General features: G+C 43.2%; 224 protein-coding genes, 4 tRNA genes and 1 CRISPR repeat array (2 of these 229 running past the window's edge). Of the genes, 125 read left to right on the forward strand and 103 right to left on the reverse strand.

All coding sequences use genetic code 11. From position 1 onward, the window contains the following. The 6 genes from IMZ28_RS04370 to IMZ28_RS04395 all read left to right on the forward strand — a co-directional run. On the forward strand, window positions 1-160 hold the 3' end of the coding sequence (locus IMZ28_RS04370; RefSeq protein ID WP_197549530.1) for a 23S rRNA (pseudouridine(1915)-N(3))-methyltransferase RlmH. Its footprint begins 302 nt before the window's first position; 160 of the gene's 462 nt are visible here — the last part of the coding sequence; its start codon lies off the left edge, out of view; the stop codon is at window positions 158-160. Between the two features lie 11 nt (window positions 161-171). Continuing rightward, a complete protein-coding gene (gene dksA / locus IMZ28_RS04375; protein WP_197549531.1) occupies window positions 172-528 on the forward strand; it encodes an RNA polymerase-binding protein DksA in 357 nt (118 codons plus the stop codon). Window positions 529-548: 20 nt separating this feature from the next. Further along, complete coding sequence (locus IMZ28_RS04380; RefSeq protein WP_197549532.1) at window positions 549-1,586, forward strand: hypothetical protein; 1,038 nt, start codon at window positions 549-551, stop codon at window positions 1,584-1,586. 7 nt (window positions 1,587-1,593) lie between these two features. Continuing rightward, a complete protein-coding gene (gene dusB, locus IMZ28_RS04385; RefSeq protein WP_197549533.1) occupies window positions 1,594-2,550 on the forward strand; it encodes a tRNA dihydrouridine synthase DusB in 957 nt (318 codons plus the stop codon). 62 nt (window positions 2,551-2,612) lie between these two features. Continuing rightward, entirely contained in the window at window positions 2,613-3,029 is a 417-nt protein-coding gene (locus IMZ28_RS04390; protein WP_197549534.1) for a hypothetical protein, read from the forward strand. A gap of 40 nt (window positions 3,030-3,069) precedes the next feature. Then, window positions 3,070-3,810, forward strand: a complete 741-nt coding sequence (locus IMZ28_RS04395) for a sulfite exporter TauE/SafE family protein (RefSeq protein WP_197549535.1) — start codon at window positions 3,070-3,072, stop codon at window positions 3,808-3,810. A gap of 432 nt (window positions 3,811-4,242) precedes the next feature. Here IMZ28_RS04395 and IMZ28_RS11075 read toward each other — a convergent pair whose 3' ends face one another. Next, window positions 4,243-4,458 (reverse strand): GDCCVxC domain-containing (seleno)protein, encoded by a 216-nt coding sequence (locus tag IMZ28_RS11075; protein ID WP_269472904.1) that lies wholly within the window; start codon window positions 4,456-4,458, stop codon window positions 4,243-4,245. 227 nt (window positions 4,459-4,685) lie between these two features. On the opposite strand from IMZ28_RS11075, the gene uvrA reads away from it, so the two are divergent. Next, entirely contained in the window at window positions 4,686-7,544 is a 2,859-nt protein-coding gene (uvrA, locus tag IMZ28_RS04400) for an excinuclease ABC subunit UvrA (protein WP_197549536.1), read from the forward strand. 9 nt (window positions 7,545-7,553) lie between these two features. Here the strand turns inward: uvrA and IMZ28_RS04405 are convergent, their stop codons facing one another. Then, window positions 7,554-7,976: a hypothetical protein gene (locus tag IMZ28_RS04405; protein WP_197549537.1), complete on the reverse strand. Its 423-nt coding sequence runs from the start codon at window positions 7,974-7,976 to the stop codon at window positions 7,554-7,556. A 218-nt stretch (window positions 7,977-8,194) separates the two neighbouring features. Between IMZ28_RS04405 and polA the strand changes: the two genes are divergently transcribed. The 3 genes from polA (at window position 8,195) to IMZ28_RS04420 (ending at window position 15,498) form a co-directional block, all read left to right on the forward strand. Then, complete coding sequence (polA, locus tag IMZ28_RS04410; RefSeq protein WP_197549538.1) at window positions 8,195-10,897, forward strand: DNA polymerase I; 2,703 nt, start codon at window positions 8,195-8,197, stop codon at window positions 10,895-10,897. 153 nt (window positions 10,898-11,050) lie between these two features. Next, window positions 11,051-14,155 (forward strand): cytochrome c biogenesis protein CcsA, encoded by a 3,105-nt coding sequence (gene ccsA, locus IMZ28_RS04415; RefSeq protein ID WP_197549539.1) that lies wholly within the window; start codon window positions 11,051-11,053, stop codon window positions 14,153-14,155. A 125-nt stretch (window positions 14,156-14,280) separates the two neighbouring features. Next, window positions 14,281-15,498 carry a hypothetical protein gene (locus IMZ28_RS04420; RefSeq protein ID WP_197549540.1) on the forward strand — a complete coding sequence of 406 codons (1,218 nt, stop codon included), beginning with the start codon at window positions 14,281-14,283 and terminating at the stop codon, window positions 15,496-15,498. 7 nt (window positions 15,499-15,505) lie between these two features. Here IMZ28_RS04420 and IMZ28_RS04425 read toward each other — a convergent pair whose 3' ends face one another. Both IMZ28_RS04425 and surE read right to left on the reverse strand, forming a co-directional pair. Next, window positions 15,506-16,141: a tRNA threonylcarbamoyladenosine dehydratase gene (locus tag IMZ28_RS04425; protein WP_197549791.1), complete on the reverse strand. Its 636-nt coding sequence runs from the start codon at window positions 16,139-16,141 to the stop codon at window positions 15,506-15,508. A gap of 82 nt (window positions 16,142-16,223) precedes the next feature. After that, the gene (surE, locus tag IMZ28_RS04430) at window positions 16,224-17,006 is read right to left on the reverse strand and encodes a 5'/3'-nucleotidase SurE (RefSeq protein ID WP_197549541.1); all 783 of its coding nucleotides are present in this window, start codon (window positions 17,004-17,006) and stop codon (window positions 16,224-16,226) included. 98 nt (window positions 17,007-17,104) lie between these two features. Here surE and greA point away from each other — a divergent pair, with 98 nt between their 5' ends. The 4 genes from greA (at window position 17,105) to IMZ28_RS04450 (ending at window position 19,831) form a co-directional block, all read left to right on the forward strand. Further along, window positions 17,105-17,596, forward strand: a complete 492-nt coding sequence (gene greA, locus IMZ28_RS04435; RefSeq protein WP_197549542.1) for a transcription elongation factor GreA — start codon at window positions 17,105-17,107, stop codon at window positions 17,594-17,596. Window positions 17,597-17,665: 69 nt separating this feature from the next. Continuing rightward, a complete protein-coding gene (gene argC / locus IMZ28_RS04440; RefSeq protein WP_197549543.1) occupies window positions 17,666-18,673 on the forward strand; it encodes an N-acetyl-gamma-glutamyl-phosphate reductase in 1,008 nt (335 codons plus the stop codon). 22 nt (window positions 18,674-18,695) lie between these two features. Beyond that, window positions 18,696-19,412 carry a UDP-2,3-diacylglucosamine diphosphatase gene (locus IMZ28_RS04445; RefSeq protein WP_197549544.1) on the forward strand — a complete coding sequence of 239 codons (717 nt, stop codon included), beginning with the start codon at window positions 18,696-18,698 and terminating at the stop codon, window positions 19,410-19,412. Then, window positions 19,409-19,831 carry a YqaA family protein gene (locus IMZ28_RS04450; RefSeq protein ID WP_197549545.1) on the forward strand — a complete coding sequence of 141 codons (423 nt, stop codon included), beginning with the start codon at window positions 19,409-19,411 and terminating at the stop codon, window positions 19,829-19,831. The genes IMZ28_RS04445 and IMZ28_RS04450 overlap by 4 nt, the downstream gene beginning before the upstream one ends. A 17-nt stretch (window positions 19,832-19,848) precedes the next feature. Here the strand turns inward: IMZ28_RS04450 and IMZ28_RS04455 are convergent, their stop codons facing one another. From IMZ28_RS04455 to IMZ28_RS04465, 3 genes are all read right to left on the reverse strand, one after another. Next, window positions 19,849-20,160 (reverse strand): DUF3817 domain-containing protein, encoded by a 312-nt coding sequence (locus IMZ28_RS04455; RefSeq protein WP_197549546.1) that lies wholly within the window; start codon window positions 20,158-20,160, stop codon window positions 19,849-19,851. Between the two features lie 319 nt (window positions 20,161-20,479). Continuing rightward, window positions 20,480-21,445 (reverse strand): nuclease-related domain-containing protein, encoded by a 966-nt coding sequence (locus IMZ28_RS04460; RefSeq protein WP_197549547.1) that lies wholly within the window; start codon window positions 21,443-21,445, stop codon window positions 20,480-20,482. A 26-nt stretch (window positions 21,446-21,471) separates the two neighbouring features. Then, window positions 21,472-22,413 carry a methylenetetrahydrofolate reductase gene (locus tag IMZ28_RS04465; RefSeq protein WP_197549548.1) on the reverse strand — a complete coding sequence of 314 codons (942 nt, stop codon included), beginning with the start codon at window positions 22,411-22,413 and terminating at the stop codon, window positions 21,472-21,474. A gap of 223 nt (window positions 22,414-22,636) precedes the next feature. Between IMZ28_RS04465 and serB the strand changes: the two genes are divergently transcribed. Beyond that, window positions 22,637-23,260, forward strand: coding sequence for a phosphoserine phosphatase SerB (serB, locus tag IMZ28_RS04470; RefSeq protein ID WP_197549549.1), 624 nt, complete (start codon window positions 22,637-22,639; stop codon window positions 23,258-23,260). A 6-nt stretch (window positions 23,261-23,266) separates the two neighbouring features. On the opposite strand, the gene IMZ28_RS04475 is transcribed toward serB, so the two are convergent. Both IMZ28_RS04475 and IMZ28_RS04480 read right to left on the reverse strand, forming a co-directional pair. After that, window positions 23,267-24,736, reverse strand: coding sequence for a 4Fe-4S binding protein (locus tag IMZ28_RS04475; protein WP_197549550.1), 1,470 nt, complete (start codon window positions 24,734-24,736; stop codon window positions 23,267-23,269). Window positions 24,737-24,761: 25 nt separating this feature from the next. After that, on the reverse strand, window positions 24,762-26,912 hold the full coding sequence (locus IMZ28_RS04480; protein ID WP_197549551.1) for a TonB-dependent receptor: 2,151 nt from the start codon (window positions 26,910-26,912) through the stop codon (window positions 24,762-24,764). 186 nt (window positions 26,913-27,098) lie between these two features. Here IMZ28_RS04480 and IMZ28_RS04485 point away from each other — a divergent pair, with 186 nt between their 5' ends. The 13 genes from IMZ28_RS04485 (at window position 27,099) to IMZ28_RS04545 (ending at window position 46,541) form a co-directional block, all read left to right on the forward strand. Then, on the forward strand, window positions 27,099-27,245 hold the full coding sequence (locus IMZ28_RS04485) for a hypothetical protein (protein WP_197549552.1): 147 nt from the start codon (window positions 27,099-27,101) through the stop codon (window positions 27,243-27,245). A 77-nt stretch (window positions 27,246-27,322) separates the two neighbouring features. After that, a complete protein-coding gene (locus IMZ28_RS04490) occupies window positions 27,323-29,086 on the forward strand; it encodes an ABC transporter ATP-binding protein (RefSeq protein WP_197549553.1) in 1,764 nt (587 codons plus the stop codon). 91 nt (window positions 29,087-29,177) lie between these two features. Further along, window positions 29,178-29,942 carry an undecaprenyl-diphosphate phosphatase gene (locus tag IMZ28_RS04495; RefSeq protein ID WP_197549554.1) on the forward strand — a complete coding sequence of 255 codons (765 nt, stop codon included), beginning with the start codon at window positions 29,178-29,180 and terminating at the stop codon, window positions 29,940-29,942. A 135-nt stretch (window positions 29,943-30,077) separates the two neighbouring features. Beyond that, window positions 30,078-31,460, forward strand: coding sequence for a DEAD/DEAH box helicase (locus tag IMZ28_RS04500; RefSeq protein WP_197549555.1), 1,383 nt, complete (start codon window positions 30,078-30,080; stop codon window positions 31,458-31,460). A 69-nt stretch (window positions 31,461-31,529) separates the two neighbouring features. Beyond that, complete coding sequence (locus IMZ28_RS04505) at window positions 31,530-31,772, forward strand: OadG family protein (protein ID WP_197549556.1); 243 nt, start codon at window positions 31,530-31,532, stop codon at window positions 31,770-31,772. A gap of 13 nt (window positions 31,773-31,785) precedes the next feature. Beyond that, window positions 31,786-33,582 carry a biotin/lipoyl-containing protein gene (locus IMZ28_RS04510; RefSeq protein WP_197549557.1) on the forward strand — a complete coding sequence of 599 codons (1,797 nt, stop codon included), beginning with the start codon at window positions 31,786-31,788 and terminating at the stop codon, window positions 33,580-33,582. A gap of 2 nt (window positions 33,583-33,584) precedes the next feature. Further along, window positions 33,585-34,934: a sodium ion-translocating decarboxylase subunit beta gene (locus IMZ28_RS04515; protein WP_232087513.1), complete on the forward strand. Its 1,350-nt coding sequence runs from the start codon at window positions 33,585-33,587 to the stop codon at window positions 34,932-34,934. 120 nt (window positions 34,935-35,054) lie between these two features. After that, entirely contained in the window at window positions 35,055-36,647 is a 1,593-nt protein-coding gene (pckA, locus tag IMZ28_RS04520; RefSeq protein ID WP_197549558.1) for a phosphoenolpyruvate carboxykinase (ATP), read from the forward strand. Between the two features lie 147 nt (window positions 36,648-36,794). After that, window positions 36,795-38,540 carry an AMP-dependent synthetase/ligase gene (locus IMZ28_RS04525; protein ID WP_197549559.1) on the forward strand — a complete coding sequence of 582 codons (1,746 nt, stop codon included), beginning with the start codon at window positions 36,795-36,797 and terminating at the stop codon, window positions 38,538-38,540. Continuing rightward, window positions 38,537-39,850: a thiolase family protein gene (locus IMZ28_RS04530; RefSeq protein ID WP_197549560.1), complete on the forward strand. Its 1,314-nt coding sequence runs from the start codon at window positions 38,537-38,539 to the stop codon at window positions 39,848-39,850. The genes IMZ28_RS04525 and IMZ28_RS04530 overlap by 4 nt, the downstream gene beginning before the upstream one ends. Beyond that, the gene (locus tag IMZ28_RS04535; protein ID WP_197549561.1) at window positions 39,850-41,979 is read left to right on the forward strand and encodes a 3-hydroxyacyl-CoA dehydrogenase NAD-binding domain-containing protein; all 2,130 of its coding nucleotides are present in this window, start codon (window positions 39,850-39,852) and stop codon (window positions 41,977-41,979) included. Before IMZ28_RS04530 ends, IMZ28_RS04535 begins: the two co-directional genes overlap by 1 nt. 115 nt (window positions 41,980-42,094) lie before the next feature. Continuing rightward, the gene (locus IMZ28_RS04540; protein ID WP_197549562.1) at window positions 42,095-44,422 is read left to right on the forward strand and encodes an acyl-CoA dehydrogenase; all 2,328 of its coding nucleotides are present in this window, start codon (window positions 42,095-42,097) and stop codon (window positions 44,420-44,422) included. A 1-nt stretch (window position 44,423) separates the two neighbouring features. Continuing rightward, window positions 44,424-46,541 carry an alpha/beta fold hydrolase gene (locus IMZ28_RS04545; RefSeq protein ID WP_197549563.1) on the forward strand — a complete coding sequence of 706 codons (2,118 nt, stop codon included), beginning with the start codon at window positions 44,424-44,426 and terminating at the stop codon, window positions 46,539-46,541. Here IMZ28_RS04545 and IMZ28_RS04550 read toward each other — a convergent pair. Then, complete coding sequence (locus IMZ28_RS04550) at window positions 46,522-47,400, reverse strand: alpha/beta hydrolase (protein ID WP_197549564.1); 879 nt, start codon at window positions 47,398-47,400, stop codon at window positions 46,522-46,524. The two genes, IMZ28_RS04545 and IMZ28_RS04550, sit on opposite strands and share 20 nt — an antisense overlap. A gap of 115 nt (window positions 47,401-47,515) precedes the next feature. Between IMZ28_RS04550 and IMZ28_RS04555 the strand changes: the two genes are divergently transcribed. The 5 genes from IMZ28_RS04555 (at window position 47,516) to IMZ28_RS04575 (ending at window position 51,817) form a co-directional block, all read left to right on the forward strand. Beyond that, complete coding sequence (locus IMZ28_RS04555; protein WP_197549565.1) at window positions 47,516-47,704, forward strand: YgaP family membrane protein; 189 nt, start codon at window positions 47,516-47,518, stop codon at window positions 47,702-47,704. Between the two features lie 107 nt (window positions 47,705-47,811). After that, complete coding sequence (gene mgtE, locus IMZ28_RS04560; protein ID WP_197549566.1) at window positions 47,812-49,140, forward strand: magnesium transporter; 1,329 nt, start codon at window positions 47,812-47,814, stop codon at window positions 49,138-49,140. An 18-nt stretch (window positions 49,141-49,158) separates the two neighbouring features. Next, on the forward strand, window positions 49,159-50,211 hold the full coding sequence (locus tag IMZ28_RS04565) for a CNNM domain-containing protein (protein WP_197549567.1): 1,053 nt from the start codon (window positions 49,159-49,161) through the stop codon (window positions 50,209-50,211). Beyond that, the gene (locus IMZ28_RS04570) at window positions 50,211-51,545 is read left to right on the forward strand and encodes a DEAD/DEAH box helicase (protein ID WP_197549568.1); all 1,335 of its coding nucleotides are present in this window, start codon (window positions 50,211-50,213) and stop codon (window positions 51,543-51,545) included. Before IMZ28_RS04565 ends, IMZ28_RS04570 begins: the two co-directional genes overlap by 1 nt. A gap of 95 nt (window positions 51,546-51,640) precedes the next feature. After that, entirely contained in the window at window positions 51,641-51,817 is a 177-nt protein-coding gene (locus IMZ28_RS04575) for a hypothetical protein (protein ID WP_197549569.1), read from the forward strand. Here IMZ28_RS04575 and IMZ28_RS04580 read toward each other — a convergent pair whose 3' ends face one another. Beyond that, window positions 51,818-52,909: a tRNA pseudouridine(13) synthase TruD gene (locus tag IMZ28_RS04580; RefSeq protein ID WP_197549570.1), complete on the reverse strand. Its 1,092-nt coding sequence runs from the start codon at window positions 52,907-52,909 to the stop codon at window positions 51,818-51,820. A 21-nt stretch (window positions 52,910-52,930) separates the two neighbouring features. Further along, on the reverse strand, window positions 52,931-53,716 hold the full coding sequence (locus IMZ28_RS04585) for a sulfite exporter TauE/SafE family protein (protein WP_197549571.1): 786 nt from the start codon (window positions 53,714-53,716) through the stop codon (window positions 52,931-52,933). Window positions 53,717-53,851: 135 nt separating this feature from the next. Between IMZ28_RS04585 and IMZ28_RS04590 the strand changes: the two genes are divergently transcribed. The 3 genes from IMZ28_RS04590 to IMZ28_RS04600 all read left to right on the forward strand — a co-directional run bounded on the left by IMZ28_RS04590 (window position 53,852) and on the right by IMZ28_RS04600 (window position 54,861). After that, complete coding sequence (locus IMZ28_RS04590; RefSeq protein WP_197549572.1) at window positions 53,852-54,292, forward strand: hypothetical protein; 441 nt, start codon at window positions 53,852-53,854, stop codon at window positions 54,290-54,292. A gap of 3 nt (window positions 54,293-54,295) precedes the next feature. Then, window positions 54,296-54,577, forward strand: a complete 282-nt coding sequence (locus IMZ28_RS04595) for an acylphosphatase (RefSeq protein ID WP_197549573.1) — start codon at window positions 54,296-54,298, stop codon at window positions 54,575-54,577. Between the two features lie 83 nt (window positions 54,578-54,660). Next, on the forward strand, window positions 54,661-54,861 hold the full coding sequence (locus tag IMZ28_RS04600; protein WP_197549574.1) for a hypothetical protein: 201 nt from the start codon (window positions 54,661-54,663) through the stop codon (window positions 54,859-54,861). A 6-nt stretch (window positions 54,862-54,867) separates the two neighbouring features. On the opposite strand, the gene msrA is transcribed toward IMZ28_RS04600, so the two are convergent. Continuing rightward, window positions 54,868-55,398, reverse strand: coding sequence for a peptide-methionine (S)-S-oxide reductase MsrA (gene msrA, locus IMZ28_RS04605; RefSeq protein ID WP_197549575.1), 531 nt, complete (start codon window positions 55,396-55,398; stop codon window positions 54,868-54,870). Between the two features lie 170 nt (window positions 55,399-55,568). Between msrA and trxC the strand changes: the two genes are divergently transcribed. From trxC to IMZ28_RS04640, 7 genes are all read left to right on the forward strand, one after another. After that, on the forward strand, window positions 55,569-55,997 hold the full coding sequence (gene trxC, locus IMZ28_RS04610; RefSeq protein WP_197549576.1) for a thioredoxin TrxC: 429 nt from the start codon (window positions 55,569-55,571) through the stop codon (window positions 55,995-55,997). A 114-nt stretch (window positions 55,998-56,111) separates the two neighbouring features. Next, window positions 56,112-56,783 carry a response regulator transcription factor gene (locus IMZ28_RS04615; protein ID WP_197549577.1) on the forward strand — a complete coding sequence of 224 codons (672 nt, stop codon included), beginning with the start codon at window positions 56,112-56,114 and terminating at the stop codon, window positions 56,781-56,783. Further along, window positions 56,737-57,924 carry a sensor histidine kinase gene (locus tag IMZ28_RS04620; RefSeq protein WP_197549578.1) on the forward strand — a complete coding sequence of 396 codons (1,188 nt, stop codon included), beginning with the start codon at window positions 56,737-56,739 and terminating at the stop codon, window positions 57,922-57,924. The genes IMZ28_RS04615 and IMZ28_RS04620 overlap by 47 nt, the downstream gene beginning before the upstream one ends. A 113-nt stretch (window positions 57,925-58,037) precedes the next feature. After that, window positions 58,038-58,373: a hypothetical protein gene (locus tag IMZ28_RS04625; RefSeq protein ID WP_197549579.1), complete on the forward strand. Its 336-nt coding sequence runs from the start codon at window positions 58,038-58,040 to the stop codon at window positions 58,371-58,373. A gap of 63 nt (window positions 58,374-58,436) precedes the next feature. Further along, window positions 58,437-58,757, forward strand: a complete 321-nt coding sequence (locus tag IMZ28_RS04630; RefSeq protein WP_197549580.1) for a hypothetical protein — start codon at window positions 58,437-58,439, stop codon at window positions 58,755-58,757. Between the two features lie 133 nt (window positions 58,758-58,890). After that, entirely contained in the window at window positions 58,891-59,205 is a 315-nt protein-coding gene (locus IMZ28_RS04635; protein ID WP_197549581.1) for a cytochrome C, read from the forward strand. 129 nt (window positions 59,206-59,334) lie between these two features. Beyond that, on the forward strand, window positions 59,335-59,631 hold the full coding sequence (locus IMZ28_RS04640) for a c-type cytochrome (RefSeq protein ID WP_197549582.1): 297 nt from the start codon (window positions 59,335-59,337) through the stop codon (window positions 59,629-59,631). 166 nt (window positions 59,632-59,797) lie between these two features. Here the strand turns inward: IMZ28_RS04640 and IMZ28_RS04645 are convergent, their stop codons facing one another. The 4 genes from IMZ28_RS04645 to IMZ28_RS04660 form a co-directional block, all read right to left on the reverse strand. Further along, on the reverse strand, window positions 59,798-60,175 hold the full coding sequence (locus tag IMZ28_RS04645) for a hypothetical protein (protein WP_197549583.1): 378 nt from the start codon (window positions 60,173-60,175) through the stop codon (window positions 59,798-59,800). Window positions 60,176-60,188: 13 nt separating this feature from the next. Then, window positions 60,189-63,305 carry an efflux RND transporter permease subunit gene (locus IMZ28_RS04650; RefSeq protein WP_197549584.1) on the reverse strand — a complete coding sequence of 1,039 codons (3,117 nt, stop codon included), beginning with the start codon at window positions 63,303-63,305 and terminating at the stop codon, window positions 60,189-60,191. A gap of 103 nt (window positions 63,306-63,408) precedes the next feature. Further along, window positions 63,409-64,521: an efflux RND transporter periplasmic adaptor subunit gene (locus tag IMZ28_RS04655; protein WP_197549585.1), complete on the reverse strand. Its 1,113-nt coding sequence runs from the start codon at window positions 64,519-64,521 to the stop codon at window positions 63,409-63,411. Next, window positions 64,521-65,714 carry a TolC family protein gene (locus tag IMZ28_RS04660; protein WP_197549586.1) on the reverse strand — a complete coding sequence of 398 codons (1,194 nt, stop codon included), beginning with the start codon at window positions 65,712-65,714 and terminating at the stop codon, window positions 64,521-64,523. The genes IMZ28_RS04655 and IMZ28_RS04660 overlap by 1 nt, the downstream gene beginning before the upstream one ends. A 334-nt stretch (window positions 65,715-66,048) precedes the next feature. Between IMZ28_RS04660 and IMZ28_RS04665 the strand changes: the two genes are divergently transcribed. Genes IMZ28_RS04665 through IMZ28_RS04675 form a run of 3 tightly spaced genes read left to right on the forward strand, consistent with a single transcriptional unit; the run spans window position 66,049 to window position 68,161 of the window. Beyond that, window positions 66,049-66,504, forward strand: coding sequence for a DUF4395 domain-containing protein (locus tag IMZ28_RS04665; protein WP_197549587.1), 456 nt, complete (start codon window positions 66,049-66,051; stop codon window positions 66,502-66,504). Continuing rightward, a complete protein-coding gene (locus IMZ28_RS04670; RefSeq protein ID WP_197549588.1) occupies window positions 66,485-66,898 on the forward strand; it encodes an RrF2 family transcriptional regulator in 414 nt (137 codons plus the stop codon). Before IMZ28_RS04665 ends, IMZ28_RS04670 begins: the two co-directional genes overlap by 20 nt. Window positions 66,899-66,907: 9 nt before the next feature. Beyond that, a complete protein-coding gene (locus IMZ28_RS04675; RefSeq protein WP_197549589.1) occupies window positions 66,908-68,161 on the forward strand; it encodes an aminotransferase class I/II-fold pyridoxal phosphate-dependent enzyme in 1,254 nt (417 codons plus the stop codon). A gap of 138 nt (window positions 68,162-68,299) precedes the next feature. Here the strand turns inward: IMZ28_RS04675 and sppA are convergent, their stop codons facing one another. Continuing rightward, entirely contained in the window at window positions 68,300-69,154 is an 855-nt protein-coding gene (gene sppA, locus IMZ28_RS04680) for a signal peptide peptidase SppA (protein WP_197549590.1), read from the reverse strand. Then, window positions 69,147-70,361, reverse strand: coding sequence for an aminofutalosine deaminase family hydrolase (gene mqnF, locus IMZ28_RS04685; protein WP_197549591.1), 1,215 nt, complete (start codon window positions 70,359-70,361; stop codon window positions 69,147-69,149). The genes sppA and mqnF overlap by 8 nt, the downstream gene beginning before the upstream one ends. 66 nt (window positions 70,362-70,427) lie before the next feature. Between mqnF and aroQ the strand changes: the two genes are divergently transcribed. From aroQ to IMZ28_RS04720, 7 genes are all read left to right on the forward strand, one after another. After that, complete coding sequence (gene aroQ, locus IMZ28_RS04690; protein WP_197549592.1) at window positions 70,428-70,913, forward strand: type II 3-dehydroquinate dehydratase; 486 nt, start codon at window positions 70,428-70,430, stop codon at window positions 70,911-70,913. A 180-nt stretch (window positions 70,914-71,093) separates the two neighbouring features. After that, complete coding sequence (locus IMZ28_RS04695) at window positions 71,094-72,113, forward strand: M24 family metallopeptidase (protein WP_197549593.1); 1,020 nt, start codon at window positions 71,094-71,096, stop codon at window positions 72,111-72,113. A gap of 44 nt (window positions 72,114-72,157) precedes the next feature. Further along, on the forward strand, window positions 72,158-72,652 hold the full coding sequence (gene folK / locus IMZ28_RS04700) for a 2-amino-4-hydroxy-6-hydroxymethyldihydropteridine diphosphokinase (protein WP_197549594.1): 495 nt from the start codon (window positions 72,158-72,160) through the stop codon (window positions 72,650-72,652). Then, entirely contained in the window at window positions 72,652-73,740 is a 1,089-nt protein-coding gene (locus IMZ28_RS04705; RefSeq protein ID WP_197549595.1) for a flagellar biosynthesis protein FlhF, read from the forward strand. The genes folK and IMZ28_RS04705 overlap by 1 nt, the downstream gene beginning before the upstream one ends. Then, the gene (locus IMZ28_RS04710) at window positions 73,730-74,206 is read left to right on the forward strand and encodes a hypothetical protein (protein WP_197549596.1); all 477 of its coding nucleotides are present in this window, start codon (window positions 73,730-73,732) and stop codon (window positions 74,204-74,206) included. The genes IMZ28_RS04705 and IMZ28_RS04710 overlap by 11 nt, the downstream gene beginning before the upstream one ends. Continuing rightward, window positions 74,203-75,222, forward strand: a complete 1,020-nt coding sequence (gene mnmA / locus IMZ28_RS04715; RefSeq protein WP_197549597.1) for a tRNA 2-thiouridine(34) synthase MnmA — start codon at window positions 74,203-74,205, stop codon at window positions 75,220-75,222. Before IMZ28_RS04710 ends, mnmA begins: the two co-directional genes overlap by 4 nt. Before the next feature lie 158 nt (window positions 75,223-75,380). Next, entirely contained in the window at window positions 75,381-75,794 is a 414-nt protein-coding gene (locus tag IMZ28_RS04720) for a thioredoxin fold domain-containing protein (RefSeq protein ID WP_197549598.1), read from the forward strand. A gap of 15 nt (window positions 75,795-75,809) precedes the next feature. Here IMZ28_RS04720 and IMZ28_RS04725 read toward each other — a convergent pair whose 3' ends face one another. Next, window positions 75,810-76,307, reverse strand: a complete 498-nt coding sequence (locus IMZ28_RS04725) for a DUF2062 domain-containing protein (RefSeq protein ID WP_197549599.1) — start codon at window positions 76,305-76,307, stop codon at window positions 75,810-75,812. 119 nt (window positions 76,308-76,426) lie between these two features. Between IMZ28_RS04725 and IMZ28_RS04730 the strand changes: the two genes are divergently transcribed. The 5 genes from IMZ28_RS04730 to IMZ28_RS04750 all read left to right on the forward strand — a co-directional run bounded on the left by IMZ28_RS04730 (window position 76,427) and on the right by IMZ28_RS04750 (window position 82,003). Then, window positions 76,427-77,362, forward strand: a complete 936-nt coding sequence (locus IMZ28_RS04730) for a ribose-phosphate pyrophosphokinase (RefSeq protein ID WP_197549600.1) — start codon at window positions 76,427-76,429, stop codon at window positions 77,360-77,362. Between the two features lie 143 nt (window positions 77,363-77,505). Then, on the forward strand, window positions 77,506-79,317 hold the full coding sequence (lepA, locus tag IMZ28_RS04735; protein ID WP_269472905.1) for a translation elongation factor 4: 1,812 nt from the start codon (window positions 77,506-77,508) through the stop codon (window positions 79,315-79,317). Between the two features lie 22 nt (window positions 79,318-79,339). Further along, window positions 79,340-79,804, forward strand: coding sequence for a hypothetical protein (locus tag IMZ28_RS04740; protein ID WP_232087514.1), 465 nt, complete (start codon window positions 79,340-79,342; stop codon window positions 79,802-79,804). Window positions 79,805-79,968: 164 nt separating this feature from the next. Next, a complete protein-coding gene (locus IMZ28_RS04745; RefSeq protein WP_197549601.1) occupies window positions 79,969-81,147 on the forward strand; it encodes a L,D-transpeptidase family protein in 1,179 nt (392 codons plus the stop codon). 31 nt (window positions 81,148-81,178) lie between these two features. Continuing rightward, complete coding sequence (locus IMZ28_RS04750) at window positions 81,179-82,003, forward strand: SIR2 family NAD-dependent protein deacylase (protein ID WP_197549602.1); 825 nt, start codon at window positions 81,179-81,181, stop codon at window positions 82,001-82,003. 8 nt (window positions 82,004-82,011) lie between these two features. Here IMZ28_RS04750 and IMZ28_RS04755 read toward each other — a convergent pair whose 3' ends face one another. Beyond that, window positions 82,012-83,679 (reverse strand): phosphoethanolamine transferase, encoded by a 1,668-nt coding sequence (locus IMZ28_RS04755; RefSeq protein WP_332061166.1) that lies wholly within the window; start codon window positions 83,677-83,679, stop codon window positions 82,012-82,014. 38 nt (window positions 83,680-83,717) lie between these two features. Here IMZ28_RS04755 and IMZ28_RS04760 point away from each other — a divergent pair, with 38 nt between their 5' ends. Beyond that, window positions 83,718-84,299, forward strand: a complete 582-nt coding sequence (locus IMZ28_RS04760; protein WP_197549603.1) for a phosphoribosyltransferase — start codon at window positions 83,718-83,720, stop codon at window positions 84,297-84,299. Window positions 84,300-84,328: 29 nt separating this feature from the next. On the opposite strand, the gene IMZ28_RS04765 is transcribed toward IMZ28_RS04760, so the two are convergent. Continuing rightward, entirely contained in the window at window positions 84,329-85,444 is a 1,116-nt protein-coding gene (locus IMZ28_RS04765; RefSeq protein WP_232087515.1) for a M20 family metallopeptidase, read from the reverse strand. A gap of 92 nt (window positions 85,445-85,536) precedes the next feature. On the opposite strand from IMZ28_RS04765, the gene IMZ28_RS04770 reads away from it, so the two are divergent. From IMZ28_RS04770 to IMZ28_RS04800, 7 genes are all read left to right on the forward strand, one after another. Beyond that, complete coding sequence (locus IMZ28_RS04770; RefSeq protein ID WP_197549604.1) at window positions 85,537-86,448, forward strand: ATP-grasp domain-containing protein; 912 nt, start codon at window positions 85,537-85,539, stop codon at window positions 86,446-86,448. Window positions 86,449-86,459: 11 nt separating this feature from the next. Continuing rightward, the gene (locus IMZ28_RS04775) at window positions 86,460-87,890 is read left to right on the forward strand and encodes an ATP-grasp domain-containing protein (RefSeq protein WP_197549605.1); all 1,431 of its coding nucleotides are present in this window, start codon (window positions 86,460-86,462) and stop codon (window positions 87,888-87,890) included. A gap of 163 nt (window positions 87,891-88,053) precedes the next feature. Then, entirely contained in the window at window positions 88,054-90,633 is a 2,580-nt protein-coding gene (locus IMZ28_RS04780) for a M14 family zinc carboxypeptidase (protein WP_197549606.1), read from the forward strand. 107 nt (window positions 90,634-90,740) lie between these two features. Next, window positions 90,741-92,147 carry a hypothetical protein gene (locus IMZ28_RS04785; protein ID WP_197549607.1) on the forward strand — a complete coding sequence of 469 codons (1,407 nt, stop codon included), beginning with the start codon at window positions 90,741-90,743 and terminating at the stop codon, window positions 92,145-92,147. A 53-nt stretch (window positions 92,148-92,200) separates the two neighbouring features. Further along, complete coding sequence (locus tag IMZ28_RS04790; protein WP_197549608.1) at window positions 92,201-93,205, forward strand: AAA family ATPase; 1,005 nt, start codon at window positions 92,201-92,203, stop codon at window positions 93,203-93,205. Window positions 93,206-93,230: 25 nt separating this feature from the next. Next, the gene (locus IMZ28_RS04795; protein ID WP_232087516.1) at window positions 93,231-93,551 is read left to right on the forward strand and encodes a putative quinol monooxygenase; all 321 of its coding nucleotides are present in this window, start codon (window positions 93,231-93,233) and stop codon (window positions 93,549-93,551) included. A 288-nt stretch (window positions 93,552-93,839) separates the two neighbouring features. Continuing rightward, window positions 93,840-94,217, forward strand: a complete 378-nt coding sequence (locus IMZ28_RS04800; protein ID WP_197549609.1) for a VOC family protein — start codon at window positions 93,840-93,842, stop codon at window positions 94,215-94,217. A gap of 98 nt (window positions 94,218-94,315) precedes the next feature. Here IMZ28_RS04800 and IMZ28_RS04805 read toward each other — a convergent pair whose 3' ends face one another. From IMZ28_RS04805 to IMZ28_RS04830, 6 genes are all read right to left on the reverse strand, one after another. Then, a complete protein-coding gene (locus tag IMZ28_RS04805; protein WP_197549610.1) occupies window positions 94,316-94,687 on the reverse strand; it encodes a hypothetical protein in 372 nt (123 codons plus the stop codon). Window positions 94,688-94,741: 54 nt separating this feature from the next. Further along, window positions 94,742-94,817 (reverse strand) — tRNA-Arg (locus IMZ28_RS04810). Between the two features lie 61 nt (window positions 94,818-94,878). Next, a complete protein-coding gene (locus IMZ28_RS04815; protein ID WP_197549611.1) occupies window positions 94,879-95,052 on the reverse strand; it encodes a hypothetical protein in 174 nt (57 codons plus the stop codon). Continuing rightward, the gene (locus IMZ28_RS04820; RefSeq protein ID WP_197549612.1) at window positions 95,049-95,855 is read right to left on the reverse strand and encodes a metal ABC transporter permease; all 807 of its coding nucleotides are present in this window, start codon (window positions 95,853-95,855) and stop codon (window positions 95,049-95,051) included. The genes IMZ28_RS04815 and IMZ28_RS04820 overlap by 4 nt, the downstream gene beginning before the upstream one ends. Next, entirely contained in the window at window positions 95,852-96,640 is a 789-nt protein-coding gene (locus IMZ28_RS04825) for a metal ABC transporter ATP-binding protein (RefSeq protein WP_197549613.1), read from the reverse strand. Before IMZ28_RS04825 ends, IMZ28_RS04820 begins: the two co-directional genes overlap by 4 nt. A 1-nt stretch (window position 96,641) precedes the next feature. Continuing rightward, window positions 96,642-97,493, reverse strand: coding sequence for a metal ABC transporter solute-binding protein, Zn/Mn family (locus tag IMZ28_RS04830; RefSeq protein ID WP_197549614.1), 852 nt, complete (start codon window positions 97,491-97,493; stop codon window positions 96,642-96,644). Window positions 97,494-97,551: 58 nt separating this feature from the next. Here IMZ28_RS04830 and IMZ28_RS04835 point away from each other — a divergent pair, with 58 nt between their 5' ends. From IMZ28_RS04835 to IMZ28_RS04850, 4 genes are all read left to right on the forward strand, one after another. Further along, window positions 97,552-98,742, forward strand: coding sequence for a vWA domain-containing protein (locus IMZ28_RS04835; protein ID WP_197549615.1), 1,191 nt, complete (start codon window positions 97,552-97,554; stop codon window positions 98,740-98,742). 328 nt (window positions 98,743-99,070) lie between these two features. After that, window positions 99,071-100,183 carry a MotA/TolQ/ExbB proton channel family protein gene (locus tag IMZ28_RS04840; RefSeq protein WP_197549616.1) on the forward strand — a complete coding sequence of 371 codons (1,113 nt, stop codon included), beginning with the start codon at window positions 99,071-99,073 and terminating at the stop codon, window positions 100,181-100,183. A gap of 2 nt (window positions 100,184-100,185) precedes the next feature. After that, window positions 100,186-101,298 carry an OmpA family protein gene (locus tag IMZ28_RS04845; protein ID WP_197549617.1) on the forward strand — a complete coding sequence of 371 codons (1,113 nt, stop codon included), beginning with the start codon at window positions 100,186-100,188 and terminating at the stop codon, window positions 101,296-101,298. After that, window positions 101,288-101,461 carry a hypothetical protein gene (locus IMZ28_RS04850; protein WP_197549618.1) on the forward strand — a complete coding sequence of 58 codons (174 nt, stop codon included), beginning with the start codon at window positions 101,288-101,290 and terminating at the stop codon, window positions 101,459-101,461. The genes IMZ28_RS04845 and IMZ28_RS04850 overlap by 11 nt, the downstream gene beginning before the upstream one ends. Here IMZ28_RS04850 and mltG read toward each other — a convergent pair. The 6 genes from mltG to ychF form a co-directional block, all read right to left on the reverse strand. Continuing rightward, window positions 101,435-102,496: an endolytic transglycosylase MltG gene (gene mltG, locus IMZ28_RS04855; protein ID WP_197549619.1), complete on the reverse strand. Its 1,062-nt coding sequence runs from the start codon at window positions 102,494-102,496 to the stop codon at window positions 101,435-101,437. The genes IMZ28_RS04850 and mltG overlap by 27 nt on opposite strands. After that, window positions 102,497-102,991: a phosphoribosyltransferase gene (locus IMZ28_RS04860; protein WP_232087517.1), complete on the reverse strand. Its 495-nt coding sequence runs from the start codon at window positions 102,989-102,991 to the stop codon at window positions 102,497-102,499. Beyond that, window positions 102,957-103,439 carry a YehS family protein gene (locus IMZ28_RS04865; RefSeq protein WP_197549620.1) on the reverse strand — a complete coding sequence of 161 codons (483 nt, stop codon included), beginning with the start codon at window positions 103,437-103,439 and terminating at the stop codon, window positions 102,957-102,959. Before IMZ28_RS04865 ends, IMZ28_RS04860 begins: the two co-directional genes overlap by 35 nt. Before the next feature lie 2 nt (window positions 103,440-103,441). Continuing rightward, window positions 103,442-104,059, reverse strand: coding sequence for a YceI family protein (locus IMZ28_RS04870; RefSeq protein ID WP_197549621.1), 618 nt, complete (start codon window positions 104,057-104,059; stop codon window positions 103,442-103,444). 31 nt (window positions 104,060-104,090) lie between these two features. Beyond that, window positions 104,091-104,552 (reverse strand): DUF302 domain-containing protein, encoded by a 462-nt coding sequence (locus IMZ28_RS04875; protein WP_197549622.1) that lies wholly within the window; start codon window positions 104,550-104,552, stop codon window positions 104,091-104,093. 85 nt (window positions 104,553-104,637) lie between these two features. Next, on the reverse strand, window positions 104,638-105,741 hold the full coding sequence (gene ychF / locus IMZ28_RS04880; RefSeq protein ID WP_197549623.1) for a redox-regulated ATPase YchF: 1,104 nt from the start codon (window positions 105,739-105,741) through the stop codon (window positions 104,638-104,640). 105 nt (window positions 105,742-105,846) lie between these two features. Between ychF and IMZ28_RS04885 the strand changes: the two genes are divergently transcribed. Further along, complete coding sequence (locus IMZ28_RS04885; RefSeq protein WP_197549624.1) at window positions 105,847-107,463, forward strand: cation:proton antiporter; 1,617 nt, start codon at window positions 105,847-105,849, stop codon at window positions 107,461-107,463. A 59-nt stretch (window positions 107,464-107,522) separates the two neighbouring features. Here the strand turns inward: IMZ28_RS04885 and IMZ28_RS04890 are convergent, their stop codons facing one another. Then, window positions 107,523-108,995, reverse strand: a complete 1,473-nt coding sequence (locus IMZ28_RS04890) for a leucyl aminopeptidase (RefSeq protein ID WP_197549625.1) — start codon at window positions 108,993-108,995, stop codon at window positions 107,523-107,525. Between the two features lie 285 nt (window positions 108,996-109,280). Here IMZ28_RS04890 and IMZ28_RS04895 point away from each other — a divergent pair, with 285 nt between their 5' ends. Then, a complete protein-coding gene (locus IMZ28_RS04895) occupies window positions 109,281-110,219 on the forward strand; it encodes a hypothetical protein (RefSeq protein ID WP_197549626.1) in 939 nt (312 codons plus the stop codon). 437 nt (window positions 110,220-110,656) lie between these two features. On the opposite strand, the gene IMZ28_RS04900 is transcribed toward IMZ28_RS04895, so the two are convergent. Further along, window positions 110,657-110,932 (reverse strand): DUF3303 domain-containing protein, encoded by a 276-nt coding sequence (locus IMZ28_RS04900; RefSeq protein WP_197549627.1) that lies wholly within the window; start codon window positions 110,930-110,932, stop codon window positions 110,657-110,659. A 511-nt stretch (window positions 110,933-111,443) separates the two neighbouring features. Further along, entirely contained in the window at window positions 111,444-111,791 is a 348-nt protein-coding gene (locus IMZ28_RS04905; RefSeq protein ID WP_197549628.1) for a hypothetical protein, read from the reverse strand. 650 nt (window positions 111,792-112,441) lie between these two features. On the opposite strand from IMZ28_RS04905, the gene IMZ28_RS04910 reads away from it, so the two are divergent. Next, window positions 112,442-113,443 (forward strand): IS110 family RNA-guided transposase, encoded by a 1,002-nt coding sequence (locus tag IMZ28_RS04910; RefSeq protein WP_197547621.1) that lies wholly within the window; start codon window positions 112,442-112,444, stop codon window positions 113,441-113,443. Between the two features lie 140 nt (window positions 113,444-113,583). Here the strand turns inward: IMZ28_RS04910 and IMZ28_RS04915 are convergent, their stop codons facing one another. Further along, entirely contained in the window at window positions 113,584-114,906 is a 1,323-nt protein-coding gene (locus IMZ28_RS04915; RefSeq protein WP_197549629.1) for a DUF6602 domain-containing protein, read from the reverse strand. Window positions 114,907-114,998: 92 nt separating this feature from the next. Beyond that, entirely contained in the window at window positions 114,999-115,562 is a 564-nt protein-coding gene (locus IMZ28_RS04920) for a hypothetical protein (protein ID WP_197549630.1), read from the reverse strand. A gap of 509 nt (window positions 115,563-116,071) precedes the next feature. Between IMZ28_RS04920 and IMZ28_RS04925 the strand changes: the two genes are divergently transcribed. Then, complete coding sequence (locus IMZ28_RS04925) at window positions 116,072-117,073, forward strand: IS110 family RNA-guided transposase (RefSeq protein ID WP_197547621.1); 1,002 nt, start codon at window positions 116,072-116,074, stop codon at window positions 117,071-117,073. Between the two features lie 116 nt (window positions 117,074-117,189). Here the strand turns inward: IMZ28_RS04925 and IMZ28_RS04930 are convergent, their stop codons facing one another. From IMZ28_RS04930 to trpB, 3 genes are all read right to left on the reverse strand, one after another. Further along, complete coding sequence (locus IMZ28_RS04930) at window positions 117,190-117,624, reverse strand: hypothetical protein (RefSeq protein WP_197549631.1); 435 nt, start codon at window positions 117,622-117,624, stop codon at window positions 117,190-117,192. 31 nt (window positions 117,625-117,655) lie between these two features. Continuing rightward, window positions 117,656-118,528, reverse strand: coding sequence for a GIY-YIG nuclease family protein (locus IMZ28_RS04935; protein WP_197549632.1), 873 nt, complete (start codon window positions 118,526-118,528; stop codon window positions 117,656-117,658). A gap of 312 nt (window positions 118,529-118,840) precedes the next feature. Continuing rightward, window positions 118,841-120,067 (reverse strand): tryptophan synthase subunit beta, encoded by a 1,227-nt coding sequence (trpB, locus tag IMZ28_RS04940; protein ID WP_197549633.1) that lies wholly within the window; start codon window positions 120,065-120,067, stop codon window positions 118,841-118,843. 129 nt (window positions 120,068-120,196) lie between these two features. On the opposite strand from trpB, the gene IMZ28_RS04945 reads away from it, so the two are divergent. After that, entirely contained in the window at window positions 120,197-120,874 is a 678-nt protein-coding gene (locus tag IMZ28_RS04945; RefSeq protein WP_197549634.1) for a glycerophosphodiester phosphodiesterase, read from the forward strand. A 108-nt stretch (window positions 120,875-120,982) separates the two neighbouring features. Here the strand turns inward: IMZ28_RS04945 and IMZ28_RS04950 are convergent, their stop codons facing one another. The 6 genes from IMZ28_RS04950 to folD all read right to left on the reverse strand — a co-directional run bounded on the left by IMZ28_RS04950 (window position 120,983) and on the right by folD (window position 125,741). After that, the gene (locus tag IMZ28_RS04950) at window positions 120,983-121,543 is read right to left on the reverse strand and encodes an adenine phosphoribosyltransferase (protein ID WP_197549635.1); all 561 of its coding nucleotides are present in this window, start codon (window positions 121,541-121,543) and stop codon (window positions 120,983-120,985) included. 194 nt (window positions 121,544-121,737) lie between these two features. After that, on the reverse strand, window positions 121,738-122,619 hold the full coding sequence (locus tag IMZ28_RS04955) for a hypothetical protein (protein WP_197549636.1): 882 nt from the start codon (window positions 122,617-122,619) through the stop codon (window positions 121,738-121,740). Between the two features lie 194 nt (window positions 122,620-122,813). Beyond that, window positions 122,814-123,266 (reverse strand): ribose 5-phosphate isomerase B, encoded by a 453-nt coding sequence (rpiB, locus tag IMZ28_RS04960; RefSeq protein ID WP_197549637.1) that lies wholly within the window; start codon window positions 123,264-123,266, stop codon window positions 122,814-122,816. Window positions 123,267-123,279: 13 nt separating this feature from the next. Beyond that, entirely contained in the window at window positions 123,280-123,927 is a 648-nt protein-coding gene (locus IMZ28_RS04965) for a site-2 protease family protein (RefSeq protein ID WP_197549638.1), read from the reverse strand. After that, entirely contained in the window at window positions 123,924-124,895 is a 972-nt protein-coding gene (lepB, locus tag IMZ28_RS04970; protein ID WP_197549639.1) for a signal peptidase I, read from the reverse strand. The genes IMZ28_RS04965 and lepB overlap by 4 nt, the downstream gene beginning before the upstream one ends. Further along, the gene (folD, locus tag IMZ28_RS04975; protein WP_197549640.1) at window positions 124,896-125,741 is read right to left on the reverse strand and encodes a bifunctional methylenetetrahydrofolate dehydrogenase/methenyltetrahydrofolate cyclohydrolase FolD; all 846 of its coding nucleotides are present in this window, start codon (window positions 125,739-125,741) and stop codon (window positions 124,896-124,898) included. A 101-nt stretch (window positions 125,742-125,842) separates the two neighbouring features. Here folD and IMZ28_RS04980 point away from each other — a divergent pair, with 101 nt between their 5' ends. After that, window positions 125,843-126,223, forward strand: a complete 381-nt coding sequence (locus IMZ28_RS04980) for a c-type cytochrome (RefSeq protein ID WP_232087518.1) — start codon at window positions 125,843-125,845, stop codon at window positions 126,221-126,223. A gap of 174 nt (window positions 126,224-126,397) precedes the next feature. Here the strand turns inward: IMZ28_RS04980 and IMZ28_RS04985 are convergent, their stop codons facing one another. The 8 genes from IMZ28_RS04985 to IMZ28_RS05020 all read right to left on the reverse strand — a co-directional run bounded on the left by IMZ28_RS04985 (window position 126,398) and on the right by IMZ28_RS05020 (window position 132,839). Further along, the gene (locus tag IMZ28_RS04985) at window positions 126,398-126,616 is read right to left on the reverse strand and encodes a cold-shock protein (RefSeq protein WP_197549641.1); all 219 of its coding nucleotides are present in this window, start codon (window positions 126,614-126,616) and stop codon (window positions 126,398-126,400) included. A gap of 204 nt (window positions 126,617-126,820) precedes the next feature. Next, the gene (locus tag IMZ28_RS04990) at window positions 126,821-127,765 is read right to left on the reverse strand and encodes a WD40 repeat domain-containing protein (protein WP_197549642.1); all 945 of its coding nucleotides are present in this window, start codon (window positions 127,763-127,765) and stop codon (window positions 126,821-126,823) included. Next, window positions 127,766-128,377 carry a hypothetical protein gene (locus IMZ28_RS04995; protein WP_197549643.1) on the reverse strand — a complete coding sequence of 204 codons (612 nt, stop codon included), beginning with the start codon at window positions 128,375-128,377 and terminating at the stop codon, window positions 127,766-127,768. Beyond that, window positions 128,377-128,853: a hypothetical protein gene (locus tag IMZ28_RS05000; protein ID WP_197549644.1), complete on the reverse strand. Its 477-nt coding sequence runs from the start codon at window positions 128,851-128,853 to the stop codon at window positions 128,377-128,379. The genes IMZ28_RS04995 and IMZ28_RS05000 overlap by 1 nt, the downstream gene beginning before the upstream one ends. Before the next feature lie 52 nt (window positions 128,854-128,905). Further along, on the reverse strand, window positions 128,906-129,409 hold the full coding sequence (locus IMZ28_RS05005; protein WP_197549645.1) for a c-type cytochrome: 504 nt from the start codon (window positions 129,407-129,409) through the stop codon (window positions 128,906-128,908). A 123-nt stretch (window positions 129,410-129,532) separates the two neighbouring features. Next, the gene (locus IMZ28_RS05010; protein ID WP_197549646.1) at window positions 129,533-130,117 is read right to left on the reverse strand and encodes a DUF302 domain-containing protein; all 585 of its coding nucleotides are present in this window, start codon (window positions 130,115-130,117) and stop codon (window positions 129,533-129,535) included. 194 nt (window positions 130,118-130,311) lie between these two features. Next, on the reverse strand, window positions 130,312-132,210 hold the full coding sequence (locus IMZ28_RS05015; protein WP_197549647.1) for an NAD(+) synthase: 1,899 nt from the start codon (window positions 132,208-132,210) through the stop codon (window positions 130,312-130,314). A 101-nt stretch (window positions 132,211-132,311) separates the two neighbouring features. Next, window positions 132,312-132,839, reverse strand: coding sequence for a peptidylprolyl isomerase (locus tag IMZ28_RS05020; RefSeq protein WP_197549648.1), 528 nt, complete (start codon window positions 132,837-132,839; stop codon window positions 132,312-132,314). Window positions 132,840-132,907: 68 nt separating this feature from the next. On the opposite strand from IMZ28_RS05020, the gene pyrF reads away from it, so the two are divergent. Further along, on the forward strand, window positions 132,908-133,600 hold the full coding sequence (gene pyrF, locus IMZ28_RS05025; protein ID WP_197549649.1) for an orotidine-5'-phosphate decarboxylase: 693 nt from the start codon (window positions 132,908-132,910) through the stop codon (window positions 133,598-133,600). Here pyrF and IMZ28_RS11080 read toward each other — a convergent pair. Beyond that, window positions 133,590-133,724, reverse strand: coding sequence for a hypothetical protein (locus IMZ28_RS11080; protein WP_269472906.1), 135 nt, complete (start codon window positions 133,722-133,724; stop codon window positions 133,590-133,592). The two genes, pyrF and IMZ28_RS11080, sit on opposite strands and share 11 nt — an antisense overlap. A 101-nt stretch (window positions 133,725-133,825) precedes the next feature. Between IMZ28_RS11080 and IMZ28_RS05030 the strand changes: the two genes are divergently transcribed. The 3 genes from IMZ28_RS05030 (at window position 133,826) to IMZ28_RS05040 (ending at window position 137,799) form a co-directional block, all read left to right on the forward strand. After that, a tRNA-Ser gene (locus IMZ28_RS05030) sits at window positions 133,826-133,916 on the forward strand. Between the two features lie 229 nt (window positions 133,917-134,145). After that, complete coding sequence (locus IMZ28_RS05035; protein ID WP_197549650.1) at window positions 134,146-135,414, forward strand: Y-family DNA polymerase; 1,269 nt, start codon at window positions 134,146-134,148, stop codon at window positions 135,412-135,414. 42 nt (window positions 135,415-135,456) lie between these two features. Further along, the gene (locus tag IMZ28_RS05040; RefSeq protein WP_197549651.1) at window positions 135,457-137,799 is read left to right on the forward strand and encodes a putative bifunctional diguanylate cyclase/phosphodiesterase; all 2,343 of its coding nucleotides are present in this window, start codon (window positions 135,457-135,459) and stop codon (window positions 137,797-137,799) included. A gap of 105 nt (window positions 137,800-137,904) precedes the next feature. On the opposite strand, the gene IMZ28_RS05045 is transcribed toward IMZ28_RS05040, so the two are convergent. Together IMZ28_RS05045 and IMZ28_RS05050 are read right to left on the reverse strand one after the other, a co-directional pair. Further along, window positions 137,905-138,489, reverse strand: coding sequence for a tetratricopeptide repeat protein (locus tag IMZ28_RS05045; protein ID WP_197549652.1), 585 nt, complete (start codon window positions 138,487-138,489; stop codon window positions 137,905-137,907). 87 nt (window positions 138,490-138,576) lie between these two features. Further along, window positions 138,577-141,210, reverse strand: a complete 2,634-nt coding sequence (locus IMZ28_RS05050) for a valine--tRNA ligase (protein WP_197549653.1) — start codon at window positions 141,208-141,210, stop codon at window positions 138,577-138,579. Between the two features lie 503 nt (window positions 141,211-141,713). Here IMZ28_RS05050 and IMZ28_RS05055 point away from each other — a divergent pair. Together IMZ28_RS05055 and IMZ28_RS05060 are read left to right on the forward strand one after the other, a co-directional pair. After that, window positions 141,714-141,911 carry a hypothetical protein gene (locus IMZ28_RS05055; RefSeq protein ID WP_232087519.1) on the forward strand — a complete coding sequence of 66 codons (198 nt, stop codon included), beginning with the start codon at window positions 141,714-141,716 and terminating at the stop codon, window positions 141,909-141,911. Further along, window positions 141,904-142,104, forward strand: coding sequence for a hypothetical protein (locus IMZ28_RS05060; protein WP_197549654.1), 201 nt, complete (start codon window positions 141,904-141,906; stop codon window positions 142,102-142,104). The genes IMZ28_RS05055 and IMZ28_RS05060 overlap by 8 nt, the downstream gene beginning before the upstream one ends. A gap of 3 nt (window positions 142,105-142,107) precedes the next feature. On the opposite strand, the gene IMZ28_RS05065 is transcribed toward IMZ28_RS05060, so the two are convergent. Beyond that, on the reverse strand, window positions 142,108-143,001 hold the full coding sequence (locus IMZ28_RS05065) for an MBL fold metallo-hydrolase (RefSeq protein ID WP_197549655.1): 894 nt from the start codon (window positions 142,999-143,001) through the stop codon (window positions 142,108-142,110). A gap of 77 nt (window positions 143,002-143,078) precedes the next feature. On the opposite strand from IMZ28_RS05065, the gene IMZ28_RS05070 reads away from it, so the two are divergent. From IMZ28_RS05070 to IMZ28_RS05080, 3 genes are all read left to right on the forward strand, one after another. Beyond that, window positions 143,079-143,519, forward strand: a complete 441-nt coding sequence (locus tag IMZ28_RS05070; protein WP_197549656.1) for a DoxX family protein — start codon at window positions 143,079-143,081, stop codon at window positions 143,517-143,519. Continuing rightward, complete coding sequence (locus IMZ28_RS05075; protein WP_232087520.1) at window positions 143,512-145,203, forward strand: FMN-binding glutamate synthase family protein; 1,692 nt, start codon at window positions 143,512-143,514, stop codon at window positions 145,201-145,203. Before IMZ28_RS05070 ends, IMZ28_RS05075 begins: the two co-directional genes overlap by 8 nt. A gap of 96 nt (window positions 145,204-145,299) precedes the next feature. Further along, window positions 145,300-146,004 (forward strand): Hsp20/alpha crystallin family protein, encoded by a 705-nt coding sequence (locus IMZ28_RS05080; RefSeq protein WP_197549657.1) that lies wholly within the window; start codon window positions 145,300-145,302, stop codon window positions 146,002-146,004. A 5-nt stretch (window positions 146,005-146,009) separates the two neighbouring features. Here IMZ28_RS05080 and IMZ28_RS05085 read toward each other — a convergent pair whose 3' ends face one another. Continuing rightward, complete coding sequence (locus IMZ28_RS05085) at window positions 146,010-146,816, reverse strand: LOG family protein (RefSeq protein WP_197549658.1); 807 nt, start codon at window positions 146,814-146,816, stop codon at window positions 146,010-146,012. Between the two features lie 96 nt (window positions 146,817-146,912). On the opposite strand from IMZ28_RS05085, the gene IMZ28_RS05090 reads away from it, so the two are divergent. Beyond that, complete coding sequence (locus tag IMZ28_RS05090; protein ID WP_197549802.1) at window positions 146,913-147,875, forward strand: 6-phosphofructokinase; 963 nt, start codon at window positions 146,913-146,915, stop codon at window positions 147,873-147,875. A gap of 195 nt (window positions 147,876-148,070) precedes the next feature. On the opposite strand, the gene amrS is transcribed toward IMZ28_RS05090, so the two are convergent. Then, window positions 148,071-149,096, reverse strand: coding sequence for an AmmeMemoRadiSam system radical SAM enzyme (amrS, locus tag IMZ28_RS05095; protein ID WP_197549659.1), 1,026 nt, complete (start codon window positions 149,094-149,096; stop codon window positions 148,071-148,073). Window positions 149,097-149,232: 136 nt separating this feature from the next. On the opposite strand from amrS, the gene metK reads away from it, so the two are divergent. From metK to IMZ28_RS05110, 3 genes are all read left to right on the forward strand, one after another. Continuing rightward, window positions 149,233-150,444: a methionine adenosyltransferase gene (gene metK, locus IMZ28_RS05100; RefSeq protein WP_197549660.1), complete on the forward strand. Its 1,212-nt coding sequence runs from the start codon at window positions 149,233-149,235 to the stop codon at window positions 150,442-150,444. Between the two features lie 116 nt (window positions 150,445-150,560). Next, on the forward strand, window positions 150,561-151,202 hold the full coding sequence (locus IMZ28_RS05105; RefSeq protein ID WP_197549661.1) for a superoxide dismutase: 642 nt from the start codon (window positions 150,561-150,563) through the stop codon (window positions 151,200-151,202). A 77-nt stretch (window positions 151,203-151,279) separates the two neighbouring features. Further along, entirely contained in the window at window positions 151,280-152,677 is a 1,398-nt protein-coding gene (locus IMZ28_RS05110; RefSeq protein ID WP_197549662.1) for an MBL fold metallo-hydrolase, read from the forward strand. Between the two features lie 11 nt (window positions 152,678-152,688). On the opposite strand, the gene IMZ28_RS05115 is transcribed toward IMZ28_RS05110, so the two are convergent. The 5 genes from IMZ28_RS05115 to IMZ28_RS05135 form a co-directional block, all read right to left on the reverse strand. After that, window positions 152,689-154,290, reverse strand: coding sequence for a Na/Pi cotransporter family protein (locus IMZ28_RS05115; RefSeq protein WP_197549663.1), 1,602 nt, complete (start codon window positions 154,288-154,290; stop codon window positions 152,689-152,691). 36 nt (window positions 154,291-154,326) lie between these two features. Then, window positions 154,327-154,491: a hypothetical protein gene (locus tag IMZ28_RS05120; protein WP_197549664.1), complete on the reverse strand. Its 165-nt coding sequence runs from the start codon at window positions 154,489-154,491 to the stop codon at window positions 154,327-154,329. A gap of 314 nt (window positions 154,492-154,805) precedes the next feature. Beyond that, entirely contained in the window at window positions 154,806-155,108 is a 303-nt protein-coding gene (locus tag IMZ28_RS05125; protein WP_197549665.1) for a c-type cytochrome, read from the reverse strand. Between the two features lie 67 nt (window positions 155,109-155,175). After that, window positions 155,176-156,339: a sensor histidine kinase gene (locus IMZ28_RS05130; protein ID WP_197549666.1), complete on the reverse strand. Its 1,164-nt coding sequence runs from the start codon at window positions 156,337-156,339 to the stop codon at window positions 155,176-155,178. A gap of 2 nt (window positions 156,340-156,341) precedes the next feature. Further along, the gene (locus tag IMZ28_RS05135) at window positions 156,342-157,013 is read right to left on the reverse strand and encodes a response regulator transcription factor (RefSeq protein ID WP_197549667.1); all 672 of its coding nucleotides are present in this window, start codon (window positions 157,011-157,013) and stop codon (window positions 156,342-156,344) included. 146 nt (window positions 157,014-157,159) lie between these two features. Here IMZ28_RS05135 and IMZ28_RS05140 point away from each other — a divergent pair, with 146 nt between their 5' ends. Then, a complete protein-coding gene (locus tag IMZ28_RS05140) occupies window positions 157,160-157,495 on the forward strand; it encodes a hypothetical protein (RefSeq protein WP_197549668.1) in 336 nt (111 codons plus the stop codon). Window positions 157,496-157,583: 88 nt separating this feature from the next. Then, complete coding sequence (locus IMZ28_RS05145; RefSeq protein WP_197549669.1) at window positions 157,584-157,868, forward strand: hypothetical protein; 285 nt, start codon at window positions 157,584-157,586, stop codon at window positions 157,866-157,868. A 135-nt stretch (window positions 157,869-158,003) separates the two neighbouring features. Here the strand turns inward: IMZ28_RS05145 and IMZ28_RS05150 are convergent, their stop codons facing one another. Continuing rightward, the gene (locus IMZ28_RS05150) at window positions 158,004-158,774 is read right to left on the reverse strand and encodes a response regulator transcription factor (RefSeq protein ID WP_197549670.1); all 771 of its coding nucleotides are present in this window, start codon (window positions 158,772-158,774) and stop codon (window positions 158,004-158,006) included. A 159-nt stretch (window positions 158,775-158,933) separates the two neighbouring features. Here IMZ28_RS05150 and IMZ28_RS05155 point away from each other — a divergent pair, with 159 nt between their 5' ends. Continuing rightward, window positions 158,934-161,660 carry a choice-of-anchor O protein gene (locus IMZ28_RS05155; RefSeq protein ID WP_197549671.1) on the forward strand — a complete coding sequence of 909 codons (2,727 nt, stop codon included), beginning with the start codon at window positions 158,934-158,936 and terminating at the stop codon, window positions 161,658-161,660. 137 nt (window positions 161,661-161,797) lie between these two features. Further along, window positions 161,798-163,117 (forward strand): hypothetical protein, encoded by a 1,320-nt coding sequence (locus IMZ28_RS05160; RefSeq protein ID WP_197549672.1) that lies wholly within the window; start codon window positions 161,798-161,800, stop codon window positions 163,115-163,117. A gap of 100 nt (window positions 163,118-163,217) precedes the next feature. On the opposite strand, the gene IMZ28_RS05165 is transcribed toward IMZ28_RS05160, so the two are convergent. The 8 genes from IMZ28_RS05165 to IMZ28_RS05200 all read right to left on the reverse strand — a co-directional run bounded on the left by IMZ28_RS05165 (window position 163,218) and on the right by IMZ28_RS05200 (window position 168,664). After that, window positions 163,218-163,478: a hypothetical protein gene (locus IMZ28_RS05165; RefSeq protein WP_197549673.1), complete on the reverse strand. Its 261-nt coding sequence runs from the start codon at window positions 163,476-163,478 to the stop codon at window positions 163,218-163,220. 13 nt (window positions 163,479-163,491) lie between these two features. Beyond that, the gene (crcB, locus tag IMZ28_RS05170; protein ID WP_197549674.1) at window positions 163,492-163,878 is read right to left on the reverse strand and encodes a fluoride efflux transporter CrcB; all 387 of its coding nucleotides are present in this window, start codon (window positions 163,876-163,878) and stop codon (window positions 163,492-163,494) included. After that, a complete protein-coding gene (locus IMZ28_RS05175; protein ID WP_197549675.1) occupies window positions 163,847-164,557 on the reverse strand; it encodes a lysophospholipid acyltransferase family protein in 711 nt (236 codons plus the stop codon). The genes crcB and IMZ28_RS05175 overlap by 32 nt, the downstream gene beginning before the upstream one ends. Beyond that, window positions 164,535-165,575: a hypothetical protein gene (locus IMZ28_RS05180; protein WP_197549676.1), complete on the reverse strand. Its 1,041-nt coding sequence runs from the start codon at window positions 165,573-165,575 to the stop codon at window positions 164,535-164,537. Before IMZ28_RS05180 ends, IMZ28_RS05175 begins: the two co-directional genes overlap by 23 nt. Next, window positions 165,575-166,246 carry a phosphoribosylformylglycinamidine synthase subunit PurQ gene (gene purQ, locus IMZ28_RS05185; protein WP_197549677.1) on the reverse strand — a complete coding sequence of 224 codons (672 nt, stop codon included), beginning with the start codon at window positions 166,244-166,246 and terminating at the stop codon, window positions 165,575-165,577. Before purQ ends, IMZ28_RS05180 begins: the two co-directional genes overlap by 1 nt. 1 nt (window position 166,247) lies before the next feature. Next, window positions 166,248-166,487: a phosphoribosylformylglycinamidine synthase subunit PurS gene (purS, locus tag IMZ28_RS05190; RefSeq protein WP_197549678.1), complete on the reverse strand. Its 240-nt coding sequence runs from the start codon at window positions 166,485-166,487 to the stop codon at window positions 166,248-166,250. Window positions 166,488-166,597: 110 nt separating this feature from the next. Then, window positions 166,598-167,314 (reverse strand): phosphoribosylaminoimidazolesuccinocarboxamide synthase, encoded by a 717-nt coding sequence (gene purC / locus IMZ28_RS05195; protein ID WP_197549679.1) that lies wholly within the window; start codon window positions 167,312-167,314, stop codon window positions 166,598-166,600. Further along, window positions 167,315-168,664 carry a S41 family peptidase gene (locus IMZ28_RS05200; RefSeq protein WP_197549680.1) on the reverse strand — a complete coding sequence of 450 codons (1,350 nt, stop codon included), beginning with the start codon at window positions 168,662-168,664 and terminating at the stop codon, window positions 167,315-167,317. A 299-nt stretch (window positions 168,665-168,963) separates the two neighbouring features. On the opposite strand from IMZ28_RS05200, the gene IMZ28_RS05205 reads away from it, so the two are divergent. The 4 genes from IMZ28_RS05205 to IMZ28_RS05220 all read left to right on the forward strand — a co-directional run bounded on the left by IMZ28_RS05205 (window position 168,964) and on the right by IMZ28_RS05220 (window position 174,208). Then, the gene (locus tag IMZ28_RS05205; protein WP_197549681.1) at window positions 168,964-171,537 is read left to right on the forward strand and encodes an ATP-dependent Clp protease ATP-binding subunit; all 2,574 of its coding nucleotides are present in this window, start codon (window positions 168,964-168,966) and stop codon (window positions 171,535-171,537) included. Between the two features lie 285 nt (window positions 171,538-171,822). After that, a complete protein-coding gene (locus IMZ28_RS05210) occupies window positions 171,823-172,410 on the forward strand; it encodes a cytochrome C oxidase subunit II (protein ID WP_197549682.1) in 588 nt (195 codons plus the stop codon). 2 nt (window positions 172,411-172,412) lie between these two features. After that, window positions 172,413-174,053, forward strand: a complete 1,641-nt coding sequence (locus IMZ28_RS05215) for a cbb3-type cytochrome c oxidase subunit I (protein WP_197549683.1) — start codon at window positions 172,413-172,415, stop codon at window positions 174,051-174,053. After that, window positions 174,053-174,208, forward strand: a complete 156-nt coding sequence (locus IMZ28_RS05220; protein ID WP_197549684.1) for a hypothetical protein — start codon at window positions 174,053-174,055, stop codon at window positions 174,206-174,208. Before IMZ28_RS05215 ends, IMZ28_RS05220 begins: the two co-directional genes overlap by 1 nt. Window positions 174,209-174,314: 106 nt before the next feature. Here IMZ28_RS05220 and IMZ28_RS05225 read toward each other — a convergent pair whose 3' ends face one another. The 7 genes from IMZ28_RS05225 to IMZ28_RS05250 all read right to left on the reverse strand — a co-directional run bounded on the left by IMZ28_RS05225 (window position 174,315) and on the right by IMZ28_RS05250 (window position 179,722). Further along, complete coding sequence (locus IMZ28_RS05225) at window positions 174,315-175,181, reverse strand: hypothetical protein (protein ID WP_197549685.1); 867 nt, start codon at window positions 175,179-175,181, stop codon at window positions 174,315-174,317. A 129-nt stretch (window positions 175,182-175,310) separates the two neighbouring features. Then, window positions 175,311-176,156 (reverse strand): thiamine pyrophosphate-dependent enzyme, encoded by an 846-nt coding sequence (locus IMZ28_RS05230; protein ID WP_197549686.1) that lies wholly within the window; start codon window positions 176,154-176,156, stop codon window positions 175,311-175,313. Next, complete coding sequence (locus IMZ28_RS05235; RefSeq protein ID WP_232087521.1) at window positions 176,153-177,919, reverse strand: 2-oxoacid:acceptor oxidoreductase subunit alpha; 1,767 nt, start codon at window positions 177,917-177,919, stop codon at window positions 176,153-176,155. Before IMZ28_RS05235 ends, IMZ28_RS05230 begins: the two co-directional genes overlap by 4 nt. Continuing rightward, window positions 177,916-178,596: a DUF2231 domain-containing protein gene (locus tag IMZ28_RS10980; RefSeq protein WP_232087522.1), complete on the reverse strand. Its 681-nt coding sequence runs from the start codon at window positions 178,594-178,596 to the stop codon at window positions 177,916-177,918. Before IMZ28_RS10980 ends, IMZ28_RS05235 begins: the two co-directional genes overlap by 4 nt. 112 nt (window positions 178,597-178,708) lie before the next feature. Continuing rightward, window positions 178,709-179,386: a superoxide dismutase gene (locus IMZ28_RS05240; protein WP_197549687.1), complete on the reverse strand. Its 678-nt coding sequence runs from the start codon at window positions 179,384-179,386 to the stop codon at window positions 178,709-178,711. 148 nt (window positions 179,387-179,534) lie between these two features. Beyond that, a tRNA-Met gene (locus tag IMZ28_RS05245) sits at window positions 179,535-179,611 on the reverse strand. 36 nt (window positions 179,612-179,647) lie between these two features. Further along, a tRNA-Gln gene (locus IMZ28_RS05250) sits at window positions 179,648-179,722 on the reverse strand. Between the two features lie 126 nt (window positions 179,723-179,848). Between IMZ28_RS05250 and IMZ28_RS05255 the strand changes: the two genes are divergently transcribed. From IMZ28_RS05255 to acs (IMZ28_RS05325), 15 genes are all read left to right on the forward strand, one after another. Further along, window positions 179,849-180,751: a helix-turn-helix transcriptional regulator gene (locus IMZ28_RS05255; protein ID WP_197549688.1), complete on the forward strand. Its 903-nt coding sequence runs from the start codon at window positions 179,849-179,851 to the stop codon at window positions 180,749-180,751. Window positions 180,752-180,975: 224 nt separating this feature from the next. After that, window positions 180,976-184,029, forward strand: a complete 3,054-nt coding sequence (cas9, locus tag IMZ28_RS05260) for a type II CRISPR RNA-guided endonuclease Cas9 (RefSeq protein ID WP_197549689.1) — start codon at window positions 180,976-180,978, stop codon at window positions 184,027-184,029. A gap of 4 nt (window positions 184,030-184,033) precedes the next feature. Then, window positions 184,034-184,942: a type II CRISPR-associated endonuclease Cas1 gene (cas1, locus tag IMZ28_RS05265; RefSeq protein WP_197549690.1), complete on the forward strand. Its 909-nt coding sequence runs from the start codon at window positions 184,034-184,036 to the stop codon at window positions 184,940-184,942. Between the two features lie 16 nt (window positions 184,943-184,958). After that, the gene (gene cas2 / locus IMZ28_RS05270) at window positions 184,959-185,267 is read left to right on the forward strand and encodes a CRISPR-associated endonuclease Cas2 (protein ID WP_232087523.1); all 309 of its coding nucleotides are present in this window, start codon (window positions 184,959-184,961) and stop codon (window positions 185,265-185,267) included. Window positions 185,268-185,380: 113 nt separating this feature from the next. Continuing rightward, window positions 185,381-187,858: a CRISPR direct-repeat array (repeat unit 36 nt; unit sequence ATTATAGCGTATTTGTGTGGGGAAGGGTGCTATAAC). A 72-nt stretch (window positions 187,859-187,930) separates the two neighbouring features. After that, window positions 187,931-188,713, forward strand: a complete 783-nt coding sequence (locus IMZ28_RS05275; RefSeq protein ID WP_197549692.1) for a transposase — start codon at window positions 187,931-187,933, stop codon at window positions 188,711-188,713. A 77-nt stretch (window positions 188,714-188,790) separates the two neighbouring features. Next, window positions 188,791-189,822 carry a bifunctional 3,4-dihydroxy-2-butanone 4-phosphate synthase/GTP cyclohydrolase II gene (locus IMZ28_RS05280; RefSeq protein ID WP_197549693.1) on the forward strand — a complete coding sequence of 344 codons (1,032 nt, stop codon included), beginning with the start codon at window positions 188,791-188,793 and terminating at the stop codon, window positions 189,820-189,822. A 20-nt stretch (window positions 189,823-189,842) separates the two neighbouring features. Continuing rightward, window positions 189,843-191,441: a sensor histidine kinase gene (locus IMZ28_RS05285; protein ID WP_197549694.1), complete on the forward strand. Its 1,599-nt coding sequence runs from the start codon at window positions 189,843-189,845 to the stop codon at window positions 191,439-191,441. Further along, entirely contained in the window at window positions 191,438-192,100 is a 663-nt protein-coding gene (locus IMZ28_RS05290; RefSeq protein ID WP_197549695.1) for a response regulator transcription factor, read from the forward strand. The genes IMZ28_RS05285 and IMZ28_RS05290 overlap by 4 nt, the downstream gene beginning before the upstream one ends. Window positions 192,101-192,257: 157 nt before the next feature. Continuing rightward, window positions 192,258-193,598, forward strand: coding sequence for an OprD family outer membrane porin (locus IMZ28_RS05295; RefSeq protein WP_197549696.1), 1,341 nt, complete (start codon window positions 192,258-192,260; stop codon window positions 193,596-193,598). Between the two features lie 12 nt (window positions 193,599-193,610). Further along, window positions 193,611-193,925 (forward strand): DUF485 domain-containing protein, encoded by a 315-nt coding sequence (locus tag IMZ28_RS05300; RefSeq protein WP_197549697.1) that lies wholly within the window; start codon window positions 193,611-193,613, stop codon window positions 193,923-193,925. Then, window positions 193,925-195,595 carry a cation acetate symporter gene (locus tag IMZ28_RS05305; RefSeq protein ID WP_197549698.1) on the forward strand — a complete coding sequence of 557 codons (1,671 nt, stop codon included), beginning with the start codon at window positions 193,925-193,927 and terminating at the stop codon, window positions 195,593-195,595. The genes IMZ28_RS05300 and IMZ28_RS05305 overlap by 1 nt, the downstream gene beginning before the upstream one ends. A 109-nt stretch (window positions 195,596-195,704) precedes the next feature. Continuing rightward, window positions 195,705-197,531 carry a putative nucleotidyltransferase substrate binding domain-containing protein gene (locus tag IMZ28_RS05310; protein ID WP_197549699.1) on the forward strand — a complete coding sequence of 609 codons (1,827 nt, stop codon included), beginning with the start codon at window positions 195,705-195,707 and terminating at the stop codon, window positions 197,529-197,531. Next, a complete protein-coding gene (locus IMZ28_RS05315) occupies window positions 197,532-198,143 on the forward strand; it encodes a 3'-5' exonuclease (protein WP_197549700.1) in 612 nt (203 codons plus the stop codon). Between the two features lie 296 nt (window positions 198,144-198,439). Further along, on the forward strand, window positions 198,440-200,395 hold the full coding sequence (gene acs / locus IMZ28_RS05320) for an acetate--CoA ligase (RefSeq protein ID WP_197549701.1): 1,956 nt from the start codon (window positions 198,440-198,442) through the stop codon (window positions 200,393-200,395). 226 nt (window positions 200,396-200,621) lie between these two features. Then, window positions 200,622-202,571: an acetate--CoA ligase gene (acs, locus tag IMZ28_RS05325; protein ID WP_197549702.1), complete on the forward strand. Its 1,950-nt coding sequence runs from the start codon at window positions 200,622-200,624 to the stop codon at window positions 202,569-202,571. A gap of 117 nt (window positions 202,572-202,688) precedes the next feature. Here acs (IMZ28_RS05325) and IMZ28_RS05330 read toward each other — a convergent pair whose 3' ends face one another. Next, on the reverse strand, window positions 202,689-203,357 hold the full coding sequence (locus tag IMZ28_RS05330) for a uracil-DNA glycosylase (protein ID WP_197549703.1): 669 nt from the start codon (window positions 203,355-203,357) through the stop codon (window positions 202,689-202,691). Between the two features lie 319 nt (window positions 203,358-203,676). Here IMZ28_RS05330 and ppsA point away from each other — a divergent pair, with 319 nt between their 5' ends. Continuing rightward, window positions 203,677-206,094, forward strand: a complete 2,418-nt coding sequence (gene ppsA, locus IMZ28_RS05335) for a phosphoenolpyruvate synthase (RefSeq protein ID WP_197549704.1) — start codon at window positions 203,677-203,679, stop codon at window positions 206,092-206,094. Between the two features lie 108 nt (window positions 206,095-206,202). On the opposite strand, the gene IMZ28_RS05340 is transcribed toward ppsA, so the two are convergent. Further along, the gene (locus tag IMZ28_RS05340) at window positions 206,203-206,589 is read right to left on the reverse strand and encodes a class II SORL domain-containing protein (protein ID WP_197549705.1); all 387 of its coding nucleotides are present in this window, start codon (window positions 206,587-206,589) and stop codon (window positions 206,203-206,205) included. A 188-nt stretch (window positions 206,590-206,777) separates the two neighbouring features. On the opposite strand from IMZ28_RS05340, the gene IMZ28_RS05345 reads away from it, so the two are divergent. After that, window positions 206,778-207,521, forward strand: a complete 744-nt coding sequence (locus IMZ28_RS05345; RefSeq protein WP_197549706.1) for an endonuclease/exonuclease/phosphatase family protein — start codon at window positions 206,778-206,780, stop codon at window positions 207,519-207,521. Window positions 207,522-207,533: 12 nt separating this feature from the next. Here IMZ28_RS05345 and IMZ28_RS05350 read toward each other — a convergent pair whose 3' ends face one another. From IMZ28_RS05350 to IMZ28_RS05365, 4 genes are all read right to left on the reverse strand, one after another. After that, window positions 207,534-210,353, reverse strand: a complete 2,820-nt coding sequence (locus IMZ28_RS05350) for a helicase-related protein (RefSeq protein ID WP_197549707.1) — start codon at window positions 210,351-210,353, stop codon at window positions 207,534-207,536. Window positions 210,354-210,385: 32 nt separating this feature from the next. After that, on the reverse strand, window positions 210,386-210,712 hold the full coding sequence (locus IMZ28_RS05355) for a hypothetical protein (RefSeq protein ID WP_197549708.1): 327 nt from the start codon (window positions 210,710-210,712) through the stop codon (window positions 210,386-210,388). 79 nt (window positions 210,713-210,791) lie between these two features. Further along, on the reverse strand, window positions 210,792-211,061 hold the full coding sequence (locus tag IMZ28_RS05360; protein WP_197549709.1) for a hypothetical protein: 270 nt from the start codon (window positions 211,059-211,061) through the stop codon (window positions 210,792-210,794). Window positions 211,062-211,227: 166 nt separating this feature from the next. Further along, window positions 211,228-211,992 (reverse strand): DUF6629 family protein, encoded by a 765-nt coding sequence (locus IMZ28_RS05365; protein ID WP_197549710.1) that lies wholly within the window; start codon window positions 211,990-211,992, stop codon window positions 211,228-211,230. A gap of 168 nt (window positions 211,993-212,160) precedes the next feature. Here IMZ28_RS05365 and IMZ28_RS05370 point away from each other — a divergent pair, with 168 nt between their 5' ends. From IMZ28_RS05370 to IMZ28_RS05385, 4 genes are all read left to right on the forward strand, one after another. Further along, complete coding sequence (locus tag IMZ28_RS05370; RefSeq protein ID WP_197549711.1) at window positions 212,161-212,712, forward strand: HdeD family acid-resistance protein; 552 nt, start codon at window positions 212,161-212,163, stop codon at window positions 212,710-212,712. Then, the gene (locus IMZ28_RS05375) at window positions 212,702-212,995 is read left to right on the forward strand and encodes a hypothetical protein (protein ID WP_232087524.1); all 294 of its coding nucleotides are present in this window, start codon (window positions 212,702-212,704) and stop codon (window positions 212,993-212,995) included. The genes IMZ28_RS05370 and IMZ28_RS05375 overlap by 11 nt, the downstream gene beginning before the upstream one ends. 182 nt (window positions 212,996-213,177) lie before the next feature. Further along, window positions 213,178-213,606 carry a DUF255 domain-containing protein gene (locus IMZ28_RS05380; protein WP_197549712.1) on the forward strand — a complete coding sequence of 143 codons (429 nt, stop codon included), beginning with the start codon at window positions 213,178-213,180 and terminating at the stop codon, window positions 213,604-213,606. Between the two features lie 88 nt (window positions 213,607-213,694). Beyond that, on the forward strand, window positions 213,695-215,026 hold the full coding sequence (locus IMZ28_RS05385; RefSeq protein ID WP_197549713.1) for a chloride channel protein: 1,332 nt from the start codon (window positions 213,695-213,697) through the stop codon (window positions 215,024-215,026). Between the two features lie 34 nt (window positions 215,027-215,060). Here the strand turns inward: IMZ28_RS05385 and IMZ28_RS05390 are convergent, their stop codons facing one another. After that, window positions 215,061-215,267: a hypothetical protein gene (locus IMZ28_RS05390; RefSeq protein ID WP_197549714.1), complete on the reverse strand. Its 207-nt coding sequence runs from the start codon at window positions 215,265-215,267 to the stop codon at window positions 215,061-215,063. Window positions 215,268-215,275: 8 nt separating this feature from the next. Continuing rightward, on the reverse strand, window positions 215,276-215,485 hold the full coding sequence (locus IMZ28_RS05395) for a hypothetical protein (RefSeq protein WP_197549715.1): 210 nt from the start codon (window positions 215,483-215,485) through the stop codon (window positions 215,276-215,278). 114 nt (window positions 215,486-215,599) lie between these two features. On the opposite strand from IMZ28_RS05395, the gene IMZ28_RS05400 reads away from it, so the two are divergent. Next, window positions 215,600-216,433 (forward strand): toxin-antitoxin system YwqK family antitoxin, encoded by an 834-nt coding sequence (locus tag IMZ28_RS05400; protein ID WP_197549716.1) that lies wholly within the window; start codon window positions 215,600-215,602, stop codon window positions 216,431-216,433. A gap of 2 nt (window positions 216,434-216,435) precedes the next feature. Here the strand turns inward: IMZ28_RS05400 and IMZ28_RS05405 are convergent, their stop codons facing one another. The 4 genes from IMZ28_RS05405 to metG form a co-directional block, all read right to left on the reverse strand. Beyond that, window positions 216,436-217,722, reverse strand: a complete 1,287-nt coding sequence (locus tag IMZ28_RS05405) for an APC family permease (protein ID WP_197549717.1) — start codon at window positions 217,720-217,722, stop codon at window positions 216,436-216,438. A 91-nt stretch (window positions 217,723-217,813) separates the two neighbouring features. Next, complete coding sequence (locus IMZ28_RS05410; RefSeq protein WP_197549718.1) at window positions 217,814-218,722, reverse strand: cation diffusion facilitator family transporter; 909 nt, start codon at window positions 218,720-218,722, stop codon at window positions 217,814-217,816. A gap of 110 nt (window positions 218,723-218,832) precedes the next feature. Further along, entirely contained in the window at window positions 218,833-219,813 is a 981-nt protein-coding gene (locus IMZ28_RS05415; protein WP_197549719.1) for a hypothetical protein, read from the reverse strand. 2 nt (window positions 219,814-219,815) lie between these two features. Next, window positions 219,816-221,786: a methionine--tRNA ligase gene (gene metG, locus IMZ28_RS05420; protein ID WP_197549720.1), complete on the reverse strand. Its 1,971-nt coding sequence runs from the start codon at window positions 221,784-221,786 to the stop codon at window positions 219,816-219,818. 107 nt (window positions 221,787-221,893) lie between these two features. Between metG and IMZ28_RS05425 the strand changes: the two genes are divergently transcribed. Both IMZ28_RS05425 and IMZ28_RS05430 read left to right on the forward strand, forming a co-directional pair. Then, the gene (locus IMZ28_RS05425) at window positions 221,894-222,154 is read left to right on the forward strand and encodes a GIY-YIG nuclease family protein (RefSeq protein WP_197549721.1); all 261 of its coding nucleotides are present in this window, start codon (window positions 221,894-221,896) and stop codon (window positions 222,152-222,154) included. A 28-nt stretch (window positions 222,155-222,182) separates the two neighbouring features. After that, window positions 222,183-222,575 (forward strand): hypothetical protein, encoded by a 393-nt coding sequence (locus IMZ28_RS05430; RefSeq protein WP_197549722.1) that lies wholly within the window; start codon window positions 222,183-222,185, stop codon window positions 222,573-222,575. Between the two features lie 4 nt (window positions 222,576-222,579). Here IMZ28_RS05430 and IMZ28_RS05435 read toward each other — a convergent pair whose 3' ends face one another. Genes IMZ28_RS05435 through mobB form a run of 3 tightly spaced genes read right to left on the reverse strand, consistent with a single transcriptional unit; the run spans window position 222,580 to window position 224,138 of the window. Then, the gene (locus tag IMZ28_RS05435) at window positions 222,580-222,777 is read right to left on the reverse strand and encodes a hypothetical protein (RefSeq protein ID WP_197549723.1); all 198 of its coding nucleotides are present in this window, start codon (window positions 222,775-222,777) and stop codon (window positions 222,580-222,582) included. Next, window positions 222,777-223,631 (reverse strand): class 1 fructose-bisphosphatase, encoded by an 855-nt coding sequence (locus IMZ28_RS05440; protein ID WP_197549724.1) that lies wholly within the window; start codon window positions 223,629-223,631, stop codon window positions 222,777-222,779. Before IMZ28_RS05440 ends, IMZ28_RS05435 begins: the two co-directional genes overlap by 1 nt. 9 nt (window positions 223,632-223,640) lie before the next feature. Continuing rightward, the gene (gene mobB, locus IMZ28_RS05445) at window positions 223,641-224,138 is read right to left on the reverse strand and encodes a molybdopterin-guanine dinucleotide biosynthesis protein B (protein WP_197549725.1); all 498 of its coding nucleotides are present in this window, start codon (window positions 224,136-224,138) and stop codon (window positions 223,641-223,643) included. Between the two features lie 89 nt (window positions 224,139-224,227). Between mobB and IMZ28_RS05450 the strand changes: the two genes are divergently transcribed. Then, entirely contained in the window at window positions 224,228-224,746 is a 519-nt protein-coding gene (locus IMZ28_RS05450) for a hypothetical protein (RefSeq protein WP_197549726.1), read from the forward strand. 15 nt (window positions 224,747-224,761) lie between these two features. Here the strand turns inward: IMZ28_RS05450 and IMZ28_RS05455 are convergent, their stop codons facing one another. The 5 genes from IMZ28_RS05455 to IMZ28_RS05475 form a co-directional block, all read right to left on the reverse strand. Continuing rightward, a complete protein-coding gene (locus IMZ28_RS05455) occupies window positions 224,762-226,051 on the reverse strand; it encodes a lytic transglycosylase domain-containing protein (protein WP_197549727.1) in 1,290 nt (429 codons plus the stop codon). A 4-nt stretch (window positions 226,052-226,055) separates the two neighbouring features. After that, window positions 226,056-226,331, reverse strand: coding sequence for a YggT family protein (locus IMZ28_RS05460; RefSeq protein ID WP_197549728.1), 276 nt, complete (start codon window positions 226,329-226,331; stop codon window positions 226,056-226,058). After that, window positions 226,328-227,638: a glutamate--tRNA ligase gene (gene gltX / locus IMZ28_RS05465; RefSeq protein ID WP_197549729.1), complete on the reverse strand. Its 1,311-nt coding sequence runs from the start codon at window positions 227,636-227,638 to the stop codon at window positions 226,328-226,330. The genes IMZ28_RS05460 and gltX overlap by 4 nt, the downstream gene beginning before the upstream one ends. Window positions 227,639-227,712: 74 nt before the next feature. After that, window positions 227,713-228,207 carry a hypothetical protein gene (locus IMZ28_RS05470; RefSeq protein ID WP_197549730.1) on the reverse strand — a complete coding sequence of 165 codons (495 nt, stop codon included), beginning with the start codon at window positions 228,205-228,207 and terminating at the stop codon, window positions 227,713-227,715. Window positions 228,208-228,219: 12 nt separating this feature from the next. Beyond that, window positions 228,220-228,957, reverse strand: coding sequence for an exonuclease domain-containing protein (locus tag IMZ28_RS05475; protein WP_197549731.1), 738 nt, complete (start codon window positions 228,955-228,957; stop codon window positions 228,220-228,222). 118 nt (window positions 228,958-229,075) lie between these two features. Here IMZ28_RS05475 and IMZ28_RS05480 point away from each other — a divergent pair, with 118 nt between their 5' ends. The 3 genes in view from IMZ28_RS05480 to IMZ28_RS05490 are tightly spaced (each overlapping or abutting the next) and all read left to right on the forward strand, a layout consistent with a single transcriptional unit that may run on beyond the window. Beyond that, entirely contained in the window at window positions 229,076-229,543 is a 468-nt protein-coding gene (locus IMZ28_RS05480) for an iron-sulfur cluster assembly scaffold protein (protein ID WP_197549732.1), read from the forward strand. After that, a complete protein-coding gene (locus tag IMZ28_RS05485; protein WP_232087525.1) occupies window positions 229,521-230,357 on the forward strand; it encodes a hypothetical protein in 837 nt (278 codons plus the stop codon). Before IMZ28_RS05480 ends, IMZ28_RS05485 begins: the two co-directional genes overlap by 23 nt. Continuing rightward, window positions 230,350-230,686 carry the start of a phosphatidylserine decarboxylase gene (locus IMZ28_RS05490; RefSeq protein WP_197549733.1) on the forward strand. It continues 482 nt past the right edge of the window, so 337 of the gene's 819 nt are visible here — the first part of the coding sequence; the start codon lies at window positions 230,350-230,352; the stop codon falls past the right edge of the window. Before IMZ28_RS05485 ends, IMZ28_RS05490 begins: the two co-directional genes overlap by 8 nt.

Consider the following 230,686-nt stretch of genomic DNA (forward strand, 5'->3'; position numbering starts at 1 on the left):
TGGCGGTGCTTACGGCTTTGAGAAGGATTTTTTAACCAAATGTAATAAAGCCGTATCATTTGGTAAAATAACGCTTTCACATAAACTGGTGAAACTTGTTTTGCTTGAACAGATCTTTAGAGGTTTGAGTATTAACAACAATCACCCATACCACAAATAGGAATAGGAAGAATGCTGACACAAAAAGAACTGGAAATGTTTCAGAACGAACTGCTTGACAGAAGAGTACAGATAGAGAAGAACCTTGCGGGAACGACACTTGAGCTTAATGAGATGAGAGGTCTAGAACTCAATGATGACGGTGATTACGCTGCAGCATCTGCTGAAACAATGGTTGACAGCGCTATTTTGGAGCAACAGCGTAAAGAATTAGCAGAAATTGACCTAGCTTTGGATAAAATAAAGAACGGTACCTACGGTATATGTGAAATGTGCGAAGAGCCGATAGGCAGGGCACGCCTGGAAGTCAAGAATTTCGCACGTTTCTGTATTACCTGTAGGGAGATCAACGAAAAAGAACAGAATTAAGAGATACGAAGGGAGCAGAGATGAGACTTGGTCTGTATATATTTGCGGCTTTAACGCTGATGGGGATCGTCGGTGCGATCACACATATGGTCAACCCGAACAACTATCTGATAGAAGTGATGGGGATCAACTTCAATTTCCCTGTTGCAGTATGGGTTATACTGCCAATGTTCCTGCTTCTGCTTTTTACTGTAGTGCACATGTTCTATTATAGTCTGAAGGGCTATTTCAGACTGAAAAAATGGCAGCATGATGCAGAGACGATCGAAGATGCGCTTTACTGGTCACTGGTCAATGAACCTAAAGAACAGAAGTATATGACTGATGCGATCAAAAGTTCGGCAGTACTTCTGAGCAAGTCCAACCTGACTGTGCTTGACAGTGTTGAGGGACTCAGTGAGAGGCTTACCAAGATTGTCAATGTGCTCAACAAGATCAAGAATGGTGAGTATGTTGACCTGAAAGAGAATAAACTTGCCAAAGTCTTTAATGAGGGAAATCCGCATCTTATCCAAAATCGTCTGAACCGTTTGGAGCGTGACAGCGGATTTATAGAAGAGGTCATGAAATCCTCATCAAAGTTCTCTCCGGCAGTACAGAAACATGCATTGGCACTTTTTGCAAAGAATGAGACATTCTACAAAGCACGCAAATATGCAAAGGTTTTTGATGTCGATAACTTTTTTGTAATGCTCAATCGCGCGGCTGAAGATGAAGAGATGGGACTCACTGTCGAGATACTCAACGATTTTGTCGAAGCATTGAAGCTCAAATGTGCAGATTTTGTCAAGGTAGCGCGTATTACCAAAAAGATATTCTCCCCGGATCAGAACCTTGCACTCTTCAAAGCGTACCAGAAAGAGAATCCCAAAGCACAGAATGCCTACCTGTACCTGCTTTTTGAATATGAACTGCTTGAAGAGATAGGGAACTATCTTGATGAACAGGAAGAACATGAGTTTATGAAGTACAGAGCACTTTATGAACTTAAAAAACAGGATAAACGTTTCAAACTTGAAGACCTGATCGATGCTGAGTCGATCTGTAAGAACGTATAAGATACGAATGGATAAACTCGACTTTTCAAAGCCCCTTTATGCGTTAGCCCCTCTGGCGGGCTTTACCGATCTGCCTTTCCGAAGCGTTGTCAAGAAGTTCGGGGTAGATCTTACCGTTTCAGAGATGATCAGCTCCAATGCACTGGTACATAACAGTAAAAAAACCTACAGGATGCTGGAGAAGAGTCCTGATGAAGATCCCTACAGCATACAGATCGCCGGGTCTGACCTTGAAGTAATAAGAGGTGCAGTAGAGATCATTAATGAGCAGGAAGGTGTGACTGCCATCGATCTTAACTGCGGCTGTCCTGCTCCCAAAGTAGTCAATAATCTCCAGGGTTCCTCACTCCTGACCGATCTGCCTCAAATGGGAAGAGTGATCGAGACGATCAAAAAATACTCCAACAAACCCTATACTTCTGTGAAAATGAGACTGGGGTTCAATGAAAAGAACCATGTTGAGATCGCAAAGATCGCAGAAGCAAGCGGTGCAGACTATATAGCTGTTCATGGGCGTACCAGAGCAGGGCGTTACAAGGCACCTGTTGACTATGATGCGATCAGGGAGATCAAGGAAGCGGTAAGTATTCCTGTCATAGCCAACGGTGATATTGATTCTCCTCAAAAAGCCAGGAAGATATTGGAGTATACTGGTGCGGATGGTGTGATGATAGGCCGTGCAGCAGTGGGCAAGCCATGGATATTCCAGCAGATCAAAGCGGGGATGGATGAGGTGAGTTCCGAGCTTGTCAAGGAGGTAGTGCTTGAACACTTTGACCAGATGGTCGCCTATTATGACAAGTATGGAGCGATCATGTTCCGAAAGAACCTCCACTCCTATTCAAAAGCAGGATACCAGGGAGCTTCTGCCTTTAGGGATACGATCAACCGTATGGAGGACCCCAAAGAGATGCGTGAAGTGATCGAGGCTTTTTTTTCCCAACAATTCCTTTACGAACGTTGATGCATATCAAGCTGTTTTGAGAAGGCATCGACTATAATCGCATTCAAAAAACAAGGTGAACTATGACTTTTACTATTATCAAGACGATCCATCTCTTTGCAGCATTTATCTATGGCGGCTTTCTCATTACTGATAATCTCTTTTTGAACAAGATCAAACGCTCCTTTTCTGAAGAAGAACATCAGAAGATACGTGAATCATTCATGAAGTATGTACGTAAAGTCGTACCGCCGAGTCTTATTGTCGCTGTAGTGACAGGGCTTTATCTGATCTCGCAGGTATACGGTCCTGTCTCTCCCGAAGGGCTGACATGGTTTCAGACACTGCTTGGTCTGAAAGCCTTTTTGGGTATCTGGCTTGGGCTCAGAGGCGGTTTGCAGGTCTATGCCGGTATTCAGCCGTTCATATTCAAGAGTCATGTGCTGCCTTTTGCTTTTGTGCTTACCATTATCTTTCTTTCACAATTTATGTATCTGTAAAAATATGCTATAATCGCCTCTTCATTTTGGAGAGGTAGCCATGTTTATAGAACTTGCTTTAGTCGGCATCGTCATCGGTGCCATGTCCGGTTTTTTTGGTATCGGCGGGGGTATGATCCTTGTGCCGGTTCTGCTTGCGATCGGTTTTGATATCAAAGATGCTATCGGTATCTCTATTATTCAGATGGTCTTCTCTTCGGTATACGGTTCCTATCTGAACTGGAAAAAGGGTTCGCTTATTGCAGGAGAGGGGATCTTTGTGGGTATAGGCGGTTTTATCGGCGGCTATATCGGTGGATCCCTGACCCATTATATCTCCGATGCGATCTTGCAGGGACTCTTTTTGGGACTTCTTCTTTTTGCCCTCTTCAGGCTCTTTTTTTCTACGCACAATGAAGATGACTCTCAGGCAAAAACACTTCATAAGGGACTGCTCTTTGCCATAGGAGCGGTCATTGGGGTATTTTCGATTACATTGGGAGTCGGCGGTTCGATCATGCTGACACCTATACTGGTGGGACTTTTACACTATCCTATTAAAAAAGCGGTCAGTGCAGGGCTCTTCTTTGTGGTATTCTCCTCCATGGCAGGTATGATCAGTCGTTTGAGTACCGGCACGATCGATTTTGGCAACGGACTTGTTGTAGCGTCTGCATCACTGGTGGGTGTCTTTCTCGGCATCCGCCTTAAAGACCACGTCACCTCAAAAAACCACAAAACGGCATTGTTGGTGCTGTATGTGCTTGCATTGGGAATGCTTGTAAAGAAGATGTGGTTTTAGGACCGAAACAGTCATTACTTAGCGTATTCTACATCGAGAGATACTGTACGGAACGGATTTCTGTGCAGTTTTGGGAGATTTGGAGCGGGGAAAAACATAATATCCGGTAATCCTCCATTTTTCGGGCAGCCACAAGGGGTTTGCAAAGAAAACTTCAAGAGATAGCGCTGTTTTTTCAGGATTTAATTTGTACTCTATTTTCAATATCAGTTCCTTTTGTGTGTAATGGTTTTTTAAAACTTTATCCTGTTCAAAAAACTTTGATACAGTTCTTTGAAGTAGACACTGTGGAGACAGAGGAGGCAGGTGAACGTGACAGTATTACATCCGCCATTACAGATTCCTGTTTATTACTTAAGTTTTTTATATTAAAGCAAATAAAAATGGCTGTGATCATGTTTATCTGACTCTTATGGCTTGTCTTGTGTTATTTTACGAGGAACAACAAGAGTTTGTGTCCTGCTGAATTAGTGGACATGGTACAGAGCCGTAGGAACAGAAAACACAACAATCACCTTTCTTTGGTTTAAGCAACAGGCCGCAGCCTTTGCACTCATAAAACCATTGGCAGGAATCTGTAGGCATTGTTTCTGTTTCTTTATGGCCGCACTCTGGACAAGTGAGAGTGGATTCTAAAATAATTTTCATAACTAAACCTTAGCTTAACAAATATGACAATTTGCCATAGGTATATTGCCATATTCTATAATACAGAAAAAAAGATAAGACAATAGGATGAAACAGATGCATTCTGCAGGGGATGATGAGTAACGAGGATAGTTCTGTCATTATGCCATATTTTTATCTCTTCTGTAAAACTACACAGTATGATCTAAATATGCTATAATTCCAGATTAATTTTCGTGCTGCCAGCTATGGCAGAGAGCACAGATACAGGAAAACCATTGAAAAAACAAAAAGAGATGATACGGGTTTACGGGGCAAAAGAGAACAACCTCAAAAATATCAATATTGAGATCCCTAAAAATGAGCTGGTGGTCATTACCGGTATTTCGGGGTCCGGTAAGTCGACACTGGCGTTCTCTACACTCTATGCAGAGGGTCAGAGACGTTACATCGAATCGCTCTCAAGTTATGCACGTCAGTTTCTCGGGCGTGTAGGCAAACCTGATGTTGACAAAATAGAGGGATTGACCCCGGCGATCGCTATCGATCAGAAGACCACTTCAAAGAACCCGCGTTCGACTGTGGGAACGATCACTGAGATTTATGACTATCTGAGGCTTCTTTTTGCCCGTGTAGGAAAACAGCACTGCCATGAGTGCGGTAAACCGATCTCCTCAATGTCTGCTTCAGATATTATTGAGGAGGTACTCAAGCTGCCTAATGGGGCAAAACTTATCATTATGGCACCGCTTGTCAAAGAGAAGAAGGGTACCTTTGCCGATATGCTGGAGTCATTGCGCCATAAAGGATATGTGCGTGCAATGATCGACGGAGTGATGGTAAGGCTTGATGATGAGATAGAACTGAGCAAGACCAAGAAGCATACGATCAAAGTGGTCATTGACCGTGTAGTGGTCAAAGAAGAGAGCAGGGACCGTATCGGACAGGATGTGGAGAAGGCACTTAAAGAGAGTTACGGTGAGATGGAGATCGAAGTACTCAATCATGAAGAGCTGGAACTGGACAGAAAAGAGTATCATTACTCTGAGCACCTGGCCTGTTTTGACTGTAAGCTCTCTTTTGAACCGCTTGAACCGGTGAGTTTCTCTTTCAACTCGCCCAAAGGAGCCTGTCCAGCCTGTGACGGGTTGGGGATCAGATATGCCATTGACCTTAAAAAAGTGATCGATCCGGAGCTGAGCATTGAAAAGGGAGCGGTGAAGATCATGTACGGCTTTAACAAAAGCTACTACACCAAGTTTCTCAATGCTTTCTGCGAACAAAACGGTATCGATATTACCGTACCGTACGGAGAGTTGGAGACCCATCAGCAAAAGGCGGTTCTTTACGGTAACGGAAGTGTCACTGATTTTACCTGGAAACGACATAAACTCAAACGTGAATGGCCCGGAGTCGTAAAGTTTGCACACGATATGTTCAAAGATGAGAAGGATATGAGCGAGTACATGACCGAGAAGGTGTGCGACAAGTGTCACGGCCACCGTCTGCGTCCGCGTTCTCTTGCAGTAAAGATTGAAGGGAAAAATATAGCCGATATTATCGATATGCCTATTGAAATCTCTTATGCCTATTTTGCCGATGAAAAGAATTTTTCCCATTTGACCCCGCAGCAGAAGCAGATTGCAGAATCAATCCTCAAGGAGATCCATGAGCGGCTTTTCTTCCTCTATGATGTAGGACTTGGCTATATAACGCTCAGCCGTGATGCAAGAACCATCTCCGGCGGGGAAGCACAGCGTATCCGTATCGCTTCCCAGATCGGTTCGGGTCTGACAGGGGTCATGTATGTACTTGATGAACCGAGTATCGGTCTGCATGAGCGTGATACGATGAAACTGATACGTACACTCAACTCATTGAGAGACAAAGGCAATACGGTGATTGTGGTAGAACATGACAAAGAGACGATCCTTGCGGCAGACTATATTGTCGATATTGGGCCCGGTGCGGGTGATTACGGGGGAGAGATCGTCTTTGCCGGTGATGTGAAAAAGCTTGCAAAAGCTAAGACTTTGACGGCAGAATATCTTTTTGGTAAAAAAGAGATTGCATATTCGCATGACAAGCCTCAGGAGGAGTGGATAGAGATCAGGAATGTAACACTCAACAATATTCAAAACCTTGATGCAAAGATACCGTTACACAACTTTGTCTGTATTACCGGTGTAAGCGGAAGCGGAAAAAGTTCTTTGATCTTGCAGACTTTGCTGCCGGTGGCAAGAGAACTGCTTAACCATGCCAAAAAGGTCAACAAGGTTGATGGTGTAGAGATCAACGGACTGGAGAAGCTTGACAAGGTGATCTACCTTGACCAGAGTCCTATCGGCCGTACACCGCGATCCAACCCGGCAACATATACGGGGATCATGGATGAGATACGAAAGCTTTTCTCACAGACAAAAGAGGCGGAACTCCGTGGTTACAAGATAGGACGCTTCTCCTTTAACGTCAAAGGCGGCCGTTGTGAGAAGTGTCAGGGAGATGGCCAAATCAAGATCGAGATGCATTTTCTCCCCGATGTACTGGTCAAGTGTGACGCCTGTAACGGGACCAGATACAATGCCCAGACACTGGAAGTGCTCTATAAGGGGAAATCTATCGCTGATGTATTGGCAATGAGTGTAGGAGAGGCACTTGAGTTCTTCAAGGCGATCCCTGCTATCGCTTCCAGGCTCAAGACATTGACTGCTGTAGGACTTGACTACATTACGCTGGGACAGAATGCAACGACACTTTCCGGCGGTGAAGCGCAGCGTATCAAACTCAGCAAGGAGCTCAGCCGTAAAGATACGGGGAACACACTCTATATTCTTGATGAGCCTACAACAGGACTGCATTTTGCCGATGTGGACAGACTGACGGGTGTTTTACACAATCTTGTTGAACTTGGCAATTCGGTAGTGGTCATCGAACACAACCTTGATATGATCAAGAATGCCGACTATATTATTGATATGGGTCCTGAAGGAGGGAATAAGGGAGGATTGATCATCGCTACGGGATCACCGGAGGAAGTGGCTGCGAACTATAAAAAGACAGGATCCTATACCGGAGAGTATCTGGCAAAAGAGCTGGCAGAGAAATAGTGCTTTATCTTAGAATCTGTAGGTTCTTCTGTGCCGGTTCTTCTGTGGCGTTTTAGTATTGTACAGGGTGAAGACAATGGCACTCTTGATGATCCAAAGCAGTATGACTGCCGCAAGTATCTCATAGCCGATCATCCACACAAGAAATAAGTTCGCATCTGAACCGACAGTGAGGGAGCCGAATACAGCTGCCTTGCCTTCTGAAATATAGAAGAAGAGGAAAAGCAACCCTGTAATATAGGGAAGTGTTACAAAATAGATCCCCAAAAAAAGTACCTCTTTCCCCTCCGGGAAAAAGAGGATCGGGGTCTTTTTCAGGTCAACCTGCTGTTGGGTATAACTTACATGACTGATCGTCCTTTTCGCTTTCTTCTTCCGTTGAACGACTTTACCGTAATCGATCTCTTTGCCTACTTCTTCAATTGGATCCATGATGATTATCCCCCCCCCGGATTTGCTGGCATATACCATATCAATTAATACATAGTTAATATTCTAAATTAATATTTTTAATAGATGTGGAGCTTATGCGAATAGTTAATGATAATATACTCAAACTTAATACTGAGTAAATTGAGCTTTGAGCTCTCTGAAGCTGGTGATCTCTAACGTATAATAGGTTAAAATAAATAAAAAATCAGGTTTAACATTTGAAAACAATTACAATTATAGATACATTCGGTTTTTTCTTCAGATCATATTTTGCACTACCGCCTCTGCGCAACTCAGAGGGGTTTCCTACCGGTTTATTGACAGGGTTTGTCAATCTTGTAGATACGCTTCACCGGGATCATGCTACTGACTATCTTGTCTTTGCCCTTGACAGCAAAGGTCCGACTTTCAGGAATGAGATCTATCCGGAGTACAAAGCAAATCGGGAAGCACCTCCTGAAGATCTTACAAAACAGTTACCAGTCGCGATCAGGTGGATCGAGCAGATGGGTTTTGCCAACCTTTCCAAAGAAGGGTTCGAAGCGGATGATGTGATCACTACAGTGACGAAGTTCGCCAGAGAGCAGGACCTGAAAGTACGTATTGTCTCGCACGACAAGGATCTTTACCAGCTTATAGATGATGCCCGCGTAGTGATGTATGATTCAATCAAACGCAAGGAGGTGGATGAAGCGGCATGTATTGAGAAATTCGGCGTACGCCCGGAAGATTTTGTAGACTTCCAGGCGATTGTAGGAGACAGTTCCGATAATGTGCCGGGTGTCAAAGGTATCGGAGTCAAAGGTGCGGCAAAGCTGATCAATATGTTCCACACCCTGGAGAATATCTATGCCAACATAGAAAAAGCCGGTACACCGCGTATACAGAAACTTCTGCTTGAGGGTAAAGAGAGCGCTTTCCTTTCACGTGAACTGGTGCGTATGCGTGATGATGTATATACTGACCTCGATCTGAGCCAGTTTATTTTTGAAGACAAGAACTATCTCAGCTGTCTTGCGGATGAATTTGAAAAATATGAAATGAAGCGGGCACTGCAGAAAGCCAAAAACGGAGAGAATGGTGAGGGAGGAGACAAGGCTGTCAAACCGGTGACGCAACCTAAAAAACCGACACTTGCTTTTGAAGCAGTGACACTCGATACCAGGGAGAAACTTGAGAGTGTCATAGGAACATTTGACAAAGAGACAATGGTGGCATTCGATACGGAAACGACCGGTTTGGATACCAAAAAAGCAGGAATGGTCGGTTTCAGTTTCTGTACCTCCGCTGATAAAGCCTACTATGTTCCTGTCGGGCATAACTATCTTGGTGTGGAAGATCAGGTAAGTGAGACCGATGCTGTAGCTGCGATAAAGAAGCTGATGCAATGCAAAGTGATCGGACAGAACCTTAAGTTCGACCTCTCATTACTCTATAACCGGTACGGTCTGGATGAGGTAGTCCCCTATGCAGATACGATGATTATGGCATGGCTGAGTGATCCGGGAAGCAAGGTGGGGCTTGATGCATTGGCACAGAAATTCTTCAAATATGAGATGAAACCTTTCAAGGAGATGGTAAAGAAAGGGGAGGATTTTTCTGCAGTTGCTATTCCTGAAGCGACATTCTATGCTGCAGAAGATGCATGGATGACCTATCTGCTTTATGGTGTTGTCAAGAAGAAGATGGAGCTGGGTTCACTGACGCATCTGCTGAAGGAGGCACAAAATGTGGAGTACCCTTTCATCAATGTACTTATCCGTATGGAACAACTGGGTATCAAGGTCGATCAGAACAGGCTGCATATGCTTCAAAAGCAGTTGAGTGAAGCTTTGGCCGCTTTGACAGAAGAGATCTATGCACTTGCAGGAACAGAGTTTAACATCCGATCAACACAGCAGCTGGGTGTCGTCCTCTTTCAGCAGCTTGGACTCAAAGGCGGTAAAAAAACAAAGACCGGCTACAGTACCAATGAAGCGGTTCTGCAGTCACTCAAGGGAGAACACCCGATCATTGCCAAGATCCTTGCATACCGTGAATATCAGAAGATGCTCTCCACCTATGTGGAACCGCTGCTCAAACTGGCGAAAAAGGATGAAAAGAGCCGTATCTATACTTCGTTCCTGCAAACGGGAACAGCAACAGGAAGACTCAGTTCCAAAGATCCAAATCTTCAGAACATACCTGTGCGTTCAGAGCTTGGAAGAGAAGTAAGATCTGCCTTTGTTGCCAAAGAGGGGTACAGGCTGGTGAGTATCGACTACTCTCAGATCGAACTGCGTCTGCTTGCCCATTTCTCCCGGGATGCGGCACTGCTGGAAGCTTTTAGGACCGGTGTGGATATCCACATGGCAACAGCGGTCAAACTTTTTGGAGAGGAGGAAGCCAAAGCAAAACGTAACTTTGCCAAATCGGTCAACTTCGGACTGCTTTACGGGATGGGACCTAAAAAGCTTTCTGGTGAACTTGGTATATCCCAGGCAGAAGCCAAAGAGATCATTACAAACTACTTTGCCTCCTTTCCGACTGTCAAGAGTTTTCTTGAAGGTATACAGGAGCGTGTCAAGGCAGATGGTTATGTCGAGACCATTCTGGGACGGAGAAGGCTCTTTGACTATGAAAATGCCAATGGTATGCAAAAAGCTGCTTTTATGCGTGAATCGGTCAATACTGTTTTTCAGGGCTCCGCAGCCGACCTGATCAAACTCTCGATGAACCAGATAGACAGTATGATACAGGATGAGAAGCTCGATGCCTTTATGCTGCTTCAAATTCATGATGAACTGATCTTTGAGATCAAAAAAGAAAAGGTAGAAGAGATCAGCAGGCGTTTTGTGCACATTATGGAGAATGTCTATGAACTCAATGTACCGCTGGAGTGTTCAGTCAGTATCGGAGAGAGCTGGGGAGAGCTGAAGTAGGGAAGTGTACCCGTACAGCCTGCCTGTTCGGGCCAGATCATCCTGATAATAATTGAAGGATAAAATTTGTCCCAATTAACATACCGTTAGCAAACATCGGTTATAATCGCCACTTATCACGGCTGTATATACGGTCTTAAAGGGACGATAACGATGTTAAAGAAGATATTATCGATGAAAATGGCAGTACTGATGCTGTTTCTGTTTGGTGTCATAGCAGGTGTTGCTACTTTCATTGAGAACGATTACGGTACACAGACTGCACGCGCGCTGATATACAAAGCTAAATGGTTTGAGGTGTTTCTTGCTTACTTCATTGCCATATTGACCTATCAGATGATTAAATACAAGAGTTACAAAACGAAATTTCCCGTCTTTTTGTTCCACTTCTCTTTTATCCTTATTGCTATGGGTGCATTGATCACACGCTATGCCGGGTATGAAGGTATTATGCATATCAGAGAGGGGCAGACAAGCAACAAGATGGTCTCCGATGTCAAGATGCTGGAGGTTTTTGCCAAGACCAAGGAGGAGAATGCTTCACTCGAGAAAGAGCTCTACTTCTCCACAATGACTGAAAATCATCTCTCAGAGCGTCTCAAAGTGGGAGACAAAGAGGTGAGAATAACACTTGAACAGTATCTTCCTACGGCTGATGAAGAGGTAGTGGCCGACCCAAATGGAGGTACTCTTCTTGAGATGAAGGTCTCGGCAGGGGGAAGAGGAGAGATACACTATTTTAAAAAAGGAAGCATCAAGGATTTTGGTGCATTCTATATCTCATATGGTGTGGAGAATATACCTACGGACAAACCAACCTTCAAAGTAACAGGAGAAGCGGATGATCTTAAGGTTCACTTCCCGTTCATCCTGAAAACACTCAATATGGAGACCAAATCTTCTGACGAGCTTAAGCCGGGAGATAACACCCTTACACGCCGTATGCTCTACCGTTTTGGGAATAATGCTGTTGTACTCAAGGCAGTTCACAGGAAAGCAGCTTTGAAAACAGTCTCGCATTCACTGAAAACGAAGTCAGGTCAACCTGAGTATATCAAGCTCAGAGTCAGTGTAGGTGACAAAAGTAAAGAGGTGGTCTTTAAATCCTATAAAGGACAGGCGGGTGACTTGAAACAGTTTTCACTCGATGGTGTTGATATCCAAATGCGTATCGGTGCCAAACTGATAGAGTTGCCGTTTTCCATCAAATTGGTTGATTTCGAGTTGGAGCGTTATCCGGGATCTATGACTCCTGCATCCTATTCAAGCAGAGTGGTGCTTATAGATAAAGAGCAGAACCTTGAAATGCCGTACCATATCTATATGAACCATGTTCTTGATCATCGAAACTACCGTTTCTTCCAGTCCTCTTACGATCCGGATGAGAAAGGAACAGTACTCTCGGTCAACCATGATCCGGGAACACTTCCGACCTATATTGCCTATTTCCTGCTTGGTCTGGGAATGCTCTGGAGTCTTTTCATTCCAAACGGACGTTTCCAAATGCTGCTTAAAGGGGCACGCAAACTTCAGCATGGTGCAGTTGCTGTTTTATTTACAGTAATGTTGGCTCTCTCACCTCAGGTAAGCCATGCGGCTGCGCCTCAAGTGGACCCGCAGATGCTCAAAGCCATGCAGGCTTATGATGCTGAGCATGCAAAACACTTTGCTACTTTGGCTGTCCAGGATCACCAGGGACGTATGAAGCCTATGGATACGGTCGCACATGAAGTGATAGCAAAGATTACAGGAAAATCCTCATTTTTTGGGATCGAACCGACACAGATGTTCCTTGGAATGATTATGCAGCCTGAGATCTATCAGAATGTGCCGATGATCAAGATCGGGCATAAGAAGATCGCGCTTGACCTTGGACTGCCCGAAGATACAAAGTATGCAAGGTTTACAGATTTCTTCAGTAAAACAGACAACAGTTACAAACTTTATGATGCCGTTACCAAAGCCAGCCGTAAAAAACCGCTGGAGAAGTCACAGTACGACAAAGAACTTATCAAAGCGGATGAACGCCTTAATGTCTCCTATATGGCCTATCAGGGAACACTTATGCGTATCTATCCAAAGCCAAATGATGAGAATAACAAGTGGGTTGCTCCAATGGATGCACTCAAGACCTTCCCGCCGGAACAGATCAAAGAGGTACAGCTTACGATCTCTGCCTATTTTGCATCTGTAGCACAGGGACTGAAGACAGGGAAATGGGAGAATGCAGATCTTAGTCTCAAAGCGATCAAAGTCTATCAGAAAAAGTATGGTTCGGAAGTGATGCCAAGTGCCAGACATATTAAAATGGAGATATGGTATAACAAACTGGGACTCTTTGGAAAACTGGTACCGCTCTATCTTCTTCTTGGTGTAATACTGCTTGTGTTTGCCTTTGTTCATGTACTTAAACCGAACTTCAGCATGAAATGGATCATGCGTTTTGCCTGGGCGACGCTGATTATAGGATTTACTCTGCATGTTGCAGGACTGGGGATCCGATGGTATATTGCCGGGCATGCGCCATGGTCGAATGCCTATGAATCTATTGTCTTCATTGCTGCTTCAACAGTATTGGCCGGTATTATTCTGGCGCGAAGATCACCGTTTGCACTGGCTGGTACGGCTATATTGGCCGGTGTGACGATGGGGGTTGCACATATGAGCTTTATCAACCCTGAGATCACCAATCTCGTACCGGTACTCAAATCATACTGGCTGATGATCCATGTGGCAACTATTATCTCCGGGGACGGTTTCCTCGGACTTGGATCCATCCTCTCCCTTATGGTACTGATCCTGTTCATTATCCGTGGCAAGAGTCGAACAGGAAATATCGACCGTTCCATCAAGGAGTTGACAAATCTTTCGGAGATGGCACTGATCATTGGCCTGATGCTCCTTACCGTAGGGAACTTCCTGGGCGGTGTCTGGGCAAATGAGAGCTGGGGTCGTTACTGGGGCTGGGATTCAAAAGAGACCTGGGCTGCGGTGACCATTCTCATTTATGCAGCAGTAATCCATATGCGTTTTATTCCAAAACTCAACAATGTGTTCATTTACAATGTTGCAGCGACATGGGCATATTCAACAGTCCTGATGACCTATTTTGGGGTCAACTACTACCTCTCAGGGCTCCATTCCTATGCAGCAGGTGATCCTGTTCCGATACCGATGTGGGTCTACTATGCGATCGCAGGGCTTTTTGTCCTGACCCTGCTTGCCGCACGTAATAGACATTTGAAGCAGCGCGCCTAATCTACGGCGGGCTGCTTTCCGCCATACCACCCCTTCACACCACTATCACTCTACACTATCACTCATTAACTTCGGTTTGACTTTCTCGTGTATAATACCTCCAAGTGAATCATCAAAGGAGAGTCATGAAGTATTTACCTGTCAGCCTGTTGCTGCTTTCTTGCCTTCATGCAGATTGGACTGCAGATATCTTTAAAAAGAGTACAGAACTCTATGATGAAACCCGTGAAAAGACCATACAGATATATAAAGATACCCTTGAAACAAAACCGTTGAGCCATGAAGAGTTAAGAAAAGAAAGACTGGAAAAAGCATGGGATAATGTGGTTGATGAACTTCAAGAGGGGATCCACTATATTGATGAACTTAAAACCGCACCTGATTCAAGCTGGATCGGCAGGGATAAAGAGGAAATTCAGGAAGATATTGACCGACTGTTTGATAAGATCATAGAAGGGCTGGTAGGCGGGGACTTGACAGTATATAAAAGCCAGATGCAAAAGTTTCGTAAAGAGATAGATGAGAACAAAGCGAAGATCCTGACCTACCGTGAGAAAAAGATCGGTGCACCTGATTCCAGCAAGCTCTATACGACTAAAGAGGAGTATGATGAAAAGATCAGGGATATAAAAAATGAGAACAAGATCCTTGAAAATGAGATGCGCATTATCAAAGAGAGTCTCCGTCAAAGTTTTGCAGATATCGGTGTAGAGTTGAGTATCGGACAGATCGATGTCCTGCTTACCAGAGTAGATGGTGATGATATCATACAGATCTCATTGGTGATGGATACACTCAAAAATATTACACAGCAGATACTCTATCTGATGCGTGAGAGCAATGAAGAGCTCAGGCAGGCCAAAAAGTATTACGGTATGCATCAAGTACTTTTGGAGCTTGTCGTCTACATCCAGCAAAAGTATATTGACAAGACAAACAGTATTTATCTTCCAAAGATAAACAGGGTTATCCTTGAAGCGCAGGAGATGATCAGCCAGACCAAGCGTCTTAAAGCCAATGAAGAGGATGACAAACGTATTTCTGTATATGCACATAATATAGAGGCACAGGAGTGGACATTGAAGGTTGCCAAACGTTACAGGGAAGATCTTATTCGCTCCAGAGATAAAATGATAGAAGCGCAAAAGGTGGCTATGGCCAACCTCAAAGTCTCCAAAAACACTTATGAGACAGTCTCTCTCACTGCCGACCTCTATACACTGATCTCCGAGAGTCAGGAGATGTTCCTTGAAGTAAGTAAAATACAGGTACCGGATATAGTACCGTTTGAAAATATTCAGATACAGCAGAAGTATAAAGAGCTGACCGATAAGATAGAGTAGACGGAGGCTATTTGATAATACGTTTGATCGCCTCCGAACAGACGGTCAGTCCAACTGCACCTGTGACAGCAACACAGGAGCCTTTCTCTGTGCACTTTGCCTCCTCAGGAGAGAAGACCACGGTAAAGTTTCTGTCGAATTTCGCTTTTTTGAGTTCGTTGCGTATCTTTCTTGCCAATGCATCCCCATGGGTTTTCCAGATGGATGCCACTTCGATCTTGCTGGTATCGTAACGTTTGGCCGAACCAAGCGCCATAATGAGTTTTTTGTAGCACTTCCTGGCTACTTCGATCTTGACTTTTGTCGTATCGGCTGCATCAATGATGATGTCGTAAGGCTCGAAGTCAAACGTCTCCACCCATGCCATATCCATGCGCTGGTTAATTGTCTTGACAGAAGGATAGATTTCTTTGAGCCGGTCAACTTTTACCATGCCTACCGCTTCAGAGCCTATCTGTCTGTTCTGGTTTGTTTCATCATAGATATCGAAGTCCAGAATGGTAATGTCACTGACTCCGGAGCGGTAGAGGCAGTCAAGGGCATAGGAGCCCACACCGCCTACACCGAGAATGAGTATTTTTGCCTTTTGGAGTTTTTCAAAGTCTTCATCTCCAAAGAGCATTCTGCAGCGTTCGTATCTCATCGTTCTTCTCCGAAAACGCAATGAGAGTGAATCGTGTCGGTAAGCATTGCTGTGCAATACTTTTGTTGATGGGATATTTGTTTCATTGTTCCACCCACTTTTGGAGGTTTTGTATCTCATTATGCGCTGTCATATCAAGCTGGATGGGGGTGATGGAGACATAGCCGTCATTGACTGCTTCAAAGTCTGTAGTATGTCCCTTGGTATCCATCCAGCCAAGTTCGGGGAGTCCTATCCAGTAGTACTCTTTACCGCGGGGGTTGTAGTGCACCTCTGCATTGTGTGCGTAGAGCCTGTTGCCTGCACGGGTGACCTTGAAGCCTTTGCACTGTACTTTTGGGATGGGAGGGATGTTGATGTTGAGGAATTTGCGTGGCGGCAGCGGGAAAGTGCCTGCAAAGATCTTTTGAACCAGTACTGCAATACTCTTTTGTGCCAGAGTGTAGCCGAACTCTTCGATACTTTTGCCTGACTCTGCATAAACCTGGGATATTGCAATGCCCGGAATGCCCTGAAGTACTGCTTCCATGGCTGCCGATGCTGTGCCGGAGTAGGTAATATCCTCCCCCATGTTCGAACCGATGTTTATGCCGGAGATAACAATGTCGGGTTTATGCTCTTTAAAGAGCTTGTTGAGTGCCAGAAAGATACAGTCAGACGGAGTACCGTCATCAAGCTTGTAGAAGTTTTCCTCAAGTCGAATGAAGTGCAGCGGACGGGTGAGGGTAAGCGAATGTCCGCAGGCGGATTTTTCCGTACTGGGTGCAACGACAATGACTTCTCCCAGCGGTGTGAGTGCTTCAATGAGTGCTTTCAGGCCTTCTGATTCATAGCCGTCATCGTTGGTGATCAATATTTTTTTCATAAATGTCTCTTCTCTGTATGTGAAAATAAGTGTTATTATAACCTTTTTGCTATAATACAAACAATTGTGAACCAATAGACTATTTAAAAGGATGGATCGTGCAAAAAGAGCCGATGTTACAAGAGACCTATGTCAAGCTTTCAGAAGAGCTGGAGCAGCTTAAAACCCATGAGAGAGGAAAGATCGCAAAGGTGATCGATGAAGCCAGAGAGCTGGGTGATCTCAAGGAGAATGCGGAGTATCATGCAGCCAAAGAGAAGCAGGGACTGATGGAAGCACGTATAGCCGAGCTGACTGACCTTATCGGACGTGCACAGGTGGTAGATCCGTCTACTCTGGCCCATGAGCGTGTCAGTTTCGGATCGACAGTATGTTTGACCTGTCAGGAGAGCGGAGAGGAGGTCAAGTATACTATCGTGGGAGGTGTAGAGTCCTATCCTGAAAAAGGACTTATCTCATTCCACTCACCGATGGCAAGGGCTCTGATAGGTAAAGAAGAGGGTGAAGAAGTAGAACTGAACCTTCCAAGCGGCAAAAAAGTATATGAGATTGAAGAGGTGTTGTATGAGGAGATCAAACTGGCTGAATAGTCAAGAGAGAAAAGTGTCGGTATGCATTGCTTTGTAATGCCGTGATTATAAAATATAAGGAATGGTGAAATGGTAAAAGTAGGTGTTGTGGGTGCCAGCGGATATACAGGGCTGGAACTGGTCAAGATGCTGACAAGTCATCCGGGATTTGAATTGACCTATCTGGCGACCACACAGGGAGATACGCTTATAGAGTCACTGCATCCGTCACTGGAGGGTGTCATAACCATGCCTGTGGAAAAAGCAGATGTGAATGGTGTGCTCAATGCATGTGACCTGGTCTTTCTTGCTCTGCCGCATAAAGCCTCTATGGGCTTTGCCAAAGGCCTGTTGGAAAATGGGCTGAAGGTAGTCGATCTCTCGGCAGACTATCGTTTGCAACTGGATACATATGAAGAGAACTATTGCCCACATGAAGACAAGGAGCATTTGGATGAAGCAGTCTACGCACTGATAGAGTATTACCGTGAAGAGCTTAAAGGTACTGATCTTGCAGCAGGCCCGGGTTGTTACCCAACGGCAACACTCCTGGGTATCCTACCCTTTATCCCCTACCTGGATACTTCGGCACCGCTTTTTGTTGATGCCAAATCGGGTGTAAGCGGAGCGGGGAAGAAATTGAGCGAAACAACCCATTTTGTAACGGTCAATGACAATATCTTCGCCTACAATCCACTTAAACATCGCCATGCACCCGAAATTTCCGAGAAGATTGAAAAGGTACACGGTGTGAAGATGCATGTCAATTTCGTACCGCACCTTATTCCTGCCACTCGCGGGGAACTTGTCTCTGTCTATGCGACACTCAAGGCGGATATTGACCCGCTGATGGTGCTTAAAGAGCACTATGCCAACGATCCGTTCATACGTATCCGTGACAAGCCTGTGGATATAAAGAGTACGGCAGGTACGCACTTTTGTGATATATATGCGGCAAAGAACGGTAATGCCCTCTTTGTCAGTTCTGCCATAGACAATCTGCTTCGCGGTGCCAGTTCTCAGGCTCTTGCAGCAGCCAATCTTATGTGTGGGTATGAAGAGGGGATGGGAATTCCTGTGATCGCCTATGTCCCATAAGTGATCAAGTGAGGAGTAAGGCATGAGGAATAAAGAGTGCAGAGTCGTTATCAAAGAGGGAGCACTCTTTGTTGCCGATTCCCACTATCCGCATCATGGAGATGATTTTTTAACCCTGATTCAAAAGCTTGATGAAGGTGTACTTGAGGTACCGCAGCTTTTTCTGATGGGTGATAATTTTGATCTTCTCTTTGGCTACAATGATTATATTCAGACTTTCTCCTCTGAAGCTATTGCACTGCTGCAAAAGCTTTCCAAAAAGCTTGAGATCCACTACTTTGAAGGCAACCACGACTTTTGTCTGCAAGCGCTTTTCCCGAATATGACGGTTTACAGCAGGGAGGAACAGCCTGTCAGGTTCACTTTGGATAACAAGGTAGCGGCCATATCCCACGGGGACAAGTATGTAACGGGATTTGGTTATGACCTCTATTGCAAACTGCTGCGCAGCAAAACCACACTGACTCTTCTGAAGCCGTGGGAAAAGAAGATCATTGACCATCGTATGGGAAAACTGGCACGAAAGAAGATCTGTCGTACATTTCATGGCTTTGAAAAAAGAGTTGATGCAATACTTGAACATTATGAAGATGAAGATCTGGTGATAGAAGGGCATTTCCATCAGGCAAAGATATTTGGAAAGTATGTCTCTCTTCCTTCTTTGGCATGCCAGAAGGAAGTTGCCATGGCTGAAAATGGCAATATCGTTTTTAAAAAGGCAGATACTCTCTCTGCATGATTTATCTTTCCCTTTTTTTCATTGCGTTTGCTTCTGCTACTCTGCTGCCGCTTGGCAGTGAAGCAGTTCTTCTTTACGATCTCTCTCTGGGCTACTCTGTTCTGCTGTTATGGAGTGTGGCAACACTGGGCAATACACTTGGAGCGGTGGTCAACTATTGGCTTGGTCTCAAAGGAGAGGGGTTTCTTGAGAAAAAAGGATATCTCTCTTCTGTTAAAATGGAGAAGGCACATCAGAGGTTTGAAAAGCAGGGCGGCTGGGTGCTGCTGCTTTCCTGGGTTCCTGTAATAGGTGATCCGTTAACTTTCATAGCCGGAGTACTGCGTTATGGGTTTAAAAAATTTTTACTGATCGTTGCTTTGGCAAAAGGAGTGAGATATCTGGTAGTGATCGGGGGATACTGCTGGGGAGTTTCGTAGGTTGGCATCTGCCAAACCTACGCTTTTACCTTTTGCAGGGAAACAGCATATTTTGTTTTCAGAAGTTTATCTGTATAGAATGATCCGAACGGCAGCAGTGAGAGACCAAAGTAGAAAGCTGTCTCTTTCCATGAGAAGCCTTCCTCATTTTTGGCTTCAATTATCTGATAGATAAAGGCAAAGACAAGCAGACCATGGATCATACCGACGATCTTGGTAGCAACAGGGTAACCGAAACTGTACTTTAGCGGCATGGCGATAAAAAGCAGAACAAGGAAGGATATTCCTTCGATCTTATTAATAATACGGAATTTTTTTAATTCAGACATATTTTCTCCTAATTAGATATGCGAAAGTATAGCAGAAGAAGATTAACGGAGAATGAAGCTTTTGTAGATCAGAGAGAAAGTGTATACGACAAACTGTTTCTCGTTCCGTATCTTCATTATATCAGATCGAAAGCAAGTTATTTGTTAGGTCAGTGAATGTAGAGTAGGGAGGTTATTTAATGAAGAGAGGCTATAAAATAGTCATGGCACTTGGTGTATATGTTCCATACTGTTTGGAGATGTAAAACAAGGAATGAATATTGTAGCTACTTAATCATTACTTTTTAACACTAAAAGCGCCTAAAAATGTCTGCTATTTTTACTGCTTACTGTTTGTATTGACAAAAAAGAGTTCTTTTACTCCACAACTTTCACAAACTTTATAAAAATGATTTTTATTTTTTTTTGTTCTTGGCTTGCATGAAGGTTTATTGCAGGTATGTTTGATCGGCATATTGCTGTCGCAGTTTAGGCATTTAAAATAATAACCATATTTGCCATATCGTATTTCAAGACTTTGATTGTCACATTTTTTGCATCTATAAGTATGTGGTTTTAGTTTATCATAGTGTAATGCATCTTCATTAATGCTATTGTTTTCTAAAGATATACTATTTTGTTTTGATACTTGAAGCGGCTTATTAAGTGTATGTTGTTCTTTTAAAAAGTATGCAATTTTTTGTTGTGTCCCGTGATATAGAATAATGTGCTTTGGAATTATTTCAGTGATAACATTTTTTTTACGTCGTGAAATCAACTCATTTATTTTGTCAGGAATAGCATCGGCTTTATGCACTTCAGGAAGATTTATGTCGTCACGTTCGATAATTCCATTATCAGAAATAGCGATCAATACATCAAAAAATAAATCGTCGTAGGTATGTTTGATTAACTTACTTATCAGTGTGTCTCTAAAAAGGTTTAAACCGTATTTATTGAGATATGACTTTAAAAATAGAGCTTGTCTTTTTGCTTGCTGAATAGGTGAGGGCATACCTTTTTCCTCATTCGCAAAAACACGTTTCCATTCTCCATATTTATTTACACTAACTTTTGTGCTCACACTCTTGGATTCTATGATAATAAAACCACATTCATGTATAACAAAATGATCAATCGGTGCTACATCGTCATTATTAACTAATCGTAAATCGTTGATGATTAATACATTTTGTGAATTTTCAAAAGCTCTTTTTAGGTAGAAGCTCATTTGTTTTTCAGCAGAATATCCTGCTTGAATGAGTTTATCTTTTGAGTCTTTAGGATCGGTCGTTTTGATAATCATATTCTGTCTTTTCCCTTCTATCAACACTAATTATGAGAGGTGCTTAATTCTCCTATTAGGTCCGAACACAGATCAAAGCGGTTATGCGTCATCAGATGCACTTTGCCATGCAGTTTCATCATCTCGTCAAAGATCGATTTAGAGAGTGCAAAGCCTATTTCCTGCTCTTTCTCTTCCCCGTCCATAGCTGCAAGATTCATCTCGTCAATGATCCCTTTTGGTACGGAGATACCCGGTACTTTGTCATCGATAAAGTTCGCTGTCCTGGCACGGACGATGGGGAACTGTCCCAGAACAAGCTGTGCTTCTTTTGCAGTCTCCCTGATACTCATCTCTTTTGCCTCTTCAAAAAGTGCCAGAAGTTCTTTGGCATTCTCAAGATCATAAACAGGTTGGGTAATGATGGCTCTTGCACCGTAATTCAGTTTTTTAAGCATTCTCTTTTGCAGTTTTTTCATATCTTTTGCATAGGAGTTGCTTACAGCAAAAGGGTAGATCGGTCTGGGTGCAGGGTTAAGCGGTTTGTTGGAGTAGTCTACACCGTTGTTAAGATGATAGATGATGCTCAAAAGCAGGGTAGAATCACGCTCGAGTACTCCTTTGACCTCAGGCTGGTCTGAGAGCTTTGCCGGGTCACCGGTAAGAGCGAGGATGCAGCGAAGATCAAAATCGTTGGCACCAAGCAGTGTGGATTGTAAAGAGAGTTTGTTCTTGTCTCTCATACTCATTGTAGCGATAACAGGTTTACCGAAAGTCTGCTGTACTTTTATGGCTGAGAGTACACCGCTCATTTTCAGTTTTGCCAGAGGATTGTCGGTACAGGAAAAGCCGCTGACTTTTTCATGCAGGTTGTGTTTTCTGATGTCTTCTATGATTCCGTCAAGTGATGCACCATGCGGGGGATTGATCTCTACAGTAATGAATTTTTTGGTCTTATTGCATAAAAAGTCGCAAAATGTTTCGAACATTAGTTATACTCTTTCTCTTTTATTTGGACGCAAAACGGACTTGGTCCATTGTTGCTACGTTAATACCGGGTTGGTCCTCACTGTGTTGAGGAGATTGACACGCTTCAGCAGCAGGACTACACGACAGGTCGTGTTGATTTATTGTTTGTCAATATGTAAAAATGCTTACTTTTTCAGTAATATTGCTATAATTCTACCAAAATTATGCATAGAGGTATCTATAATGGCTAAGTTGGCTGTATTTGATTTTGATTCGACACTGATGGATGGTGAAACCATCGACTTTCTGGCTGCACCTTTGGGGCTTGAAGAGCAGGTAGCTGCTATTACTGAACGCGCGATGACAGGTGAGTTGGACTTTTTTAAGTCACTGATCTCACGTGTGGCCCTTCTGGAGGGCTTGGAGAAAAGCAGGGTCGATAGCATCTGTGCCGACCTTCCTATGATGCCCGGAGCATTTGAAACAGTGGCAGGGCTTAAAGAACGCGGCTATACGGTCGTCTGCTTCTCCGGCGGTTTCCGCAATGCCACCCAGCCTGCTTGTGAAAGATTGGGGGTTGATGCAGAGTTTTCAAATTTTCTGCATGATGAGAACGGTATTCTTACCGGGCGTGTCGGTGGCGAGATGATGTACTCAGATGCCAAAGGTGATATGATCGTACGTATACAGAAACTTTTGGGAGTAGATCGTAAAGACACCCTGGTGGTCGGTGACGGTGCCAACGATATAAGCATGTTCGCCCATGCCGATACCCGTATAGCATTCTGTGCCAAGCCTGTACTTAAAGAGGCGGCGACACACTGTGTGGATAAAAAAGACCTCAGAGAGATACTAAAGATCGTATAATTGTCGTTACCCTCCTGAACGGGTATGAAATTGATGTTTTGTAGCGGGTTGAAGGTCTTCAGCCTTCACCTTGTGTTGTATACTGTGTGAGTGATGCGGTTTTCTTCCGTAGGTATCCAGAATGTATTCCCGATAGATATTAACCGCGATAAAGAAGAAGATAAGCAGTGCGGCGAACGGATATGCAAGCACTTTTCTAACCTTGGCAGCATTGATAAATTGCATACGATGATACAAAATATAAAGTGCCCAGACTACGGCGATCCATCTAAAGAGGTGCAATACCTCAAGCCATTTATTCCCATGTTTTACAAACGGTTCTACATCGACCTGCATACCGAAACCCCATGCAAATCCTTCGATGATACGGGCACTATTACCTGTGAGAAAGAACTCCCACGCATGTGCCATGGATGCCAGTAGGAATAACGGTGCGAAAGCGTACCCTAAGGTGTAAAAGACTGTGCTGAACTTCTGTTTCATGATGACAGATGCAAGGAACATCCCCAAAACGGCAAAGAAAACAGAAAAGATGACAGCATAGACAAACGCAAAAAGACCTACAGCATCGATACTGCCAAAATCGATGTACTGCTTGGCAAAGGTTGCTGTTTTTGCCCAGAGCATCTCATCTGCCACATTACTTCGTCCCAGACCATGGTGAAATGCCATGCTTATAGGAATAGCGGCAAGGATCAGGATAAAGACCCATACTTCTGCTTTGATGACCTTGAATTTCTGGTAGATGGCATAACCGGGTTTAAGCACTTTGAATTTGAGAGCGGCACAACTGTCCGTACAATCCATACAGAGTGTACAGTCTGACATGCTTTTCTTTTTTTTGAAATTGAAAGGGCTCAATCCGTAAGGACAGCTTTTCGCACAGTCGAATGTCTTACAGTCACTACAGGCAGTATCGTAAGAACCGAACCATGTTGCAGAGAGTTTGCCGTATCCGCGCAGTGCGGTACCGATAGGACAGATGTAGGTACAGTAGGACATCTCTCTGAAAAGAAAGTAGAAAACAAAGGCAACGAGTGTCATGATGGCAAAGAGCATTGCCGAACCGTAAGGTGTACGGTAGAGAGAAGGGAACATATAGTAGACACCCCACCATCCAAAAACCAAAAGTGCTACACCGATGAAGCGGTTCTGCAGCCATTTTGGCATTTTATGTTTCAGACCGATCTTTGTAATGTATTTTCCTAGGAAACCGTGAGGACAGATACCGCAGAAGATCCTTCCAAACAGCGGCAGGGTTGTTACGATGAAAAAAGGCCAGAATAATCCCCAAAAGAGTGCATGTGTAAACGTGTTCTTCTTTCCGGGTTCACTGAAGCCGAGGTAGATGGCATAAAAAAAGAGTGCTGCCACCGTAATACGTACAGCAAATACGAACTGTTTATTCGTAAAAATGAAACGAAAGAGACGGTAACGAAATAAATCGTTAACGGCTCTATGATGTTCTGTTACCATGATGATCCTTTATGTTTTCGTAATCTTAGAACCTGTATCTCAAACCAAGATAGAAGAGACGTCCCGGATCGACGGTAATAGATGCATCTTCCGCATCGAGTACACCGTCATAATTACTATCGCTAAAGAGGTAAACGGTACGGTAGTACTGTTTGTCGAACACATTTTCCATTTTTGCAAAGATCTCAAGGTTCTCTGTCGGCGAATAGTTTGCAAACAGGTTCATCTTTCCGTAACCAGGCATCGTAACAAGGTTGGTCTCATCGGCATAGTATTCGGACTGGGCATAGAATTCCGCACTTAGCTCCAGGTTGGAGCGTATCTTATAGTGAACGAAGAGATCCAGTTTATGGTGTGGTACTCTTGGAAGCTGGTTTCCGTTGATGTCATAGGTCACATCATCTGCTGCAGGGTCTACACTTCTTACGTAAGGATTACCTAATGAGACTGTAAAAGGAGTATGCGATGTATAGTAGGCATCAAGATAGGTGTAAGCCAGGCTGAAGGAGAGTGCTTTTCTTCTGTCACTTTTCAGGCTGAGTTCCACTCCTCTGTTTCGTGCATCACCTACATTGTCAAACATAATATCTGCATTGCTGCTGTAGTAGGTTCCTCCGTTTTTGGCAATGATATCTTTCGTATCGGTCAGGAAGAGGCTTGCTTCATAATAGATGGACTCAAGCAGGGTTCCTCTCAACCCGATCTCGTAGTTGATAGTTGTTTCCGGATCAAGATTTGGATTATTGACGTAATCCTGAGGGTCAAAGTCACCTGCATATATTTGGGAAACAGTCGGATTTCTGAAACCTGTAGAGACATTGGCAAAAAGTGTATGGCGGGTCATAAAGTCATAGGTAGTTCCCAGACGATAGCTGCAGTTTGTAAAGGAAGTATCGTTATCTGCTGTAATAACACCGTCCGCAGCACTGTAGGAGAGTGACGTGTAGTTATATTTGTCATAGTCTATACGCAGGTTTGCGATTGCTGTCCATGCAGAAGTGATCGCATATTTTCCTTCTCCGTAAACTGCCAGACGATCTTCTGTATTCGTACTGTCAGTATAGTCACCCTGTTTTCCTCTATATGTATCTTCAAGCTGAACTCTGTATTTGTCAAAGATGCGTTGACCCGTATCCAGACCGACCATATAAGCTAGGTTCTCAAGAGAGGCACGGTATTCTGTCTTGACACCATACTGTTCGATATTGTCATTGTTGTCATTGAGATAGAAATCATCAATAGTATCGCCGTCTATATCCTGTGGGGAACTTTTGTAGTCATACTCATCTTTGTAGTAATAGGCATTAGCCATGAACTGCCCGCCGTTTGAGAACTCTTTCTCATAACGTAAAAAATACTTTTGGAGAGTAGAGTAGTAGTCACGGATGTAGGACCAGTCTCCTTCGATACCTTTGGGGTAGAGTTCGGCGTTGGTAACACCTGTTACACTTCCTCCACCAGCTTCAAATCTGTCTGTATAGTTGATCCCAAGCGTGACATCGCTTGTTTCGTCGATATAATACTGAAGCTTTCCGTTGACAGACTTATTCCAGTTCTCTCCCTCTTGATCCCAGTAGCTGTCATCATCCAGGAAGTTGAGGTTGAGGCTGGCTGCATATTTGTCCGTAGCATACTTCAGGTTGGTTTCGGCATTCTTATATCCGTAACTTCCTCCCTCGACACTGATCCAGCCACTGGTCTTGTTCTTCGCTTTTTTGGTTGTGATGATTACAGCACCGGCTAAAGCATTGTTTCCGTAGAGGTAGCTGGCTCCGCCTTTGATCACTTTGATCGACTCTATTTCATCAATGTTGAACTTGATCTTTCCGCCGTTTTGGAGTACCGGAACACCATCGATGACGATGGCTACACCGGTATCTTCCCACATAAACTCCTGCTGTGAGATACCGCGGATATGTATCTCGACCGCGCTGTTACGTACATCTGCTGTAATACCGGGAATGGTTTGGAGCAGATTGTTGATGTTCTTTGGATTGATCTTGGTGATCTCCTCTTCATTGATGGTATTGACGGTCGAAGGCTCTGTTTTCATATCCTCTGCTATGTCGACAATAGTGGATGACTGTACCGTAATAGGTGCCAGTGTTGTTTCTTCTGCAAAAAGTGCTGTTGCACAGAGAACCACAACGGATAGTGTTATTGTCTGTTTGTTCATTGGTTCTATTTCCTCCTAAAGAATAAGTGGCTATTGTAACAGTGGGGTGTTAATTTTGTGTTAAGTTTTTCAGGCAGTGAAAATAAGGCTTTTATCTTTTTTCACGTTATACATGGGAAGCTGTATATCAAGAAGAAAAATGTAAAGTATTTCTCTAAATCTCTTATCACTAAAAAAGGAGTCTCTATGCCAAAAGAGAGCAAGAGGAAAGAAGAAAAGAAACAACTGAAAAGAGAGTTGGCAAATGCTGAGGAAGAAGCAGAAAAGAAGAAGAGAGAAGAAGTCTGCAATGAGAAAAGCCAAACAGCATCCTCATCAATCACCTCTGTTTAGGTGAGCGGCAAAAGAGGGTATCTCTAATCCTCTATAAACAGTATCTTGGTATAATTCCCAAAAACAGACGGATCAGAATGAAAGAGCAGTGTACCGTACGCAGCATTCTCAAGGAGCTGCTACAATATAGAAAAGAACTCATACTAGGTAATATTGTCGCCATCTCCGCTACACTTCTGGTAGTGATCATCCCTCTTTTTATCCCTATTATTGTTGATGAACTGCTGTTGGGGAAAGACCACCATTTTATCTCCTGGATATCAGAACATATCTGGCAGAGTGATACCAAAGGGTATGTATTGGGTGTATTGGCATTTATTCTGTTTCTTCGGCTTCTGAGCACTGCGCTCTCAATTCTGCAGACAAAAATATTTGTCTCTATATCAAAAAATATCACATATAAAATGCGTCAATCCCTCTTGTGGCATCTCAGGCATGTTTCACTCAAAGAGTATGAAATGATGCGGGTAGGAGCGGTCACTTCCAAGCTGGTAACGGATGTAGAGACCATAGACGGTTTCGTAAGTACAACTATCTCCAAACTCATTGTCTCAGCACTTATTCTTGTTTTCTCGTCAGTGGTACTGCTGTGGATACATTGGCAGCTTGCCCTTTTCATATTGCTTACCAACCCCATTGTGGTACTTTTTACAGTGAAGCTTTCACGTAACATTGGCAAACTTAAAAAAGAAGAGAACAAGGCTGTTGAACTCTTTCAGTCAAGCCTGAATGAAACCCTGGAGCTTTTTCATCAGATACGGGCAGCTAATAAAGAAGCCTATTTTTTTAAACAGAGTGAAGAAAAAGCGGCAGAACTCAAAGAACATTCAACGAACTACGGCTATAAAAGCGATGCTGCGATGAAGCTTTCGTATCTTGTTTTTTTGGCAGGCTATGAGGTTTTCAGAGCAGTGAGTATCCTGGCTGTTGCCTACAGTGATCTGAGTGTAGGGCTCATGCTTGCGATATTCTCCTACCTTTGGGTCATGGTCTCACCTACGCAGGATATTATCAACTTCCAGTATGTCCTTGCCACAGCAAAAGCTGCCTGTAAACGGATCAACATGCTCTTTGAGATGGAGAAGGAACCTCTGGTGAAAGAGGAGGTGAATCCTTTTGCAGCGGAAGAGGTGATTGATATTGATGTTCGTGGTCTTACATTCGGCTACCGGGAAGATAATTATATATTAGAAAATATCAATATGCATATCGGAGCCGGATCAAAAGTGGCAATTGTCGGTGCCAGTGGAAGCGGAAAGACGACATTGGCAAACATTCTTGTAGGTTTCTATCCTCTTAAAGAGGGAGAGATCTTCTATGGCGGTGTATCAAACCGCAGGTTACAACTTTCGACAATTCGTGAAAATATTTATCTTATCTTGCAACACCCTAAACTCTTTAATGATACAATGCTGTTCAATCTTACCTTAGGCAACAGCTACACTATGGAAGCGATTCAAAAAGCACTTCATATTGCGCAGTTGGATGATGTCATAGCGAGATTGGACAAAGGGCTTGAAACCCTGGTTGGGAAAGATGGCATTAAGCTTAGCGGCGGTCAGCGTCAGAGAGTTGCCATTGCCAGAATGGTCCTGAGTGACCCCAAAGTAGTGATTTTCGATGAGTCAACATCGGCACTTGACGTGCATACCGAAGCGAAACTCTTTGAAGCACTGCATGATTTTCTTCAGACCAAGACGGTCATTACTATCGCACATAGGCTCAGTACTATCAAAAGTGCAGAGCTTATCTATGTGCTAGGAGAGGGGCGGCTGGTAGACAGCGGGACACCACAGGAACTCCTTGCCAAAGATGAGAGCTATTTTAGTTCGATGATATAATTAAGGAGCGTTCACAGCGTTCAGTGTGTAGCTATGGTCTACGTGCTGAAGACTGAACATTGTACGCTTCAATTCCAAAGGAATTGATTTAATGGATATATTTCAAGCGGTAATCATCGGGATTATCGAAGGTTTTACGGAGTTTCTGCCCATCTCCTCAACAGGGCATATGATTGTAGCGGCAAAGTTTCTCGGAGTAGCTGAAACCGATCTGACAAAAGCGTATGAGGTTATTATCCAGTTTGCGGCGATTATAGCGGTCATGCTTATTTACAGAGAGAAGATCACATTTAAAAAGATCGACCTCTGGATGAAGCTTCTGCTTGCTTTTTTCCCTCTTGCCATTGTCGGTTTTATTTTTAAAGATCAGATAAAAACCCTTTTCAATGTTCAGACAGTAGCATGGATGTTCATCATAGGAGGTATTATATTTCTTATTGTGGAGTATTTCTACAAAGAGAAGGAGACTCATATCCAGGATGTAGAGAAAACAACCTATATGCAGGCACTCTGGATAGGTGTTGCGCAGATATTCTCTCTTATCCCCGGTACAAGCAGAGCAGGAGCAACAATTATAGGCGGATTGCTGGCCGGGCTGGACAGAAAAGCTTCGGCAGAGTTCAGTTTTCTGTTGGCGATCCCTGTAATGGCAGCGGTCAGCGGCTATGATCTGCTTAAGCATTATCAGGATTTTGCCGATGCAAACTGGACCGCTTTTCTTGCAGGATTTGCGGTTGCTTTTGCTGTAGCTTATGTGACGATAAAACTCTTTTTGGCATTTTTGCAGCGTTTTACCTTTGTGGCATTTGGTATATACCGGATCGTATTCGGGATAATCCTGTTGATGGTATTGTAACCGGCGGCTTATACCGCCGTTCAAAAGAGGGTTTGGATTTAATGGAACTTCCTGCAGGAAGTTCCCTCAAGTTCAAAATATTATTTTGGACAAAACTATGCAGGAGAGGTATGTATGCCTCTTCAAAGGAAGACAATGAAATTTAGTGAATTTAATTTTCACCGTGATATTGCAAAAGGGGTGAAGATCGCAGGGTTTAAAGAGCCAAGCCCTATACAAAAAATGGCAATCCCGATCATAGAAGAGGGAAAGGATCTTGTAGGACAGGCGCATACAGGTACAGGGAAGACAGCAGCATTCGGACTGCCGATGATGGATAAACTTGCACGCGGCGAGATCGAGCGTGCTTTGGTTATTACACCGACACGTGAACTTGCTACCCAGGTTTCTGATGAGCTGTATCATTTGGGCCGTTTTGCAGGGATTCGTACGTTGACAGTTTACGGTGGTGTCGGGTATGGACGGCAGATTGCCCTGATCCACAAAGGAGTACAGATCGTAGTTGCAACTCCGGGAAGACTGAAGGACCTTTACAGGAAAGGGAAGATCGATGTCTTCAATCCGGAGATCGTTGTACTGGATGAAGCTGATGAAATGCTGGATATGGGCTTCCTTGAAGAGATAAAAGAGATCTTCGAGTATATTCCTCAAAACCGTCAGACACTGCTCTTTTCTGCAACAATGCCGGAGCCGATCAAAGAGCTGGCCAACCACATTCTCTACAATCCTGAATTCATTTCAGTAATCGGTGAAGAGGATACGACCAATAATGTGATCGATCAGCGTTACTATGTGATCAATGAGAACCAGCGGGATGAAGCGATCGTGAAGCTGCTTGAAACGGAAGATACCAACAAGTGTATCATTTTCTGTCGTATGAAGCGGGAAGTAGACAGGCTGACCGAACATCTCCAGGCACTTGGCTTCAATACAGCCGGACTGCACGGTGATCTTGAACAGCAGGATCGTGAAGTGATCATCAAAGCCTACAGAAGAGGTGAAACAAAGGTGATGGTCGCAACTGACGTTGCTGCACGCGGTATCGATGTCAAAGATGTCACCCATGTCTTTAACTACCACATACCTTTCGATCCACAGAGTTATGTACACCGTATAGGGCGTACAGGGCGTGCAGGAAAGAGCGGCCAGGCGATCACACTGGTGACGACAGAAGAGTTCCGAGAGCTACAGCGTATTCAGAAAGAGGTAGGTGCCCAGATGCGTCTTGCTACGATCCGGGGAGGAGAAGGGCTTGATGCAGCAAATCTTGAATATCTTGCCGATCAGATCCGTGCACTGCCTGTCCATAAGGATGCACAGAAAGTTATCGACTATATGGGTGATATGGACAAAATGCTGATGTTGGAGAAACTTGTTTCTGTATTGCTGGATCAGGAAGAACAGACTACCGGAAGTCAGATAGGATTTGATCAGAAGAGAGTCGATGAGATGCTTGAAAGCTTTGAAAGCGAACAAAAAGTTACCCGAAATAACAATCGCCGGAAAAAGAGAAGATAATTGGCTGTTTTTAACTGCTCACAAGCAAAACTGTTTTAAAATTTGTAAACTAAATAATAAGGTGTCCATATGGAATATAGTTTAGTAGGCGAGAGTCTTAAATTCATGCTTTTGGGAATGCTTATTGTATTTGTCTTCCTTGTTCTGCTTGTTCAGATAATGAAGTTGCAGGCAAAGATCATCAATAAATATTTTCCTGAGAAAGCACCTGAAGTGCCAACTTCTTCTCCTCAAGCCGATACAACGCAGGAAGCACACCATGTTGCTGCCATTGTGGCTGCTATCGCAGAATTTCGTAAAAATAAATCGTAAACAAGGTATCTAAATGGCTAAAAAATATATTGATGTAATGGATACGACCTTCAGGGACGGGTTTCAGTCTGTCTTTGGCGGCCGTGTTCTGATGGATGACTTTTTCCCTGCTGTGGAAGCAGCGAAACAGGCGGGTATTACCCATTTCGAGTTTGGAGGCGGCGCACGCTTCCAGTCACTTTTCTTCTATCTTCAGGAGAATGCCTTTGAAATGATGGACGGTTTCAGAGAGATCGTCGGACCTGATGCGAACCTTCAGGTACTTTCCCGTGGTATCAATACAGTAATGCTTGACACGGGAAGCCGTGAAATGATCGAACTTTTTGCAAAAATGTTTGCAAAGCACGGAACAACAACGGTAAGAAACTTTGATGCACTCAATGATGTAAACAATCTGATGTATTCGGGAGAGATGATCAAAAAGCACGGTATGAACCATGAAGTCGTTGTAACCATTATGGATCTTCCTCCGGGATGCAAGGGGGCACACGATGTCTCTTTCTATGAGAAGACACTCAGAAATATTCTTGACAGCGGTATTACATTTGATTCTGTCTGTTTTAAAGATGCATCCGGAACGGCAAACCCGCATAAAGTCTATGAGACGATCGCTATGGCCAGAAAGCTTCTTGGCGACAGTGTACATCTCAGACTCCATACCCATGAGACAGCAGGTGTTTCCGTAGCATCATATCTGGCAGCACTGGAAGCAGGGGCAAACGGTATCGATATGGCTGCATCACCGGTAAGTGGAGGAACTTCACAGCCTGATATTCTTACCATGTTACATGCAACAAAGGGAACGAACTATAATCTTGGAGACCTGAAGCTTGATAAAATACTCAAGTATGAAGAGAGACTCAAAGAGTGCCTTTCTGAGTATATGATACCGCCTGAAGCGACACAGGTTTCACCTCTTATCCCATTCTCTCCAATGCCTGGAGGGGCACTTACTGCGAATACACAGATGATGAGAGATAATGGTGATCTTGAGAAGTTCGATGAAGTGATCAAGGCGATGAAAGAGGTTGTTGAACGAGGCGGTTACGGAACATCAGTTACACCAGTCAGTCAATTCTACTGGCAGCAGGCATATGCGAATGTGATGTTCGGCCCATGGAAACAGATAGCTCCGGGTTATGGCCGTATGGTACTCGGCTACTTCGGCAAAACACCTGTAGAACCTGACCGTGAGATCGTTGAACTGGCAAGTCAGAAACTTAAACTTGATCCGACAACCGAGAACCCTCTTGATATTGCAGACAGAGATGAAACAAAGTCTATTGCACACTGGACCAAAGTACTTGAAGAAGAGGGTCTGGAGGCAACAGAAGAGAATATCTTCATTGCAGCAGCATGTGATCAGAAAGGTATTGCGTTCTTGAAGGGTGAAGGCCCTCTCATGATAAGAAAAGGTAAAGAAAATAATAGTGGAGAAGGAAATATGGCAGGAAATTATACAGTAGTAGTAGATGGTAAACAGTACAGTGTTCAGGTAGCAGAGGGAAGCGGTGATGTTCAGATCACTCCTGCAGCAGCACCGGCGGCAGCTCCCGCAGCAGCACCGGCAGCGACTCCTGCAGCAGGTGGAGCAGGAAGTGTAGAGATCCACTCTCAGACTCCTGGTAATGTATGGAAGATCCTTAAAAATCCGGGTGATGCTGTGGCAGAGGGTGATGTGATCATGATCCTTGAAGCAATGAAAATGGAGATAGATATTGCTGCACCTCAGGCAGGTACGGTTAAGTCGATCAATGTGAACGTTAACGATGCGGTCGCTGACGGACAACTTCTCGCAACAATGGAGTAAGCATGAAGCTCAAACATCTTTTACTCTCCGTTCTTTTTGCATTTGCCTTTTTGACAAATGCAGCGACAGCGAGTGAACATGAAAATAGTGCGGCGGCCAAGACAACACAGGAAGAGCGAAAAGCTCATGAAGCGCAAACATATGAACCAAAGAGCGTCACACAGCTGATCGTCAGTTTTTTCCATACTACAGGATTGGATGCGATCATCAATCCCAAAGAGGGGCTGAAAAACGGTCAGGGTGTTGAAATGTCAACGTTCGCACAGAGCTGGGGACGTGTGATCATGTTCCTGGTCGTATTTATTCTTTTCTATCTTGCGATTGCAAAAGGATTTGAACCATTACTGCTTCTGCCTATTGCTTTTGGCGGATTGCTGGCAAATATTCCTATTGCAAACATGACCGGCCCTCACGGAATGCTCGGGATCATCTACAATATGGGTATTGCCAATGAATTTTTCCCTCTGCTGATCTTTATGGGTGTCGGAGCAATGACAGACTTCGGTCCGCTTCTTGCCAATCCCAAAACTGCCTTGCTGGGCGGTGCGGCACAGTTCGGAATTTTCGGTTCACTGGTAGGTGCAGCTGCGCTTTCACAGTATACAGGCATGGTAGACTTTACTCTTAAGCAGTCGGCAGCGATCTCTATTATCGGCGGTGCTGACGGCCCGACATCGATCTTTATTGCTTCTGCGCTTGCACCGGAGCTTTTGGGTGCTATTGCAGTTGCGGCTTACTCCTATATGGCACTGGTACCGGTCATTCAGCCTCCGATCATGAAGGCACTGACTACAGAAGAAGAGCGTAAGATCGTGATGACGACAAGCAGAAAGGTCAATAAGCTTGAGAAGCTGATTTTCCCGTTGGTGGTTATTATGATGATCGCTCTGATCCTTCCGGATGCAGCACCGCTTATGGGTGCCTTTGCTTTCGGTAACTTTGCCAAAGAGTCAGGTGTAGTTGACAGACTTTCCAATGAAATGCAGAATTCTCTTATCAACATTGTTACCATTTTCCTTGGTTTCGGTGTAGGGATGACGCTTCAGGCAGACAAGTTCCTTGTAGCTGAAACACTGGGGATCATGGTTATCGGTCTTCTTGCTTTTGCAGCAGGTACGGCAGCCGGTGTGATCATGGCAAAAATCATGAACAAGTTCTCCAAAGAGCCTATCAACCCGCTGATAGGTGCTGCAGGTGTTTCTGCGGTACCGATGGCGGCAAGGGTTGCAAGCAAAGTAGGTTCCGAGGCAAAACCGGGTAACATTCTTCTCATGCATGCAATGGGCCCAAATGTGGCCGGGGTTATCGGTTCGGCAGTTGCAGCAGGTGTATTATTGTCGATTTTTAAATAATTTCAAGATAGAGTAAGGCTTCTTACTCTATCATTCGCTTTAAAGAATAGGTCAGAAAAACATGATTTTTTTGACTTATGCTTTAGCATATTGAAACTACAGAAAAATAAAGAGGATACTATGAGTACCAGAACGCCCAACGGACTTGACAAGCTCGGGTTGAAAGACATAAAAGAGGTCTATTACAATCTGAGCTATGATGAGTTGCAAGCGCATGAAATCAACAGGGGAGAGTGTAAGATCTCTACATCAGGCACAGCAATGTGTGATACCGGTATTTTTACCGGAAGAAGTCCCAAAGACAAATACTTTGTAGATCAGCCGCCTTCCAATCAGCATATTGCATGGGGTGATGTTAACAGACCGATCAAAAAAGAGATCTATGAGGAGCTGCTTGACCTGACACTGACACAGCTTTCAGGGAAAAACATCTATGTAATGGATGTTTTTGCCGGTGCAAGTGAAGCAAGTAAGCGTTCGATCAGATTTGTCACAGAAGTAGCATGGCAGGCACACTTTGTAAAAAATATGTTCATACGTCCGACAGAAGAGGAATTGGAAAACTTTGAACCTGATTTTACGGTTTATAATGCCTGTAAAACTGTTGATGAAAAGTATAAAGAGCATGGACTCAACTCGGATGTCTTTGTTGTATTCAATATTGAGGACAATGTCTCCATTATAGGTGGTACATGGTACGGCGGTGAAATGAAGAAGGGTATCTTCTCCATGATGAACTATTGGCTGCCGCTTGAGGGAAAACTCCCTATGCACTGTTCTGCGAATGTCGGGAAAGAGGGAGATGTATGTCTCTTTTTCGGACTTTCCGGAACGGGAAAAACAACACTCTCGACAGATCCGAACCGTGCACTTATAGGTGATGATGAACATGGATGGGACGACAACGGAGTCTTTAACTTTGAAGGCGGATGTTATGCGAAAGTGATCAACCTTGATCCACGATCAGAGCCTGAGATCTATGGTGCTATTACAAAAGATGCACTTTTGGAGAATGTCGTTGCGGATGAGACGGGAAATGTAGACTATGCAGACGGTTCCAAAACGGAAAATACACGTGTCTCCTACCCGATCGAACATATCAAGAACCACAAGCCGGACCTTCAGGCTGGGCATCCCAAAAATATTATTTTCCTTACAGCCGATGCATTCGGTGTCTTGCCTCCGGTAAGCAAGCTGACAAAAGAACAGGCGATGTACTACTTCCTCAGTGGCTATACTGCCAAGGTTGCAGGTACTGAGCGGGGGATTACCGAGCCTGTTGCAACCTTCTCTGCCTGTTTCGGTGAAGCTTTTCTGCCATTGCATCCAACCGTATATGCTGAGCTGCTTGGTAAAAAGATCGATGAACACAATGTAAACGTCTATCTGGTCAATACAGGATGGACAGGCGGGCCTTACGGTATCGGTAAGCGTATGAGTATTAAAGATACCAGAGCATGTATAGACGGTATTCTTAACGGTTCTATCAACGATGCTGAGTTTGAAACGCTTCCGACTTTTGATCTTCAAATACCGAAAGTTCTTGAAGGTGTAAAGGACAACAATGTCCTGAACCCAAGAAATACATGGGAAGACAAAGCGGAATATGATGCAAGTCTGGCAAAGCTTGCAGCTATGTTCATTGAGAACTTCAAGCGTTATGATGACAAGGGCAGAGAGTTCGACTTTGCTTCAGCAGGTCCACAGCTTTAATCTTCTTTGGCGGGATATCTCCCGCCTCACTCTTCACTTTCATAAAATGCTCGTTTATCTTCATAGATAAAGAGATCTCTTTTCATACACAGCTACTACACACATATATTCTATACTTGTTACAGTTTGCTTCTGAAAGGAGATGCTGTGAAGGATCAATTTACCCATTTCGGAGAGCTTTACCGTTACCTGGAACTTCAGCCCCCGAAAGAGGCGTTTTTACATTACCGGGTGGAGGGTGTCTATAAAAACATCTCCAAAAGCGAATTTCTTCAGACAGTACGTTATCTTGCTCTCGCCTTCTATCAGAACGGATGGAAAGGAAAACAGATAGGTATTGCAGTGTCACCTTCCCCGTACTGGCTTATGCTTGACTATGCCCTGATGCTCAGCGGTGCGGTCAGTGTTCCCATTTTTACAAATATCTCCTCAAAGAACTTGCACTTTCAGATCATGAATGCAGATCTGGGGACTGTTTTCATAGAAAACAGAGAACAGGAAGAGCTCATCAGCCGTGCAGGAAAAGATGTGGTCAGCGTCTATCTTGAAGATATACCGAATCATAAAGTATTCAGCGGCTATGTTGAAGAGGGCAGAAAGATAGATGCACAGAACCCTTCTGTTTTTAAAACACTGATCTACCAGATAAGCCCTTTGGATCTGGCGACGATCGTTTACACTTCAGGAACCTCTGGAACACCAAAGGGTGTGGAACTGACACACAGAAACCTTATTTCCCAGATACATTCAACTGCACAGAACTACCGTTTTGACAGAGATTCTGATCTCGCTTTTTCCCTGTTGCCGCTTGCACATATCTTTGAACGAATGGTAATGCACTTTTATCTTTCCCGGGAACTCAGTATCTACTTTGCAGATGATGTTAAAAATGTAGGTATTTTACTTAAAGAGGTCAACCCTACAGTCATGACGGTCGTACCAAGGCTGCTTGAGAAGGTTTTTTTTAAAATGAGAACAAAAGCACTGGAAGGAAGTTTTCTTAAAAAGTGGCTTGTGCATCTTGCATTTTACCGTGCTACGACCAAAGATCCCTACGGAGACCTGACTCTCTTTGACAAACTGCTTGACCGTATTGTGTACCATAAACTGCGTCAGGCATTTGGTACAAGAATGCGCATGATGATCAGTGGTGGTGCGGCCCTTTCGGACAAGCTTTACCGTTTCTATCTGAATATAGGTATACCTCTTTATCAGGGCTACGGATTGACGGAGTCAAGTCCGGTTATCTGTTCCAATACTCCTGATAACAACAAGATCGGTACCTGCGGCAAAGCATTCCCGGGAGTTAAAGTCAAAGTCACCCCGGAAGGTGAACTGTTGGCATGCGGTCCCAATATAATGAGAGGATACCACAATAACAAAAAGGCAACTGATGAAGCGATCGATGAGGAGGGATGGCTGCATACGGGTGATCTGGCGAGTATTGATGAAGATGGTTATGTACGTATTACGGGAAGAAGAGATGAACTCTTTAAGACCTCTACAGGAGAATTCATCTCTTCGGTATATATAGAACAGGCATTGACGGGTAACGGATGGTTCGAGCATGCACTTGTTGTCGGTGAAGCAAAGCCGTATGTGGTAGCGCTTCTTTTTATAGAACATGACTTTTTGGAACGTCTGGCAGTACAAATGCAGACAGCACCGTCAATGATACTTGAGTCACAAAAATTTGAAACGATGGTACGCAATTTTATAGGCAGTGTCAATAAAAAGCTTAACCATTGGGAAAAGATACGAGATTACAGGGTTATCAGTGATAGGCTCAGTATAGAGGAGGGGCACATTACTCCCTCGATGAAATTGGGTAAAAAGCATTTGATGGATCTCTACCATAAAGAGATAGGTGAAATGTACAAGGGGCATCTATGAGAAACGAAAGTGTGAAAAAAAAGCAAGAGCGTATTGCGATTGTATCGGGTCTTCGTACACCAATGGCAAGGGCAGGTGGGCGTTTTGCCAAAATAGAGGCAGACAGACTGGGGGCACTGCTTTTTCGTGAACTGATGCTTCGGTCACCGATAGAGTATGAAGAGGTGGACGAGGTTATTATAGGGAATGTTGCCCAACCTATCCATGCAGCGAATATTGCAAGGGTTATTGCACTGCGTGCAGGATTCCCCGAGTCTACACCGGCTTTGACAGTGCACCGTAACTGTGCGTCAGGTATGGAGTCGATCACCACAGCTGCTTCCCGTATTCATGCAGGTGAAGGCAGCATCTATGTCTGCGGGGGTGTGGAATCAATGTCTAACATACCACTTGTCTATAATGAAAGAATGACAAGCCTTTTTAGTAAGCTGGCGGCATCCAAGACAGCTGTTGACAAAGTACGTGCTCTGTTTGGTTTTAGACCCTCTTACCTTAAACCGGTAGTAGGACTGATGTCAGGACTGACTGATCCTGTCAGCGGACTGATGATGGGTTCTACTGCTGAAGTTCTTGCACAGGATTTTGGTATCAGCAGGGAAGCACAGGATCTCTTTGCACTCCGTAGCCACCAAAAAGCACAAAAAGCAAAAGAGAGCGGGCGCTTCTCGTTGGAAAGTATGGCTGTTGTCTATGATCTTTATGAGGGTAGGTATCTGGATTATGATGATGGTATACGCAAAGCACAGACACTTGAAAAGCTCCTGGTCCTGAAACCTTTTTTTGACAAAAAGAACGGTACAGTGACAGCAGGCAACGCATCTCAGATCACAGATGCTGCTGCGGGAGTAGTGATTATGAGCGAAAGTGATGCCAGAAAACGGGGGATTGAACCTCTTGGTTACCTGCGCGACTACACCTATTCCGGGCTTGAACCCAAACGTATGGGGCTTGGTCCTGTCTTTGCAACCTATAAACTTTTTGGACAAACAGGCCTTGGAATGGATGATATGCAGATCGTAGAGATCAATGAGGCTTTTGCAGCACAGGTCATCGCATGTGAAAAAGCATTTGCATCCAAAAAATTTGCAAAGGTGCACTTTGGGGAGAATAAAGCTGTCGGTGCTATTGACCCGGATATTCTGAATGTTAACGGTGGTGCTGTGGCATTGGGGCACCCTGTGGGAATGACGGGTACGAGACTGGTGATTACTTTACTGCATGAGCTTAGACGACGCGGACTTCAACGAGGTCTGGCAACTCTGTGTGTCGGTGGCGGACAGGGTGCAGCACTTATGCTGGAGGTAAAGTGATGAACAATGTAGAGACGAAAAACTTCAAGTTCCATATGCATGAGAACGGTATAGCGACACTGATTTTCGATACCCCAGGTACGACGGTTAATGTACTGAGTTTTGAAGTGCTGTATGAATTTGATGAACTACTGAGGCAGTTTGAAATTGATAAAAGCATCAAAGCACTCTTTATTGAGAGCGCAAAGGAAGGTATTTTCATTGCCGGTGCGGATATCCATGAGATAGAAGCATTGAAAGAGAAGAGTGATATCCTGGAAAAACTGGAGCATGGACAGGCGATTCTCAATCGTCTGGAAGATCTTCCCTTCCCGACCGTTGCAGTCATAGACGGTGCCTGTCTTGGTGGAGGGCTGGAGCTGGCGATGGCGTGTGACTACCGTATCGTTTCGAATGATCCCCATACACGAATAGGGCTTCCGGAAGTGAGCCTTGGGATCATTCCCGGTCTTGGCGGTACGCAGCGGCTGCCGCTGCTGGTAGGTTTTTCCAAAGCTATAGAGCTTATTACTGCATCCAAACGTCTCAAGGGTGACAAAGCACTGAAGCTTGGTCTGGTCGATGCTTCCGTACCTTCAGGATATCTCGGTTTTAAAAAAGAGGTTTACAGCAGAGAGATACTTGCCGGCAGACTTAAAAAGAAAGCAGCCGGAAGAGAGCATGGCATCAAATGGTATGAGATGCTTTTCCCGGTCAGAATGTTCATAGGTATGATGGCACGCAGGGCAGTTCTAAAACAGACGGATGGACACTATCCTGCACCGATACGGGCTGTTGATGTAGTTGAAAAGACACTTTCCCTGCCCCTTGAAGAGGGCCTGCGCATGGAGCGGGAAGCATTTGCTCCGCTGGCCATATCAGAGATAAGTAAAAATCTCATTGGACTTTTCTTTACCTCCGAAGCATTGAAAAAAGAGCCTTTTTCTGCTGCCAAAGCGAAGCCTCTCAGGAGTGCGGCGGTTATCGGAGTGGGTACCATGGGTTCGGGGATTGCATGGGTACTGGCACAGGCGGATATCCCTTTAAGACTGGGAGCAAGGAAAATGGGAAGTATCTCCCGGGCGATAGCCAGAATGATGAATAGCTTCGAAAGTCTCAGGCTCAGAGGACGATTGACAGGGAGGGAGATAGGGCTTAAAATGGACCGGGTGACCTATGCTTCCGATATGGAAGGCTTTGAAAAGTGTGACATTGTCATTGAAGCGGTAAGTGAAGATGCTGTGCTCAAACAGCAGATCTTCTCCTCTATAGAAGAGAGGGTAGGAGATGATGCAGTCATTGTCACCAATACTTCTTCGTTGGCGATAACCGATCTGCTTAAAGAAGCAAAGTATCCTGAGCGTTTTGCCGGAATGCATTTTTTTAACCCTGTCTCCAAAATGCCGCTGGTCGAGGTGATCGCCGGAGAGAAGACATCGGATGAGACCATTGCGACTGTGGTTGCTTTGGCCAGAAGACTGGGCAAGATACCTATAAAAGTAGGTGAGTGTGCCGGTTTCCTCGTTAACCGTATTCTCCTTCCCTACCTGAACGAATCGGCAAAGATGTTCGAAGAGGGTGAAAGTATTGAGCGCATCGACAGGCTGCTGAAAGAGTTCGGTATGCCGATGGGTCCTTTTATACTTGCAGATGAGGTGGGTATAGATATCGGTGAAAAGGTTTCCAATATCCTGTATGAGGCTTACGGTGAGCGTATGTTCCCCTCTCAAATTCTTTCAACGATGGTAGAAAAAAAGTGGCTTGGCAAGAAAACGGGCAGAGGATTCTACCTGCACAAGAAGAGAAAAAGATCGGTGAATGATCTGCTTAATGTATTGCAACGACATGGTACTGCATTGGAAGAGGGTGTCATACGGGACAGAGCAATACTCATTATGGTTAATGAAGCAGCACGCTGTCTGGAGGAAAAGGTAGTTGCCAATGCACGCTACCTGGATATGGCAATGGTAATGGGGACAGGTTTTCCGGCATTCAGAGGAGGAGTGCTTCGCTATGCAGACAGCAGGGGAGCGGCAGATATCGTGGTCACACTAAAAAATCTTGAAGAGCAGTTTGGTGACCGTTTTGCACCAACGTCACTTTTGGTGAAGATGGCTGAAGAAGATAAAATGTTCTATAAAGAGGTTTAAGTACTTTACCGGTGTAGTGTTTTTTAGGACGGTTCACATACAAAAAAGTATTTTTATACTCCACACCCAATACACACCTTTGATGGTATCATCGGGTAAATAACGGAGGTACAAGATGACCGTGTTTCTTTTTATCACAGGGGTAGTGGTGCTGGCCTATTTTTCTGCACCATTGTGGATATGGTTCATCGGACTGTCTGGAGTGCTGTTCTACAGCAATGCTGCTTTATGGTGGTGGATACCTTTTATAGGTGCAGGGGCGGTATTTCTTATTAGGGAGATACGTATCAGACTTGTCACCCAACCGCTTTTTTCTATGCTTGAGTCCAAAGGTCTGCTGCCAAAGATATCTGATACAGAAAAAACGGCTCTGAGGGCTGGTGATATCTGGATAGAGGGTGAACTTTTTTCGGGAAAACCGGATTTTCAAAAGATATTTGAAAACGCTTACCCCAAACTGACGGATGAGGAGAAGGCATTCCTTGATAATGAAGTCAATGAGGTCTGTGCCATGACATCGGACTGGGAAGTCTTTGAGAACAGAGATCTTCCCAAAGAGGTTTGGGAATACATAAAAGAGAAAAGATTTTTTGGTATGATCATACCAAAAGTATATGGTGGACTCGGTTTTTCAGCCTATGCACACTCATGTGTCATCGAAAAACTGGCATCCTGTTCCCAGGTACTTGCTATTACCGTGATGGTTCCAAATTCTCTGGGGCCGGCTGAACTTCTTTTGCATTACGGATCAGTTACTCAGAAAAAACACTATCTTCCCCGTCTTGCTGTCGGAAGGGAAATTCCCTGTTTTGCGTTGACTGAACCTGAAGCCGGCTCCGATGCTGCTTCCATACAGTCTGAGGGGGTCGTATTCAGGGATGATCACGGAGAGATAAAGATAAGGCTCAATTTTGAAAAACGCTATATCACACTTTCAGCTATTGCCACAGTTATAGGGCTTGCCTTTGTACTTAAAGATCCAGAGGGTCTGCTTGGTAAAGGTAAAAAAGAGTGGGGAATCACCTGTGCACTTGTCGATGCCAAAAATGATGGGGTAGATCAGAGCAGACGGCATGATCCTCTAAGTGTACCTTTTGTCAATGCCCCGCTGCTGGGAAAAGATGTGATCATCTCTATTGATGATGTTATCGGCGGCAGGGAAGGACTTGGAAAAGGGTGGCAGATGTTGATGGAGTCACTGGCTGTTGGAAGGGGTATTTCCCTTCCTTCGACCAGTACAGGAGGTTCGAAACTTGCAACCTTCGTGGCCTCTACCTATGCGGTGGTACGCTACCAGTTCGGTCTGAGTATAGGAAAGTTCGAAGGGGTTGCCGAGGTTATCGGCAGGCTGGGTGCAAGTACCTATATGCTTGATGCTGCAAAGACTTTTACGCTTGGGGCCATAGACAAAGGGGTCAAACCTGCTGTAGCCAATGCCATTATGAAGTATCAGAGTACGGAAATATTCAGAAAAAATATAATGGATGCCATGGATATTCAGGGAGGAGCGGCTATTAGCAGAGGGCCACGGAATCTCTTGGCACATGCTTATTTCGGTGCACCTGTTGCTATTACGGTCGAAGGTGCAAATATCATGACCAGAACACTCATTATGTTCGGACAGGGAATGATACGCTGTCATCCTTATATCTACCCCCAGATAGAGGCACTTGAAGAGGGGGATATTGAAGCTTTTGATGATCTGCTCTTCTCACATATCGGGCATGTGGTCCGCAACAAGGCCAGGGCGTTGGTTCTTGGTATGACGCGTGGATATGCCTATCCTGCAGTAAGCAGAGGAAAGGCGAAACGTTATGAGCAGAAGCTGGCATGGGCTTCGGCAAGGTTCGCCTATTTGTCCGATCTAACATTGGGAGTTGTGGGAGCCTCTTTGAAAAGAAGGGAGTCTGTATCGGGACGCTTTGGAGATATATTGGCACAAATGTATCTCATTACAGCAGCACTAAAACGCTTTGATGTAGAGGGCAGACCTAAAAGCGATGAAGTCTTTTTGGAAGTTGCCGTGGAAGAGGCCTTTGGAAAAATAGACCTTGCATTTAAAGGTATCCTTGAGAACCTTCTTCCCGGAATATCCGGTATACCGTTTAGATTCCTCTCCTGGTATACAGCTATGAACCCCATGGGTAAAACGATCAAAGATACTTCTCTTCACCGTATTGCCAAAGAATTGACTGAGAATGACAGCGTACGGCAAAGGATCTGTACCAATATCTATATGGGTGAACGTCAGACACAACTCAAAGAAGCTACACATAAGATGCAGTCTGTCAAAACAGCACTGGAGAAAGAGAAAAAAGGCGAGATGCTGAGTGAAGAGGAAGCGATTGAATTGGCAGCGGCCAGAGTATTACAGCATGAGATCATTACGGTGGATTCTTTTGAGCATGATGTCTATATGGGAAGAGCAGATAAAAAGGTTTGAGATGAAACTGACAATATGGCTTTCATCGCTGCTTATTGGTCTGATACGAAAGCTTTCCGGCGCAAATATAACGATCTCCGGTGAAGAGATACCTGAATCTCCTGTACTCTTTGTTGCAAACCATTTTACACGATTTGAAACATTGGTTGTCCCGTATATGCTGTATGAAAGACATGGGAGAGTTACAAGGTCTTTGGCAGATGACGATATCTTTGTTGGGATAGTTGGCAGGTTCATGCGTTCAGTGGGAGCATTGTCAAATAAAAACAAAGATCGTGACTGCATCATCGTCGAAGAGTTGCTTTCAGGTAAGATTGACTGGATCATATATCCGGAAGGTTTCATGGTGAAAAACAAACATATCACTTTTGATATGGGTGAGTTCTGTACCCATTCTCCAGAGTATGAAGGCCCTATCCATACTGGTGCAGCACTTATGGCACTCAAGGTAAAGATACTGCAAACAAGAGCCAGGATCGATAGTTCAGAGAGATTGAAACGTTTTTGTGACGGTATGGATATAGATAGTTCGAAAATAGACAAAACACTGGATATAAAAGTGGTACCTGTTTCCATAACATACTACCCGATACGACCGGGTAAAAACCGTTTCCTGATCTGGGTCGACTCTATTATGAAGCAGCGTGATACAAGATTTTTTGAAGAGCTGGAGATAGAAGTGAATCTTCTTATGGATGCACATATGAATCTTCGTTTCGGAAAAGCTATTGGTCTGGACAGTTATATGGATGAACTGTCACAAAACAAAAAGGATATTTATGACGGAGAGAAGGTCAATGCTTTTATAGACAGTAAGAGAAAAATACTGACAAATGATATCATGCGAAGAGTTTATTCCCAGATACAGATACACTTTGATCATATTTTTATTCTGAGTCTGGTAACAATGTCGACAGTGAAAGTCTGCCCCTCATATTTAAAAGCACTTATCTATAAGAATGTCCGTTCTCTCCGTTTGAAGAAAGGATACAATCTACATAAGGAATTACAACAGGAACTGTTTAAACTTATACTTGATGAGAACTATGAACCGTTCAGATCAGTCATTGATATTGCTCTTAAACAGCATATACTCTATCTTGACAGTGACGGCGAGTACCTGTTTGACAGATCATTGCTTGAAAAGGAGTACCCTTTCCATAAAATACGTGTGAAAAATACACTTCAGGTCATCCTCAATGAGATCAAATGGCAGAAACCTGTCGTAGAGATGGCAACAGCCAACAGCCAATACTCCGAGCAGGAGTTGAAGGAAGATAACTTCAGGCATTTACGTAAAAGAGAGTGGGAGTATTTTGAAAAAGAGTATAAAACCTATTTGGGAGAAGTCCCTACAGAGGAAGATAAAGGTGCCCCTATCGTTCTTTTTAATGAAAAGAATGATGTGGGGGTGGTCTTCTCCCACGGGTATATGTCAGCACCCAAAGAGATACGTGCACTAGCCGAGTATCTGTTTGAAAAAGGTATTAATGTCTATGGGTTGAGGCTGCGTGGACACGGAACAGATCCTGAAGCATTGAAGCAGGTCAGCGCAAAGGATTGGGAAACAGATTTTGAACGTGCATTTACTGCTATGAGGGAGGTGTGTTCACGTGTATTTATCGGCGGTTTTTCCATGGGAGGATTGCTGGCTTTGATTCATGCTTCCCAGTACAAAGTAGACGGGGTGATCGCATTGAACTCTGCAATGAGACTTCATGATCTGCGTGTCGCCTATGTTGTACCGACATTACATTTTTTTAATGAAATGATCGCATATCTCAATACAAAAGGCATTAAAGAGTGGATAGACAATTCCCGTACCGAACAGCCTGGGATAAACTATACAAAACATCCGCTCTCTTCAGTCGTCCAGATGGAAAAAGTCATGAGCAGGGCACAGAGTATGCTTAAGAAGGTTACAGCTCCCATCCTGATCATTCAGGGGGACAATGATCCTGTCGTCAAAAGAGAAAGTGCCAGGCTTATTTACGACACCATCCGTTCAAAAGAGAAAAAACTCCTTCTTCTTCCCAGAGAGAAACACAGCATACTTTCCGATGAAGGTAACAGGGAGGTATTTGAAGCGGTAAGTCACTTCATACAGACCCATCTTTGATAAAACTTACGATCTCCTCAGCCACCTCTTTACTGTCGAGTATTTTTCTGTGTCCCAGTCCTCTGGTAGATCTCAGTATCGCCCAGGGCCATAGTCTGCAGAGTTGTTTTGAGTGTTCTATACCGATTTCCCTGTCATTGACATCATGAAAAATGAGTGTAGGAAGATGAAGGTCTGATTTGAGTATATCACTCCAGTCGTTTCCGTATTTTTTAAAACGGCTTTCATTCTGCTGCCATGTGTAGGTACGCATTCTCCGGATGATTTCCGGCGGAATTCCGAAATGTTCTGCAAATTTGTCTGCAACCAGGATGATGTTGTGAATGGGAGCAATCAGAACGATCTTTTTGGTATCAAGTCCCAGTTTTGATGCAGCAGTGAGTGCTGCACCTCCAAAAGAGTGTGCAATGATACACTCTACAGGAGCGATCTCTTTCATAACAGCTTGTATACTGTCTGCCCAGCCTGCAAGGTCTGAAGCTTTGCCTTTGCTCTCTCCGTGCTGTATGGCATCATAGGAGATGACCTGGTAGCCGTTTCTAAGAAGCGTGTTTAGAAAGTTACTCATACTTCGGGATGTTGTTGACCAGCCATGCACAAGAAGTACAACAGGATGATGCATACTGCCCCAGCGGTATGCTGCAAGTTGCGTTTCTCCATCCACTTTGATCCAGAAGCGTTCGGGTGAGGGTATCTGTATCTTGTTGTCACTTCTTTTTGTGTTGAGCGGATGGTGAAAAAACCTGTGGGCAGAGATCACTGCCAATTGGGGGAACAAAAAGCTTACTATACGAAAATAAATACGAATCAGTCTTACTTTGAACGGATGATGCATCGAATGATCCTTTTTCTTCTTCATTTTAACATAATCCGTAATCAGGTCATTGAGAGGTGATTATTGGGATGTTTTTAGTCTTATTTTATCCTAAGGAATCTATTGTATAGTTACAAAAAAAATTTTGAAGGAATCTATTATGGACGTAAACAAGATCAGAAAAGTATGCAGACCGATCAGGATCGTTGTCGGGCTTACCCTGATAGGTGCAGGTGTCTATACAGGGAACCAGTGGTTCTACCTGGGTATCATTCCACTTATTGCAGGGTTGGCGAATTTCTGTCCGCTCTGTATCATTACCAAAAAGTGTGACATTCCTGCAAAATAATTCTTCTGCAAAGGGAGTCTTCGTCCTCCCTTTTTTTGACTGTTTCCATAATTCAATCAATTTAAGTATAATTCCAGTAGCTTATTTTCTTAACAAGGGGGCATGGGATGGATAAACTGAAACAATATCTTAATACACGTCCGCAAGATGAACTGCACCCCTCGGAGATCGCCAATCTTCTCAAAGATCTGAATGAGAAGTATTTTGATGAGGCGGTCCAGTCCATTCCCAAAGAGCTTATTGCAGATGTGGCACTGGAGTTACCAGACCGCTATTTTGGTGATGTGGTTGAAAACTTTACACCGCAGGAGATTGCCGAGTCGCTCTCGGAGATGGAGTCGGATGATCAGACGGACTTCATTCAGGAACTTGAAGAGCATGATGATTCCAAAGCCAAACAGGTTTTCGAACAGCTTGATAAAGAAGACCAGCAAGATATTTTACAGCTTAAACAGTATGAAGAGGATGAAGCCGGTGCCTATATGCAGGTGGAGGTTTATGCTGCAAAGCTGGATCAGAAGGTAGAGGATGTCATCAAAGAGTTTGCAGAGCTTAAACGAAAAGATGAACTGGAGAATATCAACTATCTTTTCGTGACTGATGAGGAAGGACATCTGCGTTACGGTGTCGGACTGGATGATCTGATACTCTTTGACTTCAAGAAGACCCTGAGAGAGAATATTCAGGAAAACCCGGAAAAATTCAGACCGGTAATCGGACATGACTATGATGATATAAGAGAGATCGTACAGAAGTTTCAGGAGTACGATCTTAATTCCATGCCGATCGTTGATACATACGGTAAACTGCTTGGACGTATTACCTCTGATGATATTTATGATATCATTAATGAACATGCAACCGACCAGATGTATAATCTTGCAGGGGTAAATGACGAGGCAGAAGAAGATGTTGATCTGATCAAAGCGGGTAAGGCCCGTGCGATCTGGCTGGGGATCAATCTTTTGACCGCAATTGCCGCTTCTCTGGTCATTGGTCTTTTTGAAAATACACTGCAGACATATGTGGCTTTGGCAGTACTGATGCCGATCGTTGCTTCTATGGGAGGCAATGCCGGGACACAGTCTCTGACCGTTGTTGTACGTCAGTTGGCACTGGGTGACATTGCCAAGCATGATGCCTGGAGGACGATCAAAAAAGAGGTGATCCTCTCATTGGGGAACGGACTGCTTTTTGCTCTGGTCATGGGCATCATTGCCTGGGTATGGTTCGACAAAGCAATGCTGGGTATTGTCATTGCACTCTCGATGATCATCAACCTGCTCAGTGCAGGATTTTTCGGTTCAATGGTACCGCTTTTGTTAAAGAAGCTAAACATTGATCCGGCTATCGGTTCTACGGTGATCCTTACCACAGTAACGGATGTGGTTGGATTTTTCAGTTTTCTTGGGCTTGCAACCCTTATTTTGCTATAAAAGGATGTTATTACATACATGGACTTGTTAATATTTTATTTTTTGGCAGCGGTACTTATCTCGTTTATCTGTTCGGTATTGGAGTCTGTACTACTCTCTGTTAACATGCCGTATGTCTCTGTTCTGGAAAAAGAACGGCCCAAGGTAGGCAAACTGCTCCGTTCTCATAAAACATATATCCATAAATCGATCGCTTCCATTCTTATTCTCAATACGATCGCCAATACTCTTGGAGCAGCGGCAGTGGGAGCACAGGCAGAGAAGATCTATGGCGCAGGAGCTGTCTTCTATGTCTCCATTATTCTTACTTTTGCTATTCTATTCCTCTCAGAGATCATTCCCAAGACCATTGGCGCGGTCTACTGGAAATCCCTGGCTCCTTTTGCAGCCTATGTGATACAGTTCTTCATCTGGGTTACCTACCCGATCATTCTGATGACACTGTTTGTGACCAATCGTATTCAAAAGGGAGAGGAGGGGCACAGCCTGAGTAAAGAAGAGCTTTTGGAGAGTGCACTGTTGAGTGAAGATGAGGGAGTACTTGATGAACAGGAGTCGGATGTCATCGAAAATATTCTTAAACTTGATGATATCAAGGTACATGATATTCTGACCCCGAGAAGCGTGGTATTTGCACTCAACGGCAAGCGAACGATCGCGGATATCGTAAAGAATGAAGCGGACATTTTCAAATATTCCCGTATTCCTGTCTATGAAGGAAGTATAGAGAATGTAACAGGAATGATCATGACAAAACAGCTCTTTGCACAGGCACTCAAAGATGACAGTGTTCTGCTTGAGAAGATACAAAAAGATATCTATCGTATCAATGAGCAGGTACCGGTCTCCTGGGCACTTGACCTTTTCATTGAAAAAAAAGAGCACATGTTCCTTGTACTTGACAAATATGATCAGGTAGAGGGGATCGTAACGCTGGAGGATTGTGTCGAGACCATTCTGGGTGTCGAGATTGTTGATGAGAGTGATGCCCATGTAGACATGCGTGAGCTGGCGAAACTTAAAATGCGTCTGCAGCGCAGACGTCAGAATAGTGACCTGAACCTAGACTGATGTTGTTTTCATCTTTCAAACTTTCACCGAAACTTCTGGAAGCTCTTGAAAAAGCAGGTTTCAGAGACCCTACACCGATACAGAGAAAGCTTATCCCTGCGCTGCTTGCTTCGAACAACGTTATTGCTTCAGCACAGACAGGAAGCGGCAAGACACTGTCCTATCTGCTGCCGGCACTGCAGCTGATGAACCCGTCAGCAGAGCAGGTAGAACACCATTATCCAAAATTTTTTATCCTCTCTCCCACCAAAGAGCTGGCACAGCAGATCTATGAGGTAGCCAAACCGTTTGTAGCGGCTTTGGGCTTTAGAGCTGTACTTCTGCAAGGCGGCGGAAAGCGGACGGATGAGACCAAACGGCTTGAACGGGGAGCAGATGTGATCATCGCTACACCTCAAAGAGCATTGGAACATATCGAAGCACGCCATATTGATATTAAAGCCATCCGGCATTTTGTGGTCGATGAAGCAGATATGATGTTTGACATGGGTTTTGTAGGCTATCTGGAGAAGATCTTCGCAAAGATGACGGAACGTTCCCAGAAGATCATTATCTCAGCTACGATCACGCCAAGGGTCGTCAAGCTTGCCAAGGTATATATCAAGCCTCTCAAGCGTATTGAGCTTGATCCTCCCGGGAAGATCGCCGATACGATCACACAGATGCTCTATCCTGTCGTGCGAAGCAAAAAAGAGGCACTTCTTGCATGGCTTATCTCTTCGAACCATTTGGAGAGGGTATTGGTATTTGTCCGTAAAAAAGAGCTTGCAGACGGTGTGGCCGATAGCCTGAAGGAGTGGGGATACAAAGTAGGTATATTGCATGGTGAGCGTATGCACCATGAGCGAAAACAGTCTCTGCTTGCCTTCAGGGAAGGACGCTGTCAAATTCTGGTTGCTACCGATATTGCTGCAAGGGGACTGGATATTTCAGATCTTGATGTGGTGATCAATTATGACATACCGCATGTCAAGCATGACTTCATCCACCGTGTGGGACGTACTGGCAGAGCCGGAAAAGAGGGGATGGCCATTACGCTGGTCAGTCCTGATGAGATAGAACAGCTCTATGATCTGCAAAAGGTGCTTGGCAGCAAGATCAAAGAGGTTATCATACCTGAATATGCTCCCAAAGAGGTTAAAGCAAGAGGCTATCTGCTGCACCCTCCCCAACGGAAAAGAAGAACTCCTTCTACCAAGAAACAGACATCCGGCACTGCAGGTATTAACAAAAAAGGGAAAAAGCGCAAAACGACCAAGCGTGATGGTTTCAAAGCGTTGGATGCCGCTAAAGCAAAGTCTAAAAAGAATACCCGAAAACCTAAAAACAAATAATTGAAACTCTAGTTAACATTCATCTGTCAAGAATCATCTTTTTGTTAAAGTTATTTAAGTATTATTCTATCAAATAAAAATAATAAGGAAAATAAATGGCAGTACCTGAAGATATTGGATGTAGCAATGAAGCATGTGTCGAAGCACCAAAATGTCAAAGAACAGTGATTTATGAAAACGGTACAGCAAGAGAAGTAAAAAGTTTTGGAGGAACACCGGATAAAGGGTGTGGTAAATTTATTCCTCGTAAAGATCAGGAAGAGAAGAAGTAGCTACTTCTCTTTCAATGAAAACTTTCCTATCTCTTCGAGGAAAGTGGTGGCATATGCTCCCCTGGGCAGGTAAAAGTCTACTGTAAGATGCTGCTTTTCTTTATTGTAAACTGTCTCAACCTCTTCGGGCCATATCCATGCAAACCGCCTCTCCCCTTTGAGTGAACTCAGCTCTGTATCGTCATAAGGCTCTTCGAGGTAGTATGCATCGCTTTGTGAACGCAGTGCATTGGCACCGCAAAGCAGTCCGGTAGGAGAGAGTTTTCCCTCTTTAAAGAGTTTGCTGCTTTGCATCATCTCTTTTACAAAGGAGGGTTTTCCATACGGGTAGGGCATGACGATATCACCTAAAAAGAGTTTGAAGAACTGCGGTTGAGAGGCAAGTACATGGACGAGCTCTTTAGGGTACTTCAGTTTTTTGGCTGCCGTATCGGGTTTTTCTGAAGCGATGATCTTTGAGAGCTTTACACGTGACCCCAGCCACTGATTGAAAAGATGGCTCTGGTAGGCAGCGACCATCAGCTTCTCTCTGCTCCCTTTAAGCTTTTTCCCGGAATGGGCGATCTCTTTCCCCTGAAGATAACTTTTGGCATCTTCACCGAAACGCTGATAGCCGTAGTAGTTAGGTATTCCTTTGGTCTGCATCATTTTGGCCGTAGTATTGAAGAACTTTGCCTCTCTCTCATTGATCCTGTGTAGAATGATGGAAAAACGGTTGCCTTTGAGGTGGCCTATTTTGATAGGTGCTTTGTTGTAGGTTCGTTCAAGTATATCGACTCTTTCGGTAGTCAGGTTTTTGTTGAGCTCTTTTTCATATTTTTTGGGCAGGGAGATATATTGAATGGTCGTTGCACTTTTGTCCTTCAGCCCGGCATATCCTATGTCTCTTTCTTCAAGACCTGTAGCTTTTGCCAGTACGGTAATGAGCTTCCATGTACTCATATCGGTTTTTTTTATCTTAAGTATGAGGTAGTTCCCGTTACCGGTAAACCTGTAAAGAGGGATCTCCTCTACAAAAAAGCGTTCGATGGTCTGTTTGAAATCAAACTGAAGAGGAGTGTGTGGATAGGCGTAGTGTTTTATATGATTCATAAAGCGAAGTATATCAAAATTTTACCCGCATTTTCCCGGTGCACATTTCATTCCGCCGCATTTTCCTTCTATTTTGCTTTTGATGCTGCCGGTCTGCATACTGTCGATCATCTGCTGCATCTCTTGCGGATGGGCGATAAACCTATAACCTTTATAGAGTGTATAGAGACCGTAAAAGACCACAAGCATTGCTGCCAGCTTCATCATCGTTCCGCGCAGTGAACCACGTTGGAGGAACTTGGTAATGGCTCCCAGAAAGAAAAGTGCCGGGATGGTAGCCAATCCGAAGGTAGCCATGACGATCGCACCCCAAAGGGGACTTGCTGTACTGGCTGCAAAGATCGCAAAAGAGTAGACAAGGCCGCAAGGAATGATACCATTAAGCATTCCCAACAGGTAGAAGCTGGAGAGAGAACGGCTCTGGATGAGGGTTCTGAATGTATTCTGGTACCATCCATGTTTGGAAACGGACCATTCTGCAGAGTTGAGGAACTTGAAGTTGCCAAGCAGTGAAGCACCTGCTAGGAGCATTAATGCTCCTGTCAGTACAAAGAGAACACCTTTGGTCGTAGGGGTGAAGGCAATAGCTTTGCCTATGAGTCCAAAGAGTGCACCCAGCATGGTATAGGTAGTAACACGTCCGAAGTTGTATGCCAGATGGGAGAGGGTCTGTGTACTCCATGGTGAGGTCTGGTCGATCTTGCTTGAACTGTAGGCGACAACAATTCCTCCACACATACCGATGCAGTGACCGACACTTCCAAGAAAGGCCGTACTTAAAATAATGACAAGATCAATGTTGTTCATGATACTCTTTATGAAAAAAATAATAAAACTATAGTATTTTTTTGTTAAAATGGTGTTAATTGTAAGCAAAATATTATTACCGGACCGGGTAATAAAACAGAATTTTTGAAATTCGGGTTTTCAGTAAGGAAAAATATGTTTAAATGGCTCAGACGCAATCTTATGAAGATGTTCCGGGAGTTTCTTGTCTACCATCACAGTTCTCTGGAGTTTCGTGCAAAGCTTCTGACACTGATGGTCTCAAGTGACGGTGAAATGTGTGAGTGTGAGAAACAGAAGCTCAAAGAGATCGCTCATGAGATTTACCATGATGAAGAAGAGAGAGCCGAGTTGCTTATAGATACTGTCAAAGAGTATCATAATAAGATCATCACAAAAAACGGTCTTGATTTTGAACATCTGGTCCAGTTGGTGAACAAAGAGGTACATGAGGTTAAACGTTTTTGTGAAAAGATCGATATCGAAATGCTGATGAAGCTGCATGAGTGTACTGACGAAGAGGATACGGATGGAAGGCTTTTTCAGTTGCGTATCATAGAGTTCCTTCAGGGACTGAAAGATGAATGCAAGGTATAGTAAATGGAGTGGTACAGGTTTATCTCTTCAGGCAGAGTGCAGCATGTTTTTTACAGAAAGTTCGTCTCTCAGGCCATGATGCATGCAGGGTTCAACGGGTATATACGCAACCTTGATGACGGTACGGTTGAGACGGTGGTGTTCATTGAAGATGATGAAGCAGATCTGCAGAAGGCAATCATGATACTCAAAGAGGGATCTCCCATGAGTGAGATTGAAGATATACGGTATGAAACTGTTGATGATATACAGATTGATACGGATGGATTTGAGATACGGTATTAGATTTTGGTGATAGTGACAGTGGAGCATGATAAAAAATGTGTAGAATACATATTTACGCATTCGAAAAATAAAGGAGTCTGATCATGGCAAGTGGTTGGGGTTGTCAGTATTTGGGAAAGAACGGTGAGATAAAAGAGTGGTGTATGAAGCTGCACCATCCGTGTGATCCGGGGTGCAGAGGATGTATTATTTACGGAAAGGTTGAGTTTTCCCAGCCTCAGATCGATGAAGAGCAGGAGAGAAAGGTCAAAAAGCGGAGTGACAATCCGCTGGGAGAGAGATAAAGTGGCTTACTGTGCTACTTTATCACTGAACTTCTCCATCAGTTTTGCGATCTTTGGCGGAATGACAGCATTACAGTAACCCTGCATGGGATTCTGTCTGTAATAGTCCTGATGATAATCCTCTGCCGGATAGTAGTTTCTTAGCGGTTCCAATGTAGTGACAATGGGATCGCTGTAGTCTCTCTGTGCACGCTCAATGGCACGTTTTGCCGTTTCAAGTTCTTCGTCATTTTTATAGCAGATACATGAGCGGTACTGTGTACCCACATCAGCACCCTGACGGTTGAGTGTTGTCGGGTTATGGGTGGTAAAGAAGATATCCAAAAGGGTGTCAAGGTCAATTGTCTCATCATCATAGGTGATCTTGATAACTTCTGCATACCCACTGTCGCCTCCGCAAATCATACGGTAATTGGGGTCTGGTATATCGCCGTTGGCATAACCACTCTCTACATCACTGACCCCTTTAAGCCTTTCAAATACCGCTTCGGTACACCAGAAACATCCGCCGCCGACTATAAGTTCTTTTGTTGCCATGTTTATCCTTTAAGAAATCTATTATTATCAATTGACACTATCACTATCAACTATCACTAACACAGAACACTGAAAATGCAACCTCAGGTGCATTTTCACTCTTGCTTGTGTGCTATAATACCTCAGAAAGATGAAAAATATCTAAAGTAGAGTTATTCGGAGGTATAAAGATGACTGTAAATGTTGTATGTCCACACTGTTTGAAGATAAACCGCATTCCAAAGAAGGATTCCTATAGCAAGGCAAATTGCGGCGCATGCAAGAACTCACTGCTGGAAAGCAAACCTGTTGAAGTCGGTGTTTCACAGTTTGGTACGTTCATAGCGAACTCTGATCTGCCTGTTGTAGTGGACTTCTGGGCACCATGGTGCGGTCCATGCCGTATGATGGCACCGGCTTTCGAAGATGCTGCAAATGCTTTACCGTTGAAAGCACAGTTTTTAAAGGTCAATACCGAAGAGCAGCCGCAGTTGGGGAGTCAGTATGGTATACGCAGTATCCCGACAATGGTGCTCTTCAAGGGAGGCAAAGAGGTTGACAGGGTGAGCGGTGCACTCAGTGCAGAGCAGATAAAACAGTGGGTAGCACGATATATTTAGTGATAGTTGATAGTGATAGTTGATAGTGTCAGTGATAGTGACAGTTGATAGTGATAGAAAAGATATGGTATCATCACCTACACTTTAATTGATATAAAAAGGATCAGTACCACCATGAGCAAGATCTTATTGTTGGAAGATGATACCAACCTTAATGAAACAGTAACAGAGTTTCTGGAAAACAAGGGTCATAAAGTTGTCTCTGTGTTTGACGGGTATGAAGCGCAGGAGAAGCTTTATGAGAGCAAGTATGACCTGTTGCTGCTTGACATCAATGTACCGGGCATAAACGGATTGGAGCTTCTTAAAGAGAGTCGGGGAGAGGGAGTGGTCGCACCTGCGATATATATTACTTCTATGGACAGTGTCGATGATCTTGAACGGGGATTTGAAAGCGGATGTGACGATTATATCCGTAAACCTTTTGCACTGAAAGAACTGCTTATCCGTGTAGAAACACTGCTTAAGCGTGGTTTCTACCATGGATCAAAAGAGCTGCTTCCAATTGCTGAGAATATTGAATATGATATAAAAACAGGAGAAGTGGTCATTGACGGAGAACATCTGGCGCTGGGGAACAAAGAGTCAAAGCTTCTGAAACTCTTTATGACAACAGAAGGTGAAGTACTCTCGCATGAACGTATCTATGAATATCTGTGGAATTATGATGAGGAACCCAGTGATTCGGCACTGCGAACCTATATCAAGAACCTTCGTAAACTTATAGGGAAGGAAAGAATTGTCAGCATTAAAAAACAGGGCTACAAATTCGTTACTGAGAAGTGAAAAGAAGTCTCTCCGCCGTTTTCTGACACTTTATGTAGCGATGGTGGTCTTTGGGATCACACTGCTTTCACTCTATTACTATGAAAGCCAACGTCAGCTGATGCTCTCCAACAAGCGTGCCGAACTGGCTCAGTATGCCTACATACAGACAAAACGTCTTAAAGTGCTTCATCACTTTTTCCCCGAGAGAAGAGAGTACCCTCGTGATCCCCGTTTCACTTCTGCTATCTACGATATCGAGTTCAATAGAATATTCTCATTGAATCATCTTGAACGAGTGAATTTCGATGAAGAGATCTATGTCGAACATGGATATATTCATTTTGTGAAAGGACTTGATACATACTACCTGGGAACACGATATCTTGTGATAGAGATCAAAGATGACGGTCTGTGGCTCAAGCAGATATGGAAAGATATCATTATATACGGTACAGCTGCTTTTATACTTTTTATGCTTTTTGGTCTCTATTTGGCAAAACTTTTTTTGAAACCGATGAGAGACTCCATTATACTGCTTGACCGCTTTATCAAAGATACTACACATGAACTCAATACGCCGCTTTCGGCTATATTGGCGAATATTGAGATGATGGATACCGGTGTCATGGTAGAAAAAAACAGGAGAAAGCTGGAACGTATCAATATTGCAGCAAAGACGGTCTCAACACTTTACAAGGACCTTACCTATCTGACACTTGAACAGGAAAAAGAGAATGAAGATGAGATGCTGAGCCTTAAAGAGATCATTCGGGACAGAGTAGAGTACTTTGATGTCCTGGCACGCTCAAAACAGATTACTTTCAAGCTTTCTCTGGCAGATACAACGATTAAGATGGACAGGCGAAAGTTCGTCAGGGTTATTGACAATCTTATATCCAACGCTATTAAATATAACAAAAGAAATGGTGAGATAAGTATCATTTTAGAGAAGAATAAACTCATGATTGCAGATACAGGGATTGGCATCTCCAAGGAGAAGATCCCGTTTATGTTTGACCGGTATCTACGTTTCAACAGCAGCGAAGGAGGTTTCGGTATAGGATTGAGTATCGTTAAAAAGATACTGGATGAATATCATATCACTATAGAAGTGATATCAAAGGAAGGAGAAGGAACAAGAATGGTACTTGTATGGTAGGACCCGTTAGGAAGACGTGAACTGTTTTCCGTTGGCAGGGCGGAACCATGCAAGTCAGGATAGTAAGCCAATGAGATGGAAATTTTAAACATAAAATAAACAGGATATATTGTATGAAGCACAAACTTATATTTTTACTGGTCATCTTTTCCAATATGGTATCTGCAGCGGATATCTATGAAAGACGCTGTGTTCCCTGCCATAAAGACCTTCCAACTTCCCTGCAGCAGATGTTTAAAAAATATCTGCTGATCTACAGCAGTGAAAAGTTCGTAAAGGCAGGGCTGAAACACTATTTGAGAAATCCGTCAAAAAGTATTTCTGTCATGTCGGAACTTTTTATAGATACCTACGGGATCAAAAAGAAGACAATATTGTCCCCGAAAGAGTTGGATGAAGCGATTGATATTTATTGGGAAAAATTTAAGGTTTTTGATAAGTTGAAGTAGCTATAATATTTCAAGGTTGCATAGTTTGCAATAACTAAAAGTTATACTTGAAAGGTTCATTAAATGAAAAAACTGCTTACAATTTTGGCTCTCTCGTTTTTTGTAACGGCTACTATGCCGACAACTGTCATGGCAGGTGCAAAAAAAGGACAAAAGATCTTTAAGAAAAAATTCCGTAAAAAATGTGGATTCTCAGGTGTACGATTTGCAAGACACCATACACAGTCTGAGTGGGAAGATATCTATGACGAGGGAAAATTCAAAGAGGAAGCCAAAAAGATCTGTCCGAGGCTGAAAGTGGATAAGATCAAAAAGTCATGGTGGAAGCACGTTTATGAGTTCTCATATAAATATGCGTCGGATGGTGTTGTCCCCAAGTGTTAAACCTGTTTGATATGAATGTAACTTCTTGAAGCAGTTTTAGAGTAACTGCTTCATTTTTCCTAAACTTCTTCACAATCTTTTCACAATTTCATGCTATGATACTTTTGTCTTAAAAAAATTAAAAGGATGAATAATGACAAAAATGACTAAAATTGCAGTAGCTGCACTTCTTGGTATGGCTGTACTCTCTACAACTGCAACTGCGGATGCAGCAAAAGGTAAAAAGATCTATATGAAAAAATTGAAAGCTGCATGTGGTTTCTCTGGTGCAAAGTTCGCAACCAAACATACACAGGATGAGTGGGAAAAGATCAAAAATGCCGGTAAATTCCAAGAGGAAGTTGCAAAAATATGTCCAGGTGCGAAGCTGAAAGACAAATATGTGAATGATGTATATGATTTTGCATACGAGTATGCATCTGATTCAGGTAACGTACCATCTTGCTAAACGCTTCATGCATCTGTGTATGATGCAGAAGAGAGATTCGGATACAAGCAGGCGTTGAGGTGGCTCACACCTCTGTTTAAAGGATGCATGTTATAATTCCACGCAATTTCAACACAAAAAGGAAATATTATGAAAAAAATCGCAATCGCAATGTTATTTGCAGGTTCTACACTACTTATGGCTGACGGTGCTGCACTTTATGCTAAGTGTGCAGGTTGTCACGGACAAAACGGAGAAAAATCTGCTCTTGGAAAATCTGCGATCATCAAAGGTCAGGATGTTGCAAAAACTGTTGAGCAGCTTCACGGTTACAAAGCAGGTACACTTAACCAACACGGTATGGGTGCATTGATGAAAGGTCAGGTTGCTTCTATGAGCGATGATGATATCAAAGCAGTAGCTGAGCATATCGCTGGTCTTAAGTAAGACCTCTGTTCAAAAGCCTTTTGGCTTTTGAACCCTTCTGTCCACTCTTAGTTTCTTCTTTTTTTATTTCATCTGCTTTTTAGCTTAAATAACGTATATTTTTTCCCAATTTTTACAGGCCGGCTTATCTTTTGTGTGAAATACTTTATATTGTGACGACAAATGACTAATTACTGCCGCACTTTCCCGCTTCACACTTCATGACGGATGTCTCTTTGACGGGTACTTTTGTTGTATTATCCGTTGAACACTTGGTTGTTAAACGTCCTGTTCTGCTGTCTCTTACACAATCATACAGTATTTTTGTCGAACTTGCTTTGAGTACACAGTCTCGTCTGCTGTCATCTTCCCGCATCTGCTCCAGAATATTCATCTTCTTTTTGATCAGTACAGCAGAACCGTCTACCATACTCGCACCGCATTTTCCCGGACCACACTTCATACCGCCTTCTGTAAGTGATTCGGTCTTTTCTTTATCGCTGCAGCCTGATATTAGAAGTACAGCTGCTAATATCAGGAGTTTTGTGATCATACGCGAAAACATTTCTTTCTCCTTTTTAATATTTAATTTTTAATTTTCTTTTTTCATACATCATATAGAAAATAGGTATCAAAAGCAAGCTTAATACGGCTGAACTGACAACTCCTCCAATCATAGGAGCAGCTATACGCTGCATGACTTCCGATCCGACACCATGGGTATACATAATAGGAAGAAGTCCTGCCAAAATAGCAAAGACTGTCATGAGTTTTGGGCGTACCCTCTGTACAGCTCCTTCGTAGATGGCTGCATCGAGTGCAGCAACATCAAATTTATCACCAAGCCTCTCTTGTGCCTCGTCCACAGCCTCTTTGAGATAAACGATCATGACAATAGCTGTTTCTGCTGCCACACCCAGAAGTGCCAGGAAGCCGACAATAATGGCAATGCTCATATTGAACTGCAGCATATCGATATAGAAGAGTCCGCCCAGAAGTGCGAAGGGAAGAGTAAAAAAGACGATCAGTGTCGGTATCATTTCTTTAAGAGCAAAATAGATGAGTACCAGGATCACGAGCAGTACTGTGGGAATGATCCAGATGATCTTTTCCATAGCAGACTCCAGATACTCAGACTGTCCTGCCCATTCTATATAGTAGCCTGCCGGCAGCTTTATCTTCTCAAGAACTTTCAGTGCCTCCTCTTTATAGGTGACCACACTCATTCCCAGTGTCGGCGTGATATAGATGAAGGTAACCGGTGTAGCCATCTCACTCTTGATGACCGAAGCACTCTGTCTGTACTCTATTTTTGCAAAAGTAGATAAGGGAACGAAGCCCAGTGGTGTCTTAACCTGGATGTTGCGTATCGCATCGAGGTTTCTGCGTTCCTCTTCTTTGAAACGCAAAGTAATAGGGTAGCGTTCCAGACCTTTGTACATAGTAGAGATCTGTTTCCCCCCTATGGCTGTGGAGGTATATTCGAGTATCAGATCTTTACTGATACCATAGTGTTTGAGAGCTTCAGTATCAATGTTGATGTCAATGAAATAGCCGGCACTGGCCTGATCAGAGATGACCGACTGTGTACTTTTGAGATTGCGTAGTGCATTTTCTATCTGCTGTGCGATCTCCTGTAAGCCCTTTGCATCTTTACCGTAAAGTTTAATACCAAGCGGGGTACGGATACCTGAGAGAAGCATATCTATACGCCCCCTGATGGGGTAGGTCCATGAGTTCACCAGACCGGGTATCTGCAGAGCTTTGTCCATTTCAGCCATCAGTTTTTCCGTTGTCATCCCTTCTCTCCATTCACTTTTTGGTTTGAAGGTGATGATGGTTTCTATCATCCCAAGCGGTGCAGGGTCTGTAGCTGTATCGGCACGTCCGCCTTTGCCAAATACTGTCTCCACTTCAGGAAAACTTTTAAGTATGGCATCTGTTTTCTGCGTCAATGCTTTGCTCTGGTCCACAGAGATACCGTAAGGTGTGACAGGCATATACATGACTGTCTGTTCATCCAGCATCGGCATGAACTCCCAGTTAAGTCCTTTGTAGAGAGGTACAGCCAAAACAAGGAGTGCGGCAGCTGCGGCAATGACTAGATATCTGAGCTTTAAACCCCAAACCAAAAGAGGAGTGTAGAGCCAGATGAAAAAACGATTGAGCGGGTTTTTTGATTCAGGGATGATTCTGCCCTTGACGAAATAGATCATTAAAACCGGTACCAGAGTTACAGCAAGCAATGCGCCGGCTGTCATCGCAAAAGTTTTGGTAAAAGCCAAAGGTGTGAAGAGTAGTCCCTCCTGACCGGAAAGTGCAAAAATAGGCAGAAAAGAAACAACCACGAGAGCAAGTGCAAAGAAGATGGGACGACCAACCACCTGCGATGCCTGCACAATGGCAGAGATACGTTCTTTGTTATTCAGGTTGCGTCCAAGTTTTCCCTCTTCTTTATGTATGACTTTATGCGCATTCTCGATCATGACGATGGAAGCATCAACCATAGCCCCTATGGCAATAGCGATTCCTCCGAGGCTCATAATATTGGATCCGATACCAAAGAGTTTCATAAGAAGAAAGGTAAGCCCGATGGTCAACGGTAATACAATAAGTACAATAAGAGAAGAGCGAAGATGCATCAGAAAAAGCCCGATGATGATTACAACAATGATACTCTCTTCGATCAGCGTACGTTTAAGGGTATTGACTGCTTTGGAAATAAGATCGGAGCGATCGTAGGTGGTAATGACATCCACCCCTTCAACTTTAAGCTCTTCCATCTTGTTTTTGATACGCTCCAGGGCACTGTAGACATCCTCGCCGTAGCGCAGCATTACGATACCGCCGACCACTTCTCCTTCACCGTTAAGGTCAGCCATACCACGGCGTGCAGCAGGTATTTTCTCTACCTGTCCGACCTGTGCAACAGTGATGGGGATACCGTTCCTGGAAGCAATGACAAGATTGCGTATCTCATCAAGGTCTTTGATATAGCCTTTTGCCTGTACCATCCATTCATAGCCGTTCTGTATAACGATCCGTCCACCGGTATCGTTGTTGTTCTTTTTGAGTGTACGTGCTACATCTTTGATGGAGAGGTTGTAGCGTATAAGTGCATCATTGTTCACTGTTACCTGGTAGGTTGGTATGAACCCGCCGATGGTCGCCACCTCCGAAACACCGTCTACACCCATCAGGGCATACTTGTAGTAATAGTCCTGCAGCGTACGCAGTTCATCAAGTGTTTTGGTCTGTGAAACCAGTGCATATTCATATGCCCAGCCTACACCGGAAGCATCAGGTCCCAGACTCACCTCCATTGTATCAGGCAGTTTACTCTGGATGGAAGCCAGCTGTTCGAGAACACGGGAACGTGCCCAGTAAAGGTCAGTCCCCTCTTTGAAGATAATATAGATCAGAGCATTTTCATAGGTAGAAAAGCCCCGTACAGTCTCAATATTGGAAATAGCAAGGAACTGTGATACCAGCGGATAGGTTCCCTGGTCCTCAATGATCTCAGGACTCTGCCCCTTCCATGTTACCTGCACGATCACCTGTGGCGGTGAGAGATCCGGCAGGGCATCAAGCGGAGTATTTCGCATGGACCATACTGATCCCAGAATTATAAAGAGGGTGGCCATCAGGACAAGAAAACGGTTCTTGACACTAAAGGCTATCAGTTTTTCTATCATAATGTCAAACCTTTCGTTATATTGTGAGAAGATGAATCTACCTGCAGCTGAAGCGGACACAATGTATCGACGTTGTCAAATAATATATCTGTGATACTGTACATCAGTATACTCCATTGATCTGTGCATCTGAATCCATCATGAAGAGTGCATTGTTGACCACTTCATCTCCCTCTTTTAATCCGTCAAGCACTTCAAAGTATTGGTTGTCCAAGGGTTTAAGCTCTACTTTTAGAGGCTCATATTCGCCTTTGAATTCCGTTGCAAGAAAGACATACCACTGGCCATTTTTCCGTATGACTGCTGTTCTGGGAATCAGCAGTCGGGCTTCTTCTTTGGAAGAGGCGTATGCAGTAGCATACATTCCCGGTTTCAGCAGTTCATTTCTGTTCTCTATAAGCAGCCTGAGAGTGGCTGTTGCCTCTTTTGGGTCCAGTCTGGGATAGAGCAGACTCTTTTCTGCTTTGAAGGTTGTGTCTATACCTTCGGTTCTTACGGTAAAGTGCATCAGGGTATTCAGTTTTTCCAATTCATTCGGATAGAGTTTCGCTTCCAGCCATACTGTGCCGGTATCCACGATCTCAAAGAGTCTGCTTCCTGATTTGAAAGAAGATCCTTCATTGATATTTTTCTCAAAGATCCAGCCTGAAGCAGGTGTGACCAGGTCAGTATATCTGTCGACACGCTTTGTCTCTTCGATCGCTTTGATCTCCTGCTCATTTACATTGAGAAGCTGAAGTTTGACCCTTGAACTTTTTACCATGGAAGGTGAGGGGCGTTTGGCATTAAAGTTGAGTGCATTGAGATAATCCTGTTTTGCTTTATAGACTTCAGGTGAATAGACCTTTGCAAGCACTTCTCCTTTTTTGACTTTTTGGTAATGGGTATTGGCATAGAGTTCGACAACGAAACCGGAGTACCATGCGGTAATGTCGAACACTTTACTCTCATCGGGAACGATATATCCGTAATTGACTTGTGACGGAGCTGTTACCTTTTTACTGATGCGGGTCGTTATGACATTGAAAAGCTGTTTTACGGTGACTTTTTGTGTGCGGAGTGTTTTTTCCTGTTTTGTTTTTTCCGGTGTTTTCGGCAGTATCTTCTTTGGTGTTTCCATCGCTGCACCGCATTTGCCCGCTTCACATTTCATTTCAGCATAGGCAGATGTTGCAGCAAGAAGTGCAATTAAAAGTATAGTAGTCGGTTTTTGCATTATATCTCTCCTGTGAGTGCTTTAAGTTTTGCTTTGGTTCTGAGGTATTCTGCCACAACTGCAATACTCTCTTCTTCCAGTGACAGTTTTTGCTCAAGTATATTGGTATAGGTGAAGAGATCGGCCCCCTTTTCAATGGCTGCAGAACTGAGCTCAAGCATATGCGAAAGCTGAGGAAGGCTTTTTTCCTGGATAATGAAGTAGATACGGGATGCCTCCTTGAGTCTGGCATAGTTGGATCTGATCTCACTTTCAAGAAGGGATCTGTAGTCAAGAAGATCGCTCCGGGCTGAGAGCCTCTCTTTCCGTGCGATCTCGGAATTGAGTGTTTCAGTGCCGTAAATCGGTACGGCAAAGCCTACAGTAACAGAAGCATAATCTTCAAAGTCATTACGATGGAAATAACCCATTTTGACATACGGATCAGGTGTTGCTTCAAGATCGACCAGTGCTTTGTTTGCTGCGGCAATCTTCTGTTTGGAATCTTTCATACGGTAGGTAGGGTTGTTTGACATTTTAGAGAGGTAATGCTTAAGAGACGGAAGTCGGCTAATATACAGTCTGTCGTCTATTTTTCCCACTTTGCTCTGAACAAGATAGGCAAGTTTCTCCTTCTGTGCTTTAAGCAAAGCACTGTAACGCTCCATTCTCACTTCGATCTTTGAGAGAGAAAGCTCAGCGGTGATACTTTCTGCATGGCTCATGGAATCCGTAGCGATCGTATCGGTATAGAGTTTTATGTTCTGTTTTGCCAGTTGAATGTATTTACGTAAAATATAGATACGTGCTTCGAGTTCTTTGACCGTATAGCTGGTTATCTTGATCTGAAGAGCAAGTGCCACCTTCGCAGCATCGTAAGAGTTAAGAAGCAGGTGTTTACGTGCTTCCTCCACGTCCTTTCGTGCCTTCAGCTTTCCGAACCAGGGGAACTTCTGGGTTACATTGAGTGCTTCATACTGCATAGGCTCCAAAGAGCGGTTGGAGAGATCACTGAACTGAATATTGTTGACAGTAAAGCTCAGGTCAGGATTTTGCCACTTCTGACTTTTAAGGATACGTTCATCCATTGCGGTTAAACGATGTTTGATCGTCTGTAAAGAGGGGTGTTTTTTGAGTGATTGTTCTACAAGCCGGCTGATACTTTGTGCCTGTACCAGATTTACAAGTAAAAGTATGGAGAGAATTGTGCGCATCTTTTTTTGCCTTGTTTTGTTTAATGGCTAATTGTACTTTGAATTTGTGCAATATGTGTGCATATATTCCTTAAAATATTTTTAACATTAAATTACAATGTAATAAAATCTATTGATTTACTTGACAATGATTTTGTTTTTAGTTAAACTACCATATGCATTTGCACAAAGCACTTGTAAAAACCCTAGATATTCACATGGACAAGGGCATTTGTTTTTTTTTAAGATTGTTGTAGTCTCCCCTTTATATTGTTGAATTTTAAACCGAAATCAAATGTTGTGGATCTCTGGGGTATTTAGAGGTGCTTTTAATTTCTAAACATAAAGGACGATTATGTCTCCGTCATGTCCTATTTCAACTAGACGTGTTGATACCAATCTTGTAAGAGTTGTCTCTTTTCAGGTACTTCTTTTTACACTGCTGTTCGCTGTTACACAAATAAAACTCTTTATTTTTATCATGCTTTTTGACTTTATCGTCAGGGCTTTGAGGCAAGAGAGCTACAGTCTGTTTGCCCAGACGGGAAAACTGATCCTGAAACAATGGAAAGCTGTTCCGAAATATTCCGATGAGGCCCCCAAGCGATTTGCACTCTATCTTGGTCTTGCAGTTACTTTAATGATTATTCTGTTCTCATTGCTGGGGTTTGCCAAAATGGCTACTGCCATAGCATTTATCCTGATGATCTGTGCATTTCTTGAAGTTTTATTCGATTTTTGTATAGGATGTAAGCTATACTATGCTTTACAACTATGCAAGGTAAGAATATATGATAGGAATTTCAACTAAGACCATTTATGCAGTAGCGGCACTTCATGAGCTGGGCACGATCCAGACAGGCGGAGTCTTGAAGATCAAAGAGATCGCTGCACGTGCATCCATCCCCCAGAGTTTTCTCGAGCAGATCCTTCTTGAACTCAAAAAACAGGGTGTACTTACGAGTGTCAAAGGGGCACACGGAGGTTATAAACTGGCCAAAGAGCTTAAAGATATCACACTCAGAGAGATCGTACTGATCTTGGAGACCGATGCCTTTTCAGATCTTTGTCGTACGAACAATGCTGTACTGAAACTATTTTGGGAAGATATCAAAAAAGGGGTTTCCGAGGTATTTGATGTACCACTTTCAGAGCTGAAGAACTACCAGATGAAAGCCAATAAAACGCTCAATTATTCTATCTAGGACAGAGATATGGAAAAAGATTTCAATTATTACAATACCCTGCTTGTACAAAGTGTGGGTTCGAAAGTAGGGCCTGTTGCACCGACAGTCGTACCTTCTGCTGCGTATGGTTATACCGATGCACAGGAGGCGGAAGGTATTTTTGCCGGGGAAATCAATAAACCGCTTTATGCCAGGGTAGGGAATCCGACGAACGGGAAACTTGAATCTATTGTGGCAAAAATGGAGGGTGGATTTGGTGCGATAGCGACAGCTTCGGGAATGGGGGCACTTGCCATGGTGACCACTGCACTGCTGAAAGCGGGTGATGAGGTACTGTGTATCGGAGGATTCTTCGGCGGTACCTATACTTTGATCAATGAGACACTTAGGCGTTTTGGTATAGAGAGCAGTTTCTGTGATGTCGATGACTTTACGCATATGGAGAAGAAACTGGCTGCAGGTGTAAAGATGGTTCTTATGGAGAGTGTGGGAAACCCAAGCCTCAGACTGCCGGATATGAAACGTATTGCAGATCTCTGTAACAGCTATGAGACCCTGTTGGTGGTAGACAATACCGTTACACCGCTTTTGGTACGCCCATTGGAGCTTGGTGCAGATATCGTTATACATTCAAGTACCAAGAACATGAGCGGTCACTCTGCTGCACTGGGCGGTATAGCTGTATTTAGAGCAGTCAAAGAGGAGGGTGACAAACTCCACAATGAGAAGTATAAAGATCTTCATCCCATCATTCGGAAGGCAGGGCATAAAGCATTTATTCCTATCTGTAAAAAACGTGCGATCCGTGATATGGGAATGACAGCCAATGCTTTTGGGTCATTTTTGACAATGCTTGGGCTTGAAACCCTTGCACTGCGTATAGAGCGCGTGAACAGGTCTGTAGCAAAAGTAGCTGAAATACTCGAAAAATCGTTGCCTGAAGGTATTGAGGTGAAGCACCCGTCACTGCCCCGAAGTGAAGATTATGCGCGTTATCAGCTTGATTTTCCCAATGGCTGCGGTCCTCTGCTGACACTGGACTGCGGTACGGCGGAACGGGCCTTTGCACTGCTCAATGCCCTGAATCTTGTCACACTTACAGCCAATATCGGCGATAACAGAACACTGGCACTGCATATGGAGAGTACGATCTACAGCGATTTTGATGCAGAGATACGTAGATTTCTTGGTGTAACGGAAGGCCTTATTCGTGTATCCATAGGTCTTGAAGATCCCGAAGAGATCGCGAAAGATTTTCTGCAGGCAAGTACCTATGTATAGTTGATGAGTACTCTTCTGCCGGATACAGACAAAGCATACAGGTATGTACTGCTTTTGTATTTAAAATCTGCTTTGAGTCCTTAAAATACTTCTTTGTTCTCCTGTTCCCGTGTTGTAAGCGGGAAGGAGTGGGAGTTGCTACAGCTCGGCTTTTAACCCGTAAAAGTAACTTTGTACTTTAAAGAGAGCCTGTGAGGAAAGCTCTTCTATAAATGACTCCAGTTTGTCTTTTTTCTTCCATACCGGTTTGGTAATATTTGTCTCTTTGAGAAGCGCATCTTTCGCATTGCTGATGATGCCTACTTCATCAATAAGTCCGACTTCTTTTGCTCTGTGTGCCAGAAAAATATGTGCATCGGCATAGGTTTTTGAATTGTTGATATCCAGGCCTCGGGCTTTGGCAACATCAGAGATGAAAAGATCGTAGGTATCTTTAGTAAGTCTCTCAAGTTCTGCACGCTCTTTGGGTGTCCACTCACGTGTCGGTGTACCCGCCTCTTTGTACTCTCCCTGCTTGACCAGCTGTGGTTTGATGCCTATCTTGTCCATCAGCTCTTTGATGTTGGCACTCTCCATGATGACACCTATGGAGCCGATGATGGCTCCGGGATTGGCGATGATCTTTGTTGCATAGATAGCGCTGTAGTAACTTCCGCTGGCCATGATGCCGGAAGCATAGGCAATAACCGGCTTTTTTTTCTGAAGTGCACGGATGGCATAGGAGATCTCTATGGAAGGCGGGACCGCACCGCCCGGAGAGTTGACATTAAGCAGGATACCTTTGATATTTTCATCTTTTTTTGCCTCATCGATCTCTTTGATTATCTTTTCTGCATCCATGATAGGCCCAAAGAGCTTTATCTCCTGGAGGTTTGCTTTCCTGAGAGGCTCGTGAGAGCTTGGCAGAAAGACGATCAGTACGATAAGCAGGAAGAGCATACCCATAAAGTGCTGACCGATCCATTTGATGATATCGCTGATCTTTTTAAACATACTTTTCTCCTTCGATATAGACACTCTCTGCCTCTTTGGTATGCAGAATGCTCCAAAGTGCGATCTCTTCGGGACGTTTTGGAAGTTCGGGCAGGGTTACGAGTACAAAATCTGCATCTTTTCCAACATGCAGGCTGCCGCAGTTGAGTCCCAGTGCTTTGGCTGCGTCCAAGGTGATGTTCCGAAGCAGTTGCAGGGCAAGTGTCTGGATATCGATGTTGTGATGGAACATCAGTGCAGCACGAAGTTCATCGAAGATATTGAGTGAATCGTTGGAACTGAGTCCGTCTGTTGCGAGCGAGAAGGGAAGCTGAAGTTTCTCGATAGCCAGTCTGCCGCATCCCAGGTAACGGTTTGATCTTGGACAGTGTGCAATAGAGTGGCCTTTTTCTGCCAGGTATGCCAGCTCTTTCTCTGTGGCCTGTACACAGTGTACGAAATGTGTAGGGTATGTGTCGAAAGCATGCATGAACTCCTCAATGGTCGTAACCGGGGTAGAGGTATTGAAGAACTTTTCAAAAAAAGCTTTGAACTCGCCTTCGCCCCTTTCCAGCCATTCCCGTTCAGCCTGTGATTCCAAAAAGTGTGCTGTAAGCGGCATTTGGTTCTGTTTAGCCAGTGCTACAGCTCTTTGCAAAATTACCGGATGCACTGAATAGGGTGAATGGATGGCAACAGCAGGGGTGATGCGGCTTTTTGCTGCACAGCTTTGGGAGGCTTTGACGCGCTCCTGGAAATCACTGTAGAGCATATCGGCATACTGGGCGTTGGAACCGATAAGTTCATTGAAAAACACGACGCGCTGGGGAGTCTCTTCGCAGACTTGAAGCTCTGTTCCGAAACTGGATATGGCACCAAAGGCAGTGATTCCGGAGCGCAGCATCTGCTCACACTCTTTTTGCATGGTCTCATTGTTACAATCCTTCATCAGGTCGTCACGATGTTCGATGACAGAGTCCAGCCATGGCATGAAAGAGCCATACTTGAGTGATGTTTTGTTTGCAGAAAACTCCAGGTGAACATGGGTGTTGATAAAACCGGGGTAGAGTACCGTATAGGGTTTGGCACGAATGAGTTCGGCCCCGGGGTACTGCTTCAGAAGTCTTTCCGGCAGATCGACAGCCTGAATATGTGTCTCGAAAGCTATGGCAAGATTTTCGATAAACCTGCCGTCGATGTAGAGATAATCGGCAATGATGATCTTCATGACATCTCCTTTTAATTCCTATTTGGATAAAATAATACCCAAAATATACATTAAGAAGGCAGTTAAATGAAAATAGTAGTAATTCAAGGTCCAAATTTGAATATGTTGGGAGTCCGGGAGCAAAATATCTACGGCCCGATGAAACTGGAAGATATTCATGCACAGATGAAAGCATTTGCAGAGCAGAACAAACTTGAGATCGAATTTTTCCAGAGCAACCTTGAAGGCGAGATCGTAGACCGTATCCAGGAGTGTATAGGAGATGCTGACGGTATTATCATCAACCCGGCAGCCTATACACATACTTCTATTGCGATCCGTGATGCACTGGCAGCAGTGAAGATCCCTACGATCGAAGTGCACTTGAGTAATATCCATGCGAGAGAAGAGTTCCGCCACAACTCTCTCACTGCACCTGTATGTGCAGGGCAGATAGTAGGTATGGGACCATTTGGATACCATTTGGCGATGGTAGGTATGACACAGATCCTGAATGAAGTCGCTGCGATGAAACAGGCACAGCAGCAGGCACAGAAAGCACAACAAAAATAGGTTTCATTCTATCTCGTTAATCCTGTTCCCGCATTAGAAAAGCGGGAACACACCTGAACTACCCAATACCTCCAATCTGTAAAATGGCTACTATGCATTCCAAGAAGGATCATGGCACCGGGTTTAGTGAGGTCAATCAAACTTTACTTTCAGATAGACAACTCTTATAAAGGCTTAATTATGAACTATATGCTCAAAGACGAAAATGCCATTTACTACGAATGTGGTTACAGTTGTGACAATGCACTCTACCTGCGTTTGGGGAAGGAGGCATTTTTCATTACGGACAGCCGCTACACTATTGATGCGCAAGAACATGTAAAGAGTGCCAAAGTGGTCATTGAGCGTGATCTGTATGCCAAAGCAGCGGAGATAATAAAAAAAGCAAAGGTCAAAAAGATCGTCTTCGACCCCAAAGAGTGGAGTGTTCACGGATTTGAACTTCTGCGTTCTCAGACAAAGGCAGAGTTCAGACCGGAGATGGATTTTTCACATAAAAAACGCATCATCAAGAGTGATGAAGAGCTAAAGATCCTGGGAAAAGCAGCCAGGCTCGGCAGCAAAGCTTTTAAAGCACTGGCAAAAACATTCAGGGAAGAGGGGTTTGGGAAAGATGAGTTCGCTTTGACCCATACTGCAAAAAGTGTGCTGGGCGGTTTTGGCAAGTATGATCTCAGTTTCGATCCTATTGTCGCTATCAATGCCAATGCAGCCAAACCGCATGCCACGCCAACGAAAAGGAGACTTAAGGAAGGTGATCTGCTGCTGGTGGATGCCGGGCTGAAGTACAAGCGTTACTGTTCTGACAGAACTCGTACGGTCTTTGCCGACAAAGGCTTTGCTTTTAAGACCAAACAGTCTTTTGGCAGGAAAAAGATTCAAAAAGTGTACGATACTGTACTGCGTGCCCATGACAATGCCATTGCCAATGCAAGAAGTGGTATGAAAGCCAAAGAGATCGATGCCCTGACACGTGATATCATTGAGAAAGCAGGCTTTGGCAAGTATTATGTACACTCGACCGGGCACGGAGTGGGGCTGGATATTCATGAGATGCCCTATATCTCTTCTAAGTCAGAGATGGTCATTGAGGACGGAATGGTATTTACCATTGAACCGGGTATCTATATACCGGGAGAGTTCGGTATACGTATCGAAGATATGGTAGCTATGGTGGATAGCAAAGCACAGGTGCTTTAAACCAGTGATAGTCGATAGAGAAGTAAAGTAGAGAAGGAAACTGTGTGGTAAAAAGAAAAAAACTGAATGATACGCTGACATTGATTTTTACCCCACATTTTCCCTATAATGCAAAAAGAAATTCACGAATGCGTTACAGAGCACTATTAGGCATCGGTGGGAATATCGGTGATGTTGTTCGCCGTTTTGAGCATCTGTTCGTCTATTTGCAGCACAGCAGGTCTGTGCATCTGTTGGAGACGGCACCAATTTTGAAGAATCCTCCGTTCGGTTTTACGGAACAGGAAGACTTTATGAACTCACTGCTTCTGATAGAGACCGATATGACACCAAGAGAGTTGTTGCATTATGTACTGCATGCGGAAAAAAGGTTTGGCAGAAAGCGTCTTTTTAAAGATGGCCCGCGAACATTGGATATCGATTTGATATTTTATGAAGATATAACGATGGAGAGCAGGGAACTGACACTCCCTCATCCGGGATGGATGAAACGGACCTCGGTTCTGGTCCCGCTTTCGATGATGAAAAAGGTAATATGATGATCAATGAAACATTTGTAGCCTCAACCCCCAAAGGAGCTTATGAGCAGGCAGTAGAGAAATACGGAAACATTGATCTTTCCATTGTTTCCGCAAGACAGCTGCGTTATGATGACGGTCATCTGCGTGCCGAAGTAGTTATTGCTGTACCGAAAGAGCTATTTATGGAGAGATCATTTGGTGAAGCAGTGACGAATACCAAGAGCTCTTCGGAAGAGGAGGCTTTAATGGATGAGATCGGTGAGCTCAAAGCACAGCTTGATGAGATGAAAGATGAGATCATCGGTGTTGCCCCGCATAACAGTGTGACTGAAGAGGTTAGGAAACTTTTTATCAAAAAGGGCATTGCGTCTGCATGGCTGGATAATATCCTAAGTACACTGGTCGGTACGCCGCTGATCGAAGATGCCTCGTTGCTGGTATCCTATCTGCTTGAAGAGATCGATGAGACTCTTCAGGTCAAAGAGGAAGAGCTGGATCATCCTAAAGTCATTATGCTTGTCGGTCCGACCGGGGTCGGGAAGACTACGACCATCGCTAAACTTGCAGCACGCTACGCTTATTTGCTGGAGCGTCCCTACAAAGTGGCACTGATCAATCTTGACAGTTATAAAGTCGGTGCCGTTGAGCAGCTGGCACACTATGCCGATATTATGCAGATCGAACATTTTGCCGTCTCTACACCGGAGGCTTTTCAGGAGAGGATTGAAGCACTGGAAGGATATGATATCATTCTTGTAGATACAGCGGGTATGTCGCCCTATGATACGCACAAATTCGTTAAAACTGTAGAGTTCGTCAAGTCTGAGACAAACAGAGAGCTGGAAGTACATATGGTGCTTGCGGCAACGGTCAAATATGAGGATATGGCTGATATTTATGAGAACTTCTCCTTCCTCAATCTTGATTCTGTGATCATCAGTAAGTTCGATGAAACAAAACATTTTGGTACTTTGTTGAACTTCATGCTGCTTTATAAACTTCCAATGAGCTATTTCTCTATCGGACAGGAAGTGCCCGATGACCTTTTGGTAGCCAGTAAAGAATATCTGCTGGAGCAGTTTATCGGGGATGTGCATGAGGGGTGATACCCAGGCAACACACCTTGAAAGGATGATGTGCACTCATCCGCTTTTTCAGAGCTATGAACTGACACTTTATCCTGTTGCGGTCAAACGAAGCAGTCTGAAAAAGATAGCGGAAGGAGACATTCTGCTTCTGGGTTTGGAGAGTATGGAGTTTCTTGTATGGCAGGAGAGCAGTATTGTAGCAACCGGCCGTTTGCTACACTGTGAAAGATCGATCGATATTGACAGCAGCGCTTTGCCGGTAAATATGACTGAGCTGCATGAGGACAAAAAATATGAAATAGTAAAATGCAGTTTCGGTCAGATCTACAGTAAGAAGCTCATCAAGCACAGGAAACTGGATGCTTCACCGTTGGACCTGACAAAGGTCACACTGAAAAGCGGCAGTAAAAATATCGCCCGTGGCAGGCTTGTCAATGTCAATGGTCGGATCTCTGTTGAAATCATAAAGGTAGAAAAAAAATGAAAAAGAAAGTTTTAATAGGAATGAGTGGCGGTGTAGACTCCACTGTCACCGCGGTATTGCTCCAAAAAGAAGGGTATGAAGTGGAGGGTGTCTATATGAAACTCCATAATAAACCTGGGTACCATGAAGAGAATTGGAAAAAAGTGCAGAGAGTGGCAGACTATCTTGGTATTAAAGTACATTTTTATGATCTTAGCAAAGAGTTCAACAATGAAGTATATACCTACTTTATCGAGAGCTACAAGGAGGGGTTGACACCAAACCCCTGTGTGATGTGCAACCGCACGATCAAGTTCGGTAAAATGGTAGAGTTCGCAGACAGTATAGGAGCCGAGCATATTGCTACAGGACACTATATTCAGTGTGACGGGGAGTTCATCTATGCAGCTGATGACCCGAACAAGGATCAGAGTTACTTCTTGTGTGAGGTACGAAAAGAGGTGCTTCCCCGCCTCATTTTCCCATTGGGAACCTGGGTGAAAGAGGATGTCAAAGCCTATGCTGCCAGGATAGAAGTACTTAAAGACTTTGCAACTCAGAAAGAGAGTTCAGAGATCTGTTTTGTAGAGAATACTTATGACGAAGTACTGGCAAGACATATGAACATTGATATTCCCGGTGAGACCGTTGATACAGAGGGCAATGTTGTTGGAACACACAAAGGCTATATGCATTACACCATCGGAAAGCGCAGAGGATTCTTCGTCAACGGTGCGCATGAGCCGCATTTTGTATTGGATATCAGACCGGAAACCAACCAGATCATCGTAGGAACACGTGAAAAGCTGGAAGTCAATGCCTTTAAAGTCAAGCAGATCAACCTCTTTGAAGATCTTACAGAGTTTGACTGCCAGGTGAAAGTACGCTATCGGACTCGGGCTGTTCCCTGTCATGTGAAGATCGAAGAGGGGAAAGCCTCTGTAGTATTGAGTGAACCGGTATTTGGACTGGCAAAAGGACAGGCGGCTGCTTTTTATGATGGGAAAAGACTGCTTGGAGGCGGATTGATCTGCTGAGAAAATCCCTACCGTTTTCTCTGAGCCTTATGGAAGAGGCTCTTATAATAGATGCCCCCCTGATTTTCTACATAACTCAAGAGAATAAAATATGATATAATATTTTTATGAAGATATTCTGACAGAGAGACTTTTTGTCCAAGAAGGAAGGGAATCCCATGAAAATAATTATAATGTTTTTGATGATACTCGGAAACCTGATGGCGGTCACTGCCGAGGATGCTGCATGGCTGCTTAATGCACAGACAGATCTGGACAAAGCATTTGAAAAGGCAAAAAAAGAGAAGAAAAAGGTGGTGCTTCTGGTGGTTGTAAAGGATGGTTGCAACTGGTGTGATCTCATGGTGCATGAAACGCTGACAGATCCCGATATACAAAGCCGGCTTGGAGAGGCAGTCACTGTAGTGGTAGATATTCACCGAGAACTTCCCGAAGCATTCAGGGCCGATCTTACTCCAACCATCTTTTTTATTGATGCAGAGAGACAGAAAAGTATCCTGAAAGAGGTCGGATATGTAAAAAAAGGGAGTTTTTTGATCGATATTGTTACAGCATTTGACAATATTGACTAGAGAAGATGTCCGGGTCTACTTATCACTCTCCTGCCTTTGTTTCCATTCCCGATGTGCGGAGCGCTTCCAGAGCCAGTTGAGAAGCAGGTAGATCAGATATGCGACCACTGTGGAGTAGAAGGCTGTTCCGACATAGAGCGGTACAACTATATCATCCCAATGGTCCTGGAACCACTGCATTGTCAGTTCAATACCATGCAGATTCTCTTTACCCATAAGGAAATTGCCTGTGACATACTCAAGGTACCACAGAGGAGGATAGGTAAATGGATTGGAGAGCCATACGGTAGCAAGACCTATAGGAACATTGAAGCGCATCAGCGGTGTTGTCAGCATGACCCCTGCCATTTGCATCGGCATTGGGATAAATCCCCAGAAAAGTCCAACCAGTACACCCTTCGTTACCATTTTCCGATTGATGTTAAAATAGGCGCGAGGCAAGTTGTATTTTTCCAGAAGATGGTCAAACTTATCTTTTTTAGTGGCAAGTTTTCTAAAAAATATTCGTATCATTTAAATCCAGCATTATCCAAATCGTTTACGGTAGTTTAGTATCAATGCCCTTTAAATCCCCTTTTTATCAACTTTTGTGTAAAATACGCGTAATAAATAACAATGAAGAAGGTAGCAATATGAGCGGATACATGATATTTTCCGGAACCTCCAACCCAGAGCTTGCAGAAGAGATAGCAACCTATTTAGAAATGCCCCTTTCCAAGGCAAATATCAACCGTTTCAGTGACGGGGAGATCTCTGTGCAGATCGCAGAGAGTGTACGTGGAAAAGATGTCTTTATTATTCAGCCGACCTCTGCACCGGCCAATGCGAACCTGATGGAACTTTTGATCATGACAGATGCACTCAAGCGCTCTTCTGCCAAATCGATCACTGCCGTGGTGCCTTACTACGGATATGCCAGACAGGACAGAAAGGCGGCACCAAGGGTACCTATCTCTGCGAAACTGGTAGCAAACCTTATGGAAACAGCAGGGATCACACGAATGGTGACTGTGGATCTCCATGCTTCACAGATCCAGGGATTTTTTGATATTCCGGTAGACAACCTTTATGGAGCCATCCTTTTTATGGACTATATCAAAGCGAAAAATTTTGACAATCCGGTTATAGCTTCACCGGATATCGGAGGGGTGGCGCGTGCACGTTACTTTGCGAACAAGCTGGGACTTGATATGGTGATCGTCGACAAACGTCGTGAGAAAGCGAACGAGTCTGAAGTGATGAACATCATCGGCAATGTAGACGGAAAAGATGTTATTCTCATTGACGATATGGTTGATACAGCAGGCACGATGGTCAAGGCAGCTGCCGCATTGAAAAAGCTTGGAGCGACTTCGGTCATGGCATGCTGTACCCATCCGGTCCTCTCCGGTCCTGCGTATGAGCGTATCGAAGAGGGAGAGCTTGACGAGTTGGTCGTTGCCAATACCATCCCTATGACCAAACCTTCAAAAAAGATAAAAATGCTCTCCACCGCTTCAATGCTCGGCGAGGTAATAAGACGTGTACACAACAATGAGAGTGTGAACTCCTTGTTTGAGACAAACTAACATTTAGATGAGGGTACCCAGAAGGGATACCCCTACGAAAATATTCATCTTGTTTTAGCCAGATGACCTAAATAATGCAAGTAATTTATATATAGGGACAGTCCCTTGTGGCTGCCAAGGTTGCCCGTATCAAAAGGAAAAACGTGTCAAAAAAAGTACCACAGAAGAATATTCGTAACTTCTCCATCATTGCCCACATAGATCATGGAAAGTCGACATTGGCAGACCGTATTATTCAGGAGTGTGGGGCGGTAAGTGATCGTCAGATGTCTTCGCAGGTTATGGATACGATGGATATTGAAAAGGAACGTGGTATCACCATAAAGGCGCAGTCTGTACGTCTGGACTATATCAAAGACGGAGAACACTACATTCTTAACCTTATTGATACTCCGGGTCATGTTGATTTTTCTTATGAGGTAAGCCGTTCTCTTGCTTCGTGTGAAGGTGCACTGCTCATTGTTGATGCTGCACAGGGAGTAGAGGCGCAGACTATTGCCAATGTCTATATTGCCATAGAGAATGACCTGGAACTTATCCCGGTGGTCAACAAGATAGATCTGCCTGCAGCTGACCCTGACAGAGTACTCTCGGAACTGGAGGAGGCTATTGGTATCGATGCGACCGAACACGCTTTGGTCTCGGCCAAAACAGGACAGGGGGTCAAAGAGCTTATTGATATGATCGTTGAGAAGATTCCTGCGCCTGAAGGTGATGAAAGTGCACCTACCAAAGCACTCATTTATGATTCATGGTTTGACAACTACCTTGGCGCTTTGGCACTCGTACGTGTCTTTGAAGGAAAGATAGAGAAGGGCCAGAAGATCAAGATCATGGGAACAAAAGAGGAGCATCAGGTACTTGATATGATGTATCCAAATCCCATCAAACCTATCAAGACAAACGAGATCGCTACCGGTGAAGTAGGGATCGTAGTTACAGGGCTTAAAACGGTTGAAGCACTTCAGGTAGGTGATACGATCACTGATGCGAAGGAATCTACTTCTGAAGCCATTGGCGGCTTTGAGCCGGCAAAACCGTTCGTTTTTGCCGGTATTTACCCCATTGAGACAGACAAGTTCGAAGATCTCCGCGATGCACTGAATAAACTCAAGCTCAATGACTCTTCACTCAGTTTTGAGCCGGAGAGTTCTGCTGCACTCGGAAGCGGATTCAGGACCGGTTTTCTCGGTATGCTGCATATGGAAGTGGTCAAAGAACGTCTGGAGAGAGAGTTCAACCTGGAACTCATCGCAACAGCACCGACGGTTGTCTATAAAGTAAAGAAGACTGACGGTGAGGAGATTGAGATACAAAACCCCTCCGAGCTTCCTGAACCGCAAAAGATCGATACGATCTATGAACCATATGTCAAAGCAACCATTTTGACACCGCAGGAGTATGTAGGCAACCTCATAAAACTTCTCAATGACCGCCGTGGTATCCAGGTGAAGATGGATTACCTGAACGAAACACGTGTCCTGATGGAGTATGATATTCCTATGAATGAGATCGTGATGGATTTTTACGACAAGCTCAAGTCCGTTACCAAAGGGTATGCGAGTTTTGATTATGAGCCTGTCGGTTTCAGAGCGGGTGATCTTGTCAAGCTTGATATCCGTGTGGCCGGAGAAGTAGTAGACTCACTGTCGATCATTGTACCGCAGGACAAGGCACGTACCAGAGGTCTGGCATTTGTCAATCAGCTGAAAGAGCTTATTCCCAGACAGCTTTTTGAAGTGGCGATCCAGGCAAGTATCGGTAACAATATTATTGCACGCTCCAATGTCAAATCGATGGGGAAAAATGTTACGGCCAAGTGTTACGGTGGTGATATTACCCGTAAACGGAAACTCCTTGAGAAGCAGAAGGCCGGTAAGAAACGTATGAAAGCCATTGGTAAAGTACAGGTACCGCAGGAAGCCTTTATGGCTGTGCTTAAACTAGACAGCTAGTCATAAGAAGAAGGTAAACAGAATGATGTGGGAATGGATAACCAGGTGGGCGTTTCACATTCATCTTATTATGGCGATCTCATGGATCGGCGGTTCAGTCTTTATGTTCGTACTTGGGATCACCCTGCGAGACAAAAAAGCACAAAAAGAAGTCTACCCGCATGTTGGACCGATTTTCGGATGGTTTGAAGTGGTTGCTCTGGTACTTCTTCTGGCAACCGGTTTCATTATGGGAATCAACTATCATCTCTTTGAGATTCTCTTGAATCCAAACGGAAGTGAGATCTCCGATGCGCTCCTTAACAAAGTGGTACTTGTCTCCATCCTGACCATTGCTACAGTGGTCCACTTTGTGATTGCCTATAAAACCAACGGCAGAGAGCGTACCCCTGTTCAACAGTTCCTCTCCCGCGGTTCGAGCATGCTTATCTTTTTTCTGAACCTCTTTGTCATGCATTATGCAATAGTCCTGAGAAATATCCTTTGACTTTTCCCCAATAGTATCAGCAATATATAAAAAATAATACAGAACTGCTATATGCTGATATATCTGAAGAGAGATCTATTTTAAACAGAACGTTTTAACATAATCAGATTGTGTTATAATTCTTCAATGCACCTCACTTTTAGACAAAGAAATGAAGAGATAAGATGAAGAAAAAATTGATTTGGCTGTGTATCCATACGCTTCTTTTCTCAGCAGTGCCTGACAGCAGGCTTTTGGATTATCAGCAACGATACAGTCTTTGTCACGGCAGAACGGATTATCAGATAGCCGAATGTCTGATCAACGGTGGACTTAACTTTACCAGATTCAGAGGTGACAGGAATATCTACAGACATGTCAGTAAAAAGAAGATAAAAGAGGCAGTTGAACAGGGCAATGCTTATGCATTTACGATGCTGCAGATGCCAAGGAGAGAAAGCTATACCAGACTTTTGGACTATCTTGACTATCTCTACTCCATTAAAGACCTCTATACGCCGCCGAGATTTGCAGGAGATGAGAGGGAGGATATTATAAGAATAAAAAGAGTCTTCAATCTGCTGCAGGCTGCAAGGCTGGAAGAGACACCGGAACCTACACCGGAATTTAAAGCCGCTTTGCTGGAGTATCAGAGAAGACACGGCTTGTCTGCAGATGGGAAGATCGGTCCACGGACAAAAAGAGCACTTCGATACTCCCTGGAGATGCTTATTGAAAAGGTCAAAAAAAACCTTACACTTGAACGTATAACCCGGGAAAAAGAAGATACCTTTATTGTGGTGAATATTCCCGAGTACAAGATGTACTATTATGAGAATGGTGTACCTGTACTTCATATGAAGACAGTGGTAGGAAAACCCAGAATGAGAACACCACTCTTTCAGAGGAATATGAAGTTCATTGTTGAGAACCCGAGATGGAATGTACCGCCGTCTATTTATAAAAATGAGTATGCAGACAAGTCCGAAAGCGAGTTACGAAAACTGGGACTGGTTTACAACAGTGACGGAAAACTCTATCAGCCGCCCGGCAGGAAAAATGCTCTTGGACTTGTAAAGTTCCTGTTTCCGAACAGATTTAATGTCTACATGCATGATACGCCTGCAAAATCGTTGTTTAACAAAAACAGACGTGCTTTTTCTCACGGATGTATACGGTTGGAAAAACCGTTTGCACTCCTGGATCAGTTAGGGTACGCCTACTATCCGGGGAAGACAAGGTGGATCACTCTTAAAGAAGAGATCCCTGTCTATATCGAGTATCATACGGTCTGGGTGGACGATGAGGGTATTGTTCAGTTCAGGCCCGATATCTATGGATATGAGAAAAAGTTTTTCAAATGAGTTTTACTACTCATTGGAGGAGTAATAACGCATGAACCTTTCAGAACACCTATCTAAAGCCAAACAGATTTTAGCAGAGGCAGACGCTCTTTTTATCACAGCGGGAGCAGGAATGGGGGTAGACAGCGGTTTGCCGGATTTTCGTGGAGCAGAAGGCTTTTGGAGAGCCTATCCGAAAGTGAGAGAGTTGGGATTGCGGTTTGAAGAGATGGCAAATCCGGAGTGGTTTGAAAAAGATCCACGGCTGGCATGGGCATTTTATGGACATAGACTTCATCTGTATCGTGATACTGAACCTCATGAAGGCTTTAAGAAGCTTTTAGATTTATCTGGTGCTAAAAAATACGGAGCATTTATATTCACATCAAATGTCGATGGTCAGTTCCAAAAAGCAGGCTTTAGAGAGGATCAGGTGATGGAGTGTCATGGTTCTATACATCATCTGCAATGTACCGATAACTGTCAGGGAAAGCTATGGAGCAGTGAAGATACTTCCATAGAGATAAGTGAGGATTTTCAGGCCAAAGAACCGCTGCCTGTCTCTCCTTGCTGTGGTGCAATAGCACGGCCGAATATATTGATGTTCGGTGATTTTTCATGGGAATACTCGCGAACTGATGCACAAAGAAACAGACTAAGTGCCTGGATAGAGAAACTAGAATCTGAAAATGTGAAACCGGCAATAGTTGAGATAGGGGCTGGTACTGCTGTACCGACTGTACGTAACAGCTCTGAACAGATCGCCAAACGTTTCGGTGTTCCGCTCATACGCATTAATCCCCGTGAGAGTTTCGGGGCAGAAGTACAGCTTCCCCTGGGCGCGCTTGAGGCACTACAGCAGATTACTGCAGAGTGATCGTTGTCCTATTCTTTTTTCAACGATACCCAGTGATGATTGAAGATATCCCTTTTTTGGTTATAGACCTCTGTTTTGACATTGAAGAGTCCCAGGAGTGAATCAAAAAGATAGTCCTGGGAATATTTTTTCTCTTTGTTCTGTTCTATTGTTTTAACATCGATCTCTTTTTTTATTTTTTCTCCGAACCACATGAGCGAACCGATATGTATTTGGGCATCAGGAGCCATAAAGTAAGGCAGACCGTGAAGATAGATACCGTTTTCACCCAGGCTTTCACCATGGTCGCTCATGTAGATCATTGCTGTTTTTCGTGATCTATCATACTTCTTTAAAAAATCAATGACCTGTGATAAAAAATAATCGGTGTATAAAATAGCATTGTCATAGGCATTGGATATCTCTTCTTTGGTGCACTCCTCCAACTGGTTCGTTTTACAGACCGGAGTAAACTTCTCAAACTCTTTGGGGTACCTTTTATAATAGGCCGGACCGTGATTTCCCATTTGGTGCAGTATAATGAGGATATCTTTGTCTTTGTTCTCTTCTATATATTTGTCAAGCCCTACAAGCATTCCGATATCCCGGCATTCTCCATCGCTGCAAACAGTATTTTTCTCCGGAGTTCTGTAGTTCTCGTAAGGTACTCTCAAAGCAACACCTTTGGAGTCAGAATTGTTGTCTCTCCATAGAATTGAGACAGCCTTTGTATGATTCAGTACATCCAGGACATTTTCATTGCAGATACCTTTTTTATAGTTATAACTGCTTCTGTCAAAAATAGAGAACATACAGGGTACGGCTTCGGCAGTGGAAGTACCGGATGAGTACATATTTGAAAAGTTTATGATATCTTCTTTTTCAAGAAGCGGATTTGTTTTTTTCTCATAACCGTTCAATGAAAAGTGGTCGGCTCTTGCCGCTTCACCTACGACCATGATCACCAGTTTTTTATGTCTCTTATCGGTGTCTGCTACTTTTGCATCTGTTCCCAAAGCTTTGACAACGATCGGCCCGTTATTAACGGTTTTGTTGATATAGTTGCCTATGGAGTATATCCAGTATGTAGGATTGGTAGAGAATCTTAGGGGTTTGTGTTCTCTGAAAAATGAAGTATAGTGTTTGCTGAATATAAGTATACAGCCTATTATGACAACAAGAGAAATGAGTATTGTTTTGGTTTTTGCCAGGAGTTCCTTTTTAAGACTTCTGTATCGTACCGGTGTTTTATAGACAAGATAAGAGGGAAGTACACCAAGAAAGAAAAAATATAAAACCTGTTTAAGTGTCAGCAGGTCCATGGACTCATTAAGATCTGTCTGCAGTGTATTTCTTATCATACTGTCATCTATGATGATGTGATAACTGTTCATAAAATAGTTGGTCAGTGATGAGACAAGAAGGATAAAGATCAGAACAGGTTTCGTTGTCCATTTTGCGCTGACAAGTGTCACCAGAAGTATGATCAGGGCTGTGAGGACAAAGACCAAAGAGATAAGAAAACTAATATTGTTAAACTGTAGAGGATAGATCTCAAGTGTATTTTTAAAAAATGAATAATTGTCAAATAGAACCAGAAATATAGCTGTAATGACGATAAGTTGTATTTGGGTTAACGGTTTTATCTTCTCTCCTTTTTTTATTTCAGGGCATATGTTTGGCCGGGAGTATACCAAAAAATGGTTAATAAGCTTAAAGTACGTATAATTGTGTTATGCGATGTTTTTCCTGTTCGAAACCAAGCTTCAATGTGATTTGCAAAACCTGTAAAAGTGAGCTGTTCGTTCCTGCAGTGAGGACAAGAAAAACAGGTACGCTTGATGTTATCTCTTTTTACAGGTATAGCAGCCTTGAGCCTCTCCTTCATACCAAGCACCGGCCTGAAGGGTATCGGGTCTATAAAGCGTTGGGGAAAATGCTCTTTCGTCCTTTTATGCAGGAGTATGTTGAACATGATGAAGGGGATGTCTACATCGTGGGTATCGATGAAAATATACAAAGTGGCTACTCCCATGTTGCACAGCTTACGCACAGTATGAAGATGAAGTCTGTCCATGTGCAGCCGGCTTCCCTGATGGCACGTAACCGTGTGAACTATTCCGGTAGACCGCTGCAGTTCAGACTTGATAATCCAAGAGATTTTGTTTACAGAGGGAAAAAAGGAGTGGACGTTATACTTGTAGATGATATCATCACCACCGGTATTACCCTTCAGGAGGCACAAAAGGTGTTGATGGAACACGATGTCAATGTACTCTTTGCCTTGACTTTGGCAGATGTGGAAGAGCCTTTGTAGGGTACCTGTTCACTGATTCCGGATCCAAGCTAAAACCTCCCCTCCATAAACCTTTCAAATATCTCTGTTACCAACTCAATTCTATCAGTAAAACTTTTTTTGGAAGCTCTTTCATGAATGGTGTGGTCGCCGTCTCCGTAAGGCCCCCAGCCGTCAAGTGTGGGTACGCCTTGTGAGGCGATGATATTGGCATCGCTTACACCGCCGCGTTTTTCCGTAGGGAGGGTGATGTTACAGAGTTGGTTGATCTTTTCTATGAAAGCTACCTGTTCGGGAGTAGGCTGCATGACATCTCTCTGGATGCCTCCACTGAGTTTGGATTCTGTGCCCTTCACATAGGAAGTATTAACGATATCATCGACAGCAGCGAGTACACGGTCTCGCTCGTCGGTACTTGTGTAACGTAGTTCAAAAGTGAGTCTGGCTTTGGGAGAGATGGTGTTGGCACCGATGCCGCCTTCTATTTTTCCCACATTGACAGTAGTGCCTTTCTCAAGGTTGGTCAGGGCAACGAGTTTTTGGAGTTTATGTGCCGCTTCAAGGTTGGCATCTGCTCCTTTGTCATAATGATTTCCCGCATGGGCTGCTATGCCTTCAATATCGATGAAGAAAGTCCCCACCCCTTTACGACCGATGACCACTTCATCATGTACTCCGGCTGCTTCAAAGACCATGCAGTAGTCGTACTCTTCTGCAAGTTTTGCCGAAAGGTGTTTGCTGTCGTCGCTGCCTGTCTCTTCGTCACTGACGAGCAGAAAATCGATGTTGTGGATGGCTCCAAACTTTTTGTGAACATTTCGCAGTGCCTGAAGTGCAACGTAGTTGCCGCCTTTCATGTCGCAGACTCCCGGTCCGTAGATCCACGCTTTATCCTCGCTGAAAGATTCAAAGGTATCCGGTGGGAAGACAGTGTCAAGATGTCCAAGCAGCAGAAGTTTTTTCCCCTCTTTTTCAGGAGCGGTCAGGTGCAGGTGATCGCCGATCTTCTCTCTGGGATAGCGGGTGAGAGTATAGCCGATCTCTTCAAGCCAATAGGCAAATATCTCACCGTTCCTGTCTACGCCCTCTTTGTTCTTTGTCCAGGAATTGATCTCAATGATCTGCTTCAACTCATCAAAACTCTGACTGCCCATCATCTCTCCCATTCTGTAATAGATTTGTTATCATTTTACTGAAGATATTTTAATAAAATATAGTAAAATAAGAGATTAAACTTTAATAATGGAGGATGGATCGAATGGGTAGAACGGTCGGAATGTGGCTCTACAGTAACGGTGGCGGTGACAGAATACAGAAAAAGATGGTCAAAAGGCTGAAAGAGCGTGATATCGACGTGATAACAGATATCAACCTGCGTCATGCCATAGCAAAGAAAGGGCATATCTATCATGGAAAAACAAAGGTAGATCAGCTTGATCTTTTCTTTTCATACAATGCAGGAGAGCAGACACAGTACCAGGTCTTTTTATATCAGGCGCTCAACCGTGTTATTCCGATGATAAACTCCTATGATGCATTCGCTTTGACAGAGGACAAGTTCCAGACTTCATTTCTTTTGCAGCAGCATGGTATCGCAACACCGGAGTTTCAGCTTTGCCATCGAGATGACTCCAAGCAGTTGGAACGTATCATGAAAAAATGGAGCAAAATGGTCTATAAACCTACTGACGGATGGGGTGGAGTAGGTTTGACAAAGATAGAGAACGAGGAAACACTCAATATGCTTCTTCCCTTTCTTAACCAGATGGACCTTCGTTTCTTCTATGTAGAGAAATTTGTCAAGTATGACAATACTGATTTCCGTGTAGATATTGTAGATGGGCAGTTTGTTGGGTGTTACGGACGAAAAGCCGGTAAAAGAGACTGGCGTACCAATGTGACCAGCGGTGGTTCGGTCTTTTTGCGTGAGCCCAATGATGAAGTCGTCGAACTTGCTCTCAAGGCGGCAAAAGTGTGCGGTACGGATATTGCAGGGGTCGATATTATTTATGATCTGGAAAAAGAAGAGTATGTGGTGCTAGAGGTCAACGGAATTCCGGCATTTGCAACACCGGAGCAGGAGAAGATGGGACTTGACTTCAACAACAGAAAGATAGATCTGATCGTGGATCTTATAGACAGAAAAACAGCTAAAAAGAAAAACAAATAAAAGGGGAACAAATGGCAAAAAAGAATAAACAGCAAAAACTACCAAAACTCGGACTGCTCTATCTTGATCACGTATTGAGGTTTTTTGATAAAAGCAACTTCAGAGGATGGCCGGACAAGATCGAGACTGTAGTCTATCACTGGAAGAATGACAAAGAGCGTTTTATCAGAGAAGTCAAAAGAAAGAAGATCGATATTCTCATCGGAAATATTCCTGCAACGGCATATGAAACGTTCAGAGAGATTGCCAGAGAGCTTCCTCATGTGCAGTTCATCCCTTCTATGGATACACAGTTTGCCAACAAGTCCAAAGAGAACGTGACACGTTTTGCATGGAAGTACGATATTCCTGTACCAAAAACCTATATTTTCTATGACAGAAGCAAAGCGGAAAAATTTATTGATTCTACAGAGTTTCCCAAGATCATCAAAAAGAGCTACGGTCCGTCAAATTATGGCGGATACTTTGTACATAAAGTTGACTCTGCACAGGAAGCGCATAACCTTCTGGCACAAAAAAAGTACCATCCGGTCTATATGCAGGATTTTGTACCCATGGAAGCGGATGTGCGTGTGATGCTCATCGGTCACAAGCCTGTATGTGCTTTCTGGAGACGGCCACCTGAAGGTGAATGGCTGACCAATACTTCCCAGGGAGGAAGCATAGACTATATGGATGTACCAAAAGAGCTGCTTGATCTTGCGGTTAAAGTATCCAAGGCAGCCAATGCGGAGTATTGGGCATGTGATATTGCTGTAGGAGAGGATGGCAAGTACCGTATTCTGGAGTGCGCAACAGCTTTTGCTGCCTTCCCGTATATCCGTGACTGGATAGGTCAGTATCTTATGTGGAAATTCTCCAACGGACGTTTCCCTCTTCCGAATATGCCTCTTTACAACTGGGAAGAGCTAGGAAAAATGGACTCCAGCGTGCTCAGAACACTGCGTTACATTACATTTGGAAAATATACACCAAGTTATGACGGTGCCTATTTCCTTGACAAGAAGAGGAAAGAGACGGTTGAGGGTGAGATGTATCTGCATGAACTTGATGCGCTTTATCCTGTGCTTGATACCTTTACCCGAAACAAAGAGGAGTGGCCGAGTGAAAAATGGAATTTCCAGGACAACTATGGTAAAACACTGAGAAAGGTCCATGCCAGGAGCAATCCGAAATACAAAGAGGAAGATGAATCTTCAGAGAGTGCAGAGCAGAAGAATATCATTGAGCTCTCTGAGAAAAAAGTAAAGAAACTTCTAACCTCGGTTGAGGGTATCGGAAAGAAAAAAGCAGAAAAGATCATGGAAAAGTTCGATACAACAGAGCTGGTCCATGCGCTTGAAACAGCTCCGGAGAAGATAAGTGAGGAGTTCTCCTGGTTTAAAGACAAATTCCTCAAACGCCTGAAAGAGGAGTGGGCTGCTTTGAAAAATAAGCTTTAAGGGTGTAAACTTCGCCGTTTTTCCTCCTGCTGCAGGTACCTTCGCAGACACTGATTGAGGAAAAGAACCCCTTTTACGGGGTGCATAGTTGAGCCTGTCTATGATAGGTTGAGATATGTGATTGATCAATAACAAAATCATTATATATGGAAGGCTGCAATATATGAAAAACCAATATATGTCTTATCAGGAGAGTTTAGACTTTCTTCATAAGATGGAAAAGCGATATCCTGACCTGATCGAAGTGATCAAAATAGGTATGACCTACGAAGGTCGCGATATTGTTTTGGCGAAGATCTCCAAAAATGTTGAGCATGCCGATGAAAAACCGGCACTGCTCTATACGGGGAGTATCCACGCGCGTGAATGGATAGGGCATGAACTGGCATTGAAGTTCATAGAACATGTTGCCAAAAACCAGGATGTAGATCCTGTACTGGAAAGAGCACTTACTGAGTCAACACTCTATATTGTTCCCTGTCTCAATCCTGACGGCTATGAATATTCGCGTAAACATTTCTCTTTCTGGCGTAAGAACAGACGCAAGAACTATGACGGAACTTACGGGGTCGATCTGAACCGTAACTTCTCCATCGGTTTTAAAAAGATAAGCAATACAGCTTCCAATGTCTATGGTGGTGAAGAACCCTTCTCCGAAGCGGAGACAAGAGCTATCAAAGATTTTGTAGATACCCATGAGAACATCACCATTGCACTTGATTACCACTCCCAGGGGAATGTCTTCTTTCCGGCACACAAATTTAAACATGAGGCAGAAATAGACGGGACCGATATGAATGTGATCTCTGCGAATATGAATGATGAGTTCGAGAAGATCACAGGGAGAAAATACGGCATACACCGTGGCAAACCGCCTGTGGCACTCATCAGCGGAAGCGGACGGGAGTATTACTACTCCAGAGGTATCAAAGCAATTGTTGTTGAGGTGGGGACAAAGAACATCCCTGACTATATGAAGAGTATGAGCAGCAGCATCCATGAGAATATCCCTGCGCTCATCAGAACTTTTTCGGAAGTGGTCAACTACTCTGCATATGCCCCAAGGCGGGTCGATGAGTTCAGGGTTGAAAAAGCCGAGCCAACCAGTGTGACACTGGTATGGAAATATGAGAAACGTGATGACATCTTTTTTGAGATCTACCGCAGTACCAAAGACAAAGATGCCTGTAACGAGCGTACGAAAGTCGGTATTTCCGGTGAGAACAGTTTTACCGATACAGATCTTGAGAGTTCGACCAATTACCACTATACCATCCGGGCTGTAAGTAAAAAAACAGGCTACAAGTCTCCTTTTGCACCGGTGGTCAAGGCACGAACGGCACTGGCGGAAGATGAGTTCTTCCGTTTTCTCTTTGCGGTAAAAGAGGGGACAGGGTATGTCGGGCAGTACACACAGGAGCAGAACCGTGCGCACTTTGGACTCAACTCTCTTTTTGTCGGGATTAACAAATCCAAAGGGATCTGTGATGCGGTAGTGAGTTTCGATCTCAGTTCCATTCCGGAAAATGCTATCATTAAATCGGCGCGCTTTTATCTTTATCCGATGAACCGTGTCGGCGCGAAGATAGAGAAATTCGGACAGTGGGACCTTAGCCTGCTTGAACCGGAAAGCTTTAGCGAGATCAGTGATTTTAATGAGATAGAGAAGGCAAAAGCCAAAGGGATCATCGGACAGGCGATCAAGTCACGGCAGTTGACACAGGGCATCTGGAATTTTTGGGAGTTCTCACAACGAGAGTGCCAGCTGCTTGAAGAGGAGGTGGCAAACAAACAGGCTGTCTTCCGTATCGACGGGCCGAAGTATCTGCCAGACGGCGAAGACAGCCAGATGATGCAGTTTGATATCGGATATGGGAAGTTCGGCGGAGGGATCCACTACCGTCCGATGCTTGACATCAAGTATACGATGAAGAATGAGAAGATCAAGCTGCCGGCACAGACACTTGCGAGCATCTCCAAAGAAGGAGTGGAAGAGGGTATACTGAAAAGCGGATTCGACGCCAACGGTGACAAAGTCTATGGCTATCTTAACTTCGATCTTGGACAGCTGCCCGAGCATGACAAAACGATGATCACACAGTGTGCTTTGAGAATACGCAACAAGAATATATTTAAGAACAGATCAGATGTACGTTTCTATATGGAGCTGGTGAAGCTTGACGAAGTGGGAACCTATGAGGATATTAAGAACCGTGAGAAGATAGAATATATCGGGTATGAAGTAGCTGAGTCCGATCTTAACAGCAAAGAGTGTCAGTACTTCAATTTCGATACACTCTCAAGGAACATCCTTGACCAGTTGCACCAGGAGGGTAAGACCCTGAAACTGGTCATCAAGCCGACCTCTGCCTTGGGGGCAAGAAGTCGTATTACTGAGTGGCAGGAGAGTGTAGAGCTGATCGTAAAGTACATTGAAAAACGCAGACATCCGGCAGCACCGGTTGAGAACCTGAAGATCTCCAAGGAGAACGGCATGATCAAACTCAGCTGGGACAAAGTGGACGACGAAGCCATTAAGGGCTACTATGTTGTACGTAACAGTTTCCATCCGCCAAGACACTTTATGGACGGAGTCAAACTCTATGGCGGTAAAGATACCTGGACCTATGATAATTTTGCCTCTTTTGACAAAGAAAAATATTATGCGGTATTCACTTATGATGATGTACCGAACTTCTCTGAGGCTACTGTAGTGCGGTATGATCCTTTAGAGAGGTACTAGGTAGCACTTCGGACATATGCCCAGGGTATTTCCCCTCTGGCATTGGGAACTTCAACAAATAAGACCATTTAACTCCTATTTAAAACCCTCTATGCTATACTAAATGTATGATGAATGAAAAACCGATACTCAAACAACTGCTGGAAAGCTCTGAAGGGAAAAAGCTGCTCTTTCTCGGGAAAGAGGAGATATTTACTGCCAAAGAGATCGAGCGGTTTTTAAAAAAGTACAAGATCACTATGACCAAATATCTTGAAGAGGGTGTTGTTGGTACGGTAGAACACCATCGACTCAACCCTGTTGAAGAGGATATCTCCAATGATGCCTATGAGCAGGGAGTTCCTGCCTATAAGCTGACCGAGTTCGAGCAGCTTCTCTCCGAAGAGATCGATGATGATGCATTGCTGATGGCGATCAAACTCGGAAATGATCAGGAGCGGGTGGTCAGGCTTCTTGGCAATGAGCACCTTACCGATACACTCTTTGTCAGACTGCTTAAACTCTATGTGTTTGATGAAGAGGAAGAGGATAACCGTCAGGATAGAGATGTCATTATGTATACACTTCGCCGATATATTGACATTAAGCCCAATGAAGAGGACCTGCTCTACAGCTACCTGACCCTGCGCCGATTGGCGACAGAAGCAACAGACCCAGAACTTCTGACAGCATTGATGGGATTCCCGAATTTTGAGTTTCTTGTACGCGGAAAAGAGAAGATCACATTGCGCCAGACCATTGCCAGAAACCCGGTGATTAATGAATCACTCATTAGAAAACTGCTTTCATTCAGAGAGAGAGGGGTTGAAAGAGCACTGGCCGGCAACAGCAGTGTTCCGGTAGAGGTACTGAAGCATCTGCTTGCCAAAAATGACAGTGAGATCGAGAAGGCACTCGCATCCAATCCTGCAATAGACGATATGCTTTTTGGTGCTCTGCTTGAAAAAGAGGAGGAGGTTGCAGCTCTGCTTCTGCTGCACCAGCCAATAGACAGCGGTCGTTTGGAACAGGTGCTTGGTGCCAATATTGATCAAAAGCTCTTTAGTCTGATCGGTGCGAACGAAAAGCTTTCGGATGATGTGGTGTCGGCACTTATGGAAAAAGGTGACAAAAATGTTATTGAAGCATTAAGCGGCAACAGAATGGTTCCTCCTGCTGTACTTGAAATGATCTATCAGAGTGATCACTCAGGTAGTGTCATACCTTTGCTAAAAAATCCTGCCACACCGGTTTGGATACTTGAAGCACTTTATGATGAGCATAGGAAGGATAAGAGGATATTGGCATCCCTGGCATACAATCCGTCTGCTCCTGAGAAGATACTGCGGGAGCTTTTTGAAAGAGATGATCTGGAGATCAACCGGGGTTTGGCAACCAATGCTTCACTGCCGTTGGAACTGCTAGATATCCTCAAGATCGATACACGTTTGCAGAATGAACTGGCGCAGAATGAGAATCTTGCAAAATCGTATGAGCAGGTTTTGAATCAAAATAAAGCAATGATGAACGTCTGAACAATGAGTAACGGAGTAATGAGAAATAAGGAACCAAAAAGGATGTATATATCATGAAAGCGAGTAATATTACAAAGGTCATTGATAAGCTCATCGACCGTCAGCTGCCTGTGTTCGTCTGGGGTGCGCCGGGGATCGGCAAGTCCTCCATTGTCAAACAGATCGCAGAGTATAAGGAGCTGGAGTTCCTTGATCTACGGCTCTCCCTGCTTGATCCTACCGATCTGAAGGGTATCCCGTTCTTCAATGCCAAGACCCAGGAAGGGGTCTGGGCAAAGCCAAGCTTTCTTCCTTCCGATCCTGACTCTAAAGGGATCCTCTTTCTTGATGAGATCAATACAGCGCCCCCGGCGGTACAGGCTTCAGCCTATCAGTTGATACTGGACAGAAAAGTGGGGGAGTATGAACTTCCCAAGGGGTGGAGCATCATAGCGGCAGGGAACCGTGAGAATGACCGCGGTGTTGTCTACAGGATGCCTCCGCCGCTTGCCAACCGTTTCGTACACTTTGAGATGGAGGTGGATTTTGACGACTGGAAGGCATGGGCGTATAGTGCCGGGATAGAGAGTGCCATCATCGGCTATCTTGCCTATGACAAGTCGATGCTTTTTACTTTTGATCCGACTTCCAACGAAAAAGCTTTTGCGACACCAAGAAGCTGGGAATATGTCGACAGTATTGTCAAATCCGGTATCGATACGGATCTAATATTAGATAGTATCAGCGGAGCTGTAGGGCGTGAGGCGGCAGTAGGCTACAGCAGTTTCAAAAAGGTTATGAAGCAGCTGCCGGATCTGAATACCATACTCGACGGTACACTGACCGAGTTGGAAGAGGAAGACCCCAAAGTACTGATGGCACTTGCCATCGGTCTGGTTAATGCCCTCAGAGAGAACCCGAGTGATGAAGCCATAGAGCATGTGCTTGATTTTTCATTGCAGCTTCCGGGTGAATTCGCCATTATGCTGGTGAAAGATATGCAGCAGAATGGCATAGATGTAGAAGGCTCGGCTGCATGGAGTGAGTGGGTTAGAAAGTTCGCTTATCTGCTAAGTTGATTCTATTTAATAAAAAGGAAAAATGATGTCAAGTATACTCTACTGCATTGCCCAGTTTACACCTAAAGAGGGGAAGTTCGATGCTTTGTTTGAACGTCTAAAAGCGTTGGAGCCGGATACACTGAGAGAAGAGGGGTGTCTGCGTTACCGTGTGACGAAACATATAGAGAATCCGTTTGCTCCGGGTGAGAGTATGCCTATTGTTTTCAATGAAGCATGGGCGAGTGTTGAATACTTTGAACGGCACTGCCAACGTAAGGAGATAGTCGAGTTCTTTGAGCAGGAGTGTCTCAGTCCAGACGGTATGGTTGCTGCATACAATGTAACCGCTTACCGTGACGAGTAGAGAGTACTGTCTGTCTGCTGAAGGGCTGTATTGGAATTTCACAGGGTTCTGTAAGGGTACAGCTTAAAATATGAATCTCTTTCCCCCTCCTTTTTATCTTCTTTAGAAGCACCCGTCTCACCAGTCTTTTTATAGTGGAAATATCCTCCACTACAAAAATCCAATTCAAACAGGCAGAAGTGTAAAAAAGTTTGCATCATGAAGTGTAGTGCAAGAGTAGATGTATCAATATAGCGTGATGCATACGGAGTACACACTACTTTTATATGCTAAGGAAAAGGAGTTATTATGGAGATTACCCTAAACCATACGATTGTTAACGCTACGGACAATGTCGCATCGGCCAGATTCTACGAAAGGATCTTCGGATTCGAATTCATCAAAGAGTGGGGGCATTTTGCCGTATTGAAGATCAACTCAACACTTACATTCGACTTTTTGACCAAAGCGAAGTTTTCCAGACAGCACTACGCTTTTAAAGTAACAGAGAAGCAGTTTGATGAGATATTTGACCGGATAAAAACAGAAGGAGTGCCATACGGGAGTGACCCGTATGAGAGGGACAATATGAAGATCAATCATCACTATGGCGGAAGAGGTGTCTATTTTCATGATCCGGATGGCCATATTTTAGAGATCCTTACAGCAGATTATGTTCTGGATTAATGTGTGATCCTGGAGCAAGAGAGGAAGCGGAATGAGGAGTTCTCCTCCGAAGTTTGCCAAGAGGTTCTGCCAATAAGCAATCCTCTTTTTTATATTTTTTAGGCTGAAGTTGTTTTATTTCTGTATTTGACCTGGTTCTTTTCAGTATCTATTTTGAAAAGATAGTCTCCCCATTCATAGGTCTGGTTCATATCCCGAACCGGTGTGAGCTTCTGCAAGACCTTTTCTTCATCCTGTTCTTTGTAGTAAAATCTTCCAAAAAGGGTATTGGTATCCGGATCGTGTGTCTCTTCAATGTCATAGGCAGACTCCGGGAGAATGGCTGGAACCCAGCCTTTCTCAATGGCCTGTTCCTGCAATACGGTCTGTTTGTCCAGATATTTGTTAATAGTCACATCTGAAAAATAGCGTGTGAGCATAAAGTAGACGACAATAAAGAAGAGCAGTATGGCAAAAATGATTTTTTTCATATATTTCTTTCAGTTTAATATTTTTTGTATTGTATCATATTTTAGTCGTGAAACTGGTGTCCCCAGGAGGACTCGAACCCCCAGCTAGGCCTTAGGAGGGCCCTGCTTTATCCAGTTAAGCGATGAGGACATCTATGCAGTGAAGGCTTGATATGTGAAATTTTACCAGGGAGTAGATTATAAAAAGGCACTCAATGGACAATATCTGCACCGGCAGCAACACTTCCGTGTATACCATCCTGGGTGATGATCACTTCAGTCCCGATGTTATCTCCTCCGGCAACACCGCCAATACCAAATCCGACACCCGATGCACACCCACTAAGAAGAAGCAGTACAGGAAGAGCGAAGTAGATATATTTCATGAGGTTCTCCTTTTGGAAAAGAGTAAAAAGAGTCCCAGCGATACAGCAGAGACCAGAATAATAGAGGCACCGGAGGTGAGATTGTAGCTGTAGGAGAACCAGAGTCCTGCAAGGGTAAAGAGTGTGGCGATAAGGCCCGAGAGGATCATCATTTTCCATAAAGAGTTTGAGAGCTTTTCGGCAATGTAAACCGGTATGGTCAGCATGGCAATAACCAGAATGAGTCCTACAACCTTAATAGCGATAACCACGGTCAGTGCAGAGAGAATGAGAATGAGCGTATAGAAAAAACGGACAGGAATACCTCTCAGTCTGGCATATTCACTGTCGTATGAGACGGCCAGGATATCTCTGTACCAAAAGGTTATGATAAACACGATAAGTGTCAACAGCCCAGTCATAAAGTAGATATCTTGTGTGCTTACAGCCAAAATAGAGCCGAAAAGGTAGCTCATAAGGTCCACATTGTAGCCGGGAGTCAGATCGGTAAAGATAACTCCTATGGCCATTCCGACAGCCCATATCAGGCCGATAAAAGTATCGATACGGTGGCGTTTATGTAGTGTCAGGTTGGCAACAAGCAGTGCGGCAAGCACAGCAAAAGTCGATGCACCCAGAAAAATGGGCAGTCCAAAGAAAACGGCCATACCGATACCGCCGTAAGAGGCGTGGGCGATCCCGCCTGCCAGAAAGACCATACGGTTGACGACAATGAGTGAACCGATGATACCTGCTGCCAGTGAGACCAGGATACCTGCTATGAGTGCATGCTGAATGAAGGTGAAATGCAAAGCTTCTATCATTTTTTCTCCCTCCATACAGTACTCGATTCATGCCCGCAGGTATCACAACTCTCTGCACCAAGCAGCTGCAAGAGCTCAATCTCACAGAAGTGATCTTCCTGACCATGGGTGTGGAAGGTCTCCTTTTTGTTACTGATATCGTGGTAGGCAAGACGTTTGTTGATATGTGCAGCTTTGTTGGCATATTCCAGGATGACGGAGATATCATGGCTTACGACAATAACGGTAATGCTTTTGTTGAGTTCTCTGAGCAGTTCATAGATCTCTTTCTGCCCTTTGATGTCAATACTTGAAGTGGGCTCATCAAGCATGAGTATTTTTGGATGGGCACATAAAGCACGGGCGATCATTACCCGCTGTCTCTGCCCGCCGGAGAGATCACCTATTTTACTCTGTGCAAAGTCCTGCATGCCAACCTGTGACAAAGCACCCATGGCACAGGCAGTTTCATCTTTTCCGTAACCAAAAAGGGGACGTTTCTCTCCAACATGCCCCATAAGCACCACCTCAATGACCTTGATGGGAAAATCAGTATTGACATTGGTATTCTGAGGGACGTACCCGATGCGTGAAAGCTGCTTGGAAGGTGCATCTCCAAAAACGCAGATACTGCCGCTTTTGGGTTTGAGCAGTCCCAGCATCAATTTAAGGAGGGTAGATTTACCGCCTCCGTTGGGACCAATGATAGCAAGGAAATCCAGCGGTTCCACCGTAAGATTTATATTTTCTAATATTATATCTTTTTCATAAGCGAATGTAAGATCTTTAATCTCTACGGCCGTCATACTATCGGACTCCGGCGATCGCTTTGGCGATTCTGAGGAGATTTGCCGACCAGTCTGCAGCAAGAGGAGAGACCTTGATAACAGGGATTTCGAGTTCATCGGCAATGACCCTGGCACTGCTGTCAGAGAACTCCGGCTGGGTGAAAATTGCAGTGATATTCTCTTCTCTGGCTTCTTTGAGAATCGTGATCAGTTCTTTGGGTTTGGGGTTCTTCCCTTCAAGCTCTACCGGCATCTGCACCAGACCGTAGGCCTTGGCAAAATAGCCCCATGAGGGATGAAAGACCATGAATCTGGTACCTTTGGGAAGAGGTGAGAGTATATTTCTGATCTCTTTGTCCGTTCTCCTTATACTATTGAGGAAAGCATTGAGATTTGTTTTGTAGTAGGCCTTATTGAGAGGGTCTTTCCTGGCAAGTGTATCACAGATCTTCTGTGCGATCTGTACGACATGTTCGGGTGCTGTCCAGATGTGTGGATCCAGCTCCTTCTCATGCTCATGATGATCGTTATCATGGTGATGCGCTGAGACCATCGGAAGCTTCTTTATGCCTTCTGACAGATCAATGACCTCCATCTTCGGGTTAAGGCTCTGAAATTTGGAAAGCCATACCTTTTCGAACTCCACACCGATGGCAAAATAGAGATCGGCCCTGGATATCTTCTGCATCTGTGCCGGTTTTGGTTCGTAGGTATGAGGAGAGTTCCCCGGAAGGACCATTACGGTGACAGTCACCTTCTCCCCACCTATGGCTTTGACGAATGTTTTTTCAGGGAGGATACTGACAATAGCATTTATATTTGCTAATATTAATGTGTTTAGGAGTGTTATTGTAAATAATATTTTTTTCATAAAGAGAATTATAGCAAAATAGTAACATATAGCCAATAGCTGTGCTATAATCCGCAGTATGATACACAAAGAAAAGATCGAAAAAGCCAAAGCAAAGCTGATGCTGGAACATCCCTATATCGGTTCTGTCGCGACACTCCTCAGGCTGGATGACAACAAAGAGACATTGACTTTCAGCAGTGACGGTATCAGTTTGAAATACAATGATGAATATTTTGAAAAAGCACCTCTCGATGAGATAGAGTTTGCACTGGCAAATGGTGCGATGCACGCGGTACTCAAACACCATGAACGGGTGAATGACAGAGTCGGGCGTATCTGGCAGGCAGCGACAGACCTGGCTGTCAACAGTATGCTGGTAAAAAATGATTTCATTCTGCCTCCCTATGTATACTATGATGAGCGTTTTGAGGGGATGTATGCCGAAGAGATATATGATGTTCTCAAAGATGAGATGATCTACAACAATACGCTCGATGAAGCGGAAGCTCCCACCCCTGATGACGTACCTGAAAACAGCGGCAAAGAGCAGCCGAAGAATGAGAAAAAAGAACAGACAGAACAGAGTCGGCAGACACCGCCTGCAGAGCAGATCCAGCCTGATGAGATCTTACAGGCGGAACTGGAGGCCCTGCATGAAGAGCTCCAGGAGCATTTTGAACAGATCTTTCAAAAATTCAAGCGTCAGGGTGAGTTGCCCAAAGGTTTGGAGATCGTTGTACCGGAATACTTCTCGCACAAGGTGAATTGGCAGGAGCTGCTCTACCGTTACATAGCGGAGTTTGCCAAAAGTACCTACAGTTTTGTACCACCCAATATGAAATACCTCTATCGCGGTATCTATCTGCCTTCACTCAGTTCGGATCTGCTGCGTATCGCCATTGCCATTGATACTTCCGGTTCGGTAGAGGAAACACTTCTTAGTACTTTTCTGGGAGAGGTAGAGAGTATTATGCAGAGCTACATGAATTACGAGATCGATCTCATTACCGCCGATGCAAAAGTTCAAAGCCATAAAGTCTTCCTTCCCGGAGAAGCACTGGAGTATCAGGTGAGTGGAGGAGGGGGAACGGATTTTCGTCCGACATTCGAATATATCGACAGAGAGATCAGCTACCCGACCCTGCTGCTCTATTTTACCGATGCAATGGGAACATTTCCGGAGAGTGAGCCCAACTATGATGTGATGTGGGTCCTGCCGGAGGCCAAAGAGGTACCTTTTGGTGAAGTGATAGTTTTGGGAAATTAAGGGTACCTCTAATAACCCCATATGCTCATAACATTGCCGGCTTTGTTCTAGGCAAGGCACACTTTACAGACCTAGCCGTAGCTAAGTCGAAAAAGTGTAACGCCGCATAGGGCAAAGCCGGCATTGCCCAAAGGGGTGGGCTTTGCAGACGCGATCTTTCACAAGATGCTTCCATCGTCTTAGCTTTGGCTAGGACTTGAAAGCCTCTTGCAAAATCTCACATCTGCAAAACCCATTATGGGCGTATGGGGTTATTAGAGGTGCCCTTAACACATTGTTTAAATTCTTTGGATATACTTTTCATTAACTTTACCATTAGGATCTGTGTATGTTCGATATAGAAAATACCAAGCAGTCATCATGTTTAACCCACGCTCTTGTCATCGCAGTATTGCCACTGCTTTTCCTTGCAGGATTGACACTCGGCTATGTAGGTATTCTGCCGCTTCAGGTGGAGCTGCATACGCTGATCATTATTGCATTTATTTTTTTGGTATTTGTTACATTTGTCAGACACAATGCCAATTATGCCGCCTGTCATATGAAGGGCTCCTTCAACAAGATGGAAGAGAGACTCCAGCACGAACTGCGCGCCAATGCATTGACCATTATGGGAAAGACAAAGTCCACACTGCATGTGAAAGATTTCATGGAGGAGTACTACAAAGATATCCGTAATGATAACTTTGCAAGAGTAGCACCGTCTGTCTTTCCGATGCTGGGTATTTTGGGAACATTCATTGCCATTGCCATCTCAATGCCGGACTTTACTGTCAAGGATCTTGATGCGCTTGACCATGAGATCTCTATTTTGCTTTCAGGCATCGGTACCGCTTTTTACGCATCTATCTACGGAATAGCACTCTCTTTGCTCTGGACCTATTTTGAAAAGAGAGGGAGTTCCAAGGTAGACAAAAATCTCCATGACCTTGAAAAACTTTATGATGCACGTGTCTGGAAAAAGGCGGAGCTTATCAAGCATGAGCATATGCAGAGCGAACTTAAGGACCAGGAGATCGTACAGACACTCAAAGAGACCTTTAATATGGACTTTATCAGAGAGCTCAATGAACAGTACCTTAAAAACTTTACGACGGTTGTTGCCGATACGACCGAGGGATTTACAAAGATCACCAACAATATGCAGGCAGTCTCTCTGGAACTGCGCAAAACACTTGACAGGATACACAGCAGAGATGAGAGTGTGAATGCAGTTGATACGATCAGGGAGAATATTGAAGGTTTCAATGAAAATGCCAGAAATCTTCAACGCTCAATGCAGCGTTTCGACGGTACGGTAGAACATACTTTTGAAAAGATAGATGCAGAGGTGGGAGAGATCGTTGAGAAGCTGGCAACGTTCGCACGTATTATCTCGGAACAGAACCAGGAGATACTTAAAACCCTGGCCGCACTGAAACAAGAGAACGAGAAGTTCTAGCAATGTTTAGGAAAAAGAGTACGGACGAGGGGAGTAACTTTTGGATCTCCTATGCCGATCTGATGGCAGGACTGCTGTTTGTATTTATTTTGCTTATTGGTGCCATCGTCTCCAAGTCGATCATTCTCAAAAGCAACCTGGATGACAAAGAAGATCGTCTGACAATGCTTTCAGAGACACTCAGTCATAAAGAGACCATTCTTGATGAACTCAGCAGAGACCTTGCGAAGAATAAGACCCTGCTGAGTAATACGCAGGCAAGTCTCGATGAGAAGATAAAGACACTGAAGCTTAGAGAAGATGAGATCAGAAAGCTCAACCGGATGCTGCTTGAAACCAATACACAGAAAGATCTGCTTAACAAGAAGATCACACTGATACAAAATCTGCTGCAGGAGACGAACAGTACACTCAAGAGGCACCGAAAAGAGCTGAAAGAGTATAAAGGCAAGGTACTGGTACTCTCCAACCAGCTAAGTGATGTCCGTAGCAGCATGAAAGAAAAAGATATTAAAATGCTTCAGCTTCTCAATGCACTTGATGAAAAAGAGACCAAATACGATATGCTTATTGCCAAGCTTCAGAAACAGAAAGCACAGATCAAGTCACTTACAGGTATTAAGCTTAAAGTGATCGCAGCGCTCAAGGAGGAATTGGGAGAGAAGATCAATATCGACAAAAAAAGCGGATCGCTTAGACTTGCATCGAATATTCTTTTTGACAAAGGCAGTGATGTTCTCAAAGAGGAGGCAAAAGAGGAGCTCAAAAAGGCATTTGAAGAGTATATTGGTGCACTGGTGACCAATCCAAAGATCAAACCGCATCTGGATAAGATCATCATTGAGGGACACACAGACAGTGACGGAGGATATCTGTATAACCTGGATCTTTCACAAAAACGTGCTTTTGCCGTCATGAACTATCTGTTGAGTCTTGATATTGCAAAAAAATATAATCTGAAACCGCTCCTGGTCGCATCAGGACGTGCTTATCTTGATGCCATAAAAGTCAACGGCCTGGAAGACAAAGATGCCTCCAGACGTATCGAGATCAAGTTCAGACTGAAGAATGAAGATGCGATGCAGGAGATAGAGAAGGTGCTTGATGCAGAGTGATTTCAAGCCTGAACATATACAACGTGCCAAAGAGACCCTGCACAGACAGCTTGAGGTTGTCAAGCAGGAGATCTCTATGAAGAAAGAACGGGAGGCAGAGGAGAAGAAAGCAGCAGCTTCTTTTTTGAAACGTATTTCAAGTTTTCTCAAAGATCTGTTTTGATTTTTTCATTCTGAACTTGTTTGACTCTTCTATTTTCTGCTTTGTCTGCAACTTTTTCTTTCTCTCTTTCTGATATCTTCTGAATGCCTTGAGGTTCGCAAGATGTTCTTTATATGTTTTGGCAAATTTGTGCCCGCCGTCTTTGTGGAGCATAAAAAAGAGATAGTCACTCTCGGCAGGGAACATGGCCGCTTCGAGTGCTTCGAGTGAAACAGTCGAAAGCGGTGCAGGAGGCAGACCTTTGTATTTGTATGTATTGTAAAAAGAGGTATCGGTTTTGATACGTTTGGGTGTGACAACCTTGTGGGAGTACTCCCCGTAGTTGAGGGTTCCGTCCATCTGAAGCTTCATTCCTCTCTTCAAACGGTTGTAGATGACCGAAGAGATAAGAGGCATCTCTTTGGGATCGTTGCTCTCTTTCTGGATGATCGATGCGATGGTCAGTAGGAGTTGGATCGTATAGTTATCGATTTTGGAGGTGAAGTTCTCTTTCTTGAAAGTCTCAAGTATTTTATGTGAACGGCTGAAAAGATATTGCATGGTTGTATTCTCATCCGCTTTTCTGGCAACAGTATAATGTCCGGCAAAAATGTCCGCTTCATTAAAGTGCATCATTTTTTCATAGACTGCATGCAGGAGTGTTTCATTGAGTTTCATGTCGTTTGCAAGACGTTTCAGCAGTTCCAGGTGAGTCTCTCCCGAGTATATCCTTATCTGCATTGTTTCTGCGGGGTGGCTGTCAAGATGTGTGAAAAAGTGGTATCTTCCATTATCTGTGTGCCTGATATGGTACCAGCCCTGTTTTGGAAGAGATGATTCAGAGAGCAGGTATCGGTCCCATTCGGTAATATTGTAGCCATTTCTTTTAAGGGTCTTCAATACAGCAGAGAGATTGTTATCAATAAAATAGACGAGAGGTTTCCCTTTGCCAAGAGGAAGAAAGAAGTTGTAGGCAAGCAGGAAGAGCAGCAGAACAAGAAGGATCTCCAACAGTACAATGAAAGAGTTGAACTGTTTGGAGAGTTTTCCGCTCATCTACTCGTCCAGAAAATCTTTTTCCCAGAAGAAGTCTATCCATTCTGTTGCTTCATGCAGCCAATAGTCAGGCTGGATAAAAGAGCTTTTTTTATAGTATAGTGTAGCACTCTTGAAGGTAATGTCAGGATAGCGCTCATGCAGTACTGTAAGGACAGCTTTGAGTGTCTGTCCCGAATCAACGATATCGTCAAGGATCAGTACCTGCTTTGCACCGTTAAGTTCCGGCAGATTCATGAGTTTCGGATGGGAACGTTTGACATCGCCATCGTAGAGTATGGAGTTGATAGTGAAGAGGTTTCGGTTGTCTGTTGCCTGTGCATAAGCATGTGCAAGTGTCAATCCTCCGCGTGCTATGGCAAGCAGGGCATCAGGCTTGAAGTCCTCAGTCTTTTTGACCAGTGTTTTAATATCATCAACAAATGTTTTGTAGCTGTAGTAGTGCATTTTCTCTTCTCCTTTAAGCTTCATCTTCACCCACATAACAGAATTCATCCAGGCCTTCCAAAAATGCTGTCAGCAGTTCATCCGAACAGGCTTTGAAGTTCTTGTGTCCCTCTTTGCGAAAGAGTGACTTGAGCTCCTGTTTGCTCAGCATTACATCTGCAAGATTGAATATGATCTCTGTCTCAGCTTCTTTGAGCTCCAGTGCAATGCGGAGTTTTTTGAGAATGAGATTATTGGTAAGCTCGACAGCTTCCTCCTCCGTTGCTTTTTTGGGACTTGGACCGCGTTTTAACACGATCAGCCCGTCAAGAAATACGCCCAGTTCTTCATAACTGCACAGTTCAAACCCCTTGTCATAACGGCGTTTAAGGAGGGCTTCGAGATGCTCTCTCTCCATAGGGTACTCTGCCAGTGTATAGGCTTTGAGCATCTCATCAATGGAGAGACCCAGTGCTTTATGGATACGGTAAAGTGTTTCATTTGTATTGATAAGCATGGCTACTTCTTTATCTCTACTTTACAGAGTGTTGCTTTTATGGTTGTACTGAAGCCGATGGTAACATCGTTCCAGGTCTTTCCTTTATGCAGATCATAACAGCTTTGATTGATGGATGCAAGGGCTTTGCTTCCGTCAAAATCAAAGAGATCAATCGTACCGAAGGCTTGAAAGTGCCCTTTGTCGTAACGGTATTGCATAGGGATGAGCAATGTTTTCCGGTTCATGGTAACTGATACTTTCAGCATACCTGTACGCGGTTTTCCTTTAATATGTCTGTCCGTTTTTTGAATATCGATGATCTCTGCTTCAATGGTTGTGCTTTTTAGCTTTTTGAAGAACATCTTTACCAGGGTGTTGTCTCTGGAAGGATTGCCCGTATCTATCTTTGTGGTATCGATAGTCACTTTGGATCCGACAAAGAGTTCTCTGAAGTTTTTCCCTTCTTTATGGGCAGGGGTGTAGGCGACACCGCTAAAGTGACCTTCTACACCAAGTTTTGCCAAGGTCTTATAAGCTTTCCATGAAATATTCACATCATTGGACTGTACCAATACACAGCCACTCTTCGCATAAACAATGGTACTGAATAAAAGCAGGGTGTAGAAAAGTTTTTTCATTATCGGCCTTTGTATTTGGAAATAGAATGTTCTATTTCTTTGCTGCTTCCTCTGCCAGAGTCTGTAGCGTAATATGTATTTTTTTAATGATACCCAAACATTTCTTATCTTTAATATTGTGCTTAAGGGTCCAGTATTCCGGATTGGTATAGGTAATAGTGGTTTTTCCTTCATAATCGGTTGTAAAGAGCATACGAAGCGGCAGGTCAAGTCCTATAGAGGGGTTGCACTCCATCAGTTGTGTACCTGCTTTGGGGTTTCCGAAAACGACAACCGTTTCAGGTTTAAGCCTCATACCTGCTTCTTTTGCATTTTTGGCATGATCGATCGTTGCAAAGTGTATGAGTTTTTTCTGCTCAAGAACTCCCAAAAGTTTATTGACTGATGCAGGGACATCGTTCTGTGACTCCACTGTTTCGAGGAAAGCCCCTTTTTTATTTTCACAACCGGTAAATATCAGGGCAAGCAGCCCAAGAATCAGCCATTTTTTCATCACACACCTCCTCGTAGGATGCGTACCGACGCATCAGAAATTCGTAACACTCAGTACTCAGGACTGTTCGGTTTGACCGAACTTGCTATACATTAAACCTGAAATGCATTACATCGCCATCCTGAACGATGTACTCTTTGCCTTCGAGTCTGTTCTTTCCTGCTTCTTTGGCTCCCTGTTCACCGTTATACTTGATAAAGTCTTCATATGAGATGACTTCTGCACGGATAAACCCTTTTTCAAAGTCGTTATGAATGACCGCTGCTGCTTTCGGCGCAGTTGTGCCTTTGCGAATGGTCCATGCCCGTACCTCTTTAACCCCGGCAGTAAAGTAGCTCATCAACCCCAGTTTGTCAAATCCCTTATGGATGATCTGCTCAAGGCCGGACTCTTCTACACCCAGATCAGCGAGCATTTCTGCTTTCTCATCTTCTTCGAAGTCGACCATCTCCTCTTCGATCTTTGCACAGAGTTTGATAACCTCTCTGTTACGTTCCTGAGCATAAGCTTTAAGCTGCTGAACATATTCGTTGTCTTCGGTCAATCCCTCTTCATCGACATTGGCACCATAGATGATCTCTTTGCTTGTAAGCAGTCTGAGGTCTTTATTGATCGATTTGAAGGCATCGGAGTCGATGTCAGAGAAGGTAGAGACAGGATTCCCTTCCTCAATGTGTGCCAAAAGTGCTTCAGCTGTTTCCAGTTGAGCTTTTGCCTCTTTGTCATTTCCTTTGGCTTTACGCTTAAGCAGGTCGATACGTTTCAAAACAGCATCTATATCTGCAAACAGCAGTTCCTGCTCGATGATCTCCACATCACGTATCGGATCGATGGAGCCTTCTGTGTGGACGATATTGGGGTCTTCAAAACATCTGACGATGTGCAGAATCACCTCTGTTTCACGGATGTTGCCCAGGAATTTGTTCCCAAGTCCTTCACCTTTGCTTGCTCCCTTGACCAGTCCGGCAATATCCACAAAATCAAGTGTGGAGTGCTGTATCCTTTCGGGGTTGACGATCTTTGCAAGTTCATCCAGACGTTTGTCCGGAACCGGTACAACTGCTTTGTTCGGTTCAATGGTACAGAAAGGGTAGTTGGCGCTCTCTGCGTTCTGTGCTTTGGTAAGTGCGTTAAAAGTGGTAGATTTTCCTACATTCGGTAGTCCGACAAGTCCTATGCCTAGTCCCATGATATTCCTTCTATAATTATTCCGTGATTTTATCTAAAAGTTCGTGAAGTTGGGGTTAGTGCGCTAATATATAATGTATAATACGTAAAGATAAAAGGAGCAGTGATGGATCATGCCATGTACATACTTATTATAACTATAGCGATCTCTACGGTCCTAAATGTCATACTCAAACGATTTGAGATCCCAACGATCATCGGATATGTACTGGCAGGTTTTACTATCTCATCCATTTTTCATTTTGCGGAGGAGTCCAAAGAGTTCCTGATGCATCTTGCGGAATTTGGTATTGTTTTTCTGATGTTTACCATCGGCCTGGAGTTTTCTGTCAAGCACCTCAAGAGCATGAAAAAAGAGGTTTTCCTCTTTGGCAGTCTGCAGGTTATACTAACGGGACTGCTCTTTACAGCACTGGGCTATTACCTTTTTGGTCTTGATGCCAGAGGAGCGATCGTGATCGGGTTTGCCCTGTCGCTCTCTTCAACAGCGATCGTCCTGAAAATACTTAATGAGAACAATGAGATTCACTCCGGGTACGGCAGACTTTCATTAGGGATCCTTCTTTTCCAGGATCTTGCAGTCATTCCCATTTTGCTGATGGTCTCGTTCTTTACCTCCAAGACCCACTCGATGAGCAGGATGCTGCTTGAAACGGCAGGAGGTGCAGTGATCATTTATGTGGTTCTCTTCATCCTGGGAAAATACTTCATTGAACGCTTTTTCGACTGGATCACGTCTACGAATTCTGAAGAGATATTTCTTGTAGCGGTACTTTTAGGTGTCATCAGTGCTTCCGCTTTTGCCCAGGCAGTGGGATTTACCTACTCACTGGGAGCTTTTTTGGCAGGGATGATGCTGGCAGAGACAAAATACCGTTACAGGATAGAAGCTGACCTTATACCGTTCAGGGATATCCTTCTGGGAGTATTCTTTGTAACGATCGGAATGCTGGTAGACTGGCACTCCATTGTTGATTATATCCATTATATTCTCGCTCTTTTGGTGGTGGTGATGCTGATAAAAGCAGTAGTGATCTTCACTGTTTTGTATTCGTTTGTACAGAGAAGGACTGCACTTAAGACTTCTATGGCACTCTTTCAGATCGGTGAGTTTGCTTTGGCAGTATTTGCACTGGCACGTTCGAACGATCTCATCTCTTCTGAGGTCAACCAGATACTCATCGTTACGGTCATTCTGTCGATGATCCTGACACCGTTCGTACTTCACAACATCAAAAGGCTGGCTGACCGTTTTATCAGTGAACCTGAAACACTGAGAGAACGCGCTATCGTCGGCAGAGAGTATGAAGATCATGTGATCGTCTGCGGATACGGTCCCATAGGACAAAAGGTGGTCAGCTCTTTGAAAGAGAGGAATATACTCTATCTGATCCTAGAACATGATGTAAAGGTGGTCGATGCTGTCATTTCAAACGGGGAAGAGGCGATCTTTCTTGCCAATGCTGCACAGAAGAGAGTGCTTTCCCACTTTAATGTAGAAAAATCAGCTGCGATCGTTGTAACTATAGAGAATGAGCTGCAAAGAAGACTCATTTGTGAAAATATCGCCTCTTTCAGCCATCATGTCAAAAGTATTGTAAAGGTGAACAATGAAGAGGAGGAGAAGGTCTATAATGAGATGGGGATCACAACTGTGATCAACGCCAGAGATACCATAGCCAATCTGCTTTCGCAGGAGGTGATCGTCTGTCATCTGACCTAGTGGCAGATGATAGCAAAAGAGCAGTTCTGAATCTCCGCGCACAGCGCGGGAGAAGAAGCTTAGTGTGCACTATCTTCCTGTGCAAGTTTCTCTATGAGTCTGAGCATCATACGAACACCGGCTCCTGAGGCACCATGTGGATTTTCTCCCCATACATGTTCGACAAAGGCAGGTCCTGCAATGTCAATATGTGCCCACTTCTCTTTATGCTCTTCATCGATGAACTCCGAGAGAAAGTGACCTGCCGTGATCGCACCGCCGTAACGGGTATTGGAGATATTGCAAATATCGGCAATGTCACTCTTGATGGTCTTTTTGAGATAGTCGTTGAAATCAAGCGGCGTTACCAGTTCACCGGCGATCTTTGCCTGCTTTTTGACCATTTCCTTGAGATCATCGTTAAAACCCATGACCCCTGAAGTGTAGTGGCCCACACCGACAACACAGGCACCGGTAAGTGTAGCAAAATCGAAGAGGTAGTCCGCCTTGACCTCCTGCTGTGCATAGCAGAGCACATCGGCAAGTACCAGACGTCCCTCTGCATCAGTATTGCGTACCTCGATAGTCTTTCCGTTCTTGGCTTTGAGCACATCATCAGGCTTGTAGGCATCTCCGCCGATCATGTTCTCCACCATACCGAGGAAACCGTGTACTTCGATAGGCAGACCAAGCTCTGCAACGGCTTTCATGATCCCTATCACTGCAGATGCACCGCTTTTGTCTGCTTTCATTGTTACCATATAGTCACCCGGCTTCAAGCTGAGTCCGCCTGAATCATAAGTAAGCCCTTTTCCTACAAGCGTGATGACTTTTTTAGGGTTTTTAGGTTTATGGCTTAAGTGGATGACCCTTGGTTCATGTCTTGAAGCACGTGCAACAGCAAGGAGGGTTTCCATCTTCTCTTTTTTGAGTTCTTTTGGTTTGAGTACTGTACATTCAAGTCCAAGTTTTTTGGCAAGTTTCTTTGCTTTTTGGGCCATGCTTTCAGGGTAGAAGTCATCCGGCGGTGTATTGACAATATTACGTGTATAGTTGGTAGCAGTTGCCGCGATCTCACCGTTGTGTACGGCACGCGCAGCTGTCTCCATTGTGATCTCATGCGGTTCGTAGCCCTCAAGAGAGATCTCTACTGTTTTTACAGGAGACTTGCTTTTCTTGCTTTTATACTTTGAAAACGTATAGCTTCCAAGTACCAGTCCCTCAACCATTGCTCTAATGGAAGCGGAACATCTCGGATGGCTGACATAGGTGGAGATCTTTACGGTTTTATAGGCTTTTTTCCCTATAAGTGACCGTATTGCTGTAGCGGCCGCAGGACGGATCGCAGCACCTCTGAGATGCTTTGCCCCGACATAGAGCCGTTTCTTCTCTACAAGGTGGCATACTTCATCCTGAGAGCCAGAAAAACCGGCTTTTTTAAGCAGTTTTCTGTCTTTGACAGAATGATGCTTGAGATTACCGTCAATAACGATGATGATCTCAAGATCAGCTTTGATCTCTTTAATCGGAGTAACAGTTATATTGAAATTCATTTTTTTCCTTTATTCTTTTATATCAGTCTGTGTAGTAACTGTGATAGTATCAATAATAGCTAAAACTTTGTTTATTTGGCTTGACCCCATTGTGATAAATTGATAAAATATTTTTTATTTATAGTTTTATATATGTTTTGGATATACTTTATAAAGTAAAAAAGTACTTTGAACCCGGAGTATGCATGAGAGATCACTGACCTCTCACAGATCATTGCCTTATGAATACCTGGTGATGCCAGTGCGTAAACCGGGTTGGGCAATATTGTTACCAAAAGGAGTGTTATGCAATTGATCATCATCGTAATAGTCGGGTCAGTGCTTGGGTTTATCTACGGCAGCTATACCGACGGTTTTATCTTCAGTTCGGATATATGTCTTTTTGCGGGTCTGACGCTCATTATGCCTTCACTGTTCAATTTTAGACTCAGGGACGTACGTCTGGTATGGGAGTACAGATCTATACTCTTTAAAGGGATGCTTGTCAACTATCTGCTGTTGCCGCTTTTTGCCATGGGTATCGGTCTGGCGACACAGGATTTCGGTATCGCGGCGGGGCTCTTTCTGGTGTCGGTACTCAGTGGCGGGGGTATGGTGATGCACTGGATAAAAAAATCAGGTGCAGATACCTCTTTTGGGTTCCTGCTGCTCTTTGCCAATCTTGTCTTTGTATCGCTCTCCATGCTGATGCTGCATACGTTTGCAACCTATTCTGCAGGTTACTTCAATGTCACGTATGATGAAGAGATCAGTATCGAGCGCTTCGCAGAGGAGGTGATCATCCTGCTTATTATCATACCGTTTTTTGCAAGCAGGGCAGTGCTTCTTGTCAAACCTCTTGAAGAGAAGATACGGAAATATAAAAAACTTATTTCCCAAAGCAGTATTTTCATCATACTGTTCTACCTTTTCGGACTTCAGAATACCCAGCTTCTTGTAGATATTTATGATTTCGAGCCGGAACTCTTTTTGGTGGCTTTTGGTGCCGTTTTGCTCTTCTATCTGCTAACCTATCTGGCTTCCAGGTGGATATATGATCTTGACTCACCACAGGAGAGGGCAGCCTTTTGGCACAGTATTACGCGCTACCTGACACTTGCACTGGTCCTCTCTACCTTCTCTCTCAATGCGTTCGGTGTATCGATGCTGCTTCCGATCATGTACTCATATATCGTACAGATACCTCTGGCTGTTTATGTAAATAAAGTATATTCGGGTTCATGAGAGAAAAAGAGATGATCTGGCAATCCTCCCGAATCATTCCCAAACAAAAGTTGGCTCTTGTAGCTTAAACTCTACTTTTAAAAAAGGGTTGAAAAATGGGAGGATTACCCCCGGATTTACGGATTTGGATTTACGGATTTGGATTTACAAAATAAAGGAACAAACATAAAAGAAAATGGGGTCAGACACTTAAAGTTAAAAGTGGGGATTCAACCCTTGGGGTGTATATGGATGTATATGAAAAAGATGGATGCAACGCTTTCATGTAGTGGCTACAAAGTATTTGGCTAGCTATCTTGGTTGGATGAGCCTGCTTGATAAGAATAAGGAGCTAACTGCTAGAAACTTTTTAGGCTTAATGGCTGTTCGCATAAGACAGAAAAGAATATTTCCACCATTAACGCGAACATAGCCTTTGGGATTAATGCTTTTATGAATTAATTACGGGCTCTAGCTATTGCTTCAGCAGCTTCAGCATCTTCTAATACTGGTGTAATATCAAATTTAACTAAAGGGGACCATTCCGCTATGTGCTGGGCAAGATAAAGTGGATTCTCAGTTTCGCATAACGCCCAACCCTTAGACGATCCGGGAGCATGATAACGACCTAGTAAAGTAAGCCCTTTGGGCATCGGTGCTCCGCTTTTTAGAAAATTATCCATTACAACTGTGTAGTTTTCTGGTTGGATTGACCAACAAATCATGTATTTCATATCTCTCTCCATATTACTTAGTTATATGTTGAATAGCTATATTTTTTATGCTAGCTAAATGTAGCCGACTATTTAGTACGTACATAGTGTATCATAAAGAGACAGCTTTGTAAGTTTTTTAACATCAGGCTTTTTCTCCACATTGGGGCTTCCACCAAAGAAGATGCCTTTTTCATCTCTTGTAGCAGGAGTGGGAAGTATCTGCGTCACTATTTAAAAATGCTTTAATGGCTTCTGTGTCATTCGTATATGATGTGGTAGTAGCCTGGTAGTTCTATGTGTGGTTTTCTTGTCATCTTGGCTTCTTAGAAAGAGTATAGTAGAAAGTTTATTGAGTTATCATTATCCCTTGACCCCCTTTAACTCCAAGTTTTCCTCTTTTAAATAATAAATAATTTTCTTTATTTTTCTTATTTTTAAGAAGATAATCTTTAGTAATTGAAATTATAAATCCAATTAAAGCACCTATTATCATTTATATTATTTGTGATGTTTCCATTTTTATATTCTCTTATCTAACACAATTTCCACCACTGGTACATCTCCAGCCTGCACCACATTGGTAATCATATCTACATTGCCTTTTCATATTTACACCTGAATTACTTTTATTTGAATTGAATTTTTGTACTCCATATCTGGTTGTGACTTTCATACATCTACCACTAGAACTAAATTGTGCTTTAACACATTGTCTACCTGGTCCACAACTATAATCTGAAGTACATCCTCCACTTGAAGAATTGTTAATACCCATTCCAGAACTACCACTTGAATTAAAACTCATTCCTGAATTCCATTGAGCATTAAGTGCTGATGTACAAAATATACTTAAACATATTACTGCTATCTTTTTCATATTATCTCCAATTATGAATATATTAATAATTACCTAAAAACCGGATATCTTTAGTATAATGGGGGCACGGGTGAGCGACGCCCTTTGGGAAATTTTAATTTCACAACGGGTGTTCAGCCCGCGTCTCCTGTCTCGCTAAGCAAAGCGTCCGCAACAACTATTTATTCAAGGAACATTATAACTACTTTAGCTTCCTTTTCGATGTTTACGGAATACTGTTCTGGAGTAATGCATTATACAAATGAGGAAAAGGTAGTTCTATGCGTGGTTTTCTTGCCATCTTGGCTTCTTAGAAAGAGTAAAGCAGAAAGTTTATTGAGTTATCATTATCACCTCGTATAATAAAAATGTAGCATTTTAGCTACCATACAAATGAGAGTTTGTTGGGTGTAATACATCGGATGTCACCGAAGCGGTTATGCGTATAAATCATAACTAGCTTGAGGGTCAGTTAGATAGTTGCACTATAAGCTTGAGTGGTAACAAAATCAGTAAATGCAGTTTTATAAAGTTAAACATTTCTTTAGAAAATTGGCAAATGCTAGATTGTATTTTACGAGGTCAAGTTATGTGTGGCTGATGCTACAGTTTTCACACAGAGGTTGTCCTCTGTGCTAACGAGCTCTCTAAATTACTTTAAAGGCTCTCAAATGTATTCTATCGGATTAGATATCTCCAAGTCAAGCGTCAATGTGTATGTACCGCTGGGAAAGTTGGATTTAGAAATAGCAAATACAGACAAAGCATTCAAATCACTCTACTCCAAACTTAAAAAACTTTATAAAAAAGAGATAGAGAAGGTGGTGTTTGTCTTCGAATCCACTGGAAGCTACTCTGCTTTACTGTACCGTTTCTGTGCCCAAAAAGGCATTATGGCTTATATGCCAAACCCAAAACAAGCCAGAAACTTTGCCAAAGCTATTGCACAGAGAAACAAAAGTGACAAGATAGATGCAAGGGTGCTTTCAGAAGCCATTGTAGTTGCAAAAGAAAATGAGATAAAAGTACCGACCATAGATCCCTTGGTTGAAGAGATAAAAGAGTTTATGGTTTATTACAGACTTAAGGTCAAACAGCGCACACAGCTTTCAAATCATTTGGAATCGCTTAGTACCAAAGAAGGAAGTAAGACACTCTGTCGTACTATCAAAGCAGAGATAAAAGCACTAAAGAAAAGTGAAGACAAAATAATAGAACAAGTCTATGCCATCATAGAAAAAAGCAAAAACCTCAAAGAAAAATATAATGCCATTACCTCCATAGACGGTATAGGTAAAATAGGAGGTATTGTGATGCTTCATCTGTTTATCAAATATCCTCATGCCAACCAAAGACAAATTGTCTCCCTTGCAGGACTTGACCCAGTGATGAGAGAATCAGGTACTTCAATCAAAGGACAAACGCGTATCTCAAAAGCAGGCAACAGGCTCTATCGTGGGACACTCTTTATGGCTGCGATGGCTTCAACCAAGCACAATGAAAAAATGAAAGCATTTTATGAGCGACTTAAAGCCAATGGTAAACACACAACACAAGCACAAATTGCAGTGATAAGAAAACTTATTGTCGTGGCACACTCTTTATATAAAAGTGGCGAAGTGTATAATAAAAACCGCTACAAAATAAGCACAGGAGTACAGCTAAAAGCATAGAATACATTCTTTTGGTAAAAACTGGTAGAATTGTTATGTTTTTTTAGGGATTTTTAAGGTGGTAACTGACCCCGTTGTCTTGACCCCGTTGTCTGTCTTTGTTATGTTTTTAGGGTAGCGACTGACCCCTGTGACTCGACTTATTCTAAAAACAGTAGATTCATGTAGTACGGCTCTATCTGCATTTCTTTGCACCAAAGATCAAATCTATCTTTTTCGTTCGCAACAAAACCGTTGCCATCATCGGTTGTAATAATATGTGTATGCATAGTAGTAGGCCTTATGTAATTCTCATCCCTCATAAAAAAACGGGTTAGAATTAGGTTCTCAGCAACTTCATTAAGGGAAGTATCGTGCTCTTTTTTCAGAAACTCATCCATCTCCTCATCAAGAGGGAGATAGCCACCACGGATAGCCATAATGTTTATAGCTGCAATCTCAGCCTTTCCCAATGGAGCCGGTTCCCAATTATTATCATCATCTCTCCTTAGCTGTCCTTCTTTGAACTCAAGAGTATTATACATCCAACCGGCTTTGTCTCCTTCTTCAACTGCCTCGGCCATTAAGAGTGGTTGAATGCTATCCATGTGCAGTCCATCATTCCAAGGCATTTTTGCATCGAAATATAATGAAATTTTTGACCAGATAAGCTCAAGTATTAACTTTGCTGAATTATGACGTGTCGAAAAGACAGCGATCCATTTGTTTTTATCTTTTATGGTCAAAAATGGCACACCGTTACCTTTGACAAGGCAGAGATTGTTTGATGTTACCAAAGTTGGTATGTTTGGTACTCCTAATCCATCTCCACCTTTCTTTCGTTTTTCCTCCAATATATCTATAAAAGCTGACCGCAAACCATTTTCTGTTTTATATCCTTCGTATCCATGAATGATGCTCACTGGTGCTAAAGTTTCTTGCACTAATGTGTAAAATAAAATCCCATCACTTTTTGAAAGTGTATGTATACCTGAATAGCATTCTGGTGCAATCTTTCCAGTAATTTGCGAAAAATGTCTTCTGGCTGCTTTTATGTCTGGTTCATAATCTTCATTTTCTAGTCTGTATTCAAAATACTCGGCGAATTTTCTTCGTATCGCGCCTAAGTGATAGAAGGCGTCAATATAATCGTTTTTTCGCAATGTTTTTTTGACTTCAAAAAGGCAAAGAACTTTATCAATATCATAGATAAATTGTTCAGTTAGTCCGTATCGTTGTCCATCACCGTGAACTAGCATGCAGTCAACTTGTTGTGGTAGCATTTCACCACCAACTGTTATAAATCCGGAAACGACCCTTAAGTCCAAGAATTTTGGTATTGCAAAATTCTTATCAATACCTTGCTTTGTTACTTCTTCATAAGCTGAACCAAGCGTGGGCATATGAGGCATATCAAGCCCTTCTAATTTTCTCGATTCTTCTTGTATAAATAATTCTAGTAGTTCAGATGCTTTTCTAATCAATTTGCATATTCCATTGTCGATGGAGAGTCGTATAACGTTTGTCGTGAGCAATAGCTTTATCGTAGGGGAAACTATTGAGCTCCTCGTACTTGTTAGGCCAGTATCGCTGTCTGAAGATATTTTTTGGCATGTTCAAGTGTACTCCATATAAAACTATCATCAATATTAATCAAAGACCCTGACAACACAATTCCTGTTATAGCAGAGAATTCTCTTTCTCGGTCACCTGGCACGTGACCACCACCATGAATGAATGTATTTCTTACCTTCCGTAGTTCATCTAAACGCTTGTAGCTATCTTGTACTGAGCTGAGATTCAAGTTTGCATACGCTGTAAGATATTTGTGACGCGCATGAAGCTCACTCTTCCCTTTAATGTCCTTGCTTCCAAGGCTAAGATTTTTCTTTTTTCTTTGATATTCACATATTTTGTCCATCCAAAAGTCTATGAGACTATAAATATTCATGATCATGTCAGGTTTTATAAAGTGGGAAATGCTATGATAGGTTGCCTGAGAAAAATTGGCATCATAATCGTGTACTTCAATCGGAGCATCTTTATCATCTGCACGTGCCTCCTGCAGCATAATGAATAGCTTATGGAAATAACGATCCATCTGCTGACAATCCATATCAATTTGAGCAATCAGTTTCATTTGTTTCCATGCCTAACTATTTATTCATGGAACATTATAACTACTTTAGCTTCCTTTTCAAAGTTTACGGAATACTGTTCTGGAGTAATGCATGATACAAATAAGGAAAAGGTAGTTCTAGGCGTGCTTTTCTTGCCATCTTGGCTTCTTAGAAAGAGTATAGTAGAAAGTTTATAAAGTTATCATTATCACCTCGTATAATACAAATGTAGCATTTTAGCTACCATACAAATGAGAGTTTGTTGGGTGTAATACATCGGATGTCACCGAAGCGGTTATGCGTATAAATCATAACTAGCTTGAGGGTCAGTTAGATAGTTGCACTATAAGCTTGAGTGGTAACAAAATCAGTAAATGCAGTTTTATAAAGTTAAACATTTCTTTAGAAAATTGGCAAATGCTAGATTGTATTTTACGAGGTCAAGTTATGTGTGGCTGATGCTACAGTTTTCACACAGAGGTTGTCCTCTGTGCTAACGAGCTCTCTAAATTACTTTAAAGGCTCTCAAATGTATTCTATCGGATTAGATATCTCCAAGTCAAGCGTCAATGTGTATGTACCGCTGGGAAAGTTGGATTTAGAAATAGCAAATACAGACAAAGCATTCAAATCACTCTACTCCAAACTTAAAAAACTTTATAAAAAAGAGATAGAGAAGGTGGTGTTTGTCTTCGAATCCACTGGAAGCTACTCTGCTTTACTGTACCGTTTCTGTGCCCAAAAAGGCATTATGGCTTATATGCCAAACCCAAAACAAGCCAGAAACTTTGCCAAAGCTATTGCACAGAGAAACAAAAGTGACAAGATAGATGCAAGGGTGCTTTCAGAAGCCATTGTAGTTGCAAAAGAAAATGAGATAAAAGTACCGACCATAGATCCCTTGGTTGAAGAGATAAAAGAGTTTATGGTTTATTACAGACTTAAGGTCAAACAGCGCACACAGCTTTCAAATCATTTGGAATCGCTTAGTACCAAAGAAGGAAGTAAGACACTCTGTCGTACTATCAAAGCAGAGATAAAAGCACTAAAGAAAAGTGAAGACAAAATAATAGAACAAGTCTATGCCATCATAGAAAAAAGCAAAAACCTCAAAGAAAAATATAATGCCATTACCTCCATAGACGGTATAGGTAAAATAGGAGGTATTGTGATGCTTCATCTGTTTATCAAATATCCTCATGCCAACCAAAGACAAATTGTCTCCCTTGCAGGACTTGACCCAGTGATGAGAGAATCAGGTACTTCAATCAAAGGACAAACGCGTATCTCAAAAGCAGGCAACAGGCTCTATCGTGGGACACTCTTTATGGCTGCGATGGCTTCAACCAAGCACAATGAAAAAATGAAAGCATTTTATGAGCGACTTAAAGCCAATGGTAAACACACAACACAAGCACAAATTGCAGTGATAAGAAAACTTATTGTCGTGGCACACTCTTTATATAAAAGTGGCGAAGTGTATAATAAAAACCGCTACAAAATAAGCACAGGAGTACAGCTAAAAGCATAGAATACATTCTTTTGGTAAAAACTGGTAGAATTGTTATGTTTTTTTAGGGATTTTTAAGGTGGTAACTGACCCGTTGTCTTTCGTTGTCTTTCACCTGTCCCCTTTGACTAAGGTAACTATCTAGGAGCATATTCAGTTTTTTTTCTATACAGATCATCTAATACAAATTCGATAATCTTTTTGATCTCAGCAGGGCTTGGAAATTTAGGTAATGCATTCTTAATCAAAAGAGGTTCATGTTTATACCCATACACAATTTTAGCATCTATTGGCCCTAGATCTGAGTGCGCTAAAACTGTATCTCTTAAAGAGATGAGTGTTTCATGAAGTTCTTGCATTTTCTGACTAAATTCTGGGAGAGGCAAACTATAAGTGTTTTTACTCTTTCCATATGATTTTTTAAATGGCTTACAATATTCGATTATCGTCATCCTGTATGCCGCCGCCCATACCTGAGATCCTGGTTCTATTTCTTCTAGCTCACAAATGGTTATCCATGCTCTATTTAGGCAATTTATAGATTCTTCATAATGTATAAACCTATCTTCCATGAGTTATTACCTTATTGGCTACTATGTTTTGTTAGCTTTTAACACTTTCCATGTCTTTTAAGCTTTTACCTTTGTTACTCTTCCATTCCATCAAACCATTTGCGCTTCTTCCCATAACAATTGCAGCTGCAGCAGATGGACTGTTAAATAAATAATCTTTAGAAAAAATTAATTTTCCATTTTTTTCAATAATAGTTCCATTATCAATTAACTCTTGTCTCGAATTTTTCCAACCATCAGGATAAGAATCAACTGTCGATGAAGCTATCTCAGAATCTTTGAGGACAACAAATCCATCGGATGTTTGTTGCCCTTGTGCATTTGCACCTCTCGCAGATTTAATAAAAAAGTTTGAACTAACTTTTTTATCATTGGTTTGTTCTTGAATTAATTCTTCAAAAGCTTTAAACCCTAAGACATTTACGAGCATTTTAATATTTTCAATAAATTCTTCCATTTCTGCTTGGTCAGATTCAGAGATTGAAGGTTGAGTCGGTGTATTACTATTTTTTACTTCATAGCGATTAACCTTAACAGCTATTTGGTGTAGTCTATTTTCTAAATATTTTATGTGCGCTTTATTTAGGTTATCATCTTTACTGATAAGAACAACAGCTTCATTCCAATAATCTTTTTCATTAAGATGTTGAGAAAGCCTTTTTATTATATTTTCTGCTTCTCCAATATATATGACATCTTTTTCAGAAGTCATATCGGATTTTCCAAACAAAAAATATACACCCGTGCTTGATAGTTCCTCTCTCCTAGAGCTATCTTTAATCATATTTCTTGGTAATTTGTATGCCTTACCTGTCCAATTTGAAAGCTCACATGTCATTCTTCCATTTGGAATTCCATCTAATAAAAATAATTTGATTGTTTTAGCGAATACTTTTCCTGTCATAATACTCCAATTTTATGTAAGCTAATGGGGGCGCGGGTGAGCAACGCCCTTTGGGAAATTTTAATTTCACAGAGGGTACTTGCTTTTCCCGCTTGTTGTCTGGCGTGATGTGCCGGACGACTAGCGGGTTTTCAACTCGTGTCTCCGCTGTCTCGTTAAGTAAAGCGTCTGAGACAACTATCTATTCAAGGAACATTATAACTACTTTAGCTTCCTTTTCAAAGTTTATGGAATACTGTTTTGGAGTAATGCATGATACAAATGAGGAAAAGGAAAGATAGAGAAGGGGCAGGCCCTTTGGATATGTTTTGGTTATGCAAACTGCTCTTTGAGTATGTCTTTTACCTGTATCATATCTTTGTCGCCGCGTCCTGAAAGATTGACAAGGATGGTTTTCCCTTTGATCTCTTCCGGCTTCATCTTCTTGAGGTATGCGATGGCATGGGAACTTTCAAGTGCAGGAATGATCCCCTCTTTCTGACTTAGCCATACAAATCCTTCAAGTGCTTCATCATCGGTAATGTGGCTGTAGCTGACGATCCCTGCATCTTTCAAGAATGCATGTTCAGGTCCAATACCTGGGTAGTCAAGACCTGCCGAGATGGAGTGGGCTTCGAGTATCTGTCCGTCCTCATCCTGAAGAAGGTAGCTGAGCTGTCCGTGCAGTACACCCGGGCTTCCTTTTTCCAGAGAACATCCGTGTTTGCAGTCAAGTCCCTCTCCTCCGGCTTCAATACCGATGCACTCGACCTCTTTGTCCTCAAGAAAATGGTTGAAGATGCCAAGGGCATTGGAGCCGCCGCCGATACAGGCGATGACCTTGTCGGGCAGGCATCCGGCAGCTTCCTGTATCTGCTCTCTGGCTTCCCAGCCAATGACTGACTGAATGTCACGTACCATCATCGGGTAGGGGTGTGGTCCTGCAACAGTACCGATAAGGTAGTAGGTGTCACGTGCATGGGTCACCCAGTGGCGTATGGCATCGTTCATTGCATCTTTAAGGGTTTTTGACCCGCTTTCTACCGCATGTACTTTTGCGCCAAGGAGTTTCATCCGGAACACATTGAGCTCCTGACGTGCTACATCTTTGGCTCCCATGAAGACTTCACACTCAAGTCCGAAAAGTGCTGCTACGGTCGCTGTAGCGACTCCGTGCTGTCCTGCACCGGTCTCGGCAATGATCTTCTTTTTACCCAAACGTTTGGCAAGTACGGCCTGGGCAATACAGTGGTTGATCTTATGCGCACCTGTGTGGTTTAGATCTTCCCGCTTGAGATAGACCTTTGCATCGAGTTCCCGGGAAAGATTTTCGGCATAGTAGAGTGCTGAGGGGCGTCCTACATAATGTTTGAAGTAGTAGTCCACCTCTGTCCAGAACGCTTTGTCAAAACGTACTGCCTCATAGTCTTTACGCAGCTGTTCCAGTGCGGGCATCAGTGTTTCCGGAACGAAACGGCCGCCAAACTTGCCGAAGTGTCCGTTCTCATCCGGATCGAACGGACTTGGTTTGGGAATGTAGATTGCTTTATGTAGATCCATACTTTTCTCTTCTGTAAAAATGATATAGATTATATCGTATAGGAGGTTATAGAGTTATGATGAATCTATCATGAAAAGGGCAACATACGCTATAATGAAAGAGATATCCGGCAAATAGAAAGGAGAGGTATGAAAGTGATCGCGCATCGGGGCTTCAGTGCACTCTATCCTGAAAACACGCTTTTGGCCTTTCAAAAAGCACTGGAGGCCGGAGCAGATGGCATAGAGACTGACCTGAGACTGACGCTGGACAGTCAGGTCATACTCTTTCATGATGATGATCTTGATCGTATGACAGGCAGAAAAGGAAGACCCGAATCTTTTACCCTTGAAACATTGCAAAAATTAGAGTTGCCGGAAGGGGAACATATTCCTACACTTGAAGCACTTTTTGCGCTTGTGGATGGAGTGGCAACACTGGTTTTGGAGATCAAGTATATCCCATCGACATACAGGAAGCTCTGTAAGATCATTGCCCAAAAGGCAGCAGACCGGCTTGACTGGGTAGAGGTTTCCTCTTTTGAAGACAAGGTATTGGAGTATATGCACCGGCTTAATCCTTCGCTCAGGCTTCACAAGATCATCAATGAGGTTTTCACTCTGGGATCTGTAGCCGACAAGAGACTCTATGATCACATTCACTATCTGGATATAGATGTGTCACTGAGAGGGCAGGTTATGAAAATGGGGCTTCTTGAAAAGTATAAAGTGATATTCTGGACGGCGGACAAAGAGGAGTTGACAAAGGAGATCGCTGCAGGACTTTACGGTGTTATGCTGAACGATATGAGAAGTATTTCTGTATGATTCAGATGATCTCAGTTTGCAGAGCCGGCCGGAGAGGAGGAGTTGAAAACCTCTTCATCTTTTGAAGGATATAGGGGCTGTTTGGCTGTACTTGGTTCAGATACGGTATTAATCTATCTGAAGTACGGAGTATACCGGTATATCGAAACAGCCACGTCCGTTAAGGAAAGTCAACTCCATAATAAAACAGGCTTCGACACACTTGGCACCGACTTTATCGATAAGGCTGGCTGCTGCTTTTGCTGTACCTCCGGTTGCCATAAGATCATCGATAAGCAGTACTTTTGAAGGTTCTTCCCTGCTGCAGCTTCCATTCTCTCCAAAGGCATCAATATGTATCTCAACTTCATCAAAACCATACTCCAAAGAGTATTTCTCTGCTACTGTAGTATAGGGGAGTTTCCCTTTTTTACGTACGGGAACAAACCCGATGTTGAGTCTGTCTGCCAGTACGGCACCGAAGATGAAACCTCTCGCATCGATACCGGCAATATAGTCCAGTTCATAGTTTTTGTATCGTGCTTCAAGGTGGTTCATCAATGTATCAAATGCTTTTGGGTTGGAGAGCAGGGTGGTGATGTCTTTGAAAATGATACCGGGTTGGGGAAAATCCGGTATATCACGAATACTGTTTAGAATAACGGCTTTATCTTCAGGGGTGAGTGTCATAGTATTTCCTTGCGTAGTCTTTTTCTGTTTTGGCTGAATTTATTGTAGCATAGGTTGATTGAAGGATTTGTGCTTGACTGAGAGAATTGAAGAGGGGCAGGTTCGCCGGTTTGGCTATTCGAACCTTTAAATATCCATAGAATATTCCCGTTCTTCTCTCAAACTTTCGGGTTACTTGATAGGGGAGGAATAATTTAGAAAGAATATCCTATCCCAAAATAGGCAATGCTTGAATTCATTTTAAAATTTGCCTGGCTGAATGTTGTATTGGTACCAGTAATATCTATATTGACATCATCAAAGTCCCATGAAGTATATCTGTACCCCAATGTTGCATAGAGTCTTGGACTGACCGTGATCCATCCGAGATCATGCTCAGAAGAAAGCAGGTGAACCCTGATACCTACATCATATTCCTGAAATATACCGTTTGCAGTCAGATCAGACTCGGCATAGTCATTTTTAAATGTACCTCTCTGATAGGCATAAGTTGCCGATCCGTAAACTGAGAAGAACTTATTCAGGCTCTTTCTGGCAGTGAAACTCGGACCGATCTTGTAAGTATAGATCTTTGTTTTGCTCTTTGCCATAAGATCCATACTGTCATCACTTAAAGTATCGTTATTGTTCTCATCTTTTTTGCTCTCTATCCAGGGAATTGAGATACCCAGCATTACACCGGCTCCGAAATAGTCATTTTCACTTTTATGTGCAAGGTCCTTGCCTAAAACGAGATTCAGGTCCATTCCCTGCAGTCTGTAGTCTATTGACGGTACAGTCAATGAGACCGGATTGTTCAAAAAAGTGTCAGGATAGCTATTGATAGTACTTTGGGCCTGTATCATCTGATCTGAATCGTACCAGGTAAAGTTATATTTGTAAAACCAGGATGATGAACCAAAGTTTTTATGTTCTTCTACCATAGAGTAAGTAGTTACATCCGTGTTTATACTCTCACTCAAGCCTATAAAGCCGCCTTTTATCTCAAATGTACCCTTGCCTGTCTGTATCTCTCCGGCATACAGTGAACCGGCAAGTAAACCAGCCAAACTGATTTTAAAAATTTTATTTTTCATATGTTTCCTTGTTTTTGTATAATGGAGGGGGATATAGGTAAGCGGTTCCCTCTTTGAAAAATTCTGATTTCACAAAAGATGTTCGCTCTTCCCGTCGTTTCTGTAAGCGAAAGCAAACGGGAGAAGAACGGAAGTCAGTGGACTTGACACTCTTATGCTCGTTTATTCTTTTATTTGTAAGTTTGTTTTTAAAACTATCCCAGGTCTCCGCCGAATGCACAACCTTCGATCTTCGCAACACGTTCTGCATGGCGGCCGCCCTCGAATTCTGTGTTGGCAAAAGCTTCTATCATATCTGCAATGACTCCTTTGCCTACGACACGTTCTCCAAAACAGAGAATGTTCGCATCATTGTGCAGGCGTGTGAATTTTGCAGTGTAGTGGTCATGACAGAGTGCTGCACGGATACCCGGCACTTTGTTCGCAGAGATACTTATGCCTATACCTGTGCCGCAGATGAGGATGCCGAAGCTTCCTTTGTCTTCGAGTACAGCTTGGGCACATTTTTTGGCATAGTCAGGGTAGTCGACCCTGTCAGCACTGTCGGGGCCCAGGTCAATGATCTCATGTCCAAGATCGGTGACAACCTCCTTGACATAAGCTTTAATGGCATATCCTGCATGGTCAGTAGCAATGTAGAATTTCATAGATATCCTTTCATTAATTGAGTAAGAGTTTTGCGATCCAGCCTACCGGTGCAAACAGAAGGGCTGAGAGTGGAGTAAATAAGACTGCGATCAGAATAAACATACCGTAAGGATATATTTTATCATAAAAAGCGACAACACCTTTCATATTCCATCCTGCTGCAAGGTAGCGAACAGCCTGCGCACCGTCAAGTGGCGGGATAGGCCAGAGGTTGAATACTCCCAGCAGAATATTGATGATGAAAGTCTGATAGACAAAGAGCGCAATGAATGCTTCAGGCAGTGACTGCGGATGCAGAAGTAAAGGCAAAACGACAGCACAGAGGGCAGCCAGGACAAAGTTATAGGTGATCCCGGCAAGAGAGACGGCTACAGCTGCATTGGTTCCTCCGTTACGGATGACTGTCCCTATATTGATCGGTACAGGTTTTGCCCATCCGAAGATAAAAGGGGCGCCGCTGAAGTAGAGTACAGCAGGAACAAGAAGCGTACCTATAGGATCGACATGGATAAGAGGGTTGATGCTCAGACGTCCCTGTGATTTTGCAGTGTTGTCACCATATTTGTAGGCAACCCATCCGTGCATGATCTCATGTCCGACAATAGCAACGACCAGTGCAGCAATTGTTGCTGCAAGTTTGATGATATCTGCTTCACTCATTGGATAGGCTGTTCTGTCTGCATGGTCTCGATACGTCTTCCTACACGTCCCCATCGGACCGTATAGCGTTGTCTGTTCCAGAGTGTTTCACACTCTTTGGAGTCGATAGGCAGATCACCGCAGACGCGTTTGAGTCCGGCATGATCCCGTCCTCCGCCAAAACTGTCTCCCTTAAGGACTTTGTTATAGGAGCGATGTTCGATACTCATATAGATCAGCCATGGTTTTCCAACGATCAGCCTGTAGGGTACCGGTCCCCAGAAACGGCTGTCGTTAGAGTTGTCACGGTTGTCGCCGATCATGTAGAAGTTGTCCTCAGGTACCTTGGCATAGAGCGCGTTGATCATCTTGCTCCCTATTTCATAGAGCGGAGCATCAAGCTCTTCTACCATCAGAGGGATCATATCGATCTCTTTGTTGTACATATAGTAGTTGAGCAGAGCATCAAAGATGTTCATACCTTCGGGTACATACTGTATACCCGGATATTTATCCATATAAGGGTTCTCTACCCAGAGTTTTCCGCGTAATTTTCTGATCTTCTCTTTTGGATAGTGCTCTTTAATGTAGGCATCACCTTCATGAAAATGGATAAGGAGTTTTTTGTTCGCATAGATTATCTCATCACCGCCTACAGCTACACACCGCTTGACATAATGGATCTTTTCATTTTTCGGATACCTGAAAATAACTATATCTTCTCTTTTGGGACGGGGCCCTTCAATGAGGTGTCCGTTACCGTTGAAGTCAGGCAGAATAGGGATCTCCAGCCAGGGAAGATGAGGGGTTGGAATACCGTAAGAGAACTTCTTGGCAAAAAGAAAATCTCCAATAAGCTGTGTACGCTTCATCGAACCGCTCGGAATGACAAAAGACTGTGCTACAAAGAAGATGAGGAAAAGAACGATAATGATCGTTCCTGTCCATGAGCTTGAAAACCTATAGAGTCCTGAAAAAAACTTTTTCACTTATGCCCTTTGTTGTGCAGATTTGAGTGTATTGGCAAGAAGCATGGCAATGGTCATAGGGCCGACACCACCGGGTACAGGTGTAATGTAGGAGCATTTTGGTGCAACATTTTCAAAGTCTACATCACCTACGAGTGATCCGTCCTCGATACGATTGATACCGATATCGATCACGATAGCTCCCTCTTTGACCATATCTTCTTTAATAAGCCCGGGAACTCCCACACCTACTACGACAATATCTGCTTTGGAGGTATGTGCCTTGAGGTCTTTTGTGAAGATATGTGTCACGGTCACGGTCGCATTGGCATTAAGCAGCAGTGAAGCCATTGGTTTACCGACAATATTGCTTGCCCCGACAACACAGACATCTTTCCCTTCCAGGTCGATCTCATACTCTTCGAACATCTTCATCACCCCCAGCGGCGTACATGGTACGAAACTGTCAAGGTTGGTGACCAGACGGCCGACATTGTAAGCATGGAATCCGTCTACATCTTTTTTGGGGTCGATCACTTCAAGTATTTTGTCCGTATCAATGTGTGCAGGAAGAGGAAGTTGTACCAAAATACCGTCGATATGCGGGTTGCTGTTCATCATTTCGATGATCTCGATGATCTCGTCCTGGCTGATAGTATCGGGCATATTGTGTGTAATGGAGTAGAACCCCACATTCTCACAGGCTTTGGCTTTCATTTTGACATAGGCATGGCTTGCAGGATCATCTCCTACAAGAATGACTGCAAGTCCGGGGACGATGTTCTTTTCCTGTTTGAGTTTCTCAACTTCAGAAGCAACAGAGGTTTGAACTTTGTTGGCGAGTGCTTTACCATCGATCAATTGCATAAGTATAGCCTTGTTAGAGGGCAACTGCAGATTTGAGATGCCCTAATGTTTTTTAGGGTAGTATTATATCCAAATTAGTTTAGCATTGAAAAGGAATCGTATTGATATTAAAGCGTTTGCTTCTGACTTTACCCTTACTGTTATGTGCAGAGGAAGATTTTATCTCGCATTATGAATATGGAGAGATGCTCTACAACAATCCAAGAGGGGTGAGCTGTGCACAGTGTCACGGTGCAAAAGGAGAGGGAAAGATCATTGTAGAGTTTCGGGATATTCACGGGAAACAGACACTCAGAGGGTCGGATATCCGCCTCAAGAGTCTGGAGCAGATGCGCAACAGTGTTAACCGATACCATCCGGTAATGCCCCGTTATTACCTGACAGATGAAGAGGTGAAAGCGATCTATGACTATCTACAGGTAAAGAATGCTGACTATATCCAGGCACACATCGCTTTCAGAAAAGATAAGAGCCATTCATAACAGTTTGCTATATATTGTATATTATTCTTAAAGTTAAAAATGAATATGGTATTGCTTCGGAAAGAGACTTAAAAGATAAAAGTGTTTTTTAAAAGATATGATAAAGAGTTGAAGATAGTGTATTGAAGTAATTAGGTGATAGAAGAAGATCCCCGACCTGAGTCGGGAATAGGATTAAACTGCTGTTACGTTCTCAGCCTGTGGTCCTTTTTGGCCTTCACCAACTTCGAATGTTACTGCTTGACCTTCTGCAAGTGTTACACGTCCGCCTTCAGGGTTGTTGACCTGACGAAAATGGACAAATACATCGCTCCCGCCGTTCTCTTGTTGGATAAAGCCGTAACCTTTTTCATCATTGAACCATTTTACTGTTCCGTTTACTAATTCTGCCATTGTTATACCTTTGGTAATTTAAATTTGTGAAAACATTTAAATAGAGAGTCTTTCGGGGTCTTGCAGGGTTTTTACACACACATAACACTCAAAAGATGAACTCGATCCTCATCTTTCATCATCACTATTGTAGCTGCTTTTCTTAGGTTCTGGCTTATATTGGATCATTTTATAGAAAATTTGTCTATTTTGTATAAATTTATTTTATGGCAGCATCCAGAAATAGACGGTCTCCTCATCCCCTGCGGAGATAATTGCCTTTTCAGTAATAAAGAGGATCTTGTTGGGTGTTGCCTGATGTCCTACGAGTTTGTCTCCTTTCATACCTGTTGCAGGATTGAAAAGCTGCAGATGATGTTCTGTTCCGCTGGAGTAGAGTGCTTTTTCGCCGGATGGACTGAGAGCAACGGAGTAGACAAGAAAATCACTTTTGATGTGGTAGGCTCTCTCTTTGCCGATGTATACTCCTACACGCCGGTCCTGGCCGGCAGTAATGATGATATTGCCTCTATAAGCGACACGGTAGATATTGTCCACATGCTGTGAATCAAACTCCTGCACTACTTTGGAGGAGTTGATCTCAATAAGTTGTACTCTGCCGCTCTCATCGGAAATAGCCATCTTTTCTCTTTTCTTGTTCAGAGCCATTCCTCCCATGGTACTCTCTGAGATATGTCTTTCATAGAGACTGAAACTCTCTGCCGTGTCATAACGCATGATATCTGATCCGAAAGTACCCAGAACGATCTTTCCCTCTTTGTCAAAAAAAGCGCATTTGGGCATTTTATGCTTCTTTGCATCAATCACTTTGGTAAGTGTACCGTTCTGTTCCACCCAGACATGTCTGTATGCATTGGCTGCACTCGTGACCATGAGTGTCTTGCCTCCAAAGCGGTCAATGGAGTGGATACGTGTCTGGGTAATGAGATCATCACTTCTTACTATAGGGTCAAAGTGTATCTGTTTTGTGATCTTTTGTGTGGTAAGATCGATAACATCGACCACACCGCTGTCAGTTGCAACATAAAGGTACCCCTTGTCTTCAACGATGTCACTGACAATTCCTGATGCTTTGAGAGTTGCTATGGGTGTGAGTTCCCGGGAATGAATGAGTAGCGTTGCAAGAAGAGTGATCAGAAGATATTTCAATTAATACCCCGTCATCAGTCTGGGAAGAGGTACTACCAGCGGATAGAAGTGTACCTTCATATCATCCCATTGTGTCAAGAGTGCATGATCTGCCTGATACAGTGTTAGCACATCTTGATAGTGGGCTGACGGTGCAGTATGGTCAAGCTGTTTCAAAATTCTGTTGAATTGGAGAGTGCTCATGCCGTAAAGCAGTTTGAGCTGCTGTGAGTTGTCCTGTTGGGCGATAAGGTTGAGTACTTGACCGTTAGGTAAAACAACATGATAGGCATGTATGTGAGATTTTATCAAGAGCGGTATCTTTTTACGCGTTTGAAAAATAACCTCTATGATTCGTGTCAGTGTCGGTTCGAATTCATAGGAGAGATCGGTTTTTGCATTTTCATAAACGACCAGATTTCCCTCTTGAAGCCGTAAAATATTTTGTTGAAGGAAAAGAGAGGAGAAATTGGTTCTTTTCTGTGTAACGAATGCAGCATCCAGTTCTACCGGTATCTTTTCTGCCTGCAGATAGAATCTCCCGTTTTGGTAACCCATATCAGAGTAGGTTCCGCATGCCGTTAAAAAAAACAGCATAGATATCGCTATGATAGAACGGATAGATTCGGACATTAAACGATTTCCGTTAATTTTAAAAAGATCTCATTGATCTCCTTTCCTGCTTTCTGTGCCAACTTTTCTGCTTCGCTCTTTGACTTGGCATAGAGGTGGGAGAAAGCTTTTTCCTGTTCTTCCCATGCATCTTCGGCATCGAGCTTTGCCAGATGTACTTTCAGTGCGGCAATATCCAGCTTTTGTTCACTTTTATGCACAATGTTTGTAAAGAATGTATCGATATCATCTTTAAGTGCATCCATTCTGTCTCTGGCTTCCATCACAAGAAGATGTGTTTTAAGCTCTGCTTCATCTTCAGCCTTTTCATAGGCATTTTCGAGTTTAGTACCGGTCTTTTGCAGATATTTTTTGAGATCCTTCCAATACTCTTTTGCCTCATCGCTGAGATCCTCACCTGCATCTTCGATCTTCTCTTCCATCTTTTCAAGTGTGACTTTTGATGTTTCTATGAACTCTTTAAACTCTTTTTTCATCTTAAAGCTCCTCAACGCTTTTTTACTATTATAGCACTTTTCTATCCCAAGTTTACGGGTTTTTTAGCAAGCGTTCCAGGGACTCTTTGCGCTTTTCTATGCCAAGCATAGGCCTTCGGGTGAGATCCGGGTAGGCCCCATCAATACCTTTTCCGTCTTCTCCATGGCATCCTGCACAGTTGCTTGTATAGAACATGGCAGCATTTTTAGGATAGGGAGTATCACATTTTTCGCCTGCCAAAGAGAGTACATAACAGGCGATCCCGGGTGCATCCTGTGGTGAAGCAAACCCCTTTTCCATGATCTCTTCAGGTTTGAAATGAAGTATGCTGGAGCCGTGATTTATCACATCAGTAATATACTCTCTTGTATACGCTGTGGTTGTGATACGCTGCAGTTCTTCCTTGATATGCGGAAGTTTGTACTTGAGTGTATCTTCTTTGTATATTCCTGAAGTCTGTTTGGGTTCTTTTTTATCAGGTCGATGAGAAAATGCATTGTAAAGTCCGTACAGAAGAACAGTAAGAACAGCCATATAGGGAATAATATGTTTCATTTCAAAGTGATCCTGGATCTATTGATAAATAATGGAGAGTGTATCGCAGTAAAAGTAAAAAAGAGATGTGAACTCCCGGAAGAAGGTTCGAGCGTTCACATTAAGAGGCAGGAAAGGGGATTATTAATCACCTTCCTCTGCAGCTTTAAGCATTGCGTACATACCGCTGCGTACCTCATTGGCAAGTTGAAGCATCTCTTTTGGAAGCGTATGCCCTCCATTGATCATCAATTCAAGAGACATGGTGTAAACATATACATCGCCGGTTTTCGGATCTTCAACAATACCGATACGGCATGGCATAAAACCGATAAAGTATGGAGAGTAGGCAACAAACTTCTCGCCGATCGTTTTGGAACAGTATGCCCGTATCTGAATGTGAGGTTTGCGGTTCATGATCTTGTTGTCCACAACTGCCAGTCCGTATTCTTCAGCTACTTCATCCATGAGTTCGATCGCATTTGCGATCGCCTCTTCTTTTGTCATTCCTTCGGGAATGTTCATTTTTGCACGTCTGATCATCCCTTTTGCAGGATCTCCGGTCTCGAGAACCACATCGAACATTTTCATGTATTCGGGAAGTGCCTGAGAGTCAAGTTTTGCAACCTGGCCGATACGTGTACCTAGATCGAATTTAACGAAAGCAAATGCCAGCCCGAAAACAACGATCGCTCCTATGAGGGTTAAAAGTCCTTTGAAGAGTTTCATAATTTATCCTTTGTTGTAGTCTATTTCAATTCTTCTTACAGCAGTAAAAACAATTGATTAAAAGAGAATAAGATTATAAGAAAATTTTTTTAAAGTGAAGATTATTTTTTATGAAAAGTAAGTTTTTTTTATAAAAATAATTTATAGTTATTTTTGTGATACGGTTGGCTAATGAAGAGCATAGAGTATTGCTTTTACGCCTCAAGCTCTTTTAACCAGACATTCATCTCTGCATCACTTGGCATTTTCCAGTCTGCCCTGGGACTTAAAGAGATCGTTCCGACTTTCGGTCCGTCCGGCATACAGCTTCGCTTGAACTGTTGGGTAAAGAAACGCTTTAAAAAGAGTTTCAACCATTTGGTGACAGTCACTTTATCGTATTTGTCTCCAAATGCCAAAAGGGCAAGGTATTGTATCTTCCGGGGTTTGGCTCCATACTTGATGAAGTGGTATAAAAAGAAGTCATGCAGTTCATACGGACCGACGATCTCCTCTGTCTCCTGTGTTATCTTGTCGTGATTGTGCGGAAGCAGTTCCGGGCTGATGGGAGTAGCCAGTATATCATCGATAACAGATGCGATCTTCTCATTGCTTTTAAAGTACTCGATCACGTACTTGATAAGTGTTTTTGGGATGCCGGAATTAAGTGCATACATACTCATATGATCGCCGTTATAGGTACTCCATCCAAGTGCTATTTCGCTTAGATCACCCGTACCGATGACAAGTCCCCCCTCTTTGTTTGCCATATTCATCAATATAGATGTTCTTGCCCGTGCCTGTACATTTTCGTAAGTCACGCTGTGTTCATCTTTGTCATGTCCGATCGCCTCAAACTCTTTCAGTGAGATATCAGTGATGTCCACCTCTTTGAGTGTCGTTCCCAGAGCCTTGCAAAGTGTTACGGCATTTTTCTTCGTTCTGCTGGTTGTACCAAAGCCGGGCATGGTGACGGCGATGATATTCCTGCTATCCCATCCCATGATCTCAAAAGCCCTCCATGTAGAGAGCAGGGCAAGAGTAGAGTCAAGACCGCCGCTGATACCGATCACTGCTTTTTGTATATTCGTATGCTGCATTCGTTTGATAAGCCCGTATGCCTGGATATGAACGATCTCATCACAACGCTGCTGTTTGTCAGTGTAGACGGAAGGGACGAAAGGTGCGGGAGTGATCTCTCTTTGTATCTCTGATATTTTCGGAAGATTTTCTATTTTGACGGTGCGTGTCTTTTTGCGCCTGCCGTCACTGTAGCTTGATTCATTTATCCGCAGCCATCTCAGTTTTTCCAGGTCAACATCAGCAGTAATAAGGTGGCTGTCCATTCTGAAACGCTGGTTTTGTACAAGGGTGGTTCCATACTCCGAGATGATGGCATGACCGCCGTAGACTGTATCGGTAGTAGATTCTCCTACGCCTGATGAAGTATATACATAGGCAGCCATACATCGGGCACTTTGCGTACGTACCAGCTCTTCACGGTATTCATGCTTGCCTATCAGTTCATTGCTCGCACTTAGGTTGAGGAGCAGGTTTGCTCCATTACTCGCCATGTGGTTGCTTGGAGGGGTAACTGCCCAGAGATCTTCACATATCTCCACACCAAAGGTCATGTCGGCACCATCGCTAAAGAGCAGGTCTACACCAAAGGGTACCTCTTTACCCAAAAGCTCTGTTGTTGTACGAACAATATCTCTTCCTGTAACAAACTGCCGTTTTTCATAGAACTCTTTTTTGTTTGGAAGATAGGACTTTGGGACTACACCCAGTATTTTTCCTCGCTGAAGTATAACAGCACAGTTATAAAGCCTGTCAGCTTCAAGAAGCGCAATACCAAGAACGATGATCGTATTGATCTTTTCAGTATGGTTCAATATATTTTCAAGTGCATCATTTTGTGCAGTCAAAAGTGTCTGGTTGAGGAAAAGGTCACTGGCAGTGTATCCGGTAAGTGTAAGTTCCGGAAATACAACGACACTGACCTCTTTTGTTTCGGACTCTTTGACAAGGGCAAGGATCTCTTCTGCATTTTTTGCGGGGTTTGCTACGGTGGTGGTATTGACTGCTGCGGCAACGCGGTAGTATCCGTACATTAAGTTTCCTTTGTGTGAGGGTAGCCCAAAGAGGGGTACCCCTACGGTCATTATGTATAATATTGTAGGGGCAATCCCTTGTGGTTGCCCCTTGGGGTGGATTATGCCTTTTGGGCGTGGATCTCTATGCTCTCAATATCATCATTCTGTTCTATCTTGTCAAGTACCATGAAGCTTTCGGTATCATCTTCTTCAATACCGCCAAATACAGTGTGAACACCATCAAGGTGAGGACACGGTACGAAACAGATGAAGAACTGGCTTCCTCCGGTATTTGGTCCTGCATGCGCCATAGAGAGTGAACCGCGTCTGTGAGGATGGCTGCTTGTGTCTGTTTCACAGTCTATCTGCCAGCCCGGTCCGCCTGTTCCAGCCATTGCAGGATTGCCCGTAGGTCCTGAGTGAGGGCATCCTCCCTGTGCCATAAAACCGGGGATCACTCTGTGGAATTTGAGGTTGTTGTAGAATCCCTCATTGGCAAGGTGTGCAAAGTTTGCTACAGTGTTCGGCGCATCTTCATGATAAAGCTTTACCCAGATGTCCCCTTTGTTCGTTTTGATCTTTGCGTAATTGTATGTCTCCATAATATCTTGTGAAATATCATATCTTTTTGTTTTGCTTCCAAACATGGTTGTTTAGTCCTTCTATATTAAAATTAGGCTATTATTATACCAATATTTATTTAGGGGTTACTACTATGGAACTGTGTGTCGCACTCGATCTGCCTTCAGCAGAAGAGAATCTGGCTCTGGCAGAGTCGCTGAAGGACTATAATATCTGGATGAAAGTAGGGTTTCGTGCATATATACGTGACGGAAAGCCATTTATAGAAGCACTTAAGTCGATCGGTCCGGACTTCAGAATATTTCTTGATCTCAAACTCTATGACATTCCAAACACGATGGCAGATGCGGCAGAAGAGATAGCCAAACTGGGGGTCGATATGTTCAATATTCATGCCTCTGCAGGTGCTGTGGCAATGAGAACGGTCATGGAGAGGCTCTCTGCCTATGAGAAGCGTCCACTGGTATTGGCAGTGACTGCCTTGACCTCGTTTGACGAAGAGAATTTCCGTCTGGTTTATGAGAAAGGTATCGATGAGAAAGCAGAGCAGTTTGCGAAAATGAGTTATGCCAACGGTCTTGACGGAGTTGTCTGTTCGACATTTGAGAGCAGAGCGATCAAAAATGCAACATCAGATGATTTTCTGACTCTCTGTCCGGGTATAAGACCTTTCGGTGAGGAGGCAGGTGATCAGCAGAGGGTGGCGACACTGGATCTGGCTGCAAAAGAGAGGGTCGATTTTCCTGTAGTGGGAAGACCTGTCTATAAAGATGAGGATCCCCGGGCAAAAGTAGAAAAAATATTGAATGTAATGGCTACTCTGTAGCCTCTGCTTTCTTGGCACTTTGTGGGTCTGCAAGCCTGGTAGCATTGTGCATACCTTTTAACATAAAATAGACACCGGCAGCAAATAGTGCCAAGACGATAAGTGGTGTGATTTTTTGGAACATTTGTCTTCCTGAGATATTTTTTAAAATCATACAATAAAATAACCGTTTTTAAGCTTTTGTTTAAGGCAAGTAGTTTATAATCCCATCCACAAAACTTCATTGGACAGTTGGGTGAGTTGGCTGAAACCACATCCCTGCTAAGGATGCGTACTCGTAAGGGTACCGAGGGTTCGAATCCCTCACTGTCCGCCATCTATTCAAAACCCCCTTAAATACGAGCTTTGAAGCACTTTTTAAAGACACAGTTACAACACTTTTTATAATATTTGTATTCATACACTATTCCAAATTTAAAGACCCTCTGAAACTTGCGATAGACTTTTTAACCCTTTAACTACAGAACTATGACAATTTGTCATCTTTTCTCCTTGTTCCTTTAAGTCAGGGTATACTTTGTGTTATATCAAAAGAGGGTTTTTATTTGTTTCTGCATATCGATATAGACAGTTTTTTTGCTTCTGCCGAGCGTGCTGTTGACCAAAGTCTGAAGGGTATTCCTATGGCGGTTGGGAGTCGAAGCAATCTGGAGATCTTCGATACCGAACGCATCAATATCAAATTGATGAACGATAACAGCGGGGCCTTTGTGGCACCGGTATTCTACAGTGACCGGCAGAAAAGTTTTGAGGAATACTTTGTTGATACGATCAATGGAGAGAGAAAGATCAGAGGTATCATTACTTCTGCAAGTTATGAAGCGCGTGAATGCGGAGTGAAGACAGCAATGCCCATTGCCAAGGCACTGCAGCTTTGTCCAAAGATGGTCGTCATTCCATCACATTACAAACTATACCATACACTTTCAAAAAGACTCTACCGTTTTATGCTTGCAAAGATCCCCAATGTAGAGCAGTACAGCATCGATGAATTCTTTGGTGATGTCAGGGGATGGGTAGAAGATGCAGAAGTGTATGATTTTGCCAAAACACTTCAGGAAGAGATCATGGAGAAGTTCCTGCTTCCGGTCTCTATAGGTATTTCACAAGCCAAGTGGATCGCCAAGCTTGCTACGGAATCAGCCAAGCCTTACGGTATTTATGAAGTAAAAGATATTGACAGCTACATAGAGAACATTCCTATTGAAGCATTTCCCGGTATCGGCAGGGGGTTTCAGAAACGCCTGCATGCACACTATATCTCTACACTTGGCGAGGTCAAACGGAATAAACCGCTGCTTTACAGTTGGAAAAAACCGGGGATACAGCTCTATAAACGTATTACGGGGACAGATGAAGAGGGAATAGATGTACGGTCTGAGCGAAAATCCATAGGAATAAGCCGTACATTTGATCCGATCTATGAGAGGGAGGAGATCAAACGGCGTATTATGATCATGGCAAGGCATATCGTCTATATGGTCATGGCAATCGAAGTCAACCCTACGACATATTATCTTAAGATCAGTTATGAGTACGGTGTAAAGGTTAAAAAGAGTGAGACTGTACACCGGGTTTTCAGCGAAACACTTTACAAGCAATTATTGGAGGAGATGTTTAGAACGATCTCACTGCCGGGAAAGGGTGCAGTAAAGCTTTCACTTAATGTTTCCAATTTTACGTCACAGCACCTTAAAACTCTTTCGCTTCTCGATCTTCATGAGGACCTGCATACCCATAAGCTGACAAAATATCTGCAGCATTTAAGAGAACGCTTCGGACTTGATATTATCAAAACAGGGAATGAATTATGATGCTTTATCCAAAAATCAAAGTGTTTTCTGTATAATATAAAGATGAAATATCTGTTAAAAGCACTAAGTACTTTACAAGGAAGCAACGGGACAGATAGAGAGATGGTGAGCAGGCTCTATCATCTGTCTCTGCGAAGTCTTATTGCATTGATCATATTCGCACTGGTCGTATCCTATTATCTCTATTCTGCACTGCAGCTCTCTATTCTTTTTTGGGGAACATGTATTGTGACGATCTCTCTGATCAGATTGGTGGCTGTTTACTATTTTAAAAAACACGAAGAGAGGTATTCGACAAGAGAGTGGTATAGACTTTTTTTTGTTTTCAATGTTATTACTGCATTGATCGTCTCTCTTCTTGGTACAGTCTATATATTGGATGTCAGCGACCTGGAGAGACTTTTTATCATCGCTTCGCTTGTTGGTCTTTCAGGTGCTGCAATGAGTTCGCTTTTCCCGGACATACGTATAACATTCTGGTATATCACGATTCTTCTGTTCCCTCTGATCATTTGTGTATTGAGCATAGGCGGAGAACAGTATATACTGATTGGGATCATGCTGGTACTTTACTACTTTGCACAACTGCTCATTGCATATAACTCCTACAAACAGAATGAGGATCTCTTCAGACATCAGCAGGAGATCATAAAAGCACAGGAACAGCTTTTTAAGAACCGTGAAACACTGGAGTACTTCTATACGCAGGCACCTATCGGTATTTTCTCCTACAATACCGATCTTAAGATAATTGAATGCAATGAAGCATTTTTGAAGCTGTTTCATTTGAAAAAAGACGAGATCATCGGTATGGATTTAAATCTATTGCCGGACCAAAGTCCACTGAAGATCATTAAAACAGCACTGAAAGATGGTGTACAGGACTATGTAGGACCTTATCTTTCGATGAAAGGGTTGGAGTACTGGATTGAAGCCAAGGCTTTTCCCATTCATGACCATGAGAAGAGAGTAATTGGCGGTGTAGTACTGATCGAGAATAAAACGAAAGAGCATCGTGCTGTTGAAAAATTGAAATATATGGCTGCCCATGATGCACTGACACAACTTTCAAACAGGCGCGGTTTCAGGCACTATATGGAAACATTGATCAAAGATGAAAAGCATAAAAGTCACTATTCACTCTTATTTTATCTTGATCTCAACCGTTTTAAATATATCAATGATTCTCTCGGGCATACTTTTGGAGACAAGCTTCTTAAAGAGGTTGCTTTGCGTCTGAAGTACATAGTACCGAATGAATGTAGTTTAACCCGTCTTGGCGGAGATGAGTTTGTTGTTGTCGTCCCTTTTGTTTCGGTTCATAGGGAGCCAGCGAGAGAAGAGGCGGAAGCATTTGCTTTGAAGATACACAATGCTTTTGAGGAAGCTTTTATAATAGAGGGCATCAGGTTTTATATAAATACCAGTATCGGGATTGTACTGATAGAACCTGGTTTCGACAATCTTGAAGAGATCGTGCGTCATGCGGATATTGCAATGTATGAAGCCAAAAAACATGGTAAGAACCATATTTCCTTTTATAATGACAAACTGGATGAAGAGCGCAAACAGACTTTTACGCTGCAGCAGGATCTTATCTATGCGCTTGAGCATGAGGGATTTGAACTCTATTTACAGCCTATTGTAAATATCGAGGATGATTCTGTGAATGCAGCCGAAGCATTAATACGATGGCACCACCCCAAACAGGGACTGTTGCTGCCGGCAGACTTCATTCCTCTGGCGATAGAACTCGGAGTGATCACAGAGATCGGATGGTGGGTACTCAGGAAGGTGTGTCAGACTATTTCTCTTTGGAAAAAAGAGGGGATTTGGAAACTGGACTATATATCTATCAATATTAATGCAAAACAGCTGATTAAAGAAGACTTTACCGAACGCTTTTTCGCTCAGCTGAATGCTTATGATATCGATACAAAAGATATAAAGATTGAGATAACCGAAACATCATTGATCAATAACTTCGAATTGACACAACAGGTGATCCATGAACTGCAACAGCGTGGTATCAAATGTATTATTGATGACTTTGGAACAGGGTACTCTTCGCTTTCGTATCTAAAGAAACTCTCTTTCTCTGTTTTGAAGATCGACAGGGAGTTTATTTTTGATCTGGAAAATAATATTGCAAATGAGACTCTGATACGGATGATCGTTGCGATCGCAAAACAGTTCAATTACAAAATTGTCGTAGAGGGAATAGAGAAACTTGAACAGAAAGAGATTATCAAAAATATCGATGCACATGTGAGTTACCAGGGCTTTCTGGTCAGTAAACCGTTACCTATCAATGACTTTGAAGAAAAATTTATTGAAAAAGAAAAGGCACTCTCTCATTCCCGCGTTGTACAAGAGAGTGTATAGCTTATAAAAAGTTGGTGCATAAGAAGGTGAGGATATCTATTCCCGTACACAGCACGGGAAAGAGACCGGGAGAGAGTCTATGCAACTCGTCTCTGTCTATGCAGATTAAAAGACGATCTGTCCATCCTGCTGCATTCTCTGAATGATCCCTTTTGCTTTTTGATGACCCTGATAGGCAGCTTTTCTACACCATTCGATAGCTTTCTCTTTATTCTCTTCGCATCCCAGTCCCATATCATAGAGTGCTCCAAGATTGAATTGTGCAGAAGCATTGCCTGCAATGGCAGCTTTTTTAAAGAGTATATAGGCTTTGTGATAATCCTGAACGACACCGCGACCCTCTTTATACATTGCGGCCAGGTTGTTGTAGGCTTCTATGTTACCGCGTTTGGCTGCTTCTTCATACCAGAATGCCGCTTCTGAGAAGTTCTGTTCACATCCGTCACCGTTTTCGAGCATGAGTGCTGTTTCAAACTGTGCGACCGGTACTTCTCGGGTTGCGGCTTCCAGATAGTTCTTGAATGCTTTTTTCTCATCTTTCTCTACACCGAAACCTCTGAAGTAGAGAAATCCAAGATAGTAGAAACTGGTCGGTTCTTTCTGTTCAGCCAAAGCGGAGTAGAGTACGAAAGCTTTTTCATACTCTTTGGCTAACAGTGTATCGTAAGCCTCTTTTATCTGTGTTTGCATATGTTTATCCTTTTTTGGTGGATAGATCCACCCTACATAGTTTAAGCGATGGAGAGGAGGGGGTACCCACCATGTGGCAGAGTATATTTATACACTAAATCCCGCAAGCTCAGCCTCGATCTTCTCAAGCTTTGCCTCTGCCTCTTCAAGCTGTTGACGGTTCTGTGTGATAACCTGTTCCGGTGCATTGGCAACAAACTTCTCATTGCCCAGCATACCGTTCAATTTTCCGATCTCTTTTTCAAGTTTCTCTTTCTGTTTTGTCAGTTTGGCGATAATAGCACTCATATCGATGTCATCGGTAGAGATCATTGTTTCAAGGGAGTCGGAGACATCAGTGACACAGTTCGTCAGTTTTTCTGTAACAAATTCGATCTCTTCGACTTTTCCAAGTTTCTCAATAAACGGCTTTAGCAGAACAGTGTCTGCTTCTTTGTTGAATTTTATCGCCGCTTTCTCGATCTTCTGGTTCCCTTTTTCTATGAGTGTCTTGCAGCGTCTGACTGAGACGATCGCTTCGATAGCAAGGTTGAATTGTGCTGTGATCTCTGCATCGATCTGTCTCTCTTTTGGATAAGACATTACCATGATGGAAGTATTCTCTTCAAGTAGAGTTCCGGAGAGTCTCTGGTAGAGGTTTTCTGTAATGAACGGCATAAACGGGTGTAACAGCTTCAGTGACTCTTTAAAGATGCTTCCCAGCTCACTGACACTCTCTTTGGAGGCTTTGCTCAGTTCGATCCCCCAGTCACAGAACTCTCCCCACATGAAGCGGTAGAGTGTCGTAGCTGCATCGTTGAATCGATACTGATCGATGTAGTCTCTGGTCTCTTTGACCGCCAGGTTGAAGCGCGAAAGCATGTATCGTCCAAGCGGTGTTTGGATCTTCTCCTGCTCCAGATCCTCAAAAGTATTCTGATTGAGTTGCAGGTAGTTAGCTGCATTGAAAAGCTTGTTGGTAAAATTACGGCTTTGCTCCAGTTTCTCTTCGCTCAGTTTGATGTCACGTCCCTGAACGGCAAGAACAGCAAGTGTGAATCTGAGTGTATCGGCAGAGTACTTCTCGATCATGACCAGAGGATCAATGACATTTCCTTTGGACTTGCTCATCTTCTCACCTTTCTCATCTTTGACAAGAGCATGCAGATAGATATCTTTAAACGGCAGTTTTCCGGTGATATTCTCTCCCATCATCAGCATTCTGGCAACCCAGAAGAAGAGGATGTCAAAACCGGTAATGAGAAGCTGGTTAGGGTAGAATGCTTTCATGTCCTCTTCAAACCACTTTTCTCCTTTAAAGGCATCACCGTTCCCCCATCCAAGAGTAGAAAAGGGCCAGAGTCCGGAAGAGAACCAGGTATCGAGTACATCCTCATCCTGATGAATGTGTGCTGATCCACACTTTTCACACTTGGTCGGTGTTTCTTTTTCAAAAGCAAACTCTGCTCCACAGTCGTCACAGTACATGACCGGTATCTGGTGCCCCCACCAGAGCTGACGTGAGATACACCAGTCACGGAGATCATTCATCCAGGCATTGTAGGAGTTGATCCAGTGTGCGGGAAAGAATTCTGCTTCACCGTTATTGACCTTTTCTATGGAAGCTTTGGCGAACTCTTTTTTAACGAACCACTGCTTGGAAATATACGGTTCTACAATGTTCTTACATCTGTAGCAATGTCCTACCTGGTGAGCATGTTCTTCCACTTTTTCGACATAGCCTTCTGCTTCAAGCTTCGCCATGATAGGTTCTCTCGCTTCAAGGCGCTCCATTCCCCGGAACTCTCCACACTCTTCATTGAGGATACCCTGTTCGTCAAATATGGTAATGAATTCCAGATTGTGGCGTTTACCTACCTCGTAGTCGTTGGGATCGTGTGCAGGGGTTACTTTAACAAAACCGGTACCGAACTCCATGTCAACATGCTCATCGGCAATGATCTTTACTTCACGTCCAATAAGCGGAAGTGTAACGGTCTTTCCAATAAGGTGTTTGTGACGTTCATCATCCGGATGGACCATTACAGCGGTATCTCCAAAGTAGGTCTCCGGACGGGTAGTTGCAACGACTATGACACCTGAACCGTCGGTAAGGGGGTATCTGAGATGGTAAAGGTGACCCAAATGATCTTCATGCTCTACTTCGATGTCAGAAAGTGCTCCATCATGAGTACACCAGTTGATCATGTAGTTCCCGCGGACGATATATCCATTGTCATACATCTGCTTGAAAGCTTTTTTGACTGCATTGGCCAGGCCCTCGTCCATTGTGAAACGCTCACGGCTCCACGCCGGGGAAACCCCCAGTTTTCGAAGCTGCTTGGTAATAGCATTGCCTGAGCTGTCTTTTTGCTTCCAGGCACGTTCAAGGAATGCCTCTCGTCCGATCTCTTCTTTGGTGGTTCCTTCTGACAAAAGCTGTTTCTCTACAACATTCTGTGTCGCAATGCCGGCATGGTCCGTTCCGGGCTGCCAAAGTGTTTTATAGCCGTCCATACGTTTGTAACGTACGATGATATCCTGCAGTGTAAAGGTCAGTCCATGCCCGATATGAAGATGTCCGGTCACATTCGGCGGGGGCATCATGATAGAGAAGGTCTTCTCTTCCTCCTGTATCTCTTTATTGCCTTCTACTTCAAAATAACCTCGTTCTTCCCAAAGTTTGTAGTAGTTCTCTTCTATCTCTTTTGGGTTATATACATTTTTTTTTGTTTCGCTCATTAACGATCCTTCTTGACGCTCAACGCTTAGCGCTCAACACATAATATTGCCGCGATTATACCCAAATGGTGCTTTTTCTTTTATGGCACTTGGCTGCAGCTTTGTTTTGAAAGGTATAGATTTAATATATTATAACAGATACATTGTTTTGAGCAAGGCAGATGAATTCTCTTATAAGAGTTGACAATTTCAAAAGATTGAAATAGAATAGAGATAAGGGCACCTCTAATAACCCCATATGCTCATAACATTGCCGGCTTTGTTCTAGGCAAGGCACACTTTACAGACCTAGCCGTAGCTAAGTCGAAAAAGTGTAACGCCGCATAGGGCAAAGCCGGCATTGCCCAAAGGGTGGGCTTTGCAGACGCGATCTTTCACAAGATGCTTCCATCGTCTTAGCTTTGGCTAGGACTTGAAAGCCTCTTGCAAAATCTCACATCTGCAAAACCCATTATGGGCGTATGGGGTTATTAGAGGTGCCCATAAATAAAAAAAGGAATCAAATGATGAAAGAAAAAATAGAAAAAATTATAGAAAAGATTGAAGAGGCTGAGCATATTGCACCGGAAAATAAGCCTCTTATCATTGAAAAGATCAAAGAGTGGAAGGAAGAGGATAATGCTGTCAGTGAAGTGATTTTGAAACTTGAGAACTGGTGGCTGGAAGTAGAGCCGATCTTTGCGGAGATGGGGCTTGTCTAAAGAAAAAGCAGTCTGCAATACCCAGTATACCTATGAAAAACGCTGGGTGCCGACAACGAAGAGCGAGGTGCTCAGGATTATCATGAAGGAGATGCCTGAAACGGATGCAGAGGGGACGTTCGTATATATCTTTTCTGAGATAAAAAAAGGCAAAACTGTTACTTTGGGGGAGTGCCGTTTTAAAGCACTGTAAGATTTATAGAAGAAGAAATGTACTTCCGTCATCTGCGAACTTCACTTTCCCCTTGTAACTTTTACGTATTTCAGAGATCGTCTCCAGTTCCTTGTCCAGCGTTCTTGACATTCTGTGTGAAAGTATGACTGTTCCGGGCTGTGCTTTCTGTGCGATCTCTCCAATAGTTTGAGGTGTCATGTGAAGCAAAGCGGCTGTACCGGTCGCAGTTTGCGGAACGGCATTGTGCATGATGAGGATATCGGTACCTTTGGCCAGTTTTTCAAGTGTATGGAACTCTCCATTCATGTCACCTGAAAATGTAAGGCTTTTATTACCGATGTTTACACGGTATGCGATCGCCGGGATCATTCCATGATGTACGCTTACGGCTTCTACACTGATGTTGTTCTCGGCTAAAAGTGTCTGGACTTCCCGTGAATACTCTACATTATGGGCACTGAGTTGAAGATCTGCTTTTCCGCCAAGATGGTCTCCCATGTACTGCCAGGCTCCTTTATGGTCTTCAAAGAGTCTGCGGATGAATGTTTTGGTATCGGGCATGGTGCTGTTCCCGTAGGGACCGTAGAGAGGGAGTACTTTTTTTATATTGGTGAAAAAACCTGCTTTTAGGAGTGCTGGAAGGTCCGCAGTATGGTCAATATGCAGATGAGTAAGCAGGATCATATCAAGCTCTTCTATATTTGCATCACTCTCTTCAAAGCGCAATGATGCACCACTGCCGAAATCGATCAGAATACGACTTTTCCCGTCAATCCATATCAGATAGGACGATGATGCACGTTTATCATTCATTTCCGGTCCGCCTGAACCGAGTACCTGCAGCATGATCTTCTGATTACTCTGTGCTAACAGGAACAGGGGAGAGAGCAACAAGAGAAAGAGAAGCTTTTTCATGATCGATCCTTTACATAAAGAGTACACACCATAAGTATATACTAACCTTATGTAAAGTTTGTGTAACAGGAGACGCTATGAGGGATTTTTTGGCAGAATACAGTGTGTTGGTCTCCTATCCAAAACATCTGGTCCTATTCTTTGCCAGAATTGCTGTGGCCTATGGATTTACCTACCCCGCTTTGTTGAAAATGCAGGATATGCAGGGTACTGTCAAATGGTTCGAAAGTATCGGTATACCGTTCGCGTCACTGATGGGAATGATGGTCTCCTATATTGAGATGTTAGGAATTATATGTCTGACATTGGGACTCTTTACCCGATATATCTCGATACTTCTTTCATTTGTAATGATGGGAGCAATCTTTTTTGTACATTGGAAACACGGGTTTCCCGCTGCGGACAATGGCATTGAGATCCCGCTGTATTACTTCATCTTTCTAATGCTTTTTGCCTCTTTCGGTCCGGGAAAATACAGCCTGGACAGATTTGTCTTCGGGGAGGGTAAAGGTGACTAATGAACAACTGCTTGCATTCTTCTCCAGCTTTACCGTCGACTGGAGTATCCTGTTTCAACTCTTTATGGCGGTGATAGCGGTCGTGCTGATCAGTGTTGCGTTCTACGACCGTTTTATTCAACGAGAGAATCAGCTGCTTATAAATTTTCCGCTTGTGGGCCGTCTGCGCTATTTTTTTTATATGATGCGTAATCCAATGCGCCAGTATTTCGGAGATGAGACCTTTTATGATTCATTTGAAAAACTTCTATGGATCAACAAGGTGGTTAAAAAAGAGGATCCTTCTCTCTCTTTCTCTCCGGCAAAACCCTATGCAAATCAGCATACACTTTTCAGACATGCCAATATTGTCAATGAACTTAATGAAGTAGATACGGACTTTAGTGTCACATTCGGATCAAACTGCCGTTATCCGTTTGTAACCAGAAGCATTATAGGACGTTCAGCCATGAGTGATGGTGCCATCTCTCCGGAAGGTACCCGTGCTTTTGCCAGAGGGGCGGCTATGGCACATTTTCCTATCAATACAGGAGAGGGGGGTCTGACCTCAAATTTTCTGACCACCCTTCATTGCAGATTCTGTAACAAGGAATATCTTGAATTTAAAAAAGGAACATTGTTTGCCAAAAGTATCTACCATATTCTTAGATCCCTGACCAATGCAGAGATCGCACAGCGTATTTACCGTAAGATGGTAGTCCGGCAAAAGGATAGGGGAACGTTTATTTTCGATGATGAACAACTGCTCTACTTTCGTATCAATTGGGAAAGCGATCTGGAGCATTTCCCGATAGAAGTACCGAAGGGATTGCCGGATATCGTCTTTCAGATAGGGAGCGGTTTGTACGGAGTCCAGGATGCCGACGGCAGTTTTGATGCTGTACGTTACCAGAAAGTTATACGTTTTTGCCGTATGACCGAAGTTAAACTGGCTCAGGGTGCAAAGCAGACAGGAGGAAAACTTCTGGCTAACAAGGTGAATGATGATATTGCTTACTACCGGGGAGTTCAGGCGCATCGGGATCTCATTAGTCCCAACCGTTTCCCCTATGCAGAAACTGAAGCGGAGCTTTTTGATTTTATAGAAGAGCTTCAGCAACTCTCCGGAAAACCTGTAGGTTTTAAAATTGTTCTTTCGGACAGGGAGGGGTTTGAAGTGTATGCCAAAGAGCTTAAAAAGAGAAAGGATGCCGGAAGAGGACTGCCTGAGTTTATCACTATTGATGGTGGAGATGGGGGAAGTGCGACTGCACCGCTTGAGATGATGAGCCGTATCGGACTGCCTGTACGTGAAGCCCTGCTCATTGCAAACGAGGTATTGTCTGAATATGGTTTAAGGGATGAGATAAGACTGATCGCTGCAGAGAAAGTATTGACAGCCGATGATGTGGTGGAACTGCTCTGTTATGGTGCGGATTTTATTAATATCGCAAGAGGTTTTATGATCTCGGCAGGCTGTATCCGTGCACGGCAGTGTTCTGGGGCCGGTGGTCGTAACTGTCCCGTTGGACTTGCAACGATGAATGAAGCAAAAAGAAGCAAGTTTTTAGTGCTTGAGAAGTCGAGACATATTGCGAACTACCATGATGCTCTGGTTCAGGGTATACGGTCCCTTCTGGCTGTAATGGGAAAAAGAAGTGTTCAACAGCTCTCTATGAAAGATCTTGAAGTTTCAAGGGTTTAGTCACTTAACTTAACTTTACTTAGTCTGTAAATATTAAACTTTTGTTAAACTTCACTTTTTATAATTTGTCAGGAAACAAATTGTAAGGAGCAAATCATGTTAAGAAAAAAACTTTCCCTACTTGCTTTGCCGCTGGTTGCAGCAGTGTCACTCCAGGCACAGGACCCGTTTAACGATCCTTTTTTCAGTGATCCTTTCGGAGATGATATTTTTAAAGAGATGATCCAGATGCAGCACCGGATGGATGAGATGTTCAAGCGGATGGAAGAGAGAATGTATCAGCGTTCAAGCAGACTGGTAAGTCCGTTGGGTACCTATAGGCTTGCAAGAGAAAACCAGTTTTCCGATAAAGGTGATCATTATGAGCTTTTGACCAATATTCCAGAAAGCAAAGAGAACCATATTGATATTACTACAAAAAACGGTATTATTTCTATCAGTGCAAAGATAGTATCTGAGAATGAGAGCAAGACAAATGGGATGATAAGCACATCGCGCTCAGTACAGATGTTCCAACAAAGTGCCAGCCTGCCGCAGGATGCTGATGAGAACGGTATTAAAAGTACTTTTAAAGACGGGAAACTGCTTCTGAGTATTCCCAAAAAACAAAAGGGAAAAACAGCAGCAACAGCGATGCCGCACAAGCAGGAGAAGCGTAACGTTCTTCCCAGGATCGATGAAAATCTAAAAAATTCACAGCTCTCTGTGGAAAAAAAAGATAATGGGGAAAAATCTGAAAAAAAAGAGGATGAGAATGAGAAAAAGAGGGTCTCTCTGAGCGATCGTACCTCTATGAGCTGAGTTTTTCAGGGGAAAAGGGGCTCTCCTCTTTTCTCATACCAAGCAAGTATGTGTTCCCAGGCTTCTTTTGCACTTTCTGCATAAGATAGAAGTGCTGCATCTTCTGCCGAGATCACACTTTCTTCCACCATAAAATCAAAGTTTATCATACTGTTCCAATACTGTTTTGAAATAAGTACAATAGGTATATAGGGACTTTTATTTGTCTGTATCAGGGTAAGTATATCAAAAAGTTCATCGAGTGTACCAAACCCTCCGGGGAAGATCACAAGTGCTTTGGCTCTTTGCATGAAATGCAGTTTTCTGATACCAAAATAGTAAAAAGAGAAAGAGAGTTCCGGTGTAATATAGGAGTTGGGGTCCTGTTCATAGGGCAGGGTGATATTCAGTCCGATGGATTTGCCTCCTACCTCATAGGCACCTCTGTTGGCAGCTTCCATGATACCGGGTCCTCCACCGGTCATCAGCGTTACTGTACAGTCTTGAGGCCCTTTCCCACTCTGTGCGACCAACTTTCCAAATTCCCGGGCTTCTTCATAGTATCTGCTTTGTTCAAGCTTTTTGATCGCTTTGGCATAGGCTTCAGTATCCTCTTTATCTACTAAGTCCAGATATTTTTGGGCTTCTTCAGTAGAGAGAATTCTGGCACTGCCGAAGACGACGATAGTGTGTTCGATCCCCTCAGCTTTCATTTTTGTTTCGGCCTTAAGGTAATCAACCTGCAGTCTGATACCCCGGGCTGCATCAGAATAGAAAAAAGCCTTATCCTCTTCTGTGATCGTATAATGTTTCTTAACCTCTTCAATCGCCATAAATACGCTCCTTCTTTTTGATACTCTTATGTTAACGTAATAATCGGGGGATAATGGTATAATTTTTAAATGAACGATCCAAAAAAAGGAAAAGGTATGCAAAAAATAGCCATTCTCTGTTCCGGCGGTGACGTCTCCGGTATGAATGCTGCATTGAAGCGTTTTGTCGAATACACGCAGGCAAAAGGGTTTATGCCATACTTTATCTATGATGGGTTCGAAGGGCTTATAGATAATAAAATAGTCCGGGCCAAATACAGTGATGTTGCAGGAATCATTACCCGAGGAGGCACAGTGATACGTTCATCCCGTTCTGAACGTTTTATGGAAAAGTCATACAGACTGAGGGCCATTGACAACCTCCACTCCCATGATATTTCTTCCGTCATAGTACTGGGAGGGGACGGCTCTTTCAAAGGTATGCAGAAACTGATACAGGAGAGTAATATCTGTTTCAGCGGCATACCGGCTACTATTGATAATGATATTGCCGGGACCGAATATTGTCTGGGGGTTGATACAGCACTTAATATTATCAAAAATGCTATCGATGCTGTACGTGATACAGCATCTTCTTTCAGTAGAGCATTTGTGATAGAGACAATGGGCAGAGAGTGTGGTTATTTAGCCCTTGTATCAGCACTGACAGGTGGAGTGGAAATGTGTCTTATCCCAGAGATCCCCTATAATCTGGATAACTATAAAAAACGCTTCATGAAAGAGATGAAGGAGGGTAGAAGCTATTTTATCGCAGTAGTTTCCGAAGCATTGAAGAAGAGTGACATGATTCTGGAATGGTTTGAAAAAGAGATAGGTATGGAGTCAAGAAAAGTTGTTCTGGGGCACACTCAGCGTGGAGGAAATCCGACTGTAAATGACAGACTTATGGCTTACCGTTTTGTTACCAGTGCTATTGACGGATTGATCGCAGGAGAAAGAAGTTCTGTTGTCTGTTACAATGATGGAGGGTTCTCCCACAAAGATATTGGAGAGATTGCCTTTGAAAAGTATACAATCTGTACTGATCTTCTTAAACTGGGGATGGAGTATGAAAAGTAAGACCGTTTGATGTACAGGGAGATCGCATTTCCTGCCCATATCTACAGGAGTATACGGCTGTCCCAAAGCGGATGCAGCATCTATCGCCTATGAGACCGTCAAAGATTTTCTGGAGGAGAGATATGATATGAAAATCTGTTTCATATTTCACAATGGAGCAGATGAAGCGCTTTTTCGGAGAGAGAACGGTATAGTTTAACGCCATATTCCTTCAAGAACATAGCCGCAATGGGAACAGGTTCCTCTCTCATCCAGTTTATTAATGACATACTGTCCGATATGCCCTCTTCTGTTTATGACCATCGTATTGCATTTTGGACAGTAGGTTGATTCATGCGCTTCATCCTCTATATTGCCTACATAGACATATTTCAGTCCTTCTTCTATGCCTATATCATATGCTCTTCGAAGGGTCTGGCCGGGAGTGGGAGGGATATCCAGCATTTTATACATAGGGTAGAATCCGGAGAGATGCCAAGGGATTGCCGGATCAAGTTTCGCAATGAACTTTGCGATATTCCGGACCTCTTCCTCTGAGTCATTCTTGCCCGGGATCAGCAGTGTTGTTATCTCGATCCATATCCCTTTCTCATGTGCATACTTGACACACTCCAGTACCGGTTTGAGTCTGGCACCGCAGATCTCTTCATAGAACTCCTCTGTAAAACCTTTGATATCTATGTTCATGCCGTCAATATAGGGTGCAAGCAGATCTATGGCTCTGTGTGTTTCAAATCCGCTGGTAACGTAGATGTTCTTCAGTCCTTTTTCATGTGCAAGCTTTGCCGTATCATAGGTATATTCAAAAAAGACGATCGGCTCATTGTATGTATAGGCGATTGATCGGCATTTGTTCTCCAAAGCAAGTTCTACGATCTTGTCCGGCAGTAGTTCACTGCCGAGTATTTTCTGGTTGTGTTCTTTCGGATATTGGGAGATGTAAAAATTCTGGCAAAATTGACAAGAGAAGTTGCAACCTACGGTGCCTATAGAAAAGGCAGTGCTTCCCGGCATAAAATGGAACATCGGCTTTTTCTCTACCGGGTCGATGTTAACTGCGGCAGCAAGTCCATAGACAAGCAGTTTAAGTTCTCCATCTTCGACTTTTCGTACCCCGCATATCCCATATTCGCCCTCTTCAAGTGTGCAGGCCTGGGAACATGCCTGACATAGGACCTTACCGCTTTTAAGCTTTATACTTAACCATGCTGTTACTGACATTCTGTCTCCTTTTGCTCTGTCTTTGAGAGCCCGCTTTTCTATTATACTACAAAAAGGAAACGAATGGTTGCAGATAGATAACCTCTTATGTTATGATGTATTACAGAACCAGATAAATAGAAAATAGGAGTTTATCATGTATCTTTTTGCTTCCGAATCCGTATCTGCAGGACACCCGGATAAATGTGCCGATATTATTGCAGATTCTATCGTAGACAGACTCCTGCAGCTTGATCCGGACGCCAGAGTGGCAACTGAAGTATTTATCAGCGGAAAACATATTTTTATAGGCGGAGAGGTCAAGACCATAGCATCCGTAGATACCGGATTTTATAAGAAGACAGCCATAGAAGCCCTTAAAAAGATAGGATATCCTGAGAGGGGATTTCAAAGAGGAGAAACACTTTTCCCCGAGGAGACAGAGATCGGGGTTTATGTCAGCAAGCAGTCTCCTGATATCACTATGGGTGTTGTCAAGGAGGGTAATGAGATAGGTGCCGGTGATCAGGGGATAATGTTTGGTTATGCAACAAGTGAGCGTGATGACTATATGCCCACAGCTTTTTCCTATGCACGTCAGATCAGGGATGTGCTGTACCAATATGCTTTGGAACATCCCGAGACCTTTGGTGTGGACATAAAAACAGAAGTGGTCATGGACTATGGAAGCAAGGAAAATTTTGATAATTGTCATCCAGAACGTATCGCAAAGATCATTGTAGCGATACCTCACAGCAGTTCCACGCAACCGCAGGAAGTTCATCTTCTGGTGAAAAAGATCATAGCAGAGGAGGTGGAGTTCAAGAGAGGACATTTTGACGAGAGTTCTGTAGTATTCTATATCAACAATACAGGAAGATTCGTCATGCATTCTCCCATAGCTGACTCAGGTCTGACCGGAAGAAAAACAGTGTGCGACACATATGGAGGGTATGCCCCTGTAGGCGGAGGATCACAGAGCTCCAAGGATTACAGCAAGGTTGACCGGTCGGCACTTTATGCTGCCAGATGGCTGGCAAAACATATTGTTGCTTCAGGACTTGCAAGAAAAGCACTGGTACAGCTCTCTTATGTGATCGCTGAACCACGCCCGATCTCTGTTACGGTTGATACACTGCACACTGCTCTTACACAGATCAAAGATGAGGATCTGTCACAAATGATCGCAGAGAAGTTCCCTCTTACACCAAGATGGATCACAGACAAATTCACACTGGACAAGCCGGGAGAGAATAGTTTCCTATATGCAGAAGTCGCGGCGAAAGGACAGATAGGTTATGCACACTACCCCTGGGAAAAACTGGATGAAGATAAGTGGTTCAAAGACCTGATCCATGGTGAAGAGTGAAAATATTCTGCTCACAAAGAGAGCATTCATCAGTACACACATATTCCATACAGACTCCTTAAGATAACCATATAATACTATTACTCTCTTTCCGAGGGTAGAACAAAGGAGAAGTTATGAAACATGTATTAATGGAGTTGCCGTTTGATGAGAATGCACTTGAGCCTTATATTTCGGCAGAAACCATACAATATCACTATGGCAGACACCATAAGGGATATCTAACCAAACTAAATGCCCTGATCGAGGGAAGCCCGTTTGAAGAGATGTCTCTTGAAGAGATCATTAAGAAGTCTGGGGATGCGATCTTTAACAATGCTTCACAAGTCTATAACCATGATTTCTATTTTAGCGGTATGAGTATGCAGAAGAGTGAACCCTCTCGAATGCTTAAAGAGTGGATAGAGCGTGATTTTGGTTCAATGGAAATATTCAAAAAGAGTTTTCTTGAGAGTGCTGCAGGTCTGTTCGGTTCGGGCTGGGTATGGCTGAGCGTGAACAGGGAGAACCATTTGATCATAGAGTCACGCTCCAATGCCGACAACCCGATACTTTACGGACACACTCCTCTGCTCACCTGTGATGTCTGGGAACATGCCTATTATATAGACTACAGAAATGCCAGAGCAGACTATCTTGAGAAGTGGTGGGAACTTATCAACTGGGATGTTGTTTCTGAAAGGTTTGGCGAGTATCACTACATTGAATTTCCATGTGATGACAACAGTGGAGAATGTGAGTTTCGCGAAGAGAGATAGTTTTAACAAAGAATATACACAAACAGGAGTACAATAGTATCAGGAAGGTCTAAATTATAATTGAAAGAAGGATAATGATGGCAACAGTAGTTTCTTACGGTGCAGCAGAGACAGTGACAGGTTCCTGTCACCTGCTAAGCATTGATGGCGGTCCGAACATATTGATCGATTGCGGTATGTTTCAGGGAAAAGAGGAAGAACGCAACTACGGTCCATTCGACTTTGATCCCTCTGATATCGATTATCTGTTTCTGACACACGCACACCTTGATCATATAGGACGTATTCCCAAACTGGTAAAAGAGGGCTTTAACGGTGCCATCTATGCTACCAGTGCGACGAGGGATCTTGCTGAAGTGATCCTGCTTGACAGTGCAAAGATTATGAAGGAAGATTTCAAGACAAACTATAGAAAAGCATTACGACGAGGAAAGGAGAAGGAGGTAAGAGCCCCTCTGTATGAAGAGAGTGATGTCGAAGATGCTTTCAGTCTTGCCTGGCACTATCCGGAATACAGTGCTGCCTTTGAACCGCAAAAGGGGGTGGATGTGGTTTATCATAATGCAGGACATATTCTCGGGTCGGCATTTATTGAGATCAACTATAGGGAAAACAATGTAAGGCAGACCATTGTCTTCTCCGGAGATATAGGAAATGACAATGATATGGTACTTCCGCCTCTGGAGAAATGTACCCACACCAATTATCTCTATGTTGAATCGACCTATGGTGACAGAGACCACCAAAGTGCAGAAGCCACGGTGAGAGAGTTCAAACAGGTGATCATCGATACACTTCATGAGTGGGGGAATGTTATTATACCTTCCTTTGCTGTGGAACGTACCCAGGAGCTGCTCTGTATTCTTAAAGAGATGTATGAGAGAAAAGAGCTGCCTCATTGCCAGATATTTCTTGACTCTCCTATGGCTACACGGGCAACAGATGTTTACAAAAAATATTCGGAACTTCTCAGTGAAAGGTGTCAGGTTGGCAAAGAACAAAAGGGCACAGTGTTCGATTTTGAGCCGCTGGTCTATACACTGGATGTGGAAGCATCAAAGAAGATCAATGATGTCGACAGGCGTGCTATTATTATTGCCGGAAGCGGTATGTGTACCGGCGGGCGTATCCTGCATCACTTCAAGAACCGTCTCTGGAACAGAAAAAATGCCGTTATCTTTGTAGGATATCAGGCACAGGGGACCCTTGGAAGACATATTGTAGATGGTGCCAGATGGGTAAAAATATATAACGAAGATATTCTTATCAAGGCATCTGTTCATACGATCAACGGTTTTTCAGCCCATGCCGACCAGAGTGCCATTATTAAATGGATCTCCCGGATGGATGATCTGAAAACAGTCTATCTCATTCATGGAGAGAAGGACAAACAGGTGATCTTGAGAAGTGTGATAGAGAATGCTTTAAGTCTGAAAGTACATATTGTTGAGCCTGAAGAGGTGATCTACCTGTAAGGTAGGCAGATTTATTTTGCGGTCAGGAACACCGCTTCCTTCATATGGCTTGCAATTCTGGAAATATGATGGCTGACACGCACAAGCCATCTGACAGCTTCAAGCTTGGAAGTGCCCATGTGCATACTGATCTTATCTTCCGCCATATTTCTGGCAATCTCTTTTCTGTACGGTTCAACTATTCTTCCGATCTGTTCTTCACTTTTTTTCGCAACGTTTTCTGCCTTTGAAAAGTTCCTGGAGTTTAATGCTCTGATGACCTCTGTATTGTTTGCTATTAAAAGGTCGTGTTCTTCTTGGAGCTCCGCAGATTTTTGTACGACTCTTGCCCGGTAGGCATCTTCCTCACAGCGTTCATAGAGACGAAACAGGTGGTCAAGTATATGGATCAATGAGATAAGCTCTTTCCATTTTGCATCATCCTGCTGTTTGAGGTCGATAGCATCGAGATATTCCCGTGTCTCATTCAGTGCTGCCTGGAGCATGCGCAAGTCAGCTTTTGCCCCATTCTTGGAGTCACCCAGAATAAAGTTGATATGTTCTAAAAGTGCAGTGAACTCATTCTGTATGGAGATACGTACAGCTTCCAATGCAAGATTGGCCTCTTCCAGTATTTTTGTATCCAGTTTCATGGTATACTTCGGCTTTTCCGGGGGAATGATCTTCTCCATCATCATAGCAAATCTGTGCGTAAAGGGAAGTATGACCAGTACACCTATCGTATTGAAGAGTGTGTGAAAAGCAACCAGTGCGATCTGGGCATCTGCAACTATGGGCACGGGTGCAATGTACTCCCACAGATGGACAAAGGGTGTAATGAGAAAAACAGCCATAACTGCGGTGAAAATATTATAGATAACGTGTGAAAGACTGGTTCTTTTGGCATTTGCAGATCCGCCAATGGAAGCGAGAAGTGCAGTCACTGTGGTTCCCATATCCATACCTATGATAAGTGCTGCAGCCTGTTCAAAGTTGATCGTATTGGCAAAAAGTGCGGTCAGCGTTGCGGCAACTCCGGCACTGGAAGACTGGGTGATCACAGTTGTGATCACCCCAAGCGCAACTAACTTTAGTATGCCTGTAAAAGAGTGGGAAGGCAGGTTTTCAGGTGTGATGATCCCTTCAAAACCGCTCATCCCCTCCTGTAAAAAAGTGATCCCGATAAAAATAAGACCAAATCCGGCCAGAGCATAACCGGTTGCAGCAAGCTTTTTCTTAAAAAAGAGTTTAAGTACAGCACCGATGAATATAACGGGAAGAACGGCAGTGCCAAGGTTGAGTTTGAAGCCGAAAAGAACGACCATCCAGCCTGTGATGGTAGTACCTATATTTGCACCGAAAATGATCCCCAGTGCTTCAGGAAAGGCGAGGAGACCTGCACTGACAAAGCCGACCGCTGCAACCGTTGTAGCACTCGAGGACTGCAGTATCGCAGTGACAGCTGCACCAGTAGCAGCACCTGAAATCGGACTTCTGGTAAAGTGCATTAACAGGTTTCTCATCCTGTCACCTGCCAAAGAGCGCAGTCCGTCTGTCATGATTATCATACCCAACAGAAAGATACCCAGCCCGCCGGTTACTTTAAGTATTATTACAAGAGACAGGCCATCCATGCTGTTTCCCTTCTCACCGACTGTTTAACTGTCAGTTTAGCTCTTTTTGTTCTTTTTGTTCTTTTTGGCTTCTTTTTCTTTCTTTTTATAGTCTTTGATATTTTTTTTTATCTCTTGCTTCAGCTCTTTTTTGAGCATACTCTCCATCTGTTTTTTGATCTGTTTTTTGATGTATTTTTTTGCTTTTCTTTTTGAAATCATGATCGATCCTTTTATATTAGAGGTGCCCTTAAGTTAAGACGGTATAACTATTCTATGATAGGGTAAATCGCCTTTAAAAGGAATGAAGTGTATATAAGAGGTTTATAAGGAAGAGCACGCTTTTTATCAATGTACTGAATAGAGGTTTCTAAAACAATATAAAACTATTGATACTCTAAAGATATTTTGGCAAGAAAGGGTTGTGACAAATATTTTTTGATGATCTCCTCATGGGCATACGGATCCACTCTTTTCCGGACAGGCAGTCAGGAAGATGGTCGACTGAATGGTTCCCGGTACAGGCGAGTCGGATGTTACAGTTTGCCTATATAGTCCGCAACGCTCTTGATCTCATTATCGTTGTATTTTTTGATAAACCGCTTTTTCACGCTTTTTGCAAGTGGATGCCCCTTCTTTTTACCGGAAGCATAGTCGTGTGTCAGAGCAATAAGCTTTTTGGCCGGCATACCATGTAAAGGGTGTGAGACTCCCAAGGCTTTTTTTTCGCCTTTGCTGCCATGACATGCAGCACACTCTTTTTTGTAAATACTTTTTCCTGAGCCTGCTGTCAGCAATGTTGCAGTCACAAGAGGTATAATAATGATCCATTTTTTCATTTGCGAACTCCTCTCTAAGCCTTTTTTAAATCATAACACATTCTATACCTGATATTCATAAAATTGACTATTTGTGAGATTGCTTTGGAAATATAAGTGTAAAAGTACTTCCTTTTGAGAAAACGGAGTCAACTTCTATTTTGATGCCATACTCTCTGCATATCTGACTCACAATATCAAGCCCCAGACCAAATCCTCCGGTTTGTGTCGAGGTCGACTCAAAACGCTTGAAGATCTTTTTCTTTTCATCTTCTTTAATACCTATGCCGTTATCCTGGATACTAAGCTGTTCCGAGCACAGGTCGATACGTATGTATCCTCCTTGTCTTGAAAACTTGATGGCGTTGGAGAGAAGATTATCAATCAGAAGAACTACCTTTCTTCTATCCATAAGGATCTCTTTTGGTATCATATGACACTCAATCTCTATTTTTTTGAACTGTATCATGGTTTCCATATAGCGGATACGTTCCTCAATGATATCTTTCAGGTTTATTTTCGTGTCTTCATAATTGATATGTGTGTGAAATGAGATAAAGGTGAGATCGTTGTAGAGCTGGGAGAGGGTTTTTGTAGCGATCTCGATACGGTCGAGTGCACGCAGTTGTTTTGGTGAAAGATTCTCTTTGGGCATATGTTCCTGGCTCATTAAAATGGTACTGATGGGTGTATTCATTTCATGTGCTGTATCTTTGATGAACTGTTTGAGAGTCTGTATGGCCTGGCGTAGAGGATAGAGCATGATCTTGGAGAGTAGAAGTGCAATAAATAACAGGAAAACAAAACCAAAAAGGGCAACGATCCATATCTGTTCCAGTATTTGGTCAAGTTTCTCTATGGGTAACGTTTTTTTGATAACGATATATTTCACATTAAGATACTCTTTGATGATACTCTCTACAAGATAATAGTCCAGTCCTTTATGGTAGAAAAGCTGTGAAAAATCGATTTTGTCATCGAAGGTTGAAGCAATTAATGCCTTATTCTTGTCATAAAGGGCAATACCGTACCCCTCTTCATAAAAAGTAAACTCTTCACTTTCAAGATTATGGTAATACTCCAGTTTACTGTTGATGTCTCGTGCTTTATAGCGCATCTGCATATGTAAATTTTCGACCAGTTTATATTTCTCGGAGTGGTAGTAGAGGTATCCTATCACACTTCCAAGGGCTCCGATCGAGCCCAGATAGATCACCATAAAAAAGATGAGGGTTTTTGTACTTGCTTTCATTCTCAGGAGACTTTGGGTATGAACCGGTATCCGGTACCTCTTATATTTTGTATCATATCGGTACTGAGATATTTTCGTAAGTTCTTGATATGTGCTCTAAGTGCATCAGACGAGCCGCTTTCATGGTACTCCCACATTGTCCGGTAAAGATCTTCGAACGTTACGATCTTGTTGGGATGCCGAAGAAAGTACTTTAGTGCCTTTAACTCTTTGGGAGGGAGGGAGATCTTTTCCTCTCCACGGATGAGCAGTTCATTCTCTATGTCAAAAAAAAGCTCTTTGTCTATCTGGATACGCGATGAACGTTGTTGTGCAAATGAGCGTTTTTGAATGTTTCTGATACGCAGTAGAAGTTCTGTCAGTTCAAACGGTTTTTTCATATAGTCGTCTGCACCGCTTTCAAAGCCCTTTTTGACATCTTCGATATCATTAAGAGAGGTAATATAGATTGCGGGTGTCTTGTCACCGTTCTTGCGCATCATCTGTAAAAGTTCAAATCCTTTGAGAATCGGTACATTGACATCAAGGATATAGAGGTCATAATGTTTTTCATAGCTCAGTGAAAGTGCCTCTTCTCCGTCATAGACAAGATCCACATCAAAGTCATTGTCTTGAAGATATTCGGATATGATATCAGCTAATCCGATGTCATCTTCCAGTAGCAAAATATTCATAGGTACTCCTGTATGAAACTATGTTAAACAGATCGTATTTTGACGATTTTTCTATTATAACATACCAGGTATAGAAAACAGTACTTCACTCTTTTTTCATACTTTTGTACTATAATTTAAAAACAGATTTAGAAAGGTAGTGCGCTATGAAATATAAATGTATACTGGTTTCCCTTTGTATATTCGGCACTACCTCTCTTTATGCACACGAGAGTGGATTGGGAGATGTACTTCGGGAACTGGGGAAAGAAAAAATACCTGCTGAATTTTCGGAAAAGAAAAGTGTATCTAAAAAAAAGAGACGTTTTGTTTTTAGAGACGACTATGAGGCCAATGGTATAGGAGAGAAAGACAAAAACAGATCAGAAAGTTATAATTATACCAATAGATCTAGGTTTAAATTTAAATTCAAGGACGGTTCTTCACACAACAACTTCTCAGGGGGCTATCGAGGAAGCGGTGGCGGAAGAGGCAGAAGATGATTTTCCCCTTCTCTTCATAGATACTTCACACTCTTTTCATATACTTCTACTGCAGCAAACAGCAATCATACTAAAAAAAGGATCAAGCATGAAAAAAATAGTTTTGGCGGCAGGAGCCGTGGCACTTTTTTCCGTTACCACTCTGAGTGCAGATGAAAACAGATATCAGACAAGAGTTCAGCAGTCTGCAGAATATAAAGATGATGTTCAGTATAAATATCGATATCAACCGGATGAACCTCATCAGTATAAAGGTGAATATCAGCAAAAAAACCAGTATCGAAAACAATACAGAAATAATATGAATGACATAAGCAGCGATATGGGCAGCATGGGAAGTATGGGCGGCAGCAGAGGTGGTGGCAGACACTAATATAATGGCAGAGGCATCTCCTCTGCGGTAGAAACCTACAGCGCAAGGAGATGTTCTATGACAAGTAAAGCACTTTCTACTTTCACTCTCTGTTACTTGTTTCTACTTTACATACATAAACACTCTGCTCAATATCTAATAGGAATTGAGCTTGTTGTAGAGTTCTATTTTTGAATTTACCTGATATTTTCTGAAAATACTTTTCATATGGGTTTTAACGGTATTGATCGAGAGGTTCAGTATCTCCGCAATTTCAGTATAGGATTTGCCGGACAATACTTTACGTACAATACGTTTCTCCTGTGCTGTAAGCAGTTTCAACTCTTCATCGATTCGTCTGCATTTGGTATAGAAGATACCATAATGTTCGTCATGAAGAGGTCTGGTCAGTGTTTCAAAAAGCTCTTTTACTTCTTTTAGTTTTGGTATCTTGATTTCTACTTTGTTTTGGAACATAAAACAAATAAATGCTATCTCTGTTTTATTGTCAAAATCGTAGATAGGCATGGTAATGATATCTTTTAATTGAGCTTTTTTTGAAAGCTCAATTGCATTTTTTTTGGAGATCAATCCTTTAAAGAGTTCATAAAGACTACTGGTATGGGCATATTTCATGTTTGATGTAAAATGGTTCTTGCAGTTTTTTATAAAATCATTCCAGGAAAAACTATTTTTGTCAAACACATACTCTTTCAGTAAATGCTTGTATCTGTGGTGTGCTTCTATAACATAGCCGATCTTGACATTGTTCTGTTCCCTCAAAAATAGAGAAATGATATCAGCCTGTGTTCTTTTAAGATAAAAATCCCTGTCTTTATGCAGCATGGCATTGATATCTCTTCCCTGGATAATGCAGGACTGAAACTCGATAATCTTACTTTGTATTGTATTCTCTTTTTCTTCCATATGTTTATACCTTATTAAAATTATATCATTATTTATTAATTTAAAGATAAGTTTACTTTATCACCCGAATGGGTGATGTATTGTTTTTTCAGTTTAGTTATACTGATTTAATGTGAAAAATATTTACATTAATTCTTAAGTAAAGGGAGGAGATTAGGTATGAAAAGAGTCAGTTTTCTTATAAGTATACTAGTAACATCGTTGTTGTTATTGGTCAATTGCGGCGGAGGCGGAGGAGGGGATTATGATGATAATAATCCACCGATCATCTCCTATACTGAGCCTACTGTCATCCTGCAGGGGAGTAACTTTGATCCTTTGGATGGTGTGACCGCATGGGATGATATAGATGGAGATATCACAGATGAGATCGTGATAGTCTCAAATGATGTCAATACGAGTGCTGTAGGGATCTATACAGTTATATATAGAGTAGCGGATACAGCAGGAAATATAACGACGGCCACTAGATCGGTAAGTGTTATAGTCCTGAACCCGGATGATCTTCCTGTTGACTCCGGCAGTGCAATAGATGGAACAGCTCTTGGTTGTGATCCTGCAAGTGTTGATGCGAACGGAAGTACGGATGCAAATGAGTTTGCAGCAGATAAACCGTTCAAGAAAAATGTCTCTTCATCTACTGATGATGTAGCAAGTCGAAAACTTCAGACATCACACAATACTATTAAACGACTTGATATGGTAATGTATGAAACGAATGCTGCAGGAGAAACGAATACTTCCAGCAGGTACCATCCGATACTGGCGACCTATTTGGAACATGTGGAGGGAAGTGACTATGAGATGGGTGACGGAAGTGCAGATATAGGTGATCCTGATAATGTAGATAAAGTTGTTGCATCAATCTCAAGAGACAATGGTAAAACATGGAAGGATTATAATGTTTCCAACACTACAGGCAAGAGCAGTATAGAGGTAGTCTGGAATGGACAAACCATTGCATACCCTGGAGATGCCCAAAAGCCGACAATGGCGATAAGTGGTCAGTATGTACTTGTTGCATGGAATGACAAATACTGTCCGAGTGGAAATCCTTTCAATCTTGATGGAAACAGTACAGATGGATACCCGGATGATGCCTTTGCTGTAAATGGTCCTCAGAACTATATAGATTATGAAGGTGTGGTGGCACCAAACGGGAAAAGAGTCTACCAAGTGCCATTCTCCTGTGTCTGGACTGCAAGAGGGATTATCGATGAAACAAGCGGAGAGATAAGGTGGCATGCTCCAATGCAGCTTACTTCGGGGACAAGAGATTCAAATAAAATATGGGTTGCAGGTTCTCCTGCAGGATTTGCACTTGCATGGCAGGAAGATGTTCTTGGGCTGAAGCAGGGTGAGGGTGCCGGTCCCGGCGATGGATGGAGTGGTGCAACAACCAACCGGGGTACAGATATCTGGTACACCTCTATCAAAATGGCAGACTTTGCTGCAGAAGATGGACTGGAAGACGGTAAACCAAAATCTGCGTATAACTTCCATTATCCGGTACGTATTACAGACAATGAGCAGTGTCAGGACACAGACAAAAAGATCTACTGCAAATACTTCTGTGATACCTATGGTACCGTAACATCTGAAAAAGGTAATCTCAGTGGAGATACAGTAACACGTTGTTTGACATATGATATTGATATGCTGACAAATACCGTATCGGTTCTTGACGGTGATACCGGTGCATCAAGATCGGCGTTGAAAATACTGAAAACGAATGCGGGAGGCGAGTATGTTGTCGTATTTGGGTATGAAGAGACAAAAGCGCTTACAATAAAGATCTCAGGTGAAGGTGAACAGGATCAGGGCGAAATACCTACTGATATAGAAGCAGAAGGGAAGTCTGTCTATTTTGAGAGTTTTGATTTTAATGCAATTGATGCTTTTGATGAGAGCAATATCTCTACGATCGCCACAACACCTATGCCTATTGTAAGTGCAGGCAACATCATTAATACCAAGGCACCTGCGCAAGATGATCCGGAGCATATGATCTATGAGAATGCACGTCGTCTTGTTATCGGGACACAGATCGATTCCTGTGATGCAGCGGGTGAAGGAAATATCACTTTTGCCATTCTGTATAAACAGTCATTTGAAGTCCAGGGTGCATCCTCTGATATGTTCGTTCGTACAAACCGCGGATTTACCTATGATACATTTGAAGCGCTTAACGGGCTTGAGGTAACCAATGTCAGTGCACAGAATTATCGGGTAACGGAACTTCCGACTGACTATGTTGTCGACTGGAGTCCGGAGAACCTTGATGACAATACCTATGAGAATGGTGAAGAGAATACATTTTCTCCTCGTATATTCCTTCGTGGAGGCAATATCTATGTAGGATTTGAGTATACACCGAATGACACAAAGACAAGTCAGGGGAATTTTCCGAGCAATTTCCATACACATCGTTTCATCGATGGTGTTTGGCAGGGGCCTCAGAATATCACACAGGTAACAGAGGGGCATGTTACGACTGTGGATGCAAGATTCTTTACCACACCGAAGGGCAGCTATGATGCTACCGGTCTGGAATCAGACAAGAGTAATCCGAATGTTCTTTTCGTCACATGGGGAACACTTGTAAACGGTATAGAAGCAGATCTGTTCTTTAGACGTTCGGCAGACAATGGAGAGAGCTGGGAAGAGGAACAAAATCTCAGCAGCATTTCCGGTACTGTAGTTCAAGAAAAAGAAGTAGAAAGTTTTGCCTCACCAGATGGTAAAACGATCTATAATGTCTGGTTACAGCAGTCAGAGAATGAACCGATGGGACCTGCATCCGAGAATGACGGAGATATATGGCTTGGACTTGATACATGGTTTGGGCGTGTGGACTATAATGTATCAATTCTACCGGCACCCTAGTCGTAGAGCCCCATCAGTCAAAGTGGGATTTTTCTCACTTTGCAAAAAAAGCTTGTGTTAGATAAGTGTGGGCACAGAGAGGGGTATTGTATGTCGGTCGATACTATGTAAAACAGAGGGAGGAAAAAATAGTGAGAATGAAAAAAAACAGTTATTATATCGCTGCTGCAGGAGTGTTTGCAGTATTTGGGTTAACGGAGAGTGCAGAAGCACTGCCAATGTTTACGGCACAGACAGGTATGGAGTGTGCAGGATGCCATACACAGCATATGCCAAGACTCAACAAGGTTGGCAGAAAGTTTGCCGCATCCGGAATGACAATGAGCCGTCAGGTTTCAGAGATGAAAAAAACTTCCGATATGGATATCCATCCGTCACTGCTGATCAAATCAAAATATACAAAAACATGGGATAAGCCAGATGGTCATGGTTTTATTAAGGAAGGCGATACAAATGACGGTGAACTCTCTCCGGTACGTATGACTACATTTTATACCGGAGGACAGCTCACCAGTAATATTGGCGGAATATTGAATCTGGGCTGGAGAAAAGAAGAGGGCAGGTCTATTTCAGGGAAAGTTGTCTATGCGCAAGAGCTTGAAGAGGGATACTGGGGGGCAGCATTCTACTCTACAGCCACGCTTGGGCCATTTTCGGGAATGGAGTTTTATAATACAGGTCTATACAAACCTTTACGGACTTTTGATAACAAGGTCTACAGTAATGCAAACCAGTCAACAAAGATCGGTACAAAAGCAGCTACAGGTATCCAGGCTTATTATGACAGAGACAACTTTCTAACAGATGGAGACCACTTTTTTATAACAGCAGGTATTTATACCCCCGGACAAGACAATAGAGACCTGAAAATGAGTGATAATATATTGCCGTTTGCAAGAGTTGCATATGAATATCCTATAGGTGACTACAATGTCATGATAGGTGCTTTTATCATATCCGGAGGAGAAACTGTCTCTCCAACTGAACCGCTCAGTATCAAAAGAGAAACATTTGGTATAGATATGCAGGTAGAAGGTGAAATAGCAGAAAGAGAGGTTGTTCTGACGATAACAAATATTTTCAAGAATAAAGTGGAGTTCACAGGTATCGGTATGCAATTGACAGATGATACTGAAGATATAGAAAATGATGCATTTTCAGCAGAAGGCTCTATAAGTGTAACACCTTCCATTGTTGCAAAAGTGGGATATATGTACTTCAATGATCGTTTTGACTACAGGTATAATGGCATAGGCGGTGGTACCGGGGAAGGGACCGGAGATCTGAAACCGGATGTAAAAGATCTTGATTATGCCATTAATATAGGTATTGATTATGGTTTTACTATTACGAATACACCGATGAAGATCGCAGTAGAGTATGCATGGATGAATCCACGACTTGACAGAGTAGAAGAGTATCAGAGTTTTATGGTAACAATTACCTTGCCTTTATAGGCCTGATCCTCAATATAGAAGATGTTCAAAACAGCATCTTCATTGGATCGGACCGATATATATTGATAGGGGGCGAAACAGAATATCTACACTAAGCAGACTAGATGCAGAGTACCTGTTTGATCTTTTCCTGATTGAGCTTTTTTATGAGTTTTGTTGAGAGTTCAGCGTAGCGTTCCTCATCAAGATTGAGTTTCTCTTTCAGAAGAGTGAGTTCCTCTTTCTCTGCCCATGCAGTAAGAAGCTTGAACTCTTTTTTGGTTAGTTTTATCTTAAGTGCTTCTTTTAACTCCTCTTCATCTTTGAGGGGGTGAACCAGTTTGTTGATATGTTTTTGAACTTCTTTTTGCAGTGTTGACATATATATCCTTGTATTATTTTGCCAGGTTCAGTACCATGATATATCCTATACCGGCTAAAAGTATGGTACCAAAAAGATTGAGTGCCATATTGGCGAAGGCATGTCCATATTGTCCTGATTCCAACAGGAAGAAGCTTTCTATGGCAAAGGTAGAGTAGGTAGTCAGTGCTCCCAAAATACCGGTAACCATAAAGGTTTTCAGATGAGGGGAGAGGTGGGTATTGAAATGGAAGTATGCAAAGAGCATACCAATGATAAGGCTTCCAAGAAGGTTGACCGTCAGTGTGCCAAAAGGCAGAGTGTGCGGTACATACTTGTTGACAAAGCCGTTAATGAGCAGACGCAGTGTTGCGCCCAGCGCACCGCCGCTAGCGACTGCGATGATGGTTAGTGTATTCATCGTCTATTACTTCCTGCATTTGTCTGTGAAGGTCGTCAAACCACTCTTTATTGTCCTTGTTCACCGTAATCGTGGGCAGGAATTTGTAGTGTACCGTACCACTGTGACCGGTTTTCTCATGTTCATTCACTATCCATTTGCTTCCGGTGATCACGACCGGCTGCACTTTCAGGTTAAGTTTCTCTGCGATCATTCTCGTCCCCTGTTTGAAAGGAAGCAAGGGCTGCTCTTTTGCTCTTGTCCCTTCCGGAAAGATAGCTACAGCACGATGTTTTTTTTCCAGAGACTCTTTGACATCCTTCATCAGTTTGATCAGACCGGCTTTGTTGCTCCTGTCAAGAGAGATCATGTCTCCATGACGAAGCAGGTGTCCATAGACGGGTATGGTAAAAAGCTCTTTTTTGGCTACCCATCTGAGATGATTGTTCTGCAACGCTTCCATACCGATAATATCGATGATACCCTGATGATTCATCACATACATATCTGCTTCCGGATCCATTTCCCCTTCCTGAACAAGTTTCGCACCCATTAAGAAGAGGGTAAACCTGTTCAGGTAATGCATAATAGCACCCTTGTACTTTGGGAAAAGGATAATTGCGGGTATCATGATCAGGCCTGTATTGACAGCAATAACAAAAGCATTCCAGACAAATCTAATTTTCGCAAAGATCTTCATTCTTTATCCATCCTATAATACCGTTCTTGTACTCTATCTTTCTAAACTCCAACCGTTCTCCAAGCAGTGGTGTATGCAGCTCTTTATCGATTTTTGTACTGATACTGCTTGTCTTTGTGGGCAGTATATAGAGTGGTGCACCTTGTTTGACACAGATATGCTTTTTAGGTGTATAGAAAGTAAGAAGCGTAATGAGAGAGACTACACCAAGTATGAGGTAGAAGAAATCACGATAGACTAGGAACATTAAAAAGAAAAATCCGACCAGTGTCAGGAAGATATATTTCTTGAGTTTGTCAAAACTGTCCTCTTTGGGATTAAGTTCTGTCTGTGTAACAACAGTACTGTCGAGCAGTTCGACAGGAACCTCAAGGAAAACATACTGTTGCTTTATGGTATTGAAATAAGTGAATTTCAGTTTTTTACGGGTTGTTGGAATAACAACATAGAACTCTGCCTTGACTTTCGCCCCCTCCCTTTCAAGCTCCTCTATACCCGATTCCGCTACTCCGGAGAGATGCATATCTTCCAAATTGGCTTCAAACGCCTCTATGGAAAGTGTGACAAGGTAGTTTTGTTCGTCATAGTGGGAGACTTGATGGTTCCGCACTTTCATGTCAGCAGCCAGAACACCGCAAAAGTCCTCTCTTTGTTTGAGTTTCTGTACAGGGACAGTGCGTTGTTCAAGAATGGTCGTTCTGCCGTCAGCATCAATGGTGATACGGGGAACAGTAATATCTCTCTTATGAGCTTTGTAGTAGAAGGTATAAAAGTTATCGTTACCGTTTCGAATGATCAGCGGTTTCATTGAAAGAGGGCGGACACTGTTTGAGGGATCGAACTGGTAGTGCGGTTTGCTCTTCTCTTCCCGTGAATCAATAATGGTTACCGGGAAAAGCTGATTTTCATAGACCTTTTTGGGTACATAGCTGTATTTGAAGTCACCTTCGGCATGAAGCCATGATGCTGTAAGCAGTAAGAGGCCCCAGAAAAGAATGAAGGTGCGTAAATGGTGCATCAGGCTTCAAAGCCCCTTAGCATTTTGATTCCGTCTTCACTTCCGAGGATCACTTCAAGTGCACGTTCGGGGTGAGGCATAAGACCAAAGACATTTTTCTTCTCATTGCAGATACCGGCAATAGAAGTAACTGAGCCGTTGACCACAACTCTGTTGCCGTCTGTATCGGAGTAGCGAAGCAGAACCTGCCCGTTCGCTTCCATTTTTTCCAGTCCTTCATCATCGATATAGTAGTTTCCGTCTGCATGGGCAATAGGAATGTTGAGTACTTCACCTTTTTCACACTGGTTCAAAAAGGCATTGTCATTGTTTTCGACACGAAGTGTCTGATGCTTGGAGATGAAGTGCAGGTTGTTGTTTCTTTTCAAAGCTCCCGGAAGCAGGCCTGCTTCTGTAAGGATCTGGAATCCGTTACAGATACCCAATACCCTGCCGCCATCTTCTGCATATCTGCCTACAGCTTTCATTACAGGAGAGAAACGCGCAATGGAGCCTGAACGGAGGTAGTCACCATAAGAGAATCCGCCAGGTACGACTACAAGGTCAATATCTGTCGGAAGACTCTCTTCCTCATGCCATACCAGTTCTGTAGTATGCCCGAGTTTTTCAAATGCATACTGTGTGTCGAACTCACAGTTTGTTCCCGGAAATCGTAATACTGCTACTTTCATCTTATCTGATCTCTATGCTGTAATCTTCTATAACTGTATTGGCAAGCAGTGTCTCACACATCTCTTTGACCTCCTGTTCAGCTTTTTCTTTGTCGGTATCAAGTTGAAGAACGATCTGTTTTCCGATGCGAACATCTTTAACCCCTTCAAATCCGAGTGAGTCCAGTGCATGGTGTGCTGCTTTACCCTGCGGGTCAAGTACCCCTTCTTTCAAAAATACGTTCACGATTGCTGTTGTCATTATTTTTTCCTTCCTTTTATTATAACGCAACTTGAACAGGGTCCAAGTTTGCTATGCTAACGCTGTACTCTTTCAGCGAAAGGCTCATTGTACCGGTGTGATCACGGGTACTATTTTGTGCCGAGAATTCTGTTAAGTACCTCTTCGTATGCTACTTTCAGTCCGCCAAGTCCCTTTCTGAAACGGTCTTTGTCCATACTTTCACCGCTTTCTGAATCCCAGAGTCTGAAGTTGTCAGGACTGAGTTCATCAATGAGAATGATGTTGCCGTCCATGTCACGGCCGAATTCAAGTTTGAAGTCTACCAGGGTCAAGCCTCTCTCTGCATAGAATGCTTTCAGCAGATCATTGATACGTCTTGCCATATAGCGGATGTATTCCAGTTCTGATACATCATTTACAAGTTCCAGAATAAGGCAGTGCTGGTCATTGAGTTTAGGGTCGCCCAGTTCATCGTTCTTGTAGTCAAATTCCACCAATGTAAATGGAAGTACTTTCCCGTCTTCAATACCAAGGTTTCTGCTGAGACTTCCGGTTGCGATATTTCTTACTATCACCTCGATGAGGATGACATCAGCTTTTTTATGGAGCATATGACTGTCATCGAGCATATCAACAAAGTGTGTCGGGATCCCTTTGTTATTGAGGTATCTGAAAAGTTCTGTAGAGATCTTGTTGTTCAGTGCTCCTTTTCCCTCTTCACTTGATTTCTTCTCTCCGTTAAATGCTGTGAGATCGTCTTTAAATTCAGAGATGTAGAGCTTCTCGTCTTCTGTAGACCAGATCTTCTTTGCCTTCCCTTCATAAACGAGTGACTTTTTTTCCATTTACTTTGTTCCTTTCTGTGTAATGATAAGTGCTTTGAGAATGTCTACAGCGCTTTTTAGCTGTGCATCATCATAGAGCATCTTTTCTGTGATCAGTGTTTTGTTCTCTTCTGCAGCATTGCTCTTTTCATTATTATTTGCTTTTTCTGTTTTGGGTGCTTCTGTATCTATCTTCTCAAGTTCATTCTCAAGATGTTTTTTCAGATCTTTCTCTTTGAGCAGGACAGGATCATCGGTATAGTCGATCTTTCCAAGATGTACGATAATATCAGGTGTAACGCCTTTTGCCTGAATGGTACGTCCGCTTGGCAGATAGTAACGGGCGACGGTGAGTTTGAGAGCTTCATCCTTTCCTATTGGCATAACGACCTGGACCGACCCTTTGCCGAAGGTCTTTTCGCCTACGACCACAGCGCGTTTGAAATCCTGCAGTGCCCCTGCAACGATCTCACTGGCAGAGGCTGAACCTCCGTTGACCAGTACAATGATAGGTGTGTGGGTATCGGTACCTTTTGGGGTCGCTTTATACTCGACATTCTCAAAACGGCTTTTCCCTTTTTGACTGACGATCACACCTTCTTCCACGAACATATCGACAAGACCGGTCGCCTGGTCGAGCAATCCTCCGGGATTGTTGCGAAGATCCATAATGATCCCTCTGGTATTGTTGTGTTCTGCAATTGCTTTTTTGACACTCTCTACCACTTTCTGGTCGAATGATGTAATATGAAGATAAAGTATGCCGTCGGCATCCTGGATCGTTTTGTCATAGACTGAATCGATCTTGATGATGTCTCTGGTGATCTTGATACGAAGGGGCTTAGGCTCTTTTTTACGAACAATGGTCAAGAGGATATCGGTTCCCGGTTTGCCGCGCATCAGTTTGACGGCTTCATCAATGTTCATACCTATGGTCGCTTTGTCATCGATCTTTAGAATGATGTCACCGGCTTTGACCCCTGCTTTCATGGCTGGAGTGCCTTCGAGCGGAGCGATGACCGTAAGGGCACCGTCTTTCATACCTACAGAGATACCGAGTCCTCCGAACTCTCCTTTGGTCTGTACGGTGAGTTCTTTATAGGATTTTCTGTCCATGTAGTTGGAGTGAGCATCGAGATTGGTCATCAGCCCTTTAAGCGCCTTGTCAACGAGTGTAGAGGTGTTGACCTCGTCAACATACTCTTTTTCGATCACATTGAGGATCTGGGTAAACTTGATATAGGCTTCGAGTTTCTCTTTGGCTGTTGACTCTTTGGTCTCCTGTGCCTGTGCAAAAGAACCGAAAAGATAAGCAGCTGTCAAGGTTGATACCAGACCGGCAAAAATGATTTTTTTACTTTTTTTGATCATAAGATGATATGCTCCGTAAATTAGTTTGTTATTTTATAGAAATCTCACTAAGAGGTTGCTGTTTTATAACTATAGTAATCTATAGTAAATGGTAGTTAAATCGACAACGGGTCAGTGCAGTAAACGATGTACGCTTTTTTTATGGATCATCGATAATGAAATATAAATTTTTTTGAAGCGTGCAGATAGGGCAGATAAACAAGATTCAGGAAAAATTGAATTAAATTTGTTAAGAAACTTGACAAGAAGTGACTAAAGTTGTATAATATGTAAAATTTATTTATAAAAAGGGAGTCGCTATGAGTATTTTAGAAAAGTTGACCAACCAAATGCAAGAGACCATTGAATCGGGGGTTTCACTTGCATTGCATAATAAAAACCAGGAAGTAGAACCGATTCATCTTATCTGGGCATTGTTAACCAACAGTAACTCTATTTTACATCAAGCCCTCAACAAAATGAATGTCGACAAGGCAGCTATAGAGCTTGAAGCCAAGAGTCTGGCAGGTAAACTGCCTGCAGTTTCAACTGTAACAAAAGAGAATATTAAGCTTGGGCAGAACCTGGTGCGTTCTTTGCAGAATGCCGAAGGGGTTATGACAGCAAACGGTGACCAGTACCTGGCCGTCGATACCTGGCTTGTCGCCAACACCAATGAGAGTTTTATACGGGATGTACTTGGCAAATATGTTGATATATCCGAGTTCAGGAAGACATTGGAGTCGATCCGCGGCGGCAAGCAGATCGATTCGCAGTCTGCAGATGAAACGCTTGAAGCATTGGCACAGTACGGGATAGATCTGAACCAGAAAGCAATTGACGGTGAGCTTGATCCGGTCATTGGGCGCGATGAAGAGGTACAGCGGGTGATGCAGATCCTGATCCGAAAGACCAAAAACAACCCGATCCTTATCGGGGAGCCTGGTACCGGTAAAACAGCCATTGTGGAAGGGTTGGCACAGCGTATCGTCAATAAGGAGGTACCGCTCAGTTTACAGAATATGAGGGTGATCTCTTTGGATATGAGTCGACTGATCGCCGGTGCAAAGTACAGAGGAGAGTTCGAGGACAGGCTTAAAGCAGTTGTTGACGAAGTCAAGGAAGCAGCGAATATCATCCTCTTTATTGATGAGATACATACCATTGTCGGAGCAGGTGCGAGCGAAGGAAGTATGGATGCTGCCAATATTCTGAAACCGGCATTGGCTCGCGGGGAGCTTCATACCATAGGTGCGACTACACTCAAAGAGTACAGAAAGTATTTTGAGAAAGATGCCGCACTTCAAAGACGTTTCCAGCCTGTCAAAGTTGATGAGCCGAGTATCAATGAGGCATTACAGATACTCAGAGGGATCAAGGACAGACTTGAGACCCACCATAATGTTGTTATCACCGATGGTGCACTGGTGGCGGCAGCCAAGCTTTCAGATCGTTACATTACCGACAGGTTCCTGCCGGACAAAGCGATCGATCTTATAGATGAGGCAGCGGCAGAGCTGAAGATGCAGATCGAGAGTGAGCCGACCGAACTTGCGAAGATCAAACGTGAGATCTCTACCCTCCAGGTAGAAAAAGAGGCGCTCAAAATGGAAGAGAGCGGGAAGAACGCCGCTCGTCTTGAGGAGATCGAAAAAGAGCTTGCTGATCTGGAAGAGAGACGTGTAGGACTGCAGAACCAGTTTGAGAATGAAAAAGCGGTCTTCAATGAGATTGCCGAGGCTAAAAGCAAGATAGAGTCGCTCAAGCATCAGGCAGAGACTGTAAAACGTGAAGGTGATTTCAACAAAGCGGCAGAGATCGAGTATGGTCAGATCCCACAGGAGCAGAAGAGACTCCAAGCACTTGAAGAGAAGTGGTCTGCCATGATGAAAGAGGGGACACTCCTCAAGAACTCGGTCGATGAAGAGATGATCGCAAGTATCATAAGCAGATGGACAGGTATTCCGGTCAACAAGATGCTGCAGAGTGAAAAAGACAAGATCCTGCATATCGAAGATGTACTCAAAGAGGAAGTCGTAGGTCAGGAAGAGGCGCTTAAAGCAGTTGCACGTGCGATCAAGCGTAACAAAGCCGGCCTTAGCGATGTGAACAGACCGATCGGCAGCTTCATGTTCCTTGGGCCTACCGGTGTCGGTAAGACACAGGTGGCCAAGACATTGGCAAAGTTCCTCTTTGACTCTGAGAGATCACTTATCCGTATTGATATGAGTGAATACATGGAGAAACACGCTGCCAGCAGACTTGTTGGTGCACCTCCGGGATATGTCGGGTACGAAGAGGGCGGTCAGCTTACCGAAGCTGTCAGAAGAAAGCCTTACTCTGTCGTTCTTTTCGATGAGATAGAGAAGGCACATCCTGATGTCTTCAATACCCTTCTGCAGGTGCTTGACGATGGACGTCTGACAGACAACAAAGGGGTCACTGTAGACTTTAAGAACACCATTATTATTATGACGTCGAACATTGCGTCAGACAAGATCATGGAGTTCAAAGACCCTGAAGATAGAAGAAAAGCGGTCAATGACGAGTTGAAACTCCATTTCAAGCCGGAGTTCCTCAACCGTCTGGATGACATTGTGATCTTCAATCCGCTTGACCTGGATGCTATTACAAACATCGTGGATATTCTCTTCAAGGGTATCCAGAAGAAACTGGCTGAGCGTGATATCAAGATCACACTCACACCGGCTGCCAAAAAATATATTGCAGAAGCAGGGTTTGACCCTGTCTATGGTGCCCGACCGCTTAAGAGAGCACTCTATGAAGTGGTTGAGGACAGACTTGCCGAACTTATCCTGGAAGACAGGGTGGTCGAAGGCAGCAGCGTCGAGTTCGACGTACAGAACGGAGAGGTTGTTGTCAACATCTCCTGATCTTTGCAGAGAGAGCACTAGGTTCTCTCTGTTTTCTTCTTTCCAAAAATCATACCGTATATTTTTTACCTCTCCCTATATGAAAAACATATTTTGTCTGCCTGATAATAGTAATATAGATAATTGATCTATTTTTGAACAAAGTCATAATTTTGGATTATAATATACCACTTAATTGTATAAAATTTAATCACATGGCTGTATAAATATTTGATTTAAATCAACTTTTTTACTCTCCCATCCTCATAGAATACTGAGGTCAAAATTATTTTAGGAGAAGAGACTATGGCAGATTCGATTGATGTGCTGGCAGCACTCAAACTGATATATACGATCTATGCCCTGGCAGTAATATCCGTTATTGCCTATTTCGGATATCGTATTACACAAAAAGGGGAGGTAAAACCTGCAAAGAAAGGTATTTTCTGGGCCTATGTGGCATCACTGATCGTTATTGGTACAGGGATGCACTTTTTAACATACAATGTCGTTCCATGGGTACCTATGGATCTTAACAGAGCCAATATCAAAGCAGAAAAAACGTTTGATATTACCTACAGAGACCACAAGATCATTCCAAATGAAAAACCAATGAAAGTCCCTTGCGGCAAATATGTGGTTTTTGATGCGCACAGTGATGATCTGACCTACGGATTTGGTATTTTCAGACAGAACAATACTATGGTGGCACAAATGCAGGTGGTACCGGGAAGCAGAAATGACCTGATGTGGATCTTTCACAAGAACGGTACCTACAGTGTACGTTCTACCGAGTATTCCGGACCCAAGGGAGCACAGATGATCATAGAAGATGCGATCGTTGTGAGCGGGTGCAAAGAAGATGACAAGTATGCAATGAAAGGAGGTGAGTGAATATGAGTTTTATGAATACATTGATTGAGGGGCATGAAGGCGGACTGAAAGCCGAAAAGATGACCCCTATGCAGAAGATCGCAATGCGATTTGTAGTAATAGGTCTTCTCTATTACGGTTTGGCGGCACTTGAAGGGATGATCATGCGAGCATATGAGATCAAACCTCTGCCGTTCATTGACGAGACACACTTCTTTTCCATCATGACGGTACACCCTATGGTCGGGATATTCGGATCTTCATACATGATCGTGTTCGGGGCATTTCTGTTCCTGACACCCTATTTGATGAAGAAGCCGATCTACTCGTTGAAACTTGCGAACCTTTCATGGATATCGATTGCCGCAGGAACGCTTATTATGTGGACAGCAGGATTTTTGTTTTCCTATGCACCGCTCTACACACTCTACTGGCCGCTGCCGGCAGATATGTCACAGTTCAAGGCGATCGGCGGTATTGTCTATATTGTCGGTGTTGTAGGGATCATGGTCGGTACATTTGCATATACGTACAATATTTTCAAAACGATCGTCTATACGCCAAAAGGCTGGGAAAAACAACCTGCTATGGCGTTGATGAAGTCTGCTCTGGGTATTACAGGATTGACGAACTTCTTTAAACGCAAAAAAGAGGAACATCTTGTTCCTCTGCCTATTGCTGCGATCTCAAGAGGAACGATCGATGTCGGTCTGAATGCAGTAGTGATCTCAACAGCCGGCGTACTGATACTGATCTATCTTGTTGGTAACGGACTGTTTGGGATGGACCTGAAAGATACCTGGGTAGATGCACTGCTGTACAAGAATATCTTCTGGTGGGGACTTGACCTGGTAGCTGACGGACTGGTACTTGTTTTTGTCGCCGGTACGTGGTATCTGCTTGCGATGCTTATCTCCGGTAAAGAGCTCTTTATGCAGAACATTGCCCGTGCAGCACTCTTTTTGGAGATGGTTGTATCCTGGACAGTATGGTCGCACCACCTGATGTCAGACCAGGGTCAGTCAAATTTCCTGAAAGTCTTTTCCGGTGAGATGGTTACAGCATTCGAGCTGATCACACAGGGGCTTGCTGTCTATATCACACTTGTGACGCTTTATCGTGCAAAACCGCTTAAGATGACGAACGAACTCAAGTTCCTTCTTGGTGGTCTTTTAGGCTTTATGCTTGCTGTACCGGCCGGTATCATTCAGGCGGATCTTGGTATGAACAGGATACTTCACAATACACAATGGATCATTGGTAACCATGTACATGTGGCGATCCTTGTAGGTCTTACTATGACACTTTATTCGGCGATCTATGTACTCTTTCCGATCTTGACGAACGGGGTAAAGCTCTATTCGCAAAAGCTTGCCAATGCACACTTTTGGCTGCATCTTGTCGGTGGTATCGGTATGGGTGCCTTTATGGGTATGGCAGGAATAGACGGGATGTTGAGACGTACGATCTACTATAACGGTGAGTACAACACCTATATGATCCTTGCCGGGATATGTGGCCTTATGATGTTCGTAGCGTTCCTGCTCTTCCTGTACAATATTATCATGAGTGTGGGGATCAAGGGACTGCTTGGTATCTATCAGCCGGCGAAGATCGATACGCACGAGTGTCTTCTTGAAGAGACAAAGAAGGAGGAAGCATAATGAAATATATTTCGATAGTATTGATACTGATAGCCGTAGCGCTGGCAGCACTTTTCCTGATCAAGGAGAGTGATGCTCTGCTTTTGACAGCCATCGTGGCTGTTATCGCAGGATTCTGGATCGCAGTTTTCCAGATTCCAAAAGAGAAGGAGTGATCTTCTTAAAAAGGAGAAGAGCGCTTGTTCTTCTCTTGCTGCGACTCCTCTGTTTATTTCTCGGACCGAAGATAAAAGTTCAGCTTTTATGGATCATTTACCGTATCTACTGACGGTCATTTTTCTCAATCCCTCTGAGTATTTTATAGTAGTAACCCAGACCAATGAACATGAATGTAGTACCGATTATCAGATAAAAAGCAGCCAGCATCTGGGTATAATCATCAAGTGTGATTTTAAAAACAACCATCAAAGTCTCTATTGAGAGCGCGATCACGATCGAGATCAGGAATTTCCCCAGTACTTTATACTGTTTGTCTTCAGGCTGCTGAAATGACTGGAAGAGTACTTCATGTTCAAATATCTGTTTTGAGAGGTCAAATATGGCAAGTCCCAATGTGATTGAGATAATGGATTTGAAGATATCCTGCAAAAAGTCAGTGCTGGCTGAACCAAATATGATAGCAATAAATACATATCCTCCATAGATGATCAGCATGATGGATACGATTGACAAAAATATCGACCCGACTGAATAGACTACCTTCTTATAGTGTTCATGAAGCGTGTTATGCTCTATCATTCGCAGGTGCTCCAGCAGCAGGAGTAGATCGATATCAAAGACCCTGTATCTGTCATTGTCAGCTGCAACTACAGATATGCTGGCTTTTCCTGTGCGGTAATGAATATATGGATTGGACACATATACGCCTTTATCATCAAGTCTCAGACTTCTAAAATAGTGACTCTTGTCACTGCCTAATCCTTCGGTGTCTTTACCTCTGTGACATACGGTAGGAGTCGTCTGCATGTATTTTTGGTCCACTTCATACATAAGTTGTATGAAGTGGTATTGTTTCAGTGTCTTCCCTGCCGAACCTATATAGTCGACAGGCAGGCTCTCAACCACAGAGTGTATATATTTTTCTATGGATATTTTATTGATTTTGTAAATATTTACGATCTCTTTCATGGCTGATACCTATCCTTCAATAGTTTTATGTTTTTTCTCCGGTTTGTGTACGTTAAACACTTCGCAGATGCTCAGGTTGCCTGATCACAGCAGAGTGCCATTCTGCATCACTGTCCGTATGCTGTGGTCTCAGTATGCTCCAAAGAGCAGTTGCAGCTTATCAATGTCGTGGGATAGGCTGTAAAGTGCTCTTGTATCATCTCCCCGGAGATTTTCTTCAAAGGTGCTCTGCATGGTTTGATAGAAAATACCGATGGGGACAGGGGCATTCTCCAGAGCCTTCTGCATTGCAGAGAGCAGGTTGCTGCTGTCATGGGAGTCTTCTATTTCAGCAGTATTCTCTTTGAACCATTTGTAGGTATTTACCTTGTTGAACACCACGCAGGGCTGGAAGACATCGACCAATGCATATCCTTTGTGTAGAAATGCCTCTTTGAGTACGCTCTTGGCATGGGTGTAGTTCCCTATATTGACACGCGATACGAAACCTGCCTTCAGTGCAAGAGCGACCGAAACAGGGTTGAAGGGTTCGTTGTTGACACCTTTGACCTGTACGGGAGTTTTGAATCCTTTTTGGCTTGTGGGAGATGCCTGTCCTTTGGTAAGACCATATACCATATTGTTATGTACGATATGGACAATATCGGGATTTCGCCTGATGGTATGCAGAAAGTGGTTGCCTCCCTCACCGTACATATCTCCGTCTCCTCCCTCGGCAATGACGGTGAGTGCCGGGTTTGACAGCTTCAGTGCCGCAGATACGGGAAGAGCACGTCCATGCAGACCGCAAAACATATGTGTACCGATGTAGTAGGGTGTTTTGGCGGCCTGGCCGATACCTGAAACGATCACCGTGTTCTTTGGATCGAGTTCAAGTTCCGTCAGTACCTCTTTAAGAAGCTTCAATATTGCAAAATTGCCGCACCCGGGACACCATGCATTGTCTATATCTGTTCTGTCAAGCGGATGTTTCATTTCTGCTCCTTCACAAGGTTATACAGCTTTTCTTTGAGAAGGTCTGTAAAAAAGGCAAAACCGTCAGCCTGAAGAATACGGTGATGGATGTCGATATCATGCTTTTTCAAAATATCCGAGAACTCTCCTGTAACGTTGTTCTCTATGACAATATTGGTTTTTGTCTCTTTCAGCATCTCCAGGTGCCGGGGATCGAGTGGGTGTACCCAGACAAAATGTACCTGGAAGAGGCGCGGATCGGCCAGTTCCCTGAGTACTTCGGTTATCACACCTTTGGTAGAACCCCATCCAATCACTGCAATGCTTCCTTCTCCCATGACTTTGGGAGAGTGTGCTTCCAAGATGGCTAAAGAGATCTTTTTTTTCCGTTTTTTCACCATCTTGTCACGCATATGGGAGCTTTCTGTGATCTGACCGCGTTCATCATGTTCATCACTGGTTGAAACGACCAGTCCCTCTCCCAAACCGGGAACTCCGCGGGGAGTAATGCCGTTCTCTGTGAATTTGTAGCGCTCATATAGTGCATCGGTGGGCAGAATGTAACGCCGCTGTACATAGGCGGAAAAATCAACCCTTTTGAGCATACCTATGGAGTCAGCCAGATACTGGTCTGAAAGAGTGATAACCGGCATCTGGTACCTGTCTGCCAGTTCAAAAGCCAGATAGCCGAAGTCAATGCACTCCTGCAGATCTCCGGGTGCCAGGACGATACGTCCGAAATACCCATGTCCGCTGTAGATGGCAAGGTTAAGGTCACCCTGTTCACTTCGTGTGGGCAGACCTGTAGCAGGGCCGGGACGCTGTGCAAGATAGATCACGGCGGGGGTCTCGCTCATACCTGAAAGACTGACTGCTTCACTCATCAGTGCAAATCCGCCTCCGGAGGTGGAGGTCATCGCACGTGCTCCGCCGAACCATCCGCCCAGTACCATGTTCAGTGATGCGATCTCATCTTCACTCTGTTCCACCAGCAGGGTAAAATGTTCGGACATAGAAGCCATAAAGTTCAGCACTCCTGTAGAAGGGGACATGGGATAGGCTGTTATCATATTGCATCCTCCGGCCAGAAAACCGAATCCGGATGCGGAAGAGCCGTCCATCAAGTGCATGCTGTTGGTCTTTTGCTGGAGCTGTCCGGGAAGTTTCGGAAACGGAAGATCTTTCAGACTTTGGCCGTACACTACTCCTTGATGCATTGCTGCTTTATTCTTGTGTATCTCCTCTTCATCAAACAAAGCCTCCATGCTTTCAGTCAGTACAGCCTCATCCAGACCGAAAATACCGAATATGACACCGGTGACATAACTGTTTGCATAATGTCTGCCTCCAAGTTCTTTGAGGGCCCGTGACACAGGTATCTTCGTAATCTCTATCTCTTCATGTGTTATATTTTCATCGGCGAGGACAATGGTGTGGTCTGTAAGGCGTTCGTGCGCATGGGAGAGGGCATCTGTATCCAGTGCTATGAAGATATCGGTATACCAGCAGGGTGCATTTACGGGAGCGTCAGCAATACGTAGCAGTGTGGTGTTCGATCCGCCGCGTACTCTGGACATATACTCCTTCGTGGAGAAGACAAAATATCCGCTTCTTTTGAATGCACCGGTCAAGATCTTTTCCAGTGTCATTATCCCCGTACCCGCAGCCCCTCCGATAAGAATGGAGATGCTGTCTCTACCGGGGAGCTCTTCCTCTCTCTTTTCAGGCAGTGATACGGCCTGATCGGATATCGTTGCCTCAAATGGCACTTTCGTTTCATTCATTTTGACCTCTTTGCAGGCCAGGTCAGTTTGGCGCCATAGTATGCTGTAACTGTAACTGTAGCAGTTGTAATAAGTACGATGGCATGGTAAATGATACCCGGCAGATTGGGTGTATAGACGATATTGGGATCATCAAGGTAGAGGATAACCGCAGCTGTTCCGAGCAGAAGTGTAATGATAGAGAGTACCAGCTTTACAATAAAGATATATGTCATGGCAAGGCTGTAGTTTATCCACCAGCTTAAAATACCGGGGACCATGGCCAGAGCTCCTGTGACTGTAGCTGCAAAGAAAGTATAGAAAACAGCTGAGGCATAAGAGTCAGCCGGGGAGAAGAGAAATATCAGATCCAGTCCGCCTGCAAAAATATGCAGTGCAATAGGAAAGTGAACGAAGATAGGATGGGGATGATATTTTCTATACCACTCAATCCAGTATGTTTTTCCGGTATCACTCCCTGTCAGTCTGTCGACGATTGTAAAGCCGGAAAAAACTTCATCTGAATGGGGTGCCTTCTCTATGGATGCCGTAAGGTCTGCCCCTGCTGTATGTATTTTTTTGTGAATACCGCCTTTCCATAAAGGACTCTCTGTGACATCATACACGTTTCCTTTATAGGCTATATAAGCTTTGCGTCCGTTCTTTCCGTTATATTGCTTCAGCTCTTTTAGGGTCATCTATATCCTCCTTCAGAGGGGTGTTATCGGTTTGTGGTACCTGACTGCTTCTATTTTTTCAGCTCTCTGCAGTATGGGTTTCCTGCCTCTCTTGTTTGGAGCAGCTGCGTTTTCAGGTGTTGGTATGCTCCATTTTGTCTATAGTATCTATATAGTCACATACTTCACTGTTGTCGTTGCAGGGGTCTAAAAATCCATGGCGTGTCTCAGAGAATGCTTCGAGGTTCTGTGAAACAAAATCCCAATTGATCAGGTTCCACCATTTTTCAAGGTAGTCTGCTCTTGCATTTCTACAGTCAATGTAATAGGCATGTTCCCATACATCACAGGTTAGCAAAGGGGTGTGTTTTGTCAACAGGGGATTGTCGGCATTGGATAATGGTTCGATCACCAGTGATTCGGAACTGTCTATGCTCAACCATACCCATCCGGAACCAAAGAGTCCTGCGGCCGTCTCCAGAAATCTCTTTTTAAATTCCTCAAGAGAACCGAAGTTCCTTTCGAAGTGATCCAGCAGTTTTTTTGAAGGTGTGGTGCTTCTGCCCGTCATTCCGTTAAAATAGAAGTCATGGTTATAGACCTGTGCCGCATTGTTGAAAATACCGCCTTCGGCTTGTTGAATGATATCTTCAAGTTTCATATCTTCATATTTGGTACCTTTTATAAGTCTGTTCAGGTTGTTGATATACCCTGCATGGTGCTTGCCATAGTGATATTGGATTGTTTCTTTGGAGATATGAGGTTCCAGTGCATCCATATCAAAAGGCAGATCCATTAATAGATGTGTCATTGTTGATCCTTTTTTGTTTAAATAGTCTTATAGTTATAGTAGATAGAATGTGTGTAATACACGTGTAGTTTTTTGTAGCAAGTAATAAAGATGATATGAATGGTTTTTTTAAGTTGTGTTATATAAAGTTGATGTAGTGGGATTGTTTTGGTTGCGAGAGGCGGATTTGAACCACCGACCTTCGGGTTATGAGCCCGACGAGCTACCAAACTGCTCTATCTCGCGACAATTAAAAAGAAGTGTTTGGACACAATATCCAAGTGGATGGGGTAGAGGGATTCGAACCCCCGAATATCGGTACCAAAAACCGAGGCCTTACCGCTTGGCGATACCCCAATCGTTAAGCATCAACTGCTTATGTGGACGGCATTATAGCACCAAATGACTTGCTTGTCAAGAGGTTTTGGAAAAAAATTTAAAAATTTTGTTTGGCGTGAAAAATTATTTGTGTATAATCACTTTATGAGCCATAAAAAACACCCACAACCTGTTGAACGAATAGTGAATATTTTGAAGCGTCTGTATGCATTTGAGAGGCTTCGTGCCAGTCGTATTGCCATGGAGTATGGCGTAAGTACAAAAACCATTTCAAGAGATATGAAAAAGATAGGCAAGATCATTCCTCTTATTTCAAAAAGAGGCATTTACCGTATCGATACATCAAAGATGGCACATCTTAACAGCCTGCCGTCAGCAATGCTGCACTCTTTTGCTTCTAATGCCGGACTGAGTATAGACTGCCTGCAGGGTTCGGAGGAGAGTATCCCTGTGATCTCATTTGCCATTGCCTATGACGGTATTCCAAAAGAGATCGCAGAAGAGATCATAGAGAGTATAGAAAAGGGGTGTAAATGCCGATTTGTATATACCAACAACCAGGGTATTTCAAGTATCAAAACCGTTTCACCCGTCAAGCTCTACACAGCCAAAGGCAAATGGTATCTGCTTGCCAAAGATGATGTCAGGAGTGAAGTGAGGCCTTTTGACTTTCTCAAGATCAGAGAGTTCGAGCTTCTTTCCGGTGTACCGCACGACCTGACACAGGCTGAGATAGAGGAAGCCAACAACAGAGCCTCCGTCTGGACGAGTTCGGGTCAAAAACCTTTTGAGGTGCGTCTGCATGTCTCAGCCTATGCCAAACGCTACCTGCTTGAGGTTCCTCTGCACAAAAGCCAGACTTTGGAGTCTCCGCACACGGACGGCACTGCCACCTTTACATACCAAATAACACACAACATGGAACTACTCCCAGAGATCAAGAACTGGATACCTCACATCCAGGTCATAGAACCAAAAGAGCTTAGGGCTGCTTTGAGGGAAGATGTGGAGAACTTTTTACGGCAAATGGATGAAATGGACATATAGGTGTCCGTAGGGTTGTGGTATTATATCAAAATGTCATATCTAGATTAAGATTGCTAAATTTTTGAAGGAAATTGGAGATAAAGAGGTGAAGTTTTTGAGGATGACAACTTAATGTCAGTTCAACCTTGCTCGGAACTTCAAAACCGATTATTATAGCACTTTCGTGTCCCCACACAAATAAGCTATGAGGTATAATAAACAAAAATTCTTTAAAGGGAGATAAAATGGGGAAGATGTATCAGAGGATTTTAGGACTTGATATAGGGATAGCATCGATTGGATGGGCGGTAATAGATTATTCAAAAGAAGATGCTACACAAAACAAGATAATAAAAAGTGGTGTACGTATATTTACACAAGCTGAACATCCTAAAGATGGAAGTTCTTTGGCACTTCCAAGACGATTGGCACGAGGAGCAAGACGTACACTCAAAAGAAAACGTCAAAGAATGAAAGCTATTAAAAGACTTTTTATAGAGTATTTTTCTTTGACAGAAGGTGACCTTTTTGTAGGGAAAACCGATAAGACAATCTACAGTAAAAAAGGTCGTGTGGATGTATGGCAGCTTAGAGCTGAAGCTGTTAGCAGGGTATTGAACAATGAAGAGTTTGCAAGGGTATTAACCCATATTGCAAAACGAAGAGGCTATAAGTCAAATAGAAAAGTAGAAGAGAAGAGTGACAGTGAAGGCAAAAAGGTTTTGGGTGCGATTGAGCATAATGTAACACTGTTAAAAGAGTATGAAACCATTGGGCAGGCTATTTATGAGACAACCAAAGATACAGGTATAAGAAGAAATAAAGAAAAGGACTATTCGCATAGTGTATCAAGAGAGATGCTTTTGGATGAAGTAGAAGTGATTTTCAAAAAACAGAGTTCTTTTGGTAACACATTAGCGACAGATGTAATAAAAGAAAAATATGTTGAGATAGCTTTTTCACAAAAAGACTTTGCTTCTGTGGACAAAATGGTGGGAAAATGTACATTTGAAAAAGATGAACTGAGGGCTGCCAAAAGAACCTATAGTGCAGAAGAGTTTGTAACACTTACTAAACTTATTAATACAAAAATAGAACTGGAAGACGGCTCTTATCGGAGATTAACCAAAGAAGAGTTAGAAAAGATTATTCTTCTATGCAGACAGAGTGAAAAGCCAAGCTATATTAAGATACGAGAGACTATTGGGCTTGAACCCACTTCAAAATTTAAAAATATAGATGAATATGAAATAGATAAAAAGACAGGTGAAGTACTAAAAAAGAAGCCTGTAAAGTTTGTGAGCGCATTTAAAGGTTTTCATACACTTAGAAAAGTGGTAGAAAAAACACTTTCTAAAACACATTGGCATAATATTTCACAAGATACAAAACTTTTGGATGAAATAGCAACAGTTTTTTCTATCCACAAAAGTGATGAGAAGATACAAGAAGCATTGAGTGATTTAGAATTTTCTATGCTTAACGAAAATGAAACAGAACTTTTAAAAGAGGCTCTTATCGCATCGATCAATTTCGATCAGTTTATCTATCTTAGTTTAAAAGCATTAGATAAGTTACTGCCACATATGCGAGATGGTAAACGCTATGATGAAGCAGTAACAGCAGTAGGGTATGAAAAATCATCAGGAACTAAAGCAAAATTTTTACGTGCATTAAACAATGATGAACAGAAAGAACTTACAAACCCTGTTGTAAAAAGAGCTATTGCACAAACAAGAAAAGTGATTAATGCACTCATTCGTGAGTATGGACAGTTTGACAGTGTACATATTGAGCTCACAAGAGAGATAAAAAAGAGCCATAAAGATAGAAAAAAAATAGAAGATGGGCAAAAAGAGTATCAAAAATTTAAAGAAGCAGTTGTCGCAGACTTTATAGAGAAATTTGGAAGGGAACCAAAAGGCAACGAATTACTTAAATTCAGGCTTTGGAAAGAGCAGGATGGGTACTGTGCCTATAGTGGTTTTATGGGAGAAAAAGGCTATATCAAGCCTGAAAAACTTATATCAGATGTAAAATATGCTGAGATAGATCATATTTTACCTTATAGCCGAAGTCTTGATGATGGGCTTAACAATAAAGTCTTATGTCTTGCCAAAGAGAATCAAAACAAGAAAAATCGAACACCTTTTGAATATTTTAATGAGATAAATAGAGATTGGTATAGTTATGAAATTTTCGTGAACAATATGTTGAAAAATCTTAATAGAGCAAAACGTCAAAGATTGTTAAAAAAGAATTTTGATGAAAACTCCGAAAAAGAGTTTAGAGAACGTAATATACGCGATACAGCCTATATGGCTCGATATATCAAAAACTTTATAGAAAACAATCTCGAACTGAGAGGTGAAGGTAAAAATAATGTTGTAACCATAAATGGAACATTGACCAATATGCTTAGGCATAATTGGGGAGTAGGCAACAAGAGTAGAGAGACACACCTGCATCATGCTGTTGATGCGATTATTATCGCATTTGCAACACAGAGTGAGATACAGAGGCTCTCTACACTCTCTGCAAAAAGAGATGGGTTTGCTTATGAAAAAAGTAAAGAGAAATCAAAAAAATTTAAATTTATTCCACCTATGGAAAACTTTAGAGATGAAGTACAGAAGAGTATAGATGAGATATTTGTTTCTAATTCTCCTAGACGTAAGGTAACAGGTGCAGCTCATGAAGCAACAATCTATAGCCCTAAGACATTTATTGCCAATAAAAAATCAGATAAGCCATCCATCTTAGCTGGTAGCAGTAGGCAGAAAACGGTTGTACTCAATGGTGGAAAAAGTCTTGCCAAAAATGATACGATGCCAAGAGTAGATATTTTTCAACACAAAAAAAATGGTAAGTATTATGTAGTACCTCTGTATGTTTCAGACTTTGTTAAAAAAGAGTTGCCAAACAAAGCGATTGTACAAGGGAAAAACAAAGATGGTACTCCCAAAGAGTGGCTGGAAATGGATGAAAATTACCAATTTAAATTTTCTTTATTTAAAGATGAACTTGTAGAAATACAGACAAAAAAAACTGCGAGTAAAGAGGCAAAAAATATTGTAGGATATTTTGTATCTGCACATAGTGGTACTGGGGCTATTTTATTAAAAAGTCATGATAACTCTGAACTTAATGGTTTCAAAAGAAATTCATCTAATAGTTGTGAAATAAGCTTAGGCATACAAAATGTTGAATATGTAAAAAAATATCAAGTTGATGCATTGGGAAACAGGCGAGAAGTCAAACAAGAACAACGTATTATGACTACAAAAAAGAAAAGATAACACTATGGGGTGGAGAACACTTATTATAACCAAGCCAGCTAAAATCTCCATTGCTAACGATCAGTTAAAGTATGCACCCAAAGATGGGGAAGTGATAACTGTCCCGATAGATGATATATCTGTCATCATTGTAGAGGTGCATCAAGTGACGATTACCTCAGCACTGATGTCACGGCTTACAGAGTCAAATATAGTACTGTTTACTTGCGATAAAACCCATACACCAAATGGTGTGTTCATCCCCTTTCACCAACATAGTCGCTATACACAAGTAGCACATAATCAAATAGCATGGAGTGAACCTCTCAAAAAACGTCTTTGGCAAAAGATAGTCTCTCAAAAAATACGCAACCAAGCCAAAACTTTAGAATACATGGGAAAAACAAAAGTAAAACAGTTAGAATCTTATGCAAAATCGGTCAAATCAGCAGATAGCACTAATGTAGAGAGTGCAGCTGCCAGACTTTATTTTGTTGAGCTTTTTGGAAAGTTTAATCGTAAAAATGAGAATGACTGGAGAAACAGTGCTCTTAACTATGGATATGCGCTTATAAGAGGAGCAATCTCACGAAGTTTGGCTAGTCATGGGTTTTTACCGGCTTTTGGATTGTTTCATCATAGTACACTCAATGCCTTTAATCTTTCAGATGACATCATAGAACCCTACAGGGCTTTTGTAGATGTGGTAGTGGCTGAGCAGTATGAAAACTTTATAGAGTTACCAGATACACGATTTTTACCAGAGCATAAAGTAGAGCTATATCAGCTGTTTACGATGAATACCGTTATAGATGGTGTAGCTACAACATTGTTAAATAGTGTAGAAGTATGTGTAACTTCGTTGATGAACGTAACGTTAGAAAAAGATGTACAACTTCTAAAACTTCCTGTCTTGGTTAATAATGATGGATAGTTATGAGAGTAGATTTATGAGACTATTTGTATTCTTTGATTTACCCACGGGAACAAAGAAGGAACGTTCTCATGCAACAAGGTTTAGAAATATGCTTATAAAAAATGGCTTTACAATGTTACAGTTTTCTGTTTATGTGCGTGTATGTAAAGGGCAAGACATGGTGAGTAAGTATTTGGATATCACCATGAAGCATCTACCACCCAAAGGTCACATAAGAGCAATGCAGGTTACTGATAAGCAGTATGAACGTATGCATATCCTTATAGGTGAGGAAACTGTAGAAGAAAAAAATGTAGGAGTACAACAACTTTTACTTTTTTGATGCAAAAAATACTAAAAAAATGAGAAAACTTAAACGATTTTGGTAAAAAAGATGATTTTTTTATTGAAATAAAATGTGTAAATCAAGTCTACGAGGGGGCTTGAAAGCCCCGTATTATAGCGTATTTGTGTGGGGAAGGGTGCTATAACTTTCTCTTCACGTGTTGTTAGCGGTGAAAAATTATAGCGTATTTGTGTGGGGAAGGGTGCTATAACGTTTCCACTATGATGCTTTGCTCCTGTGGTATTATAGCGTATTTGTGTGGGGAAGGGTGCTATAACTGACCTCTGTCTTGGTGGCAAAGACCGCGAATTATAGCGTATTTGTGTGGGGAAGGGTGCTATAACTGCTGAGATAACACAGTCAAACCCGCCTGAATTATAGCGTATTTGTGTGGGGAAGGGTGCTATAACCTCAAGGTCATCGTACAGCCTATTGATATCATTATAGCGTATTTGTGTGGGGAAGGGTGCTATAACTTCCCATCTATTGCATCCAAAATCATCATCATTATAGCGTATTTGTGTGGGGAAGGGTGCTATAACATTGCGATCCTTAACGAGTTGATCGTAGTAATTATAGCGTATTTGTGTGGGGAAGGGTGCTATAACTCCTTGGATCTCTTGGATTGACAAACGAAGATTATAGCGTATTTGTGTGGGGAAGGGTGCTATAACTGCTGAGATAACACAGTCAAACCCGCCTGAATTATAGCGTATTTGTGTGGGGAAGGGTGCTATAACTTCTGATGTGTCATTGATCCATCCGCCATTATTATAGCGTATTTGTGTGGGGAAGGGTGCTATAACCCATTACACCTGTTAGTAGATCAATGATTAATTATAGCGTATTTGTGTGGGGAAGGGTGCTATAACTTCTGTATTTGTAACTTCGTTTACTTTAGAATTATAGCGTATTTGTGTGGGGAAGGGTGCTATAACTATGCAAGGATCGAAGTGACCGAAAAAAAAATTATAGCGTATTTGTGTGGGGAAGGGTGCTATAACTGACCAATGGGTATTACGTTGACGCCGATAATTATAGCGTATTTGTGTGGGGAAGGGTGCTATAACCCCTATTATAAGTGGATTAGGTGTCCAAGTATTATAGCGTATTTGTGTGGGGAAGGGTGCTATAACTAGGGAACAGTAGCCAGTCAGTAGGAGACAATTATAGCGTATTTGTGTGGGGAAGGGTGCTATAACCAGCCTGCTATATCGTTGTCGAAAGTCCCAATTATAGCGTATTTGTGTGGGGAAGGGTGCTATAACTTGCTTCAAGTGTGCCAACGCTAACACCAAATTATAGCGTATTTGTGTGGGGAAGGGTGCTATAACTCACGGCTCAGGCGTACTTGGAAAAGGCAAATTATAGCGTATTTGTGTGGGGAAGGGTGCTATAACACACTATAGCTCTGTAAAAAAACAGAGTGAATTATAGCGTATTTGTGTGGGGAAGGGTGCTATAACTAGCGGTAGAGGTTGAATGCCATCGAGACCATTATAGCGTATTTGTGTGGGGAAGGGTGCTATAACATATAACATCCTTAACGCTCAACATGGTCCATTATAGCGTATTTGTGTGGGGAAGGGTGCTATAACATGTAGTATGATGACAGATCGAGGATGATAATTATAGCGTATTTGTGTGGGGAAGGGTGCTATAACTGTTGCGTTAACTGATACATATCAGTTGTAATTATAGCGTATTTGTGTGGGGAAGGGTGCTATAACGTTAACGATGCAACTGTCTTATATACGGCAATTATAGCGTATTTGTGTGGGGAAGGGTGCTATAACGTGGTCTTACAGCGGTAGGAATTGCAGGATATTATAGCGTATTTGTGTGGGGAAGGGTGCTATAACGCACAAGATAGACGCAATAGACATAGGCTTATTATAGCGTATTTGTGTGGGGAAGGGTGCTATAACGGCATACCTTGACACACTCTTCATCGGCGGATTATAGCGTATTTGTGTGGGGAAGGGTGCTATAACTACCTGCAGTGTGAAAGAAAAACTAGCAGCATTATAGCGTATTTGTGTGGGGAAGGGTGCTATAACGCAATTTCGATGTAAGAACCATCTGAAAGCATTATAGCGTATTTGTGTGGGGAAGGGTGCTATAACTGGACGCTCCGCTGGGCACTCCGTGGGCGTATTATAGCGTATTTGTGTGGGGAAGGGTGCTATAACATCGATTTTTCTATCACGTATGAGCAATACATTATAGCGTATTTGTGTGGGGAAGGGTGCTATAACAGATTGTTATCTTTTTTCGCAAAAGTATTAATTATAGCGTATTTGTGTGGGGAAGGGTGCTATAACTAACTGTAATATTTTCTGGTAGTACACTCAATTATAGCGTATTTGTGTGGGGAAGGGTGCTATAACCAAGGCCATAAACGATGCAGAAGCACGGATATTATAGCGTATTTGTGTGGGGAAGGGTGCTATAACGCAGATCTATCTCTTCTAAACGCTTAATAGATTATAGCGTATTTGTGTGGGGAAGGGTGCTATAACCGTTGGGGTCTCTGTTTTCTCTCATTGGAGATTATAGCGTATTTGTGTGGGGAAGGGTGCTATAACTTAAAATAAGGGTCAGGCGTTGAATATACACTTTTTTTGCTATACTGTTTTTAAAAAAACAAGGAGTAGGTGATGTCAAGAAGACCGCGCATAGATCTGGCAGGGTATCATCATATCATCAATCGTGGAGTGAACCGTTCTGATATCTTTAGATCGGATGATGATTATGCAATGTTTTTAAAGATCCTTTGCAAAGCATGCAGAGCATATAGAGTAGTGGTGCATGACTATTGTCTAATGCACAATCATTTTCATCTGCTGATCGAAACAGAACTGGACAATCTTTCACTTTTTATGAAACAAGTCAACAGCAATTATGCTATCTATGCAAATAAAAAACAAAAAAGATCCGGTCACTTCTGGCAGGGAAGATTTTACTCACGATACATCAACAATGAAGCATATTACTATACGCTCATACGTTATATAGAACAAAATCCGATAGAAGCAAATATAGCAAAGAGAGTGGGTGAATACCCCTATACATTAGGAGCCGTGATTGCCAACAAACAAATACCCATACCCTGTGCAAACAAGTCCAAACTACTGGCGGAACTGGATTATGAAAATATACAGGAACTCATAGGTGTAACTCTGCAGGAAGAGGAGCTGAAGATACTTGATACGATCCAAAAACAAAAAGTGATCACTAAAGAGAATATTCATAGGCATGCCTATTTGAAAACACTCGAGGAACATTTCAGGGACAGTAAAACCAGGAATGAGAGAAATATCAGCATTATCAATGCCTGTGATGACGGATACACACAAGCCCAGATAGCAAAGTATTTGAGTCTATCCCGTTCACTTGTTTCAAAGATCGTCAAAAGTAGATATTCAACGCCTGACCCTTAATAAAATGGTCTAAACCAAACTCTATATACTCCTACGATATAATACCTTCAATTTATCAGTCTAAAACAGGAACAACAATGTCAGAAGCAATACAGAGAGTAGAAAAAGCCATCGATGAGATCAAAAAAGGGAAGATGGTCATTATGATGGATGATGAGGACCGTGAGAATGAGGGCGATCTTGTCTATGCGGCAACCTTTTCCACACCGGAGATGGTGAACTTTATGGCCAAAGAGGCAAGAGGACTCATCTGTACACCTATTACCAAAGAGCTCGCTTCCGGGCTTGAGCTGATGCCGATGGTCAGCAACAATGACTCTGCACATGAAACAGCGTTTACTGTCTCCATAGACTCTGCGACTGCGACCACAGGTATCTCTGCCGCTGAGCGGGATGACTGTATACGAAAACTGGCCAATCCTTTGAGTGTTGCCGGTGACTTTGTACGTCCCGGACATATTTTCCCTCTCATTGCCAAAGACGGAGGTACACTAGTGCGTACCGGCCACACTGAAGGATCGGTCGATCTCTGTAAACTGGCAGGGTTGGCACCCGTAGGTGTGATCTGTGAGATCATTAAAGAGGATGGTACGATGGCACGTATGGATGATCTGAAAATATTTGCCAAAGAACATGACCTCTGCATTGTCTACATCTCTGATATTGTGGAGTACCGTCTTGCCAATGAACAGCTGGTCAAACGGTTAAGCAGTGAAGAGACCCTGCTTAAAGGAATGAAAGTAGAAAAACATACCTACACTGACCATCTTGACCGGACCCATACAGTTATTCAGTTCTACAAACTGCACGAGACGGCAAATGTCAAGTTCCATAACATCGGCAGCGATATTGACCTTATTCTTGATGACAGACGTTTCAGTGCGCTCAACAACTCCATAGAGTATCTCAAGAAGAACGGTGGGGTACTGGTTTTTCTCGATACAAAAGTGATCTCACATGAACAGGCCAAAGAGTTTGGTGTCGGCGCACAGATACTCAAAGACCTCGGCATCAGGAACATCAACCTTCTGACCACCAACAAAGATACCGAGTTTGTCGGACTTGCAGGCTTTGGGCTTGATGTGGCGGAGAAAATAGAAGTCGTCTGATAGCGGGAGTCAAGTGCAGTATGAAAAGATATCTTCAAAAGCTCAGTCTGCATTCGATCAATTTCTTCGGGATCATTATACTTTTTGCCTTTGCCCTGATCTTTACATTTCTTGTGATCTTTGAAGAGTACAGGGACTTTGAACAGGAATCCATACATCTTCGAAAAAACTACCTGGAAGAACAAAAGAGCAAGATCAAAGAGGAAACTGAACGTATCTTGCGTTATATCCGCCATACGTACGATAGCATGGGAACGCAAATTGGAGAGGAAGACCTTAAAGAAAACATCATCAGTTCCATTGAACACCTCTTTGACCGCAGGAACGGAAGCAGCTATATCTTTATCTATACATTTGACGGAGTCAATATCTCAGACCCGAACAGGCCGGAAAACCGGGGAAAAAAGATGATAGACTTTCAGGATATCAATGGTAAATACATGCTCAAAGAACTTATAGCGGAGGCAAAAAAAGGGGGAGGATATGTGGAGTATGTATGGACCAACCCCGCCAACAACCAGCTCTCTCCGAAAGTTTCATATGCAGCACCATTCAGACCGTGGAACTGGATGGTCGGTACAGGAGTCTACCTTAATGAGATCGATGAGATCATCGCACAGAAAAAAGAGAAGTTAAAAGCACGCCTTATCCGCTATGTTATGGAAATACTGACCCTCTCTGCAATACTCTTCTGGATCGCATGGGGTGGGATCAAGATGATCAACAGTATTATCCATAAAGAGATATCAACTTTCAGAGATTTCTTTCGGCAGTCAGTAGTACATAATATCGTGATAGACAAACATCAGATACACATTAAAGAGTTTAAGATACTGGTATCGTATGTCAATGAGATGGTAGAGGAGATACACAAAAAGAACAGTGAACTCAAAGCATTGAATGCATCACTTGAAGAGAAAGTTGTACAGAAAACGGCAAAACTGCATGAACAGATAAAGTATAACGAACAGCTTGTTGCCGCACAGGACAGTTTCATCAAACACTCTATCCATGAGATCAATACACCGCTTGCGGTCATTATGACACATATCGATATCTACAAGATGAAGTATGGAGAGAACAGATACCTCTCAAAAATAGAAGCAGCTTCCAAAATGATCTCCAATATTTATGATGATCTCAGCTATATGGTGAAAAAAGACCGTTTTGTCTATGAAAAACAGATCTTGGATTTCTCTTCTTTTCTTAAAGAGAGAATTGTTTTTTTTAATGAGATCGCAAGGGGAAATGAGCATAAAATAGTCAGTGAGATAGAAGAGGGGATCAGCATCTGTTTTTCAGATATAGAACTGCAGAGGATCATCGATAATAACCTCTCCAATGCTATCAAGTATGCATACAAGAAGAGTGATATTGGCATACGGCTTCAAAAAGTAAAGGGTGATACTGTTCTGGAGTTTCGAACCCACTCAAAACAGATAGAGGATACACAGCGTATTTTTGAACCGTTCCATCAGGAAGTAGAGAACAAAGGCGGCTTTGGTCTGGGGCTGGAGATCGTACACAGTATTTGTAAAAAAGAGCATGTTGAAGTGGAAGTTGAGTCGGGTAAAGATATGACGCTGTTTCGATATGTTTTCAAAGGAGAATATGCATGAAAGTATTACTGCTGGAAGATGAACTGATGTTACAGAGCGCTATGGTAGAGTATCTGACAGACTGTGGCTACATTGTCGATGCCTGCGAAGATGGAGAAGATGCATTCCAAAAGGCAAGAAGAGAAAAGTATGACTTTTTTGTTCTTGATATCAATACCCCTACGATAGACGGGCTTACCCTGCTTGAAAAACTGCAAAGTGACAAGATATTCGTGCCTACTATTTTTATTTCGGCCATTACCCAGATAGAGCAGATATCAAAAGCGTATGAGCTGGGCTGCTATGACTACCTTAAAAAACCTTTTCATCTGAAAGAACTTACTTTACATATAGAGAGACTGCTCAAGATGGCCAACATTACGCCCCGGTCACTTGTAAAGTTCTCCAAAATGTACAGTTACGACCTGGAGAAGAACCGTCTCCTGTTTGACAATGAAGAGCAGCACCTTACACCAAAACAGGCCCAGATCATTCATCTGTTTGCTTTGAATGTCAACAGGATCGTTGATTTTGATATGCTCAGGCATTACGTCTGGGAAGAGAGCAATGTAGACAATGCAACCATCAGGGCTGAGATGCACCGGGTCAAACGTGTACTCAAAGAGGATCTTATAGAGAGTCTCAAAGGGATTGGTTACAAAGTAAACAAACATTACTGAAGCATAACGACAAATAACTTCAATAACACCTCTTTACCGTTACCAATTGATACAAATACGATATAACACCCCCTTATTTTCATCAAATTTTTCAATGCTATGTTAATGCTATTTTCACCTTCCATAATAAAACCGAGAAAAAATTCAGGAGTAAAATATGAAAAAAATAATCGTATTGTCACTTGTGGCAACGACAATGATGACTGCGGGCGGGCAGATCGATCCTGCTGAAAGTACCGCAGAAACAGAGACAGAAAAAGAGTGGGGTGAGATATTCGGCCAGTCCCGTACATTCTATATAGACAGGACATACAGCGGTTCAATCGTCAACAACCGAAATTCACTATCAAGCGGAGGTTATATTGGTTACCGAACGCCAGAATACAATGGTTTCAGTGCAACGGTAGCTGCGTACGGTACCTACGGACTTGATATTCATGATGAAGATGCGGATGTGGTCGGCAGTGCAAGTTATGACCCGTCACTTTATGGTGACAGCTTTGACAACTACCTGTTTGTCGGTCAGGCATACCTTAGTTATGCCTTTGGCAATACGAACATAAAAGTCGGACGTCAAAGACTTGATACACCGCTTGCGGGAGCAGATGATGCACGTATGCTTCCAAACCTTTTTGAAGCAGTACTTTTGAGCAATAAAGAAGTAGAGAATACTACATTGATCGCTGCACATGTAATGAAAGAGACAGTCGGTACATTCGGTAATGTTTACGGTACTCCCTCCGCACTCTCTTTGCAAAGCGGTTACGGTCTTGGGTATAAATTGGGTACAGGTGGTGACTTTGCCGACATGGGAGAGATCGCGCTTGGTGAAGGTGTAGATACGGACGGTGTTACTGCATTGGCAGCCATATATGCCAAAGGCGGACTAAAAGTACAGGCTTGGGACTATGTAGCATGGGATATTCTCAATGCAGTTTATCTTCAGGCTGATTTTGGCTGGAACTGTCTGCTCAATGATGCTGTGAAGATGAAAGCATCTGTACAGTTCATCAATGAAAGCGATATCGGCGACAGTCTGGCGGGGAGTGTGGATGTAAACTACTTTGGCGTTAAGCTGGCTGCAGCCTTTGATGCATTCAGTGCCTATGCTGCCTACTCATCTACAGGAGATGACGCGGATACAGTAACGAATGGAGGAGTGATCACTCCCTGGGGAGGTATGCCCGCATTTACACAGGGAATGGTGACAAGACACCAGTTCTTTGCCAATACTGACAGCTGGAAAGTAGCAGCATCATACAACTTTAAAGCATACGGACTTAAAGCTTCGGTATACTATACTGAATTTGATATCGGTAGAGAGAATACCTATGACAACGGCAATGCCTGGACCGCCTCTGAGTCAGGCTGGGACGTACAGTATAAAGTTGCTTCGGTTGAAGGTCTCAGCCTTAGAGCCAGAGCAAACTACCCAAGAGATTTCAAAGAGGGGCTGGACTGGGATGAGTACAGACTCATAGTAAACTACAATTTTTAACAAGGAACTGAAATGACTAAAGAACAGATTGAACATGTTCGGAACAATCCGAAGTATCAGAAACTGGTAAAAGAGAGAAGCAGATTCGCATGGACTCTTTCTATTATTATGCTGGTGATCTACTATGCCTTTATTTTAACGATCGCGTTTGAACCGGCAGTACTGGGAACCAGAATGGGAGAGGGTGTAATGACCATTGGTATACCTATCGGTATCGCTATTATTGTTATTGCATTTGTTTTGACCGGTATTTATGTAAAAAGAGCCAACAGTGAGTTTGATGAACTGAGCCATCAGGTAAAAGAAGAGTTAAAGGATATTGCGTAATGAAAAAGTTTTTATTATTAACATTGCTGTTGAGTGCAGGTGCATTTGCAGCAGGTGCACTTGAGGGTGAAGTGCAGAAGCAGCCGCTTAATATTTCTGCGATAGTGATGTTCCTTATTTTTGTTGCAGGTACACTGGGTATTACATACTGGGCAGCAAAAAGAACGAAGACAGCAAAAGATTTCTATACTGCCGGCGGCGGTATTACAGGTTTCCAGAACGGTCTGGCAATTGCAGGGGACTACATGTCAGCGGCATCGTTCCTTGGTATTTCCGGTTTGGTCTATCTGGCCGGATATGACGGACTGATCTACTCTATCGGTTTCCTTGTCGGCTGGCCGATCATTCTGTTCCTTGTTTCTGAGAGACTTAGAAACCTGGGAAAATACACCTTTGCCGATGTTGCAGCGTACAGACTGAAGCAGACACCTATCAGAACACTTGCGGCGTTTGGTTCCATTGCAACAGTTATTTTGTATTTGATCGCCCAAATGGTAGGGGCTGGCAAACTGATCCAGCTTCTCTTTGGTCTTCCGTATGAGTTGGCAGTTGTGCTTGTCGGTACACTGATGATCCTTTATGTGACTTTCGGTGGTATGCTTGCAACAACATGGGTTCAGATAATTAAAGCGGTACTTCTTCTTTCTGGTGCGACATTTATGGCACTTGCAGTTATGAGCCACTTTGGATTCTCTCTTGAAGCAATGTTCGCCAAAGCGGTGGAGGTACACCCCAAACATCAGGCTATTATGGCTCCCGGAGGGTTGGTATCTGATCCTGTATCAGCGATCTCTCTTGGTATTGCACTGATGTTCGGTACAGCAGGTCTTCCGCACATCCTGATGAGATTCTTTACGGTTGCAGATGCAAAAGAGGCAAGAAAATCCGTATTCTTTGCAACAGGTTTCATCGGTTACTTCTATGTTTTGACCTTTATCATCGGTTTTGGTGCGATCATCATGGTATTGAACAACCCTCAGTATCTTGATCTTGCAAAGCAGGCTGTTAGTGGCGGCGCGCCAATTCTTGGCGGTAAGAATATGGCAGCAATACACTTAAGCCATGCTGTCGGCGGCAACTTCTTTCTCGGATTCATCTCGGCTGTGGCATTTGCTACGATCCTTGCCGTGGTTTCAGGTCTTACGCTTGCAGGAGCATCGGCGATCTCCCACGATCTGTATGCAAACGTATTTAAAAGAGATAGAGTTGACGAAGCTAAAGAGATGAAGGTTTCCAAGATCGCTACGGTAGCACTTGGTATCATTACGATCCTTCTTGGTATTGCATTTGAGAAGCAGAACATTGCATTCGTTGTCGGCCTGGCATTTGCCATCGCAGCGTCAGCGAACTTCCCTGTACTCTTCCTCTCCATGTTCTGGAGCAAACTGACCACAAGAGGTGCGGTCATCGGAGGCAGTCTCGGACTTGCAACAGCAGTGCTGCTTGTCATTCTCGGTCCTATTGTGTGGGTACAGATCCTGGGTAATGCAGAAGCGATATTCCCTTACAAGTATCCTGCACTCTTCTCGGTAACGGTTGCCTTTATCGGTATCTACTTCTTCTCTGTCACTGACAACAGTGAAGATGCAAGAAAGGAGAGGGAAGCATTCGAAGCACAGGATATCCGCTCTCAGACAGGTATCGGTGCAGAAGGTGCAGTCTCTCACTGATCATTGTATGCAAAGCCTTCGGGCTTTGTATGGAATTTTCTGTTTAGTGCTATAATATTCCCCCTTTGTTATAGCACTATACAGAGAGTTTAAATGAGGATATCCGCCAATGATCGCACTACTTCAGAGACTGAAAGAGCATCTGCCTTTTTCCCTTTTAGGCAAAGAGGAACAAAAAACAATAGAAAAGAGTGCCCAGATCGTCTACTATCCTCAGGAGACCATACTGATCGCCACAGATCAAACACCTGATAGACTTTACTATATTATCAAGGGAGTGGTGGAAGCCATAGTAAATGATGAACTGGTCGATATCTACCACCAGGATGATACGTTCGGCGGTATTGAACTGATAGAGAAGCAACCTTCAGGTTATGACTATATTGTAACCGAAGAGATGATCTGTTATGAGATACCCAAAGAAGTATTTCTACAGTTGTGTGACAGTAATGAGGCTTTCAGAAGTTATTTCTTCTCCTCTATTGTAGAACGCATCGATATGATCAAGGAGCGTAGAGAGAGTGCCAAAACGGCAGATCTGATGGTAGCACGTATCGATCGTGATATTTTGCATCCTGCCTGTATCGTTGAGCCTGATATATCCGTTACCGAAGCGGTGGCTGAACTTGAGACCGAGGGCGCTGCTGCATTGCTTGTAAACAATACGGAAGGGTACGGCATTGTCACCGATATGGACTTGAGAAAATATATCCTCTCCAAGGAGAGAGAGGAACTTCTGACTGTTTCACAGATACAGACTTTTCCGGCAATCACTGTTTCTGAGGGTGAACTTCTTTTCAATGTACTGATCTTAATGACCGGGCACTCCATCAAACATATGCCTGTAGTTGATGAGAATGAAAAACCTGTAGGCATACTGACACTCATCGATCTGTTGAGCTATTTTTCAAACCAGTCCCACCTTATAACTACCCAGATAGAAAATGCCGGGGATATCGAGAGTGTTATCGATGCATCCAAGCGTATAGATGTGATGGTCAAAACGCTGCACCTGAAAGGGATCAAGTCACGATATATCGCCAAAATGGTCTCTGAGGTCCATAAAAAAATGTATGCCAGACTTTTTATGCTGATCTTTCCCCGCTCATGGCATGAGAAATGTACGCTTCTGCTTCTTGGCAGTGAGGGCAGGGGAGAGCAGATACTCAAAACAGACCAGGACAATGCCCTGATCTTTGAGGATGGATTTGAAGCCGAGGGGAAAGAAGAGATCCTTCCAAAATTCACTGAAGCACTCGAAGCTATTGGTTTTCCGCGCTGTAAGGGGAATGTTATGGTCATCAATCCCAGGTGGGCAAAAGAAGTGAACAGCTATAAAGCCGATATAGAAGAGTGGATCAACCATACGGAGAGTAACGGCTTAATAGAGTTGTCGATCTTTTATGATGCATTTGCCGTTGCAGGGAATAAAGCGCTTTTTATAGGGCTGAGAGACCATTTGATAGCAGAAGCGAAAAAGCATCAAAGTTTTTTGCCCCATTTCGCAAAACCGATAGAGAGTTTTGAATCGCCGTTGGGGCTTTTTTCCAGATTTGTCTCCCGGGAGAGGGATCATAAGGATGAGATCGATATAAAAAAGGGGGCGCTCTTTGCGATTGTTCACGGTATAAGAGCTTTGGCTCTTGAACACGGTATCACAAAGACCAATACGACACAGCGTATCAAGGCACTGAACAATGCAGGATACATGACCAAAGAGGATGCTGTGAATTTAATGGAAACACTTGAGGTACTTATGACCTTTCGTCTGCATGCCCGGCTTCAGAAACTGGAGGAGGGGAAATCTCCGGATAATTATATTGACTTGAAGAGACTGAGCAAACTGGAAAAAGACACCCTTAAAGAGGCACTTAAAATAGTGGAGCAGTTCAAAAAGAGAGTGGCCTACCACTTTCATCTCAGTATGGTGGGTTGAATGTTTGATGCACTAAAGCAAAAATGGAACCGGAAAAAACTGACGGATGAACGTTTTGCATTTCTGTTTGATGCTCCTCCTGAAAATGAAGTAGTGGTCTTTGACTGCGAAACCACAGGACTCGACCCCAAAAGAGACGATATTGTTTCCATAGGGGCAGTAAAGATCAGAGAGAACAGGATACTTGTGAACGAAGCGCTCCATATTTTTGTCAAACAGAGCAGACAGATCAGCCATGAGAGCATTGCCATTCATCACATCCGCCACTGTGATCTGAATGATGCTGTTTCCATAGAAGAAGCTATGGAGAGATTCCTCTACTTCATAGGAAGCAGAACGCTGGTCGGGTATTTTCTTGAATTTGACCTTGCCATGATCAACAAATACATCAAGCCGATGATAGGCATCACGCTTCCCAACAGGAGAGAGGAGCTCTCCGCGATCTATTATGACCGCAAGATCCCCATGATCCCGCAGGGAAATATTGACCTGCGTTTCAATACGATCATCAAGGATCTCTCACTGCCGGAACTTCAGGCACATGATGCACTCAATGATGCGGTTATGACAGCAATGGCTTACCTGAAACTCACCCAAAAACATTATACATGATCTTTATACAGAAGAAATATCCGGTATCCGTATTTAATACTGAAAAAAGATCTTTGAAATAAGTGAAAAACATGGATCGTTATGAGAGTAGACAGCACTATTGTGCAAGAAATACACTATGGCAAAAAATGTTTCAAATAGTAGCATACTGCACAAATAAATTTGAACATGATCAAAAAAACATTTCTGATCTCTCCTTGCTATATAAATGCTATGTATGCAGGTTATACTCGCAGTATATGTCACCGTCTTATACTGTTACGGAAGCATGAAAAAGATAATTAAAAGGAGGAGTGATGACAGAAGAACTCTACTTTCCGAATGAAGAACGCTTCAGGGATGCAGCGATCAAGAGTATGGATGAGTACCATGCACTGATGGACAAAGCAAAAGAGGATTATGAAGGTTTCTGGGGAGACCTTGCCAAAGAGAAGATCTCATGGTTCAAGCCTTTCACCAAGATACTGAATGAAGAGAATGCACCATTCTACAAGTGGTTCGAAGATGGTGAGCTCAATGTTGCATACCAGTGTGTAGACAGACACCTTGCAACAAGAAAAAACAAAGCAGCAATAATCTTTGAAGGTGACAATGGTGATCAGAAGGTACTGACCTACCGTGAACTCTTCTATGAAGTGAACAAAACAGCCAATCTCTTCAAGAACCAGTTCAATATAAAAAAGGGGGACAGGGTCGTACTCTATATGCCGATGATCCCGGAAGCGGCGATATCTATGCTGGCATGTGCCAAGATCGGTGCGATCCACTCTGTGGTATTCGGCGGCTTCTCGGCAGAAGCGCTGAGAGACCGCATTATCGATGCACAGGCAAAGCTGGTCGTGACAGCAGACGGTGCCTTTAGAAAAGGAAGACCGTATATGCTCAAGCCGGTAGTTGACCAGGCACTTGAAGAGGGGTGTGAGTGTGTCGAGGCAGTCTGTGTTGTTGAACGTAACGGTGAAGATATCCACTGGGAGGCCGGACGTGACTATGCCTACTATGAGCTGGTGAAGAGTCAATCCTCTCAATGCGAACCGGTAGCTGTTGAGGCAGAGCACCCGCTGTTTCTTCTTTATACTTCAGGAAGTACAGGAAAACCAAAAGGAGTACAGCACTCCAGTGCAGGATATATTCTCTGGGCTCAGTTGACAATGGAGTGGGTTTTTGACATTAAAGAGAATGATACCTACTGGTGTACAGCAGATGTTGGATGGATCACCGGCCATACCTATATTGTTTACGGTCCGCTGGCTGCAGGAGCAACGACTGTAATGTTTGAAGGGGTACCTACTTTCCCGGATGCCGGACGATGCTGGAGAATGGTGGAAGAGTACCAGATCAATCAGTTCTATACGGCACCGACAGCTATCAGACTGCTGCATAAGACGGGAGCAGATGAACCGGGAAAATATGATCTTAGTTCACTGCGTATCCTTGGAACAGTCGGAGAGCCTATTGACCCTGCTGCATGGAAGTGGTACTATGAAGAGGTAGGAGGAGGCAGATGTTCCATTGTTGATACCTACTGGCAGACAGAGACAGGAGGGCATGTGATCAGTCCGCTTCCCGGAGCAACACCGATCAAACCGGGATGTGCAACCTTCCCGCTTCCGGGTATTATGGCAGAGGTTATAGAAGAGGACGGTACACCGACACCGGCAGGGGAAAAAGGGTTCGCCTGTATTACCAAACCCTGGCCAAGTATGATCAGGAATATCTGGGGAGACCCGGATAGGTTTGTAAAATCTTATTTCGGTGACTGCAAAAAAGAGGGTAAACCAGTCTATTTTACAGGTGACGGTGCAATGATAGATGCGGATGGATACATCACTATTACAGGACGTACCGATGATGTCATCAACGTCTCCGGACACAGAATGGGAACTGCAGAAGTAGAAGCAGCCATCAAAAAACATGAGAATGTTGCAGCTGTTGCCGTAGTCGGCAAGCCGCATGATATTAAAGGCGAAGGGATCTTTGCCTATGTGGTCCTCAAAAATGATGAGGGTGTGGCAGATGAACTTGAAACCATGAAAGAGATCAATACTATCATCAAATCCGAGATAGGTGCGATCGCATTGTGTGACGATATGGCTTTTGTACCAGATCTTCCGAAAACACGTTCGGGCAAGATCATGCGACGTATACTGAGAAGCCTTGTCAAAGGTGAGAAGATCACTCAGGATACGTCGACACTTGAAGACCCGGGTATTGTAACAAAGATCGAAGAGATCATTCAGTGCAAATGCTGAACAGGCATAGGGGGGGAGAGTAGGGACTCTCCTTCTCTGAAAATGTCAGTTAGACGGTTAGCCTCTATAATATCTTTAAACCGTTCTGTTTTACTGCAGATGTAACAAATAGGATAAAAATACTCCTAATTAAAAAAAATTCTCTACAAAAACCTTTTAAATCCCGCTACTTTATGTTACACTTGTTCTAACAAATCTATAATAATCATACAAAAGAGGTACGAAAATGAAAGAACACAGACCTGTATATCAGCCCAATCCAGAATTTGCACAAAATGCCGCCATTAAAAGTATGGATGAGTACTGGGAACTGCAAAACAAGGCAAAAGAGGACTACGAAGGTTTCTGGAAAGAGTATGCCGATGAGAAGATCGACTGGCTTGCTCCCTATGACCAGGTCCTTGATGAGAGTAATGCACCGTTTTACAAATGGTTCGTTAACGGAAAGCTCAATGTCTGTAACCAGTGTGTAGACAGACACCTTGCAGACAAGGCGGAGAAGACGGCGATCCTTTTTGAAGGAGACAGAGGTGATGTTGAACACATTACCTATGCTGAGCTCTCTCTGCGTGTCAACAGAATGGCGAATCTGCTTAGAGAAAAGTTTGGTGTAGTAAAAGGGGACAGGGTCGTACTTTATATGCCGATGATCCCGGAAGCAGCCTACGCGATGCTGGCATGTGCAAGAATAGGTGCGATCCACTCTATCGTCTTTGGCGGCTTCTCTGCAGAAGCACTTAAAGACCGTATAGAAGATGCCGAGGCGAAACTTGTTATTACCGCTGACGGTGCTTACAGAAAAGGTAAACCGTATATGCTCAAGCAGGTGGTTGATGATGCACTTAGCCAGGGCGGCAAGAGTGTAGAAGCGGTACTTGTCGTAAAAAGAAACAATGAAGAGATCAACTGGGTAGAAGGAAGAGACCACAACTATAATGAACTGATCGGTGAGCAGCATGCAGAGTGCCCTTATGAGGTCATGGACAGTGAGGATCCCCTTTTCCTTCTTTATACTTCAGGCAGTACCGGAAAGCCAAAAGGGGTACAGCACTCCAGTGCCGGGTATATCCTCTGGGCACAGATGACCATGGAATGGGTATTTGACATTAAAGATAAAGATGTTTACTGGTGTACTGCGGATATCGGATGGATCACAGGTCATACTTACATCATTTACGGACCGCTTGCAGCAGGTGCGACAACAGTGATGTTCGAAGGTGTACCGACCTATCCTGATGCAGGACGTGCATGGAAAATGGTACAGGATCATAAGATAAGCCAGTTCTATACAGCACCGACAGCGATCCGTGTACTGCATAAAATGGGAGAAGATGAGCCAACAAAGTATGATCTCTCTTCGCTCAAAGTTCTTGGTACGGTGGGAGAGCCTATCGATCCTCCGGCATGGAAGTGGTACTATGAGGTGGTAGGGAACAGCAGGTGTGCTATTGTCGATACCTGGTGGCAGACAGAAACAGGCGGGCATATGATCTCTCCTCTTCCGGGAGCAACACCGATCAAACCGGCATGTGCAACCTTCCCTCTTCCAGGTATTATGGCAGAGGTTATTGACCCTGACGGAACACCAAAAGAGGCAGGTGAGACAGGACTGCTCTGTATCACAAAGCCGTGGCCGAGTATGATACGTACTATCTGGGGAGACCCCGCACGTTATGAGAAGTCCTATTTCGGTGATGCGGTCAAAGATGGCAAACCGGTCTACTTCTCCGGTGACGGTGCAGTGATAGACGAGGATGGCTACATCACCATTACAGGTCGCGTGGATGATGTCATCAATGTTTCAGGACACCGTATGGGTACTGCCGAGATCGAAGCTGCGGTCAAGAAAGATGACTCGGTGGCAGAAGTAGCGGTCGTTGCAAGACCGCATGATATCAAAGGTGAGTCTATCTTTATCTACATTGTGCTCAAAGAGGGGCATATTAACAAAGATATAAAAAACCACATCAATGCACTGCTCTCTTCCGAGATAGGGAATATTGCCAAAGCAGACCACATTGTAGAGGTACCGGGACTGCCGAAAACACGTTCAGGCAAGATTATGAGAAGAATTCTTCGTTCTATTGCCAAAGGGGAGGAGATCACGCAGGATATCTCGACACTTGAAGATTCGTCCATTGTTGAACAGATCATCAGCAAAGCAAGAGAAGCGTAAGGTTCTTTTTCTTTATCAACTCTTCCTTCGGTTTAACCGGAGGTTTTGTAGTGATCAGGAGAGGGATATACTTTCTGATTCCCGGGAAACCGGGAGCAACATAAGATCAAGAGTTTTTTAAAACTGTTCCATCAACGCTTTCACTTTCTTCAGATCTTCGAATACTTCTTTTTTTGCACTCGGATTTCTTAGCAGAAAACTGGGATGATAGGTAGGGATGAGGGTATATCCGTTCTGTTGATGCAGTGTCCCTCTTATTTTGCTAATGCCAGTTTCATCTCCTGTCATGTAGTGGTACGCTGTACCGCCAAGTGTTACGATAAGTTTGGGTTTGACAAGCTCTATCTGTTTGAGTAGAAAAGAGTAGCATGTGTGTGCTTCTGTAGGGGTAGGTACACGGTTATCCGGTGGCCGGCACTTGACAATATTGGTGATATAGACCTCTTCACGCTTGATGAGAAGTACATTCTCTATCATCTTTGTAAGAAGTTCTCCAGAACGTCCTGTAAAGGGTTTCCCCATGCTGTCCTCGGTCACTCCGGGAGCTTCTCCTATGAACATGATATCTGCTTGCGGACTCCCCTCTCCAAAGACAACACTGCTGCGACTCTTGCTTAATTCGCAAAGATGACACTGCTGTGCCTGTACTTTGAGCTTTTCCAGTGTATCAGGCAGGGAAAGATCAGGCTCATCTTCTTTGTAAACAGTTGCAGAGGTGTATTTGTACCCTAACTGTCTGAGTTGGTAAAGCTGTTTGAGAAGAAGGGCATTTTTGAGGTTTTTCATAGAGACATTATATCTCTATGGGACTTAAGATGACCTCTGACAACTCTGTACTTCCACAATATCATAATGAGAGTTACCTTTAATTTACTTCAATATTTTGCTATAGTTATGGTATGAAGAAGCCATTGTTTTTATTTCTTGTATCGGTACTGTTGCTTGTTGTAGTAAAAGCTGTCTATACAAAATAGTGTGAATCAAGAGCTCACACCTGTAAAAAAGAGGAAAAAGCAGACGGGAAAAAGCCTGTTCCAAAAGAGGGTATTGCCTGGCAGGACTTCATCTGTTCAAATATACTCTATCGTAAAATAAAGGAGCGATCGTGGCTGCATATATCAAATGGTTTAAAGAGCTTGGTATTAATGATATAGAGATCGTGGGTGGGAAAAATGCTTCTTTGGGAGAGATGTACCGTCATTTGACAGCGAAAGGAGTTCGGGTACCCAATGGCTTTGCTGTTACTGTTGAAGCCTATAACGATATACTTGAGTATAACGATGCATGGGAAAAACTGCATGAACAGCTCGATGATCTTGACCCTAATAACGTGACCCAGCTTCAGGAGCGCGGTGCGGCATGCCGGAAGATCATACAGGAGTGTGAGATACCTGAAAAGATTCAAGCAGAGATACTCGAAGGGTATCGTGCTCTGAGAGAGGAGTATGGAGCGGGCCTTTCCCTTGCTGTACGCTCCTCCGCAACGGCAGAGGATTCTCCTGAGGCCTCTTTTGCCGGGCAGAATGAAACCTACCTGAATATTTCCTCAGATGAAGCACTGCTGGATGCCTACAAACGCTGTCTTGCTTCAAACTTCACCGACCGTTCCCTTCACTACAAATACGATCACGGGTTTGATTATTTCAAAGTCCATCTATCTGTTGTTGTCATGAAAATGGTGCGCAGTGATATCGGGGCCAGTGGTGTGATGTTCAGTATCGATACGGAGACGGGCTTTGAAGATGTCGTCTTTATAAATGCTGCATACGGACTGGGAGAGAATGTTGTACAGGGTACGGTGGATCCTGACAGTTTCTATGTGCACAAACCGACCTTTAAAAAAGGATATCGGGCTGTTTTAAAGCGGAGACTGGGCGGCAAGGCACTTAAAATGGTCTTTGCCGACAGAGAGGAGACCACGAGGGTTGCCGCAGCGTATACCATGAACATAGAAACGACCAGTGAGGAGAGAAAACGTTTCAGCATAAGTGATGAGGATATCATGATCCTGGCAGAGTATGCCATTAAAGTGGAACATCACTACTCTCAAGAGGCTGGATACTGCAAACCGATGGATATGGAGTGGGCCAAAGATGGTCTGGATGGTCAGATATACATGGTGCAGGCACGTCCGGAAACGGTTGAGTCACAGAAGAGGGGAACAGTTCTGGAGATCTACCGGCTTAAAGAAAGAGGCAAAGTGCTGGTGACCGGACGTGCCGTGGGAACCAGAATAGGTACCGGAAAAGTACGGTATATCTCAGACGCAAAGGCTCTGAAGGAGTTTAAAGCAGGAGAGGTACTCCTGGCAGAGACTACGACCCCTGACTGGGAGCCGATCATGAAGATCGCTTCGGCCATTATTACAAAGAGAGGAGGGCGTACTTGCCATGCAGCGATAGTCAGTCGTGAACTTGGTATTCCTGCGGTAGTAGGTGCAGAGAATGCGACGGAAATACTTAAAGATGGACAGGAGGTGACCGTCAGCTGTGCAGAGGGAGAGAACGGTCAGGTCTATGAAGGAAAAGTTGATTTTGAGATCGTTCGGACAGACCTAAGCAAGCTGCCCAAAACCAGAACGGATATTATGATGAACCTCGGTAATCCAGATATTGCCTTTTCACTGGCTTCTCTGCCTGTGGACGGTATCGGACTGGCACGGATGGAATTCATCATTAATGAATATATCAAAGCACATCCGATGGCTCTCAAACATCCTGAAAAGGTAGATGAAGCGACAAGAAAAAAACTGCAGATACTTAGTGGACCGTTCGGTTCTATGGAGGAGTTTTTTATTAAAAGTCTTTCAGAGGGTGTAGCTACAATAGCGGCTGCAGTCTATCCCAAACCCTGTGTGGTACGCATGAGCGATTTCAAGTCCAACGAATATGCCACACTGCTTGGCGGAAAATTCTTCGAGCCCCATGAGGAGAACCCTATGATCGGTTTTAGGGGGGCATCACGCTATACCCACCCGGCGTATGAAGAGGGGTTCGCTCTTGAGTGTGCCGCGATGAAACGGGTACGTGAAGAGATGGGATTTGAGAATGTCATCCTGATGATCCCTTTCTGCCGCCGTGTCGAAGAGGGAAAACGTGTCGTAGAAACGATGGAGAAATTCGGTCTTAAAAAGGGGAAGAGAGGACTGAAGATCTATGTGATGTGTGAGATCCCCAATAATGTCATATCTATCGACAGTTTCAGTGAGATATTTGACGGCTTCAGTATCGGCAGTAACGACCTGACGCAACTGACCCTTGGAGTGGACCGTGACAGTGAGATCGTAGCATTTGACTATGAAGAACGTGATCCCGGTGTTTTAAAAATGATCAAAATGGCGGTTGAGGGTGCCAAAAGAAACAATCGTCACAGCGGGATCTGCGGTCAGGCACCTTCAGACTATCCGGATGTGGCGGAGTACCTGGTCAAACTGGGGATCGACTCCATCAGTCTCAACCCCGACTCCGTACTCAGTACACTGCCAAAGATCGTAGAATTTGAAAAAAAGTTTGGCAGAGAATAGGAAAGGTATCTGATAAGGTCAATTTGATTAAAGAGTGATGCTTTTGTAAAATATATAAAGTAGGGGGAGATAAATGCCCCTCATACGAGAGGCAGAGAGTAAAGCAGTTTAGTCTGCTACAGTCACTTCAACAGGAGTAGATTCCCAGATACCGTGTTTTGTACAGTATCCGTGAGCCACAAGCTTAAGTTTGCTTTTGGTTGGTCTAATGTTGAAAGTTACTTCAGCATGGGATTTTTCGTTTCCGAGTGTCCCCGGTACGAAAGTAGCCATTGCAAGTTTTGTATCACCGTCAAAAAGTGTAATAGACTCGATATAGTGATCGAAATCATCAGGATGCGTATACTCCTGACCCATTTTTACGTTTACTGCAAGCATTTCACCTTTTTTTGCTTCACCCTCTACAGTGATGAACGGTGAATGTCTGTCTATAAGGTCTTTTTTCGCTTCTCTTTCGACGGTGTCGATATCTACATACTTATTGATCTTTGGCATGTTAAATCCTTTTAATTTTGTTTTTTGTAGAAGTATTATAACATAAAAAAAGTTACAAATAGGACAAAAATTATCTTATTTAAAACCGAATAGCGGAAAAGTGTCACTTTTAGGTGCTGCCTGCAAGGGTGAGAGAGAGTAATAATGCTATAATCAAACGATAAGAATGGATATTTTAGGATACCGTAATGCTCATACCTTCGCAAGTTCACCATAACTATTGTCATCATGAATGTCTTAGCGTTCTACCGGACTCTTTTGGCCTCATTTGCTGGAATGTCTATAAAAAGAACCGTTTGAATGATCGCTTCAGATCATTTATGCAAAAAGAGATAGAGAAGAAAAAAATTGACTTCCTTCTTTTTCAGGAGGCCAGTTTTAAAGCAGACAGACCTTGTCTGTTCGAGGGATTTGCATTTGATGCTGCTGCAAATATAGAGTACAGAAGATCCTTTTACGGTGTATTGACCGCCAGCAGAACCGTTTCCAAAGAGGCCAGAGCATTTCTCTCCGAATCGAAAGAGGCTTTTTTTGCTACACGTAAAAGTTTTCTTCTGACAAACTACAGATATGAAGATGGAAGTGAATTGCTTATTGTGAACATACATGCGATCAACTTTCGGGAGAACAGAAGCTACAATAAAGAGACAGACAGACTGTTGGAACTTTTAAGCGTTCATACCGGACCGATGATCGTTGCCGGTGACTTCAATACATGGAACCAAAAAAGGGTAACAAAACTTTCTGGTATCAGAAAAGCTCTCGGACTGGCTATGGTACCCTATGGAAAAGATGAGAGTGTCAAGTCTATGTTCGGAAATCATCTGGATTTCATATTCTACAGAGGATTGGAGCTGCTTGCATATGAGGTATTGGAGGAGGATGGTATCTCAGACCACAATCCGCTTTTTGCCCGGTTTAGGAAAAAGTGATATGGCTGGCATCTATTTTCTCCTTTTTCTGCTGTATCCGCTGCGATAATGGGAGGAGGTGTTTGATCCGCGTTTACCGCTGCTGTGACAGGCATCACAGATAGAGTAGCGGTAGGAGAAGTCAAGTACCTTCCCGCATCTTCTGCATTTTTTGGTGAAATGCCCCTGCCGAAGGGAGTTCTCTATGTAGTTATTAAGCCGTATACGTGCCTGTATAGCTTTTTGGGTATCTTCAAAGAGGTCAGGAAATTTGAAACTGAGCCAGAGATAGAGTGAGATCTCTCTGACCCGGTCTTCTGCGTTGAGCAGCATATCATTTGTCTGTGCAAAGGCCGGCAGGTCACGCGGAGGGATGTAAAGTACTTTGCTGCCTGCTTCGATCTGACGGATATAGCGGTGGAAGACCGATTCGATGTAGGGAGAGGAGATACTTGCCGGTGCGCAGCTGAGATAGTAACGGGTCTTAAGGTCAAGGTCATACTCATCCACGATCGCGGCGATCTCAAGCATCGATTCGATATTGGCGGCAACAAAGGGGCCGTCAAACTCCATGTTCTCCGCAAAGAAACCCAGAATGGTCGTAATATTCTCCGTTTCAAGTATTTCTCCAATGAGCATAACATGTTCGAGACTTGCCATAACCGAGACAGGAAGTTCAATATCGGTAAGAGGCGTATGAAAGGCTTTGTTGATAGTCTTGAGTGCATTCTCATCAATCGCACCCACATGACCTTTCTCTTCAAAGCCGTAACGTCCTGCACGTCCTGCTATCTGGAGTACTTCACTCGGGTGCAATTCTCTTCGTCTGAGACCATCGAACTTGTTGTCTTTTGCAAAGAGCAGCGTCCTAATAGGAAGGTTCAGTCCCATAGCGATGGCATCTGTGGCGACAAGTATTTCACTCTCTCCTTCCCTGAAGCGTCTTGCCTCTTCACGGCGTACTTCCGGTGAGAGGTTTCCGTAAACAACGGAAACGCGGTATTTCCCGGAGAGCTGCTGTTTGAGGGAGAGTACATCACGTCTTGAAAAGGCGACAACCGCAGTTTGCGGCTGGATCTTTTTCAATGGGGTAGGGTATCTCATTATCTCAAGCGGATTCTTACGCTCAAAATGCTTCACTTCCAGAGGCTCATCCAGATAGGCGCAGAGCTCTTCCACTGCACTCAGGGTATCGATTGAACCTGTCAGAATGACTTTTTTTGCGGGTACACCGATAAGTGCATTCGCCCATGCCCATCCGCGGTCACGGTCTGCGATCATCTGTATCTCATCGATGACACAGACATCGACATCGACCGAGCCGTTCATCATCTCGATGGTAGAAGAGATATGGGTAGACTCTTCATCGATGATCTCCTCTTCTCCGGTAATAAGAGAGACAGAAACGCCATCAGCCTTGAGGTTTTCGTAGCCCTCCAGGGCCAAAAGACGCAATGGAGCAAGATAGTAGCCGGTTGTTGCTTCTTTGAGTACTTTGAGTGCCTGGTAGGTCTTTCCCGAGTTGGTAGGTCCTACATGAAAGATGATCTTTCGTTTGAGCTCGCGTGCAAGGGGGAAGAGGTTCTTGAAGTCCCGGATGGTCTTGGCAAGCAGCTCTTCCCGTTTCTGTTTGGCAAGTAGCGGCTTGATGTATTCTCCAAAATGAAAGAGAATACGTCGTTTGCTCTTCTCTTTGAACTTAAGTGTACCCGAACTTTGTACCTGCGGTGCAACGAATCGGACGATGAACTCTTCAAGGACTTTCTCCTCAAGATCAAGTTTTTCACTCATAAGCCTCATCTCTTCAAGCAGATCATTGACAGCTGCTTTAAAGTGTGCCAAAAGATCATCGTTGACACGGTTGATATCCTCTTTTACAGGAGACTCCTCTCCGCGCCAGATCAGACTGTAAAGGAACGGTTTTTCATATGAGACGGAGGTGCTGTAGTAGAGCATTGTACCAAAGAGATCATGGAATTTCTCTTTTTCGACAATGATATGGTCCGTACTCTCGAACAGATGATATTTTTCACTAATATTCTTTAATATTTTTTCAATAGTGTCAAAACGTATCGGTGCATGATAGAGTGCCTCCTCCGGAGACATTTTTTTGAGTGCCCCGGTGATCATCTCTTCATTTAGATAAGGATGCGGTTTTGCATAAAGTGCCTCAAGAAAGCTCTCTATCTCCTCCTGTCTCCTGGTAATGGTCACTTCTTTGGTTTGTTGCAGTTTTTCAATAATCTCATTCTCTTCCAGTTCCCAAAGTTCATCCAGCGGCAGGGGGTCTGAAGTACACAAAAGCAGTTTATTGAAATCATGTTTTTTCAGTGCAAAGGTAAAACTGTGTGTGAACTCCATTTCATTAAGGGTATTAAAAACGATATTCAGTGACTTCTCAAGTCTGCCAAGTCTCTCTTTCATGCGCAGATAATGAAGTTTGTTGATAACCTTTTCAGGTGTGATCTTGGCACTTTTGACATCAATGAAGGTTTCCAAAATGAGATTTTCTTCATGTTTGGTATGCTCGATCCCTTCAAGTATCCGGAGTATCTTCTCTACCCTGTCCAGAGGACGTTTTGTTCTGTCATGGTGTGCTGCTCTGTAGGTCTGAGTCAGATAGGAGACAATCAGTTCACGTACTCCGGCACCCTCTTCACTCCATACACGGCGCAGGGCACGTACCATATCTTCATGTTCGTAGGAGGGAAGCTTGAGCTCCAGCAGCATTACAAGTTCTATAAGTTTGTCATCATCAAGTGTGTTGACTCCCTCATCAAAGGGAAGTCCGTTAAAGTAGTTTCGAATTTTATTGTTAAGTTTGATCAGGTATTTTTTCTTCTTTTTAGCCATGGGGTATTATAGCCAAAAGCTTGTACAAAAGGTTAATCTACTGTTCGTATATCGATAAGCTCTACTCCGTCACACTCTTTTTTCAGGCGTTTGTGTTTGCGTGCATCCTCTTCAGCCAGTTCCAGCAGGTCTGCAAAATCGTTTTTGCTTGCTTTGAAAGTGTAGACCTCCTTTTCTGTTTTGAGGAAAACGGCAGTGTCATCTTTGCTGCTGAGTACGATGTTACGCAATCCTTTTGCAAATTCAGCTTTAATGGCACGCATCACTTTTTCATTTTCAAGCAGTTTTGACAGTGTTACTTCAAGAGAAACATCATTCTTGCACATGACCGTATAGTCAACTTCCATCATTCCTTCCATCTTCTTTCTCCATGTATGATATATTGTATGATAGTTTAATTCTGGCATATTTGCAAAAAATATGTCATATTGTCATATTCTATTTCAATATAACGACGTCATTGTTGATATAGTAGACATCCTGATTCAAGGTATTTCTCTCTCCATCTTCATGCGTACGATAGTCACATACAGTCATCCACCCTTTTGGACTCTGTTTCACGGGAGTACATCTAAGTTCTTCAATCGCTTCCGGATGTTTATACTGTTTTTTCCAATACTCTCTGACCACATAAGGTGTGTCCGTCATATGGTAGACACGGGGTTTGGAACCGAACTTTTCAATAAAGGTCTTTTGCTCCAGATACATTTTCTCTGCATTTTTTTTGGATGGATCCAGTACAGAGGGAGCCTTCTCAGCCGGAAGTGCAGCATGTCACAAAGGTTCTGTCAACCATAATAGAAAAAGAATAAGCACAGCTATTATATACTTTAGCATGAGTTACCCCACCCCTTTTTTCTATATTATATCGTATTTACTGAAACGGCAGGAGACGATTGAATCTTTGTATTTTTTTCCGAAGTCCCGGATAACGTTTTTCCAGGTTCTCAAGTTCTGTTTTGAGCTTTTTACTCAATCCATGCTGTTTTGTACGTATCATCTGCAAAAATGCAATACGCCTTTCAACAAAATAAACATAGAGCAGTCCGCTGACAGAGGCAGCATAAAGACACCAGACAGAGGTCAGTCCGTAAGGATTGATCAGATAGATAAGCAGGATACCGATAAAGTTCAGCCAGCCAAAAAGCTGAATGGCAATGCTTCGGCTCAGCATAAGAGCTCCGCAGGTAGTCAACACATAGCCAACTCCCAGCCATAACTGATCGGTTACAGGGTTACGGTAGTAGAGTACTCCATTGACGATACTTACCTCGGTCGGTTTTATATTGAGTCCCCATAATGAGTATACTGTCAGAAAGGCTCCAAGATACATTAAAAGTGCGATCAGGTTTTTACGTACCCCTCTGGGTTCAAGCAGCCACACTGCCAACGGAACGAGAAACTGCAGTATGCCCTGGGCATAAAAGACAAACAGTGTTTCTGCCATTTGCAGGGCTCTCGGATTGATAAGGTGGTCCATTCCCAGCCAGACGAAACCCTGAGTGAACTGATGCAGGGAAAAGAGCAGCGGCAGAGATGCAAGAACCACTTCATTGGGAGTACTCACCTTCTTCAGTGTTAAAATACCTACTGCAAAGATAGCCCCGGAGAGAGTAAAACTCATTATGGCAAAAAACAAGAACTCTCCTTTTGGATATGAGATAAAAACATTATATCAAAAAGAGATATGACAGTGCCTAATACGCGGTTATCCTTTTCCCCCGCTATAACATGACTCAGTATCAATTGATATTTGATTAACAAATCAGGAATATAATTAGGTGTAAGCTAAAAAAAAGGATCAAGGATGTGGAAATATCCAAAAGAGTTTGAACAGCTTGAAATGTTTAAGAAGAATGCAAAAAGAGTAGGGGTCATATTGATGATCATAGGGGTTCTTGCGGCGATCTTTCCTGTCGCTGCATCTTTGACAACACTCTTTTTTGCAGCATGGATACTTTTGATAAGTGCTTTGCTCACAGGATATTTTACCTATAAAAGTGATGCTTCGGACTGGAGGGGATGGCTGAAGAGTCTTATTCTCTTCGGTGCAGGGACTTATATGGTCATCTTCCCGGCAGGAGGTATTGCAACTTTGGGACTGCTTTTCTCTATCTACTTTTTCATGGATGCATTCAGCAGTTTTATGCTGGCATCCTCATTTTACCCCAATAAAGGATGGGGTATCTGGGTGATCAATGCCATACTTTCACTGATAATAGCGCTTATATTTGTGACAGGATGGCCGCAAACTTCCATCGTTCTGATTGGTCTTTTGGTAGGGTTCAGCCTCTTCTTTGACGGTTTTGCACTGATAATGGGTGCGAAACTGTTCGATAAGTGGACTGATGTCAGGTAAACAGAAGAAGGCCTTTGGACTCTGGTCGGCTGTCTTTCTGGGTATAGGCTCAATGGTCGGAGCAGGTATCTTTATTGTCATCGGTGAAGCCGGTGCGATCGCAGGGAACCTCGTCTGGCTCTCTTTTCTGCTCAGCGGCTATTCGCTGGCCAAACTAGCCATTGTCTATCCTTCACAGGGAGGTATTGCAGAGTATCTCGTACAGGGATTTGGCGAAGGTGTTTTCTCGGGCAGTGTAGGGATACTTTTCTATTTCTCCCAGTATTGGCAACCAGAGTCGTAAAAGAAGTATACCTTCAAAGAGAGAAGATACAATATAGAGTTATAGAGTACACCCAAAACTTCTTCCCATATTGCGGGAATATGGAGTTAACAGAGAAAATAGATGAATTGATCCGCTCCAGCAGGGATGCTCTTAAGGTATATTTTTAGATAATAAAAGATCACAAAAAAATAAGGTCAGGTATGAAACTATTTTTACTCTCTCTTATGCTTACATATGGACTGATAGCAACGGATGCTATGGATGCGGCCAAAAAACTGGGTGCAGAGAACAACTATGCAGAGGCCATTGCAAAAGCACAAAAAGAAAAAAAGATGCTGGTTATGGTGATCGTCAAAAAGAACTGCCGATGGTGTGATAAGATCGTCAACCAAACACTGAGTGACGAAAGAGTCAAAAAAATACTTGAGAAAGATTTTATCACCCTCATTGTTGACAGAAATGCCCGTTTTCCCAGTGAATTTAGAGAGAATTTCTTTCCTTCTATTTTCTACATAGATTATACGACACAGAAAAGTGTCTATGAAAATGTCGGTTTTGTCGGAACAAAATGTTTTCTTAATGACCTGGCAGGTGCACTCAAAACACGGAATGCTCTTTATGAACAGTAAATAGTATACGGCAATAAAAACAGAAGCCTCTTTCGGGGCTAGCGGTAAAGAAACTTTCTAGAACATAAATATATAAGGAAAAGAAAAGATGATATTAAAACTGATCACAGCCGCAGTATTGACAGGTTTGATCAGTGGTTTCTTTATAACCTTCTATGAACTCCTTATTTCCTTTCTGACCCGTTTCTTCTTCATGGGCGACCCTTTTAAAACCATTCCTACACTGCCGGTCTGGTATCTCTACGCACTGCCTACAGTTGCCATATTTGTGGTCAACTATCTGATCAGCAGGGATAAACATATCAGAGAGTACGGGGTCTCGGATATTGCCGACTCGATCGTTCGCAATGAGATGATACTGAAGGTCAAAACACTCTTTTTAAAAATCATTGCTTCGGCACTTTCGCTCTCAACCGGTTTTGCTGTAGGGACGGAGGGACCCAGTGCAGGGATCGGTGCGATGATCGCCTACCAGATCCATAAACTCTTCAAACTGCCTCAGATGCTGATCAAGATGATGATCAGTGTCGGTGCGAGCAGCGGGATCGCAGCGATCTTCGTCTCACCGCTTACGGGTATAGCATTTGCCATCGAAAATATCGCTTACCAGTTTATCAAACAGTATGTCACCTATCTTATTCTTGCCTCAGTCATCGCCTTTGCGATCAGTATCAACTATCTGGAACCAATCATCTTCAAACATTCAACGGGACGGGATCTGGAGTTGAACTATATTTATGCCAATCTTCTTTTTATCCCGTTCATTACAGCATTTGTCTACTTCTACCTTTTCCTGAAACAGCGTCTTTTGCATTTCATAGACCTTGAGATCTTCAAAAAATTCAGCAGATACCGAAACTATATCTTTGCATTGATCGGGGGAAGTGTGGTTGGAACAGTATTGCTGATCGAACCGCATGCAGCCTTTTCAGGGAAAGCGGTTGTAACGCATCTGATGAATATTGAGAGCAAGATACCGCTCTATTTTATTTTGGGTATTATTGTGTTACGCATCATCGGTACGACAGTTGCCATCTATTCCAATGCTGTAGGCGGGATATTCCTTCCCCTGATGAGCATTGGTGCGCTGATAGGATACGGATTTGCCGAAGCCTTCAGTGTGGTCCATTTTCCGGTTGAACCTTTTTATTTTGCAGCGATCGGTGCGGCTGTCTTTATGGGTGTGCTGATGAAACTTCCGCTGACAGCTGTGATACTTGCTATGGAGACGACATTCGATTACAATGTTGTGATCGCAACAGGGATCAGTGTGGTTCTGGTGGAGTATCTCTCAAATCTCTATTTCCATATCATACGCCAAAATGCGACAAAAACCCACAAGTCACCGGAAAAATCGGCAGCACAAAAAGAGGGGAATAACGAAACTTCTGTATCTGAGCCGGAAGAGAAAACGAATTGAAGGGTTTTCTGGGTATCGGCCCGATGACTTTGGTTTAAATCAACCCAAGTTCGGCAAGGAATGCCTTGACATTGGGAGAGACCTCACTGAGCTTTTCAATAAGGGTTCCCCATGCCTTGTCTTCAGCATACCACTCTTCAATACGTTTGAAAGAATCACTCTTCTCCTCTTCACTCAAGGCATTGGTCTTGTCCAGGTTCTCTCTGATCGTTTCAAGGTGCTTAAGATTGCTTTTACTCATTTTTTTCCTTAATAGTTGTCGTATTTTCCGGCATTGATGTCTGTTTTGATCTCATCGATGGCCTCTTGCATCGCATCAATGATCAGTTCGGCTGATTTTCTGTCGTCGTTTTCGGGGATATCCCAGTCAAAGATCTTCATATTGGCTTTGAAAACAGTAACAATTTCGGCTTTTATCTCATCTTTCTGTTTTTCGATTTCCTGTGCTTGGGGAGTCATGTTTATCCTTTAAGATGTACTTGGGTAAATGATAACACTTTTTTGTTAATCAACAGCTCATTTAAAGTAGTGCGGGAGTAAAATCTTTCTATTTCGAATAAGCAGGAGGTTATTGTGTCATATTCATTGCAAGGCATGGCAAAGTTTGGAAAAGTGATAATATTGGTCTGTGCAGGTATACTCTTTGCCAAACCGCTTCCAAATCTGAAAGTTCTCTCTTCCGGTGAGGTTGTACTTGATGCAAAGCATATTGTATATGAGCAAAAAAATCCGACCATTCCCTATACCGGGAAAGTGCGCAGCTTCTATAAAAACGGAACACTCAAAGAAGAAAGAAACTATGTGAACGGTATAGAGGAGGGGATACGGACACAGTGGCACAGGAGCGGGAAGAAAAAATCCAGAACGCTTTACAGGAAAGGAAAAAAAGAGGGCTTGGAAGAGAAGTGGTACAGTAACGGACAGAAGAAGAGCGAGATCTACTTTCATGAAGGCAAAAGGGACGGTTCTGTAGTGTTGTGGTACAAAAGCGGTGAGAGAATGCTCCGTTATCACTTCAAAAACGGGAAGTACGATGGAGAGAATATCTCCTGGTATAAAAATGGTGTAAAAAAGAGTGTAGAACATTATAAAAACGGTAAAAAAGAGGGGTTATTCGCTGTCTATGCCGAAGATGGAACATTTAGAGAAAGAATGCACTACAAAGATGATAAACTGCATGGACTTCATGAAGCCTGGTACAGTAACGGACAAAAAAAGATAGAGCAGACCTACAGGAACGGTCTTCTTGACGGTGTAGAGAAAGTCTGGTACAAGAACGGTCAGATGCTGCATAAAGTTGAATTTAAAAACGGTCATCGCAGCGGTATTTCAAAGTACTGGAGAAGAGAGGGGAATCTTATTAATAATACGACTTATGAGGGTGGTATCCCCGTTTCCGGAAACTAGATTCACGAGCGCAGTCTGGCATAAGCCCAGGCACCAAGACTCAATAGAGCATAGATCCCCATGATGAAAAACAGCTGTTCAGGTTTTGTTATGTACTCATAATAGAGTATCAGTACTGTACCGACCGTCAAGCCTGTGATGGCTGTGAGCGTAAACAGTGTTGAGGAGTGTGTGGCTTTTCGTATTTTGAAGTTTGCTATCGCCATGAGCAGAGATACCAGCAGGAAAGTAATACTTCCAAACTCCAGAATAAGCCGTAACCCCCCAATAATAATAAGCACCGTTGCAGTCATTGCCATGGTGATGATCGCATTGTCAGGAATAGTGAGCTTACGGTTGGCAAGCCGATGAGGAAGGTAGCCGTCATCGGCAATACGTGCCATCTGCCGGGATGAACCGAACATCGTACCGCTGATAGCAGAACTGGTTGCAAGAATGGCTCCGAAGATCACCAGGTCCCGCCCCCAATGCCCCATGATCTCCTGAGCACCCGATGCCAAAGCATACTCTTTGTTTCGAATAAGATCTTCAGCGGGTATAGCCAGTACAGCTCCTATAGCGATAATAAAGTAGATAAGTGCTACAAGGACGACAGCCGTATAGATCGCTTTGGGTATATTGGTCTGGGGATCCTCCATATCATTCACAGCATTGATAACAAGCTGAAATCCCTCATATGCAACAAAAGTGATGGAAGCAACAATCAGAATACTGCCTATACTGCTGCGATCTATATCGTTAAGAAGAGTTTGAGAAAATGTGTGCAGATCGGTCTTCCCAAAGTAGATAAGGGAGACAGAGATGAGCAGAAGGATAATCAGCTTGGTATAGACCAGCAGATCTTCAATTTTTCCCATTCCCCGGACACTCCAGAGATTGACCCAGGCAAATACCCAGATAATACCTACAGCCACACTTTTTCGGACAAGTTCACTGTTGGCAAACTCGAATCCGCTGATACTGTAGGAAGAGAAGGTATAGGCATAAAGTGCCAGTGTACTGATATAGCCAAAGACAGTGTACCATCCTATAAAGGAAGCAGCTATGTGAGAATTTGGATAGGTCCGTTTAAAAAAGGCATATGTAGCCCCTTCATCTTGGTAGTAGGTACCCAGCTTTACATAAGAGTAGGCTGCAAAAAAAGCGATAAGACCACCCAGTGCAATAGCAAAGGGTGCCAAAAATCCCACAATTGATACAGAGATACCCAAAATAGTAAATATCCCTCCACCGACCATTCCGCCGACTGCAATGGCTACAAGTTCTTTAAGTCCAAGGTTTTTTTTCATTGATGTACTGTCTTGTTTTTTAGAGATGATTTAACTCTCATATTATATCATAGAGCACAAAACAGGGGACAGCTCAACGCATATTCCGGGTTTATACTTCATCTGCCACCATGCAGTGATGTCCTTCTGCATTGTACTCCATCTGGATGGTTGCGTGCTGTATGGCAAACCGTTCTTTTAACACTTTATGGATCTCATTGAGCTGTGCGTTGTTTATTGTTATGCTTTCGGTGATCAGGTGTGCAGACATTGCCGTCTGTGTAGTACTAAGCGGCCAGATATGCAGATCATGTATGGATATGATGTTCTCCAAAGAGAGCAGATAGGCTTTGACCTCTTCCGTATCAATATTCTGGGGTACTGCATCGATGGAGAGATTAACAGAATCTTTCAGCAAGCTCCAGGTACCGACAAAGATGAGAACCACAAGTATCATACTCAGCAGAGGATCGATCCAGAGCCATCCGGTGAAGATAATGAGAAGTCCGGCAATAACCACACCTGCAGAGACCGCTGTATCGGCCACCATATGCATATACGCGGCCTTGATATTGAGATCTTCCTTTTGCCCCTGAAGAAAAAGATATGCTGTAGCTGCATTGATAAAAACACCGATACCGGCTACAATAATGATAATAAGACCGTCAACACTTTCAGGATTTTTCAGCCGGTCTATTGCTTCAAAAAATATGGCTCCCAGAGCACTGATAAGAAGCATTGTACTGATTAATGAAGCAAGTATGGTTACCTTTTTCAATCCGTAGGTTCTGGTTTGTGTCGCAGTTTTTTGGGAAAGGTAGTAGGCACCCCAGGCAAGCAGCAGAGTAAACACATCGCTCAGGTTATGTCCTGCATCAGCGATGAGTGCCAGGGAATCGGCATAAAATCCGAAACTGATCTCAAGAATGACAAAGATGATATTCAGTGCAATGCCAAAGGAAAAGGCACGGTTATAGTTCATGATTTCAGTCTGGTGTTGATGCGCATGGTCGTGCGACATGAGTATCCTTCTGAGAAATAATTCCGGATTATACATTTTACGGGTTAAGATAGTCGGTTATATTATATCGAAGAAGGGTGGATTTATCCACCGTTTTAGAGAAGTTTGGCTCAAAAGAGGCTGTACTCTTCCTTGATCGTATTGAGAATGCTCTTGTCAGCATTGTAGATGAAAGCATAGTTGAAGTGCATACTCTTAAGAATATCCCGTACCTCTTCTTCTGTTTCAAACCAGTGCGGATGGTCGATTCCCGGTACTTTTGTCTTTGGCGGGGTCAAAACGATACTTTTTACCCACATGTTGCTGCGTTTGACATACTCTCTGGCCTTCTCGATATCAGGAAGATTGTCTGTGAAGATGGCTACCTTGTCGCTTTTACTGGACTTGGTATGGTTCAGATTCCCGTCGATGTGTACGGGGATGAAGTGTCTGGTGTACTTGACACGGTCGACTGAGTAGGGGAGTTCCTCATTGTTACAGAAGTTCACCACACGGAGCAGATACTCCAGGTGGAAAGGTGCCATCTCTTTTTCCTGGTAGACATATCCTCCGACTTTAAAGGTTGTTCTAAAGAGGGTGTCGGAGATAGGGTAGCCTTCTACTTCTCTGTTAAGCCTTGGTACATCCGGTTTGATAAGCTGCATCAGATCTTTGTTCGTTCCGACAAAAAGAGCATTGTCAGAGTTGAGTATCTGTTCGAACGCTTTGCGCCAGTCATCAGGGATGAAAGCAATATTTCCCTTGTGGGTAAGGATCATTTTCAGAAAACTCATCTCATGTTCAAGCAGGTAAAAGAACTTTGCCTCTTTTTTGATAATGACATAACGGATAAGTTTGAAGGCAGCCAGTTGAATATCAGAGACCTTGATCCATGCGATCTCATCATCTTTTTTAATGATCTCATTATTGTCATAGACAATAGCATAGGCACCGTTCTCGATGGCTTTGTCTATCTCTTCCTGGTTTGAAGAGAAGAAGAGGTCGCCCTGGTCTACTTTGGAAGGGTATACGGTAGCTGCTTCTATGGCATGTACTTTTGGTGTATTGGTCAACACACCTTCTGTGAGGTTTATGATATCTTCGATCTTCATTATTATCCTATAGGTGTACCCGGTTTTTTCGGTTTTTCAGGACGGATCATGCATAGACCGTCCTCATCTTTGGCTGCAAGGAGCATACCTTCACTCTTGTATCCCATCAGTTTGGCCGGTTTAAGATTGGCAACGACACAGACCTGGGTATTGAGCATCTCTTCTGCAGAATACCACTCTTTGATGCCCGCAACGATCTGTCGAGGTGCTTCTTCTCCAAGATCAACCTGAAGAAGAAGCAGTTTTTTACTCTTTGGCACCTCTTCCGCTTTTATCACCGTGCCGACTTTTAAAGATGTCTGAAAGAACTGGTCGATACCAATAAGCGCAACCCCTTCCTCTTTTTGCTTTTCCTTCTTCGTTTCCTGCTTCTCTGCTTTCTTAGTCTCTTTTTTAGACTTTGCAGGCACATCTTCGGGGGTGGCCTGTACCAAAAGAGGCTCTTCTATACGGGGGAACAAAGGTGGTATTTTTTCAATTGTGAATGTTTCCAGTACTCCTTTGGCTTTACAGAGGTGATTCCAGCTTGCATTGTCTATGGTAAAATGAAGTGCTGAAGCGATCTTTGAGCAGATCTCGGGCATAACAGGAGAGAGCATGACGGATACTTTCGCCAAAATCGCGGCAATAAGTCCATTCAATGCCATGGCTTCTTCCTCCCGTCCCTCTTTCATCAGTGTCCAGGGCTGATATTTGTCAATGGCTTTGTTGGCAACGGTCAGTGGTCTCCAAAGCTCTTCGAGGTAGCGGTGTATTTGCATTTCGAAAAGAAGAGGCTCGAGTTTTTCGAGTGAAGCTTCTACTTCATCAAGCTCAGCCTGATAGTATTTGGAAACATTGCCAGAGTCTACTTTGCCTTCAAAATATTTTCCGCTCATACCAATAAGTCGATTGAGAAGATTTCCAAGATCATTGCCAAGATCGGAATTGATACGGTCAATAAGCGCTTTTTGTGAGAAGTCGCCGTCACCGCCGAATGGCACCTCTCTCAGCATAAAGTATCGGAAGTTGTCCAGCCCGTACGCATCGGCTACCTCTTTGGGGTTGATCACATTGCCTTTGGACTTACTCATCTTCTCTCCGTCACGCGTCCACCATCCATGTGCAGCGATGTGCTTGGGCATTTCGAGACCAAGGCTCATCAAAAATGCAGGCCAGTAGATGGCATGGAAACGCAGGATATCTTTTCCGATCAGCTGTATTCGCGCAGGCCAGAAATCCATTTTGGCTTCATCTGTACCGTATCCGAGGGCAGTAACATAGTTCATCAATGCATCAAGCCAGACATACATCACGTGCTTGGGATCGTTCAGTTCTTCAGGAAGCTTTACCCCCCAGTCAAAACTGGTACGGGTGATGGAGAGGTCTTCAAGTCCCCCCTCTACAAAACGGATCACTTCATTTCTTTTACTCTTGGGCAGGATGCACTCAGGATTCTCCTCATACCACTTGAGCAGCTTCTCTTCGTAGGCAGAGAGCCTGAAAAAGTAGCTCTCCTCTTCTACAACGGTAGTAGGCTTTCCGCACTCAGGACAAAACTCACCGTCGACAAGCTGGATCTCCGGGAAGAAAGTTTCACAGGAGATACAGTAGTGCCCTTTATAGACATCTTTATAGATGTCACCGTTGTCATACATGACTTTGAAAGCTTTCTGTACCCCTTTCATATGGTCTGCATCGGTTGTTCTGATGAACTTGTCGTAGCTGATACCGAAATCATCCCAGAGATTCCTGAACGTTGCGGAGATCTCATCTGCATACTCCTGGGCGCTTTTCCCCCTGGCTTTGGCAGACTCTTCGATCTTCTGACCGTGTTCATCCGTTCCGGTAAGGAAAAAGGTCTCAAGACCTGTCATACGTGAGTATCGTGCCAATGTATCGGCAATAATAGTCGTATAGGCGTGGCCGATATGAGCAATATCGTTCACATAGTAAATAGGGGTAGTAATATAGGCTTTATGGCAAGATGACATAGATAAGGTTCCTTAAACAAATGAGTTTATTTAGTAAAAATTACCAACAGACGGTAAATAAAAGATATTTTAGCCAAAAAGTGCTGTATAGTTGGTAAACTTACAGTATGTATTATGTATATATCGTACAATGTGCGGATGAGACACTCTATACCGGTATTGCAACCGATGTGGAACGCCGCCTTGAAGAACATAACAACTCTGAAAAAGGAGCAAAGTATACCCGTGTCAGACGACCGGTAATGCTGGTTTACAGTGAGGCACTTCCCGATAGAAGCAGTGCGTTAAAACGAGAGTACGCGATCAAGAAAAAGATGAACAGAAAAGAGAAGCTTCAGCTCATAAAAAGTAGGCTGCACGCTCCTTAATACTTTTAAATATTAACAGGAGAGCATGATGTTCGGTCCCGAAACAAAGTTTAAAGAAAAAAAAGTCTTCAGTGCAGAAGAGAAACAGCGCATTATGCAGGAACTCAATGAAAAAAGACGGAAAGAACAGAAGTCAAAGGAGGCGATAAAACGTTACCTTTCAGATAAAAAGGTCTACCGTTACAAAGGTGGCGAATACTATAAGGTAAGTGATTACAAACAGAGTTTCTATATTACCGCTTCTGTTATACGTACGTTGGCTGACACGGTGCAGGAGGTAGAGTTGGAACGCAGCGGTTATACGGCAAACCGCACGCAAAAAGGCTTTATAAAATGGGACTGTATACGCGAATGCATCCTGATATCTCCAGACAGGGTGAAGGTATACTATAAACCATTCTATGTGGAAAAAATCCGATAAGAGGCTAAAACTCGAATCCCCCGCCGGTTCCCTTGTTCATACTGTCATATACTGCTTTGACATAGGCTTCACGCACTTCACAGACTAAAAGCTTTTCGCACTTCATGCAGCTTTGCAGATGTTTCTCTTTTTGGCAGGCTTCAAGTTCACTCTTCTTCTGCAGCAGAGCGATCTGCCACTCATCGAGTATCGCTTCAGCCATTATTTGCCAACTCCGTATGCCTCTTTGAGCTTTTCGATCTCATAGTTGGAACCAAAGAAACATGGACTGGTATCATGAGGATGCTCCGGAACAAGTTCCATCAGACGTCTGCCTTTATGGTCGACTGCCTGTCCTCCAGCCTGTTCGTACATGAATGCAAAAGGGATTACTTCAAAGAGTTGTCTGAGTTTGCCGTGAGGTTTGTCTGAAGTACCTGGGTATGAGAAAATACCGCCTCCTTTAAGAAGTATCTGATGCAGGTCCGGTACCATTCCTCCGGAATAGCGCAGTCTGTACCCTTCTGCAAAAAGATCGTCTACAAAGGTTTTATGATAGTCACACCAGTTCTGCTGTGTCCCGCCTGGAGCATTGAGCTTGCCTTTTTCACTGAGTTCGACCTCATTGCTGACAAGGTTGAAAAAACCGTTCTGTGCACGGTAGTGTTTAGGTCTTTCTCCTTTAACAGCTCTCATCAGTTCGATTCGCGGTCCATAGACGACATAAGCCGATGCCACAAGGTTCTCGGCTTTCAGCTCTCCCTCATAGATACCGAATATTGAACCTACTGAAAGGTTGACATCTGCAAGAGAGGAGCCGTCAAGCGGATCGTAGCAGATCGTATATTTGCCGTCATCATGCAGCAGAAGTTCTCCCTCTTTCTCTTCACTGACAAGTGATTTTACCAAAGAGACATTTTTAAATGCTTCTTCGATAATATAGTCACTTTTAACATCAAGCTTAAGCTGGTCTTCACCTGAAGAGTTCTCGGTATCGCTGTAGCCCAGGTCTTCTGTTTTGATGGCATGGTCTATTTTGAACGCGCACTGTTCGATCGTTTCAAATATTGTTAACATTCTTTTCCTTTATATGACTTTTGCATGGCGGCTGATCCAATCCAGTATGGCATCCAGGTCATTCAGATCGAGTATGTCAATATGCCCGGGGAGTGTATACTCTGAAAGATCAATACTGTCATCAATTGCGATTGCTTCGGAACATTCAAAATAGCTTTCATCAATCTTGTTCCTGAAAATGGCGATACGGGGAAGCGGCAGTGTTTTCAGTCCTTCGACGAGCAAAATATCAAAATCATTTACCATTGAGACTATCTCATCAAGGCGTTTTTCCCTGTGTGAGAAATAAGTGGTCCTTGTAGGTGATGTTACAACAACTTCTGCACCGGTCTGGAAAAATCTATGACTGTCCTTGCCTTCAACATCGAAGGCAGCTTTGTCTTTCGGGTCATTTTTGATGATCGCAACTTTTTTTGTAACGATCAGGGCTTTTGCAACTTTCTCAACCAGTGTTGTCTTTCCGCTTCCTGACGGACCGGTAAATGCAACGGCTACTCTTGTCTTCACGTCTTTTGTCCTTATATGTTCATTAGTGGGATTATACATCAATCTTTATTGAAACTATGTTAAAATCATAACGAACTGAAGGAGAGCAAATGCGTATTGTCTTATGGAGTGTTATTCTTGCTGCTCTTCTTGCCGGATGCAGTACAACGAACGAAGAGAGAGTGCTTCTGCAGCGTTATGAAAAAAAGAAACATTATCATAAAAAACTTCTTAAAACGGAAAAAGTACAACTTTATGAGGGAGATCTCACCAAAGTAATGCTGACGGCAACCTACCTGAATACGTCACCTGCGAAAGAGGATGCGAGAGAGGATGAACGTTTTGTCGTAGGGCTCTACGTAGATGATGAAACAGAAGCAAGCAGAGCATTTGATTTCAATCTGACGCTCAACGGCAGGGAACCCAAAAGTATCACTCCCCTAAAACAGGGAGACAGACACCTGAAGGAGATTTCATTTGTCACAGAATGGAACCGCTTTTTTCTTGTCACGTTCCCTTATGTAGAAGAGGAGAGATTTGACCTTCTTTTTGAAAGTGAAAAGTACGGTAAAGGCAGGCTGAACTTTGCCAAAAAGGCCAAATATACTTTTACGAAAAAGGCATTTTAGAGGTAAGTAGAAGTATTATTTTCTAAACCGGTCTGTCTGATAGGGGTCTGTCAATGTCTTGATGAACGGCAGCAGACGTGTCGGTTTTCCCAGCTTGTTCATATAGACCACATAATTGGTAAGTACACGTTTCCCATACTCCCTTGCCTCAACATTGGTCATCTTCTCCATACTCAGATAGGGTTCAAACGGTCCAGGTCTGAAGTTCCCCCTTTTTCGTAGCAGCCGTCTGGTAAAACCGATACCGCCATTATAGGCATAGGCTATAAAGAGTGGATGGTAAAGGTATGTTGTCAGATAATCGAGATGATAGTCTGCATATTCGATCGCTTTATAGGGATCGAAGATATCATCATAGTCGATACGCTCACCTTTTTCTTTTGAAACATGGTCGATCAGAAAAGGCATGAACTGCATCATCCCCAATGCAAAAGAGCGGGAGACCGATGCCGGTACAAAACGGCTCTCCTGTCTGGCGATGGCATAGATGAGTGCCTGTCGCTCTATAGAGTAGCGCTCCATGATATCCCGGTAGGGCATAGGAAAATAGGATTTTGTAAAGTTGCAGGCACGTGCTTTGATATAGGTATGCATACCAATGGTCTCTTTGGATGCACACTCCTGGGCAAGGTCCTCAAGATCGGTTCCCGGTGTGAAAAGCTTCTGTTTCATCTTTGCCCAGTCAATAGGGTCTTCCGCATCAATCCCCCATATACTGTTTTTTGTGATATTAGGGGTAATGATCGTTCTGGGGTATTTGCTTTTTGTCAGGTCAGCGGCAAGAAGTGTATACATATTGATATGGTAGCTCTGTTTGAGCGTATCGAGATAATTTTTGTCTTTGGTCACCAGGTAGAGCCAGAAGAGTGCTTTGTCTTTTTCCCAGCGTTCCGTATATATCCGGTAGGCTGAGTTGAAGAACTCTGCTGCACGTTTGAGCTGTTTACGCTGGACAAGTGAGATCGCTTTTCTAAAGGCATAATTTCCCTGTGCTCGGTTCTTCCATTTTTCGGGATCATCAACACGATAGAGCGCTCCTTTTGGTTTGACCTTTGGGTAGGAACCGGTTTTTTTACGATATGCCTCTTTCAGTTTTTTATTCAGGTGGCTTACCTCCTGAATAATAGCCCGTGCCTGTGATGCAGTGGTATCGGGCTGTTTGAGGAAGCGCCAGATATAGTAGTCCTTCTCTATACTCTGAGGCATACGGTGTACCTGTGAGTAGTTGAAGGTCTTTTTTGCCGATAAAGGTGCTGTACTCAATACGACCAGGAGAAGGATCGGCAAAAAACGGTGCAGTTTCATAACTTTATCCCAACAGAGCCCGCATCATGAAGGTATCGATGAATTGCAGCCCCAGGATAATGACCAGAGGAGAGAGATCGATACCGGAGATGATCAGAAACGGCATCTTCTGTCTCAGCCATTGATAGACCGGATCGGTAAGTCTGTAAAGTGTCTGTACGATCGGATTGCTCGGGTCCGGACGTACAAAGCTCAAAAGAGCCGAGATAATGACGATCCAGATGTAGATGGTAATGACTGTGTGGATCAACTGTACAATAGAATAGATAAATGCGCTCATGAGGCAACCTCCAGTAGATAAGATTTGATATAAGGGTAGATATCGCTCAGTTCAGGTCCGTGTTCCGCACCGGTAAGCAGAAGTCTGAGGGGCTTAAAAAAGTTTTTGCCTTTTAGACCGCTCTCTTTCATAATATATGACTTGAACTCATCGAAGGTATCGATCATCGGGGCTTGGGCAATAAGTTTTTCCATGACTCTCATCTGCTCACCCCACTCATTATCAAAGTTCTTCGGGGAAAAAATAGGACGAATCCTGGCTTCAAGTTCATTAATGGTGCTTGCCTCTTCCAGATAGACTTTTGCCAGTTTGCCTATATCAGCATCGGCAAACCCAAAGAGGGCAGAAAGCTTTTTGTCGTCCATCATCTTGAGGTGTTCACGGTTGAGGAACCGGAGTTTGTCAATATCGAACTTGGCAGCAGATCTGGAGATATTCTCCAGCTTGAACCATTCAATGGCTTCAGGCAGTGTAAAGATCTCTTTAGGTGCTTTGGCATTACCAAGCAGCAGCAGGTAATTCATGATAGCATCAGGGATAAAGCCCTGTTCAAAAAGCCATTTGACCGATGATGCTTTGTCCCGTTTGCTCATCTTCTTGCCGTGTTCATTGAGAATGATAGGCAGATGTGCATAGGTTGTCTCTTCTGTATAGCCAAGCATCTCTTTGATGTGGATCTGCTTTGGTGTATTGGAGAGGTGGTCCTCACCGCGGATAATGAAGTCTACGCCGCTGAGCATGTCATCACATGCACATGCAAAGTTATAGGTAGGTGTTCCGTCAGCACGAAGGATGACAAAACTGTCCACTTCATTGGGGGCCGTGATAATATCTCCTTTTATCAGGTCATGGTTGATAATGTCATGCTCCGGACGCCTGATGCGTATGACGAAAGGTTCACCACTCTCTTTGAGTTTGGCATATTCTGCTTTATCTACTGTGAAACAGCGACCGCTGTAACGGTAGGCAATCCTCTTTGCTTTTGCCTCTTCCCTGTCTGCCTCAAGCTGTTCAGGCGTACAGGTACAGACAAATGCTTTTCCTTCTTCGAGAAGACGTACTGCAAGTGTCTGATGCATATGCAAATGTTCACTTTGATGATGTACGCTGTCATGCACAATTGAGAATTTTTCAAGGATCTGCATGATCTCTGTATCCTTCCCTTCAATATTGCGCTCTTTGTCTGTATCTTCTATACGTACCATAAAAGGTTCGTTACGCTGTTTTGCAACAAGGTAGTTGAGTATAGCCACACGCAGGTTTCCTATGTGCATATCACCCGTAGGCGAGGGGGCAAATCTTAACATCTAAATGACTCCGGTAATCGTTAATTTTTTTAATAGTGTATTATAGAAGGTTTTACTGAATATTAACACAATATTCACTTTTGTTTGAGGGGTGAGGGGAGATACTTTGTATAGCTGGTGCTTACTCCCTTTTCATTTATTATGGTCATTTTTTTGTCAGTAAGCAGTGTAATGGTGTTGATACGGATGGGACTCTCTGTGAGACGGGACTGGTATACGGCTGCCAATGCTTCCATAGAGCGTTTTGTGATCGTGCGTGATACCTCTTTGGCAAAAGGGACTTCGATCTTTTGAATAACCAGAACCAGTGTCGTGGTATGACGTTTCCAGATACCTGTTGCTCTGAACTGAAGATCTTTGATGAAGTGTTCATCTTTTTTGAGGCTGACAAGGATAGTTATATCAAGCGTATGGTCTGCTTTAAGGCCAAGTATCTCTTTTTCTGTAATATGAGTCCTGTTCGCACTGGTTGAGTGGGTTACGATCTGCCACCTTCCTACGGTCATGTCATCTACAGACCCTGCCGGAAGTGAGACTGCAAATAACAATATTATGAGCAATGTTCTCATAAAAGTATCCTGTCAGCCCAAGTACTGCTTCAGTGTATATTCCATATCCTCATCAAGGTCAAGACTCCTGTACATCCACTGCAGATACCCCATATCTTCACGGGAAACCTCTTCAATATTACGGTCTTTGTATTTCCCGAACTTGAAGGTCTTGATCAGTACCGGTGTCTGTGTCAGCTGGGCCATCTTCTGCATCGGATTGATACCCGGAAACTTCTCCTGTGTCAGCTGTACCAGTCTGGAGAGCAGAAGTTTCATAACAAGGACATCGCCAATGGCATCATGCGCTTTGATGGTAATACCGATCTTTTCAGCCTCCTCTGCTTCTGTCTTGTAGAGTTCCAGAGCATAACGCAGATACTGCAGTCTGTGATAGGTATATTCCGGAAGGAGGTGTCTAGCCACGCGTACGGTATCGATAAGGGTATAGTGGTTGACAAAGCCCTCTTTTTCCAGCATTCCCAGGTCGAATCCTATGTTGTGTGCAATGAGATAGTTCTCTTTTTTGTTGTACTCTTCAACCTTTTTGGCAAACTTTGTCTCTGAAAAAGGAGCTTTTCCTTCGATAATCTCAGGGGTGATATTGTGTACCTCCATGGCCTCGATACTGATGGGAACCGAGGTCGAACAGAGTTCATCGAAGATCTCGATATTCTTTTTGTCATGCACTATCATAGCCCCTATCTGTATAATACGGTCATTCTCCTGGTTTCCTGTGGTCTCTGTATCGAAAAGTACGTAAACTGCCATCTGTTTTTATTCCTTGAACTCTAAATCGTGCCAAATCATACCTAATTTCATCTAATATTCCCAACTCTCAATCACAGATGGTATAATTAAACCAAAATATGATTATGAGGAGAGGGGCATGTCTATGGATACAGTGCTTATCGAACATATGATGAATCCTAAAAACTACGGTACACTGCCGTTGTCCAATGCTGAAGGGATAGGTAAAAATCCTGAGAACGGGGAGAAGGTTGCGATCTATATTCATGTAAAAGAGGATGAAGAGAAGCCTTATATTGACAATATAGCGTTCCAGGCCATCGGGTGTTCTACTACTATTGTTGCCGGCTCTATGCTGACAGAAGAGGCAAAAGGACTTACATTGGATGGGGCCAGAAACCTTGTCGATGCAACAATGAAGCTCCTTGACAAACTGCCGCCGGAAGATGCCGCCTGCTCAGAAATGGTCGCATTGGCTATCAAGGCAGCGGTCGACACCTATGAGAAACGCAGGGAGGAGTCTGACTATCCTCCATTTACATACCGTGTGAGCAATACATGTACCCCAAAAGATGAGGAGATAAATGATGAAAACACTGTTGATTAAAACACATGAAGCTTGGCTTGAAATGCTCATGGCAGGATTTATGAGCCACACACAAAGCAAACAGGTCCTGTTTGACTTTTCCGATATTCTTTTCAGACATTTTACATGGATAGAACAAGAGCTTATAGATACAGGGGAGAGTTATGATTACGACCGTGACAATATTCCTATCAAGGTAGCGCGCCTGGACGATATGCTCAAAGCGATTATCGCAAGACTTCTGGAAATAGACCTCCAGCTTGTCGGTATGGAGAATAAAGACCTGGCTTCACGAATTGCAACGGATATTGCCTACATGACCGGTGTACTGCATGAGATGAACGATGAAGTGGTTACTGCTTTCAACATGGAAAGAAAGCTTCCCGGTACCTCTTTGACAGAAGAAGCGACCGATGCACTGACCCTGTTCCTCTTCGATGAAAGCTATAAAGAGTATGAACTCATCATGATCTATAACTATCTTAAAGCTCACAGTAACGATGCATATCTGAACAGGATTTTTCAGATCCTTATTGATGAAAGCTTCTTCCATCTCAAGTCGTTTGGAGAGATGATGTCAAAAATGGGTATTTTGGCTGTTCCGAGGGTTATTATGAAAGAGCTCTATCAGGTAGATGATGTGATAAGCTTTCTTAAGGATGGTATAGAAGAAGAGTTTGCTGCCAAAGAAGAGTGTAAAAAACTCTCCGATGCAGTAGGGAAAGATTCACAGGAGTTGGCAAAATTCTTTGATTTTATCAACTATCAGGAGAACTACCATATCGCACTTATGAAAGATGCACTCAAATACTATGAAAAGGAAATAAATGGCTAAAAAGCATTTTACATCCGTACTTTCAAACTCTTTTGGAAAATTCGCTTCAAAAGCATTTCCCGCACCGGTACAGTGTTTCATCAATACTGCTTATGTGAAACTTATGGGGCTGGATATGAGTGAGTTCAAAGAACCCTGCTGTTATGAAACACTCAATAAGCTTTTTACAAGAGCGCTGGAAAAACCACGGCCCCTTCCCAAAGATGAAAATCTGTTTATCTCAGGAGCCGATGCCCTTATTACGGATGCCGGAACGGTCAAAGAGGGTAAAGCCTACCAGATCAAAGGTATGCGTTACAGTATCGAAGAGCTTTTCGGTCCTTATCATC

This window comes from Sulfurovum indicum (assembly GCF_014931715.1).
GTDB lineage: Bacteria > Campylobacterota > Campylobacteria > Campylobacterales > Sulfurovaceae > Sulfurovum > Sulfurovum indicum.

What these genes read in the sequence shown, in the direction of transcription:
- dksA (WP_197549531.1), top strand. Translation starts at nt 172, where the DNA reads ATGCTGACACAAAAAGAACTGGAAATGTTTCAGAACGAACTGCTTGAC.
- IMZ28_RS04380 (WP_197549532.1), top strand. Translation starts at nt 549, where the DNA reads ATGAGACTTGGTCTGTATATATTTGCGGCTTTAACGCTGATGGGGATC.
- dusB (WP_197549533.1), top strand. Translation starts at nt 1,594, where the DNA reads ATGGATAAACTCGACTTTTCAAAGCCCCTTTATGCGTTAGCCCCTCTG.
- IMZ28_RS04390 (WP_197549534.1), top strand. Translation starts at nt 2,613, where the DNA reads ATGACTTTTACTATTATCAAGACGATCCATCTCTTTGCAGCATTTATC.
- IMZ28_RS04395 (WP_197549535.1), top strand. Translation starts at nt 3,070, where the DNA reads ATGTTTATAGAACTTGCTTTAGTCGGCATCGTCATCGGTGCCATGTCC.
- IMZ28_RS11075 (WP_269472904.1), bottom strand. Translation starts at nt 4,458, where the DNA reads ATGAAAATTATTTTAGAATCCACTCTCACTTGTCCAGAGTGCGGCCAT.
- uvrA (WP_197549536.1), top strand. Translation starts at nt 4,686, where the DNA reads ATGGCAGAGAGCACAGATACAGGAAAACCATTGAAAAAACAAAAAGAG.
- IMZ28_RS04405 (WP_197549537.1), bottom strand. Translation starts at nt 7,976, where the DNA reads ATGGATCCAATTGAAGAAGTAGGCAAAGAGATCGATTACGGTAAAGTC.
- ccsA (WP_197549539.1), top strand. Translation starts at nt 11,051, where the DNA reads ATGTTAAAGAAGATATTATCGATGAAAATGGCAGTACTGATGCTGTTT.
- IMZ28_RS04420 (WP_197549540.1), top strand. Translation starts at nt 14,281, where the DNA reads ATGAAGTATTTACCTGTCAGCCTGTTGCTGCTTTCTTGCCTTCATGCA.
- IMZ28_RS04425 (WP_197549791.1), bottom strand. Translation starts at nt 16,141, where the DNA reads ATGAGATACGAACGCTGCAGAATGCTCTTTGGAGATGAAGACTTTGAA.
- surE (WP_197549541.1), bottom strand. Translation starts at nt 17,006, where the DNA reads ATGAAAAAAATATTGATCACCAACGATGACGGCTATGAATCAGAAGGC.
- argC (WP_197549543.1), top strand. Translation starts at nt 17,666, where the DNA reads ATGGTAAAAGTAGGTGTTGTGGGTGCCAGCGGATATACAGGGCTGGAA.
- IMZ28_RS04445 (WP_197549544.1), top strand. Translation starts at nt 18,696, where the DNA reads ATGAGGAATAAAGAGTGCAGAGTCGTTATCAAAGAGGGAGCACTCTTT.
- IMZ28_RS04450 (WP_197549545.1), top strand. Translation starts at nt 19,409, where the DNA reads ATGATTTATCTTTCCCTTTTTTTCATTGCGTTTGCTTCTGCTACTCTG.
- IMZ28_RS04455 (WP_197549546.1), bottom strand. Translation starts at nt 20,160, where the DNA reads ATGTCTGAATTAAAAAAATTCCGTATTATTAATAAGATCGAAGGAATA.
- IMZ28_RS04460 (WP_197549547.1), bottom strand. Translation starts at nt 21,445, where the DNA reads ATGATTATCAAAACGACCGATCCTAAAGACTCAAAAGATAAACTCATT.
- IMZ28_RS04465 (WP_197549548.1), bottom strand. Translation starts at nt 22,413, where the DNA reads ATGTTCGAAACATTTTGCGACTTTTTATGCAATAAGACCAAAAAATTC.
- serB (WP_197549549.1), top strand. Translation starts at nt 22,637, where the DNA reads ATGGCTAAGTTGGCTGTATTTGATTTTGATTCGACACTGATGGATGGT.
- IMZ28_RS04475 (WP_197549550.1), bottom strand. Translation starts at nt 24,736, where the DNA reads ATGGTAACAGAACATCATAGAGCCGTTAACGATTTATTTCGTTACCGT.
- IMZ28_RS04480 (WP_197549551.1), bottom strand. Translation starts at nt 26,912, where the DNA reads ATGAACAAACAGACAATAACACTATCCGTTGTGGTTCTCTGTGCAACA.
- IMZ28_RS04485 (WP_197549552.1), top strand. Translation starts at nt 27,099, where the DNA reads ATGCCAAAAGAGAGCAAGAGGAAAGAAGAAAAGAAACAACTGAAAAGA.
- IMZ28_RS04490 (WP_197549553.1), top strand. Translation starts at nt 27,323, where the DNA reads ATGAAAGAGCAGTGTACCGTACGCAGCATTCTCAAGGAGCTGCTACAA.
- IMZ28_RS04495 (WP_197549554.1), top strand. Translation starts at nt 29,178, where the DNA reads ATGGATATATTTCAAGCGGTAATCATCGGGATTATCGAAGGTTTTACG.
- IMZ28_RS04500 (WP_197549555.1), top strand. Translation starts at nt 30,078, where the DNA reads ATGAAATTTAGTGAATTTAATTTTCACCGTGATATTGCAAAAGGGGTG.
- IMZ28_RS04505 (WP_197549556.1), top strand. Translation starts at nt 31,530, where the DNA reads ATGGAATATAGTTTAGTAGGCGAGAGTCTTAAATTCATGCTTTTGGGA.
- IMZ28_RS04510 (WP_197549557.1), top strand. Translation starts at nt 31,786, where the DNA reads ATGGCTAAAAAATATATTGATGTAATGGATACGACCTTCAGGGACGGG.
- IMZ28_RS04515 (WP_232087513.1), top strand. Translation starts at nt 33,585, where the DNA reads ATGAAGCTCAAACATCTTTTACTCTCCGTTCTTTTTGCATTTGCCTTT.
- pckA (WP_197549558.1), top strand. Translation starts at nt 35,055, where the DNA reads ATGAGTACCAGAACGCCCAACGGACTTGACAAGCTCGGGTTGAAAGAC.
- IMZ28_RS04530 (WP_197549560.1), top strand. Translation starts at nt 38,537, where the DNA reads ATGAGAAACGAAAGTGTGAAAAAAAAGCAAGAGCGTATTGCGATTGTA.
- IMZ28_RS04535 (WP_197549561.1), top strand. Translation starts at nt 39,850, where the DNA reads ATGAACAATGTAGAGACGAAAAACTTCAAGTTCCATATGCATGAGAAC.
- IMZ28_RS04540 (WP_197549562.1), top strand. Translation starts at nt 42,095, where the DNA reads ATGACCGTGTTTCTTTTTATCACAGGGGTAGTGGTGCTGGCCTATTTT.
- IMZ28_RS04545 (WP_197549563.1), top strand. Translation starts at nt 44,424, where the DNA reads ATGAAACTGACAATATGGCTTTCATCGCTGCTTATTGGTCTGATACGA.
- IMZ28_RS04550 (WP_197549564.1), bottom strand. Translation starts at nt 47,400, where the DNA reads ATGAAGAAGAAAAAGGATCATTCGATGCATCATCCGTTCAAAGTAAGA.
- IMZ28_RS04555 (WP_197549565.1), top strand. Translation starts at nt 47,516, where the DNA reads ATGGACGTAAACAAGATCAGAAAAGTATGCAGACCGATCAGGATCGTT.
- mgtE (WP_197549566.1), top strand. Translation starts at nt 47,812, where the DNA reads ATGGATAAACTGAAACAATATCTTAATACACGTCCGCAAGATGAACTG.
- IMZ28_RS04565 (WP_197549567.1), top strand. Translation starts at nt 49,159, where the DNA reads ATGGACTTGTTAATATTTTATTTTTTGGCAGCGGTACTTATCTCGTTT.
- IMZ28_RS04570 (WP_197549568.1), top strand. Translation starts at nt 50,211, where the DNA reads ATGTTGTTTTCATCTTTCAAACTTTCACCGAAACTTCTGGAAGCTCTT.
- IMZ28_RS04575 (WP_197549569.1), top strand. Translation starts at nt 51,641, where the DNA reads ATGGCAGTACCTGAAGATATTGGATGTAGCAATGAAGCATGTGTCGAA.
- IMZ28_RS04580 (WP_197549570.1), bottom strand. Translation starts at nt 52,909, where the DNA reads ATGAATCATATAAAACACTACGCCTATCCACACACTCCTCTTCAGTTT.
- IMZ28_RS04585 (WP_197549571.1), bottom strand. Translation starts at nt 53,716, where the DNA reads ATGAACAACATTGATCTTGTCATTATTTTAAGTACGGCCTTTCTTGGA.
- IMZ28_RS04590 (WP_197549572.1), top strand. Translation starts at nt 53,852, where the DNA reads ATGTTTAAATGGCTCAGACGCAATCTTATGAAGATGTTCCGGGAGTTT.
- IMZ28_RS04595 (WP_197549573.1), top strand. Translation starts at nt 54,296, where the DNA reads ATGGAGTGGTACAGGTTTATCTCTTCAGGCAGAGTGCAGCATGTTTTT.
- IMZ28_RS04600 (WP_197549574.1), top strand. Translation starts at nt 54,661, where the DNA reads ATGGCAAGTGGTTGGGGTTGTCAGTATTTGGGAAAGAACGGTGAGATA.
- msrA (WP_197549575.1), bottom strand. Translation starts at nt 55,398, where the DNA reads ATGGCAACAAAAGAACTTATAGTCGGCGGCGGATGTTTCTGGTGTACC.
- trxC (WP_197549576.1), top strand. Translation starts at nt 55,569, where the DNA reads ATGACTGTAAATGTTGTATGTCCACACTGTTTGAAGATAAACCGCATT.
- IMZ28_RS04615 (WP_197549577.1), top strand. Translation starts at nt 56,112, where the DNA reads ATGAGCAAGATCTTATTGTTGGAAGATGATACCAACCTTAATGAAACA.
- IMZ28_RS04625 (WP_197549579.1), top strand. Translation starts at nt 58,038, where the DNA reads ATGAAGCACAAACTTATATTTTTACTGGTCATCTTTTCCAATATGGTA.
- IMZ28_RS04630 (WP_197549580.1), top strand. Translation starts at nt 58,437, where the DNA reads ATGAAAAAACTGCTTACAATTTTGGCTCTCTCGTTTTTTGTAACGGCT.
- IMZ28_RS04635 (WP_197549581.1), top strand. Translation starts at nt 58,891, where the DNA reads ATGACAAAAATGACTAAAATTGCAGTAGCTGCACTTCTTGGTATGGCT.
- IMZ28_RS04640 (WP_197549582.1), top strand. Translation starts at nt 59,335, where the DNA reads ATGAAAAAAATCGCAATCGCAATGTTATTTGCAGGTTCTACACTACTT.
- IMZ28_RS04645 (WP_197549583.1), bottom strand. Translation starts at nt 60,175, where the DNA reads ATGTTTTCGCGTATGATCACAAAACTCCTGATATTAGCAGCTGTACTT.
- IMZ28_RS04650 (WP_197549584.1), bottom strand. Translation starts at nt 63,305, where the DNA reads ATGATAGAAAAACTGATAGCCTTTAGTGTCAAGAACCGTTTTCTTGTC.
- IMZ28_RS04655 (WP_197549585.1), bottom strand. Translation starts at nt 64,521, where the DNA reads ATGCAAAAACCGACTACTATACTTTTAATTGCACTTCTTGCTGCAACA.
- IMZ28_RS04660 (WP_197549586.1), bottom strand. Translation starts at nt 65,714, where the DNA reads ATGCGCACAATTCTCTCCATACTTTTACTTGTAAATCTGGTACAGGCA.
- IMZ28_RS04665 (WP_197549587.1), top strand. Translation starts at nt 66,049, where the DNA reads ATGTCTCCGTCATGTCCTATTTCAACTAGACGTGTTGATACCAATCTT.
- IMZ28_RS04670 (WP_197549588.1), top strand. Translation starts at nt 66,485, where the DNA reads ATGATAGGAATTTCAACTAAGACCATTTATGCAGTAGCGGCACTTCAT.
- IMZ28_RS04675 (WP_197549589.1), top strand. Translation starts at nt 66,908, where the DNA reads ATGGAAAAAGATTTCAATTATTACAATACCCTGCTTGTACAAAGTGTG.
- sppA (WP_197549590.1), bottom strand. Translation starts at nt 69,154, where the DNA reads ATGTTTAAAAAGATCAGCGATATCATCAAATGGATCGGTCAGCACTTT.
- mqnF (WP_197549591.1), bottom strand. Translation starts at nt 70,361, where the DNA reads ATGAAGATCATCATTGCCGATTATCTCTACATCGACGGCAGGTTTATC.
- aroQ (WP_197549592.1), top strand. Translation starts at nt 70,428, where the DNA reads ATGAAAATAGTAGTAATTCAAGGTCCAAATTTGAATATGTTGGGAGTC.
- IMZ28_RS04695 (WP_197549593.1), top strand. Translation starts at nt 71,094, where the DNA reads ATGAACTATATGCTCAAAGACGAAAATGCCATTTACTACGAATGTGGT.
- IMZ28_RS04705 (WP_197549595.1), top strand. Translation starts at nt 72,652, where the DNA reads ATGATCAATGAAACATTTGTAGCCTCAACCCCCAAAGGAGCTTATGAG.
- IMZ28_RS04710 (WP_197549596.1), top strand. Translation starts at nt 73,730, where the DNA reads ATGAGGGGTGATACCCAGGCAACACACCTTGAAAGGATGATGTGCACT.
- mnmA (WP_197549597.1), top strand. Translation starts at nt 74,203, where the DNA reads ATGAAAAAGAAAGTTTTAATAGGAATGAGTGGCGGTGTAGACTCCACT.
- IMZ28_RS04720 (WP_197549598.1), top strand. Translation starts at nt 75,381, where the DNA reads ATGAAAATAATTATAATGTTTTTGATGATACTCGGAAACCTGATGGCG.
- IMZ28_RS04725 (WP_197549599.1), bottom strand. Translation starts at nt 76,307, where the DNA reads ATGATACGAATATTTTTTAGAAAACTTGCCACTAAAAAAGATAAGTTT.
- IMZ28_RS04730 (WP_197549600.1), top strand. Translation starts at nt 76,427, where the DNA reads ATGAGCGGATACATGATATTTTCCGGAACCTCCAACCCAGAGCTTGCA.
- IMZ28_RS04740 (WP_232087514.1), top strand. Translation starts at nt 79,340, where the DNA reads ATGATGTGGGAATGGATAACCAGGTGGGCGTTTCACATTCATCTTATT.
- IMZ28_RS04745 (WP_197549601.1), top strand. Translation starts at nt 79,969, where the DNA reads ATGAAGAAAAAATTGATTTGGCTGTGTATCCATACGCTTCTTTTCTCA.
- IMZ28_RS04750 (WP_197549602.1), top strand. Translation starts at nt 81,179, where the DNA reads ATGAACCTTTCAGAACACCTATCTAAAGCCAAACAGATTTTAGCAGAG.
- IMZ28_RS04760 (WP_197549603.1), top strand. Translation starts at nt 83,718, where the DNA reads ATGCGATGTTTTTCCTGTTCGAAACCAAGCTTCAATGTGATTTGCAAA.
- IMZ28_RS04765 (WP_232087515.1), bottom strand. Translation starts at nt 85,444, where the DNA reads ATGGGAGAGATGATGGGCAGTCAGAGTTTTGATGAGTTGAAGCAGATC.
- IMZ28_RS04770 (WP_197549604.1), top strand. Translation starts at nt 85,537, where the DNA reads ATGGGTAGAACGGTCGGAATGTGGCTCTACAGTAACGGTGGCGGTGAC.
- IMZ28_RS04775 (WP_197549605.1), top strand. Translation starts at nt 86,460, where the DNA reads ATGGCAAAAAAGAATAAACAGCAAAAACTACCAAAACTCGGACTGCTC.
- IMZ28_RS04780 (WP_197549606.1), top strand. Translation starts at nt 88,054, where the DNA reads ATGAAAAACCAATATATGTCTTATCAGGAGAGTTTAGACTTTCTTCAT.
- IMZ28_RS04785 (WP_197549607.1), top strand. Translation starts at nt 90,741, where the DNA reads ATGATGAATGAAAAACCGATACTCAAACAACTGCTGGAAAGCTCTGAA.
- IMZ28_RS04790 (WP_197549608.1), top strand. Translation starts at nt 92,201, where the DNA reads ATGAAAGCGAGTAATATTACAAAGGTCATTGATAAGCTCATCGACCGT.
- IMZ28_RS04795 (WP_232087516.1), top strand. Translation starts at nt 93,231, where the DNA reads ATGTCAAGTATACTCTACTGCATTGCCCAGTTTACACCTAAAGAGGGG.
- IMZ28_RS04800 (WP_197549609.1), top strand. Translation starts at nt 93,840, where the DNA reads ATGGAGATTACCCTAAACCATACGATTGTTAACGCTACGGACAATGTC.
- IMZ28_RS04805 (WP_197549610.1), bottom strand. Translation starts at nt 94,687, where the DNA reads ATGAAAAAAATCATTTTTGCCATACTGCTCTTCTTTATTGTCGTCTAC.
- IMZ28_RS04815 (WP_197549611.1), bottom strand. Translation starts at nt 95,052, where the DNA reads ATGAAATATATCTACTTCGCTCTTCCTGTACTGCTTCTTCTTAGTGGG.
- IMZ28_RS04820 (WP_197549612.1), bottom strand. Translation starts at nt 95,855, where the DNA reads ATGATAGAAGCTTTGCATTTCACCTTCATTCAGCATGCACTCATAGCA.
- IMZ28_RS04825 (WP_197549613.1), bottom strand. Translation starts at nt 96,640, where the DNA reads ATGACGGCCGTAGAGATTAAAGATCTTACATTCGCTTATGAAAAAGAT.
- IMZ28_RS04830 (WP_197549614.1), bottom strand. Translation starts at nt 97,493, where the DNA reads ATGAAAAAAATATTATTTACAATAACACTCCTAAACACATTAATATTA.
- IMZ28_RS04835 (WP_197549615.1), top strand. Translation starts at nt 97,552, where the DNA reads ATGATACACAAAGAAAAGATCGAAAAAGCCAAAGCAAAGCTGATGCTG.
- IMZ28_RS04840 (WP_197549616.1), top strand. Translation starts at nt 99,071, where the DNA reads ATGTTCGATATAGAAAATACCAAGCAGTCATCATGTTTAACCCACGCT.
- IMZ28_RS04845 (WP_197549617.1), top strand. Translation starts at nt 100,186, where the DNA reads ATGTTTAGGAAAAAGAGTACGGACGAGGGGAGTAACTTTTGGATCTCC.
- IMZ28_RS04850 (WP_197549618.1), top strand. Translation starts at nt 101,288, where the DNA reads ATGCAGAGTGATTTCAAGCCTGAACATATACAACGTGCCAAAGAGACC.
- mltG (WP_197549619.1), bottom strand. Translation starts at nt 102,496, where the DNA reads ATGAGCGGAAAACTCTCCAAACAGTTCAACTCTTTCATTGTACTGTTG.
- IMZ28_RS04860 (WP_232087517.1), bottom strand. Translation starts at nt 102,991, where the DNA reads ATGAATTCTGTTATGTGGGTGAAGATGAAGCTTAAAGGAGAAGAGAAA.
- IMZ28_RS04865 (WP_197549620.1), bottom strand. Translation starts at nt 103,439, where the DNA reads ATGCTTATCAATACAAATGAAACACTTTACCGTATCCATAAAGCACTG.
- IMZ28_RS04870 (WP_197549621.1), bottom strand. Translation starts at nt 104,059, where the DNA reads ATGAAAAAACTTTTCTACACCCTGCTTTTATTCAGTACCATTGTTTAT.
- IMZ28_RS04875 (WP_197549622.1), bottom strand. Translation starts at nt 104,552, where the DNA reads ATGAAAAAATGGCTGATTCTTGGGCTGCTTGCCCTGATATTTACCGGT.
- ychF (WP_197549623.1), bottom strand. Translation starts at nt 105,741, where the DNA reads ATGGGACTAGGCATAGGACTTGTCGGACTACCGAATGTAGGAAAATCT.
- IMZ28_RS04885 (WP_197549624.1), top strand. Translation starts at nt 105,847, where the DNA reads ATGGATCATGCCATGTACATACTTATTATAACTATAGCGATCTCTACG.
- IMZ28_RS04890 (WP_197549625.1), bottom strand. Translation starts at nt 108,995, where the DNA reads ATGAATTTCAATATAACTGTTACTCCGATTAAAGAGATCAAAGCTGAT.
- IMZ28_RS04895 (WP_197549626.1), top strand. Translation starts at nt 109,281, where the DNA reads ATGCAATTGATCATCATCGTAATAGTCGGGTCAGTGCTTGGGTTTATC.
- IMZ28_RS04900 (WP_197549627.1), bottom strand. Translation starts at nt 110,932, where the DNA reads ATGAAATACATGATTTGTTGGTCAATCCAACCAGAAAACTACACAGTT.
- IMZ28_RS04905 (WP_197549628.1), bottom strand. Translation starts at nt 111,791, where the DNA reads ATGAAAAAGATAGCAGTAATATGTTTAAGTATATTTTGTACATCAGCA.
- IMZ28_RS04910 (WP_197547621.1), top strand. Translation starts at nt 112,442, where the DNA reads ATGTATTCTATCGGATTAGATATCTCCAAGTCAAGCGTCAATGTGTAT.
- IMZ28_RS04920 (WP_197549630.1), bottom strand. Translation starts at nt 115,562, where the DNA reads ATGAAACTGATTGCTCAAATTGATATGGATTGTCAGCAGATGGATCGT.
- IMZ28_RS04925 (WP_197547621.1), top strand. Translation starts at nt 116,072, where the DNA reads ATGTATTCTATCGGATTAGATATCTCCAAGTCAAGCGTCAATGTGTAT.
- IMZ28_RS04930 (WP_197549631.1), bottom strand. Translation starts at nt 117,624, where the DNA reads ATGGAAGATAGGTTTATACATTATGAAGAATCTATAAATTGCCTAAAT.
- IMZ28_RS04935 (WP_197549632.1), bottom strand. Translation starts at nt 118,528, where the DNA reads ATGACAGGAAAAGTATTCGCTAAAACAATCAAATTATTTTTATTAGAT.
- trpB (WP_197549633.1), bottom strand. Translation starts at nt 120,067, where the DNA reads ATGGATCTACATAAAGCAATCTACATTCCCAAACCAAGTCCGTTCGAT.
- IMZ28_RS04945 (WP_197549634.1), top strand. Translation starts at nt 120,197, where the DNA reads ATGAAAGTGATCGCGCATCGGGGCTTCAGTGCACTCTATCCTGAAAAC.
- IMZ28_RS04950 (WP_197549635.1), bottom strand. Translation starts at nt 121,543, where the DNA reads ATGACACTCACCCCTGAAGATAAAGCCGTTATTCTAAACAGTATTCGT.
- IMZ28_RS04955 (WP_197549636.1), bottom strand. Translation starts at nt 122,619, where the DNA reads ATGAAAAATAAAATTTTTAAAATCAGTTTGGCTGGTTTACTTGCCGGT.
- rpiB (WP_197549637.1), bottom strand. Translation starts at nt 123,266, where the DNA reads ATGAAATTCTACATTGCTACTGACCATGCAGGATATGCCATTAAAGCT.
- IMZ28_RS04965 (WP_197549638.1), bottom strand. Translation starts at nt 123,927, where the DNA reads ATGAGTGAAGCAGATATCATCAAACTTGCAGCAACAATTGCTGCACTG.
- folD (WP_197549640.1), bottom strand. Translation starts at nt 125,741, where the DNA reads ATGCAATTGATCGATGGTAAAGCACTCGCCAACAAAGTTCAAACCTCT.
- IMZ28_RS04985 (WP_197549641.1), bottom strand. Translation starts at nt 126,616, where the DNA reads ATGGCAGAATTAGTAAACGGAACAGTAAAATGGTTCAATGATGAAAAA.
- IMZ28_RS04995 (WP_197549643.1), bottom strand. Translation starts at nt 128,377, where the DNA reads ATGTCCGAATCTATCCGTTCTATCATAGCGATATCTATGCTGTTTTTT.
- IMZ28_RS05000 (WP_197549644.1), bottom strand. Translation starts at nt 128,853, where the DNA reads ATGAAAAAAGAGTTTAAAGAGTTCATAGAAACATCAAAAGTCACACTT.
- IMZ28_RS05005 (WP_197549645.1), bottom strand. Translation starts at nt 129,409, where the DNA reads ATGAAACATATTATTCCCTATATGGCTGTTCTTACTGTTCTTCTGTAC.
- IMZ28_RS05010 (WP_197549646.1), bottom strand. Translation starts at nt 130,117, where the DNA reads ATGAAACTCTTCAAAGGACTTTTAACCCTCATAGGAGCGATCGTTGTT.
- IMZ28_RS05015 (WP_197549647.1), bottom strand. Translation starts at nt 132,210, where the DNA reads ATGTACGGATACTACCGCGTTGCCGCAGCAGTCAATACCACCACCGTA.
- IMZ28_RS05020 (WP_197549648.1), bottom strand. Translation starts at nt 132,839, where the DNA reads ATGTTTGGAAGCAAAACAAAAAGATATGATATTTCACAAGATATTATG.
- pyrF (WP_197549649.1), top strand. Translation starts at nt 132,908, where the DNA reads ATGGAACTGTGTGTCGCACTCGATCTGCCTTCAGCAGAAGAGAATCTG.
- IMZ28_RS11080 (WP_269472906.1), bottom strand. Translation starts at nt 133,724, where the DNA reads ATGTTCCAAAAAATCACACCACTTATCGTCTTGGCACTATTTGCTGCC.
- IMZ28_RS05040 (WP_197549651.1), top strand. Translation starts at nt 135,457, where the DNA reads ATGAAATATCTGTTAAAAGCACTAAGTACTTTACAAGGAAGCAACGGG.
- IMZ28_RS05045 (WP_197549652.1), bottom strand. Translation starts at nt 138,489, where the DNA reads ATGCAAACACAGATAAAAGAGGCTTACGATACACTGTTAGCCAAAGAG.
- IMZ28_RS05050 (WP_197549653.1), bottom strand. Translation starts at nt 141,210, where the DNA reads ATGAGCGAAACAAAAAAAAATGTATATAACCCAAAAGAGATAGAAGAG.
- IMZ28_RS05055 (WP_232087519.1), top strand. Translation starts at nt 141,714, where the DNA reads ATGATGAAAGAAAAAATAGAAAAAATTATAGAAAAGATTGAAGAGGCT.
- IMZ28_RS05065 (WP_197549655.1), bottom strand. Translation starts at nt 143,001, where the DNA reads ATGAAAAAGCTTCTCTTTCTCTTGTTGCTCTCTCCCCTGTTCCTGTTA.
- IMZ28_RS05070 (WP_197549656.1), top strand. Translation starts at nt 143,079, where the DNA reads ATGAGGGATTTTTTGGCAGAATACAGTGTGTTGGTCTCCTATCCAAAA.
- IMZ28_RS05080 (WP_197549657.1), top strand. Translation starts at nt 145,300, where the DNA reads ATGTTAAGAAAAAAACTTTCCCTACTTGCTTTGCCGCTGGTTGCAGCA.
- IMZ28_RS05085 (WP_197549658.1), bottom strand. Translation starts at nt 146,816, where the DNA reads ATGGCGATTGAAGAGGTTAAGAAACATTATACGATCACAGAAGAGGAT.
- IMZ28_RS05090 (WP_197549802.1), top strand. Translation starts at nt 146,913, where the DNA reads ATGCAAAAAATAGCCATTCTCTGTTCCGGCGGTGACGTCTCCGGTATG.
- amrS (WP_197549659.1), bottom strand. Translation starts at nt 149,096, where the DNA reads ATGTCAGTAACAGCATGGTTAAGTATAAAGCTTAAAAGCGGTAAGGTC.
- metK (WP_197549660.1), top strand. Translation starts at nt 149,233, where the DNA reads ATGTATCTTTTTGCTTCCGAATCCGTATCTGCAGGACACCCGGATAAA.
- IMZ28_RS05105 (WP_197549661.1), top strand. Translation starts at nt 150,561, where the DNA reads ATGAAACATGTATTAATGGAGTTGCCGTTTGATGAGAATGCACTTGAG.
- IMZ28_RS05110 (WP_197549662.1), top strand. Translation starts at nt 151,280, where the DNA reads ATGGCAACAGTAGTTTCTTACGGTGCAGCAGAGACAGTGACAGGTTCC.
- IMZ28_RS05115 (WP_197549663.1), bottom strand. Translation starts at nt 154,290, where the DNA reads ATGGATGGCCTGTCTCTTGTAATAATACTTAAAGTAACCGGCGGGCTG.
- IMZ28_RS05120 (WP_197549664.1), bottom strand. Translation starts at nt 154,491, where the DNA reads ATGATTTCAAAAAGAAAAGCAAAAAAATACATCAAAAAACAGATCAAA.
- IMZ28_RS05125 (WP_197549665.1), bottom strand. Translation starts at nt 155,108, where the DNA reads ATGAAAAAATGGATCATTATTATACCTCTTGTGACTGCAACATTGCTG.
- IMZ28_RS05130 (WP_197549666.1), bottom strand. Translation starts at nt 156,339, where the DNA reads ATGAAAGCAAGTACAAAAACCCTCATCTTTTTTATGGTGATCTATCTG.
- IMZ28_RS05135 (WP_197549667.1), bottom strand. Translation starts at nt 157,013, where the DNA reads ATGAATATTTTGCTACTGGAAGATGACATCGGATTAGCTGATATCATA.
- IMZ28_RS05140 (WP_197549668.1), top strand. Translation starts at nt 157,160, where the DNA reads ATGAAATATAAATGTATACTGGTTTCCCTTTGTATATTCGGCACTACC.
- IMZ28_RS05145 (WP_197549669.1), top strand. Translation starts at nt 157,584, where the DNA reads ATGAAAAAAATAGTTTTGGCGGCAGGAGCCGTGGCACTTTTTTCCGTT.
- IMZ28_RS05150 (WP_197549670.1), bottom strand. Translation starts at nt 158,774, where the DNA reads ATGGAAGAAAAAGAGAATACAATACAAAGTAAGATTATCGAGTTTCAG.
- IMZ28_RS05155 (WP_197549671.1), top strand. Translation starts at nt 158,934, where the DNA reads ATGAAAAGAGTCAGTTTTCTTATAAGTATACTAGTAACATCGTTGTTG.
- IMZ28_RS05160 (WP_197549672.1), top strand. Translation starts at nt 161,798, where the DNA reads ATGAAAAAAAACAGTTATTATATCGCTGCTGCAGGAGTGTTTGCAGTA.
- IMZ28_RS05165 (WP_197549673.1), bottom strand. Translation starts at nt 163,478, where the DNA reads ATGTCAACACTGCAAAAAGAAGTTCAAAAACATATCAACAAACTGGTT.
- crcB (WP_197549674.1), bottom strand. Translation starts at nt 163,878, where the DNA reads ATGAATACACTAACCATCATCGCAGTCGCTAGCGGCGGTGCGCTGGGC.
- IMZ28_RS05175 (WP_197549675.1), bottom strand. Translation starts at nt 164,557, where the DNA reads ATGAAGATCTTTGCGAAAATTAGATTTGTCTGGAATGCTTTTGTTATT.
- IMZ28_RS05180 (WP_197549676.1), bottom strand. Translation starts at nt 165,575, where the DNA reads ATGCACCATTTACGCACCTTCATTCTTTTCTGGGGCCTCTTACTGCTT.
- purQ (WP_197549677.1), bottom strand. Translation starts at nt 166,246, where the DNA reads ATGAAAGTAGCAGTATTACGATTTCCGGGAACAAACTGTGAGTTCGAC.
- purS (WP_197549678.1), bottom strand. Translation starts at nt 166,487, where the DNA reads ATGACAACAGCAATCGTGAACGTATTTTTGAAAGAAGGGGTACTTGAC.
- purC (WP_197549679.1), bottom strand. Translation starts at nt 167,314, where the DNA reads ATGGAAAAAAAGTCACTCGTTTATGAAGGGAAGGCAAAGAAGATCTGG.
- IMZ28_RS05200 (WP_197549680.1), bottom strand. Translation starts at nt 168,664, where the DNA reads ATGATCAAAAAAAGTAAAAAAATCATTTTTGCCGGTCTGGTATCAACC.
- IMZ28_RS05205 (WP_197549681.1), top strand. Translation starts at nt 168,964, where the DNA reads ATGAGTATTTTAGAAAAGTTGACCAACCAAATGCAAGAGACCATTGAA.
- IMZ28_RS05210 (WP_197549682.1), top strand. Translation starts at nt 171,823, where the DNA reads ATGGCAGATTCGATTGATGTGCTGGCAGCACTCAAACTGATATATACG.
- IMZ28_RS05215 (WP_197549683.1), top strand. Translation starts at nt 172,413, where the DNA reads ATGAGTTTTATGAATACATTGATTGAGGGGCATGAAGGCGGACTGAAA.
- IMZ28_RS05220 (WP_197549684.1), top strand. Translation starts at nt 174,053, where the DNA reads ATGAAATATATTTCGATAGTATTGATACTGATAGCCGTAGCGCTGGCA.
- IMZ28_RS05225 (WP_197549685.1), bottom strand. Translation starts at nt 175,181, where the DNA reads ATGAAAGAGATCGTAAATATTTACAAAATCAATAAAATATCCATAGAA.
- IMZ28_RS05230 (WP_197549686.1), bottom strand. Translation starts at nt 176,156, where the DNA reads ATGAAACATCCGCTTGACAGAACAGATATAGACAATGCATGGTGTCCC.
- IMZ28_RS05235 (WP_232087521.1), bottom strand. Translation starts at nt 177,919, where the DNA reads ATGAATGAAACGAAAGTGCCATTTGAGGCAACGATATCCGATCAGGCC.
- IMZ28_RS10980 (WP_232087522.1), bottom strand. Translation starts at nt 178,596, where the DNA reads ATGACCCTAAAAGAGCTGAAGCAATATAACGGAAAGAACGGACGCAAA.
- IMZ28_RS05240 (WP_197549687.1), bottom strand. Translation starts at nt 179,386, where the DNA reads ATGACACATCTATTAATGGATCTGCCTTTTGATATGGATGCACTGGAA.
- IMZ28_RS05255 (WP_197549688.1), top strand. Translation starts at nt 179,849, where the DNA reads ATGAGCCATAAAAAACACCCACAACCTGTTGAACGAATAGTGAATATT.
- cas9 (WP_197549689.1), top strand. Translation starts at nt 180,976, where the DNA reads ATGGGGAAGATGTATCAGAGGATTTTAGGACTTGATATAGGGATAGCA.
- cas1 (WP_197549690.1), top strand. Translation starts at nt 184,034, where the DNA reads ATGGGGTGGAGAACACTTATTATAACCAAGCCAGCTAAAATCTCCATT.
- cas2 (WP_232087523.1), top strand. Translation starts at nt 184,959, where the DNA reads ATGAGACTATTTGTATTCTTTGATTTACCCACGGGAACAAAGAAGGAA.
- IMZ28_RS05275 (WP_197549692.1), top strand. Translation starts at nt 187,931, where the DNA reads ATGTCAAGAAGACCGCGCATAGATCTGGCAGGGTATCATCATATCATC.
- IMZ28_RS05280 (WP_197549693.1), top strand. Translation starts at nt 188,791, where the DNA reads ATGTCAGAAGCAATACAGAGAGTAGAAAAAGCCATCGATGAGATCAAA.
- IMZ28_RS05285 (WP_197549694.1), top strand. Translation starts at nt 189,843, where the DNA reads ATGAAAAGATATCTTCAAAAGCTCAGTCTGCATTCGATCAATTTCTTC.
- IMZ28_RS05290 (WP_197549695.1), top strand. Translation starts at nt 191,438, where the DNA reads ATGAAAGTATTACTGCTGGAAGATGAACTGATGTTACAGAGCGCTATG.
- IMZ28_RS05295 (WP_197549696.1), top strand. Translation starts at nt 192,258, where the DNA reads ATGAAAAAAATAATCGTATTGTCACTTGTGGCAACGACAATGATGACT.
- IMZ28_RS05300 (WP_197549697.1), top strand. Translation starts at nt 193,611, where the DNA reads ATGACTAAAGAACAGATTGAACATGTTCGGAACAATCCGAAGTATCAG.
- IMZ28_RS05305 (WP_197549698.1), top strand. Translation starts at nt 193,925, where the DNA reads ATGAAAAAGTTTTTATTATTAACATTGCTGTTGAGTGCAGGTGCATTT.
- IMZ28_RS05310 (WP_197549699.1), top strand. Translation starts at nt 195,705, where the DNA reads ATGATCGCACTACTTCAGAGACTGAAAGAGCATCTGCCTTTTTCCCTT.
- IMZ28_RS05315 (WP_197549700.1), top strand. Translation starts at nt 197,532, where the DNA reads ATGTTTGATGCACTAAAGCAAAAATGGAACCGGAAAAAACTGACGGAT.
- acs (WP_197549701.1), top strand. Translation starts at nt 198,440, where the DNA reads ATGACAGAAGAACTCTACTTTCCGAATGAAGAACGCTTCAGGGATGCA.
- acs (WP_197549702.1), top strand. Translation starts at nt 200,622, where the DNA reads ATGAAAGAACACAGACCTGTATATCAGCCCAATCCAGAATTTGCACAA.
- IMZ28_RS05330 (WP_197549703.1), bottom strand. Translation starts at nt 203,357, where the DNA reads ATGAAAAACCTCAAAAATGCCCTTCTTCTCAAACAGCTTTACCAACTC.
- IMZ28_RS05340 (WP_197549705.1), bottom strand. Translation starts at nt 206,589, where the DNA reads ATGCCAAAGATCAATAAGTATGTAGATATCGACACCGTCGAAAGAGAA.
- IMZ28_RS05345 (WP_197549706.1), top strand. Translation starts at nt 206,778, where the DNA reads ATGCTCATACCTTCGCAAGTTCACCATAACTATTGTCATCATGAATGT.
- IMZ28_RS05350 (WP_197549707.1), bottom strand. Translation starts at nt 210,353, where the DNA reads ATGGCTAAAAAGAAGAAAAAATACCTGATCAAACTTAACAATAAAATT.
- IMZ28_RS05355 (WP_197549708.1), bottom strand. Translation starts at nt 210,712, where the DNA reads ATGGAAGGAATGATGGAAGTTGACTATACGGTCATGTGCAAGAATGAT.
- IMZ28_RS05360 (WP_197549709.1), bottom strand. Translation starts at nt 211,061, where the DNA reads ATGTATCTGGAGCAAAAGACCTTTATTGAAAAGTTCGGTTCCAAACCC.
- IMZ28_RS05370 (WP_197549711.1), top strand. Translation starts at nt 212,161, where the DNA reads ATGTGGAAATATCCAAAAGAGTTTGAACAGCTTGAAATGTTTAAGAAG.
- IMZ28_RS05375 (WP_232087524.1), top strand. Translation starts at nt 212,702, where the DNA reads ATGTCAGGTAAACAGAAGAAGGCCTTTGGACTCTGGTCGGCTGTCTTT.
- IMZ28_RS05380 (WP_197549712.1), top strand. Translation starts at nt 213,178, where the DNA reads ATGAAACTATTTTTACTCTCTCTTATGCTTACATATGGACTGATAGCA.
- IMZ28_RS05385 (WP_197549713.1), top strand. Translation starts at nt 213,695, where the DNA reads ATGATATTAAAACTGATCACAGCCGCAGTATTGACAGGTTTGATCAGT.
- IMZ28_RS05390 (WP_197549714.1), bottom strand. Translation starts at nt 215,267, where the DNA reads ATGAGTAAAAGCAATCTTAAGCACCTTGAAACGATCAGAGAGAACCTG.
- IMZ28_RS05395 (WP_197549715.1), bottom strand. Translation starts at nt 215,485, where the DNA reads ATGACTCCCCAAGCACAGGAAATCGAAAAACAGAAAGATGAGATAAAA.
- IMZ28_RS05405 (WP_197549717.1), bottom strand. Translation starts at nt 217,722, where the DNA reads ATGAAAAAAAACCTTGGACTTAAAGAACTTGTAGCCATTGCAGTCGGC.
- IMZ28_RS05410 (WP_197549718.1), bottom strand. Translation starts at nt 218,722, where the DNA reads ATGTCGCACGACCATGCGCATCAACACCAGACTGAAATCATGAACTAT.
- IMZ28_RS05415 (WP_197549719.1), bottom strand. Translation starts at nt 219,813, where the DNA reads ATGAAGATCGAAGATATCATAAACCTCACAGAAGGTGTGTTGACCAAT.
- metG (WP_197549720.1), bottom strand. Translation starts at nt 221,786, where the DNA reads ATGTCATCTTGCCATAAAGCCTATATTACTACCCCTATTTACTATGTG.
- IMZ28_RS05425 (WP_197549721.1), top strand. Translation starts at nt 221,894, where the DNA reads ATGTATTATGTATATATCGTACAATGTGCGGATGAGACACTCTATACC.
- IMZ28_RS05430 (WP_197549722.1), top strand. Translation starts at nt 222,183, where the DNA reads ATGTTCGGTCCCGAAACAAAGTTTAAAGAAAAAAAAGTCTTCAGTGCA.
- IMZ28_RS05435 (WP_197549723.1), bottom strand. Translation starts at nt 222,777, where the DNA reads ATGGCTGAAGCGATACTCGATGAGTGGCAGATCGCTCTGCTGCAGAAG.
- IMZ28_RS05440 (WP_197549724.1), bottom strand. Translation starts at nt 223,631, where the DNA reads ATGTTAACAATATTTGAAACGATCGAACAGTGCGCGTTCAAAATAGAC.
- IMZ28_RS05450 (WP_197549726.1), top strand. Translation starts at nt 224,228, where the DNA reads ATGCGTATTGTCTTATGGAGTGTTATTCTTGCTGCTCTTCTTGCCGGA.
- IMZ28_RS05455 (WP_197549727.1), bottom strand. Translation starts at nt 226,051, where the DNA reads ATGAAACTGCACCGTTTTTTGCCGATCCTTCTCCTGGTCGTATTGAGT.
- IMZ28_RS05460 (WP_197549728.1), bottom strand. Translation starts at nt 226,331, where the DNA reads ATGAGCGCATTTATCTATTCTATTGTACAGTTGATCCACACAGTCATT.
- gltX (WP_197549729.1), bottom strand. Translation starts at nt 227,638, where the DNA reads ATGTTAAGATTTGCCCCCTCGCCTACGGGTGATATGCACATAGGAAAC.
- IMZ28_RS05470 (WP_197549730.1), bottom strand. Translation starts at nt 228,207, where the DNA reads ATGAGAACATTGCTCATAATATTGTTATTTGCAGTCTCACTTCCGGCA.
- IMZ28_RS05475 (WP_197549731.1), bottom strand. Translation starts at nt 228,957, where the DNA reads ATGGCAGTTTACGTACTTTTCGATACAGAGACCACAGGAAACCAGGAG.
- IMZ28_RS05480 (WP_197549732.1), top strand. Translation starts at nt 229,076, where the DNA reads ATGTCTATGGATACAGTGCTTATCGAACATATGATGAATCCTAAAAAC.
- IMZ28_RS05485 (WP_232087525.1), top strand. Translation starts at nt 229,521, where the DNA reads ATGATGAAAACACTGTTGATTAAAACACATGAAGCTTGGCTTGAAATG.